The sequence below is a fragment of the Alteromonas sp. C1M14 genome (assembly GCF_018860965.1).
Taxonomy (GTDB): Bacteria; Pseudomonadota; Gammaproteobacteria; order Enterobacterales; family Alteromonadaceae; genus Alteromonas.
Window position 1 is genome coordinate 403,698 of record NZ_JAHKQF010000015.1, and the last position, 230,686, is coordinate 634,383.

Genomic DNA, 230,686 nt, shown 5'->3' on the forward strand with positions numbered 1-230,686 from the left:
GCCGACTTTTACTCTCAAAACCGTCCTGACAGAGTGTGTTTTTTCCATGATGCATTCCCTCTGGCTCACTTGCTTCACCCAGAATTGTTTATCATCAAGCGCGGCCATGCGCGGGTAGGCACTTCTGAATTAGATCGTGGGCAAACCGTGATTGCACCTGAAGGTAGTACCGCCAGCCCACTATGGACAGAGGCACATAAAGTCGATGTAGCCGTAGATGTGGATCACGAGAAACTGGAACAATTGTTCATTGACACCTACGCTTATTAGCACCTGTTGCTAATAACAAAAAGCGCCAATAGGCGCTTTTTTTTTCGGTGATTTATGATTGAACCACCACTTCCGCCCGACGAAGAAGGTCGCTTGGCGGAATTGCTAAGCTACCGTATTCTCGACACCGACAGCGAGAAGCTACTCGATGACATTACCCAGTTGGCATCGCAAATTTGCGAAACGCCCATTGCGCTAATCAGTTTGGTGGATCCTGATCGGCAATGGTTTAAATCCAAAGTTGGCATAGACGTAGAACAAACCCATCGCAATATCTCGTTTTGCGGCCATGCCATACTCGACCAATCGTTATTTGAAATAAACGACACCCTAAATGATGAACGCTTTGCCGATAACCCATTAGTAACCGGTGCGCCTAATATTCGTTTTTATGCGGGCACCCCGTTAATTACCCCAAACGGCTATGCTTTAGGTACTCTTTGCACCATCGACTCTAAACCCAAAGCCCTAAGCGATTTGCAAAAATCCGCCTTACATACCTTAGGCTGTAATATTGTTACTCATTTAGAGTTGCGAAAACGAAATGCCGAACTCAATCACTTAAACAATATCAAAACAGACTACCTTGCCTCTTTTAGTCACGAATTAAGAACCCCGTTAAATGCCATATGTACCTTTGGAAAACTTCTTGAAGAAGAAGCCCGTTTACAGCATTTAGCGCCAATATTTCAAGATGCGTTACGCCATATTCGCGTTAGCGGTAATAAGCTGTTGGCGGCGGTAGACATCATTTTAGGCAAAGAGGACAACAACGGGTCGAAAACCCTTAACACCGTAGGCGCCCATGCTTTTTTCCATCATATTTTCCATACCTTAGAAAACCATGCGCGTGGGCAAGGGATCCAAATCAGCAGTCATATCGAAAACATTGTTCCTGAAACCCTCACGTTTAATACTGCGGGATTTTGCAAACTGATGCTGACGGTTTTAGGTTATGCGTTTCGTCATGCCGCCCCTAATATGCACATCGATATCATGCTGTATTACCGTTTGGGCGACCTCATCATCTTAATAAAAGACACCCACTCCCACTTTACCCTAGAAGACCAGCAAGGCGTGTATGCCTGTGTTGACGACACACTCACCGGCGCATCCTACCTGACCAAACTGCGTATTTTAGTGGATAACTTAGGCGGGCATATAAAGATAAAAAGTAGCGAACAAAACGGTACCGTGTATATGTGCTCTCTGCCGGCAACCACCGAAGAACCAATGCCCTCGCCCTCACAAGCGAAATCGTGCTTTACCGATAACCCCGCCATTTTGGTAGTAGAAGACAACGAAATTAATCAAGAAGTGATGAAATCGCTTTTGGGCCAGCACAGCTTAATTGCGGATATTGCCAGTGACGGCGAAGCCGCTTTACGTATGCTGGAAACTCGTCAATACGATCTTATTTTTATGGATATTAACCTGCCGGGCATTTGCGGACTGGAAACCACACAGAAAATCAGAGAAACTCTGCCTTCAATACCGGTAATTGCCGTCACGGCGAATGTCATTACAGACAAAGAAACCATGCGAGAAGCCGGTATGGACGCGGTGCTAACTAAGCCTATCGAGCAGGCATCTCTAGCCCGCGTGCTTAATTTGTATCTTATTCCCGGGGGCAAGATTGACTAACCAACAAAACGCACGAACTCTGCTACGACAGCAATTACGACAACGACGTACCAGCCTTTCTCTGAGTGAACAACAATCTGCCTCTGACGCCCTTTTACACAATGTTACTGCCTTACCCCAATGGAAAAGTGCTAACTTTATAGCATCTTACCTGGCCAATGACGGTGAAATAGATTTAAGCAATGTGATGCACCATGCTTGGCAGCAAAAACGCCATACCACCTTACCGGTGATCCATCCGTTTAGTCCTAAGCACCTACTATTTTTACGGTTTACGCCAACCACTCTGTTGGTTAAAAACCGTTTTAATATTGATGAACCGGCTCTTGCCTGCCCCAGTGTTGTACCGTTACAAGAGCATGACATCATCTTAATGCCCTTGGTGGGTTTTGATGAAGCCGGAAACCGCTTAGGAATGGGCGGCGGATTCTACGACCGAGCCTTGGCTTCTTTTCGCAATAAAAGCAAACGCCCATGGTTAGTGGGTACGGCCCACGATTGTCAGTGCGTAGAACATCTACCCGTGGCACCTTGGGACGTACCTTTAGACGTTATCGTCACCCCAACACGGGTGATTTCCCCCACTTAACGAGATTGTTGCTAAATTCGTCACTATTCGTTGTTCATTTCGGTTAAAATTCACAAAACGCTTGGAGGATGAACAATGGAACAAAACGCAAAGAAGAAAGCCGTGGCCGAAGCGGCAATAAAATTTGTTGAGCCTGACACCATAGTCGGCGTAGGCACAGGCTCAACAGTGAATTACTTTATTGATGCCTTAGCCGAAATAAAACACACCATAGAAGGCGCGGTTTCTAGCTCTGATGCCTCAACTAAGCGCCTCGAAGCCCACGGTATAGAAGTATTTTCGTTAAATAATGTCAGCGACTTGTCTATTTATGTGGATGGCGCAGATGAAATTACTGAACACAAACACATGATTAAAGGCGGTGGCGCAGCATTAACCCGCGAAAAAATTGTCGCAGCGGTGGCCAAAACCTTTGTATGCATTGTCGATGACAGCAAACAAGTACCGGTTTTAGGTAAGTTTCCCCTGCCCGTGGAAGTGATCCCCATGGCGCGCTCATATGTTGCCAGAGAATTAGTCAAACTGGGTGGCGATCCGGTTTATCGAGAAGGCGTTAAAACTGACAACGGTAACGTGATCCTTGATGTTCACAACTTAAACATTGTGGCCCCCAGAGAGCTCGAAAGTGCCATTAACGGTATTGCTGGTGTGGTTACCAATGGTATTTTTGCCAATCGCGGTGCAGATATTGTTTTAGTGGCAACCAACGACGGCGTCAAAACCTACGAGTAAGGTAAAGGCGTGTCGGTGAAGGCCAATATCGCCCAAGTTAGTGGGTGCCATTGGTCTTACAAAACCAGCATCCTGCACCACTGGTGCAAAATAGCGCTTTTAACCATCACGAATTTTTGCTATTTTGCCCATATAGACGTCCAGATGTCCTTTTATCAACCTACAATTTGAGATGCGAGGCAATGAGTAAAGTATCACTACCCAAGGATAAAATCCGTATACTGCTGCTTGAAGGTGTACACCAAAGTGCAGTAGAAACCCTGAAAAATAACGGCTACACCAACGTAGAGTATTTAAAAACCTCGTTGTCCGACGCTGATCTTAAAGAGAAAATAAAAGACGCTCACTTTGTTGGTATTCGCTCTCGTACCCAGTTAACCGACAGTGTAATAGACGCCGCCAGAAAATTAGTCGCCATTGGTTGCTTTTGTATCGGCACGAACCAGGTTGATTTAAAAGCCACACAAATTCGCGGTATTCCGGTTTTTAATGCGCCCTTTTCTAACACCCGCTCGGTAGCTGAATTAGTATTAGGTCAGCTAATTTTGCTGTTACGTGGTGTACCTACCAAAAATGCCAAAGCCCATCGTGGCGAATGGGAAAAAAGTGCCGTTGGCTCTTTTGAAGCACGCGGCAAAACACTGGGCATCATTGGCTATGGCCACATTGGTACTCAATTAAGTATCTTGGCAGAACACCTAGGCATGCGTGTACAGTTTTTTGATATCGAAGACAAACTCGTGCTGGGTAACTCGGTGCAAGTGAAATCTCTTGATACCCTGTTGTCTACCTCGGATGTGGTGTCTTTACACGTACCAGAAACCCCTTCTACCAAAGAAATGATAGGCAAAGATGAACTGGCTAAAATGAAAAAGGGCAGCATTCTTATCAACGCCTCACGGGGAACCGTGGTTGATATCGACGCCTTAGTAGACGCGATGTCTCGGGAACACTTAGCCGGTGCCGCCATTGATGTTTTCCCTGTAGAGCCAAAATCTAACAGCGAAGAATTTTTGTCTCCCTTGCGCGAGTTCGACAACGTGATCCTTACCCCTCATGTGGGCGGTAGTACTCAAGAAGCACAGGAAAATATCGGTATTGAAGTGGCCGGTAAGTTAGCGAAATACAGTGATAACGGCTCCACCCTATCAGCGGTTAACTTCCCGGAAGTATCATTGCCTGATCACCCTGGCCGTTCACGGTTGCTGCACATTCATGAAAACCGACCTGGCGTGTTAAATCAAATTAACCAAACCTTTGCCGATAAAGGCATAAACATTGAAGCCCAGTATCTTCAAACCAGTGCTGATATTGGTTATGTGGTTGTCGATGTAGAAGCCAACAAGGCTGATGAAGGATTGGCCGAACTGCAAAACATTGACGGCACCATTAAAACCCGTCTGCTAGTATAAAGGCCCAGTTCGCAAATAATAAAAAAGCCCGTTAAATAACGGGCTTTTTTATGTGGTGCTAATACTTCTTAGAAGAAGTTATAAACCAAAGTTACTGCTGTAGACGTGTCTAACTTTTCAATGTCTTCACTAACTTGAGTGTTGTGATCAAGACGTACAGATACCTTCATAGAAAGGTTACCGCTGATAGTCGCAGTCAATGCAGATTCAGCACGTGATTTGGTATTGTCGCTACCGACTTCCGTACTGATTGTTTGTGAGAATTTAGCAGTATCAGAAATCAACCAGTTAAATTCACCAGACGCACGAACGATGAAGCTGTTTTGCTTTACGTATTCGTCTGTTTCTGCCCACGAATAACCCGGACCAATTGAGTATTCCATGGTCGTAGTGTCATTTTCCCATAGCTTTTGGTTCCAACCCGCAGCCAATGTAGACTGGTAGTTGTAGCTGCTAAAGCGGTCATCTTCATAAGAACCGAAACCGAATAAGCGGTAATCAGGATTGTCTAACTTATAGTTACCCTGTGCAGATGCGAAGAATTTTTGCGCTGATGTTTGATCAACGTCTTCACCGTCATCATTTTCTACCGTTTCTTTTTTGTACAACCCTTCTAGGTTGTAATCGTTGCTCCATTTTTCCAGTTCCTGATGGCCTACTAACGACGCGTTAATAGACGTTGTTTCAGTGTTACCAGTAGAGAAAATTAAACCTAAACCACCTTCAAGGGTGAAAGGCTTAACATCATCTTGAGCGAAAGCGGCAGTAGTACCAAAAGTACTTAGCAAAGTAATAGCTAACAGTTGCTTTTTCATTTATTTTCCTAAATTATCTAAATCCATACAACCAAACTTTCCAACCGAAAACCTACAGGTTTCGTGAGTTTGGCGAAGCGTTTATCGTCCCTATTTTTCGATGTTCCCCATCTGAAATCCGATGCCAGTCACTTGGCTGGATTGATGCGCGCTGTCTATCAGCGTCGTCGGCTTATCATTATTCTTTAGAAAAAACGGTAAACAATGGATACCGTTGTTTCTGTATTCAAACCTTCGGAATCATCCAAAGGTTGTGTGTCATATGACAAAGTAATACCTAGCTTCATGGCTAACGAATCAAACAGGCTGGCAGAAAGGGCCGTTTCAGACCGTGTTTTGATATTATCTTCACCGACTTCTGCGCTCATAAACTGGCGCAAAAGTGCACCTGTATGCCATTCATACTGATACTCACCCGAAGCCCGTACTATAAAGCCGTTATTCACATTCGTTTCGGTGCCGTCTTCTGGTGCCACAAAGGCATAACCGGGGCCTACACTGTAGCGAAAAGAGCTTTCATCATCTTTCCACATTCGGCGCGACCAGCCTCCAGCTAACGAAGCCCGGTAGTCATAACCATTAAACCGATCATCCTCGTAGTCGGCATACATAAATGTGCGTCGACCCGGCGTTTTCAACTTATAATCGAATTGCACGTAACCGAAAAAACGCTGAGCGGATACTTCGGTGGAAGTTTCGCCATCGTCGTCTTCTGTAAGGGATTCTGTATAAAGCATTTCAGCAGAATAGTTATTATTCCAGTGTGCTGTATCGTGCTCTGAACGCAAGGCACCTTTAAATGAAGTTGTCTCGGTATTACCAGAGGCGGCAAGGATACCTATTTCGCCATCCAGGGTAAAGCGCGGATGGCCCTCATCACTACCAAAGTCTACATCTGAGTTGTAAAGCGTATTGATCATACTGCTATCATCAGCCCACAACGGCTTACAGAATACTAGAAGTAAACATGCAAACAATCGCCACTGAGTTATAAATGGTTTAAGCATGGATATTTTTTATTAACTACTTGTTGTTATTCGCGCATGGTATAACGCCGTTAGTAAAATCCCAAATGGGTTTTCTATAACACCGCCGCCGCTACTTTTTCAGTTTCTGTGTTTGCGAAAGTGATGATATTTTTCAAATTATCATTATCAATGTTTAATTTATGCGTTATTTCAGGCGTTAATAGCTCGATACTGCCGTATTCTGACTGTATATTTTCACGAATTGTAACCCGCATTGAACACGCCAACAAACCAATATCCGCGTCTTCTGCCTGTTTGGCCGCATCGTGTACGCATTTCACCGGATAGTACAACTTCATGGGTAAATGCCACTTTTCCATAATTGCCCCAGAACAGGCCGCAAAGGTAAAACCAAAATGCCGCTGCTGTTTTTGCCAAGGTAATTCATCTGACGGCAACTGCTTATAGGCTAAATAGTTTTCTGGATCATACTTAGCCACAACCAGTTCGCTTAAGTTATTTAAAATACCCAATACAAAAAAACGTTCACTGCCTCTTAAACACTCAGACTTAGCCAGCATCTTAGCCAACACGCCATTATAAACTGACAAATACCAATGCTGCTGTATATCCACATACTGGCTGTTGAAGTGTTTAAACGCCGTATTCGCGGTTTCTGCAATGACCAGGTTATAAAGGGCCTCGCCACCAATAACACTGATGGCTTTACTCACCGAATCAATTTGCGAAGGAAAGCGAAACAAGGCACTGTTAGCAAGCCGCAAAATTTTTGCCGTAAGAGAGGGATCGAAAGAAATAAGGCGACCGATATCCTCTGCGTCTGAGCGATTATCATCCAGCACTTCACGCATCTTCAAACAAATTTGAGGAAGCGTAAACGACTCTGTTGCATAGTTGATGTATTTATCCAGTAGCATTAATGTTGCCCTTCTGTTTTTTGCTATTGGCGTAATGAGTTATTCCACCCAATCACGAATCACGTTGATCGGGGAACAAGACCTGCTGTTGTGGCCCTTGCTTTGTTTCATCATCTTCTGTGGATGACCGTTGCCGTAACGCCGCTTGTTTACGACGCTGACAAGCACGAATAATCGTTCGTTTTGCCGCATCATCCACTTTTAACCAGTAAAGCCTTTCATCGCGACTGCGATAACACCCCACGCAGTACCCTTTTGGCCCCGACTGACAAACGCCGATACAGGGGCTAGGGACAGCAAAAAACTCCATCTGGTTAGGATGATTGGTTTTTACCGCCATCGGTAGCCTGCTAACAATGTCTCTGTTGCTGGTATCACTGCTATACCCCGGATTGTCACTATCACAACCTGTGAAGTGTACAAAATTCATTCACAAACCGACAGTGTAGCCATTGCCGTTGTAATTGTATAATGTTCCTTAGTCCACCAAGGTGTATGCAATGGTAGAAACCACCCGCACTTTCTTTATATGGGGGTGATGGGCATCCCGGGCTGAAATTGTAAACTGCCCTTGGTTAGCATGTTTAATCTTACCTAATTGACTTTGTGAATCTCGGGCAAATTTTTCTGCCACTTCCCTGGCATTTACCGTCGCTTCCTCGATCATATCGGGCTTTACTTCATTTAAACGACTAAAAACGTATTGGGTTTGTGCATTGTATTGCTGTACTGAAAACACAATACCCTGCTTTATCAAACTGGTAATAGACGGCATAACCGAACGTACTTTCTCGACATTGGCAGAGTAAACGGTGATGGTTTGAGTGGCGCTGTAACGAAACTGCACACTACTGTTGCCACCGTATTGCTGCGCCAACTTATCCGTTATCTCAGGCTGATTTACAGTAATCGCCCCATCGTCAATGCCGTGTTCAAGCAAGAACCCTTTAATGGTATCAGAGTGACTTTCCAAGGTGGTGTAAAGAGCAGGTAAATCATTACTCGCCTCAGTAAATTGAATGGGCCAGATAATGTGATCTGCGGGGTACTCTCGCTCAGATAACCCTTTCACCGTTACCACCCTGTCCCAACGCTTAAAATCGATAAGGGCATGGGTTAATTGAGCCCCGAGCAAACCCAATGCGATAATTAGCCCTGCACCTATTATTGCGGCGGCGGTTTTTGTCATATCAGCGTCCTTTTGTCCTAAGGTGACGATAACTGCTCGGCATATCAATGCTAACTAGCAAGCCCGCTAAGGGTAACAAACCTAGGCTTAACACCGCGAACAATTTACATTGGCGTTCACAATAACAAGCAAAAACGCCAACTTTAAGGTTCAAAGATGGCAAATTATGGCAACAGGCAAAAAAAACCGCCCTTAAAAAGAGCGGTGATGTAAAACAAACATTAGATTATCGAGCCAAAGGACTTACCCTTTTTTATGTCGTATCAGGTAATAGAAAACCGGCGTTAATACCAATCCAAAAAACGTTACCCCTATCATGCCCGAAAACACCGCCACGCCCATGGCTTGGCGCATCTCTGCGCCGGCTCCGGTGGAAAGCACCATCGGTAACACTCCCATAATAAAAGCAATAGACGTCATTAAAATAGGGCGTAAGCGCAACCGACAAGCCTCAATTACAGCTTGAAGTGCACTACGTCCCTGTTCTTCGAGTTCTTTGGCAAACTCCACAATTAATATGGCATTTTTGGTAGCCAGGCCAAACAACACGATTAAACCAATTTGGGTAAATATGTTGTTATCTCCCCCATAAATACCAACGCCAATCAGGGCACTTAGCAAGGTCATCGGTACAATCAGTATTATGGCTAACGGTAAGGATAAACTTTCGTACTGGGCCGCTAACACCAAAAAGACCAGTAACACGACAAGGGGAAACACATACAAAGACGCATCACCCGCCAAAATTTGCTGATACGTTAACTCTGTCCATTCGTACGTCATACCAATGGGCAAGGTCTCATCTAAGATCCGTTCAATTGCCGCCTTGGCTTCATCCGAGCTATAACCAGGCATAGGTGCACCGTTAATTTCTGCCGTTACATAGCCATTGTAATGCATGACTCGGTCTGGGCCGGAAGTATGATTTATCTCTAGGAATGCCCCTAGTGGTATCATTTCCCCTTGTTCGTTGCGTATTTTAAACTGTTTAATTTGTTCGGCGTTTTGACGAAATGGCGCATCGGCCTGCACGTTCACTTGAAAAGTACGGCCAAACAAATTGAAGTCATTCACATACACAGAGCCAAGATAAGTTTGCAATGTATCAAATAGGGTATCGATGTTTACTCCCATGCCGATGGCCTTGGTTCTGTCTACATCCACATCTAGCTGAGGCACATTTACCCGATAACTGCTAAAGGTGCCGGTTAATGCGGGGTCTTGCCAGGCTTTTTGTACCACCTGTTGCGTTACGGTGTTGACACTTTCAAACCCGAGGTTACCTCGATCTTGGAGCTGCAACCTAAACCCGCCTATGGTGCCTAACCCTTGAACAGGTGGCGGGGGAAACACCGCCACATACGCCTCTTTGATGGCGGCAAACTTTTGATTCAATTGACCAGCAATAGAAAGCGCAGATAACTCAGGCGCTTCCCGTTCAGCAAAGGGCGTTAATGCAAAAAACACCACACCTGAACTAGGACTATTCGTAAGCCCATTGATGTTGAGCCCCGGAAACGCCACCACATCCGATACCCCTGCTTGTGTTAACGCTAAAGCAGACATGTTCTGTATTACAGCTTCTGTACGATCTAGCGAAGACGCATCCGGCAACTGAGCAAACGCCACCAAATACATTTTGTCCTGCGCGGGCACATACCCGGTGGGCGATGAACTAAACTGCTGCCACGTTAACGCCAATAGCGCTGCATACAACACCATAACGATGCTGGATTTGCGAATAAGTGCGCCCACACCTAAGGTATAAGCCCCTGCACTACGTTCAAAAAAACGATTAAAGGGATCAAAAAGCCAACGCCCTAATGCTTTGTCCATTGTGCGGGTTAACCAATCTTTTGGCGCGTTGTGAGGTTTTAGTAACAACGCGGAAAGTGCGGGGCTAAGGGTGAGTGAGTTTACAGCCGAAATGACCGTGGAGATGGTAATGGTAAGGGCAAACTGTCGATAAAACTGCCCTGTGAGCCCAGACATAAATGCGGTGGGAATAAATACCGCTGCCAGTACTAAGGTGGTGGCAACAATGGGGCCGGTGACTTCTTTCATCGCAATCGTGGTCGCTTCCACCGGACTATGTCCATCGGCAATATTGCGCTCCACATTCTCTACCACCACAATGGCATCATCCACCACAATCCCAATGGCCAGCACCAAACCAAACAAAGACAAAGCATTCAACGAAAACCCCATAAGGTGCATAAATGCAAAGGTTCCCACTAACGATACAGGCACGGCCACCAAGGGAATAATAGACGCCCGCCAGGTTTGTAAAAACAAAACCACGACCAACACCACCAACAAAACCGCTTCGAATAAGGTGTTAATTACCGCTTTGATAGAACCGCGCACAAACACGGTAGGATCGTAAACAATGTCATAGTCTAAGCCTTCGGGAAATGCCTGAGACAAAGTACTCATTGTCGCTCTAACATCATCACTGATTTGAATCGCATTGGAGCCCGGAGCTTGGAAAATAGGAAGTGCTGCAGCGGGTTTGTTGTTTAATAAAGAGCGTAATGTGTAGTAATCGGCGCCAAGTTCAATGCGAGCGACGTCTTTTAGGCGAATAATTTCGCCGCTGCTACCCACTTTAACGATAATGTCGCCAAACTCTTTTTCATCCAGCAAACGGCCCCGTACATTAATCAGCAACTGAAATTCACTGCCTCCGGCGGGCTGGGCCCCTAAGCTTCCCGCTGCGGCTTGCTGATTTTGTGCCTCGATGGCGCTAACAACATCGCTTGCATTTAACTTTAACGCAGCAATTTTATTCGGGTTTAGCCATACCCGCATGCTGTATTCTCCCGCCCCGAACAGGCGAACTTCACCCACACCATTAATGCGGTTAAGTTCATCTTTGATATTCTGTTCGGCGTAGTTAGATAAATACAGCATATCGTAACGACTATCCGGTGAAGTAAGGTGCACTACCATGGTTAGGTTTGGTGATGATTTTTCCGTTACCACGCCTAGTCGCTGCACTTCTTGAGGCAACCGCGGTAAGGCACGATTCACTCTATTTTGCACCAAGGTGGTGGCGTTATCAGGATCTGTACCAATGGCAAAGGTAATGGTTAACGTCATGCGACCATCTGAGTTTGCTTGGCTGGACATATACAGCATATTTTCAACGCCATTGATTTCCTGCTCCAGTGGCGTTGCCACCGTCTCGGCAATGACTTTGGGGTTCGCTCCGGGATAATTAGCCGTGACGACCACGGTGGGAGGCACAACCTCTGGGTATTCGGTAATAGGTAATTGCCAAACCGCAATGGCACCACCAATAAAAATCAGTAACGACAATACTCCGGCAAAAACCGGCCGATGGATAAAAAAGCGGGAAAAGTTCATTAACGCTGTCCTTGGGGCAAGGTTAATGGCGGTAACGCCGCCGTGAGCGCGCCATTGCTATCGATATAACGCTGCCACACTTGTAACTGCTTAAGGGCGTCGCTTTCTTCCATAGAAACAACATTAGGCGCCACAGATGCACCAGGACGAACCCGCTGTAGTCCATTCACAACCACGGTTTCGTTTGGACTTAACCCTTCATCAATAAAACGCAATGAGCCTACTTTATCGCCAAGGGACACGGCACGGTAAGAAAGGGTATTGTCCTCACCTACCACCAAAACATATTTGTTATTTAAATCGGTGCCCACTGCGGTTTCATCAATAAGAATTCGCTCTTTAGACACGCCACTGGCTAGCCGTAGATGTGCAAACAAGCCGGGCACGAGATCGCCAGATTGGTTATCAAAGGCAGCTCGCACTTTAATCGTACCAGTATCAGGGTTTACCTGGTTATCCACAAAATCCAACTGTCCCCAGTGATCATAAGTGGTGCCATTGGCCAGCTGCATGGCCACCGGCAACTGACGTAATTGTTCAAAATTCTTATCTTGGGTATAGCCAAGATAAGTACTTTCATCGATATCAAAATAAGCATATAACCGTTGTGTAGAGACAATCGACGTTAAAACACTTTGCCCTGCGGTTACGTAATTTCCAGTAGTTATATTGGCGCGGGATATACGCCCCGATATAGGCGCCTGTACACGAGCAAATCCACGATTTAGCTGCGCTAATTGTAATGCAGCTTGTGTGGCAGCCACATTGGCTTTGGCCTGCTCTACCCCCGCAATTCGGGTGTCGGCCACTTCATTGGAAATGGCCTGGGTACGCTGCAATGACGCGGCCCGCTCAGCATCTAGTTTGGCTAACTTTAGCCGACTTTTAGCTTCATCTAACTGCGCCGTTAACCGAGCCACCTCAGCTTTAAAGCCACGGTTATCAATAAGAAACAAGGTTTGCCCTTGCTCCACCCATTGCCCTTCGTCAAACGCCACAAAATCAATATAGCCAGATACCCGTGGCCGCAGCGACACAGTTTCTACCGCTTCTAGGCGACCGGTGAATGAATCCCATTGGGAAATCGTGGTGTGGATAACAGGTGCGACATCAACCGGTATTGCCGCCGTAGCAGCACTGCTGGTCATCATTTTTTCAGGGTTAACTTCATTGCTGCCACAGGCGGTTAGATAAACCGTGACACCAACAAACAGGGCCGTTTTTAATATGTTTTTCATCGCAGGCATTCTCGTTAAGTGTGAATGCTGCGCATTATGCCCACGGTAAAACAATAAAAATAATTATATTTTTATATACAACACATCATTTCGTGTAATATATAAAAATCAATTTTTAGAGGAAACATCGTGCGCTCACAAGATCTCAATTTACTTATGATATTTGATGCCATTATGACGGAAGGCGCGATTACCCGCGCGGCAGAGCGCTTAGCAATGACGCAACCAGCGGTCTCTAATGCCTTATCTCGCATGCGTACAGCCTGGGGCGATGAACTATTTGTGAAAGATGGAAGGGGCATTCAACCCACTGCATTTGCACGAAACTTGTGGAGCCAAATCCAAGGCCCATTGGGACAATTAGAAAATGCCGTGGATCCGGTGGCATTTGACCCATCAACGTCTCAGCGTACATTTCGTATCGCCGCGACCGATACGTTGGTAAATATGGTTTGGGGTCCGTTGCGGCAAATAATTGAACAAGAAGCTCCGGGCATTAATATCTATGCCATTCCTAACCCGAATAGTGATTGCGACAAAATTTTAAAAGATGCCGAAGCCGAGCTAGCCATCTCTAAATACTTTTTACCCACCAATGTTATTCGTAGCCAACATTTGATGGATCCTAAGTACGTAGTGGTAATGCGTCCAGGCCATCCCTTAGCCAAAGAGCAATTATCTTTAGATGATTTCGTGGGAGCACAGCATTTGCTGGTATCTATAACTGGCGATACCACCGGCCCCACAGACCAAGCCTTAACCAATCTTGGCTTAAGTCGGCGCATCGCCATGACGGTAAACGATTTCTATAACGTGCCCCCCTTGTTACAACAAAGCGATCTTATCTGTGTTGCCCCGTCGTTAGTGGTAGAAGAGGATATTTTTTCTGGGCGCTTAGCAGTTTTTGAAACACCGGTAGACGTGATGGCCACCCCAGTTTCTATTTTATGGCATAAGCGCCAAGATGTAGATCAGGGATTACAATGGTTACGGCATCATGTAGTACGGATCATTCACGAACGTATAGCGCAGCACGATGCTCGCCTAGCCCAGTGCTGTCGAAAAGGTTATTGCCCTGAAACAGTAAAAACCATGAAAGCCCGGCAGATACAACAACAGTGTGAACGCCCCACTACCCCGTTAACCGTTACACCAAAGAAAATGGGCAAAAATAGAGAAGAAGACAAAACGGTGTAGGTAGGTTTTCGATAAAAAATGACATAATAAAAACAAAAAAACGAGGCGAAAAGCCTCGTTTTTTTTAACTCGTACTGGCGATTATTTTTTCTTCGCTTTCGGATTAGGTAAGTCAGTAATGCTGCCTTCAAAAATTTCTGAAGCCAAGCCAATAGACTCATTGAGCGTTGGGTGAGCATGAATGGTTAATGCCACATCTTCGGCATCTGCACCCATTTCAATGGCTAGGCCAATTTCACCAAGCATTTCACCGGCGTTGGTCCCCACCATTGCACCACCGATAACTCGAGCGGTATCTTTTTCGAAGATCATCTTCGTCATACCGTTAGTGGCATCAGAAGCGATTGCACGACCAGAGGCAGCCCAAGGGAATACCGCAGTTTCGTAGCTAATGCCTTGTTCTTTAGCTTCTTTCTCAGTTACGCCAACCCAAGCGACTTCTGGCTCTGTGTAAGCAACAGAAGGAATACAACGCGGGTCGAAGAAGTGCTTCTTACCGGCAATGACTTCAGCGGCAACATGGCCTTCATGTACAGCTTTGTGAGCCAGCATAGGCTGACCTACCACATCACCAATGGCGAAGATGTGATCAACATTAGTTTTCAGTTGCTTATCAACATTGATGAAACCACGATCATCAACATTAACGCCTGCAGTTTCCGCACCAATGGCTTTACCATTTGGACGACGGCCAACGGCAACCAACACTTTGTCGTAACGAACAGCTTCAGACGGCGCTTTTTTCCCTTCAAAGGAAACATACAAACCATCATCCTTCGCTTCAACGCCAGTAACTTTGGTTTCTAGCATCACGTTGAACTTGTCTTTATAGTCTTTCATAAAGACTTTCATGATGTCTTTATCAGCCGCAGGAATTAACTGGTCTAAGAATTCAACCACGTCAATTTTTGAACCTAAGGCTTCATATACAGTGCCCATTTCTAGGCCGATGATACCACCGCCTAAAACCAGCATTTTTTCTGGAATGTCTTTCATTTCCAGTGCACCGGTAGAATCGATTACACGGTCATCTTCAGGAATGAAAGGAAGAGATACCGGCTCGGAACCTGCGGCAATAATGGCTTTTTCGAAAGTAATGGTGGTTTTACCGTCTTTACCTTCTACTTCGATGCTATTCGCGCCAGTGAACTTACCGTAGCCTTGTACGTGCTTCACTTTGCGCATTTTCGACATACCCGCCAAGCCTTTAGTCAGCTGACTTACTACGCCGTCTTTGTACTCGCGAATTTTATCTAGATCCAGTTTAGGCTCGCCAAATGTTACGCCATGCGCAGACAGATGTTTTGCTTCTTTGATCACTTTAGCCACATGCAATAGTGCCTTAGAAGGAATACATCCAACGTTAAGACAAACACCGCCTAATGTATCCCGTGAATCTATGATTACTGTTTCTGTGCCTAAATCGGCTGCGCGGAAAGCTGCGGAATAACCGCCAGGGCCGCCACCCAGTACCACTAATTGCGTTTTAATTTCGCTCATCGTGACCTCAAAAAATCTGTCCAAATTTCAATAAGTGCGTAACACGCTTGAATTTTAACTAGGGCGTGAAAGCCCTGTAAAGTCAGAAAGGAATAATTCCCTCTAAAAAAACGGATAAAGGGAGCATACCACTCCCTTTATTAACTCTAAACTAAAGCAACATCTGGCGCATGTCTTCCAGAACTGCTTTTAAGTGTACAGCAAACCTTGCTGCCACCGCGCCGTCAATAACACGATGGTCGTAGGACAGTGAGAGCGGTACCATTAGGCGTGGCTCAAACTCCTTGCCGTTCCACTTCGGTTTGATGTCACTTTTAGACACACCCAAGATAGCAACGTCAGGGGCATTTACAATAGGTGTAAACGCTGTACCGCCGATGCCGCCTAAGCTGGAAATGGTAAAACAACTTCCTTGCATGTCTGCAGATTTCAACTTACCGTCCCGCGCTTTTGCACTGATTTCCATCAGTTCGCGAGAAATATCCATGATGCCTTTTTTATCAACATCACGTACCACCGGCACGACCAAACCTCCCGGCGTGTCGACAGCAATACCTATATGGTAATATTTTTTCTGAATTAAAGACTCACCGTCTGCAGAAAGTGATGTATTAAATAACGGATACGCTTTTAATGCGTCCGCTACCGCCTTCATCATAAATACCAGCGGGGTTATCTTAACACCCAGTTTGCGTTTCTCAGCAATTTTGTTCTGATCTTTACGGAATGCTTCTAGATCAGTGATATCCGCTTCCTCAAATTGGGTAACATGAGGAATGGTTACCCAGTTGCGATGCAAATTAGGGCCAGAAATTTTCTGAATACGTGTTAATGGCTTCTCTTCAATTTCACCAAATTTTGAGAAATCCACTTTCGGTGGTGGAATAACCTGCAAGCCACCGCCACTGCCTTGGCCAACCGCACCGGCCGTTGCTTTAGGACGAGCCAATTCATGTTTTACGTAAGACTGAATGTCTTCTTTAACAATACGGCCTTTGCGTCCTGAAGCATCTACCTGGGTTAAGTCTACACCAAATTCCCGCGCCAAACGGCGTACAGAAGGTGAGGCATGAACTTTACCTGATTTAGGTTTTGAACCCGCAGACGGATGATGAGGTACAGGTGGCTTTTTCTGTTGCGGAGCAGACGCGCTAGGCGCTTTTGCTGCCGGCTTGCTTTCTTGTTTAGGTGCAGCAGGTTTCGCCGCGCCTTTCACTTTCAGCATGATTACCGGTGTACCTTGAGACGCTTTATCACCTTGCTTGATAAGTACCTTAGTTACAGTACCGCCTTTAGGGGCAGGTACGTCCATGGTGGCTTTGTCAGTTTCAAGAGTAATAAGGCCATCTTCGGCTTCAACGGTGTCACCTTCAGAAACCAGTACTTCAATAACGTCTACATCGGCGTCATCGCCAATATCTGGCACGGTAACTTCAATTTCTTCTTCGCTACCTTCATCAGAAGCACTTTCCTCGGCGCTAGGCGCTGAAGTAGACTCTTGCACTGGTGCTGAAGCGCTATCACTGCTTTGTTCGCCTTCCACTTCTAGGGTAAGGACCAGTGAGCCTTCAGACACTTTGTCGCCTTCTTTCACCTTCAAGCTAACCACTTTACCGGCTTGAGGTGAAGGCACGTCCATGGTGGCTTTGTCGGTTTCTAACGTAATTAAACCGTCTTCAGCAGCAACCGTGTCACCTTCAGCAACCAGCACTTCGATAACATCCACATCGGCAGCATCACCAATATCAGGAACCGTCACTTCGATGGTCGCACTACCGCCAGATGATGCAGGCGCTGGGTCTTCTTTTGGCGCCTCTTCTTTTGGTTCTTCTTTTGGTGCTTCTTCTTCAGGGCTTTGCTCTGCTGGCTCTTCAGCAGGCGCATCGTCAGATCCTGCGGCTTCTAATTTTGCCAGCAAATCACCTTCAGAAATTTTATCCCCTACTTTCACGTTCAGCTCTGAGATTTTTCCAGCGAAAGGTACTGGAATATCCATGCTAGCTTTATCACTTTCAACCGTAACGATGGAGTCTTCTGCTTCCACCTCGTCGCCAACGGCAACACACAGTTCAATGACTTCAACCTGGTCTTCGCCTAGGTCGGGTACGAGTACGTCTTTAATATCTGCCATTTTCGTTAGTCTCCCTTTCCTTAAGCGTAAAGTGGGTTAACTTTCTCGGCATCAATACCCAGATCTGTCATCGCTTTAGACAGGGTCTTGGCATCAACATCACCCGCTTTGTACAGTTCGTACAAGGCAGCATATGCAACATGTGCAGCGTCAACTTCAAAGTGACGACGCAAATTCGCACGGCTATCTGAGCGGCCAAAACCGTCAGTACCCAACGCACGATAAGGTCCAGGAACAAAGTCACGTACCTGATCTGCATAGTTTTTGATGTAATCTGTTGCCGCAATGGTAGGACCATCATTACCGTCGTTTAACACTTCAGTAATGTAAGGCACTTTGCTATCACCGTCAGGGTGCAGCATGTTGTAACGGTCACAGTCTTGACCTTCACGGGTCAGTTCGTTAAACGAGGTTACGCTGTAAACTTCTGCTTCTACATCGTAATCTTCAGCCAACTTGGCCGCCGCTTCACGGACCTGCTCCATGATGGTACCCGAGCTAAGCAATTTCACTTTCTTCTTGCTCTTACCTACGGTATCTAACTTATAAATACCTTTAACAATGCCTTCTTCGGCACCTTTAGGCATAGCTGGCTGCTTATAGTTTTCGTTCATCACGGTGAGGTAATAGAACACGTCTTCTTGATCTTCAAGCATACGACGTAAACCGTCTTGCACAATAACCGCCACTTCGTAGCCGTAAGTCGGGTCGTAACTCACACAGTTAGGAATCAACGCCGCTTGGGTATGAGAATGACCATCTTGGTGCTGCAGACCTTCACCGTTAAGGGTTGTTCGGCCCGCCGTTCCACCAACAAGGAAACCACGTGTACGAGAGTCACCTGCGGCCCAGGCGAGATCGCCTACCCGTTGGAAACCAAACATGGAATAGTAGATATAGAACGGAACCATTGGCAGGTCGTTGGTGCTGTAAGCAGTACCGGCTGCTAACCATGAAGCCATGGCACCTAGCTCGTTGATACCTTCTTGCAGTACCTGACCTTTTTTATCTTCACGGTAGTAAGCAACCTGATCAGAATCCTGTGGCTCATATTTTTGACCTTGTGAAGAATAAATACCCACTTGACGGAACAAGCCTTCCATACCGAAAGTACGGGCTTCATCAGGAATGATAGGTACAACACGCTTACCAATTTTCTTATCTTTCAATAAGGCGGTAAGCACCCGTACAAAGGCCATGGTGGTAGAAATTTCTCTGTCGCCAGAGCCTTTTGTTACCGCTTCGAAGGCTTTCAGTGCAGGCACAGGTAAATCTTCTGAGGCTTTAGCACGACGTACCGGCATATAACCATGTAAGGCTTCACGACGAGCGCGCAAGTACTTCATTTCCTCGCTGTCTTCGTCGAACTTAAAGTAAGGCAAATCAGAAAGCTGTTCATCAGTAACTGGAATGTTAAAGCGATCACGGTAATGTTTCACCGCTTCCACATCCATTTTCTTCACTTGGTGAGCAATGTTTTTACCTTCACCCGCAGCTCCCATACCGTAACCTTTTACGGTTTTCGCTAAGATAACCTGAGGACGACCTTTGGTTTTCACAGCACGATCATAAGCGGCATACACTTTTACTGGATCGTGGCCACCACGGTTTAGACGCCAGATGTCTTCATCTGACATGTTCGATACCATTTCTTTCAGCTCTGGGTACTTACCAAAGAAGTTTTCACGGGTGTATGCACCGCCCTTCGCTTTACAGTTTTGGTATTCACCGTCAATGGTTTCGTTCATGAGATCAAGCAACTTGCCTGATGAATCACGGGCTAATAGTGGATCCCAATAGCGACCCCAAATAACCTTAATAACTTCCCAGCCAGCACCACGGAAAGTCCCTTCCAATTCCTGAATGATCTTGCCGTTACCACGTACCGGGCCATCAAGGCGCTGCAAGTTACAGTTGATCACGAAAGTCAGGTTGTCCAGCCCTTCACGGGAAGCCAAGCCAATTGCACCTAAGCTTTCTGGCTCATCACACTCACCGTCGCCTAAGTAGCACCATACGCGCTGCTCAGAACAATCTTTAATTCCACGATCGGTAAGGTATTTAAGGAAACGAGCAAGATAAATGGCTTGCATTGGACCTAAGCCCATAGAAACCGTTGGGAACTGCCAAAAATCAGGCATTAACTTAGGGTGAGGGTAAGAAGACAGCCCTTTGCCATCCACTTCCTGACGGAACATATCTAACTGTTCTTCAGTTAAACGACCTTCAATAAAGGCACGGGAATAAATACCTGGCGCCACGTGGCCCTGATACATGACATAGTCGCCGCCGTCTTTTTCATTAGGTGCACGATAGAAGTGGTTAAAGCCCACATCGTAAAGCATGGCTGATGAGGCGAAACTGGATATGTGTCCACCTAGATCCAAGTTCTTTTTAGAGGCGCGTAAAACCATCATTAAGGCATTCCAACGCAGGGCGTTACGAATTTTACCTTCAATAGTTTGGTCACCAGGCATGGTTGGTTCTTGCCCCGGTGGAATGGTGTTGATATAGGCCGTGGTTGCGTCGTACGGCAAGTGGGCACCATTTCTGCGTGCTTTCTCAATCAGTGATTCAAGTAAAAAGTGAGCACGTTCAACGCCCTCTTCTTCTAGTACTGACTCTAACGACTCCAGCCATTCTTGTGTTTCTTGGGGATCCACATCTTGGTGCATCATTTCAGTCATGGTGCCATCCTATTGTTGCTGATAGTAAAAACCATCCTTACCGACCACAGCCGGAGGATGATAAGACTAAACTAGGTTGTACATTGTATGAGCCTAAGTAGCTCACCGTTTTTTTATTTTCTTACCAAAAAATTGCAGGTAAGTGTTCTGCTTCATAGGACACTCGCCCTATATCTCCAGACGTCTTAACGCGCGTTGAACACGACTATCGCGCTGATTAATCGCCAGAAGCGTTTTCTCTATTAGTGCAAGGTGTGCATTACACGCTTGCCTTGCGGCCTCTGGATCACGAGACGCAATGGCCGCTAAAATTTCTTTTCGCTGACGAGTCACCTCGCCGTTAATATCTGTTTCATCATCATGATGTAGTGCAAACATATCAAAGTTGCGCTCGATATTTTCTACCAACATGGTTTGCATCGTACTCATTACGTGTAACAACACCATATTGTGTGAGGCCCGAGCCATCACCATATAAAATTCGCCAACCGCTTCGGCCAGTGCTCGCTTACTTTCACCTGGCGCGGGTGCCGGTAAATTATCTAGCGCCGCTTGCAATGCTTTGTAATCTTCCGGTTGCCCACGTAACGCAGCATAATAGGCCGCCATGCCTTCAAGGGCGTGACGAAACTCTAGCAAGTCGAACTGGGTTTCCGGACGGCGGCTGATTAATGCCATCAATGGGTCGGTCATGGCTGCATTTAGGTTACGGCTGACAAAGGTGCCCCCGCCCTGTTTACGCTCGACTAACCCTCTAGCCTGTAAATTACCGATGGCTTCCCGCAAAGACGGGCGGGATACATCAAACTGCATAGCCAGTTCGCGCTCGGGGGGCAATTGCTGCCCAGCCAATAAGGTGCCGTCAAGAATCATAGATTCCAGCTGTTCAGTGATAACATCTGACAGTTTTCTTCGGCCTTGACGCATAAATTGACGGATCCTCGGTTATAAAAAAGGCGGCCAAATTGTAAACAAATTTGTTAGCCACCCTTCATTGGTAATACCAATTTACCTATCTAGTTTAGGCCAGATCGAAATAGAGGTAAATAGTTAGGGGCAAAAAGTCGTGCGTAAACTTACACCAAAAGCCCCTAAATATTGAATTTGTTGAAAATTTTCTACACTTCATTCTGGTCTGATGAGTATTTCAAAAGACGAATCGTTATATTTATGCCCTAATTATGTAAACGAACAGAAGAAAACACCCTATATTCGGTATGTTACTGCCCACTTTTTTCGGCCAATCCTTTGCCTTTAAGCACTTAAACCAACCAACCTGAAAGAGTAAGTACTGCCGCGACCACTAATAAAAAGAGTATATTGCGCTTGGCTAAGCGCACACTGGCCAGCACATGGGTACATGCCATCATCTTGCTGCATGCATCGCAATCTTTGGGCTCGATAATTTCGGCCTGACGGCCCACTCGCCATAATAGCTGTTCAGCAACAATGTGGCGGGAAGATACATATTCAAGCCAAACCGGTAGCGCCCTTGAAAAATGCCCCACCACAAGAAAACCAAACGCGGTAAGCCGTGCCGGTATCCATTCTAAAATATGTAAAAGACTAGCGCTGTGTTTTGCACAGGCAAAGTTAGCCGCCATGAAATAGCGATGCGCCTCTCTTACTGTCATATAAAGCAGCGCACCTGGCCCACCCAATACAATAAAGAAAATAATCACTGCTGCATAAAATTGAAAATTGGCTAACAATAACAACCGCTGAATAAGGGTGCCATCGTCGGCTAGCGCACTGTCATCGTCACGACCCAGCAAGCCTTTGTGCAATTGCATCGCATAAAGATCGCACGCTTCTGCATCTTCACGTTGGGCGCTTTGCAACCAATTTTTATAGGTGCTGCGCGCACTGCTACAACCAAGGGCTAAAAACAGCACCAGGGTTTGCACAATAAATGTAATAAAATTACCAAACAAGACACATTCAAGCACCATCAATAACAAGGCGGGTATTACTAGTCCAAGCCATATACGCCACTTTCCCGTGTCGCCGTCGCTGTTTTTACACACAACCCCTAGAGTTTTATCTGTTACCCAGGCAGATCGCCAATAATCAGAGCGGGTAACGACTCGGTCTAATCCAATTGCTATTAATAAACTGATGAGAATCACTTAACTGTCCTTTATTAAACATTAATGGGTGAACGGCGGCATGAGAATAAATCACCATAAGACGGATGAGCGTCAATAGCAATGGCAGTACTAAGTTTGACACTCCCCATTGCCTTACTCAAGGATAGCCTTATTATCTGTGTTCATGGTAATCAACTTAAGTGGTGTGATGAGTAGTCACCAGCAAGCGGGAAAATGGATGTATATTTTAGCCTGGATCTGTGGGCTAGGCTTAATGACGTTTGTATTTAGTGATCTGTTGGATCGCCAAAGCAACCCCAATCGAGCGCCAGAATCTGTCACCCTCGCCAATCAAACTGAGGTTAGACTAAAGCAAAACCGTGCCGGGCATTATGTTACCGCCGGGACGATTAATGGCGTACCCGTAGAATTTTTAGTGGATACAGGTGCCACCGATGTGGCTATACCCGCGCACATGCAAAATAAACTTGGCTTGCAAGTTCAAGGTAGTGGGCTGGCACAAACCGCTAACGGCGTAGTACGAGTTAGCCGTACCACCCTAGATTCTGTTACTATCGGCGATATTGAAGTACGAAACGTCCGCGCCAATTTAAACCCCGGAATGAACGATAACCAAATATTGCTGGGCATGAGCGTTTTAACCCAATTGGAGTTTACTCAACGCGGTGACTGGCTAATATTGCGAACCCTTTAAGAGCATTAAATCAATGATGACGCAACCTTCTGCAGAAACTATCCGCGCGCAGGTTAACCTTGCGCTTGCCGAAGATCTGGGCGGCACGCCCGATCCCGCTTTTGACATAACTGCCAACCTTATCGACAGCAACACCCAGGCCGAAGCCAAAGTGATCACCCGGGAAGACTGTGTGGTATGTGGTATTCAATGGGCAGAACAGGCCTTTGCCTTAGTCGATAGCTCTATATCTTTGAACTGGCATGTGGCTGACGGCGACACAGCTAAAGCCGGCGATACCCTATTAAGTTTGTCGGGCCCGGCAAGAGGGATCCTTACCGCCGAGCGCACCGCCCTTAATTTTTTACAAACCCTTTCGGCAACGGCAAGTGCCGCCCATGAATATGCGGCATTATTGGCTAATAGCCATACCCGCATTTTAGATACCCGTAAAACCTTACCCGGTTTGCGCCTGGCGCAAAAGTATGCTGTTGCTTGTGGTGGTGGCGTAAACCATCGTATCGGGCTATTTGATGCTTACCTTATAAAGGAAAACCACATATTTGCCTGTGGCTCGATAGAAAAGGCCGTGGTAACGGCAAAATCCATGCAACCGGGCAAACCGGTAGAGGTAGAAGTAGAAAGCCTTGACGAGCTAAAGCAAGCGTTAGCCGCTGGTGCCGATATTATTATGCTAGATAACTTCACCAATGATCAGATCCGAAGCGCAGTGGATCTCACTAAAGGGCGCAGTAAACTGGAAGTATCTGGCAATATTACGAAAGAAAGATTGGGATCTTTATCTAAATTAGGGGTTGACTATATATCTTCAGGGGCATTAACCAAGCATGTGCAAGCCATCGATCTATCGCTTCGGGTAACCATGAAGTAAAGAAATCTGCTTATAAATCATATATGTGGATATCTTTACTTTCTCTCCTATAGATATCCACTTCAATACCCATACACCGCTAATTCCTATTCATATGTATATTTCTGGATACTTGTCAGATACCGATCTCGGCATATACTGAGAATCAAGTACCGGGGACGTTGAAACGGACGACTCAGGTATAAAACGTAACTTTGAATGCATAAGTTTAATTTAGCGTATTATACGCACACCCGGAGAGAGACCATGAAAAACTTCACTAAATCTAACCAAAACCAAAAAGGTTTTACCCTAATCGAACTCATGATCGTGGTAGCGATCATCGGTATCCTGGCTGCTGTGGCATTGCCGGCTTATAACAACTATACAAAGAAAGCACGCTTTTCTGAAGTAGTTTTAGCGGCGCAAGCTTTTAAAACTGCCATTGAAGTTTGTGTACAAACAGAAGCAGATTTACAGGAATGCGAAGCAAGTGAAAATGGTGTACCTACTAACCTAAGCGGCGGAGTTTCAACTTATGTAAACGCCGTAACATGGACTCCAGCCTCTGCAACAGTTGGCTCTATCGTTGTAACTCCAGAGAAAGAGGGCGGCCTTCTCGAGACCGAACTTTATACTCTTAAAGGTACATATGATGAGACTAAGGGTTTAATTACTTGGGAAGAAACCTGTACAAATGCAGACTACTGCTAAGTAACTAAGATTACCAAAGCCCGTACAAATTGTTCGGGCTTTTTTCGAGGATCTACATCATGGCTAAAACTGCAGAAATATTTCTCTGGCAAGGCAAAGACAGAAAGGGAAGCAATAAGAAAGGCGAAATTTCCGCAGCTAATTTAGTAGAAGCGAAAAACCTTTTACGTCGTCAAGGCATATCAGCCCAAAAAGTAAAAAAACAACCTAAATCTATTTTTGGTAACGGTAAAAAAATAAATGCGAAAGACATTTCTGTAATATCTCGACAAATTGCTACCATGTTAACTGCAGGCGTCACACTGATTCAGTCATTAGAAATGATTGCCCAAGGCCACGATAAACCGGCCATGCGCAAATTATTAAGCCAAATTACCGACGAAGTTAAAGCCGGTAACCCCCTATCGACTGCGTTACGCAAGCACCCCTTGTATTTTGAAGATTTATATTGCGATCTGGTAAAAACCGGTGAACAATCCGGCGCGCTAGAAACCATTTATGACCGCATTGCCACCTATAAAGAAAAAGCCGAAGCGTTAAAATCGAAAATTAAAAAGGCCATGTTTTACCCAATTGCGGTTGTCGTAGTGGCCTTTATTGTCACCACCATCTTACTGGTATTTGTGGTACCCCAATTTGAAGAGATCTTCTCTAGCTTTGGCGCAGAACTCCCCGCTTTCACTCAAATGGTATTAGGTATCTCCCGCTTTGTGCAGGACTACGGCATTTTTATCGCCATAATTATGGCGGCTGCAGCCTTTTTATTCGTTCGCGCTCACCGAAAATCCCCCAAACTGCGAGATAACGTCGACAAATTAATTCTAAAAACGCCAGTAGTCGGGGCCATATTAAAAAAAGCAGCGGTGGCCCGGTTTGCTCGTACCTTATCTACCACCTTTGCTGCCGGTGTGCCCTTAATTGGGGCATTGGATTCTGCTGCCGGCGCCTCGGGCAATGCGGTATACCGCGATGCCATACAATTTATTAAAAAGGAAGTGGCCGGCGGCCTACAAATGAATACCGCCATGCGGGCCACCAATGTGTTCCCCGATATGGTCACCCAAATGGTGGCCATTGGGGAAGAATCTGGCGCGGTGGATGAAATGCTATCGAAAATTGCCACCATTTATGAAGCCGAAGTGGATGACATGGTAGATGGCCTTACCAGCCTGCTAGAGCCCATTATTATGGCGGTTCTTGGAGTTATTATAGGAGGGTTGATCATTGCCATGTACCTGCCAATTTTTGATATGGGTAATGTGGTATAGTTACCAAAGCAAAATTATATACGTTTCATTCTTACTTACAAAAAACATTCCAACCCTCTTATCTACGGGGGTTGGAAAACCAACCATAAAACCTTTGAAATACTCAGTAAATTTGAAAGAAAATTGCCGGAATCAAAGCTTTTCCGTTGGGACTTTTTTCTGGAAAGGCTAGAACCTAGTAAAGCAACACTTTGACGCAACGAAGACTTTAGAAATGAATTTGAGAGAGTCAAGAAGCTAGTAAAAGATTACAAGAACAAAAACATCGATTACTCACTGGAACGCTCACTTGAGAGTAAGAAAGATAGCCGAATCAAAGGGGAAGTGGACAATCTGAAAAGGTAGCAACCACTAAATCGCCTCTTTTCATTGTATAAAGACTATATTGTAGCATTACTGCTCTTCTTGCATTTGTCGCGTCATCCAACATTCCGGTGAAAGTCTCAGGTACATTGACATCTATTATTTTCGCAAATACTGTGCTAGAAAAAAAACTAAAAACACAGCTATAATCCGCTTAAAAAATCCATTTTCTGTTATCCTTATTTACATATTATGTATTTATCACCCCAAGATGTACTTATTGAATCAGGTATTTTTAAAGCAACTTTTTCACCTTTCCCTAATTCTGCACGCTCTACTTTCCATTGGTCATAAATTTCAGTGTATTCCCTTTCAACATCAGAAGTTTCGAGAAATTCAAAATCATCGTTTAGCTGTTCCATTTCCAATGAGTAAAAATTACTAATGACAGGCGAAACCGAAATAAAAAGACGACGATATAAGTATTTTTTTCTTAATAACTCCAGCTTCTCATCGTCAGTTAATCTTGAACTGTTAATTTCGGTGTCGTATGTAGAGCCAAGCTCTAATAGAGCAATAGAGAACTCTCTGAGTCCCGCTTGCCAGAGATACTTTCTTGCTTCCAATAATGTTTTTTTGTCTAATGGCTGTGCTTTTCCAATTTGGCGGGAGTTATTCAACGCTGGATTCGTATTAATTGTACGATGTGAAGACCAATGCTTATTCATTCCGAGAACATATAGCGCATCTTGGTTACCAGAATCTGCTTCCAATAGTAATTCTTCTTCACTCAATTCTATTAGATAGTCATCAACCGAGTTTGGAGAAAGGTTGTTTTCAAGTATGAATTCATTTACAGCATTTACCTCTTCATTTTCTAAGAATTCAGCTAATGTCAGACAATCACTTCTCTGCGAGGTTTCAGGCACGCTTAACACTTTCTGGCTCTGTTCTGCATCTACGTATTCTGATTTTCTATCAACAAGAACTGCCTGACCTTTGCTACCTTCGCTAATCAATGATGTATTAGGGAAGGATTCTCCCGTATTTTCATTCTTGGTGAATAAAAATGTGATAATAAATAATGCTACTACCACTGTAACTACTATTATTTTCAATATTTCTGTCCATACGGTAAAGTAGTGGCATTATAAGTTTTGCCACCTGATTTAAGCCGCTATTATAGTAGCATAATGAATCGACCAGACTTTACTAGACTGAATTATGATAGCAATAACGCAAGATATTATAGATTCCTTTTTACGGTCAAATACTAAGTTGCCTGATTGGTCATTCTTTACATACAAGGGAGTAGAGATCATTGATTTCTTACCAGATGAATTCTCTATTGAATTGGTCAGTGGTGTTTTCATCAATTGTACAAATATGATGGTACGTGACATATCGCTCTCTCATCATATGATTAATATTAAAGAGTAAGAATAACTGCCCCCTTATTAAAATTTCATTTTTAATCATGGGGATTACACTGACAGGTTTCCAAAACGTTTCATTTTAGATAAATTTGGTGAAAATGCTTGCAAAAGGCTGCTTTTATGAAACACTCAAAGTAACAAAGGGCAGAATTATGATAAGCAATACCATTTCAGATCAATACGTTAGATCCTCATATCATCATAATGAAACGCTTCCGATCCGAGCTAGTGTAGGGCAACGCCCCCTTATACCCCTACCTTCATAACAAAAATACTAATTTGCCATTGAGACAAACCGCTATTTCAGGCAGTCTTAGTAAGGTTAATCACCTAATTATAAGCAGTTATATAAGCACCTATGGACGCCATATTCTCATTAATGCAGCACAGCCTGCCAACGTTTCTTATTACCGTTTTTATATTTAGTTTGCTGGTGGGCAGTTTTTTAAATGTGGTGATCTACCGCTTGCCCATTATGATGGAACGGGCTTGGCAAGCCGAATACCAAGGCTATTTTCATAGCGACGATACCGCAGCGCCCTCTACACCTTCGCCGCCCTTTAATTTAGTGAAACCCGATAGTACCTGCCCCCATTGCCAGCATAAAATTCGTGCCTGGGAAAATATTCCGGTGATCAGTTACCTATTTTTAGGTGGCAAATGCGCAAACTGCAAAGCGCCCATATCCATTCGCTACCCCTTAGTAGAGCTATTCACCGCCCTGGTGGCTACCTTTACTGCCTGGCACTTTGGTGCCACTAGCCAAGGTGTATGGGCAGTGTTGATCGTATTTATACTGATCGCATTATTATTTATTGATCTAGATAAAATGCTGTTGCCCGACCAGCTTACCCTACCGTTACTGTGGATAGGTCTACTGTTAAGTACCCAATCGGTATTTGTAAACCCAGTAGATGCCATTATTGGTGCCGCAGCCGGTTACCTAAGTTTATGGAGCGTGTATTGGGCCTTTAAGCTACTTACTGGTAAGGAAGGCATGGGCTATGGTGATTTTAAACTCCTTGCCGCCTTAGGGGCCTTTACCGGTTGGCAAGGCTTACCCATTATCATATTGCTATCGTCGGTGGTTGGCGCTTTTGTGGGTATTGTTATTATGATCACCCAGCGCAAAGACCAATCGGTTGCCATTCCTTTTGGCCCGTATTTGGCCGTGGCCGGTTATTTAACCCTATTGTATAAAACCCCCATTACCGAGATGTACCTAGCGTGGGTGCTAGGTTCATGAGCACCGCTTTTGTTGTGGGTTTAACCGGCGGCATTGGCAGCGGTAAATCCGCCGTTAGCGATCTCTTTGCTAAATTAGGCATTGATGTGGTGGATGCCGATATTGTTGCCCGTGAGGTTGTCGCCCCAGGACGGCCTGCTTTAAATCGTATTGTTCGCCGTTTTGGTAGCGATATTGTTAACAACGATGGCCACCTAAACCGCGCCAAGCTACGCCAAATTGTATTTGATAGCGCCGAGCACAAACAATGGCTAAACGATTTGCTTCATCCGGCGATTCGACAAGCCATGGGGGCGCAACTTGCCCAATCCACTACCCCCTATGTGATCTTCTCGGTACCGCTGCTGATTGAAAATAAGCTAGATACAATGACAAACCGTGTTTTAGTGGTAGATTGTGATGAGCGCACACAGCTAACCCGAGCATTAGCAAGAGACGGCAGTAACGAAACCACCATCCGCGCGATTATGGCAAGCCAAGCTACCCGAGCAGAACGCCTAGCGAAGGCAGATGATGTAATAGACAACAACGGTAGCTTGTCGTCCTTACCGGCGAAGGTTGAACAACTGCATCAACAGTATTTAAGGCTTTCTGCCGACTAAAACCGTCTCTCACCGTCTCGGCGGCGTCAAATTTACGCCAAGGGTTGATATTTTGACGCTTTTGCGTTGTAGTGCTATGCGATACAACAGAGAGGGCTTCATGACCACCACAACTTTTGAATTTCCACTGAAAGAAAAGGTGCGAAATTATTTGCGTATAGAACATTTGCTCGGGCAATTGAAAACCGGTGCGTCAACCCACAATACCGCGTTACAAGTGTACTTTTTCGAGCAACTGTTTACCCTTATGGACCTGTTAGAGCGTCTTGATCTGCGCTCGGATCTATTGAAAGATCTCGATGCCCATGAAAAAAACCTGGTTTTGTGGTCCAGCTATCCAAACATTGATAAACAAGCTTTAGATCAAACCTTACAGTCCATTGTCGCCCTTAGAGGCAATATCAAAGCCGAACGAAAATTTGGTACTGCCCTTAGAGAAGATCTTTTTTTATCGGCTATTCGTCAGCGTTTTTCTATTCCCGGTGGCGTATGCAGTTTTGATCTACCTAACCTTCACTATTGGCTTAGCAGCAGCGCACAAAGCCAACAGCAAGACATGGCCCGTTGGCGAAAATCCTTAGTCTCTTTGGAAGATGCTGTGGCTATCTTGTTGTCTTTTCTGCGTGAAAAATCGGCCTTTGATACCGTCGAAGCAGAAAACGGCTTTTACCAAGGTGTAGCAGATGATAAAAATGAACTCATTCGCGTAAAATGCGATACCAGTGAAGGCTTTTATCCCACGTTAAGTGGAAATAAGTACCGCTATTCTATCCGTTTTATGTGGTTTGAGGCCTCGTCAGGTCAGTCTCCGTCGGTGGAAAAGCCGGTGACATTTACCCTAGCGGCCTGCTAAACTTGCCGCAAAGCGTTTCTGACAAAGTAATTGATGTGAAAGTAAACTGTCCCATTTGTAACACCTTAGTGGAATGGTCGTCGACCAGTCTGTTTCGCCCGTTTTGTTCAAAAAAATGTCAGCTTATTGATCTTGGCGAATGGGCAGCAGAAGACCGGGCCATTCCCGCTACGAAACAATCCCCTGATACGCCAGAAAACATGCCCGATATTGAAGATATAGAAGCCATGTTAAGCCAGCAACAGGACGACTTTTTTAAACACTGATCCTCGCCGGACACGTTTCTTCTTAGTGCCGGTTTCATTTTATTTAAAGGTGAGTGAAATATGCTCAATTCCATTGTATTGACAGGTGGCGCCCATGGTAATGAAACCAGTGGCATTGAATTAATTCGACAATGGCAACTAAGCGGTATGCCAGCACGCTTTAACAACTTAAATGTACGTTGTGGCCTGGCAAACCCAAACGCCATTGACGCCAATGTGCGCTTTTTAGAAGAAGATCTTAACCGCCAATTTACTGTTGAGCGCCTCGCCAGTGATAACCTGGCAGCGGAAGCCGTATTAGCGAAACAACTCAATGAACTATACGGTCCTAAGGGCCCAGATTCTGCGACGGATTTTTTTATTGATGTGCACAACACCACCAGTGAAATGGGCGCAACCTTAATTATTTTGGAGCACGACGCGTTTAATATTGCCTTGGCCCGCTTTGTTAAAAATGCCATGCCAGAGGCAAATATCCTGATAGAAGATGAAAAGACCTTTGCCTCCCATGGCTATCTTTGCACCCTCGGTAAAAAAGGGGTGATGATTGAGGTAGGCGGTCAACCTCAAGGGGTGCTTCGCGAAGACGTGTATTTGCTGACGCAAAAGATGGCCGAGGCCATTCTCGATTTTTGCTTAGCCTGGAATGAAAAACAGGATTTATCCACCTTGCCCCCTTGCGAGGCTTTTCGACTGGGAAGAGAAATTAGTTTTCCGTTAGATGACCATGGACAACGAAAAGCCATGATCCACCATCAACTGCAAGATAAAGATTTTATCGCCTTGGAACAAGGAGCACCGGCTTTTACTGGCTTTGATGGCACAATCTACCTATGGGAAGAAGACACCACCTACCCCCATTTTATCAATGAAGCCGCGTACCATAAGCTAGATGTGGCCTTTGCCACTTCCCAGCGTATTACGCTATAAATACCCATAAAAAAAACCAGGCGTACTAAACGTCTGGTTTTATTGTTTATCACTAATGTTAGTGATGCTTATTCACGCTGCTTTGTTTTTTTAACCTTTCACCAATGCCTCGATAATTGCCACATTGGCGGCAGGAAAGCGGCTAGCATCAAGTGCGTTCAGCGCGCACCATTGGCCTGGTTGACCTTCTAACCCGGCGGGTTCACCAGTAAATTCAGATACCGTAAACACATGTAAGCACACGCGCTTATCGCCGTAATCATGCTCGATGGTAATAAGGGGCTTGGCGGCAACAACCTGAATGCCCACTTCTTCTAGCAGCTCCCGAGCCAATGCCTCAAGGGCACTTTCGCCGCTATCAACCTTGCCACCGGGAAACTCCCATTTGCCGCCTTGGTGCTTATCACAGGGGCGTTTACAGATAAATACCTGCGCCCCTTTAAGAATAACCCCAACGGCAACGTGCACTGTGCTCATTAAGACAGCTTACCGCAACACTGTTTGTATTTTTTACCTGAGCCACAAGGACAGGGATCGTTACGGCCGACTTTAGGCCCTTCACGCATTGCCGTGCGCACAGGTGCGTTACCGGCAGCTTCTGGCGCATCAGATGGACCCTCGGCATCTTGATGTTGAAACTTCTTAGGCACATCGTCAGCTTGACGACGTTGCTCTTCGACTTTCTCCACATCAGATTCCGCTTGTACCTGTACTCGACTTAAAATGGTGATCACTTCCACTTTAAGCGCTTCAAGCATACTGGAGAACAACTCGAAAGATTCCCGCTTGTATTCTTGCTTCGGATTTTTCTGTGCATAACCACGCAAGTGAATGCCCTGACGCAAGTGATCCATGGCTGCCAAATGCTCTTTCCAATGGCTATCTAAGTTCTGCAGCATAATGGCTTTTTCAAATTGGCGCAGTACATCAGGCCCCACCACATCCTCTTTTGCTTTATAGGCGCCTTCAATCTCTTCTAAGATACGCTCGCGAATACGCTCTTCGTAAAGCTTGTCGTCATTGTCTAACCATTGCTGTACCGGTAAATCCACTTTAAAGTCGGCCTTAAGACGTTCTTCTAAGCCGTTTACATCCCACATTTCTTCCAACGATTGGGGTGGAATATATTCATCGACAATACCGCTAACCACATCGACGCGAATGGCGGCAATGGTCTCACTAATATCGCCTTCGTCCAGCAATTCGTTACGTTGCTCGTAAATGACTTTACGTTGATCGTTAGCCACATCATCGTATTCAAGCAGTTGCTTACGAATGTCGAAGTTACGACCTTCTACTTTACGCTGCGCGTTTTCGATGGCGCGCGTTACCCAAGGATGTTCGATGGCTTCACCATGTTCCATTCCTAAACGCTTCATCATGCCGGCCATTTTTTCCGACGCAAAAATACGCATCAGGGCATCGTCAAGAGACAGATAAAAACGGCTTGAGCCAGGATCGCCCTGACGGCCAGAACGCCCTCGAAGCTGATTATCGATACGACGAGATTCGTGGCGTTCGGTACCAATAATATGCAAACCACCGGCTTCAAGAACAAGAGTATGTTGTTCTTCCCACTCGTCTTTAAGCTTCTTAATTTGTGCTTCTGTGGGGTTTTCTAGTTTTTCAACTTCTGCGCGCCAGTTACCCCCTAACACGATATCCGTACCACGACCGGCCATATTAGTGGCGATGGTCACCGCACCGGGTTTACCCGCTTGGGCAATAATATCCGCTTCATGTTCATGGAACTTGGCGTTAAGTACTTTGTGAGGAATTTTTTCCTTTTTAAGAACCCGCGACAATAACTCGGAATTCTCGATAGATACCGTACCAACCAATACAGGCTGGCCTTTTTTCACGGTGGCACGAATGTCAGCCACAATAGCATCATATTTTTCTTGGGCAGTCAGGTAAATGAGATCTGCCATGTCCTTACGTACCATGGGCCGGTTCGTGGGGATCACCACCGTTTCTAGGCCATAGATATGCTGGAATTCAAACGCTTCAGTATCCGCAGTACCTGTCATCCCTGCCAATTTATCGAAAATACGGAAATAATTCTGGAAGGTAATGGAGGCCAGCGTTTGGTTTTCGTTTTGAATTTTCACCCCTTCTTTAGCTTCCACCGCTTGGTGTAAGCCTTCAGACCAACGACGTCCTTCCATCGTTCGACCGGTGTGTTCATCCACAATAACAATTTGATCGTCTTTGACGATGTAGTCCACATCCCGCTGGAACAATTTATGGGCACGTAAGGCCGCGTTAATGTGGTGCAGTAAAGAGATATTCCCGGCAGCAAATAATGATTCACCTTCAGGTAAAATGCCTTTTTCATGCAAGATTTCTTCTACGTGAATTTGACCATGTTCGGTAAGGTGGATTTGCTTAGATTTCTCATCCACGGTGTAGTCACCGTCGCCTTCTTGGCCTTCTTCGTCTTCTTGCTCCTGCTGAACAAGCTCTGGGATCACCGTATTAATGGCTTTGTATAATTCAGAACTATCTTCTGCGGCACCAGAAATAATTAAGGGAGTACGGGCCTCATCAATTAAGATGGAATCCACTTCATCCACAACCGCGTAGTGCAACGGACGCTGAACCCGATCTTTGGGGCTGAATGCCATATTGTCCCGCAGGTAATCGAAACCAAATTCGTTGTTAGTACCATAGGTGACATCGGCATGATAGGCCGCCCGTTTCATGTCTGGCGACATGCCCGGTATATTGCACCCAACAGTCATACCAAGAAATTCAAACAACTCTCTGGACCAATCCGCATCCCGACTGGCAAGGTAGTCGTTCACCGTCACCACATGCACCCCTTTACCGCTTAGGGCATTGAGGTAGGTAGGCAGGGTTGCGGTTAAGGTTTTACCTTCACCAGTACGCATTTCTGCGATTTTCCCTGAGTGTAAAACCATGCCACCAAGTAGCTGTACGTCAAAGTGACGCATCCCATAAACCCGTTTGCTGGCTTCACGAACAGTGGCAAAGGCTTCAATGAGAATGTCGTCGACACTTTCACCTTTTTCCAGTCTGGCTCTGAGTTCTGCGGTTTTGCCTTTTAACTGCTCATCTGACAGCGCTTCATAGTCCTTTTCAAGCGCATTAATGGCATCGACGTTCTTTTTTAATTTTTTTAATAGTCGGTCATTTCGGCTACCGAATACTTTTCTCAGGATGCTTGCAAACATTTGGTTGATGATTCCACTACTTGTACGAGAAACCGGCGTCCCGGATACTCTCGTCGATTTAAAAAAATGACACCGTGCGTTACGTGCACTGTGCCACCCTATCTGATTCTGCAGCTTACGTTCCCATAAGCCTGATTCTGGCTGCTACCTGTTACCGTCGTTTCACGACAAAAGGCAGAGGATCGATCGGTTGTCCGTTTCTTATTACTTCGTAGTGTACATGTGTGCCGGTAGAACGGCCGGTGCTTCCCATAATGGCAACAGGTTGCCCCTTGGTAACCACATCGCCCACAGAAACTAATAGCCCTTTATTGTGCCCGTAACGAGTCACCATGCCATCTCCGTGATCAATTTCTACTAGCACGCCATAACCTGAACGTTCGCCGGCCCAGGTTACGATACCTGCGCCTGTGGCTAGCACGTCATCTCCCGACTTACCGGCAAAATCCACCCCTTTATGCATGGCAGGTTTACCGGTAAACGGATCGGTACGCATTCCGTAATAAGAAGACAACCATCCCGACGCTATTGGTCGGCCAGATAATTGACTCTGTTGTTGGATATGATGCCCCCGCACCAAACTTTCAAGCATGGCTAGCTGCTGTTTTTTTGCTTCAACAGACTGCGCTACCAATGCCAATTGTTGCATTAGGGGGTCATTTTCAACGTTATTCGGTGTAGAGTCTGGGATAAAAGCAGACAAATCTTCCGCCTCCATCCCGAATTCGTTGGCAATTAGTTTGCCTTGTTCATCGAGTTGAGCCACCGTTGATTCCACTGCTGCCAAACGCTCTGCCAACATCGTTAACTGCTGACGGGTTTTTGTGGTGAGTTTCTCAACTTCGGAATTTTCAGATTCGTTCACTGCCTGAGCCAACTTGATTCTGGCAATATCTTCAGACACTGAGTCGGTGCTGCGACTGGAAACTAACATGAACAGAGAGGACAACACCGTAAAGCTCACCAGTGTTCTCACACTGATGCTTTTTCGGTAGCGACGCTGTTTACCTATGAAGGTGATGGTTAGTTTCATTCGTCATTCTCAATAAAATCAGCGCTAGTTTAACGCTGTTCAGACAAATGAACAAACCACAATGAGATACCCAGCGATTTTTTTTAATACATAAGGCCTAAAAATGACTATTTTTTGACCTTATGTTGGTGTAACTCCCTTTATTTGCGCGGCCGAAGACATAATATGTTCGGAACCTTGTAAATCAAAATAATTACTGCATAACAAGGCTTCGGCACTACATGTGGTCACATCGGTCCGTAAATCTTCGGGCACATCCGCTTTTGGCTGCATATGTAACCACCCTGCTTTGCCACCACGTTTGGCTAAATACATGGCCTTATCGGCCAAAATCAAAGAGTGTTCCCAGTGCCAATTTGTCAATCCGCTATGGTGGTAACATACCCCTGCCGAGCAACTTGGCTTAGTCGGTAAACGTGAACCATGGGGCCAATCGGTGTGAGCAATGGCGGACATTAGCCGCTCCATAAATTCGGCCACCGACACGCCGGCATCTAGCAATATAAGAAATTCCTCTCCGCCCCAGCGTACTATATGATCGCTATGGCGCACTTCCCGTCTTAAAATGTCACTAAAGGCCACCAAGATATCATCGCCAACGGAATGGCCAAGTTGATCATTTAGGATCTTGAAGTTGTCGATGTCTAGAATAATACAAAAGATGCCCTGTTCTAGACGTTTTGAGCGTGCAAGAATATTGTCAATGTATACATCTAAATAACGCCGATTTCTAAGACCGGTAAGAGAATCTGTGAGGCTGGCGTTCTCAAGCTGCTTGTTGGCTTCAGCCAGCTTTTTATTCGCGTTATCTAGTTGTCGCGTACGTGCTGCCACCATGCTTTCTAAACGGGCTTTGCTGCGCTCTAAACGACGCATTCGCAGTTGGATGAGCCCCCATATTACCAACACTCCAATACACACAAACACAACCCGCATCCAGTTTTGTTCGTACCAATAAGCTGGCACTACAACGTGGTAAACGGTGGGTGTGGACCATGCGGATTGTTCCTGCATACGGGTCTGCACTTTAAACTGGTATTCTCCTGGCGGTAAGTTGGTATAGTAACCTTCTCGCCGGCTAATGGTGCCAGTCCAATTCGCATCATATCCATCTAAAAAGTAACGAAAACGCAGCGCGCTATTACGGTAAAATTTAGGGCTAGAAAATTCAAAGCGAGCATTGCGTTTCCCTAAGGGTAACGTGGCCCCGCTTTGGGTATACCAGCGATTATCAATCACCATTCCTTCGATTACAGGAATAGGCTCTGAAACCGCATCTATAGCCTGTGCTAAATTGATTACCCCAACACCATTTAACGTAGGCAGATACAGTATGCCGTCTTTGAGCGTGCCTTTGGCATTACCCGCACCATTACAACAACGAATACCATCTCTATTTGCCTCTGGTCCATAGTCGTCCACCAACACGCGGATATCAAGAGGGGTGTTTGGGGCTAAGGATGCTAACGCTACCTTGTATACGCCTTTAACATTGGAGACCACAAGAGAGCCATCATATTCTGCGGCATATAATAAATTTTCAGCAGGCAATTTATCGATTTGTGGCCAATACCAGTTGCCATCATGCTCAATAGCAAACCCAGCTTGGAGTGTGCCGATAATCATGCGTTTATCTTTCAGTTGGGTAAAAAATGAAATAGACGTTGAATGCAGTATTCTGTCTTCTGTAAATGCATTTAATTTGCCGTTGGCGTATTTGTAAGCGCCCGCAGCTGTGCCTATCCACAATTGCCCCGCGCTATCAGTAAACACGGCTCGGGTATTGTCTGATGTCAATTGCAACTGTTCAGATTGGTTCGTAAGCTGATGGCCATCCCAGCGATACAGCCCCTTTAATGTTGCTATCCAAATGGCACCATCGGCGGTTTCTGTAAACCCATTTATTTGATAGTTTTGCAGTGAAGGGAATTGCTGAATAACCTGATAATCAGATGTTAATTGCACGGCACCTGCACGGGTACCCGCCCATATGTTCCCCTTGCTGTCGATAAACAGGGTATAAACCACATTATTAGGCAGCCTGTCGTCGTTAACTAATAACGTAAAGCGACCCTGTTTAAATTGATAGAGCCCCCCATTCGTACCTACCAACACATGATCCTGCTGATTAGCAAAGGTCCACACATAAGGCTCGGCTAACCCGGCTTCTACTCCAAAATTACGAGAGCCGTCATAACGCAGGCGCTGTAGACCATGGGTCCGACTTCCAAACCATAAATTGCCCTGATGATCTTCAAACGCGGTAACAAACCATGGCAAGGTTTTATCGTCAATACTGGTGACTTCTTCAATGATTTCATTGCCATGTATTTGTATTAAACGCTGTTTACATGCGATCCATAAGTTACCTTTAGAATCAGCGTACAGCATCTCTACGCCATCAGTAATAGGGTTGCCAGAAAACAATGCCGGCGTTAACTGTCCCTCATCAGATAGCCTAAACACGCCTCGAGTAGTACCAACCACTAACGAACCGTTGTAATCGGTTAGATGTTCAATTTGGGATTGCTGAGGCTGACCTTGAAGTTTAATAAACTGATATTGCCCCTCACTATCAATAACGCCCAGCGCATTGTTAAATGCCACCCAGAGTTTATCTCCTTGGCGCGCCAAAGCCGTCACTTGCCCACGGTTCATTTCAATTGCATCTACCGCCAGAGAAGTCCGATCGACGGAAAATAACCCATTGGCAGCAATATAAATGCGCTGATTAAATTCGACAATATCTTCAATCTTGCCGGGGCTTTGAAAACCAAAATCAGGCTCGATAAACGCGCTATCCCTTTTAACGATAAGGCCATTAGTGCTGCCTATCCATAGTTGGTTTAACTCATCAACATACACCGTGCGCAGGATGGGATCAGATAAAGCGGGGGTATCTTCACTATTGAAATTACGAAAGTGGTCGCCGTCAAATCGGGTAAGCCCCCCTTCTGTGGCAACCCACATGTAGCCAGTTTTATCTTGAGTAATACTGACTGCAGAAATTTGCGGCATATTATCCCGGGTGTCCCACAAACGTTGGTGGTATACGGAATAAGGGATCACTTGCTGTTGCTGATTAGCGACATCATAGGGGAGCGTCTGACCCATAGACATTGCGGTCATAACAGACAAAATAAAAGAAACGATAAATCGCAAGTATCTGAGTTTGATCATGAGATATAGGAAAGAACATTCAAGAAAATGCAGAGGCTTGCCATGTTCAAGATGTCCCCACTTTTTACTACTACTATAAAAGGGTTCAATTTGCCGCTTAGCACGGCGTATATAATCACAATAGCATGTAAAAGCCCGCTTTTCTCTATTGCTGGCAGGTCTATTAGTCGTAGTTATCGGTGTTAAAAATGAAAAAACCGCCGGGGGAGGCGGTTTTTCTATTAAGCCAGTACAGGCTCTGCATAACGGATGGGCATTTCATCCTGATTTTCATAGGTAATGAACTCCCAACAATCTTGCTGGGATAACACAGCGTTTAACAATTTGTTATTCAAACCGTGCCCTGTTTTGAAGGCGGCTAATTCACCGATGATACTATGACCACCCATGTAAAGATCGCCCACTGCATCAAGTACTTTATGCTTTAAGAACTCATCGTCGTAGCGCAGACCTTCAGGATTGAGGATCCTAAAATCGTCCAGTGCCACAGCATTTTCCATGCTGCCACCTAAGGCTAAGTTATTTGCGTTCATGTATTCCAAATCGCGCATAAAGCCAAAAGTTCGCGCCCGGCTTACTTCATTCACATAAGAACAACTGTCAAAATCCATCACCATGTGCTGGCGAGTTTGACTAATAACCGGGTGGTCGAAATCGATACGAAAATCCACACGGAAGCCGTCGTAAGGACGTAGTTCTGCCCACTTATCACCATCTTCAACGCGTACGGTTTTGGTAATACGAATAAAGCGCTTAGGTGCGTTTAATTCTTCAATACCTGCCGCTTGCAGAAGGAAAACAAAGGGGCTAGCACTGCCATCCATGATAGGCAGTTCGTGACTGTCTACCTCAACGATGATGTTATCAATGCCCAGGCCAGCCAACGCCGACGCCAGATGTTCCACAGTATGAATACTGACGCCATCTTCATTGTTTACACACGTACAAAGCATGGTATTACCAACCGCATTTGCACGGGCAGGAATATCCACAAAAGGGTCAAGGTCGATGCGACGGAACACAATTCCCGTGTTCGCAGGCGCAGGCCGGAGAGTCATAGTGACCTTCTCCCCTTTGTGCAAACCAATACCGGTTTCTTGCACCGATTGTTTGATTGTACGTTGTCTAATCATGTCGTTGCTTTTACCTGTTCAAAAAGCGGTCGCATAGTGTACAGATGTACGTTGACAAAGTCAAATACACCCATTACGGCGCCGTTATTTAACACCTTATCTGTTAATCAGACACTAATTACAATGAATTAGTTCCTACTAACAAAAGCCTTAGTCAGCTTGTTTGCGCAAGAATGCCGGAATATCTAAATATTCAAGGTCATTATTCGGCTGCGCATCATTGTCGACTTTCAATGCTTGGTTACCATCTGTGGTACCTACACTGTTTGTATCTGTAGTAGAAGCACTTCCCGTGCCAAATTCTCGTGCTGCCCCAGATAAACGGGATCCTTCAGAGCTTACCAAGGAAATATCAGGCTTTCTTTCAGCCCCAATTCCGGTGGCAACCACTGTCACACGCAGTTCTTCGGCCAATTCCATATCGATAACCGTACCCACAACCACGGTGGCATTTTCAGAGGCAAAGGCTTTAACCGCATTACCCACGGTTTCGAACTCATCGATAGAAAAGTCAGGACCGGCTGTAATATTGACAAGAATACCGCGCGCACCCGACAAATCGATGTCTTCTAGCAACGGACAAGCAATGGCTGCTTCTGCCGCTTCTTCGGCCCGATCAGCGCCTGACGCCACACCGGTTCCCATCATGGCAGTGCCCATTTCAGACATCACGGTTTTCACGTCTGCAAAGTCGACGTTAATCAAACCAGGGCGAGTGATCAGTTCAGCAATACCCTGTACCGCGCCGTTTAACACGTTGTTTGCTTCGCTAAATGCTTGCAACAAAGGCGTGCCTGGGCCCATCACTTTCAACAATTTTTCGTTAGGGATAGTGATCAATGAATCGACGTTTTTCGACAATTCCACAATGCCCTGTTCCGCAAATGCGGTACGCTTTTTCCCTTCAAAAGGGAAAGGTTTAGTGACTACGGCAACGGTTAATATCCCCATTTCCCGAGCAATTCTTGCTACCTCAGGTGCGGCTCCCGTACCTGTACCACCGCCCATACCGGCAGTGATAAAGACCATATCGGCACCATCTAACGATTGACGAATGGTTTCACGATCTTCATGGGCAGCTTCCCGTCCTATATTAGGATCGGCACCTGCGCCTAAACCTTTAGTGACAGATGATCCAATTTGCAAAGTGACATCAGCACTGGAGCTACGCAAAACTTGAGCGTCTGTATTCACCGCAATGAATTCCACACCTTCAATGTTTTGTGCCACCATGTGTTCTACAGCGTTACCGCCGCCGCCACCTACACCAATGACTTTGATTACGGCTTCTTCGCCGTGGCTATCTATTAATTCAAACATACTTACTCTCCGGATTGGTACGTCTAACAACACTAAGCCAGGTCATAATTCGCCGATCACCTGCTTCCATGCGATCGTATGCCATTGTCTTAGCGCCCCCAAAAATTAAAATTAAAATTCACCTTTAAACCAGCTTTGCACCCGTTGAATAAAACTATCGCCGGATTTTTGCTTACTGGATTTCTTATTATCAGCTTGCATTTTTCCGTAGTGAAGCAAGCCCACTACTGTTGCAAAACTTGCGTCATCGGTATATTCCGACAACCCGCGCATATTTATTGGTTTTCCTACTCTAACAGGCATCTGGAATAGCTCTTCGGCAAATTCTACTGCCCCTTCCATTTTGGCCGTTCCCCCTGTTAGCACAAGACCCGCGGCAATTTGTTCTTCAAAACCGCTGGCTCGAATTTCTTTTTGTACCAGTTCAAACAACTCTTGGTACCGAGGTTCAATCACCTCTGCCAGTGTGTGACGAGACATGGCCCGAGCCGGGCGTCCACCCACACTGGGTACTTCAATGTTCTCTTCCATGCTCACCATGTCTTTTAACGCACAGGCATAGTTCACTTTGATTTCTTCAGCATTGCTAATTGGCGTGCGGAAAATCTTAGCAATATCACTGGTTATCTGATTTCCGGCCACAGGGATCACCGCAGTGTGCCGAATAGCACCATCAGTGTAAATAACGATATCCATCGTCCCGCCACCAATATCAACCACACAAACGCCTAACTCCCGTTCATCGTCGGTCAACACCGCATAACTTGATGCTAGCGCAGAAAAAATCAACTGATCTGAATTCAGTTCACAGCGCTCGATACACTTCACCAAGTTTTTAGCCATATCGTCGGCACAGGTAATAATATGGGCTTCAGCCTCCATACGCACACCGGACATACCCACAGGATTTTTAATGCCCTCTTGCACATCAATGGTAAATTCCTGCGGTAACACATGGAGTAAACGTCGCTCGGCAGCAATGGGAACCGAACGTGCCGCATGTATTACGTTGTCTACATCTTCTTGTGTTACTTCCTGATTGTTAATGGGCACCATGCCTCGTTCATTCTGGCATTTCACATGCCGTCCCGAAATGGCCATAAACACCGAAGAGACTCGGCAATCGGCCATCAGTTCCATTTCGCTAACAGCACGCTGTACCGATTTAACCACCAGATTAAGGTCGTTCACGCCGCCTTTGTCCATACCCTGAGAAGCATGTGTACCTACACCAACAATACTGATCTGCTCATCATCTAGCAGTTCACCGACAACAGCTTTAACATTGCTGGTGCCGATATCCAGTCCGACAATCAGATTACGCTCAGCAGGTTTTGACATTGTGCTTATAAACTCTCTTATTAACTTTTTTCATCATTTACATCTCGCCAGCCTACGGCCAGCCCGGTATCGTATCGTAGATCAACATACTTTACGGCTTTAGGTTGTCTTGCCAACAACGGGTAGACATCAATAAAGCGCTGTAATCTATCAATAAATTCTTGCCTACCTAAATTCAATTCAATGCCATTGGCCAGTTGTATCTCCCAAGCAAATCGTTCACTTAAGGACAACTCTGTAATCGGCATGGCGGTAGTGGCCAATAACGACTGCATGGCGTTAAAACCTTCCAGCGCCGTTTTTTCACTGCCTCCTGGACCGAACAATTTCGGTAAGGATAGACCTTCGGCGCTTGCGCTAAAGGTATCGCCATAAGGATTCAACAAAAAATCATCGTTCCACTGTGCCACCGGCTTTTGCTCGACCAAATAGATTTTTAACGTATTTGGCCATTGCTTACGTACCGATGCGCGGTAAATCCAAGGCTGAGACTCAACCAGCTGATAGACTTCATTCACATCCAGCGAGAAAAAGCTTCCTGGCTGAGCCTGACGGATCAAACGTTCCAGCCGCGGAATATCCACATGACTGAACTCGCCTGAAAAATCCACCACCTGCACCGGTGCCCGTTGGGCATCTTGCAAGTAATCGCGAATTTGTAATCCACCGATAATAAGACTCGCCATCACAGCGACCAAAAACAGAACACCTGACCATAACCGGATCCGTTTTTGTGTTTTTTCCGCCATATCCAGCCTCGCTACGTCTGTGCCAGACTGGTCGCCAGAATTTCCAGCGTCAGTGCGTCAAAACTGAGTCCTGCCGCCATCGCAGCTTTTGGTACTAAACTTTTCTCTGTCATACCGGGTACAGTATTGGCCTCAAGCAAATAAAACTCGCCTTGCGTACCTTGCATGACATCAATGCGTCCCCAGCCACTACATGACAGCGCTTTAAACGCACGCAGCGATACGGCTGCCAATTCGGCTTCTTTGTCCGCAGACAAGCCGCTGGGGCAATGGTACACGGTGGTATCATCTTGATACTTAGCCGCGTAATCGTAAAATTTATGGGGGGTAGACATGCGGATCGATGGCAATGCTCGGTTCTGTAACACAGAAACCGTAAACTCGGGGCCATCGATGAACTGCTCTAACAGGACCTGATCATCGTACTTAAAGGCGTCCTGTATGGCAGTTTCTAGTTGTTTAGCGCTTGTCACTCTTGCCATGCCGATACTCGAACCTTCTCGGGCAGGCTTGACCATGACTTCATTCCCCAATTCCATCATTATAGCCCCGCACGATCCAGCTTCAAAGTCACTTTTATCAGCAATTCGATATTTCGCCGTAGGCAGCCCTAAACATTGCCATATTTGCTTGGTATGGATTTTATCCATGGCTAACGCAGAACCTACTACACCGCTTCCGGTATAGGGTATTTTAAGGTGTTGTAACGCCCCTTGCATGGCACCGTCTTCGCCGCCACGGCCATGCAGCATGATCAACACTCTATCGAACTTTTCATCAATCAAATCAGTTAGTTGCCGTTCAGCCGGATCAAAGGCTACCGCCTCTACGCCTTGCCGAAGCAGCGCATTTAGCACCGCCTGTCCCGACGACAACGACACGTCCCGTTCTGCTGAGTCGCCACCAAGCATCACTGCTACTCGTCCAAAACGCTGTGGATTTACCTGTTTAACCATTGCCGACACTCGCTTTTATTTTTTTTTCTTCTAAGCCTGAATTTGCCAAATCTTTGGCAATTTGGCCGATATTTCCCGCGCCTTGGGTCATGATCACGTCATTTTCCTGCATCACATTTGCCAATAACTGGGGCAAGTTAGCGGGATCTGACACATAGATGGGCTCTACCTGCCCCCGTAAACGGATAGACCGACACAAGGATTTGCTGTCTGCGCCGTCGATGGGATCTTCACTGGCAGCGTAAACATCAAGCAGAAGTAATCCATCTACCTGAGACAACACATCCACAAAATCTTCGTACAAATCTCGGGTACGGGTATACCGATGGGGCTGATACACCATCACTAATCGTCGCTCGGGCCAATTCGCCCGCGCCGCACAAATGGTGGCTTTCACCTCGGTGGGATGATGGCCATAGTCATCCACCAAAGTAACGGTGCCAGCGGGTGATTGAAAATCACCGAGTACTTCAAAACGACGACCGATGCCACCAAAAGCACTTAGCGCACTTACAATGGCCTCATCTTCAATGCCTTCATCGGTAGCCACCGCGATAGCCGCCAAGGCATTAAGCACATTATGCATACCGGTTAAATTTAACGTTACCTGTAGCGCAGGTAAATTAGGCCGCAGTACGTCAAAGGACGCCTGACCAAATTTAAGTGAAATATTTTCTGCCCGCACGTCGTTATGCGCCTGTACCCCATAGGTCAGAATATTCCGGCCTATTTTGTCTCGCAAAGACTGGATCACCTCATCATCACCACACAATATGGCCTGCCCGTAAAATGGCAAATTATGGAGAAATTCCAGGTAGGTATCTTTGACCTTGTTAAAGTCACCATCATAGGTGGTCATATGATCTGGCTCTATATTGGTGACAACAGAAACCATGGGTTGAAGGTGTAAAAACGACGCATCGCTTTCATCCGCTTCGGCAATTAAATAGCGACTTGTTCCTAATCTGGCGTTGGTACCGGCGCTGTTAAGTAAACCGCCAATAACGAAAGTAGGATCCCGTCCAGCCTCAGCAAAAATCGTTGCTATTAAACTGGTGGTGGTGGTTTTACCGTGAGTGCCTGCAACCGCAATACCGTGTCTAAAACGCATTAATTCAGCCAGCATTTCAGCCCGGCGAATAATAGGAATACGGTGTGCTCGCGCATACTGAATTTCAGGGTTATCTTCGTTGATAGCACTGGATACCACTACCACATCAACCCCTTGCACATTCTCTGCTCGATGGCCAAGGCAAATGGTTGCGCCTAATTTTTGTAAGCGAGCGGTCATGGCGCCGTGCTGAATATCCGACCCAGCTATTTCATAGCCTTCGTTGAGTAAAACTTCGGCAATACCGCCCATACCGGCGCCGCCAATCCCAATAAAAAAGATCCGACACACTTTTCGCATTTGCGGGCTTTGAAACGCATTTTCTGACATCATGAGTGCTTGTTTCCCATCAGCAAGTGGCATTGTTCAACGACGTGTTCTGTTGCCTCGGTTCGCGCGGCTTGGCGGGCTTTATGTCCCATCGCCAGACACGCCTGTGGTTGGCGCAGCCAACTTTCCAATATGGGTCCTAATTCTTCGGCCATATCATTTTGCGATAACATTTTCGCCGCCCCCACATTCACCAAAGATAAGGCATTTTTTGTTTGATGATCGTCCACCGCATGAGGCAGCGGAACAAAGACCGCCGGTAACCCTGCCGCAGCCACTTCGGCTACTGTTAACGCCCCCGCACGACAAACAATAAAATCCGCCCATTCATAAGCCGCTGCCATGTCATCGATAAATTCGCTGACCTGAACATCCACACTGCCACTGGCATATGCCTGTTTAACGGACTCTGCGTTGCCTTTTCCCGCCTGATGACGAATGGTTAGCCCGTACAAATTACTGCAAACCATGGGCACGGTCTGATTTAGCGCCTGGGCACCTAAACTACCGCCAATCACCAGCATTCTCAAAGGAGAATGGGTTTCAGTTTTTGCCGCCAAAGCGGTAATTTCTTTACGCACCGGATTACCGATAGTCAGGCATTTTGTAGCCGCTCGCTTAAAGCCGCCTCGGGCATCGTCAAAACCGAGTAATATGCGCCGCGCCAGCTTTCCAAGCAGACGATTCGTCATACCAGCCGCAGCATTTTGTTCATGAATAATCAGTGGAATACGCCGAAGCCATGCGGCAGCGCCGCCAGGACCACTGGCATACCCGCCAAACCCAATAACCAAATCGGGCTTTAATGTTCCCATTAACGAAAAAGCTTCTTTTAGCCCTCGACCAAGGGCAATGATGCCACCTAAACGAGCAGACAAGCCTTTACCTCGTAAGCCCTGCACATGAATAAAATGAATGGGAATACCCTGTTGCGGCACCACCTGGGCTTCCATACGTTCGGCTGTGCCTAGCCAATGCACGTCCCACCCTTTAGCGGAAAGGGCATGGGCCACAGCTAATCCAGGAAAAACATGTCCTCCGGTTCCACCGGCCATGATAAGGCAGCGTTTACTCATTTTCTGCCCCCATTTCTACCTCTTCCAACATGGCTTTAATGTTATCTTTGGTCTGTTTTTCTTCATCCTGTTTAATTACCGCAGGCTTGGCTTTTTTCTTGTCTTTTCGGCCTAACGCCTGCACACCATCCACCCGCAATTCAAAATCAATGCGAATAAGCATCGCCACCGCCACGGCCAGCACGATAAGACTGGTACCACCGTAACTGATTAGCGGCAGTGTTAACCCTTTTGTAGGCAGAATACCGGCGCTTGCGCCCACATTCACCGCGGTTTGAAAACTTAGCCAAATGCCAATGCTGTATGCTAAATACCCTTCAAAGGGGCGTTGTTTAGCCAGTGCTTGCTTACCAATATTGAGGGCTCTCACCACCACAAACAAAATCAGCGCTAAGATCACTAACACACCAACGAAGCCCAGTTCTTCGGCTACGATGGCCATAATAAAGTCAGAATGGGCTTGGGTAAGAAACTCTAGCTTTTGGTAGCTATTTCCTAACCCTTGACCAAACCAAGAGCCGCGGCCATAAGCCATAAGAGATTGAGTTAACTGATACCCGCTACCGAAAGGGTCGGCCCAAGGATCGAGAAACGAGGTGACCCGCCGCATTCGGTATTCTTCAAACACAATAAGAAACACAATGGCCAGCATGCCAACAAAAACAATGGCGAAAAACTGCCATAATCGGGCGCCAGCCAAAAATAGTAAGCCCATGGTGGTGGTAAACATCACCACCACGGTACCGAAATCAGGCTGAAGTAATAACAGGCAGGCCAATACAAAAAACACCACTAAAGGTTTCAAAAAGCCTTTGATATTTTCGGTCACTTCATCGTAGCGCCTAACCAAATAACCAGCTAAATAGGTAAAGAAAAACAGCTTAGCGGGCTCTGCTGGTTGCAATGTCAATGGGCCAATCACGATCCAACGGGTACTGCCGTTAATGGTTCGCCCCACTACCAACACGGCCAATAACATGGCGATGGCGGCCAATAAAAGCCAGGGGTTAATAACACGCCAAAAACTCATGGGAACTTGCAATACCACGCCAGACGCCAACAGCGCCACCAACAGGTAAATACCGTGTCGAATAGAAAAATAAAATGGGTTGTCGTAAAGGCGATCAGCCATAGGCATAGAAGCGGACGTAACAATGACTAGTCCCAAAGTGGCCAGTGCCAATGCCGCCAATACAAGGCCGACATCATAAGGTGATGAAGTCTTAGCTGGGCCATGACGTTGGGCGAAAAGATCAGCTAAACGCTGGGTAGTCGACGACATTATAATTCCACCTTAGCAATGGCATCAGCGAAAACCGTGGCACGGTGTTGATAATTTTCGAACATATCAATGCTGGCACAAGCGGGTGATAACAGCACCGTATCTTTGCTAGAAGCGTGTGTTGCAGCAAAGTTTACTGCAGCCGGTAAATCATCAACCTGATGGGCATCATGAAACAATTCGGCGATGTCCGGGCCATTTTTACCCAGGGTGATCACCACATCCACATAGCGAAGCAATGCACTTTGCAACACCGATAAATCAGCGCCTTTACCGTCACCGCCTGCAATCAAAAACAGCTTACCGGTTTTTTGTTTACCAATACCTTCTAAGGCGGCAAGAGTGGCCCCTACGTTGGTGGCTTTAGAGTCATCTATCCAGTGCACGCCGCCACGTGTGCTAATTTGCACACAGCGATGAGGCGCAGGAACAAAGCTTTTTACCCCTTCACACGCGTCCGCCATAGACACACCAGCTAGCAGACTTAACCCAAGAGCGGCCTGAATATTAAGCACGTTGTGAGTACCCACCAACTGTACATCTACCATATTCAATACGGGCTTACCCTGCCAAGTAATACAGTTATTGCTAAAACCAAATTCGGTATTGGAACTTTCAACGCCGTAGCCAGTGACTTTAGAAACGGGGGATGCAGGGAAGCACTCTTGGTGATCTCGCCACACCAAGGCATGCTCACAATGTAAAAAAATTCGCTGCTTAGCCGCCGCGTAATCACCGATGGTTCCGTGACGGTCAAGATGATCATCAGAAATATTTAAAATGGTGCCGCCCTTTAGTGATAACGATGACGTTGTCTCGAGCTGAAAGCTGGACAATTCCAACACTAAGGCATCCCACTGCTCACCCAAAGTATCGAGAACAGGTTGTCCCACATTCCCCGCTGCACAGGCTTTAAGACCGGCCGTTTTGAGTATATGGGTCAGCAAGAGTGTGACCGTGGTTTTGCCATTAGAACCGGTAATGCCAAACAATGGCGTACGAGACAAACGGGCAAATAATTCTATATCACCCATCACCTCAACGCCGGCTTGACGGGCGAGGTGCACTCCCGGATGGCTTGGGGAAATGCCAGGACTTAGGATCAGCATATCGATGTCAGTCCAAAAATCCTCATTCACCCTACCCAATGTTACAGGGTTTGTGATCCACGATGGCACCACGGCTTCGGCACGGGTGTCCCATACCGAGACCGTGACGCCCAAACCAGTTAAAAAACGCACCACAGACTGACCTGTCAAACCCAGGCCTGCCACTACTATGCGTTGTTTAGCGAGAATTTCGTCCATGGATTACCGTAATTTAAGTGTGGCTAGTCCAACCAGCACAAGAATGAGTGAAATGATCCAAAACCGCACAATAACCCGAGGTTCTGGCCAGCCTTTTAATTCAAAGTGATGATGTATGGGCGCCATACGGAAAATACGTTTACCTCGCATTTTAAACGAGCCCACCTGCAAAATAACCGACACGGTTTCCATAACGAAAACCCCGCCCATAATGATCAATACGATTTCCTGGCGCACTAGCACGGCAAGTACGCCCAAGGTTCCCCCTAATGCCAATGAACCCACATCGCCCATAAACACTTGCGCCGGATAGGTGTTGAACCATAAAAAGCCTAACCCAGCACCAACAATTGCAGTGCACACAATCACCAGTTCGCTGGTTAATGGAATGTGGGGAATATTTAAATACTCGGCAAAGTTCACATGGCCGGTTACATAGGCAAAAATAGATAATGCCCCTGCCACTAAGATAGTCGGCACAATGGCCAATCCGTCTAGTCCATCGGTCAGGTTTACCGCGTTTGAGGTTCCCACCAGGGCGAAATACACCACCACCACATAGAACAAGCCTAGTTGGGGCATAACCTCTTTGAAAAATGGCACAATCAAGGCCGTTTCAGCACTTTGTGCGGCTGATGCATAAAGGTAAAATGCCACCCCAAGGGCAATAACCGATTGCCACAAATACTTCCACCGAGCAATCAGGCCTTTTGAGTCTTTGCGAATGACTTTTCGGTAATCGTCTACAAAGCCGATAATGCCGTACCCCACCACCACAGCCAGGGTAACTAACACGTACCGGTTAGTGAGATCTGCCCATAACAGTACGCTCACCACTATGGCAAAGAGGATCAACAAGCCGCCCATGGTCGGTGTTCCGGCTTTCGACAAATGGCTTTGAGGCCCGTCGTCTCTTACCGTCTGTCCAATTTGCAAACGCTGTAACCAACGAATCATTTTCGGGCCCACAAATATTGCGATCAGCAGCGCTGTTAGCGTACTGAGGATGGCCCTTAACGTAAGGTAAGAGAAAACAAAAAAGCCAGGTTCAAATTGTTTCAGCCAATCGGCTAGCCAGATCAACATGCTACGCGCTCCCGACGGCTTTCATTCTTTCCCAAGCGTGACCCCTCAATGGCGTCCACGACCCGTTCCATTCGTGCACTTCGAGACCCTTTTACCAGCACAGAAACACGGCTTTTCCCTGCGGCACAAATTGCGTCAAGGGTATCTATCAAAGCGGGCATATCCGTAAAGTGGGCGCCCTTATCACCATAGACATTGCTGGCTTGTTGGCTTAATACACCCATGGTAAAGAGATAATCAATGCCTTTAGTGCGTGCATACTGGCCAACTTGTTCGTGATATTGACGGGCATTTTCGCCCAACTCGGCCATATCGCCCAAAATAAATACCCGGGTACCTGTAAAGCTAGCAAGGGTGTCCATGGCCGCCATCACGGATGCCACATTGGCATTATAGGTGTCGTCGAGTAAGCGCAATTTAGCCGTTAATAATTTACTGTTTAAGCGACCTTTAACTTGAGTCATGGCGTTTAAGCCCGCTGCCACATCGTCTAAAGTGGCCCCTAGTTGCAACGATAAGGCGGCCGCCACTAAAGCATTACCCACGTTATGTACCCCAGGTATGGCCAACTTAATGGCTACATTTCCTGCCGGAGTTTGTAACGTAAATTGTGCGCAGCCATCTTCATTCATCTGAATGTCTGCGCCGTTAAAATCTGCTGTGGTTTTTTGCTCGGGTGAAAAGGTAAGCACCTTTTTATCGCCGACTTTACTTTGCCACATAGAGGCAAACTCACTGTCGCCATTAATAATGGCCACACCGGTATCGCTTAAGCCTTCAAAAATTTCACTTTTTGCCTCGGCCACACCCGATGTACTGCCAAACCCTTCTAAATGGGATGCTGCCGCGTTGACAATAGTGGCAACGTCAGGTTTCACCAATTGTGTGGTATACCCAATTTCGCCAGCATGATTGGCACCTAACTCGATGACCGCAAAATCATGTTGGGCTTCTAAACGCAATAAGGTTAGCGGTACACCAATATCGTTGTTGAAGTTGCCAGCGGTGGCTAGCACCTTACCCCGACATGATAAAATGGCACTTGTCATCTCTTTTACGGTGGTCTTGCCACTGCTACCGGTGATAGCAATGGTTGCCGGCGCGACCCTTTGCTTAACCGCGGCGCCCAACAACCCTAATGCTTGCTTGGTGTCACTCACGGAAATAACCGGCAGAGACGTCTTCACCGGTTCGCTGGCGATCACGGCACTTGCACCAGCCTGTTCGGCGGAAGAAATAAACCGATGACCATTAAAATTTTCGCCACACAAAGCAATGTAAAGGTCACCAGGCTGTAATGTACGGGTGTCTGTACTCACCCCTTTAATGTTCTGATCTTCGCCTTTTAAGGTGCCTTTCACCTTATCGGCAATCCAGAGCAGCGTGGTAGCAATCATTTGCTGTACTCCTTTTGCAAGCGAGTAACTACCCCTCGCTCGTTATAGTTTTTTTTCTCTTCACCAACAATTTGATAATCTTCGTGGCCCTTGCCTGCCAATAAGATAAGATCGTTTGGTGCTGCGTGTTCAAGGCAGTGGCGTATGGCTTTTTCTCTGTCAGGCTCATCCACCACATCTTGTGGTGACGTCAACCCAGTTCGAATATCTGCAGCAATGGATTCAGGCTGTTCCGAGCGGCAGTTGTCAGTGGTGATCACAAGATGATCTGCCCCTCTTTCTGCGGCTTGCCCCATTAACGACCGTTTTCCTTTGTCTCTGTCGCCACCACAACCAAACGCGCACCAAATGGCGCCCTCGGTATGGGCTCGCGCAGCGTCTAGCGCTTTAGTCAATGCATCCGGGGTATGGGCGTAATCCACAACCACATTGGCATGCTGCGCAAAAGAAAACACTTCCATGCGACCTGCAACCGGTTTGACTTTCGGTAACAGTTTCACAATGTCGTCAAAGCGTTGGCCCTGAACTAACATGACACAGATCACCGCCAGCAGATTGTAAATATTAAATGCCCCCAATAAAGGCACATCAATATCCTTAACGCCCCAACTGGTAGCGAGTCTGAATTGACATCCATTGGCATGATATTTCACGTTTGTGGCCAAACAATGGCGATCTTCTGACAAATCGGTGGGCAATGCGCCCATGCCATACCAAACCGTTTGTACCCCTTTAGGCTTGTTGGTATGCCACAGGTGACTTTCCTTATCGTCGGCGTTTAACACCACTGTGCGTACACCGGGCAACTGCATGGCCAGACGCTTGGCTCCACCATACTGAGCCATGGTCTGGTGATAATCTAAATGGTCTCGGCTTAAGTTCGTAAATACCACCACGTCAGTCTTAACGTGGCTTAAACGTCCTTGCACCAAAGCATGAGAAGATGCCTCAAATGCCACTTGCCGCGCGTTCTGTTGCACAAAGTCTGCCAACACGTATTGCATGCGAATGGCATCTGGAGTGGTATTGCCTGCAGGAGTGGGTTTCCACCGGGTATTTTCACCTTGGTAAATCCCAGCGCCTAACGTACCCACCGCTCCACACCGCGTGCCATCTAGGGTGGTCAGCTGAGACAACATTTGTACTACCGAGGTTTTACCATTGGTGCCGGTGACTGCCACAGACCGCATTTTAGTCGCTGGATAGTCGTAAAATGCTCCTGCTAAAGACGACAATATGTCGGTTAATTCATACAGATGAACAATGATAGTGGTGCCGCGCATTTCCATTCTGCCGTGTTCACGTACCGTGTCGGTCTGGGCCAGAATGGCTTTTGCCCCTAAACTAATTGCTTGGGGTATAAATTCTCTACCATCGCGACTGTGCCCTTTTACCGCGACAAAGGCTAACGAGGGCGAGACCTCTCGGCTATCGAGCGTCAGGCCTTTAATTCTGATATCCGGTGCGTTAATGCCAAATTTGGTTAGCAATACACCTAAGCTTTGTTCGAATGCGCTAACTACCATCGCGCCCTCCGTTCAACCATGTTGTCGACGTAACCTGTTTATCATCGGGCAGAATATTTAACAGTTGCAGCGCGCCACCGGTAATTGCCGAAAAGACAGGTGCGGCGGTATCACCACCATGATAAAGGTCTCCACCGGGTTCATTAATTAACACCACGGTGACAATTTGAGGGTCGGTCAAAGGAGCTACGCCGGCGAAAATATTCACATATTCATCACCATAACCGCCGGCAATGGCCTTTCTGCTGGTACCGGTTTTACCGCCAACACGATACCCGGGTACCGCAGCTTTCGTCGCCGTGCCACCCCGTTGGGTCACACTTTCTAACATGGCCAACACAGCCTTGGCATTTTTTTCTGATACCACCCGCTGTGGCTCAGCTTGATAAGTTAAATTTTGTGTATTTTTCACAATATTCAACGGCATACTGATACCGCCGTTAGCAATGGTGGCGTACATGCGCGCCAACTGTGCCGTGGTTACAGATATGCCATAACCAAAGGACAATGTGGCCAGTTCAAAATCAGACCAGCGGCTACGTTCATGAAATAGGCCGTTGCTTTCGCCCGGTAAGTTGGTGCCGGTATCACTCATTAACCCCATGTTGTAATAGGTGTCTAACAAAAACGGTTTCGGCACCCCAAGCGCCAATTTGGACGTTCCCATATTTGACGAATGCTGAATAATTTCTTCTAGCGTCAGCTTACCTAGATTTCGATGATCTTTAACCAAGCTGCCCCCTAAGCGCATCCACCCCGGGTTGGTATCAATAACATCGTCCACTTTCACACTGCCAAATTCCAACGCCGACAAAACCGCAATGGGTTTCAGCGATGAGCCGGGTTCAAAGGCATCGGTAATAACCCGATTGCGCATACGATGGGGCGAAACGTTACTGCGATCATTAGGATTAAACGAAGGCGCATTTACCATGGCAAGTATATCGCCGGAATGCACGTCCACCACAATGGCTGACGCCGAGGCGGCTTGGTAATAAAGCATGGCCTCTTTGATTTCTCGGTACGCTAGGGCTTGAATACGCTGATCGATGGTAAGGGTGAGATCACCGGCTTTTTCACCGTCTGTGGTTTTTAAAATTTCAACCTGACGCCCCTTGGCATCTCGCCTGATGACCTTTGAGCCAGGTGTGCCGGTAAGCCAATCGTTATAGAGACGCTCTAGCCCTTCAATACCAGTATCATCCACATCGGTAATGCCGATTAACTGGGCGGTCACTTCCCCATTGGGATAGTAACGACGGCTTTCCCGACGCAGATAAATACCGGGAATCGCCAACTTAGCAACGTAATCTGCCATGGCTGGCGACACTTGACGTTGTAAGTAAACAAACCGCCTTTTAGGGTTTTGTACTTTGCTTCGCAGGCTTTCTACATCTCGGCCTAACACGTCAGCCAAGGCTTCCCAGCGCTCTCGTTGCTCCAGCCCGCCTTGCTCATGAATAATTTTAGGGTCGGCATAAATAGCCCGTACCGGTACGCTGACCGCTAGTTCTACGCCGTTGCGATCGGTAATAATACCTCGATAAGCGGGCATGTTACGGGTACGCATGGTGCGACTATCACCCTGTTGGATCAGGTTATCTGGCGCAATCACTTGAATATACGCAGCACGCACCCCTAAACCAGTAAAAACACTGACAACCAAGGCAATAACCAAGACAAACCGCCACTGCACCAGTGACGGGGTCACATTTTGCTTGGCACCGGTTTTGGTTTTTTTGGCTGGCAGTGTGAACAGACTCATTTTAACTTCACCACCACTTCTTCTTCAGCGGAAGGCCGATACATGTCGAGCTTCTTTTCCACTTCGTTTTCTATTCGGTTATGTTCCGTTAATGCGCGTTGTTCTAGCACCAAGTTGCGCCATTCCACATCGAGATCATCCTTCTGCTGCATTAACGATTCCATGACAATATTTTGCTGACGATTTAGATGGCTGGCCAACACCACACTAATGGCTGTGGTCACAACCATTAAATACAACAAAACCCGCAACTTGTTGCGGGCCAAATCTGAGACCAATATCAGTACGAGACTGAAGTTTGTTGAGGTGGGCGCCCTCTGGCTTTGGGAGTTCGTCATAGCTTTTCGGCTACCCTAAGTACCGCGCTTCGGGACCGCACATTGTGTGCAATTTCCTCCTCTGACGGCTTGATGGCCTTACCCAGTGCTTTTAACACTTTATCTGCATCAATTTCGGCCTGTGTAATAGGAAGGTTATGGGGTACTACCTTGCCTCGGCTTTGCTCTTTGATAAAACGTTTAACTAACCTGTCTTCTAAGGAATGAAAAGAAATCACTGCCAGTCGCCCTTGGGGAGCTAGCACTTCCACCGCCGCTTTTAGTCCTACTCGCAGTTGCTCCAACTCGGCATTGATATAAATACGAATGCCTTGGAAAGCTCGGGTTGCCGGATGCTTATACTTATCTTTAACCGGTACGGCTTTATCGATTAAGTCAGCCAGCTCAGCAGTGCGAGAAACCGGTTGGGTTTGTCGACGCTCCACAATGGCATGGGCAATGCGCTTGCCGAATTTTTCTTCCCCAAACTCTTTAATCACCTGTGCGATATCTTGTTCTTCAGCAGTCGCAAGCCAATCTGCAGCACTTTGTCCTCGACTGGTGTCCATGCGCATATCAAGTGGACCATCTTTCATAAAGCTGAATCCACGGCTCGCATCATCTAACTGTGGTGAAGAAACCCCTAAATCCATTAGCACGCCATCAATTTTGCCTTTGAGCGACAAACTCTCAATAACCCGCACCATTTCACCAAAAGGTTCATGGATGATGGTAAATCGAGGATCATCTTTATAGCGTTCTGCTGCCGCAATCGCTTGAGGATCACGATCAAACGCGATCAGGCGACCTTCATCACCTAAAGCAGCTAAAATTTGTGCCGAGTGTCCACCTCGACCAAAAGTCGCATCAATATAAATACCGTCAGGTTTGATAGCCAACGCGGTCACAGACTCGTTCAGCAATACCGAAATGTGGCTGAATGCCGGCTGACTCATAAAGAAAATTCCTGTAGGCGATCAGTCAATTCAAAGGTTCCTTCGCGCTCTGTTTCCATGTCAGCATTAATTTGGTTAGCCCAAACTTCAGCATCCCAAATCTCAAATTTATTTAGCTGGCCGACAAGCATGACTTCTTTGGATAATTTTGCGTGTTGCCGCAGAGGTGCGGATAATAAGAAGCGACCACTCTTGTCCATGTCACCTTCGGTGGCATAACCAAGTAACAGCCTTTGCATTCGGCGTTCAGCCGGAACCATGCTAGAGAACTTGCTTAATTTCAGCTCGATCTCTTCCCATTCGGGAAGGGGGTAAAGCAGCAAACAACTTTGCTGTGTATCGATTGTGCAGACCAGTTGTCCGTTACAATCATCCAGAAGCGACTGGCGGTATTTTGTTGGTATAGCCAGTCTGCCTTTGGGATCTAGATTGATTGCATTAGCGCCGCGGAACATTCCCCTAGCCTTTTATTAGTGCTCTTGTTGTTCTTGTTTTCTGAGTACTGAATCTGCAAAACGTTGATGCTTTGATCCACAATTTGCCACTTTTACCCACCTGTTGGACAGTTTGGTCTCTAGTTTCCCCACTGTCAAGGAAAAACATGGCTGAAACCCGCGTAAATAGTGGGCTAAGCACTGTTCATACATACAGATAATGTAACAAAGTGTCTGAAAAACGTGCAGAAATATAGTCAGTAACGAAGAAAGATAAAAAGGAAATAAATCCCTTCACACCAAAACCGGGGTGGGTGAAGGGAGTAAAGGGGTTATCGAGAGGGTGAGAAGTGCTGCATATCCAGTACGTTGTCGATACCGGCAATTTTGTCTTCACTGTGGTGATTCACATACAGTAAAGTGCTTTCACCGGTTTGGGCCAGCATGGCAAGCAGTGCCAGAATTTTTAAGCGGTTAATTTCATCAAGGCCATTGCAAGGTTCATCCAAAATTAACAAGGTGGGGTGTTTTACCATGGCACGTATAATCAACAGCAAGCGTTGATCACCGAAAGACAACCCTTGAAACGGCGTATTGGCTTTATCTTCTAACGCCACCACACGAAGCCATTCTTTGGCTAGCTGTTTCTGCTTGGCTGTGGGCTGCTCATAAAGGCCAATACTGTCGTAAAAACCTGATAGCACAACATGAAGCACGGAACAATTCACCGTATATTGAAGATGGAAACTGTTTGAGACAATGCCTAGGTGCTGTTTGATGTCCCAGATGCTCTCTCCCGAACCACGCTTGTAGCCAAACACCGTTAACGCATTGGTGTAGCAATGTGGATTATCGCCGGTGATCATAGACAATAAACAGGTTTTTCCCGAACCATTGGGCCCAACGACCTGCCAGTGTTCACCTTTTTTAACTCGCCAGTTCAAGCCCGAGAAAATAACCCGATTATCGTAGCTAACGTGGCCATCGTGTAAGATCACCAAGTCATTGTCTGCCCCCTGCATGTTGGGCGAAAACCGTAATTCATCTCGCTCGGGCAAGGACGAAACCGGTTGATGAAGATGAAATAGCTGCTGTAGATGGGCAATGTCGTCACCAATGGGGGTGTCTGGCGTCGATTGCCAGGCAATACGGCCTTCATCCATCAATACCACACGTTTCATAAAAGGGGGAATTTCACTGATCCGATTCACCACTAACACCAGAGTAACCTGCTGAGCCAGTTCCTCTAGATAACCTGTGAGGAACTCACAAGATGCTTTATCCAGCCCGTCCCAAGGTTCATCTAACACAAGCAAAGATGGCATATCCAGTAACGTTTTTACCAATAACACTTTACGTGTTTCACCGGTGGACAAGCCAAGAAATGCATTGTGCAGAAAATGGCCCATGGATAAGCCCGCTATCAGGGTGTCCAATTGAGCCTGTTGCTGTGGTGATAAAATCGCGCCCTTTTCGGTAATGATCTCAAAGGCAGGGGTAGGCTCGGGAACAACATCAAGAATATCTGCATCATCTTTTTGCTTTTCTTGTGCAATTAATGCCTGTTGCTGAGCGACGCTAACCCAGCCTACGCTTTCACTTAGTTGTCGCCTACCGGCTTCAAGTTCGCCTTCACCGGCAATCACCGCCGCCAACGACGACTTTCCACTACCATTGGCACCGACCACGGCAGTATGCTGTCCGTCATCACAGATAAAATCATCAACACGATACTGATAATCTTCAGATAACCTAACCTTGGCCTGTGAAATTTCTATCATTTCTTCTCCTGACATAAAAAAAGCGGGCTAGGCCCGCTTTATCGCTATTACTGTTTGCTATTTCTAAGGATAATTAATCCTCAAAAATATTAAGCGTTCTCAGCAGACTCTGGTTCTGGCTGTGCCGCAGTGATCTGCATATTAGCAATGGGGTTTTCGGTGTCGTTAGACAGCTCAACCAAACGGTTAAGTTGGCCCATAGACATCATGATGGCATAGAGTGCGCCTAAGAAGCCCTGTTTGTGCAGCTCAACCACTTTTTCTTCTGGCAACTCAATTAAGCGTTTTTCATTGATGCTCATCATGCCAGTAACATTGCGCTGCTGACCGTCTTTGTAGGTCAGGCGAATCTGAATAGGATCCAGTAAGTTTAGGTCGATGACTTGCTTAATAAAACGCTGAGTCATCATTTCACTGTTTGCCAAGTCACCAAGGAACTTTTGACGGTTTTCCAAGAATTCAGCCGGTTCGCCGTCTTCTTTAAACAGAGGCTGGCCTTCTTCTTTACCCACCAACTCACTGTTTTCGTCGATATAAACGCCCAACTTTTCACCTTCAGGGCGAATATCGAACGGATAACGAAGAATATTCATTGGTACGTGTGGGCCTTTCCATTTGTCAGTAAGCAAAAACAAGTTCTGACCTTGTTCCATGCCCAACATTGCCACTGTGTGGTAACGCTCTGATTTAGGATCTTGAATAAAAACAATCGGCATAGATGAAGCTAATTGTGCATATTCGCGGATAGAAGCCGCTGATAAATGGGTATCTTTTGCAAACGCAAACGCGTTGCTTACCGCTACTTTTATATCTTTATGATTTTCTTTGTTTAGCGGTACGTAGTTTATCGCCATAATTCTTTTCTCATTACGTTTATTGGTGGTAATCAATAAGTGAAATTCGCCAGGGAAAGCCCTTGGATGAAAGCCTGCAGTTCCCGCGTCTATGACCTTCAACACGTGCGGTCACCAGGTTCTCTTAACACTGCTAAGCAGAGGATTACCACGAAGATTAATTTGCTAGCCTGCTTTAGGCACACATGCGACTGCGACAGGTTGTGAAGCAGTATCCCGTATTTAAACCGGTAAGTCACGCGGGAAAACCATATCAAAATTTAAACTTTTATTACACGTCCTAATGACCGAAAGACGCAGAAAAAGGCATTATCTGTGTTTTTTTGCCTTTTTAGACCATCAATACAAGCCGGATCATTGAGGGATTGGATAATATTCCGTAATCTGATGTCACCTGTGCTTGCACAGGCCGTATTGGTTTTAAAAATTTAAGGCCTTTACACTCTTCTCACACTAAAAAGAAAAAAGGAAATAACATGGGACGCAAAGGCAAAAAGCCACTTGCCATTCTAATACCCGCTCTTCTTTCGCTAGCAAGTGTATCGTTGCAGGCTGCGGATGTACCAGTGGTCTCTGATGAAGCCAATCGTATCGCGCAAGAAACGATTATCGTTGACGGTCACATTGACGTGCCTTATCGAATTCATCGTCATTGGGAAGATGTCAGTATGGCCACACAAAGGGGGAACTTCGATTACCCTCGGGCGCGGCAAGGCGGATTAACGGCCCCCTTTATGTCAATCTACGTACCGGCCAGCTTGGACAACTCTGAAGAGTCCACCGCCGTGGCTCACCAGTTGATTGATTTGGTGGAAGCCATGGTCTATCGCTCACCGGATAAATTTGCCATTGCAAAATCCGTGGCCGATGTAAAAGAGCAGTTCAAACAAGGGCTGATTTCCTTACCTATGGGCATGGAGAATGGCTCTCCCATCCAAGGTAGCATGGAAAATCTAAAAACCTTTTACGAGCGTGGCATCCGGTATATTACATTAGCCCACTCTTTATCTAACCATATCGCTGACTCTTCCTACGATTTACGCCGTCAATGGCATGGCCTTAGCCCATTTGGTAAGAAGTTGGTGGTAGAAATGAATAATCTGGGGATCATGGTCGATATATCCCATGTCTCTGATGAAGCTTTTTATCAGGCGGTAGAAATCAGTAAAGTCCCGGTCATTGCGTCTCACTCCTCCTTACGCAAATACACCCCAGGGTTTGAGCGTAATATGGATGACACCATGGTGAAGAAACTGGGCGAGAACGGTGGCGTCGTTATGATTAACTTTGGTTCCAGCTTTGTTTCAAAAGAAACCCAAGACTGGCGCGCGAATTACACCAAGCAGAAAAACAAACTAATTGACGAAGTGGGTAAAGACAGCCCCTTAGTTAGCGAGTTTGATGAAACTTTCCGTGCTAAAAACCCGTACCCCTACTCCACGTTGAGTCAGGTACTCGATCATATCGACCACGTTGTAGAGCTTATTGGTATTGATCATGTGGGTATTGGCTCTGATTTTGACGGCGTAGGCGATTCTCTTCCCATTGGTTTAAAAGATGTTTCCACCTACCCCAACCTTATTCAGGGCATGCTAGACCGAGGGTATAGCCGCGAAGACATTGAAAAGGTGCTCAGTGGCAATTTATTACGTGTGTGGTCTGACGTAGAAAAGTACGCTGCAACACACTAGTTCTCATGCCTTCGACCGACACCATCGGTCGGAGGCATTATGGTTCTCTGCTATATTGAACCGCCACAATCTGCCCTCGCCTCACCGCTTTTACTTCAAACACCCCGTTTTCCAATGTCAGCACTTCACCATCACTGACATCACGACCACCGAGTTGTTGTTTTAAAAACTCATCCAAGGTAGACGTATGCTTCGACGGAAATTCAATACCGTAAGAATGGCTGATATCTTCCAAACGCGCCGCCCCTTTTAGCACCAGATAGCCACTAGCAAGCGCCACCTCTCCTAAACTGTTAGTGTGAGAAAAGATACAGTCTATGAACGGCCTTAAACCCGGTTTTAGCAAGATGAAGATATGATCGCCCGCCATCAATACCGATGATCCTCGAGGCGGAAATACCGCACTTCCCCGAGTTATCATTGCCACCACCGCCCCCTCAGGCAGCGCCAATTCCGCCAGCGTACGGTTTACCGCACGAGCCGAATGCCCCAAGGTATACTGAACAATATCCACATCTACGTCGCCCAACGCACTGATTTCCAACGTCGCCGCCGGCGTTACCGGAGCATCTTCTATTAGCTTTAGACGCTTGGCCATCCAGGGTAAAGTCGATCCCTGCAAGGTAGCGGAGATTAAAACGACGAAAAATACCACGTTAAAAATAAGATAGGCTTGAGGTATATCGAACAACAACGGAAAAATGGCCAAAATGATGGGAACTGAACCCCGTAGCCCTACCCAAGAAATAAGGGTAATTTCTCTGCGGTTAAACCCGGCGAAGGACAAAAATGGGAAGACCGCTAATGGGCGCGCAATAAAGATAAGCGTCGCGGCTATTAGTAAGCCTTCTAACCAGATATCAAGTAATGAAGCAGGATTGACCAACAACCCTAACATAACAAACATGGCGATCTGCCCTAGCCATGCGATACCATCATGAAACATAAATGTAGCGCGTTTTAAAACAAAGCGGTTGTTACCAATAAACACACCTGCGATAAACGTGGCTAAAAACCCGCTGCCGCCCAAGCTCGCTGAGATGCCGAAGGTTAATAAACCGCAAACAGCCACCAGTACCGGGTAGAGTCCTGCAGCATCGAGGGTAATGCGATTAATCAGTTTTACCGCTAACCACCCTACGCCAAGGCCGACCACCGTCCCCACACCCATTTGTTGAATGAACAGAATGGCCAAATCCCAGCCGAAGTCCATTTGGTTGGTAACAAGTTCAAGAATACCCACAGTAAGAAAGATAGCCATGGGATCGTTAGATGCACTTTCAATTTCAAGGGTCGATTTAAGCCTTGAATTAATATGAATACCGGCGTTTCGCAAAATGGAGAAGACAGCGGCGGCATCCGTTGAGCCAACAATGGCACCAAGAAGCAGGCCCACCTCGAGGGGGATCCCAATAATATACGCGGCGGCTACCCCGGTGACACCGGCAGTAATGGCAACCCCAAAAGTAGCCAGAAAGGACGCCGGCTTCCAGACTTGTTTTATTGAAGATAACGACGTTTGTAGGCCGCCATCAAATAGAATTAAAGCTAATGCGATGGTACCAAGTGCATGGGCCGTTTGCGCGTCATCAAACGCCAAGCCTAAGCCATCTTCTCCAGCCAGCATACCCACCATTAAGAACAAAACCAGCAAAGGTAGCCCCAATCTTGGGGATAATTTACTCGCCAAAATTCCCACAAACAGCAATACCGCAGCAATGAGAATTTGATAATCAATAGCGAACATGTACACTCTTCCCTTCCTGTTTCCCCGCTTTTACCACCAATACAGATACTAAAATAATGCCTGAACCGCAATCTTGCGGGCAACAATGGTGTTTATTAAAAAGCCGTGGTTTGATCTATCGCAGTATTTACGTCGATGACAGCTGCCTTTTCACACTAAAGGGTATTGGCCAAGGTTTAAAAACCACTATCAATTAACGCACTTGTTTCTTTACTGCTTTCTTTTGCCTTATATATGGCGACAAAACTTATCTTTTCAACCCTTTATCTAGCAAAACCAATTGAATGGCTAATTATTGACAAATGAATCCATCATCATAATCATCTGACTAAACAACGGGTTTTTACTGGGTACCGCACATGGATCTCTTAAGTCTATATTCTGTTTGTTAAAGTGCATGTCATTCACCATAGATTGATTGATCACAAGGTTGGCATGACACAATTTATAACTTTCATCGATGACAAATAATGTATTGGTGGCGGTGGTATGGGCTAACAGGTCTTCGACGCCGCTAATTGGCGTGGTTGCATCGGCTTGCGAGTGCGCGGCAAACACCGGTACATCAATGGTTTTACCCTGTTCAAATTGCTCTCGAATGTCGTTAATGATTTCCATCAATTCAAGACCGGCAAAGCTTGCAATGGTAGGGTATTTGTAAGGGTTAGGGCCCTGGGTGATGTAATCGCCGTCAAGCAACCTTGCTACCCATTGTATCCCCCAAATACGAGAAAGCTTTTCCACACCACTATCGAGTGCCAACGCACCAGAGAATAGCAGGATACCTTCAATTCCTTCGGGATGATGCAAATACTGTTTTACCGCCAATGCTCCTCCTGTTGAAAAGCCACCTAAATATATTTTATCGCCCAAAGACGGCGCAATCTTCACCACATCACTGAGATGGGCCGACCAGCGTGCGGCCAGTTCACTGTCACTCATCTCATCATCTGCATCCAATTGACCGTGGCCAACATTAAGGGGAACGATAACATTCATTCCTTCATCGAATAAGGCTTGGGCGATACCACGCATGTAGAAAGGCGAGTCACTAAGACCATGAAGCAACACCACCACTTTTTCTGTGGGTTTTGCGTGATGCAGAATATAGGGTGCATTGCCGTCGTTTCGTAAAGCCGGTGAACAAACGCTAAAACGGGAGGATGTAGGGTTAAGGCAAGCGCGTACTTGTCCAAATCGTTGTTCATACAAGGCACTAAACTTATCAAATGCGTCATCAAGATCAGGCTGCGCATACGTGCACGCACTGAACATCATCAACAACATTGATACCACGGTAGCTTTTACCAAGCATTTCTCCTTAACCGAAGTTATTCATTACAAAAAGATAATACTAACAGTATCCCAGCACAATTAGAACGCGCGCCCGTTCTGTCAACGCGGCTGGGGCGTCCTGCCAACCCAAGCCCGTAAAGTAAATCTTAAGGTATATGTAAATATCCCTATATATTTTAAAACATGCTACCGATTTTGTCGTGAAATCATTATGATGAACCAGCAAAAAATACGGATTTGCATCACTCTGGCGCAGGCGCAGTCATCTCTCATCATCGTTCCCCCTAGCGGATGTCAGATAAAAATACCCCCCCTGCTTGCCAGAAATGAAACTTAATATTAAAGTGCAGAACCAAGCACTTATAAGAAAATTGAATAACGAGTATTTGTTTGTAAAAAACAAACTCTTTGAAGTATTACTTAAAAGCATGACAATGGCTTACTATTGTGGAATGGATGACACAGCGATAAACAAAGTCTGATCCGGCGATTACCTTTGTAACAGTTCGGTTCTAGGAAGGAGAAAATTCACTTTTTTCCACGAATGTATTTTTCATATTAGGATGATTATGAGAAGCCAATTAGTTGGCAGCTTACTGTTTTTTTGTAGCGTCATGCCACTTGTGGTTCACGGGCAAGAGCAAACTAAACAAGCCAATGAAATAACCGGGTTATTGGAACGGATACGTTCCGCGTATAATGCAGGTCAACTGTCGGTAGCAGAATCCCTTGCTGTTAGTCTGCTAAAAGAAAACGCGCCGGAGACCGAACCATTAAAAAACGCAGCGATTCAGTATGAACTAGGCAAAATTGCCCGTTTACAAAGTAAATATAAATTGGCCAATACGTTTTTTGCCAATGCTGAGGACACCTTCAAAGCCCACGAAAAATTCAACATGGTTGCCAAAGCCATGGCTGAGCGTGGTCAAATTAACTACTTACAATCTCAGTATGCCCAAGCCCTTACGCTTTTTAACGAGGCCAAAACCCTTTTTACCGAACAAGGCGATGCCCATGGTGTCGCCTTACAACAACTCAATATTGGGGTATTACTTCACGCCGAAGGTCAGTTCGATAAAAGCCTTTTGGCGTTACAAGACGCCCTAACCGTTTTCAATAACAGGAACGATAACGAAAAAATCGCTAGAACATTATCTGAAATCGGGAGTGTTTACCTCGATTTGGAAAAGTTCGATGAGGCCAAAACCTATCTGGAAGACGCGCTGAGAATTAACAAAGAACTCGGTCGCACCTATGAAATGGCGAGAACCCATAGTGTTCTGGGTGAACTGTATTTGAAGATGGGCAACCATAATGCGGCAGAAGACAATCTGCTCGCCGCCTTTTCAGCGTTCAGTGCCATGAACGCCCCTCTTGATCTCGAATCAGCGCAAGCCTCGTTAGGCCGTGTAAAAATAGCCAAAGGGGAATACGCAACCGGGCTTAAATACCTAAGCAATGCGTTAGAAGAGGCACGCGCCCAGGGCTACTCGTCATTGGCCACACAGATCCACCTGGCTTTATCTGATGCTTTTTTGCAGCTAAAAGATACCGAACGGGCGTTAAAACATAGCAACTGGGCATTTTATCAAGCCGAGCGCCACGGTGAGCTAAATGCACAAATTCTCGCCCAAGAGAAAACCATACAAGCTTATACCGTCCGAGAAGACTATCAGCACGCCTTTGAAGCCCTCAACGTAAAAACCGCATTAGAGGCCAAACAACTAGACGTCAACCAATCGGTGATACTGGCAAAAGCAAACGCGCAAATTGAAATGCAAAGGCAAGCGCAGGCTTTTGAAATTCAAGAAAAAAACCGCAGTGTAGAACTGGCGAATGTGCGCGAACAGAACTTGCAAAACATGTTAGCGTTAGGCAGTTTAGTGTCTTTGTTGCTGTTTATTTTTCTGTTGTGGAGCAGGTACAACCAATATTTACAAAACCGGCGCCTAGCCCGAGAAGTAAAAAATAGAACCAACGAATTAGAACAGAAAAACCAGCAACTAGAAGAGGCTTTTCACGCCCTTGAACAAGTTAGTATGCGTGATCCCTTAACCGGTTTGTACAACCGAAACTTCCTCAATGCCCAATTACCCGGTGAAATTCAGCGGGTACAACATCACTACGCGTCGAAAACCGACGATACAAACATACCCAATAGTGATTTAATCTGCTTTTTAATAGACATTGATTACTTTAAACGCATTAATGACGAGCATGGTCACCTCGCGGGAGATCGATTCCTCACCCAGTTTACCGATATTCTTAAAGAGGTATTTCGTCAAACGGATTTGCTGATCCGTTGGGGTGGTGAAGAATTCTTAGCCGTGTGTCGTAATGCTAACCGAGAGGACTCTGTTGAACTGGCTGACAGACTGTTAACTGCGGTAAAAAACCATACGTTTTCCCTTCCCGACGATACCCAAATTAAGGCGACGTGCAGTATCGGCTTTTGCGCACTCCCCTTATGCCGACGTAAACCCTTTGATTTAGATTGGCCTAAAACCTTCGCAGTGATGGATTATTGTTTATATGCGGCCAAGTTGTCCCAGCGAGACTGCTGGGTAGGCGCAGTGGAGGCATGTGCGGATAAGCCGCCGAAGGCCTACCCTAACAAATTGGAATCGAAATTTGGATTATCCGAAACCATGTTAAAAACGTCATTAACGAATTTTGCCAGTATTGAATGGCCAGCTGACTAGCTGGCCTTCATTGGCGGTTACACCCCTGTTTTAATATCTTCCATGTGATATTTATCAATCAAGGAATACAAGGTAGGACGGGTCACGCCCAGTAACTCGGCAGTTTTCGACATATTCTTATCTGCCGTCTGATAGGCCCGTCTTATAGCTCGACTTTCTGCTTGCTCTCTAACTTCTCGCAAGTTGAGAGTTTCGATTTCGTTATCACCTCGGGGTGGCATAAGCCCTAAGTCTTCCGCTTGTACCACCGTCCCTTCTGCCATAATCACCGCTGATTTAAGCTTGTTTTGCAATTCGCGGATATTACCCGGCCAGCGATGGGCTAGCATGGCCTGCATGGCGCCCTCAGAAAAGCTCTTTGCTTTGGCATTGAACTCTTCGCGGTAGATAGTTAAAAAGGTGCGGGCCAGAAGAATAATATCTTGCTCTCGCTCCCTTAAGGGCGGAATAAAAATGGGGATTTCTCCGATCCGGTAATACAAATCTTCACGAAATGTCTCATCGGCTACCATTTGCTGCAAATCTCGGTGTGTAGCACATATCACCCTGATATCTACCGGAATTTCACTTCTACCGCCCACTCGCTCGATAACCCGCTCTTGCAAAAAGCGCAGCATTTTTGCCTGCAACCCGATGGGCATATCACCAATTTCATCAAGAAAAAGCGTTCCGCCTTGGGCTGTTTCTATTTTACCTAGCGTGGTTTTATTGGCGCCGGTAAAAGCGCCTTTTTCATAACCAAACAATTCGCTTTCAAGCAGTGTTTCCGGTATCGAGGCACAGTTGATAGCCACGAAAGGTTTATCCTTACGTGGACTGTGTTCATGAATACTTCGGGCAAAGACTTCTTTACCAGTACCGCTTTCACCTTGCAGCAAGGTACTGATATCAGTTCCGGCTATCTTTTCGGCTTTGCGCATGACGGTTTGAATGGCATCTGAATTACCAATAATCCGCCCCATAGCAGGACGAGCTTTGGCCAAGATTTGGTTTTCATGCTCTAGGTTGGCAAGATTAAGCGCCCGATTCACTAATAATTTGATAGTGTCAGAATCTATGGGCTTTTGGTAAAAATCGTATGCCCCTGAATCAATGGCTTTTAATGCATTTTCTTTATCATTATTGCCGGTGACCACAATGACTTTTGTCCGTGGTGCCAGTGCCATGATTTCATCCAGCGTTTTCAGTCCTTCTGAGGCATTGGCAGGATCAGGCGGTAACCCAAGATCAAGGGTAACTACTTTCGGTTCATAGCGACGTAACTGGGCAATCGCTGAGCTTCTATCATCAGCAAATACCACGTTATAGTCGGTAAAACTCCATTTCAGTTGTTTCTGGATGCCAAGGTCATCATCGACAACGAGAATCGTATCCGTCATTGTACTAATCCCATCTTTATAACTTCATTGAGGAATAGATTTAATCCAGTGGAAACACCAGAGTAAAGCAACTTCCTTTGCCAACTTCACTCTCTACCAATAGTTTGCCACCAATAGATTGCATATAATTTTTTGCATCAAAAGCACCTATCCCCATACCTGCATTGCCTTTCGTTGTATCAAAAGGTTTAAACAGGCGCTGGTCGATAAAGGCTTGCTCCATACCGCAACCATTATCTTTTATGTGCACCAATTGACGCTGATTTTGTTCATCACATGAAAGAGAAACCGTCACCGTTCCGCTGTCGGGGGTAGCCTGTTGTGCGTTACTCACAAGGTGATAAATAACATTAGTAAACTTTTCTGGGTCCACCACAACTTTTTCTTCGCTGTCTATGTGGATCTCCGGTACAGGCTCTAATGATTGGCATCGACTGTCAATTAACTTTTCAATTAATACCGAAAGATTGTGTGCCGAGAACACGCCCACCTCATCTATCTTCTTCTCTGTCAATTGACGTAGCATCTTGTCCATACGCGCTTTGGTATAATGCAGGGTTTCGAAGGTGTCTTCAATAAACTCTGGATTATCTTTATGTTGCTCGGCATTACATAAAATGAGATCGATTTGCGCCATCACATTTTTCAAATCGTGTAACACAAAGGCGGACATACGGTTAAATGCTGCAAATTGAGCATTTTCGGCCACTGCGTTGGCAGCTTCATGATGATAAAGATAGGTCCCCACCTGTTCGGTGACAGCATTAAGATAATCCCGCACTTCCCAGTTTAGCGCCAATGCTTCGCTGTCTTTTGTTTGCAGTAGCGCCACGCCCCAAATTTCATCTTGTTTAAGCAACGGCAGCACAAGCTGAAAGCGGCACCGTTTTAGCGCTTCTCGATCCAGTTGTAAGCCATCATACTCAAACGGTTTAGACGTATATTCAGAAATATCAACTAACCACCCGGTTTTGACGCAAAAGGGCGTCAATTGGTTAATGATTCGCTCCTCTTGTGGCAGCAAATTGCCCATGCTTTCACAGGCTACCGTTTCTAGATCCATGCCGGTTGTTTTTACCAAACAGCCAGTTTCGTAGTTAATTGCACCTAGCAGGCCTTTAAGGGCAATTTGGTACACATGGTTTTTATCTTCCGGTGGCGAAGACAATGCCTTGGTCAGTTTCACCCACTCAACCCGATAATCGAATTGGTTGGCGAAAAAATGCTTGGTAATAAATACCTTAATACGGGTACGAAAACCGTTTGATAACACTAAGGTAATCAGCAATGCCAGCGAGAGCACCACCAAGACGGTTTGAATGGTGGTCGACCAACTTCCGCCAATAAAATTCACGATATAGCCCGCTGATGCCATTACCATCAGGTAGATCCCAGCGACCAATAATAATGAGCTGTGAAGTACCACTTCTCGGGAGATAAAAATATCTACCCCCCAATGTTTTATGCGTCTTATTGCCACCACCAACAAGGGCATCATAATAAGATAGATATACCCTCGGGAGACCAGATAAACCAATTCCACCTTGTTCACCATGGTGGCGTTGGCATACATAACGAACTCGAAAAGATGCATGGCCCCGAGGTATAGCACCAAGGGTTTAAATGCCCATTGGTTCTCTCCTGACTGACGAAACATGACTTCAAGTAAAATTAACACTTCTAATGACAGCACAGTGAGGAATAAAAAGCGCCATTCAGCAGGCACAGGGGTTATCAAAGGCAACAGCAGCGCCACCGCTGGAGGCGCTAAAATAGCCATGGTAGCTGGCCGCCGCAATACATCCCATAGGGTACTGAAATCGTCTCGTAAACAACCGGCGATAAATAGCAACCACACCATTTGTTTAAGGGTATCTGCGGTTAACAACTGGTGCATTGAAATGGGGCCGGTTAGCAAGGTAATGAAGCTAAGCGACCAAATCAGCGTGGCCAGTGTGGCCAGTACCAGCAAGTGTTTTGCTAAACCGGGTTTACGCACCGTAAACAGCAACAACAGCAGCACCAAATACCCAAAAGCGCTAAGGCCATAGCCAATGTCTGAAATCATAACGTCCCTTTTTTTAGCCCTGTATACCGCCGTGACTCTTTAGCAACGGCGAATGACTAAACTGCCAATGGAATAACCCGCGCCAAAAGAGCATAACACGCCGATATCACCGACAACCAAATCGTCATGATGCAATGCCAAGGCAATAATCGATCCGGCAGAGGCAGTATTGGCATATTGGTCCAGCACCACCGGCGCTTCATCTGCTGTGGCTTCCCGGCCTAACAGCTTCTTACCAATAAGTAGATTCATATTAATATTGGCTTGGTGCAGCCACCAGCGGCGTACATCAGCGGGTGTGAACCCATGGCTGGCCACGTGTTCCTCTAGGTGTTTTGCCGCCATCGGACAAACTTCTTTAAATACCTTACGCCCGGCCTGATGAAACAACTTATCGGCACTGTAAGGATCTCCATCGTGGGTCCGGCTCATGTAACCAAAATTAGAACGTATATTATTTGAAAATTGGGTAACCGCTTTGGTACTGAGAATTTCAAACAGCTTGTCGGAGTTAGCACTGTCTTGCGACTCTATCACCGTGGCTGTAGCCACATCGCCAAAGATAAAGTGACTGTCTCTATCGGTATAATTGACCTGCGGAGAGACCAACTCTGGATTAATGACAAGCACGGCCCGAGCGGTGCCGGCTGCCACCATCTCATAAGCACGGTGCATACCAAAGGTTGCGGCAGAACACGCCACCAACATATCAAAAGCAAACCCTTTTATGCCTAAGCGTTCTTGTACTTCAATGGCAATGGCCGGATACGCGCGCTGGGTATAAGCACAAGAAACAATGACCGCATCAATATCTTCGGGCTTTTTGTTTGCATCTATAAGCGCTTTATTGGCTGCGGCCAACGCAATTTCTGCTTGTTGGGACAGCTCGTCATCCCCCCGTTCAGGAATGGCAGGGCGCATACGGGAAATATCCAGGGCACCGTCTTTTTGATAAATAAAACGTTGCTTGATACCCGAGGCTTTCTCAATAAATGCAGCGCTAGAATGGGTTTTGGCCTCTTTGCTACCCGCCGCAATTTCCGCAGCAAACTGTTCGTTGTGTTTGTCCGCATACTCATTGTAACTGGCAACTAATTCGTCGTTAGTAATAACATGTTCTGGTGTCCACAGGCCCACACCACTAATCACTATCTTTTTAGACATGTAATATTCTCTTGTTCTCGTCTGTGGCTTATCGGTCAAGCCTCAGCCCGTATTTCACCGGAACCCCCGGCTATTAACGGATTTTATCGGCCTCTAGCTTAGCGTTTTAGACAAGAAATGTCATGACGCAAATCAGATGGGACGACAAATGAGAACAGGATCCGGCACCTAGAACCCTGTGCCGGACAATGTCAAAATATACGTACTCACTTCAAATTATAAAGTGTCGCTTGCTACTGCGCTAATACTTGCCATACGGTCACCGAGCCACTGATTTCATTGCCACTAATTAGCAATGCTTCGCCGTTAGGGCTATTTTCAGCAGGGACAAATACCAGTGACTCTGGCGCAAGATCACCGATATTATCTTCTGCTTTTAACCCTTCGGTGAGATCCCGGTTGATGACGTATTCGACAAATGACACATCGTAAGGATTGGTCACATCATAAACAAAAATGCCGCCCATGCGTTCAGTACCCACAAAGGCATAAGTTCGGTCTCCTAATGTGCCCACAGTAATGGCTTCAGGCTCAGGCCCTTTATTTTCAGAGCGGCTGTCCCCTTCGTTCTCATCATCGCCATTGTTAAAGGCACCTTGATGCACCGAGGCCGTGATACGTTCAAAGTCATCGCCGGAGTCAAATACCACCTCACCATTTTCATCCCAGATGGTGAAAGAGCGAGCACCATAGGAATAGGCAGCATCATATTCACCGTCGCCATCTGCATCGCCCATGGCCAAGGTCACCCGCAAATCATCAGCTTCACCGGTTGCTTGCAACAAGGCCAGTGCCGAGTTTGTTTCAGCGTCGAGATCTTCCACTTTCACTTCATCGGTATAAGCAAGGCAATCGCCGTCATCATAATCTAAGCCGCCCGCAGCTAAACAACTGTCTTCGTCGTCAGCATCAAACACGTATTCTCTGGCATCCCCTTCATTGGCCGTAAGCAAAAAGGTGGCCTCTTTCCATGTCATCTTGGTAATGGTATCTGGCATATAGACCCCATACAGGCCCTCATATTGACCAAAACTCACACTGCTGTTTTCTTGAATATCGATTTCATAGGGGCTCCAATCCTTAACACCTAACCCTTTAATGCTCACGGCCAAGGTATCTAAATCAATCACCGCAATACCGTTATTTTCCTGCAAAGTCACATAGGCCGTCTCATTGGTAGCCGTGATATATTCAGGCTCTAAATCCATAGCCACGGTGGTATTGATGGCCACACCATTAATGGTGCGTCCCGAAGGGTTAGGAAATTGCATGCCCATGGCTTCGAGTTCAGTTTGTTTATCGTTAAAAAGCTCAAAAGACACCGTACTTGATGCATCGGCAGGCACCCCATCGGTGATGGTGATAATGCTCACCGACCCTTCAGGATCATAGGTATAATCTGCTGACGGCTCGCCTTCATTGGCAACCAGCGCTTTGCTGGCATCTGGCGTAAAGGTAACGTTATCGGGCAAATTACCCACTTCCACCGCCTTAAAAAAGGTTGGCGTCGCAGAATTCAATCCTTGATAAAATAATACGAACCCATTGTCACTTTTTTCGGCGGCGGGGATCGCCACCGCCAGTAGGTCACCTGCTACAGCGATACTGGTGAGTCCATCAAGCTCAACACCTTCAATATCGGTGGGCAATGTCAGTGCTGTGTGGGTTAAGTTGGTTTGGCTTTGGGGTGACGTCAGGGCCTCGCCTGTCAACCCCGCGATATCAATAACAGAAATCGTACCGGACTCACCATTGGTGGCGTAGATGGTTTGAGTATCGGGATGATATTGCACAATTTCTGCCGCCCCTTCGCCACCTACCACTGCGCGCCCGACAACATTTAGCGTCACCCCAAGACTGGCATCATTGCCATCACTACCGGTGTCCCCTTGCTCACCTTGGGAACCTTGCAGGCCTTGAGCGCCATCATCACCATCTAAACTACAGCCAGACAACGCCGTTGAAATTAATAACCCGAGTACGCCCGCTTTAAATGTATTCTGTACCAACATGTGTGTTCCTATCTCTTTTTTAAAATACGTATGTGCTGCTGGCCTTATCGGCCGCTAAACCTCTCTAATCTAGGGATGCTGTATGACAGGTTCACGACAATAGTGTGACGATTTAGTCTCAGTTTTTTTACCTCGCTAAAGCGGTCATGCTCTAAGCACGAGGAGAAAGTGAACCATTCCTTTCCCCAACTCGAAAAAGCACTGTAAACTAAACGTAAAGAAACAATGGATTCGGCAATCAGTCTGCCTGTGTCATTGCCATTTTGATAAAGGCAACACGAAAACAGCCCATGATGATCACGCCGGCGCCAATCTAGAAAAAGGAATAGACATGAAAAGCAGGTTAAAATCCTTTGCCACCGCAGGATTCATCACAGTGCTGTGTGCGTGTGCCACATCACCCACTGGACGTAACCAGATGTTACTGTACTCAGAAACCCAAATGGCCGAGATGGGCGGACAAGCATTTTCTAGCATGAAAGAAGAACTTAAAGTATCCAGTAAACAGGTAGAAAACAGTTATGTGCAGTGCGTGGCTAAATCTCTGACCCCCTATGTACCGCAAAGTGTCTTTAGCGGTGAATGGGAAGTGGTGGTGTTTGAAGATGAGCAGGTTAATGCGTTTGCGCTACCTGGGGGAAAAATTGGGGTTTATACCGGATTACTCAATGTGGCGAAAACCCAATCACAACTGGCTGCGGTCATAGGCCATGAAATTGGCCATGTTATTGCACACCATGGTAATGAGCGCATGTCCACATCCACACTGACTAATTTGGGTACCCAAGCCGTTGCTCAAGTTGTTAATGCCAATGAGGTGGCATACAGCGGCGCGATTATGGCAGCCATCGGTATGGGATCTGAAGTGGCCATTACCTTACCCTTCTCTCGCACCCATGAGTCGGAAGCCGATTTAATTGGCCTTGCCTTAATGGCACAAGCAGGCTTTGACCCGAGAGAATCGGTGACACTCTGGCAAAATATGGAAGCGGCCAGTGGTGGACAGCAGCCCATCGAGCTTTTATCTACTCACCCTGCTCCCCAATCAAGAATTGAAAATCTGCAAGCCAACATGACCGCAGCCCTTTACGATTATGACAAGACCGCTACCCGCCCTAATTGCAATTAAAAAAAAACGCCACATAAGTGGCGTTTTTTAACGTACCTGTTTAATTAGGCATTTTCTTCACTGTCTGTTTTGTGAAGATGCACATCCATTTGTGGAAACGGAATAGAAATACCTTCTTGGTCGAAGCGTAGTTTAACCGCTTCAGTAAAGTCGAATTTCACGCCCCAAAAATCAGACGCTTTAACCCAAGGACGAACAACAAAATTCACGCTGCTGTCTGCCAGTTCGGATACCGCTACAGTGGGTGCTGGATCTTGTAAGATACGATCATCAGCGGCCACCATTTCGTTAAGAATGGCTTTCGCCTTTTTCAAATCAGCATCGTAACCAATACCTACAACCATATCCACACGGCGAGTCTCTTTCGCAGAGAAGTTAGTAATAGTCCCGCTGTAGATAGCCCCGTTTGGAATGATAATTTCTTTATTATCAGGGGTTGTCATTGTGGTCGTAAAAATACCAATTTTGTTTACTGAACCTGCAGTACCTGCGGCTTCAACAAAGTTACCGGCTTTAAACGGCTTGAAGACTAACAACATGACACCCGCGGCAAAGTTCTTCAAAGAATCTTGCAACGACAAACCAATGGCTAAGCCAGCTGCACCTAAAATAGCAACCAGTGATGTGGTATCAACGCCTAATTGATTAAGTGAGGCGACAATCACGAAGAGCATCAAAATAGCGCTAATGATAGATTCTAAGAAATCCACCAGCATTTGATCGTATTTCGATTTCACCATTACGCGGCGAAAGACAGAAAGCAATATCCCAACAACGATGCGGCCTACAATAAAGATGGCAAGCGCCATTGCAATATTGATACCCCATGGAATTGCGTACGTGTTTATGTATCCTTCAATATCTGAAGCACTAAACATTGATAAATTTTCTTCCATTTTATTTTTCCTATTTAAATGTTACGCGAGTCGTCCCACCATGCGACGCTAAGATACCAATTGATTGATATATAGCGCAATAGTCCAGAACGTTTTTCTATATTATACAATGGTATAAAGAGGCATAATTAACAGCGATGTAATTACCATCATATTTGTGTAATGGCCAGCGGTTAAAATCCCTCTTATTAAGATGGTTTGAAAAAAGCGTATTTCTAAACAACTGATTTTAAGGCTAATAACAAAATTGAATAAATCCAGCTTCGTTAAAGGCTGTATTTTTCCTTTTTTTGGTCTATATTCTTGTCTCATTTTCTTACTGCTCCAGTGAGGAAGTGATAGGAAACACTAACCAGATGTTCGGAATAAGTGATGTTCCCCGACTGGGCGTTATCTGATGCAGGATTATCAGAATTTATCGCTCTGGTGTGTCTGGTTGTTTAGCTATCGCCATTTTCGGTTTGCTAAAATAAGGGATTTAAACATGTTATTTCTATCGGCACTTTTTGTAATCATACTTCTTTTGCTCGCATTTGCGCTCACTGCAGACAAAGGAAAGCACACCATTCACGCCCGTCGTAACGGTCCCAAGCCTGACACAAAATCAATCAGTAAAAACACTGATCCCAATGGCGTGCAAGTCAACTAGCCTTTTCATCGCCACGTAGTAATCAGCTACTTATTGCCATTGTCTGCAAACCCCGTATGAGATTGAGACAACACGGTGGACATTGCGTCCGCCGTGCTTAAGTCGGTATCATATGCCAAGACGATTAATTCAATGTGGTATTTGTAATGCGTATTCCCCGCCTATTTCACCCTGACCCCATCCCCTTAGACGAAGAATTCTTACTCAGTCATGATGCCGCCCATCATGTGGGTACCGTGCTGCGTTTAAAAGCGAATCATCCCATCGTTCTATTTAATGGCGATGGCAATGAATATAGTGGCCAAATTATCGCCGTTAATCGAAATAAGGTACATGTAGAAGCTGACGCTTGTCTTGCCATTGGCAAAGAATCTCCGTTACCCCTGCATTTAGGTCAGGGAGTATCTAAAGGCGACAGAATGGACTGGGTATTACAAAAAAGCGTAGAGCTTGGCGTCAGCCACATTACTCCTGTCATCACCCAGCGTTGCGCGGTAAAGCTTGATGAAAAGCGTTGGGAAAAAAAGCTACACCAATGGCAAAAAATCATTATTGGAGCATGTGAACAATGTGGACGAAATACCTTGCCCACGGTACACAAGCCACAAACACTGAATCAATGGTTAGCCACATCGACCCAAGCTTCTCGCCTTGTACTGGCTCCTAATGCGGCTCACCCATTAGCAAAAGTCAGCTACGCCACCCATGGCTATCGATTACTCGTAGGCCCAGAAGGCGGCTTAACAGAACAAGAAATTCATCAGTCACTGGAAAGCGGTTATGTGGCCGCTGGCCTTGGTCCTCGCATCTTGCGTACCGAAACAGCAGCTATCTCTGCCTTAAGTATTCTGCAAGCCATTCACGGCGATTTGTGATGGATGCTTGTTTTATATAGATAAACACGTTAATAATTGTATTGGCTTATAAAAATAATAATGTCTCGCAATGATGAATGTTGTTTATTCTCGTAACATACCGCAGATAGAAACGGGTCAACTCGACACGTCGTTAATCTATGGCAAATGCCTAGAAATGGTGCTAGAAAGCGCGCCACTTGCGAAAGTGACAGAGCGTTTTTTGCGCCATGTAGAGGCTAAATTGCCACACTATCAGTTGGCCGTTATGCAGTTGGTGCAGCAAACGCAAACCTTATCAGTTCTTGCCGCGCCATCGCTATCTGCCTCCCAATTAGATGCCATTGATCACGTTGTCATTAGCCAGCAGACTACCCCCTGTGCGGTTGTGGCGCAGTCAAAACAACCCCTGTATATCGAAAATATTACGGCTTATCCCAAATGGCGCACGTTTTCCGCCACGTTACCTCAATCAAGGGCGATTAATTTTTGGTCTTTTCCACTGCTTCACGATAATCATTGCATTGGGACGTTAATGGTCACCGGCCCTTACCAACAAGCTTCTGAGTTAACGTCCCTTGAGCCCTTTGAGCAGGTTTGCCAGCAATTAACTAAATTATTTGCCTATGCCGAGTCTCAGCAAGAAAAGGCGCGGACACAATGGGCCCTGGAAAAAAAAGCAAAGCGCCATGAAACCCAAATCGCTAGCTTAACGGCCAGTTGTGAGCGTTTATTTAGCCAGTTGGCACAATTAGAATCTGCCCAGCTAACGCATCCGGTGCCGCCGAGTCTGCGTTTGGCGACCACACACCTGTTAGGGGATATTCGATCCATGCTAGACATGTCAAATTCCTTAAACGGGTTTTTACATGTTATCGCAACACAGGCATCTCAAGGCCTTGGGAATAAAACCCCGGATCACAAGCTGCAGCAAAAACTGCGTCAATCGGCCAATCGAGGGATAGCAGAAAACACGCTTTTATCGGTGAATTTACACAACCGCTTGCAAACCTTTGAACGCTTACTCAACGATATTGCTGAAAACCCGGTACGCACCATTAATATCGCCGAGACGTTAATGCCAATACTGCAATCGGTGACCTCATTGCCCTCCACCAATGCAATGGGTTGTATCACAGTAGATAGTGAATTAACCGCCATGTTGCCGGTGGGTACCTTTACTCAGGTGATTTTTGAACTGGTGTCCAACACCGTACGTCACGCCTATATCAACAGTAATCACTGTCAATTTTGGATAACGGTGGCGCTGACTCGCAGAGGCAATACAACCATGATGAAAATCGTGATTGAGGATCACGGTAGAGGAATAGGCAAGAACACGGACGATAACGGCATCGGCCCGACCCTAACAGATGACTTTGCTAGCCATAAAAAAGGCTTGGCCACCTGCGCCCGTCTTGTAAAACAAAAATTAGGTGGCAGTATTCACTATGACAATGCGAACAGTGCTGGCAGTCGCTTTTATCTGTATTTTCCCCTACCTCGCTAATCAATCCGCTTAAACACAGCTATTTTCGCCCTAACACAGTTGATTTTATTCGTATGATCGCCATAGTAAAGGTAACTTGATCCCTGCAAAAAAAGAGTATCACACATGAAGTATGCCGTTGGTTTTATCATGGACCCAATTACGTCCGTTAAGCCCCATAAAGACACTAGCTTTGCCATGATGCTAGAAGCCCAGAAACGGGGCGCTACCGTATATTACATGACATTGTCTGATTTGTTTTTAGACAACGGCAAACCGATGGCTTCGGTTCAGGAAGTGATCGTCAGGGATCAGGCGCAGGATTTTTACTCCCTTTCTCCGGCAAAGACGTTACCGTTAGGTGAAATAAACGTACTTATGATGCGTAAAGATCCTCCCTTCGACAGCGAGTTTTTGTATGCCACTCAGATGCTCTCTTTAGCGGAAAGCGAAGGTGCCCTAGTGGTGAATAATCCACAGGCGTTACGAGACTATAACGAAAAATTATTCACATCTTGGTTCCCAGATTTGATTCCGCCTACCTTGGTAGCACGAGATCCTCAGCGAGTACGAGAATTTCATCAACAGCATCAAGATATTATTTGTAAGCCACTTGATGGCATGGGCGGCACGTCCATCTTCCGGGTAAAATCCGATGGCAATAATTTAGGGGTGGTCATTGAAACCCTTACACAAAACGGTACCCAACAAATGATGGCTCAGGCTTATCTACCCGCCATTAAAGATGGCGATAAGCGAGTTTTAATTGTTGATGGAGAAGTGATGCCCTATTGCCTTGCCCGTCTTCCCACCAAAGGGGAAACTCGGGGTAACTTGGCTGCTGGCGGTACCGGCAGACCCCAAGCCATCAGTGAGTCTGATCGAGCATTGGCCGAGGCGATTGCGCCGGTATTAAAAGCCCACCGCATTCTGTTTGTTGGCCTTGATGTGATTGGCGATCGCATAACAGAAATAAACATTACCAGCCCCACTTGCGTAAGAGAAATAGAAAGTCATTTTGACATTAGCATCATGGGTAAACTTTTTGATGCAATCGAGTCAAAATTAACCGCCAACGGGAGTATTGGATGACAGAATTAAAAACATTGCAAAATCACTTTCTTATTGCCATGCCATCGCTGGAAGATCCGTATTTTTCCCGCTCTATCACCTATATTTGCGAACATAACGCGGAAGGGGCAATGGGCATTGTTATCAATCAACCGTCGACGATGACGCTAAAAGAGTTACTGGAACAAACCGATAAAGACGCAGAGTTTTCAAACGATACCGCCGAGCAGATCATTTTGGCTGGCGGCCCGGTGGGACAAGAAAGAGGGTTTGTGCTGCATACCGACCAAGGGGAATGGAGCTCTAGTTTAACTCTTGCGCCCAATGTGGTTGTCACTACCTCTAAGGATATTCTCTCTGCCATCGGCCACAAAGACGGTCCGGATAACGCACTTATTGCGTTGGGCTATGCGGGATGGGAAGCTGGGCAATTAGAAACTGAGATGCAAGAAAATGCTTGGTTAACCATCGAAGCGGATACCGATATTTTATTTACGACTCCCATCCACAAAAAATGGCAGGCGGCGGTGCAGAAACTAGGCATTGATGTATGGCAACTCACCCCGGGTGTAGGACATGCCTGATATTGGTTCACGTACGGTACTTAGTTTCGACTTTGGCACCAAAAGCATAGGCGTAGCTATTGGTCAAGAGATCACAGGCACAGCGTCTCCCCTTTCAGCGTTAAAAGCGACTGATGGGGTGCCCGATTGGGCGAAAGTACAGCAACTATACGACAACTGGTTGCCTAACCTGGTTGTGGTGGGTTTACCGCTTAATATGGACGGCACCGAGCAGCATGTTACACAGCTGGCAAAACGTTTCGCCAATCGGTTACTTGGCCGCTTTAAGGTGCCCGTGGAAACCTGGGATGAACGTCTATCCACTGCCGACGCCAAGGCCATGCTTTTTGAATTAGGGGGCTATAAAAAACTCACCAAAGAAAAAGTAGACAGTGTGTCAGCCTGCGTGATTTTCACCAGTTGGGCAGAAAATCAATATTAGTCGTCGTTAACCACCCGCGACGCCTGACACTTCCAACACAAATCAAAATGCCCTTCATTTTCTTCCAGGCAGTGATTGCAGCGCCAACGAACTGGCGCAACCTCTGCAGGATTTAACGCCGATACAATGCGTGCAGCTTTATCGTACCAATCGTCATCCACTAACCAGACTTCCAGTTGTGCATCCTGCCAGGGAAGTTCTCCTACAGCACCACTGGCATATTCATTTTTGATAAAGTGGGGAATACCTTCCCGTTCCAGCTCGCTGCGCAATTGCTGAATTAAAAAGCGATCATCATGGCTAAATAGTTTAAGCATAGTAAAAACTCAGTCGTCCATATCGAACGATACATTGGACAGGGAGCCGAGGTCTGTGCCTTCGCTATTGTCTAATTTAATCATTAAACGTAAATCGTTGGGAGAATCGGCATGGTGCAATGCCTGCTCTTCATCTATTCGACCATCCTTGTACAAGGTATATAGCGCCATATCAAATGTCTGCATGCCCATCTCTTTACCTTTTTGCATGGCATCTTTAAGCTCGGCAGTTTTGTTGCGCTGAATTAAATCTGACACGTACGGCGAATTTAACAAGACTTCAATGGCAGCCACCCGCCCTTTTCCATCTTTTTTCGGTATCAATTGCTGAGCCACGATGGCGCGCAAGTTCAAGCTTAAATCAAACAGTAATTTGTTGTGCATCTCTTTGGGGGCCAGATGCATAATACGTTCAATCGCCTGGTTCGCATTATTGGCATGCAAGGTCGCGACACATAAGTGGCCGGTATCGGCAAAGGACATGGCGTAATTCATGGTTTCCATAGACCGAATTTCACCAATCAAAATAACGTCCGGAGCTTGTCGTAGCGAACTTTTCAAAGCATCATCAAAGCTGTGTGTGTCGATACCCACTTCACGCTGGGTAATCACGCAGGAGCCATGTCGATGAATAAATTCGATGGGATCTTCAATGGTGAGAATATGGCCTTGAGAATTGTGGTTTCGATGGCCGATGAGTGCCGCTAGGGAGGTCGATTTACCGGTACCTGTGGCTCCCACCATTAACACCAAGCCACGCTTACTCATAATGATATCTTTCAAAATCGGCGGTAACCCCAACTCATCCACTTTAGGAATATCAGTTACAATACGACGGGCTACCATACCAATGGAATCTCGTTGCCAAAACGCACTACAACGGAATCGGCCTAAGCCCTTAATGCCCACCGCAAAATTGCTTTCCTTATGATCGTTTAACTCACGCATGAAACGGTCTTCCATGACGCTTTGCACCAGTTCTTTGGCTTGAAACTGTGTAAGCGGTTCTTCGCCAAGTGGTACCAGCTTGCCGTCAATTTTTGCGCTCACCGGAAATCCCACCGTTACAAAAATATCCGATGCATCTCGTTCGGTGGCCATTTCAAAATATGCTTGCAGTTTCACGCACCGCTCCTACATTGTTTTTGTTTTATCGATGGACTTTGCCAAGGCATCCTGACGGCTAATCACCCCTTGCGCCACGAGCTTTTGCAGACACTGCTCCATGGTTTGCATGCCATGGGATTGTCCTGTTTGGATAACGGAATACATTTGGGGGACTTTATCTTCACGGATCAAATTTCGAATGGCGGGAATACCAATCATGATTTCATGGGCGGCAACTCGTCCTCCGCCAATTTTCTTCAGCAATGTTTGGGAAATAACAGCCCGCAAAGACTCGGATAACATCGAGCGGATCATGGATTTTTCTTCGGCCGGAAATACATCGATGATCCTATCGATGGTTTTCGGTGCCGAGTTGGTATGCAAGGTACCAAACACGAGGTGACCGGTTTCTGCCGCAGTCATGGCCAAACGAATGGTTTCTAAATCACGTAATTCACCGACCAATACGACGTCGGGATCTTCCCGCAAAGCTGAGCGCAAGGCGTTGGAAAAGCTATGGGTATCGCGGTGAACTTCACGTTGGTTCAATACACACAGCTTGTTGTTATGCACAAACTCGATGGGATCTTCAATGGTCAGAATGTGCTCACGCTTGGTGTTATTGATGTGATCAATCATGGCCGCCAACGTGGTACTTTTCCCCGAGCCCGTAGCGCCCGTAACCAACACCAAACCTGTGGGTTGGTCGATGATGTCTTTGAATACCGCTGGCGCGCCTAATTCTTCCAACGTGAGTACACGACTAGGAATGGTTCTTAGCACCGCGGCTGCGCCGCGATTTTGCAAAAACGCATTGACCCGAAAACGAGACAAGTCTTTTACCTCAAAGGAGAAATCCACCTCGTGGTTTTCTTCATATTCTTTGCGTTGCTTGTCGTTCATTATTTCGTAAATCAGGGCATGAACTTCTTTATGATCCAATTCGGGTACGTTAAGACGACGCATTTCGCCATCCACACGAATGATCGGCGGTAAGCCCGCCGAGAGGTGTAAATCTGAAGCGTTATTTTTAACACTGAAAGCCAAAAGTTCGGTAATATCCACAACCACGTCTCCACACATCAGGTGATTAATGCAAACAATAGCAGAACGACTGAAATCCGCACACTTGCGAATGGAACAAGCCACTGCCAATGCGCATCGTCCTCTAAATTCGGTTGAATTACTAGCGGTTAGCAAGACCAAACCGGTATCCCAAATCACTCAAGCGTATGAAGCGGGACAACGAAAGTTTGGTGAAAACTATGTTCAGGAAGGTGTGGAAAAGATTCAACACCTCCGTCATCTTGATGATATCGAATGGCATTTAATTGGTCCGCTACAATCGAACAAAACCAAAGTCGTCGCCGAACACTTTCACTGGGTGCAGTCTGTAGACCGGCTAAAAATAGCCCGAAGACTAAACGAACAACGTCCTAGCGACATGCCACCTCTTAATATCTGTATTCAAATTAATATTGACGATGAACAAACAAAATCCGGGCTAGCACCGGCAGATGTGCCGGCATTTATTGATGAATTAACGGCCCTTGAAAATCTCCGTCTTCGCGGATTGATGGCCATTCCCAAAGCCCGACCGAGTAAAGAAGAACAGATTCATTCATTGCAACAGTTAGAAGAATTATTCACTCGCTATCACACAAACCTGAGCGATTTTGATACCCTGTCCGTAGGAATGTCTGATGATTTGGAACAAGCCATTGAATGTGGCTCTACCATGGTCAGAATTGGAACGGCCATATTTGGTTCGCGAAATTAGCGATATAGATATACCGTTCTGTTAATTTTCTCACTAATACAAAAGGGTTTTCATGCAACAAAAAAAATTGGCATTTATTGGCGCAGGCAACATGAGTCGCAGTATCATCAGTGGCCTCATACAATCGGGGTACGATAGCAACTATATTCTGGCCAGTAATCCCTCCAAACCGAAACTGGAAAAATTGAACGAAGAATTCGGCATTCAAATTACCCAGTCAAACGACGAGGCTTGCCAGTTTGCTGATGCAATTATTTTATCCGTTAAGCCCCAGATGATGGGTGATATGTTAAAAATGCTTCGGGAAAATAATGATTTATCCGGTAAACTGTTTATGTCTATCGCGGCTGGTCTGCCGGTAGCTCGCTTGCAAGAAATGCTGGGTGGCGAATATCCCATCATTCGTATTATGCCCAATACGCCTAGCCTCATCGGTAAAGGGATGTCAGGGCTATATGCTGATGACACAGTGAACCGGGATGATAAAGATTATGCTGATTTTGTCATGAATGCAGTAGGCGAAACCGTATGGGTAGACAATGAAGACGGCATCAATGGAGTCATTGCAGCGGCAGGCAGTAGTCCCGCTTATTTCTTCTTGTTTTTACAAGCCATGCAAGAAGAAGCCATCAACATGGGGTTCGATGAATCGACGGCTCGAACCATGGTTCAACAGGCCATGTTGGGTGCCGCAGAAATGGTTTGTCACAATCCAGACATTGAATTAAGTGAACTTCGGGCCCAAGTTACTTCTAAAGGTGGGACCACCGCCGCCGCAGTCAACACGCTGCTTGATGAAGGTCTTAAGGAAACTGTCAGCAAAGCCATGCGCGCTGCAGTTGCCCGAGCAGATGAAATGGCTAAACAACTTTAAGCGTCACAGGAAAACAGTTAATGAGCAACGCATCGGTATTTCTTATCAGTACCCTTTTTAATTTATATTTAATGGTAGTGATACTTCGATTGTGGTTACAGCTGGTCAGGGCTGATTTTTATAACCCGGCCAGCCAGTTTATCGTAAAAGCAACCCACCCTATTGTCGCGCCGTTGCGTCGCTTCATTCCTTCTATAGGCAGTTTTGACACCGCGACGTTCGTGTTAGCACTGGCCGTGGCCGCATTAAAATTTATTACCTTAGTGATGTTGTTTGGTAGCGGTAACATCAACCCCCTTTCAATTGTGGTGCTGGCCTTAGTTACGGTTGTTAAAGAAGCGCTGTCGTTGATGTTCTGGATCCTGATTATTCGGGCCATCTTAAGCTGGGTTTCCCAAGGGCAAAACCCCATAGAATACTTGATGTATCAATTAACCGAACCCTTCTTAGCGCCCATAAGACGTATAATTCCTCCTATTGGTGGGCTGGATCTCTCTGTGTTAATTGCCATTATCGCCTTGCAGTTTATTCAGATCCTTCTACAAAATACATTTGGGTTGTATTAATGGCGGCCCTTTTTACCCCAGCGATTAACCAAAGGTCATAATAGTATGTCCCGATTACCTTCGTTTTTTCTCGTTGTTATAGCCTTGCTTACCCTGGGTGTGAGCAGCACCAGTCACGCCGAGCAAAAACAAACACTGGGCGATTGGGATGTGCACTATATGGTTGTTAATACCACGTTCCTAAGTCCTGAGGTGGCCCGTGAATACGGTATCGTGCGCAGCAAATTTAATGCTTTGGTTAATATTTCTGTGCTTGATAGTGAAACCCAGGCTGCACAGAGGGTATCGGTTACAGGTAATGCACGAAATTTATTGGGCAATAGCAAAGCCCTCACCTTTCGTCGGGTAAATGAAGGCGATGCGGTTTATTACCTGGCCCCCATTTCCTTTAGTGATCGTGAGACCTTTCGATTTTCCATTAATATTCAATTGGGTAACAACACCCAAACGCTCCAGTTTCAACAAGAGATGTTTGTCGAATAAGGGGTTACTAAACAAGAATTAGGGGCCATCAATGCCCCTACATTTATCTTTACTGTCTGCTATTCGTGCCCGCCACAACAATCCAAATATCGCAAATTACGTACCTATCAGCGTACAAATCATACCTTTTCATTGCATGAGCAAGATACACCCCCATCCTCTTATGCAACAAATAAATAGGAGTAACTAGATGTCTATGTATAAACAAATTACGTTGGTTAAACGACCTGAAAATGGCCAAATCAGCGCCGATTTATTTGCGACTAGAGAACAAGAAATTCCTCAGCCTGGTGACGGCGAACTGTTGATCAAACAAACGCACATGTCCCTTGATCCCGCCATGCTTGGATGGATGAGTGACGATCGTGAAAGCTATATTCCGCCGGTTGAATTGGGCGATGTGATGCGCTCTAGTGGTGTGGGTGAAGTTATCGAATCCAATCACCCTGATTTTGCCGTTGGCGATAAAGTCATGGGCATGATGGGCTGGACAGAATATGCCATCAGCAACGGCGAAAGACTGAATAAACTTCAGGATGGCATTTCTGAAGAAATGGCATTATGTGTATTTGCCCTACCCGGCCTGACAGCCACCACGGGCCTCTATCATTTCGGCAAGCCTAAAGAAGGTGAAACCTTAATTGTCACCGGTGCAGCAGGCTCTGTGGGCTCTATTGTTGGTCAATTGGCGAAGGCCGATGGGTTACGGGTTATCGGTGTGGTAGGCAGTGATGAAAAAGCAGACTGGATTATCAACGAATTGGGCTTTGATGGCGCCATCAATTATAAAACCGATGATCTTGAAGCCAAGCTTGAATCCTTAACACCGAAACGTATTGATGTGTTTTTCGAAAATACCGGTGGCCCTATTCAGCACCATATTGTAAATCGTATGAACGACCATGGACGCATTGTGGTGTGTGGCATGATCGCCGACTATCAAGCTGACAAACCCTCTGCCGGCCCAAACTGGTTACCGATTATCAAAAAACGGTTAAATATTCAGGGTTTTACCATGCCTGATCACTGGGACGAAATTCCACAAATTTTGGAAAAACTGTCTCCCTATGTACAACAAGGCAAAATAAAGTACCGTGCTCACACCATTGACGGGCTGGAAAATGCAGTGTCAGGATTAAATATGCTGTTTGAAGGGAAAAACAAAGGCAAGCTACTGGTTAAACTGTAAACCCAAAGATTAACAACCCGGCCATGGAGGCCGGGTTATCGGTTTGTTGGAGAAGATAATTAATAGACCGACCAGCTGATGCGCTTGCTCAAAGACTCTAAAGCCGCCACACCCAATAGGGAATTTCCTACTTTATTTAGCGCTGGCGAAAACACACAGATAGAAAAACGGCCAGGTACCACGGCCACTATTCCACCGCCAACACCACTTTTACCTGGTAGTCCCACCTTTAATGCGAAACTTCCCGCTTCATCGTACATACCACTGGTAGCCAGTAATGCGTTAACTTGGCGCGTTTGATCTGCCGACAAAATCTGCTTCTCGGCTATGGAGGAATACCCACGATTTGCAAGAAAATTAATGGCTCGGGCTAAGTCCACACAACTCATTTCCATGGCACAATTGAAAAAATAGTTTTGCAATACCTCTTCGACTTCATTGTCAAAATTGTTGTAGTCTCGCATTAAATAAGCCATGGCGGCATTGCGGTCACGATGGGCATATTCTGAGTCCGCCACCTCGGGGTTAGAATGAATTTCCGCGTTGCCGGATAGCGTCCGTAAAAAATCCCGCATGGCCACCTGAGGCGACGCAAAACGAGATTGAACGATATCACTAATGAGCAATGCCCCGGCATTAATAAATGGATTTCGGGGGATCCCATTTTCGTATTCTAACTGCACAAGAGAATTAAAGGGTAAACCGGAAGGCTCGCACCCTACCCGCTGCCATAAGCTGTCATCGTAGTGATTCATTGCCAATACAAGATTAAACACTTTAGAAATACTTTGTATTGAAAAGGGTTTATTTGCATCACCCACTTCGGTGATCTCGCCATTATTACTGCAAATGGCAATTCCAAATTGGTGAGGATCTACCTTTGCCAAGGCAGGGATGTAATCGGCCACCTTGCCCTGTCCCAGCAAAGGCTTAATTTCTGAGTAAATTCCGTCGAGTAATGATTGCATACAACAAATCCTAAACAATACTGTGGCGGCAATCAGGCACCGCACAACGTAAAGTAATGATGACTAGCAGTGAGATAGGGTTACGCCGTGAGCACGACGTTTCGTACTAGGTGGGTAAGTGAGCCACCTCATTTTTCCACGCGGCTCGGTAGGCCGGACGAGACAGCACCTTGTCGGCATAAGCGCGCACATTGTCATCCGTTAATTCAAAGCCACTGCCTTTGGCCCACGACAAAATATGCCCAGCCACAATGTCCACGCCAGTGAACAAGGGCCCGGTTAAATAGTCGTTGTTAGCTAACAACGCTGAGAACGTGGTCATGGCAGTATTAAATTCGTATTTTGCTACCTCTTGCATTTGGGCAATTCGGTGGCTTTCAGGTAGCGCAAAATCATGCTTAACCATGTTCCATAACGGGGGTTCTAATTCGGTGATTAAAAACGCCATCGCCTGTTCGTACAACAATCGTTCCCCAGAGCCTAGCACCGGCATAAACTCCTGCTGACCGTGTTTGTCCAATAACCAAGTAACAATGGCGGCAGACTCGCTCATCGACCCAAACTCGGTTTGTAAGGTCGGTATTTTGCCGGCCGGATTTAAGGCAACAAACCCTTCAGTTCGATGTTCACCGGCTTTAAGATTCACGCATGTGTATTCGTAAGGTAAGCCTAGTTCTTCTAACGCCCATGCTACGCGAACTGAGCGGGTACGAGGGAAACCGTATAAAGTATACATTGTTGTGTTCTCCGATGGGTGTGCATCACTAACCCTTGATGCATGTTTGTACGGTGCCTTCGCACAATGTTGTTAACAGGAGTCGTTAGTGTAGCGAGGTGTTATTTGGCCTCATCCCGTAAAAACACCAATTCGGTATCGGAACTTTGCGCTTCTGAAAATTGATACCCTGCTTCACTAAACTGCTTTAAAGCCGCTACATCTTCAGTTTGATTCTCCATAATGTAGCGTGCCATAAGGCCGCGGGCTTTTTTAGCAAAAAAACTAATCACTTTGTATTGGCCGTTTTTTTGATCTTTAAAAACAGGCGTCACAATCATGCCATCTAAAGATTTACGTTTAACTGACTTAAAATATTCATTAGACGCCAGGTTCACCAACACGTTATCGCCCTGCTGACTCAGCGCTTTGTTTAATTCTGTAGTAATGATGTCGCCCCAGTATTCGTACAAATTTTTACCTTTGCTATTACTGAGTTTGGTGCCCATTTCCAGCCGGTAAGGTTGCATTAAATCTAATGGCCGCAATACACCGTACAACCCTGACAGTATACGCAGGTGAGACTGGGCATAATCCAGCGTTTCCTTGCTCAAAGTGGCCGCATCTAAGCCTGTATAAACGTCACCATTGAATGCAAATACCGCTTGGCGAGCATTTTCCTCGGTAAAGGGCAGCGTAAACGCATTAAACCGATTAGCATTTAATGTGGCTAATTTATCGGAGATTTTCATCAACGACGCTAAATCAGCGGGAGAGAGGGTACGACAATGTTCTGCTAGCGCCGCAGCCTCATCCAACAATACCGGTTGGGTTGCTTTTTTGACGGGAACCGGCGACGTGTAATCAAGGTTTTTCGCTGGGGAAACCACAACTAACATGTAAAACTCCTTTGTTGGTTAACAAACCGCTGTGCAAACATCATTTAGATTGCAGTATTTAGCGCATTACGGTGTTAATTATACCGCCAGTCTGTTATAAATTTAGCAAATTCGATCTGGTTTTAATGTCCAGACATACTAACCCTACATTGTGGTTGTTAAAAATATTACAACCATCATATTCTGTAAACGCACAACCGGTCAGGCTGTGTGTTATTCGTTTAATTAGGTCACCTATTTTGAGAGAAACGATGAGCAATCAATTAGACGCTTTGCGTGAAATTACTACCGTCGTTGCCGATACCGGCGATATTGAGGCGATAAAAAAATACCAACCGGTAGATGCCACTACTAACCCATCACTTATGCTTAAAGCTGCCAGTATTCCAGAATACGCAGGATACATTGACGATGCGGTTGCCTGGGCAAAGTTGCAATCTCAAGATCCAGCACAGCAGCTTATCGATGCTTCAGATAAATTAGCCGTTACCATCGGCAAAGAGATTTCAGCATTGATTCCTGGGCGGATCTCCACCGAAGTGGATGCGCGCTTATCATTCAACACTGAAGCTACCATAAAAAAAGCAGAACGGTTAGTGGAACTGTATAACGATGAGGGGATCGATAAATCCCGTATCCTGATCAAAATTGCCTCAACCTGGGAAGGCATCAAAGCTGCCGAAGTACTGGAACAGCGCGGCATTCAGTGTAACTTGACGCTATTGTTTAGCTTTGCTCAAGCCAGAGCATGTGCAGAAGCAGGTGTATTCCTTATTTCTCCTTTTGTAGGTCGTATTTTGGATTGGTATAAAGCCAATACGGATGTAAAAGACTACACCGCAGAAGAAGATCCCGGCGTGATTTCAGTGACCCGTATTTATAATTACTACAAAGAGCATGGTTTTAGCACGGTAGTAATGGGCGCAAGCTTCCGCAACATTGGTGAAATTCAGGCACTAGCCGGTTGTGACCGCCTCACCATTAGTCCACAACTATTGGAAGAGTTAAAAAATACCACAGCGCCATTAACGGCTAAATTGCAGGACAAGGGCGCGTCTTCCACACCAGCAGAAAAGCTTGATGAAATCGCTTTTCGCTGGGATATGAACGAAGACGCCATGGCCACCCAAAAGCTGGCCGAAGGGATCCGCAATTTTGCCGCTGACCAGGTAAAATTGGAAACCATGTTGAAAGAAAAACTAGGCCTTTAAGGCCAGTTTTGTTTTAGTTGCAGGAAATATTATGACTGATTTAACACAACAAGCTGCTTGGGCCGATCTTTCAAAGCTCGCCGAAGAAGTAAAAAATACCCATATGCGAGACTGGTTCGAAGCCGATCCTTCTCGCGCCGACAGCATGCAAACAGAAGCCTGTGGCATATTTTTAGATTACTCGAAAAACAGAGTAACCAAAGATACCCTTTCAACCTTGTTTGCATTGGCTAAAGCACAAGGCGTAGAAGCCCATCGCGACGCCATGTTTGGCGGCACCACAATTAATACCACGGAAAACCGAGCGGTACTGCATACTGCGTTAAGAAACTTCAGTGGCAAACCTGTGATGGTAGATGGCAAAGATGTGATGCCTGAAGTCATGGCAACCCTTGAGAAAATGGAAGCCTTTACCCAAACAATTCATTCAGGTGAACACAAGGGTTATACCGGTAAGCCGATTAAACACGTGGTAGCCATTGGTATTGGTGGCTCATTCCTCGGTCCTAAAATCATGACCGAAGCGTTAAAGCCATACACCCACGATGCAGTAAAAGTGCATTTTGTGGCTAACGTTGATGGTTGTCATATTCACGATGTACTCTCTTTGATGGATCACGAAGAAACCCTTATTGTGATGTCATCAAAATCCTTCACCACCCAAGAAACCCTGCAAAATACCCTAAGTGCAAAAGCTTGGTTCCTTAAACAAGGTGGAACCCAAGAAGATATCGCTAAACACTTCGTGGCGGTTTCTTCTAACGTTAAAGCGGCCACCGAGTTTGGTATCGCAGAAGAAAACATCTTCCCTATGTGGGATTGGGTGGGCGGACGTTATTCCCTATGGTCTGCTATTGGTTTGCCAATTTGTCTGGCATTGGGCTTTGACAACTTCAAAGGCTTGCTAGATGGCGCCCATGCAATGGACAAACACTTCTGCGAAACGCCCTTCGAGGACAACCTGCCGGTTATTTTAGCGGTGTTGGGTGTGTGGTATCGCAACTTCTTCGATGCTCAATCCCATGTGTTACTGCCTTACTACCATTATTTACGTGGCCTGCCTGCCTATGTACAGCAGTTGGATATGGAAAGTAATGGTAAGCAAGTCACCATGGACGGAAAGGTGGTTGACTGGCAAACCGGACCGATTATTTGGGGAAGTGAAGGCACCAATGGACAACATAGTTTCCATCAGCTCATTCACCAGGGCACCTCCATTATTCCTGCTGACTTTATGTTACCGCTGCATGTGCCTAATCAGGACGATACCCATCATGCTATGTTGGCATCAAACTGCTTTGGCCAAACTCAAGCATTAATGCAAGGTAAAACCTTTGAAGAATGCTACGCCGACTTAGACGGAAAAGGGCTAGAGGAAGATGAACGTAAGGCGCTGGCCCAGCATAAAACCATGCCTGGCAACAAACCTAGCAACACCATTATGTTTGAAAAGCTGGATCCGTTCACACTTGGCGCGCTGGTTGCAATGTATGAACATAAGGTATTTGTCCAGGGCGTTATCTGGCAGGTGAACTCCTTTGATCAATGGGGTGTTGAATTAGGAAAAGTACTTGGAAATCAAGTCCTTGACGGAATTCAGGGTAAAGTAAACGACGACAGTTTCGATGCTTCAACCCAACAACTCATTCGCCGCTTCAGAAACGCCAATGCACCAGATTAAGGAATAACGTTTGGCATTTAGCCAAAACAGTGCATCTGACAAACGGCCGGTTTTTACTGGCCGTTTTCATTGGACAAATCCACATTTTGTCATCCAACTGTCACATTTTGTTAATAAAAAGTAAATTTTATTATTCTATTCTTGTGACAGCTGTGATACAAAAGTAACCAGATGGATGGGTAACATTCAATTCTGGCACTTGTTGTTAGTGGTATAAAAGGAGATCCTAGTGGATAAGTCAGATCTGTTTGCGATGTTAAATATTGAAGAAACTCCGGCAAAAACCAAAAGTAAGAAAAAGCGAAAATGGAGAGAAATCGAAGCACTGCAAGACCGCTTCCGTCTAGAAAAAGAACTGGCAGAAATTGATTGTGGGTTCGAATACGAACTCGAAACAATGGAAAGATAAAATGTGAAACGGCCACCTGTATCAGGTGGCCGTTTTCATTTATTCTGCTTCACAACTTATTGTGGCTTGCACCGGTGTGCCTTTAATATAGAAAGGTTACCGCCGGTTAAAGGGTGTTTTATACCTGCCAGTCAATAGGTTGTTGCCCGTGCTCTGTTAACCATCGATTGGCTTGGCTAAAATGCTTGCAGCCAAAAAATCCTCTGTGGGCAGACAGCGGAGAAGGATGCGGCGCAGTTAACACCAAATGACGCTGGCGATCTATCTTTGCCCCTTTTTTCTGCGCATGGCTTCCCCATAGTAGAAACACCACCTCATTTCTGTGCGTATTAACCCCTTCAATGACTGCATCGGTGAACTGTTCCCAGCCATATTTTCCATGACTGTTGGCTTTCCCCTGCTCTACCGTCAGTACGGTATTTAGCAATAACACCCCCTGCTTTGCCCAAGGCACAAGATTGCCATGCAAAGGGGGCGTAAACCCGGGTATATCTGTAGTCAATTCTTTATAGATGTTTCTTAAAGATGGAGGGATTTTGACATCACCTTTTACAGAAAAGCACAAACCATGCGCTTGATCTGGGCCATGATAAGGATCCTGCCCTAAAATCACCACTTTCACTTGTTCTAACGGTGTTAGGGTAAAGGCATTAAACACATCTTCTGGTGGGGGAAATACGGTGGTTCGCTGACGGGCCTCATGTACGTTTTGCAACAGTGTTTTAAAGTAGGGCTGAGCCTTTTCAGGGCTCAGCACATCGTCCCATGAACTCATTTTAAAATTGAGAACATATGCGCTTTTAACGCCTCGTAATCGGCCGGTAATGGCACAGCCTGACTTTCTTTACTAGAACACGCCACCAACGGTTGAGGAAGGCTTAAAGGTTGCCCTAACACGTTCTCAACGGTTTCACGGAATTTAGCTGGATGGGCCGTACCTAAAAATAACCCGTATTCGTTATCTGCCAGGTCATGATTGAGTGCACGATAGGCAATCGCTGCATGGGGTTCGCTGGTGTAACCGAGTTGTGCCAACTGCCGCATGGCAAGTTGAGTATACTCTTCGTCAACACACTCTCCGCGCAAGCAAGACTTATCCACATACCCTTGCTCTACCAATGCTTCAATACGTGGCCAGTTATTAGGCTGGCTCACGTCCATCGCATTAGACATGGTTGCGATGGTGGCTTTCGGATCCCATTCACCGGTTTTTAAATAGCGAGGTACGGTATCGTTAAGGTTGGTCGCGGCGACGAAACGTTTAATGGGTAACCCCATAGACTTAGCAATCATAGCCGCCGTTAGGTTACCAAAATTACCGCTAGGCACTGAAATAACTAACTCTTCCCGTTGCTTTGCAGTCAACTGACTTACCGCTTCAAAGTAATAACAAACCTGAGCAAGCAGGCGGCTAATATTAATAGAGTTAGCAGAGTTAAGGTGCAAGCCTTCCCGTACATCCGGATCATCAAAGGCATGTTTAACCATAGCCTGACAGGCATCAAAATCACTTTCGATGGCAACGGTATGAATGTTATCGCCTAAAGTGGTAAACAGTTTTTCTTGCAGCTGGCTAATTTTGCCTTTAGGGAACAAAATCACCACATTGATATTTTCGATGCCATGAAAAGCATGAGCGACTGCAGCACCGGTATCTCCCGATGTCGCAGTTAAAATAGTAATGGGCTCACCTTTGCTAATTCTAGCCAGTGTTTGCGCCATAAAACGCCCACCAAAATCTTTAAATGCCAAGGTAGGACCGTGGAACAATTCCAGGGTACCGACATTGTCGCTCACGCTAACAACCGGTGCTGGAAAGGTGAATGCATCTTGTACGATACTCTCAATGGTACCTTCACCTAGCTCATCACCAATTAAGGCCGTTAACACCTCAATGCTACGTTCAACAAAGGGCTTTTCCAACAAGCTGTCCACATCGGCCAACTTTGGCACATTGGTGGGAAAATACAGCCCTTGGTTTTGTCCGAGTCCCCGCTTTACCGCTTCGGCAAAGGATGCGGTGTCTGATGCTACTTTTAAATTAACTAATTCCACTTTGGGATACCTTTATTCTTTCACTTGCTGCTCTACCGTTCCTTTTTCCGGAATACGGCAAACGTGGCTAAATCCATCTTCATTCTGTACGTAATTAGCTTGCAGCCACTCACGTATTAATTCGGCGTTTTCTGCATTATCGCATACCGCAAACACAGTAGGACCCGAGCCGGAAATTCCGAATGCTAAAGCCCCTTTTGTCATACTAAAAGATCGGGCGTCATCGAACCCTGGCAACAGAGATTTGCGATAAGGCTCGGCAATGACGTCTTTCATCACACTGGCCGCTAAGGGGTAGTCTTGACTGTGAAGTGCATGCACAAACACGCCTAGCTGACGTCCAAATGACAGCGCCGTGGCCATATCCACGTCTTTTGGCAGTATATCTCTTGCCGCCGACGTAGATACGCTGATCCCAGAATAGCAGATAACCCAATACCATGACGGACACACGGGCAAAGAAACCGTCACTTTCCCGTTATCACCGGTCATGAGCGTCATGCCACCGAGAAAACACGGTGCCACATTATCATAATGAATGCTGCCGCTAATCTGACCTTCTAACTCGCCCATCATCAACAACAGTTGATTATCATCAAAGGCACGATCAAAGTGCACGTTCAAGGCTTCAAACGCTGCAACGATAGAACTGGCGCTAGAGCCCAATCCGCTGCCGATAGGTAAGTTCTTATGCAATGTCATCCCAACATGATGAACAGACTTACCCGCCTTTACCATTTCTTCCATAAAATGCGCATAGCAAAGCGTGACAATATTGTTGTCTTCGCCAGGCGGTAATTTGTGAGCAAACGGGCCCGTTGCTGTGAGAGAAAAGACATCAGCATCTTTTACTTCAACCACATCACCTAATTCTGTACCGTCTACTGGCGCTAATGCTGCCCCCAGTACATCGTACCCCAAGCTGACATTGCCGATTGACGCCGGCGCGTATACACGTGTTGTTTTCATACTACCCATTCCTATTACAACGCGGCCTGTTTCCACGGCATGGTACGTAAAATATCAGCAAATACACCTGCTGCGGTTACTGTGCCACCGGCACCGTATCCACGAATAACGTACGGGATAGGCTGATAATAATCACTACTGATGGCCAAGGCATTCTCGCCATCTTTAACCGCCGCCAGAGGATGACTAAGGGGCACAGCTTGAATGGTAACTTTACATTTATCGCCTTCAATACTGCCGATATAACGCAGCACACAATCATTATTTTTGGCGGCTTCTACCCGTTCATTGAACCCATTATCCAGTTCGGGTAGTTTTTCCATAAACTCATCAATGGAGGCTCCTTCAGCAAACCCTTCAGGCAACACAGATTCTATATCTATGTCTGCAAGCTCTAACGATAAACCCGCCTCTCGAGCCATGATCAACAGCTTGCGGGCCACATCCATACCACTTAAATCGTCTCTGGGATCTGGCTCTGTGTAGCCGTTTTCTTTCGCCGCGGCCGTAGCCTGAGACAGTGTCATGCCCTCTTCTAATTTGCCAAATACATAAGACAAGCTTCCGGACAAAATACCTTCAAACTGGTGTAACACATCACCGGCAGCAAACAACTTCTGCAAGTTGTCTATAACCGGTAAGCCTGCACCCACGGTTGTTTCATAAAAGTACTGACGGTTGGTGGTCTGTGTGGTTTTACGTAGCTTGCGGTAATACGCCATGGAATCGGTATTGGCTTTTTTATTCGGGGTAACCACGTGGAAGCCCTGCTCCATCATATCCACATACTGAGATGCAATAGCTTCGTGACTGGTACAATCGACAATAACCGGATTCACTAAGCAGTTTTCATTCACAAATGCTTTAAGACGGCCAAGGGTCATTGCTTCATCAGCACGATTTAATTCACTCTGCCAGTCACTGTTCACATCAATACCATGGGTATTCAGTAACAACTTGCGGCTGTTAGCAATACCATAAACCCGTACCTGTATGTTGCGGTTTAGCAACGTGGGCTGTTGACGAGCAATTTGACTAAGTAATTCTGTACCAACGTTTCCGCTACCAATTAAGAACACATCAATAGTATGACGATTAGAGAAGAAATTCTGATGAATAACACGGACAGCTTTTTTCGCTTTTTCTGCTTCTACCACCGTTGAAATAGAACGCTCTGAAGACCCTTGAGCAATGGCGACGTTGTTCACCCGTGCTTGAGAAAGTGCCGCGAAAAAGCGTGCTGCTAACCCTTTAGTTTGACGCATACCATCGCCCACCAAGGTAACAATGGCTAACTTATTACGCACTTCGATGGGATCAAGAAGCTGGTTTTGCAGCTCTAAAGCAAAGGCATCTTCAAGTAAATGCAGAGCGCGCTGTGCATCTTTTTCTAAAATACAAAAACTAATGCTGTATTCCGAGCTAGATTGGGTGATCAAACTGATGGAGATATTGGCATTACTCATTACACCAAATACACGGCTGGCCATGCCTACCATGCCTTTTAAACCTGGGCCTGCCACATTGAACATGGTGACATCATCAAGTTGAGAGATACCTTTAACCGATGTCCATTTCTCACTGGCTTCATCACTGATCAAGGTGCCTGGAGCCGCTGGATTGAGGGTATTGCGGATCAAACAGGGTATATGGTGTTGCGCAATGGGGCCGATGGTTTTAGGGTGCAAAACTTTAGCCCCAAAATAAGATAACTCCATGGCTTCCTGATAGGTCAGTTTATCTAACAGTACCGCGCCTTCCACCTGGTTTGGATCCGCATTATAAACGCCGTCAACATCGGTCCAGATTTCACAGCATTGCGCACTAATACAAGCCGCAAGAATAGCCGCTGAGTAATCAGAGCCATTTCGTCCTAAAGTGACTTTCTCTCCCTCTTCATTGACAGCAACAAAACCGGGCATGATCAGCAATTGTGAGCCATCACTTTGTACTTCACTAAAACGGGCTTTGCTTAATGCTACATCAGCGATACTGTCTAGGTAGTCACCATGGGCAAGAACGTATTCCACCGGATCGATAATTTGGTTTGTTACGCCTTTGCTTTGCAAAATCGCACTAAATAAATTAACGCTGATATATTCGCCTACGCTTAAAATGCCCGCCGCAACGTTATCTGGCGCACATCCTAGCAACTTAATGCCTTCTAATTGCTGTTTTAAGGTCGTTAAACGTGTCTCAATAAAAGCGGATACGTCTTGATGGGCAAAATTATCCAGTGTTTGATTGAGTTCATTGGCAATGCCTTGCACCGTGTCTGTCAGCTTTTGGAACAGAGGTTGAAAATCGTCACCTTGGGCGGCCTGTTCGCATAATAGCGATAAGGCGTTAGTTACGCCTTTAGGCGCAGAGAGCACCACGGCTGCCCCCTCGGTTTGGTGGGTGGTCATACAAATCTCGGTGACGCGCAAATAGCGAACCGCGTCGGCCAGAGAAGATCCACCAAACTTTAAGACTTTCATGTAATGCTCCTTTCGGTATTATTTTGTTTTAACAACGCAAAATTGTGTAAAAAAAAACCCGCTCTTGTGAAGGGCGGGCTTTTGGTGTTTGTTTGCAAATGCGCACTAACCAGCGACCGCCCTCATCGAGGTGGTAATAATTGTCATGCTGGTGGTGCTAATAATCGCTTTCATAGTGTCAATTTGCCGTATAGACGTCTATCTGTCAACCGACATTTTGCTATTTATGTATAAATTTGATCATTATTTATTTAGCTAAGGCATTGCCCTTTAGGGTAATCCCTTTGCTTTCATAGGTTTAGTAAAAAACCACTACCACCAGTTGATCTATTTTTCTCTGTCGCTGGTAATTTTGCATCAAAACATATTGGTCAAAGCACACCGGCACTTTAACTTAACCGTTTGAATACTATATATTTTTATTGTTTTTATTTTTTTGAAGCTGCATTTTATCACAACTGGCCCATACTTTAACCCGCATTTTCTTTGCCCTTTGCCGAAAAGCCGACTTTTGCTTTTGCTATGAGTCAATGCACATCAAGCTTTTGCCAAACAAACATAGACACAGGGCACATCGAATCAATAATGCGCTTTATTATTCTAAGCTGGGCATTTGGCCAATGCGGGCAATCATTTCAGTGACAATTTGCAAGTCCACTAAAAATTGATCCACCCGTTTAAATTCATTGGCATTATGACCCGTGTATTTTTGGTCAGGCATAGCCAATCCAAATTGCACGCCATTGGGTAAGTTATGCACTGAGGTTCCGCCCGCTGATGCGCCAAACTGTCGCGGCATATCGAGGTTTTCTGTCGCCACATCCAATAGCGCATTAACCCACTTTCCTTCTGGATTACGATACATAGGATCACGCAGTGTGACAGTAAAATCGCTCGCTATATTGTCCTTCGCCTTCCATGCAGATAGCTTGTTAAGGATATCTTTTCTAAGGCCGTCACTTGCGCGCCCTACGGGAATACGTAAATTCACCCCTACGGTTAAATGGTCGTCATCAAGCTTAACCAAGGTAACGGCATTGGTTAATGGCCCCATAAAGTCATGGTTGTAATCAATACCTAAAGGTTGTCCAAGGTAGTTTACCCCCCAATTTGCCGCCACGTAGTTGGCCGCATCGGTAATATGATTAGGTTTGAACAGTGCTTGTTGGCTTTGTACGTAGTCTAAAAAAACAAACATTCTCGAAACAGGGTTAACGCCAGATTGGGGTTCTGAAGAATGGGCAGACTCCCCTTTTACGGTCAGCTCGACGCCCTGTGAGTTAGCGGTTGCGAGGATAGAAAAATCACTCCCCTTTTCGGCCACGAAAACCTTACCTAAGGCATTTAAACGACTGGCTAACTGAATAGGTGACGAACTGGTAATAGTGGCCACACTTGCTGCGGGTATTTGGTTTATGGCTAAACCGCCGGTGATGTTGACCACCTCGGCATTTGCCACATCATTTTGCTTTGCAGGTCGTACGGCAAAGTTGGCCAAGACAATACCAAAGCCTTTTTCAGCAATAACAACTGGATAGCCACCATCGAGTGCTAGGTTATAGTTTGGCGTAGGATTAGATTTGAAGTAGTAAGGTATAGCCTGCCCTGTGCTTTCCTCTGTAGTATCTACCAGTAGTTTAAAATTTCGAAGCAAAGGCAGGTTTTCTTCTTTAATGACCTTCATGGCATATAGCGTCACCACGATGCCGTTTTTATCGTCCTCGGTGCCCCGTCCATACATACGATCGCCAATCAGCGTAAGTTTAAATGGATCAAGCTTGGTACCATCATCCAGTACCCATAGTGAGGGCGTGACTGGCACAACGTCGGCATGGGCATGAATACCCACAACTTCATTGCCACTTCCATCAAGAGAGATCTCATACACACGGTCATCGATGTTTCTGAAGGCTAAATTGAAGTCCTCAGCAATGTGACGGACCTTATCCGCCATTTTATGAAACTCAGGGTTGTCGTACTGCGCCACCTCTTCGTTTCTAAAGGTAGGGATTGCCACCAACTCTGCCAATGTGTCCATGGCTTGTTGGCCGTATTTTGCTCTTGTATAAAGGCCAAGTAAGCGTTGCATTAGATGTAAGTCGTGGCCTTGTAATGTCTCATTGTTTTGAAACTGTCGAACAATTCGGGTCTGTTCCTCATCGACGAGATTCCTCGTTATCAACTGAGTGAGAAATTCATCAAAATTGCTGCTGGCGGTAACCTGAGTGTTGGCAAGGATCTGTTTTGATAGGCGCGACCCTAAGGGGGACTCTGCCGCGTTTGATACAACTTGGAAAGTTAAGCCTATAAACAATAACAAGCTTATTTTTAGTTTATAATTCATACAGATATTCTTTTGAAGTTTGCAAAGAGCGAAGTACACCATCATACCGTGCGGTATATAAAATTGGTAATCAATACTAAAACGGGCGGCCTCTATTTGGCCAATTGGGTACTGACAGAGAAATGCACGAACAGCCTCAGAGCTGATGAAAAGCCATAACGGGTAGTTATTTGATCTAAAACAATAAGTCTGTCACTAATAGGCATAAAATAGCGGTTACTGCCAATCCAAGTTCGCAGGGTTTCACTTTTAATCTCTCAGTGAGGATTCCGCTATGAGCAACACATTCTATATTCCCGCCGTCAATATTATGGGTGAAAACGCCCTCAACGATGCTATTCAGCAGATCGCCGACTACGGATTTAAACAAGCACTTATTGTCACAGATCCTGGTATGACCCAACTCGGTGTCACAGCACAGGTTCAAGACCTATTAGCCCAACAAAGTATCAAGCATCACCTTTATGATGGTGTGCAGCCCAATCCAACGGTTGAAAACGTCAATGCTGGCCTCGATGTACTGCACACCAATCAATGCGATTGTGTGATTTCATTGGGTGGTGGCTCTGCCCACGATTGCGCTAAAGGCATTGCGTTAGTTGCCACTAATGGTGGCCATATTAGCGATTACGAAGGTGTGGATGTCTCGAAAAAACCTCAATTGCCCCTAATTAGTATTAACACCACTGCGGGTACGGCTTCAGAAATGACACGGTTTTGTATTATTACCGATCAAGAACGCCACATTAAAATGGCCATTGTGGATCAAAACGTTACCCCGCTATTATCGGTGAACGATCCAAGCCTGATGGCAGGCATGCCTCCATCTTTAACCGCAGCAACGGGAATGGATGCACTCACGCACGCGGTTGAAGCCTATGTATCAACGGCGGCAGACCCTATTACTGATGCCTGTGCAATTAAAGCCATAGAGTTAATTCGCGATAACCTTCATGAAGCTGTGCATAACGGCGGCAATATGAAAGCGCGAGAACAAATGGCTTACGCACAATTTTTAGCCGGCATGGCATTTAATAACGCCTCTTTAGGTTATGTCCATGCAATGGCACACCAATTAGGCGGTTTTTACGATTTACCCCACGGTGTTTGTAACGCCGTGTTGTTGCCCCACGTAGAAGCTTTTAATGCTAAAGAAGCCGCACCCCGCTTAAAAGATGTGGCTAAAGCCCTAGGTGTAGCTGTCGATGATTTGGCAGACAAAGAAGGGGCCGATGCTGCGATTACCGCTATCCGCAAGCTGTCTCAAAGTGTGAATATTCCGTCAGGACTGGCAGAGCTTGGCGCCAAAGAAGAAGACTTCGACACATTGGCAGAAAATGCCATGCAGGATGCCTGTGGTTTAACCAACCCAATTCAGCCGACTCACGAGGAAGTGGTTGCGATATTTAAAGCCGCCATGTAAACAACACTAGGTTACATTACACACGCAAAACGCCGCCACGTAGCAATACGTTGTGGCGTTTTTTAATGCCGTTTATTGGGCTAACGTCTTATCTGCCACATAGCAACTTTCGCCATTAGGATTGCTTTTAATTGCCCTTTTCATTAAAGAGTGTGTCACACTTAGCGCCAGCCAAAACAGTTCCATCACTGAAAGAAAAAAATGCGTTAAATAACGTAGACGATGCTCGCTTTATCCCCATAGTGCCACTAGTCATTTACGGGTAAACTCGGCCAATCATTTCGTCTGTTTAACACCGATAGCAAACAAAAATGTGCTTTTCAGTCGCTGGAATCTAACCTTTTATGCAATTCAAACCTAAAACTTCTGCCTGTCACCGTGCCTATAACAAAACGACGGCCAACGTATCGCCCTGCCCAATGTGTAAAGTTTATCTAAAAGCGCTGCGACCTTGTGAGTAAGCGCACTAAACAGGCACAGACCAAGCCTCAACACTCCTGTTGCAACTTGGATGTTTGTTGCACTAATAATTGTAACAAGAAGACCGCCTTCTTTGCCCGTGTATTGAGGGTGTTAAAGCGATATTGCCGCATCACGCCTCTTAAAAGACGCATCAAGCCTTTAATTCAAACCCTAATCCTAACCACGGTATTAAGCGGTATTTCTGCAGCAATTTTGTTTTCCATTTATTGTCACATCCCGATCACCACGCCCGAGCTGCGGGCTGTTTTTGCCGCTACCTTATTTAAGATATTTATTTTATTACACATTATGATTGGCGTTGTGAGCTGGTTATTTACCGTAGCTAGACTGAATAGCCGCGCAGCATTAAGCGAACTACGGGCGCAAACCAATGCCTTAATTAGAGAGGTGGCAGCGCATGAAAAAACCTCACTGGCCTATCAATTGGCGAAGGATGAAGCTGAATCGGCGAACAAAGCCAAAAGTCGCTATCTTGCTGGTCTTAGCCATGAACTAAGAACCCCTCTTAATGTCCTGCTGGGGTATACTCAGTTGTTAGCTAGCGATACACGGTTGCCAGATAACGCCCGAACCTCATTACAAACCATGAAGCGCAACGGTGAACATTTAGGCGATCTTATTGAAAGTGTGTTGGAAGTATCCAAGCTGGAAGCTGGCCGCTTATCGGTTTACCGAGAGGAGTTTCAGTTACACCAATTATTAGAACAACTGGTTGATACCTTCGAACCTCAAGCGGTATTAAAGGGACTGCAATTTAATTTCCATCGGCAAAGCGTTATTCCAGATATGGTAGCCGGTGACAAACAACGTCTACGTCAGATACTCATTAACCTGCTCTCTAATGCCGTCAAATTTACTCAGTCTGGCTCGGTTTCCTTTACCATTTTCTATCGTAATGAAGTGGCCCAGTTTATTGTCCAAGATACAGGCCCTGGTATCGATTGCGCCGCTCAAGAAACGGTTTTCAACCCCTTTGAACGGGTGCTTGACCCTACCACAGCCGTACCAGGTACAGGGTTGGGTCTGACCATCTCTCGGGCATTGGCAGAGCTAATGGGCGGGGACATCGAACTTGTCAGTAAGCCCGGTGAAGGCTGTCTGTTCAAACTCAGTTTAATGCTACCGCGCTTGCGTTCAAGTTACCGCGCTCCAATCTTAACGGATAGGTTGATTTTCGATTATCACGGCCCGCGAAAAAACATTCTTACCATTGATGATGAAGCCTGCCAGCGTCAATTAGTGAAGGATATCTTAACGCCGGTTGGCTTTAACGTACTGACTGCGGCCTCTGTGCAGCACGGACTAAGCATATTAGATAGCCACAAAATAGACCTGTTATTGCTTGATTTAAAAATGCCTGATGTCAGCGGCTGGAAAGGTGCCGAGCAGGTGCGCAACAAAGGCTACAAACTTCCTATTATTATCGTTTCAGCCAATGTGCGAGATTTAGATGTAGAGGACAGCGCTCAGCAAAACCACAATGATTATCTAACTAAACCCTTTAATATTGCCAGCCTAATGAACAAAGTGGGCCAGTGGCTTGAGCTTGACTGGAAGGAGCGTGATCTAGACCAAGATGCCGCTTTAAGTTTGGACACAAAAAATAAACCATTAGCAGGACGAAACCAGTATCAAACCCTTAAGTCTATGGCTGAAATAGGCTATTTATCTGGGTTCATGACCAAGTTGAATGCCATCGACGATAGCTTCCAATTACCAGCGAATGCTAAAAAAGAGCTCAAGCAGCTGGCCAGCCAAATTCAGTTTAAAAAGGTGATCAAAAAACTAGATAACTTAATGTTGCAAGATAGCGGCGAGAAAAAATAACCCCCCTTAAAAGAACCCCCTAAGTACGTGAAGTAAGCTTTAATACACGCCAATACGCCGCTATTTTCCGTTCTTAAAAAACGATTACGCGATCACTATGTGGCTAACGCACGAATAGCAATACCCGCCGCCGTGGTTCTATTTTCCACGCCCAGTTTAGCAAAGACCTGTTCTAAGTGCTTGTTCACCGTGCGGGCGCCAATATCCAGAATTTGTGCGATTTCCTTGTTGGTTTTACCATTAGATAACCAATACAACACTTCAGATTCCCGAGTAGTTAAACTTAGTTGATTACGCAGTTTTTCCTCGCCGGATATCGTTTCTGCTGCGTCATTAATTCTAAAGGTACAATCGCCGTTGGTTCGCCGTGACACCAACGCAAGTTCACAGGTGCCGGTATCGTAATCCACAGGTTGAGCACTGTGTTGTAACTCGGCGTTAGCCAAAATGGTTCTTACCGCAGGTATCATCACCTCATTAAACCAATCATCCGCCTGGGGAATATTGGTAAGAAAGTCATGGGTTTGTGGGGTCGCCCATAGCAGCTCACCGGCTTGATTAACGGCAAACAGATTTTGCCCTATTGAATCCAGTGCTTGCTGAGCACTTGAGGTAATTTGAGCATTGTTTGCATGAATTTTAATCCGGGCAATCAGTTCATCAGGATTCACCGGCTTAGCGATGTAATCTACGCCACCGGCGTTAAGCCCTTTGAGGGTGCTTTCCGAATCGGTAAGGCCTGTCATAAATACCACAGGAATATGCTGTAACTCACGATTTTGCTTTAATCGGGCACAGGTCTCAAAGCCATCCAATTTAGGCATCATGGCGTCGAGTAAAATAATATCTGGGCGAATTTGTTCTGCTATGGTGATGGCCTGATTCCCTTCTAAGGCCACCAGGGTGCTGATCCCTTCTTTTTCAAGAATGTCATTTATCAAACTAAGAGAATCTGGTGAATCATCGACAACTAAAACCGTATACATAGGCACTCAAAAATTGAACAGCGCGTTACTGTTTTAATAATTTGTCATCCTTTCAGCATACAGTAAACAAATATTTGAAGGCATGGGGTATTTTACGTATTTAATATCAACCAGTTGAAAGCCAGTTTGCGGGAAGACATTGGATAAAAAAAGCCGAAACGAACAACGTCGTTTCGGCTTTAGTCAGTATGACTTGTTATATCACTGTATTAGAAAGTATAGGCAATTTTGCCGTATACGTAGCGGCCGGTGAAGCCGTACGGTGAAAAGCCAGAGTAAGGGAAGATATTGGAAAAGGTCGTTACATCGTCCACTAAGTTGCGAGTCGCTTCTGGATAAACATCAAACAGGTTGTTGGCACCTAAAGAGACCGACACACTGTCTGTCACCGCCACCTTCATGTCTAAATCGGTGATCCATTCAGCCGGTACAATCTCGTTACGGGCTTCTATGGATGAAGGGTCTTCCACTTCACCGTAACGAGTGGTGCGCAATGTCACCATATAACGGTCGTAGCTCCAAGTAACGCCTAAGTTAACCTTGTTATCAGGAGAACTGGTCTCAAAACGTCGTAGCTCAACATCATCAAATAGGTTGCTTTGATCAAAGCCCGCTTCCGCCAAAATAGCCGGTGCTTCGATGATATCCGTCACTTCGTTATCATTGAAGTTAATACCGGCGTTAAAGTTAAACGCTCCCCACTCTTGAGTACGCAAGGTATAGGTTGACACAATGTCGACACCTTGGGTGCGAGAGTCGATGGCATTTAAGAAGAAACGAGCACTGGTGGCACCGGAACCCTCTAACAAGGCTTCGATAGCATCCCCAGATAAGTTATTTGACAATACAATGCGATCATCGATGTCAATGCGATAGAAATCCACAGAAAGGTTAAAATCAGCGTTAGGTGAGTAAGTAAAACCTGCGCTGTAGTTCTCAGATTCTTCCGCATCAAGGCCTGGACTGCCTAACGACAAGGCAACGTCACTGGATGGGGCAAAGGTACCAGTTTCAGCCGGCTCGCCATCAGCACCAAATACCGTAGCGATAGAGGTAAAGTATTGTTGTTGCAGCGACGGTGCTCTAAAGCCTGTTGAAATTGAACCGCGAAGGGCAAAGGATTCAGTAACCGTCACACGATGTGACATTTTCCAGTTAAATGTGCTGCCAAAATCGGAATAATCTTCATAGCGCCCTGCGACGGCTACGTTCCAATTTTCCAGTACATCAGCTTCTACATCAACATAAAAACTGTAGTTGTGGCGGCTGTTTTCACCTGCAGATTCCGGTGTAAAGCCAGGGAATACCTGGGATCCTGCCGCGCCATAGGCATCATCTTCATCTTCTCTAACTGTTCCGCCCACACCATACTCGCCGCGGATATAGGAGCTTTCTTCGCCAGCGACAATTTCATAACTTTCATGGCGATATTCAGCCCCCATAGCAAAATTCATTTCACTATAGAAAAGTTTGGTGTCTACCAAACGAGAGGCATCAGCATTCACCACTGTAGTGTTATATTTCAATTCACCGGCATTAAAACTTGTAGGGCTATCTGGCCCTAACGATGTATTAAGGCTATTTACTACGCCGTATTCCAATGCGTTTTGGCCATGGGTAACTGAGATATCGTAGTTCCACACATCGCCATAACCTTTTAACCCTGCCAGTACTGAGGTATCTGCTATGTCGGTTTTGATGTAAGGCAAAAAGCCATCAGGATAAATCGATAGAATGTTTCTATCGTCTGACGCTCTTCGATAAAAACCGCCACCAATAGAGTTACGCTTGCTGGCACCCGCGGTCGCGTAAAATTCAACATCGTCACTGACGGCTTTGCCGGCATTGACGAATAAAGCAAAGTCTTCAACTTCGCCGTTTCCATACACATGGTTATAGCGATTAACGGTGAGCTCTCTAGGATCAAGATCGCCATTTTCATCACGTGCATAGTTTTCACGCTGGTCAAAATCAGCGCGATTGGCTTCACCACGATCACGGTATTCGGCAGACACATTCACATACCCATCGTCACCCCATTCAAAACCGATATTGCCTCGCAATGTGAGTGTTTGGCCATCCGTCAGTTCCCGATCCGATCCCGTGGCAAAAGCAAGATCACCATTATCATCAATGCTTACGCCTTCTAAATCGGGCACGCCATCCATGGTGGTCACGTTAGCGCCATAGGTCGCTGATACTTCACCGCCTTCGCTGGCGTCTTTTAAAACAATATTGATAACCCCTGCAATGGCGTCCGAACCGTATTGAGCCGCAGCACCGTCACGTAAAACTTCAATACGTTTGATGGCATTAGCAGGAATCGCGTTAAGGTCCACCGCAGAAGATCCCCGGCCGACAGAGCCGTTTAGGTTAACCAAAGCACTGGTATGGCGACGCTTTCCATTAACTAAAACCAAGGTATGGTCCGGCGCTAAACCACGAAGTTGTGCTGGGCGCACATGATCTGTGCCATCGGTAACCGAAGGTTGAGGAAAGTTAAAACTGGGAAGCAAAGAGTTGAGGATCATGTTGGTTTCAGTCAACCCCGTTGCCTGAATCGATGACGCATCAATAATATCAATGGGTACGGGAGAATCATTTATCGTTCGACCGACACGTCGAGAACCAACAATCTGGATTTTTTCCAGATCTTCGTCTGAAGCGGCAGTGGATTCGGTCTGCGAAAAGGCAGAAGAAGAGGCAAAAGATAACGGTAAACCGACAATGGCCGCCGCAATCAACGACGGAGTAAACGTGCGGATTTTGCACTTGTCTTGTTGCATAGTTGTGTTCCTGGATGATTTGAGTGTTATTTTCGGCTTACTAAACAGCAGCAATCCGATCATTTTTTGTCTTTTCTGACGTCAGGGCACAGCGAGAGACAGTCTGTATAGACTTATTATTATTAGAATGGCAAAGCTCATAGTAGCTGACTGCGCGACAGTAAATCATAACACTATAGACGTCTACAAGTCTAAAATCAGAATACTTAATAGATTTTCATCAAATACTCAGTGCCCATCAACCGTCCTCCCATAACAAGCGACGCCGTTCCCCGGCAACGGCAACAATTTCGCGCAACCGCATTTTTACCCCTTAAAACATTAAAGACTTCCCCCTCACTTTAATAAAAAGCCTTAGTCCTTACTGCTCTGTTTACTGTGTAAATTGATTATAGTGGTCATTCATGACAGTGACTTCACTGAGCACACCGATATGGTAGGGTTAGGATGAGAAGTTTTAACGGAAATGGTAATGACCGATACCCGACTGGCTAAAAAAATCGCATTTCAAATTCTGACCCACTTTGACAAAAGTTACCGCTGGTTTACGCGCATCACCCGAGGTGCCCAGCAACGATTCGAAAATGGTGAATGGGCCGCAACCCAACTCGCTTCCACCGAACGCATTAATATTTACGAAACCTGCGTATCAAAAGCCACGGCCGAAATATATCATCAGGTAGAGATCCACCAGCAAAATCCGGCGTTTTGGCGCGCTATGAAAGACGCCTACAGCTTGTTGTTAGGCGCACACCCTCAGTTTGAATTGGCCGAAACCTTTTACAACTCCATTATTGGCAAGCTTTTCCGCCACCAATCTTTTGATAACAGCGTAATGTTTGTGCTCCCTAGTCGCTGTTTTTTACCTGGGCACGACCGAGATAAGGTCGTTAACCGCTTTGATACCAATCACACCGTTTCGCAAATGTACGGGGCCATTTTTGAAATCTATCGATTTAAAGCCCCCTTTGAAGATAAAGCCCGCGACATTCAACATCTGGAAGCCGCCTTACGTCGTCGACTAAGTACCGAGCAACTGGCCCGTGTTTATAGCGTGGAAATGTTAAAACCGGTGTTCTATCGAGGAAAGTCGGCCTACTTAATTGGTCGCATTTGTATGCCCGATGAAACCCTGCCCTTTGTGATCTCCCTGCATACAAACGAAGACAATGCCATTTACGTGGATGCTTTACTCACAGAACGCCAAGATCTATCGGTGATTTTCGGTTTTGCCCGTAGTTATTTTATGGCGGATACCCAACACCCTGTGGAAGTCGCTTCGTTCTTACAAGAGTTGATGCCGAACAAAAAACACTTTGAATTGTATATGTCTTTGGGCCACCACAAGCACGGTAAAACGGTTTTCTACCGAAACTTTTTAGCCCACATGGAAGACAGCAGTGATAAGTTCGAACGGGCCCCCGGTATTCGTGGATTAGTGATGATGGTGTTTCATCTGCCCTCATACGGTGTGGTCTTTAAAATCATCAAAGACTCTTTTGCCGAGAGTAAAAAAATTACCCGACAACATGTTAAAGACTGTTATAAGCGGGTCAAGATGTCTGATCGCGTGGGGCGCATGGCCGATACCCATGAATACGTGAACTTTCGCTTTCCATTAGATCGCATTGCACCAGAACTGTTGCAGGAATTAGAAGAAACCTGCGCCTCTAGTCTTGTGATCACTGAAGACGCGCTGATCATTAAACATTTATACATAGAGCGTAAGATGACGCCATTAAACCTGTATCTGCAACAGGAAACCGATGCCGATAAACTACGCCATGCCATTGATGAACTTGGCCTATGTATTAAGCAAATCGCATTAGCGAATATTTTCCCGGGCGACATGCTGCACAAAAATTTTGGTATTACCCGTCATGGACGGGTGATTTTCTACGACTACGATGAAATTTGTTTGATGAAAGAACGAAATTTCCGCGCCTTGCCCAAATCAGACGACCCCTACGCCCTCGATACCCTTTCCGTGGCACCAAACGATGTATTCCCAGAGCAATTTGAACACTTTATTGTTGGCAAAAAGCAATTCAAAGACATACTGAAAGCCCTTCACGGCGACCTTATGACCCCAGAATATTGGCGGTCGGTACAGGTTATCGCGGCAAAAGGGGAAATAACTGATTTCACCCCCTATAATCCAGATAAGCGATTTGTGCGGCCAACGAAAAATTAAACTTATGTCATATAGATAAAAATGTGACCGTTTCAGAAAATGGAAGTGATCAACTTCCAGTCCTGTTGCCGTAATCATACATGGGGAAGTCGATTTCCTTATTCATACATGCATTAAGGTGACAGAGTTGTAATTATGAAAGTATTAATCGTTGAAGATGACCACACCGTTGCCACTCACGTGAGTGCTGGGCTGCAAACAGCTGGGCACACAAGTTTCCATAAAAGCGATGGTGCCAGCGGGCTAAACCTAGCGCTAGAAGACGATTTTGATCTCGTGATTCTAGACATTATGCTACCTCAAATGGACGGATTTACGGTTCTTGAACACATTCGCGAAGTTAAACCCCACCTTCCTGTTTTATTGCTTAGTGCCAAAAGCCAAGTAGATGACAAAGTTCGAGGGTTACGTTCAGGGGCTAACGATTACCTCACCAAACCCTTTGCCATTGAAGAGTTACTTGCAAGAGCTGAGGGGTTAGCCGGACGCGGCGCCAACAATGCCGGTGAAACCAAGCTGTGTGTAGGCGATCTCACTTTGGATTTACTGCGCCGTAAAGTGATGCGCGGCGATACAGAAATTGATTTGCAGGCCAAAGAGTTTCAACTGCTTGAATGCCTTTTGCGTAACCGAGGCAAAGTGGTTACCCGCAGTATGCTGTTAGAACGGGTATGGAATTATCACTTTGATCCGCAAACAAACCTTATTGACGTTCATATCAGTCGCCTACGGCAGAAGGTGGATCGTACCTTTAATATCCCCTTGATTGAGACGGTTCGAGGTACTGGATACCGCATAGCCGAGACCCACGATTGATAGCCATCGGCACCTTTACTCGAAGTTCAAGCTTTCGGGTGGGGATCTTATTTACGGCCTTGTCCTTTACGGGGATCTTCTTTGTTTTTTATTATTGGTCCGTCGCGGATACGGAAAATAATATCACCGAAACCCGCCAAGCGTTGGCAGCGGAACGGTTCGCGTTCGAAGAAATTTATCGGTTAGGCGGTGAAAAAGCCGTCAAGCACTCGGCACAACAACGGTTAACCGCGCTGCAACCCACTAGCTTCATTGGGCTAGAAGACGCTGATGGCAACATATTTCCTTCCCCCCTTAGCGCGCTACCTGTAACCGATAATGTATCTGGGCCCACGGTAATGGCGTTGCCTGTTAATGTTTATTTTAATCGCCTTCCTGAACAGGATAATGGCGCTAACCGTCACCACCGCGTGCTTGTTGATTCTTTATCTCTTGGACAACTACGGTTAGTGATTGGCAAAGACGTGGAACACCATTACACCCGTCAGTTTCTTGGTCAGGCGCTAGGTGGACTATTTGTCGTCATGCTTTTAGCCATCGCTATCATTAGCTTCTTAGTTGCCTTGTATGTGGTTAATCGTATAAATCGTATGTCCACCACGGCCAGCGATATCATGGATACGGGCAACTTGAGCGCACGGATGGAAATTGACAGTAATTGGGATGATTTAAGTCGTCTAGCCGTGGTGTTCAACCACACCTTAGCGAAAATCGAAAACTCGGTTAAAAATATAAAACAAGTCTCTGATAATATCGCCCATGATTTACGTACGCCTTTATCTCGCTTACGCAGTAAATTAGAACGTTTACCCGACAGTCACTTACGGGATGATGCCCTACATGAGGCTGACAGTCTTCTGGCTATCTTCAATAGCCTGCTACGCATTGCCGATGTGGAAAGTGAACGCCAACGTGCCGGGTTTAGTGAGGTGCAATTAGATTTAGTGGTCACTGACATTGTCGAGCTGTATGAACCGATTTTAGACGATATCGGCATATCGATTACCACCAATATTCACCCCATTGCCATAGAGGGTGACAGGCACTTGCTGTTTCAAGCGTTAAGCAACCTCTTGGATAACAGCATTAAATACGCCGGCGAGCACTGCCAAATTAAAGTGGAATTGTCTGTGGTAGGTGAGCGAGTCATTATTGGTATTTTCGATTCTGGACCGGGCCTTGCTGCGGCCCAATTTAGCCATTTAGAAAAACGCTTTTACCGCGCAGAGCAAAGTCGCACCACTCCCGGTAATGGATTGGGCCTTGCCATGGTAAGTGCGGTGGCATCGCTGCATTACGGTAAGATCTGGTTCGTTGACGACCCGTTATGTACCGGCAGTGGCTTTGGCACGGTGATAAGTTTGCCGGTACGTCAAAAAAACGGGGGGTGACCCTCAACGAGGCTGACGTTGCATAAAAATGGTCACTTCTGCCATTTCAATACCAAACTTTTTAATGTAAGAACGATTCATCATGGCGTCCTCTCCCATCGAAAAGAACCAATCGTCAAAGGTCACCGCATAGGTATCATCACCCACCGGTAAATCCATGCTGTAATTAAAATTAAAGGCATTCCCATAACTGGTGCCTGTAGCAAAACCGGTAATGTCATCGGCTTCACCGCGAAATGTAGCGTCATTTATCTTGGTTATCCGCCACGTTCTCGAGGCTGGGCCACTGCCCAACTGGTAAGTAAAGGATTCATCGAGTACAAGCACATTACCTTGCTGGCTTGGCATGATATCCACCGTAAAGCGTTGAATCACATTGCCCGAACGGTCTTGAACAATTCCCCAAGCCTTCACCGGCACACTGAAAAAATCATTCAGAGAAAAAACAGGTTGTTGGTTTTGATATTGTTCACCCTCTAGTGACCGGGCGCATCCTGTTAGCATAAAAACGCCCACAAGCACCATCCACCATTGCGTCACTTTCGCCATTTCTTACTCTCCAATTAACTCGCTGCGCATTTTCGGTTCTGATGTTTTTTCTCCTAGCCATATAGCAAAAAACGCGGAGGAAAAATCTTTATCATCAATGCTACCCAGTAAATTACCGTTTAAATAAAAATGCGTGACATTTTCGCGGTCAAACACCCCAGAGATTTTGTCGCCCTCATTCACATCAGGAAATAAGTCGGTCATGGTTGAACGCCATTGAGATAAGGTATCAGCCTCATACTTGCCTTGCCGACTCATTTCTTTGATCGAACGCTTTGCGATATCGCTACCTGAAAATTCTCGCAAATAAGTTAGGGTTAGCACGTATGGCGGTTGATCTTGCCAACGGCCCTCGGGGGCATACAGCACGGCATCGTAAATATCCCAGAACATAAACGTAAAGCGAGTACTTCCCACCTTAGTAGAATCATTTAGCGCAAAGCTCGCCGTCTTCTCTACGCTAGTTCTCCCTTCTTCACCGTAGGCGGAAAGGGAGATACAGCAAAACAAGAATATGCAGGGTTTAATCCAGTATTTCATTATGAATGTCACGATTTGGTTTGATGAGTATTGTTACCACTTTTGCCTTGTGAATGATCATTTATTACTATTTGTTCATCTTCCACCTTTACGACAAAACCTGCTGCAGGTTTGTGTTGCTCGGTATTGAGAAATCATGAACAACGCCATGCAGATTGAATCTGCGCTCAATTTAACCCTTCCTTCACCGGTGCTTCCCTTTTCACCTAACTGGCCAGGTGCAGAAAAGGTAACCATGCACATTAAACGTGATGACCTCATCCATCCGGTTATTTCCGGCAACAAGTGGCGCAAATTAAAGTATACCTTTCGTGCCCTTCCACCTGCCTGTAAACACATAATGAGCTTTGGTGGCGGCTACTCTAATCATCTCCATGCCTGTGCCTATTTATGTATGCGCAATAATATTGCCATGACGGCAATGGTAAGAGGCGACTACTCACACAATCTAACGCCCATGCTTCACGATCTTAAAAACTGGGGAACAAGGGTTCAGTTCGTCGACAAGAAAACCTATCAAAGGCGTACAGAGCCCGGCTACCTGGCTCACTTACATCAGCAATATCCACATACTTTCATCGTGCCAGAAGGCGGCAGTCACGCACCGGCGCTACAAGGGGTCGCTGAACTACTAAGTGAAAATCCTCAAACCTTCGACCATGTTCTGGTTCCTGTCGGCAGCGGTGCGACTCTCGCGGGACTAATTACCGCATTGAAACCGCCACAAAGCGCAATAGGCATTGCAGTTCTCAAAGGCAAGGGATATCTTGAGGACTTGGTACGTGGGCTACTGCCCCGCGAGTACACCGATAAAAACTGGTCTATTGCACATGATTACCATGGTGGAGGCTACGGAAAAGCCCCCTCTTCCCTCGTCGAATTTTGTAACCTGTTTACCACAGAGTTCGAAATACCTATAGAACCTGTGTATTCAGGTAAATTGATGTTTGCAGTAAAAGAAATGTTACGTACGGGGTATTTCCCTGATAACAGCCGGCTCTTATTACTTCACACCGGCGGAATGCAGGGCGCAAGGCCAAGTTGATCTACACGTGTTTTTTTCCCGTTACTATAAAGCAGGCGATGGTTGTTGTCGCTAATGTGATCTTTTAGGGGACAAGCTTTGATTACAAACCCGCAAAATCTGCCCGAACCCTTGCAATTGTTAGTAAGCAGATCGCTGCACTTGTGTGAGCTTATGCTGCCACACTGTAGCGCCCTTTATCCCTTTGCTGCCATTTATGAAGAAGGGCGCGTAGGGTGCTTGTTTGCCGATGATCGCAGCGGCGAGCAAAACGAGAGTTATCTCATTGAACAGCTACAGTGGCGTATTATTGATACCACCACAGACACACAAAGTTACAGTGTGCTTGTCTACGCTGCCACGGTAACGACGGACAGGCACAAGCAACTTAATGCCATAGCCATCAATGCCACCGACCCGAAGGGAGACGAAACCATGCTGCTTTATCCCTACTTTCGTGTGGGTAAGAAAATTGTGGTCTCTCCTCCTATTCCTGGTTGAGTTTTCATCGTTTATCAACAACTATGCTTGCCAAAATGCTGATCTCTGCTAGCATTCAGCGAAAATTTACCTAACGGTTCGGAATCAAAAATTATGTCTCGTGTTCTCATTATTGGTGCCGGCGGTGTTGCCGCTGTAACAGTAAAAAAATGTGCTCGGTTACCCGAGTATTTCGATGAAATCTTTCTTGCTAGCAGAACCGTTTCCAAATGTGAAGCGCTGCAAAATGAAGTAGGCGCAGACCGAGTAAAAGCGGTATATGCGGTAGACGCTGACGATGCCAAAGCAGTAGAAAATCTTATTGTTGAGGTACAACCTGACTTGGTAATAAACCTCGCCCTTCCCTACCAAGACCTGCCCATTATGGATGCTTGTCTGGCCACCCAAACCGATTATTTAGATACCGCAAACTATGAGCCCAAAGATGTGGCCAAGTTTGAATACAGCTGGCAATGGGCATACCAAAATAAATTCAAGGATGCGGGGATCATGGCGTTATTGGGTTCAGGCTTCGATCCTGGCGTTACCAATGTGTATACCGCCTACGCCGCAAAACACTATTTTGACGAAATTCACTACTTGGATATCGTGGATTGCAATGGCGGTGATCATGGCCAAGCGTTTGCCACTAATTTTAACCCTGAAATTAATATTCGAGAAATTACCCAACGGGGTCGTTATTGGGAAAATGGTGAATGGAAAGAGACCGACCCATTAAGTCTGCGGGAAGATTTAGACTATCAAAACATTGGGGTACGTGCTTCATACCTGATGTTCCATGAAGAACTCGAGTCCATCGTAAAACATTTTCCTTCCATTAAACGCGCGCGTTTTTGGATGACCTTTGGTGATGCTTACCTCAACCACCTGAAGGTGCTAGAAGGGATTGGCATGACCAGTATTGAACCGGTGGAATTCCAAGGCCAAAAGATCGTCCCTCTTGAATTCCTTAAAGCCGTATTGCCTAACCCCGGCTCTCTTGCCGAAGGCTACACGGGTATGACCTGTATCGGAACCTATGTCACCGGTATTAAAGACGGCAAAGAGAAAACCATCTTTATATACAATAACTGTGACCATGCAAAATGTAACGAAGAAGTGGGTGCCCAAGCGGTGTCTTATACAACCGGTGTGCCGGCTATGATTGGCGCCATGATGATGCTGCAAGGCAAGTGGAAAGCCCCTGGCGTGTGGAACATGGAACAATTCGACCCGGACCCTTTCATGGAAGAGTTGAACAAACATGGTCTGCCTTGGCAGGTACTTGAGTGCGACCAAAGCCCTTTTAAACGCTAACGGGAGACGGGTGGTTGACTGACTTAACATTACGTCGTGATATTCCTTCTCCTTGCTATGTGTTAGAAGAAGATAAGCTTATTCACAACCTCATGCTAATGAAGCGCGTTCAAGACGAATCTGGTGTGCGTATTATTTTGGCGCTTAAAGGGTTCTCCATGTGGTCGAGTTTTAATATTATTAAACCTTATCTGCATGGTGCCACTGCCAGTTCGGTTTGGGAGGCCAAGTTGGCGGCGAAAATGGGTAAAGAAATCCACGCTTACTCGCCAGCTTATAAAGATAAGGACATCGCCGAGTTAAAGCATTTGGTCAACCACATTTCCTTTAATAGTATTAATCAGTGGCATCAACATCGACAAGCACTTAGCGGTATCTCCATGGGGTTACGGATAAATCCTGAACACCAGGAAGCCGATACACCGCTGTACGATCCCGCTGCGCCGGGTTCTCGACTTGGCATCCGCGCCAGCGAGCTTGCATCGGTGGATATTACCGGCATAGAAGGGTTGCACTGTCATAATTTGTGCGAATGTGACTCTTACGCCACCGCCCGAACCTTACAGGCCATTGAAACCCGTTTTGGTGATTATCTACCCAAAATGAAATGGTTAAACCTAGGCGGCGGCCATCTGATGACGAAGAAGGGCTATGATCTTGCCCATCTCATCTCCACATTAAAGCAATTTAAAGCCCGCTTTCCTAACCTCGATGTGATTCTTGAACCCGGCTCTGCCGTGGCCTGGGACACAGGGCCTCTAATTGCTGAAGTGGTGGATATTGTAGAAAATGAAGGCAAGATCGCCATTTTGGATATTTCGGCCACCGCCCATATGCCCGATGTGCTTGAAATGCCCTACCGCCCAACCATCTTACAGGCTGGCGAAGAGAACGAAAAAGCCTATAACTACCGAATAGGCGGAAATTCCTGCCTTGCCGGCGATGTTATTGACCTGTACTCCTTTGATTCGCCCCTACAACCGGGCGACCGTGTGCAGTTTGAAGATATGATGCACTACACCATGGTGAAAACCACGTTCTTTAATGGTGTAGAGCACCCTAGCATCGGCATCTTGAAACAAAACGGTGACTTCGAGTTAATACGACAATTCACTTTTGAAGACTTTGCCGGGCGTTTATCTTAGGCGCCCTTAAATGACGCAACTCCCGCGACAAATGCCCGTATGGTCGACTTGGCTGTCCAATAGCATTTCGCCATCTAACACAATTTTAAACGGCGTCCCTTCCGGTGCGCTAATATTGTATTCTAACCCATACATGTGATCTTCTTTCACATGTATGGTGGCTTCTTTTTTGGGATAAACCAAATCATAAACGCCGTCATCGTTACGCTCTGCAACCACATCCAGCATCCAGGTGCCTTTGGTAATTTCAATGGATAAATGTTTTTCTAACACAGACGATCCTTACTTTACGAACTGATTCAACATGAGGCCCAAATGAAACACGCCAACATCGTGTATAGGGCGTTAGTTAGAGTCTTTGTGTTCGAGCCCCGCCTGATACAAGGTATTCTTTTTTAATGAATAATGCTCTGCCACAATGGCTGCGGCTTTCTTCAGCGGCAATGCTGCTTGCAACATGATCAACAAATCCATGGCTTCTGCAGGCACCGGCTTTTCTTCTCCCTTAACGCCTGAAATCATCAGCACAAATTCACCTTTTTGCCTGACCGGATCAGCGGCTAACCAGGTTAAAACGTCAGCGGCAGTGCCATCTACATAGGTTTCAAATGCTTTTGTTAACTCTTTACCAATCACGATGCGGCGATCCTGCCCTAAGGTGTCACAGACATCGCTTACCGTATCGAATATACGTCGGGGCGCTTCATAATAAACCGTGGTGAATTCGCGATCTTTCAAAGGGGCTAAGACTTGTTTTCTCGCGCCAGTTTTAGGCGGTAAAAAACCTTCAAACATGAATTTATCAGTGGCAAGCCCAGATGCGCTGAGTGCGGTTACAAAGGCACAAGGGCCTGGTAAGGCAACAATATTAATACCTTCTTCACGACAACGGCGCACCAACACAAAACCAGGATCACTAATCAGTGGCGTACCCGCATCACTCACCAGAGCAATACTCTCCCCCTCTTTCAGACGCTGACAAAGCATGGCAGTACGCTTGCTTTCATTGTGCTCGTGTAACGATAATGACCGCGTATTTATGGAAAAGTGTTGCAATAGCCGTTGGGTATGGCGGGTATCTTCCGCCGCGATCCAGCTTACGCTTTTTAGCGTTTCAATGGCTCGGCTAGACATGTCATCAAGGTTCCCAATTGGGGTTGGCACAATAAAAAGTGTCGCTGTCTCGACCATTCATTCATTTCCTTTAAAAAAACCACCTCAAGGTGAGGTATTATTACTGTCATACTCAATGTCGATACTGACACGGCACAATTCCGCCGACGAACAAAATGAGTGTACCATGACCCAAGTACAGTTTAACGACGCAAGCATAGATTTTCTGCCTGTATTCGTTAAACTGACCAAGTCTGACCGTAAAAGGAATCCTTTGTGAATTTGTCTGTTTTTATTTCTCCCGTTGCTACCTTTAGTTTAGTGGCTATTACCTTGATAATGGCAGGGTGCGAATCAACGCCTAAACAACCTACTGAGGTACGTAAACCACAGCCAACAAAGCAGCAAGAAACCGTTGTTGCGGTTACACAAACCGCTGAAGCATTAATAAACGAAGCCCGTAACAGTTGGCAAACCGAGCGAGACGAAATTAAACGGGATGACTATTTACTTGATGCTGCCGAAATAGCACTCGCCCAGGGTAATCGTCTTCAAGCCCAACAGCTCTTATTTGCACTCAAAAAATCGTCGCTCACCGACCAACAAACTCAACGTCTAAATCTTTACATCGTAGAGTCTTACCTGCACGACCCTAAAGCCGATGAGGCCACCTTACTCACCCTTTTAAGTCCACTAGCAGAAGATGAAAACATCAGACAACGTCAGCTTGAAGCCCAAAAAGCACTTTACGAAAAACAGCAACAATGGCTAGCTGCGGCCAATACACTGGTTACACTGAATCGCCAAACCCCCGCAGCCACCAAGCAGGTTTGGACATGGGTCAAGAAAACCGATAGCCAACAACGACAACAAGCAGAAAGCCAATATCCCAATCTTGAACCTTACCTTGCCCTGTATAATATAGCCCAAACCGCTGGACTTGATAGCCAGCGTTTTAGTCAGGAAATTGAAACCTTTAAACACGTTTACCGTGGGCACCCCTTAGTAGCGACCCTACCTGATGATATTCAGGCTCGCCTCGCCTTGCCTGCTAGCGCCCCTGATGACATTCTGGTATTACTGCCTTTAAGCGGCAAACTCGGTGATACAGGGCGCACAATTAAAGCGGGAATGCTCGCCGCTTACTACGATAAACTAGCCAAAAATCCTCAACTGCACCCTACTACCCTGACGTTTTTTGATACTGTCAACAAAGACACTGATGCCCTCGTTGATGCCATTTCAGGTTATCAATGGGTTGTGGGCCCTTTGCTAAAAGAGAATGTGGATGCCATTACCCCCTATGTTCCGGCTACAACCACGTTGTTAGCACTAAACCGCAGTGATACGAACCAAGACACCCAGACACTTTCTCCGTTGCTACCGGTCAGTAACCTCGTTAGCGATGACACAACCGCCACTGTCTTACCTGAGGCTACCCTTCCTACGGTTTCTCTTGCTCGCCCTAAACCCCATGCGTTTTTTGCATTGGCCCCCGAAGACGAAGCACGACAATTGGCGCAATACATCTTTCATCAAGGCTTCGCCTCTCCCATTGTGGTCGCGGCACAAAGCAGCATCAACCAACGGATGAAGAGTGCGTTTGAGGCCCAATGGCAATCGTTAAATGCCAGTAGAGATCACAATGATAAAGTTAAACTCGTGTCGGTGGATTTTACCGACAGTAATAGCCTTAAAACCGGTATTACAGAAGCGTTGGGGGTGGCCCAAAGCCGCGACCGAATTCGACAAATTGAATACATGCAAAATGAAAAACTGTACAACGTACCGCGCAATCGTCGGGATGTTGATGGCATCATAGTCTTTGCATCTCCAGCCCAAACCGAATTACTTAACCCCATGGTAGAAGCCAGCCTAAGCCCCTTTAATGGCAAGACAGTTCCTGTGTTTGCCACGTCTCGCTCCATTGCTTATGACGATACAAAAAATCAGTGGCGGGATCTGCAAAACGTACGTTTTCTGGATATGCCATGGATGATGCCAGAAAACCAATGGGCAGATTTTCAAGCCACGGTAAAAGCATTATGGCCACGGCGCAATACTCAGATGTCGCGCCTATTTGCATTTGGTGTAGATGCCTATAATTTACTGCCTGATGTGGCGGTACTGATGACCTTGTCGCAAACGCAAATAGAGGCGTTAACAGGCGCTTTGCGTATAGATAAACAAGGCAATATTGTCCGCACTCTTCCCCAAGCGGTGATTCAAAATCAAAGCGTGCGTCCACTGACCTCATCGCTTCAATCCCAAACAAATACCACGGCGTATTCGGGGCGATAGATGCGTGTAACTGCCAAGGATATCGGCAATAAGGCGGAAGCGCGGGCAAGAAGCTATTTAGAAGAGCAAGGATTGCTTTTTTGCTGCGCTAATTATTCGGCCAAAACCGGCGAGTTAGATCTTGTCATGCAAGATGCCGAAACCTGGGTCTGCGTTGAAGTTAAGTTTCGTGAAGATGACGGCTTTGGTCGAGCGGTAGACTTTGTCACTCCAGCCAAACTAGCTAAAGTACGACGTACTTTTGAACATTTTCTTATGGCTCAGGGTCTTAATCCATTACACACACGGATGCGAATAGATGTGATAGCATTAGACGGAAACCAGTTATCATGGTTGAAGAACGTTTAATTAGCCCATGACAAGATCACTAAATAATAATGATAGAAAAAATCAAAGCCAACTTTACTGAAAGTATCCAGACTAAGATCGCCGCCATTGAGATCTTACCCGAGAGCATAGAAAAAGCGGCGTACATGATGGTCGAAGCCCTGATTCGTGGTAATAAGATCTTGTCCTGTGGCAATGGCGGTTCTGCAGCCGAAGCCCAGCGTTTTTCATCTGAATTGCTAAATCGTTTTGAACGAGATCGTCCTAGCCTACCCGCCATCGCGTTGACTACTGATACCTCAACCATTACCTCTATTGCCAATGACGCCAGTTTTGACGAGGTGTTTGCCAAACAAGTACGTGCCTTTGGGCAACCGGGAGACATCTTGCTTGCCATCTCCAGTAGCGGTAACTCTCGCAGTATCATTGCAGCAGTAGAAGCCGCCTTATCCCGAGACATGACCATTGTGGCATTAACAGGTAAAGATGGTGGCGAAATGGCAGGCTTTCTTAGCGAGCATGATGTAGAAATTCGAGTACCGTCAAACCGTACAGCGCGAATACAAGAAGCTCATCTACTTGTTATTCACAATTTATGCGAATGTATTGATGATAGCCTTTTTCCGGCCGATCACGGAGATGACTACCCATTATGATAATCACGAAAAAAGCACTTTCTGTATTGATAGCCGTAGCGGTGCTTATTAATGTGAATGGCTGCGCCCTCGTAGCCGTAGGCGCAGCGGGCGCCCTTACGGCTAAGGTAGCAAAAGATCGTCGTACGGTGGGCACCCAGCTAGACGACCAAACTGCCGAAGGACAAGTTGCCTATCAATGGTCAAAAAGCGATGCGTTAAAAAAGCACTCCCATCTGCAAATTGATGTATACAACGGCGTGGCGCTCATTACAGGTCAGGCACCCAGCCAAACGTTAATCGACGAAGCGGTAACCGCCGTAGAAAAAGTGGCCTACATCACCAAAGTGCATAATCAAATTCGACTTAAAATGCCCATCGATGCCGGTGCTCAGGCTACCGATATCTGGCTCGCCTCGAAGGTAAAAACCCAACTGGTTGCCGATGAGCGTGTCCCCTCGCTACAAGTAAAAGTAATAGTACAAGATAGCGAAGTTTTTCTTATGGGCCGAGTATCAAACCAAGAAGGCACTTACGCCGTAGAAATTGCTCGAAATGTTAGCGGAGTAAACCGGGTGATTAGAGCCTTCGAAATCATGTAGTTCGTTACCCTTCCGCTGTCCCCTTTGCTACCAAGCAGCAAACAACATCGATATAATTAAAGAGACACATGATTAAACTTCGTCGTCGCACGGCCATCACTTTGTTGGTCGCCGCCACATTATTTATGGAAATCCTCGACGCCACGGTGATTAGTACTGCGTTACCTATCATCGCCCGGGATTTTGACGTCGCAGCCGCCCATTTATCAGTGGGCATTTCGGCCTATCTAGTAGCAGTAACGGTTTTCATCCCCATAAGTGGCTGGGCAGCAGATAGGTTCGGCTCTAAAAACCTCTTTTGCGCAGCGATTTGTGTATTTGTTATTGCCTCGGTGTGCTGCGCACTCAGTACCGACCTTTACACCTTTACCGCTTCGCGAGTGTTACAAGGCATTGGCGGTGCCATGATGGTGCCGGTGGGGCGTCTTGTGGTGCTGCGAGGCTTGCCTAAAGACGAAATTGTTCGCGGCATGGCAATGTTAACCTGGCCGGCACTCGCAGCCCCATTAATCGGCCCCGTACTAGGGGGATGGATAGCGCAAACGTTCAGTTGGAACTGGATCTTCTTAATGAATGTGCCATTAGGTTGCATTGCACTTGGGTTTGCTGCTTATTTGTTAGACAACCAAGAAGGCGCTCCACAACGCTTCGACACAATCGGTTTTTTACTAAGCGGCACCGGCTTTGGTTTGCTGATGGCGGGGTTAGAAACGTTCAGTAGCCGCCCTCAATCTCTGTGGTTGCCGGCTCTACTCACCGGAGTGGGTTTGCTACTTCTCTTGCTCATGTTTATACATATGGCACGCTCATCGGCGCCGCTCTTCACCCTTAAAGCCATGCGGTTTCCCACATTTAGAATGACCATTTTAGGTGGGTCTGCCATTCGTATTACCCTTTCTAGCGCCCCTTTTCTGATCCCCTTGATGTTGCAGTTAGCATTGGGCTTTTCACCGGTAGAAGCGGGTCTGCTACTGCTGTGGCTATTTGCTGGCAACCTAACCATAAAGCCCGCCACCACATGGATAATGAACGCCGCAGGTTTTAAAACCGTGTTAGTGGTGAACACCTTGCTTATTGCTATCGGTTTTGCTCTTATTGGCCAATTCTCCACCACCACCCCTAGTTGGTATATGGCGCTGGTACTTTTTATCAGTGGTATGAACCGCTCGATGCACTTAACCGTGCTCAATACCATTAGCTTTGCCGATATTCCGCAGCACCAAATGCGCGATGCAAACACCCTCAGTTCAGTGGTAATGCAGATGACCCGCGGGTTGGGGATCACTGTGGGCGCCCTCTCTTTAGCTTTGGCGACGATTGTTACTGGCTCACAAAACGGTGAACCGGCCATGGCCGACTTTTCACTGACCTTTTATATCGTCGCTGGCATTAGTTTATTGTCCTTAGTTGACAGTCTACGCCTCCCGGCGAATGCCGGTGATGCTATTCTCAATAAGCGCCGCCTCAAACAAATTTAATTACCCTTTCGGGAACGCCCCTTCTCCTGTTTATTGTCTACAATTCTCACTTTTAAGGGTAAGACCAAAGTCTGTACCCTCCTCTTAGCCCTTTCGTACGCCATGCTAGCCGCCTTTTCCACCCCAAAATTGTCGACAATACATCCAGAATACCGTTGACATTAGGTAGTCAAACCCCTACATTGTCGACAGTTCAAAGAATAATCAGGTTAGAAAACACCATGCAATTGGCCGCAGAAAGCCCTGTCACTCATGCTGACAGAACGTTTTTTCAACTCCGCAACGACATTGTAGAAGGGGTCATCAGTGCTGGCTCTAAGTTGAGCGAAACAGAATTGTCGACAAAGTACGATGTAAGCCGGGCTGTGGTACGTGAAGCGATTAATCGCCTTACCGCCAGTCACTTGGTGGAGCGCAAGGCAAATGTAGGCGCGCGGGTAGTCACATTATCGGCAACTGGTCTCGTTCAGTTGTATCAGGTTCGTGAAGCGTTAGAAGGCATGGCCGCTCGGCTGGCGGCACATAATATGACACAAACAGAAATAGATGCCCTGCAAGCGCTGTTGAGCGATCACTTCGATGAAGTGAAATCAGGCGAATCCTATTACCAGGAAGCCGGCGATGTGGATTTTCATTACCGCATTGTTTTAGGAAGCAAAAACAATCACTTAATTTCAGTACTTATAGATGGTCTTTACCATTTGGTGCGTATGTACCGCGTACAACTGGGTATGGCGGGACCTCGGGTAACCACGGCATTTGATGAGCATCGTCATGTGGTTCAAGCCATTGCAAACCGCGACGGCGAATTAGCCGAAATTTTAATGCGTCGACATATTTTGTATTCCAAAAATAATATCGAACGCAAACTTCTTCAAACTTCCAAGCCCTAAAAAGGAGCCACTCTCATGCAAAGCGCAGGAAAAAAATTCCGTCAGGCATTAGCCGATAACTCACCGTTACAAATCGTCGGTACCATCAATGCCTATTCTGCCATGATGGCAAAACAAATAGGCCATCAAGCTATTTACCTTTCCGGTGGTGGCGTAGCGAATGCCTCCTATGGGCTACCCGATTTAGGCATCACCTCTTTAAACGATGTGATTGTTGATGTTCAACGCATTACTTCGGCCTGTGATCTTCCTTTGTTGGTGGATATCGATACTGGCTGGGGAGGCGCGTTTAATATTGCTAAGACCATCCAAGACATGGAAAAGGCCGGCGCCGCAGCCGTACATTTAGAGGATCAAGTGGCACAAAAACGCTGTGGTCACCGTCCGAATAAAGAGATCGTGCCGACCAACGAGATGGTAGATCGCATTAAAGCCGCAGTGGATGCGCGCACAGATCCTGACTTTTTCATCATGGCCCGCACCGATGCGTTCGCCCAAGAAGGACTGGAAAAAGCCATCGAACGCGCCAAAGCATACGTCGCTGCTGGCGCAGATGGTATTTTTGCCGAAGCCATCCAAACCGAAGCCCACTATCGCGCCTTCTCTGAAGCATTAGAGGTACCGATTCTGGCCAACATCACAGAATTTGGTAAAACCGAATTGTGGAATAAAGAAGAATTAGGTGAATGGGGCGCTGGCATGGTGCTGTACCCACTAAGTGCATTTAGAGCCATGAACAAAGCGGCAGAAAAGGTCTATCAGTCAATATTAGAAAACGGTGATCAAAAAGCGGTGGTCGATAGCATGCAAACGCGAATGGATTTGTATGACTATTTGGGCTACCACGATTACGAACAAAAACTCGATGCCTTGTTCGCGAAAACCAAAGACTAAAACCCGATCGTATTTTACAAAATAATTAGCAGGAGACACCACAATGGCTAAAGAATTAACTGGCGCCGGGCTTCGCGGACAAGTCGCAGGCAAAACAGCCCTTTCCACAGTAGGACAATCAGGTTCTGGCTTAACATACCGTGGCTACGACGTAAAAGACCTGGCAAAGACGTGCCAATTCGAAGAAGTGGCTTACCTGATTTTAAAAGGAAAGCTACCCAATAAAACAGAATTATTCAGTTATAAAGAAAAGTTAAAGTCGCTACGTGGTTTGCCACAAGCATTGAAAGAAGTGCTCGAACGAATTCCGAAAGATGCGCATCCAATGGATGTGCTGCGCACGGGCTGCTCCATGCTTGGCAACCTCGAAATGGAAGCCGACTTTAGTCAGCAAAGTGAAGTGACCGACAGAATGCTGGCCTGCTTCCCCAGCATTATTTGCTACTGGTACCGCTTTAGCCATGACGGTAAGCGCATTGATACGGAAACAAACGATGACTCCATCGGCGCCCATTTCCTGCATATGCTTCATGGTGAAAAACCCCGTGAATTGCACGAGCAGGTGATGCATGTGTCTCTTATTTTATATGCAGAACACGAGTTTAACGCTTCCACTTTCACCGCCCGCGTCTGTGCTTCTACTTTATCGGATATGCACTCATGTATTACCGGTGCCATTGGCTCGTTACGTGGCCCACTCCACGGTGGGGCGAATGAAGCCGCTATGGAAATGATTGAAGGTTTTACCAGTGCCGCTCATGCAGAAGAAGAAATGATGGGGAAACTGGCTCGCAAAGAGAAGATCATGGGATTTGGTCATGCGATTTATAAAGAGTCTGATCCACGTAATGAAATCATCAAAAACTGGTCTGAAAAGCTCGCTGCTGATGTGGGAGACGATGTGTTATACCCAGTATCGGTGCGTTGTGAAGAAGTCATGTGGAGAGAGAAAAAACTGTTCTGCAACGCGGACTTTTTCCACGCGTCGGCCTACAACTTCATGGGGATCCCCACCAAGTTATTTACCCCCATTTTCGTGATGTCTCGCTTAACGGGCTGGGCCGCCCATGTGATGGAGCAGCGTGCAGACAACCGTATTATCCGCCCGTCAGCGGAATACACAGGAGACGCATTGCGTCCTGTACCGCCAATGGAAGCACGCGACTAAGTTTACCCACACAGGCAGCCCACACTGCCTGTGCCTGTGTAGGAGAAGACCGACCATGAATACTGATTACCGAAAACCCCTTGCTGGCACCGGACTAGATTATTTCGATACCCGCCAAGCAATTGATGATATAAAACCGGGGGCTTACGAGACGCTCCCTTATACTTCAAAGGTTTTAGCCGAAAACCTGGTACGAAAATGTGCCCCTGAACAACTCAACGCCTCGTTGGAACAGCTTGTCTATGGCAAGCGGGATCTCGACTTTCCTTGGTTTCCTTCACGGGTAGTTTGCCATGACATATTGGGCCAGACCGCATTAGTAGACTTAGCCGGCCTGCGGGATGCCATTGCAAAAAAAGGCGGTGACCCCGCAAAAGTGAACCCTGTCGTCCCCACTCAGCTAATTGTGGATCATTCTCTGGCGGTAGAATATGCCGGCTTTGAAGACGACGCTTTTGAAAAAAATCGTGCCATAGAAGATCGACGTAACGACGACCGTTTCCACTTTATTAATTGGACAAAAACGGCATTTAAAAATGTGGATGTGATTGGTCCAGGTAACGGCATTATGCACCAAATTAATTTGGAAAAAATGTCTCCGGTAGTACATGCCCGAGACGGCGTAGCATTTCCCGATACCCTAGTGGGCACAGACAGTCATACCCCTCACGTTGATGCCCTTGGGGTTATTGCTGTAGGCGTTGGCGGACTAGAAGCGGAAAGCGTTATGTTGGGACGAGCATCCTATATGCGTCTGCCGGATATTGTAGGGGTTGAACTCAAAGGAAAAGTGCAATCTGGTATCACCGCAACCGACGTAGTGCTGGCACTCACCGAATTTCTTCGTAAAGAAAGAGTGGTATCGGCGTACCTTGAATTCTTTGGCGAAGGCGCAGCCAGCTTAACCGTGGGCGATCGGGCCACCATATCGAATATGACCCCAGAGTACGGCGCGACCGCGGCCATGTTCTATATCGACGAACAAACCATTCGCTACCTTAAACTGACCGGCCGAGAAGACAAGCAGGTTGCGTTGGTTGAGCAGTACGCCAAAGAAACGGGCCTATGGGCTGATGATATGGTCAAGGCTAAATACGAGCGAGTATTGCAGTTTGATCTGTCTACCGTGGGTCGTAATATGGCCGGCCCGTCGAATCCTCATGCCCGCCTATCCACCAGCGATTTAGCCAGCAAAGGCATTGCTGGTGAGGTAGAAAATGAAGAAGGTAAAATGCCAGATGGCGCGGTCATCATTGCTGCCATTACCTCCTGTACTAACACCAGCAACCCTCGCAATGTTATTGCTGCCGGGTTAATTGCTCGCAACGCCAATGCCAAAGGTTTGATTAGAAAGCCGTGGGTAAAAAGCTCGTTGGCTCCGGGGTCAAAAACAGTAAAACTGTATCTTGAAGAGGCTGGCTTACTGTCTGAACTGGAAAAATTAGGTTTTGGCGTCGTCGCCTTTGCTTGTACCACCTGTAACGGCATGAGTGGCACCTTAAAGCCAGAAATTCAACAAGAGATCATCGACCGTGATCTTTATGCCACCGCGGTATTGTCCGGCAATCGCAATTTCGATGGCCGTATTCATCCCTATGCCAAACAAGCCTTTTTGGCCTCGCCTCCCCTTGTGGTGGCCTATGCCATAGCCGGTACCGTACGCTTTGACATTGAAAAAGACGTATTAGGCACCGACAGCGACGGAAACCCAGTCACGCTGAAAGACATTTGGCCGTCAGATGAAGAAATCGACGCCATTGTTGAAAGCGCGGTGAAGCCGGAGCAATTTAGAAAAGTGTACGAACCCATGTTCGACTTAAAAGTGGATTATGGTAAAGACTTGAACCCGCTTTATAAATGGCGTCCAAGTAGCACCTATATTAGACGCCCACCCTATTGGGAAGGGGCTTTGGCAGCAGAACGCACCATGACAGGTATGCGTCCCCTCGCCTTGCTAGGTGACAATATCACCACAGACCACCTATCGCCGTCTAACGCCATTCTTGCCACCAGTGCTGCCGGCGAATATTTGTCGAAAATGGGCGTGCCCGAAGAAGATTTCAATTCTTATGCAACTCACCGAGGCGACCATCTCACAGCACTACGTGCCACCTTGGCTAACCCCAAGTTATACAACGAAATGGTCACCGACGATGGCAACCTTGTACAAGGCTCTCTAGCCCGTATTGAACCAGAAGGTAAAGTGGTACGCATGTGGGAAGCCATTGAAACCTATATGAACCGCAAGCAACCGCTTATTATCGTGGCGGGAGCCGATTACGGCCAAGGCTCATCAAGAGACTGGGCGGCAAAAGGCGTTCGACTTGCTGGTGTTGAAGTGATTGTGGCTGAAGGTTTTGAACGCATTCACCGTACCAATCTCATTGGCATGGGTGTATTGCCCTTAGAATTTGCACCGGGCACAACGCGCAAAACCCTGCAGCTTGATGGAACCGAAACCTATGATGTGGTTGGCGAACCATCCCCTAGCGCAGAACTGACCTTGAAAATACACCGCCTCTCTGGTGAAACCGTAGACGTCTCCGTGAAGTGCCGCCTAGATACCGCCGAAGAAGTTTCCATTTATGCCGCTGGTGGCGTATTGCAACGTTTCGCAAAAGATTTCCTTGAAGCTGAAGACACCGTTACCCAATAAGGAGGCCTTATGAGTTTTGCGCCACAAATAAAAATCCCCGCCACTTACATGCGGGGCGGAACCAGTAAAGGTGTATTTTTCAAGCTTTCTGATTTACCAGAGGCTGCCCAGCAGCCCGGTGAAATTCGTGATGCCTTGTTACTTCGGGTTATCGGTAGCCCGGATCCTTACGGCAAGCATACGGATGGCATGGGCGGCGCCACATCAAGTACCAGTAAAACGGTCATATTGTCGAAAAGTGAACGGCCGGGATTTGACGTCGACTATTTATTTGGCCAAGTCGCCATCGACAAACCATTTGTTGATTGGTCAGGCAACTGCGGTAATTTAACTGCCGCGGTAGGTGCCTTTGCCATTACTAACGGGTTAGTGGAGCGTGACGCCATCCCACAAAACGGTGTGGCGGTAATTCGCATCTGGCAGCAGAATATCGGTAAAGCCATTACCGCTAAAATTCCAATTACCGATGGTCAGGTTCAAGAAACCGGCGATTTCGAGCTTGACGGTGTTACCTTTCCGGCGGCCGAAGTAGAAGTGGCCTTTCTCGATCCTGCCGATGGCGATGGCGCTATGTTTCCCACCGGCAACTTAATTGATGAGCTTACCATACCTGGCATAGGGACCTTGCAAGCCACATTAATTAACGCCGGTATCCCCACTATTTTTGTCAATGCGCAGGATATTGGGTATACCGGGATCGAACTGCAAACCGACATCAATAACGATACGGAAGCGTTAGCGCGGTTGGAAGCTATTCGTGCCTATGGTGCCGTCAAAATGGGCCTTATCAGCGACATTGGCGAAGCGATAACTCGTCAGCACACGCCCAAGGTCGCCTTTGTCAGTCCCCCAGCCGACTATGCCGCTTCAAGTGGCAAAAAAATCAGTGCGCTAAGTATTGATTTGAATGTTCGTGCAGTCTCTATGGGGAAACTACATCATGCCATGATGGGGACAGCAGCGGTGGCCATTGGCACTGCCGCGACTATTCCCGGCACCCTGGTTAACCTCGCTGCTGGCGGCGGGGAACGCAGTCACGTCGTATTCGGACACCCGTCTGGTACACTCAAAGTAGGTGCCCAAGCAGAAATGCAAAAAGGTGAATGGACAGTGACAAAAGTGGTGATGAGCCGAAGTGCTCGAGTGCTAATGGAAGGGCGGGTATGCATCCCTGGTGATGTGCTCGAACCTTAACCCTGACTAGCGCACTAAATAAGTGCGCTATTCCCCTTTTGGTGTTCCATCATCCCCGCTATTTGGTGCACCAGCCAATATTGACCACATCATATTTTCCAAATTCACATAACTTATTGAATCAAAGTAAGATTACCAGCCATATAAAAAAGTAGGTGCGGCTTTGCCTGCGGTACTTTTATTGCATGCACTCCAGCAAGAATAGCCTTAGTCATCATAGGAACATACGATGCGTCATTTTATCGAGAACATGCCCAAAGCCGAACTTCATGTTCATATAGAAGGTACCCTTGAGCCGGAACTCAGTTTTGCCCTGGCAAAAAAAAATAATATCGCCCTGCCCTTTTCCACACCTGAGGCATTAATTGCGGCTTACGACTTTCATGATTTGCCCTCTTTTTTGAAAATTTACTACGCTGGTATGAGCGTACTCATTGAGGAAGAGGATTTTTATCGGCTCACTTGGGAGTATCTGGAAAAAGCCGCATCACAGAATATCGTTTATGCCGAATTATTTTTCGACCCGCAAGGCCACACCACACGGGGCGTGGCCTTTGAAACTGTCATTACCGGCATTCATAAAGCACAGCAAGACGCCAAAGAAAAATTGGGGATCGACTCAAAACTCATACTGTGCTTTCTGCGGGATATGTCAGCCGAGTCGGCCATGGACCATTTAAAAATGGCAGAACCTTACCTCGATTGGCTAATTGGCGTGGGCCTCGATTCTGATGAACTACATAATCCTCCTTTGAAGTTTAAAGATGTTTTTGCCCTTGCCCGGCAGTGGGGATTAAAACTCACCATGCATTGCGATGTGAATCAGAAAAACACTTTAGAACACATCGGTCAGGTGCTCGACGATATCGAGGTAGACCGTATTGACCACGGCGTGAATGCATTAGAGTCAGAATCCCTTTGTGAGAAAATAAAAGCCAAGCAGCTAGGCCTGACGGTGTGCCCCGTATCCAATCGGTTTGTGGTGCAGTCGTTAACCTCAAATGAAATAAAAAAGATGCTGGAAAAAGGCCTTTTGGCGACCATAAATTCCGATGATCCGGCGTACTTTCGCGCCTACTTAAATGAGAACTTTATGGCGCTACAAGAAGAGGGTAATTTTAGTAAAGAGGAATTACTGACGTTGGCAGGCAATGCATTTAAAGTGGCCTGGTTAGACACAAAAGAAAAAGACAGCTATCTAGACAAGCTCAATAACTACGGGCAAAAAGCGGTGGCTTAACGGTCCGTCAGCAACAATTGAGTTTATGGCACGAAGGGCGAAAGTGGCCTTTCGTGTCCAATCACTCTTATCCATAACGTTTTACCACCTAACACTTAACTACATCCACGAGCGGCGCTGGGATTCAACTTCCCATAACACCCGATTCGCCATGTGCAGTGCCTCTTTATGGGATAAAAACGGGACCGTGACATCGCCACTGGCCAACACAAAACGAATATTGGCTAAGCCCCTTCTGCGCATAAAAATACTTTGAGAAATCACCACCTGCTGTACTTTATGCAACGCGAAGCAGTATTTGTCCAAACCCACCAGCCCTTTACGTACGTAACAATACTGTGAGTCAAAGGCAACGCCCCAGCGTCGCCAACGCAAATACACCACACTCATTAAGCCCACCGCTGTTACCAATGACCACAAATAACTCCACACCCCAAGATTAGCTTCTAAATGGGTAATCGCCCATACCCCACAACTGACAGGCAAAACGAAAAGCGCGAAATAACGGTATAGAAAGCGGCGGCTAATGGCCAAATAGGAAATATCATCAAGTCGATTATCAGGCAAGGCATCTTGGGCTAAAATAAATGCCTCGTCATAGGTAACCGATGGCACCAATAACTTGTTGGTGGCATGTAATTCCTGCTCTTGTTGGTTACCGGTTTTATTTTGTTCAAAAAAGAGATTTGCTCGCTTCAGCAGAAAATCCAGCCAATCTTGTTTAATGGCGACTTGTTGTACTCGGCTTTGCCGCATACTGACTTCTTGCAGGCTAAATAAGCCCGAGCGGCGGATGTAGCGATCGGCTGTGCGGCTAAGGGTATAGTTATAATAGGTGATCACCGAACCGGCCACAGAAACACTCGCCATGACTGCAAACACCACCAACATAAGCGAGACCACGTAGAGGGATATTTGCCACCAGGCCACTTGGTCTGAAGGAAATAATTTTTCCGGTGATAAACCGATAGCATCTATCCAGCCATAAAAGGCGCCGCCTATATCGTCATAAAATGGCGCTAACGCACCGAGTATGAGCCATACTCGATTATTGGTTAATCCATGTAAGATGAGATCCCACAGCTGACGGCGGTTAATCACGGTTTCATTGAGATGGGAACCGGCATCCGGTGAATCTTCAGTGCACATCGGTGTCGTGCTTTCATCGTTATTCTTATGCTGCTCGGCAGATAAAATCTGTTGGCGCAGTGCGTTGGCGTCGTCACAAGAAAGAGCCACGATTTTTGCTTCTTCTTCAGCCGAACCCGCCGTATCTAGCACGAGTACCGCATACTGGGTGAAACGATAATAAAAAGGGCGCTCTATCTTCACATTCTGAATACGCCAGAACGGCAAATTCATGTTCCGGCGTTTGAGCACACCATCACGAATCTCCACATGTTGGTCGCGGATACGATAATGATAAAACCAATAGCTGATCACGCCGCTGCACACCGTCGCGACAAAGATCGTTATAAGCGCCGGTATGAAATACTCGGATCCTTGAATGTCGTAGGTAGAGGCCGAATAAGCGAGTACGGAAACCCCGACAATAAATTGTCGGACAAATTGAAAAACATTAGCGACGATAAAATAGACAATGGCCACCGGCGGCAAGCGTTGCCAGGGCGTTTTTCCCCCAGCGCCCTCAGGCTTGTCACTGTCAGCCATTAACGCGCCCCTATATCCTTATGGGTAAGAATAAACTGCCTGATTTTTTGTGCTCGGGCAATGGGTAACCCTGGAATTTCAAAGGTGTGCCCAGCACCGCCAGCAGAGAACACCTGTAACTTGGCCAAGCCTGACAACCTATCGAGTGGGCCACGCTTTAGCTCGACATGTTGAATGCGTAAAACCGGCTGACTCGCTAGGCGGCGAAAAATCAGCCCCTGCTTTAACGATAAGTCTTGTTCTCGCAACGCAAACATCACTTGCTTATCGGCAAACCATTGGTAAACGCAAAACAACACACCGATAAGCGGAACGATAACCAACGCATACTGACTGGCGTTAAAAAGTGGTGGCGGTACTGAAATTAACGCCTGAAACCTTATCACAAGGGCCATGATCATCAGCACGCTGATGATGGCCACACAAATACCCAGGTTCACCTTACGATAAACCGGCGAAATTGGCTCGAAAGCCAATTCAGCTAAGTCGGGTAAATGATGCGAGGGAACGTTATCGTTACTGAACAGGTTTTCAGACATGGAATATCCTAGTCTTCAATCATTTGCTGATTAAGCCACTCATGAAGTGTTTTCATATCATGGGCCACGGCCATTTGTAGCTCTTCAACCCAATCATGCACATTCTGCCACCAAGCAGGATGATCACCTTGTTGAATTTGATTGGCAATACGCTGCACACGAGCTAACCCTACGGAGCCGGCAGCCCCTTTTATTTTATGGGCTTGGGAGCAGACTTCAGATTTTTCATCTGCGCTTAAACTGAGTTGCAAGATCTCCATATATTCCGGCATTTTCTCTTGGAATACTTTAACGCTTGCCCGCACCATATCTTCCCCAATGGTGTCGATAAGCATTTGCAACAGTTCCATATCTAAAATGGTCGACAGCGCTTTGCTTCGGTCGGTTTTCGGCTTACTGGCTACCTCGGTATCAAGGGGAGCTGCAGGCTCGGTAAACAAGCTGTTGAACACTTCAATAACACGGCTTTTCTTAATCGGCTTAGCGATAACATCATCCATACCATTTTGCAGGTATTCTTCGCGCTTTTTAATTACGTTTGCGGTAAGGGCAACCATAGGCGTGCCCATTACTAAATCTTCATCTCGCAGGGTATTTGCCACGTCAAAGCCGGTCATATCTGGCAGCTGTATATCAAGTAAAATCAGGTCATATTGATTGTTTCTTGCCTTATCAATAGCTTCTTGCCCTGTCATGGCGACATCAACGGTTTGACCTAGCTTTTCCAATAGTGCTTTTGCCACCATGACATTTAATTCGATATCTTCCACTAACAAGATGTTAAGGTCGGTTACTTGCAATTGCGATACCTGCATGGGCCGTTTCGAGATATGCAGCGGTAAGGTAATCTCAAAGCGTGTGCCCTTGCCTACGTCACTGGATACATCGATAGTGCCGTGCATCAAATCGACCATCTGCTTACAAATAGCCAGGCCAATACCCGTACCAGTAGCAGATTGATGATCCGGATGATCAACCTGATAATACATGGCAAATATTTTATCCAATTCCACTTCAGGTATGCCCACACCGGTATCTTCGATGATGTAGGTTACTTGTGTCATGTCATCTTTCGCGGGTGTCGCAGAGACACTTAACTTCACGTGTCCTTTTTGCGTGAACTTCACCGCATTGAACAAGATATTCCACAAAATTTGACGCAACCGAGTACCGTCAACTTCAACTAAATCGGGTAAGGGTTCGATAATATTGGTTTTTAATTCCAGCGATTTATCAGCAGCGAGTAAACGAATAATGCTCGACAGTTCCTGCGTGAAATCTCGCAAAGAAACGGTTTTTAAACTCAGCTCTAGTTTATCTCGATCTAACTTATCCAGGTCGATGATGTCGTTAAATATATTGCCCAGTGTGATGGCACTGGCATAGATCGTACTTACCCAGCTGAATTGCTCTTCGGACAATTCCGTGTCACGTAACATACGACTTAGCCCGACAATACCGTTTAGAGGGGTACGTAACTCGTGGGAAATGGTGGCGATAAAGCGTGTTTTGTCGGTACTGGCTTTCGCCGCAGCATTCTCGGCTTGCTTGCGTTCGGTCATATCACGGCCGAAGGCCAGTAGGCCCAACCGTTTGCCTTCATTATCAAAAAACGGAACCCGTTTCATTTCAAAATATCGGCGTCGATCATCTGCAAACCGTAACCACAACTCTTCTGTCATACCCGCGTTATTTTCTAACACTTCATGATCAGAAGCGACGATCTGCCGGGCTAACTCCTCTTCAAACACGTCGTGAAGGGTTAACCCCACTAATTCTTCTTCGGTTTTTCCGGTTAACATCTCGGCAATACGGTTACAGCCGGCGAAGCGCCCTTCTTCGTTGCGATAGTAGATAAGATCCGGCGAGGCATCGATAATAGAACGCAACAATGTAGATAGATGTCGTGCTTGTTGTTCAGATTGAGATTTTTCTTCAATTTCTTTTTCTAGATCTTTAAATACCGCTTCTCTGTCTTCTTGGGCCTTACGACGTTGCTCCATTTCGTGATTAAGCTGACGTATATTGCTTTGTAATTCTCGGTTTAAAAATACATCTTCTTCACGCAGGCGCTCAAGTTGACTCACCACCTCTTTGAGGTTGGTGCGAGACGTTTCCAGTTGTTTAACCAGTTCGCTTAAAAAGTACAACACCCAGGGCGCAGACATCATTGTCAGCACGACAGCAATAATGAAGTCATCCGGTTGTACTGAGTACCCCATAGCCACGCGAATAACATACGAGCCGCCGAGGGTAAAAACTAACGTAACCACCACAAACAAGATACTTAACTTGAGAGTGCCAAAACGCTTTATAAATTGAGCAAACTTGATAGCCCATGAATCGTTAGGTGAGTCTTGATGCATAAAAAACAAACTGCAGAGTAAATCTAGTCTTAATGCACTTATATCACGGGAAGATGGTAAAGCCTACTGGGTAGGTCATATATAAAGGGAAGAAAAAGAAAAAAGCGGAAGAATGTGTTGCCGTATAACGACAGAGTTGCGCCATACTGGTGCAGAACGCGGGAAGTTGGGACACGTAAACGCCTTCCCGCGTACCGTATGTTACGTTAATTATAGCCAGGCACTGCAATGCCATCCATATCTTCGTCGTCGACCAAATCATATCTCATTGTTTTATCTCCAAAAATTATTAATAACCCATAGCTTAAAAGGAAAACGGATTAACAGTAGCTGTGCTTACAACTTTTCCCAGTGCGCCACACTCATCCACCGTTACATAGACTTAAGCAAAACCCTGACCAACTTACACGCTGCATGTCACTTTGTGCCAGTTTTTGCTCATCCTTTGCACTCTTATCTTTCCCGCTGTATATTGAGGTAAATAGACTATGTCAGAAGAGCATGGGTATTTGGTGAAACGCGTGCAGTCTGTCAACAAATTATAATCATTCATATTTACCCGCCTAAATCTATATAAATAAACAATAAAAATGAATGATTATTCAAAATAAAAATTATTAAACAGCCTGCTACAAAGTACGATTATTCTGTAGTGATATATTTTTAGCCATCAAGAGCAAAATATAACCACACTTAATGATCGCCCAAATCACTGAATATAAAAACCTTTTTCATAAATACAAAAAATACAGGGTATCAGTCGTTTATTAACATTTGATTTTGCTTAGCAATGTATGTATTTTGTACGGCCCGCTGAGCAATCATGCATAAAAATGCGGTTAACGACTGGCGTCCTACTAATAATAATTAACGACATTAATAGACGCTACAGATTTGGTTTTTCCATCTCACGTAGACGTCTATACTAAAATTGTTGCGATGCGCGACCCTCCGCGGACCACGATCCAACACTTGCCTTGCCCAGTCGAAGGTTGAAGGAGTTTTTAAAGATGAGTTTATACAATCCCAATGATTCCCGGGACAACTGTGGTTTTGGTTTAATCGCCCACACCCATGGGGAAGCCAGTCACACACTGGTTGAGACTGCTATTCAAGGCCTGGATAGAATGCAGCACCGAGGTGGTATTGCCGCCGACGGTAAAACCGGTGATGGCTGTGGTTTACTGTTACAAAAACCGGATGCCTTCTTTCAGGCAATTGCCGATGAAAATGGTTGGAAACTGAGTAAAAAATATGCCGTTGGCATGGTTTTTCTCAATCAGGACACCGAACTTGCGCAAGCAGCGCGAGACGTATTAAATGAAGAACTAGAGAAAGAAACCCTGACCGTAGTGGGCTGGCGCGCTGTGCCGGTAAACCATGAAGTACTGGGTGAGTTAGCGCTTTCTGGGGTTCCTCAAATTGAACAGGTCTTTGTTAACGCCCCTGCAGGGTGGCGCAAACGGGATCTAGAACGCCGTTTATTTATGGTACGCCGACGTGCCGAGAAACGCTTAGAAGCCGATCCTGACTTTTACGTCGCGTGTTTATCTGGCTTAGTGACCATCTATAAAGGGTTGGTCATGCCCCGAGATTTACCGGCTTTTTACTTGGATTTAGCCGACGAACGACTGAAAAGCGCAATTTGCGTATTTCACCAACGTTTCTCAACCAATACCTTACCGAAATGGCCGTTGGCGCAGCCGTTCCGTTTTCTTGCCCATAATGGTGAAATTAACACCATTAAAGGTAACCGCGACTGGGCATTGGCCCGTTCGGGTAAATTTTCTACCCCGCTTATCCCCGACCTTAAAGATGCTGCCCCTTATGTAAATACAGAAGGGTCTGATTCATCGTCGCTAGATAACATGCTCGAACTGTTTCTTGCTGGCGGAATGGACTTATTCCGCGCGATGCGTCTTCTGGTACCACCGGCGTATCAAAACAACGCCACCATGGACGATGACTTACGGGCTTTCTACGAATTCAATTCCATGCACATGGAACCTTGGGATGGGCCGGCAGGTATCGTCATGACCAATGGTCGCCACGTTGCCTGTAACCTCGACCGCAATGGCTTACGCCCTGCCCGTTATGTGATCACCAAAAACGGCTTCATTACGTTAGCTTCTGAAGTCGGTATTTGGGATTACGATCAAAAAGATGTTATTGAAAAAGGGCGCGTTGGTCCCGGTGAAATGCTGGCGGTGGACACCTACAATGGCAAAATCTGGCGTTCGAATGAAATTGACGCTGAATTAAAAGATCGCCATCCCTATAAAGAATGGTTAGCCAAACATATCCGCCATCTAGCACCCATTGAAGAAGTGGATTCTTCCGAGCTAGGCAAACGGGTATTTGACGATGACACCATCGGTGTTTATCACAAACTCTTCAATTACAGCTATGAAGAAATTCAGCAAATCATCAAAGTGTTGGCCAAAGATGGCCAAGAAGCCGTGGGCTCTATGGGCGATGATACGCCTATGGCAGTGCTGTCTTCGAAGTCACGTACTATCTACGATTACTTCCGCCAACAATTTGCACAGGTAACCAATCCGCCCATTGACCCATTGCGTGAAAACCACGTTATGTCTTTGGCCACCTGTATTGGTCGCGAACAAAATGTCTTTAGCGAAACATCAGGTTACGCTGACCGAGTTTTGTTTGATTCCCCAGTACTGGTATATACCGACTTAAAACAACTGCGGGAATTCAATCCTGAGTACTACTATTCAGAAAAAATAGAGCTTCAATACAAACAGGAAGAAGGGCTGCGCAAAGCCATCGAACGTATTTGTAATGAAGTGGAGTACCTGGTTAAGCAAAAACGAGCCGCGTTTGTTATCTTGTCTGACCGAAACATCAAAAAAGACAGATTAACCATTCCGGCGGCGATGGCCACCGGCGCGGTGCATCGCCGTCTGGTCGATAAACAAATGCGCTGCGATGCCAATATCGTAGTGGAAACCGCCAGTGCCCGTGATCCCCATCATTTCGCTGTATTGATCGGCTTAGGGGCAACCGCGGTTTATCCGTTCCTCGCCTACGAAACCATTGAACAGTTATGTGAAAAAGGCGAGTTAGCCGGCAGTGTTACCGATGCGGTACTGAACTATCGCAAAGGGATTAACAAAGGTCTGTATAAGATCATGTCCAAGATGGGCATCAGTACCGTAGCTAGCTACCGTTCAGCTAAACTGTTTGAAGCCATTGGCATCAATAGCGACGTGGTTAACCTTTGCTTTAAGGGTGTGCCATCGCGTATTCAAGGTGCAGGTTTTGAGGATTTCGAACAGGATCTCATCAATCAAAGCCGCGTGGCTTGGCTTAAACGCAAACAACTTTCTCATGGTGGACTACTGAAGTACGTTCACGATGGGGAATATCATGCGTACAACCCTGATGTGGTTAAATCGCTGCAAACCGCTGTGGTGTCAGGCGAATATTCTGACTACCAAGTATATGCGAAACATGTCAACGAGCGTGCGCCGTCTCACTTCCGCGATCTATTGGCGTTAAATTCGCCCAATGAAGCCATTGATATCAGTGAAGTAGAAGAAGATACCAACTTGTTCCGCCGTTTTGATACTGCGGCCATGTCCATCGGTGCGTTAAGCCCTGAAGCTCACGAAGCCCTGGCCATTGCCATGAACCGTTTGGGTGGACAATCGAATTCTGGCGAGGGTGGTGAACACCCTTCCCGTTTCGGTACAGACAAGAACTCCAAGATTAAACAGGTGGCGTCCGGCCGCTTTGGTGTCACGCCCCATTACTTGGTTAATGCCAATGTAATACAAATTAAGGTCGCCCAAGGAGCCAAGCCTGGCGAAGGCGGTCAGTTACCGGGTGACAAGGTCAACAAATACATTGCCCAATTACGTTTCTCGGTACCCGGTGTTACCTTAATTTCTCCTCCGCCTCATCACGATATATATTCTATTGAAGATTTGGCTCAGTTGATTTTTGACTTAAAACAGGTCAACCCCAGTGCACTTATCTCTGTGAAACTGGTGTCTGAACCTGGTGTGGGTACCATTGCTACCGGCGTCGCTAAAGCCTATGCTGACCTCATTACCATTTCTGGCTATGACGGTGGTACAGGTGCAAGCCCATTAACGTCAGTGAAATACGCAGGCAGTCCCTTTGAATTAGGTTTAGCAGAAACCCAGCAAGCCCTTATTGAAAATGGGCTACGCCATAAAGTTCGAGTACAAACCGATGGGGGCTTAAAAACGGGCTTAGATGTAGTAAAAGCAGCCTGTTTGGGTGCTGAAAGCTTCGGCTTTGGTACTGGTCCTATGGTGGCGTTAGGGTGTAAATACCTAAGAATTTGTCACTTGAATAACTGCGCCACCGGTGTAGCAACACAAGATCAAAAACTGCGCGAAGAACATTTCATTGGCTTGCCTGAAATGGTCATGAACTACTTTAAGTTCATTGCGCAGGAAGTGCGGGAAATTATGGCCGCACTGGGCGTACGCAAATTCGATGAACTTGTGGGACGCACTGATTTGCTGAAAGTCATAGATGGAATTTCTGCCAAGCAAAACAAGCTGGATCTTTCACCATTACTGGCAACGCCAGTAGAGGGCGAACACACCCGCTTGTTCTGTTCAGAAACCACTAACCAGCCCATGGATAGAGGTGAACTTAACGTTCAACTGCTAAACGACGCCCAAAAGGCGGTTAAGGCGGGTAAAGGTATTCAATTACGCTACCCCATTCGAAATACCGATCGCTCGGTAGGTGCCATGTTGTCAGGTGAAATTGCAAAACACCATGGTAATCACGATATGGAAGATGTCCCCGTAGAAGTACAGTTCACAGGTACCGCGGGACAAAGCTTTGGGGTCTGGAATGCCGGTGGTCTGCACATGCGTATTGAAGGCGATGCCAATGATTACGTCGGTAAAGGTATGACCGGTGGTAAACTGGTTATCTATCCGCCCAGAAATATCAGTTTTGATGCTCATAATAGTGCCATCATGGGTAACACCTGCTTATACGGAGCAACCGGCGGTAAGTTATTTGCTGCAGGACGTGCCGGTGAACGCTTTGCCGTTCGTAACTCAGGGGTTACCGCCGTGGTCGAAGGCATTGGTGACAACGGTTGTGAATACATGACTGGCGGTATTGTCGCCGTGTTAGGCAGTGTAGGTGTAAACTTCGGTGCCGGTATGACAGGCGGTTTTGCTTACCTACTTGATGAAACCGGTGATCTAGACAATCGGGTGAACCCTGAACTGGTAGAGATCATGGACATTGGTGACAAGGTGATCCTTGCAGAGCATTTACGTGGTCTGATTAATCAGCACTATGAAGAAACCGGCAGTGAACACTCTCTGTCGTTACTCACTAACTTCGCTGAATCGCTTAAGCGTATTAAGTTAATTAAACCTAAAACCAGTGAAGTGAAGAACCTGTTGGGTCATATCAGCCGCTCAAGCGATGAGCTGCGGATCCAGGCGCAATAAACAAGATAGGTGAAGTAATGGCTAAAAATGTATACCAATTTGTTGACGTAGAACGGATTGACCCGCCTAAGAAGCCGATCGTGGTGCGCAAAGGTGAGTTCGCTGAAATCTACCAACCCTTATCTCAGTCACAAACAGAAGGCCAGGCAGATCGCTGCCTGGACTGCGGTAACCCGTATTGTGAGTGGAAATGTCCCGTACACAATTACATCCCTCAATGGCTAGCTTTAGCCAACGAAGGCCGTATTTTAGAGGCAGCCGAGCTGTCTCATAAAACCAATAGTTTGCCAGAAGTGTGTGGACGGGTGTGCCCTCAAGACAGACTTTGTGAAGGTGCTTGTACGCTAAATGACGAGTTCGGCGCGGTCACCATCGGCAGTATTGAAAAGTACATCACAGACACCGCATTTGAAATGGGCTGGCGTCCCGATATGTCCGATGTGGTATGGACCAATAAAAAAGTGGCCATTGTCGGTGCGGGACCTGCTGGCTTAGCCTGTGCAGACGTCCTTGTACGCAACGGCGTGAAACCTGTGGTTTTTGATAAGTACGAAGAAATAGGTGGGTTACTTACCTTTGGTATCCCATCCTTTAAGTTAGAAAAAGACGTCATTAAACGTCGTCGTGAAATCTTCACCGAAATGGGTGTGGAATTTGTGATGAGTACTGAAATTGGTAAAGACATTGATTTCCAAACCGTCCTTGACCAATACGACTCAGTTTTTCTCGGTATGGGAACCTACAAATCCATGCAAGGCGGCTTTGATAATGAGCATGTTGAGGGAGTATTTGAAGCGTTACCTTTCCTCATCGCTAACACCAACCGGGTAATGGGGCTGGAAAAGTCCCCCTCAGACTACATTGATATGAAAGACAAAACGGTCGTTGTACTTGGTGGCGGTGATACCACCATGGACTGTGTTCGTACTTCTATTCGTCAAGGTGCCAAGCACGTGATTTGTGCTTATCGTCGAGATGAAGAAAGTATGCCTGGTTCACGCCGTGAAGTTATCAATGCCAGAGAAGAAGGGGTGGAATTTATGTTCAACCTGCAACCTCTGGACATTGCTGTTAATGATGATGGTACCGCCGCTGGTGTGAAATTTGTAAAAACCGAAATGGGGCCGCCAGATGTCAATGGACGTCGACGCCCTGTGGAAGTGGAAGGGTCTGAACATGTGCTTGAAGCTGATGCGGTTATTATCGCCTTTGGTTTTCAGCCAAGCCCTGCCAACTGGTTTGCAGAGTACGGTATTATTTTAGACGAAAAAGGCCGGGTAATTGCACCGTCTAAAGGTAAATTCCCCTACCAAACCTCTAATCCGAAAATCTTTGCCGGCGGCGATATGGTTCGAGGCAGTGATCTTGTGGTTACGGCCATCGATGAAGGCCGAAAAGCCGCTGATGGGATCATGGATTATTTAGGCGTTTAAATCGTCCCGCCAGTAAATAGAAAGCCACGCAAAGGTTATTGCGTGGCTTTTTTTGTGAAAAACGCCCATTTTTTAAGATCATACCTTGGTCCAGTGGTTGCAATTTTCAAAATTCCTTATAGTCTAAGACAATACGTTAGCTATAAAAGCAAAAACACTGGAGCTAAATGCATGACAATAAAAATGGCCTCTCTAAGCATGGCTTTGGTGGTTAGCGCAGCCCTAATGCCTGTAGAAGCGTCAACGAACAAAACCCCTCACTATGAGCCCTGCCCTGCTGAGTTTCACGCTGTTGCCATGCCGCGAACGGCAACACTATGCCAACGCTTCGAATCCCAAGAGCCTGCAACCATGGTGTTTTATTCTTCGGCGCCACAACAAACCCTTATTGAACACTATAAAACGGCCTACCCTGGGCTAAAAGTACGTTCCACTTTTCAAGGCCGTACATTGCTCACGGCTGACAACAATGCCGTACGGGTTATTGTCTCGCCAGATAGCGAAGGCTCTCAGGTTGATATGATGGTCAATAGCCAAAACCTATCTGCAACATCAAAGTAATCCGTTATCACGCTACCGCCATAGATCTTTGTGGGTAAACACCGACGCCACAAGAAAATACGCCTCCGATAAACATATAACGCGATATGGCACTTGCTTTGCAATACTCCCATTACTAACAAATAACTGACACCAAAGTGTCATGTTTTTGACGATCATTCGGGTTTTGTGAGGGTTATTATGGAATTTGCAATAATATTAATGATGTTATTGATGGTAGTGACAGTAGGTGCCATGAAATTGTCAGACAGCGGCATCAGTTTTCCCTTTCGACGTAAGCCACAACTTTTTACGCCAGTGGAACATAACTTCTTAAAGCTCATCGAGCAGGCCGTGGGGCGGGAATTTCGCATTCTTTGCCGTGTACGCCTAAGCGACGTGCTCGCTGTAAGAGCACAAGCTGGCAAAAAGCAAGCCTCCTCAGCCATGTCTCGCGCCGCCGCTAAACAACTGGATTTTGTGCTGTGTGATAAAGACGATATGTCACCAATCATGGCTATTGATCTGGTATATAACGATGGCAAAAACAAATATAAGTCTCAACGTGACTTTTTCGTGACCGGCGCCCTAGATGCTGCAGGTTTACCCCACGCCAGAATTAAAGTAAAAACCGGTTACTCGCTGGAAGAAATAAGAGAATGCATCGAAACTAAATTAGTGCCTTATCGTCGCAAACAACAGCGTATTGCACAAACTCCAACGTTGAACCCGACACCACCCAAACGGCCTACCCGTCCGGTCCGCTCAAGTCGCGCCGCCGCATAAAAAAAGGGTACCTTCACCGCTTTATTTTCGGGTCGATAACGCTCCCCCAAAAGTTATCGACCCTATTTTGTTCTAATTCTGTCAGTTTACCTACTTTCATATTACTATTACGCCACAGTAACCCCTCTGTACAGTTACACTTGTCACACTTAGAAAACAGATTAGACGGATAACACTATGAAAATTGGTATTTTAGGCGCTATGGATCAGGAAATAGCCCTGATCAAATCGGCCCTTAAAAACTGTCAGACTAGACAATGGAAGCACCTTACGTTTTTCACAGGAACACTGAATAACGCAGAGGTGGTGCTAGTAAAATGCGGTATTGGTAAGGTTGCTGCGGGCATTGCAACAACCGTACTAATCGAGCAGTACAAACCTGATTATGTGGTCAACACCGGCTCGGCGGGGGGCTTCGATCCTGCGCTGGATATTGGTGATGTGGTCATTGGCACCGCGGTTAAGTATCACGATGTTGACATCACGCATTTTGGCTATGAAAAGGGGCAATGTGCTGGCATGCCCGAGCAGTATACCTGCGATCAAACCATGATAGATGCCGCTACTTCCGCCACCTCGGCGATTTCAGATATCAAAAAACGTCAGGGATTAATTTGTACTGGTGATTCCTTTGTCGGATCTGACGAAGCAGCACAGGTCATTTTGCAGGCCTTTCCTTCTTTAAAGGCGGTAGAAATGGAGGGGGCAGCAATTGGGCAAACCTGTTATTTAACCGACACGCCCTTTTTAGTGATTCGCTCTCTTTCTGATATTGCCGGCAAAACCTCTACTGTCTCATTTCAGGAATACCTCGATACCGCCGCGAAAAACTCCGCAGAACTGGTCATGGGTATGATTGCTCGCCTCGCCTAAGTGCAGACTGACGTATGGATGCCGTTTTATCGAGTACACACATGCAAACCTTGGCTATTGTTATTTTAGCAATAGCCATTAATAGCGTGTGGCGTTGGCCGGAAAAGTATCACCCATTAACCCTGTTTCGTTTATTAGCCAAAGGAATGGCGCAAAAAGTGAAACCCCAGGCGACAGATCCACCTAGACAACACCGAATATCCGGTAGTTTAGGTGCCATCGTGCTCATCGCGCCCTTTGTTGTGCTAGTGGCGTTATTGGTTTATATGGCTGAATATCCACTTTTTTTTGACGCTATCATTTTGCTTTGCCTGCTAGATTTTGCCCAGGCCAAAAGACAATATCGCCGTATCATGGCGGCCTTAGCCAAAGATCAAAAGCTATTAGCTCGGGAAATACTTGGTACCATTGTCGCCCGCGACTGCCAGCGTTTATCCGATTTAGGGATCGCCAAAGCGGCCATGGAAAGCTTGCTTTTACGCTTCTACTATCAAGTATGCGGTGTGATTTTTTGGTTTCTTATTGGTGGGCCGGCCATTGCTTTAGGTTACAGGCTGCTATTGGTCTTTAGCTGGGAGTGGCACTGGCGTTTACCAGGATATTATTGGTTTGGCTTACCCGTCCGGCGATTAGCTCGATTACTGGCCATAGTGCCTGCATTTATCGGCGCTTTCATGCTTGCCATCGTTACCCATCCAGTACGAGGGTTTAAAGCAATCACGCAATGTAAACACAGTGATCCTACGTCATTCTTATTGGCATTAAGCGGTGGAGGCTTAGGCGTGAAATTAGGCGGCCCAGCTATTTATGGCGGCAATATGGTGCGCTACCACCGCGTTGGCGGTCCATTGAACGTTAAATATTCAGATATGTACCGCTGTATCCAGGCAATTTCACATACCTCATTATTGTTATGCGGTGTCATTATTATTTTAATGACCAGTATGCACGTTATGTTCATCCAGTGAATGCATAAGAAGATCTGCACAATTTTCTTTTGTTAAGGTACACTGCTCGCCCAACATCGATGTAATATTAAACGATGAGCCAATGAATAAACTTTGGCGTTCGGCTAAATTTTTATAAAAGGTAGGTAATAACCATGCCCAAATGGCTGCTTCTTGCTTCACTTATCACATTGGTCGCTATCTCGGCATTTTTTTATTGGCCTGAAAACGCAGTAGCAAACAGTAATAACAAAGTGGCGCCGTCGTCTTTCTTGCTTGAAAAAGTCAAAAGCCAAGAGTGGACACTTATTGATGTAAGAAGCCCAGAGGAATATGCACAAGGGCATATTCCCGGTGCCATAAATATGCCCCATGATGACATTGAACGCTACATTGGCCAACTTGGCGAAGCCAAAGACAAACCCCTGATTATTTACTGTCGCTCAGGGCGACGCGCCACCATTGCGATGAAAAAGCTTGAACAACAAGAGTTCATGAACGTCAGTCATTTGGAAGGCGACATCATGGGCTGGCGAGAATCGGGTTTACCCATCGACAAAATGTAAACCGCACCGAAGCGGGTATCGGTGGACAACCCCACGAAAAAAATGCCCGGTATCAAGCCGGGCATTTTTAGTTTCATTACTTGGTAAGGGTAACCCGAGCAAATTTACGCTTGCCCACTTGATAAACCTGTTCACCGGGCTCAGTCAATAAAAGACGGGTATCTGACACTTTTTCACCGTCAATTTTAACTGCCCCTTGTTTAATCATGCGCATGGCGTCTGACGTAGATGCCACGAGGTTGGCCTCTTTCAGCAAATGCCCAATGGCGATGCTGCCATCGGTGAGTGCCACTGTTACCGAAGGCATATCATCAGGAATGGCATTTTTCTGGAAGCGTTGGATAAAGTCTTCATGGGCTTTTTCTGCCGCATTGTCATCATGGAACCGGGCAATCAGTTCTTTGGCTAACAGGATCTTGATGTCTCTGGGGTTGGCCCCGTCTGCGACCTGTTTTTTCAACGCCACCACGTCTTCGATGGGTTTAAAGCTTAGCAGGTCATAGTAACGCCACATCAAGTCATCGGAAATGGACATCACTTTACCAAACATGTCATTGGGTGCGTCTGTAATGCCGATGTAATTATTCAGCGATTTTGACATCTTTTGAACGCCATCAAGGCCTTCTAACAATGGCACCATCACAACCGCTTGCTGCGCCTGACCATTTTCCTTTTGCAGTTCGCGCCCCATCAGCAAATTGAAACGCTGATCGGTTCCCCCCATTTCCACATCGGCTTGTAACGCCACCGAATCCCAACCTTGTACCAGCGGGTAGAGAAATTCGTGGATGGCAATGGGTTGGCCATTATTGTAGCGCTTTTTAAAATCATCACGCTCAAGCATTCTGGCTACCGTTTGGCTGGCGGCAAGTTTAATCATACCTGCGGCCCCAAGCTCGTCCATCCATTCCGAGTTAAAGCGAATTTGCGTTTTCTCTTTATCAAGAATTTTAAATACTTGTTCTTGATAGGTCTTTGCGTTTTCTAGTACCTGCTCTTTGGTCAGCGGTTTACGGGTAACATTTTTTCCCGTAGGGTCGCCAATCAGGCCGGTAAAATCACCAATAAGAAAAACCACATTGTGGCCTAACTGTTGAAAGATGCGCAGCTTGTTGATAAGCACAGTGTGGCCAAGATGAAGGTCCGGCGCCGTCGGGTCAAACCCGGCTTTTATGGTTAACGTTTTTCCTGACTTGAGTTTTTCAATTAACTCAGCTTCGGGCAGAATTTCATCTGTACCCCTTTTAATTTCCGCTAAAGCGCTTTGCCAATCGGTCATGCTATTTCCACACATTACAGTTATTGGGATAAATTAGACCGGGCATTTTACGCATACCCGTGAACCTTTGAAAGACTTCGCCGTCAAAAAGGCGTGCTTAGTGCGATGATAATAGGATTTTACAGGCTCTTTGGTGGAAACTCGTGCTGTAACACGATATTCTCACAAGGGTGAGATCTATGAGGTTGATAATTACCGTGGTAGTAAAAACGTTAAAAAAACTTCCCAAGCCACACCGAACCGGATTGGCCATTGCCAGCCTTTTTTTAGGCGGGCTAATTCTTCTGCCATCTGAATCGGTCGAAGCGAGTCGTCATCAGGAATCCTTGATCCTTGATGCCGGAGTTCGTTATCCAGTGGAACTTTCTGTACTCGATGCACCAGCATTCGAACTGGAGGAAGATGAAGGTAGCTGGGAAACCTTCAAAGTAGGCCGTGGTGACACATTGGCCAAAATATTTAAGCGAGCAGGTTTTTCTGCCCGCGACACTTACGAAGTCACCCAAGCTGGAGAGCTAGCAAAAACGCTGGTAACACTGATCCCTGGTGACGAATTACAACTAAAAGCCAACGAACAAGGCGGCTTTGATGGCTTACGCTATCAAGTATCCTATAAAGAAACCTTGTTAATTTCTCCTAGTGATGACGACCAATCACTCAAAGCCGAGCTTGAAACAAAAAATACGGAGACCCGTTACAATTTTGCTCAAGGGGTAATCAGTAGCAGTTTTTGGAATGCTGGGGCTGATGCAGGCTTATCCGATAATCAAATCATGCATTTAGCAGGGATCTTCGGTTGGGACATCGATTTTGCGGTGGGTATTCGTAAGGGCGATGTATTTAATGTCGTCTACGAAGAAAATTACATAGACGGTGAGTTTGTGGGTTACGGAGACATCGTAGCGGCAGAATTTATTAACCAAGGCGAGCGATTTGTTGCCGTTCAAGCTGACGACGGAAACTACTATACTCCCGAAGGGCGGAGTATGCGAAAAAGCTTTCTGCGCGCCCCCATTAACTTTAAATATGTTAGTTCAAACTTCACTAAGGCGCGCTTTCATCCGGTACAAAAACGCTGGAAAGCCCATAACGGCACCGATTATGTTGCCGCTGTAGGCACGCCAGTGATGGCCGCCGGCGATGGACGAGTTATCGAGGCGTCCTACAACCGCTTCAATGGTAACTATGTGTTTATTCAGCACGGTGAAAAATACGTTACCAAATATCTGCACCTTAAAAAACGGGGCGTGAAGAAAGGTGAAACCGTAAAACAAGGGCAAACCATCGGCTACCTAGGTGCCACGGGAATGGTCACCGGTGCCCATTTACATTACGAATTCCTTGTTGATGGCGTGCATCGTAATCCTCGCACTGTGGACTTACCGAAAGCCCGTCCCATTGCCGAGGAACAGCGTGATGATTTTATGAAAATTGCCAAAGTACGCATGGAGCAATTGGATAACACCAAACGCATTATGTTAGCGATGAAATAAAAAAATCCCTGCCTTTCTGGTCGCGCTAGAAAGGCAGGGTAATATCACTTCATACTATTGATGAATAGTGTCTTTTCCCATTCTGTATTATAAATAGCGCACTTAAGTTTAGACGTGGATATCAAGCCTCTTGGTTTCATTGTTCACAACAACGCTTTGGTCAATGACTTTCCAATACAGAGGATCACCTAACATGGAAGATTTCATTGCATCTTTGGATGTAAATCAATACTTACCTGCGGCACTGGCGTGGGCAACGAATATTCTGCTCGCCCTATTTATACTTATTATCGGTATATTCGTGGCTGGTAAAGCCTACAAAGCCATGGTTGCTATTTCAAACCGTTATCCACAGCTTGACGATACCTTATTTAAGTTTTTTGGTAGTGTGGTGCGCTACACCATTCTTGCTTTTGTGGGTATCGCTGTATTAAATCGTTTTGGCGTGCAAACCGCGTCAATTATCGCTCTGCTCGGCGCCGCTGGCCTTGCCGTCGGTTTAGCGCTACAAGGCACCTTATCGAACCTAGCTGCTGGCGTCATGCTGCTTATCTTCCGCCCTTATAAAGTAGGTGACTTTGTGGATGCTGCTGGAAAATTTGGTAAGGTAACGGAAGTGGATATGTTTACTACTATTCTACAAACTTTTGATAACCAACATATTATTATTCCAAATAGCCAGATTTGGGGCGAGCAAATCATCAACCATTCACACCACCCTATTCGTGGAGTCGATATGACTTTTGGTGTTGCTTACGATGAAAACACAGACGCAGCACGTGCGGTGATTGATAAAGTATTAGCCGAGCACCCTCATGTATTGCAAGACCCGGCTCCCTTCGTGGAAGTCGAGACCTTAAACGACAGCTCTGTGGACTTTATCGTTCGCCCGTTCTGTCACGGTGAGCACTATTTTGATGTTCGCTATACTATTCCAGAGCAAATCAAAAAAGCACTGGATGAAGCCAATATTGAGATCCCATTCCCCCACCGTAAAGTTATTGTGGTAAACGAAACTGCTCAATAATCTTAGGTCGGCACCGGCTTAGGTCGGTGCCGTTCTTCTTTGCTTAAACTAATAAGCCTAAACGGCTAATCGCTTGCTCCCAGTAAACAGTGAGTTTATCTGCCATCTTTGAACTATTAATCCCTTCGTGATGAACCACAATATGCACCCCTTGTGCTTGGGGAAAGAGACGAATATCCACACTGGTTTCCCCCACATCATCACTTAAACCACTTATATGCATAGAAAAAGAAATTTGTTCTTTCGGTCGCAACCTAGCAAATTCGCCCTTACAGGTTATACATTGTTCTTCAATATTGAGTAGCTGAAAACGAAACGTACCGCCTTCAATAAAATCGATGGATAGAGAAAGCAGCGCTTGTGGCGATGCCACCAGCCATACGCTCAGCAGTTCGGTATGAGAAAATGCTTCGTAAGCTCGGCTCGGCGTTAGCGGTAGATCCGCAGATAAATGGAGGTCTGGCATGATAAACGGCCCTTTAGCACACTGATAACACCAGTACGTTAGGGCCGCTAAATTGGATTGTCAGGGAGTACGGTAAATACAGCTTACCGTTTAAAGACGGGGATCCGTGGCTGTCACCTCAATTCGTTCGATGTGCTCTTCACGAAAGGCTTTTAGATGCCCAAGGTCATTCAACGGATGCAAGTTACGGAACTCTACCCAGTCAATAAGTGTGAATAAAGCAATAGAAGGATAACTCCAACCATCAAATTCACCAGCTTCTACCATCTGGTCTAGCAAAGTAAGGGTAGAGATAACACGTTCCTTTTGCAGGCGAACAAACAAGGCGTCTGCATCCGCTTCAATATTGGAACGTTTCAACATGAACAAGGACACGAAAGAGTCGTTGGCCGCATCGATTAACGTAAGTTGATTTTCTTGATCCCAAGTTATACTAGGATAATCAAATTTGGCCTTAAGATAATTATAAATTACCCGAGAATCGAAGATCATCTGACCCTCGTCTTCCAGACAAGGCACTTTTAATGTGGGGTTCTTCGATGCAAGGATCTCCCGACCCTCGCCTTCAAAAATATTCAGATTAATGAATTCATGCGCAGTATTTGCAAGAAGGAGGCGAATCCGTCGAACGAAAGGCGACGTTGTTGAACCATATAATTTCATAAAACAGCTCTCTTAAACCGGATCTAATAAGTTAATTTATACATCGTGAGAAACGTTTTCTCATCCGATGTAACGTCATTACAAATACATCATCACAATAATATCAATGGATATTAGACACTGAAACTGGCACCACACCCGCAGGTAGTAGTGGCATTCGGGTTGTTAACAAGAAACCGAGAGCCTTCCAAGCCATCTACATAATCCACAACACCACCCACTAAATATTGCAGGCTCATGGGATCCACTACCAAGGTGACATCATCTTTTTCAATGGTCATATCACCTTCATTGACTTTCTCATCGAAGGTAAAGCCATACTGGAAGCCGGAACAGCCCCCACCTGTGACATACACACGTAACTTTAATGCTGGATTTTCTTCTTCCAGAACCAGCTCTTTCACTTTCTTTGCTGCTGAGTCAGAAAACTCAATGGGCATCGCCATTTCTACAGACATAGTTACCTCACAAACGCTTTAGGCGAACCCGCCCGATTCGCCCAATTATCTAATACCTGAGTAACGCAATCAACTATTACCCGCTACTCGCGATCAGTTGTCACCAGATTACCATAAACGAGACTAGCGCTTTTACCGACCTGACCGCTTTTTTAGTTACTGCACCTCATCTTCTGTCCCGTTGAAAACCTCTGGCCAACTCAGGGTCAATTCATAATAACCTTGGTTAGTTTTCCACTTATAGACATCAGAACTAAATACGACTTGCTCAGGAATAAAGTCCACCGGCAGTGTAAAGCTAAAATCCAAGGCCTGAAAATAACGAAAACGCCACGCTATTGGTCCATCGGGTAAGAAGCCGGTTTCTCCCGGTGCTAACCAATAAGGTTTACCGCCTTTACTTCCTTTAATGACGATTTTCAGTGCCCCTTTAAGCAACACTTTTTGACTATATTGTTGCAACAAGAGGGCTTGCAAGCGATAGGCATTTTCACTTGCCTTCGGAGTAATCTGCACACTATCAATGAAAAAGCCATCTTGGGTCTTTTCTGGTGCCATTACCCGTTGATAAAAACTGAGTTGTTCTTCTAATTTTAGTACCTGCCCTTGTAATGTGCGCAATTCCGCCTCGGTATTCTCTCGCTTATTAGTGGCGAGTATTTCGCTCACTTCAAGTTCGCTTAGCCGAGTGTGCAAGCGTTGGTTCTCTTGTTCGAGGACCGTTCGAGTATGACTTTCATTTTCGAGTTTTAATTCAAGAGCTTGCTTTTGATAAGACGCGATTAAATAACCGAACAACATCATCACCACTGCCACGATGCTAAACACCCCTAAATCCCGCGGTTTTTGATGGGAAGTAAACACAAAAAACTTACTCGGTTTTGCCATGGTAATCTCAGGTTACGCCGTGCGCTAATCCGGCACGGAAATTGTTATCACTTATTAAGAAAAGCAGTAACTTATGTTACGATAAATTTCAACGCTACAGGATAAGCCAGTTTAATGTATTTTTTATCGCTGCGACAGGAACTTGCCCACCCCCGAACCTCGGTCCAACTTTGTATCCTTGGTATTGTAGGTGGCTTCATTGCGGCGGGTTTGATTATCCTTTTTCGCTTATGCATTGAATGGGTGCAAGGTAGTGCCCTTTCTCAACTTCGCCAATTCACCGATGATGAACGGATTATTTGGTTCGTCATGCCCATCGGCGCCGCCTTAATTATTCTTTTTATTGCCTTTCTTACCGGTTTTAAGCATTACCGAATGGGCATTCCTTTCATTATTCACCGCATAAAATACTACTATGGCATGGTGCCGTTTCGTACCACGGTAAATCAATTTTTTGGTGGCATGATGGCATTAGCTGGCGGATTTGTAGTGGGCAGAGAAGGCCCCTCGGTACATCTAGGCGCGTCGGGAAGTAGCTTTTTAGGCCAATGGCTTCGCCTCCCCTACAACAGCATTCGGATCCTCGCAGGATGCGGTATCGCCGCGGGGATCTCGGCTTCGTTCAATACACCGTTTGCAGCGGTTATCTTTGTTATGGAAGTGGTTTTACGGGAGTATAAAATTCATATCTTCGTTCCCGTTATGCTCGCCGCCGCCATCGGTTCGGTGCTCACTCGCATGGTATTTGGTGAAGTCAATGAATTGTCATTTCTGGCAATCACGGCATTAGAAGAATGGATGTATTTGTATTTTATTCTTTTAGGGATTGTATTGGGTGCCCTCGCGACATTATTTAATTCTCAAATCATGCGCATCATGCAATCTTTCCGACACCTCAATATGGTGTGGCGCTTAATATTAGCGGCGGTCATTACCGGTTGTGTCGGCGCCCTGCAACCGGAAAGCCTGGGGGCAAACTTTGAAGATGTGGAGCATTTATTTGGCACTCACCCTGGTGCGTTACTACTTATCACTATTTTAATCGCAAAATTCTTTCTTGCCGTATTTGCTATCGGACTTGGGGTGCCCGGCGGCATCATTGGCCCGGTGATGGTGATAGGGATGTTAGCGGGCTCGGTATTATTAATGCCATTACAAGGGGTTGTTGATATCGATGAATTTACCAGTAGCTTTGCCCTGTTAGGGGTCGCCGGTATGCTCACTGCGGTGCTTCATGCGCCTTTGGCTGCGTTATCCGCGGTAATGGAATTATCCTACAGCCCACAAATTATATTACCGGCTATGTTAGTGATCGTACCGGCCTACGTCACTGCAACTCAATTTTTAGGCAATCGCTCGATATTCATTAGACAGCTAGATTATCAAAAACTACCCTATGCTCTCTCGTCGGTGCAGGAATCTCTGGAAAAAACCGGGGTTCTTGCTGCCATGACAAAAGATTACAAGCTTTTTTACAATGCGCCGGAAGAGGTCATCGAAAATTACCTTTCCGACAGTCCAACCCATGTGGTTGTACAAAAGATCAGGTCGGAGCGCGATGTCACCTTTAAGCTAGTACAATACGATGTGAGTTTAGAACACAATGCTCAGCCGCTAAGTTACCACAACATGGAAGGGGTCATGAGTCAGGCAACATTAAATGAAGTGTACGAAAAGCTTAAAAACCGTCGCACTGGTGCCGTGTATATTTTTGAGCAAAATAAACAGGAAATTCAAGGTGTCATTACTTGGAATATTCTGCAGTCGTTCTTGCAAAGAGCACAATATTAAACAGGTATTTTATGATTTTCTGGATTAAAGCTCTGCATATTTTTTTCGTTATAGCATGGCTTGCAGGTATTTTTTATCTGCCACGACTATTTGTTTATCATGCTGGCGCTGAGCATCAGGTAGTCAAAGACCAATTTAAAATAATGGAACGAAGATTGTGGTTTTTTATCACACCTTTTGCCATTTTAACCGCTATTTTTGGGTTTGCGCTTATTTATATGTATGGACTGGCGTGGTTAAAGGCGTCTGCTTGGTTGCATGTAAAGTTCGTACTATTACTTGCCATTTACGGTTATCACATCTATTTATATAAACTCATGAAACAATTTGAATACGACAAAAATGTTCATTCAGCCAAATTTTATCGCTTCCTTAACGAAGCCCCAGTTTTATTGTTACTGGCCATCGTAATTCTAGCAGTGGTTAAACCATTTTGATGCTTATAGACTTTTAATCCCGTAATTAAAGGAAGAAATTACGTTTTACTCTGGTCTACTTATTTTTATAAGGTGAAATAAACATGGACGTAAACAACGAACATTTAAAAGCGCTGCTAGAAAAGACAGACCGGGCGTTCCAAGCATTATTAAAAGAACCGGATTCCGCCGAGTTAAATCGTGCCTATGAATCAGCTAAAGAAGAATTAAACCAATATATCAGTTCGGTTCGCAATAATTTAGCTAAGCGTCAGCGGTAATCGCCTTGTTTTACTGACTCGGCTGCGTGAAGTTTTCAAACTGATTAGGTAATACCCCCGCTAACTCCCCTGCAAGCTCAACGTAATCCTCAAGTATGGCTGGTATTTGCGCCACCAATTTCGACATATTTTCCTTTAATAACAACCTTTGTTCTTGGTTTCTCATCGACAATGCCATTTGTGCATCTGCCAAGGTAGTAAAAAGCTTTAAGCATCGGGTGAGACGCTTGCTGGGATCTTCTTTATCTTGCGCTAAGTCATCAGCAGACGATTGTTTGGCTAAGGTCCAAGCCCGTTGCCAGCAGGGTTCGAGTTTTGCGTGGGCAGCCAGTAATCCAGTTAGCCATAATGATAACGTAGGATTGGGCATGCCCGCGCTAAGCGTAAGGTATCTTTGTGGCAATAAGGCGGCATTAAGGCGCATGGCATTAAGGTGCGTTCTTAAGCCATCCATAAGCCCTTCAGCCAGCGTATCGAGCAATGAGGTTGAAGGTAAATCGCCAGACTTTGTCATCAACCACGGCATCCAAGTTTCCGGCATAGGTATTTCTGGGCTCGTCGCAACGGCAAAGGTAAAGCCTTGGGTATAGGCTTTTTCAGGTAACAACACCTGTAAAGTCGGCTCAAGGTATAAATCATCTAATGTTGTCACTTTGTTCTTCATTTCAATTTATGTACTTGTCATTAGGTAGGAATCATCGCTATGCTTGGCACTGCTTGAATAAACAATAACATTTAACCGGCAGTGAAAATATGTCAAAAGATAAATCAGGGTATATCGTCGCCGCAGCTTTTATCGGGCCAGGTACGGTAACCACCGCCAGTCTTGCCGGTGCAGGCTATGGCTTTCATCTAGCTTGGGCGTTGTTGTTTTCTATATTCGCCACCATGGTATTGCAAGATATGGCAGCACGCCTTGGCATTGGCACAGGCAAAAGCCTTTCCACCTGCCTAATGGATCTCACCACACTTAAACCCTTACGTTTTTTCATCGCCTTTCTCATTATCGCCGCCATTGGTATTGGCAATGCCGCTTATGAATCCGGTAACCTAACGGGTGCAGCCATTGGGTTAAATACCATAATTCCTTTAGGTAACGCGTCTTGGTCAATGTTGCTGGGGGTGGTTGCCTGCGTACTGCTTCTTAGCGGTAAATACAAACTGATTGAAACTGCGTTAGTATGCCTAGTCGCCATCATGGCGTTAGTGTTTGTGGTTACCCTCGCGGTAGCCCAACCCGATATTGGAACCATGCTGACACAGTTGTTTTCTCCCCGTATTGATGCTCAGTCCATCACCATGGTGTTAGCGCTCATTGGTACCACCATCGTGCCGTACAACCTTTTTCTCCATGCCAGCCTGGTATCGCAGCAATATAAAGGCGCCAATAAGCTACAAGCCGTAAAAGAATGCCGACGCCAATCAGTCATCGCGATTGGTATGGGCGGAGCCATTACCCTTGTCATTGTCGCCACTGCCATGACCGCATTTTTCGGGCAGGCTGCCACGTTGAATGCCGGCAATATGGGAGAGCAATTGGCGCCGGTGTTAGGCCATAGCGCAAAATGGTTTTTCGCCGCTGGGCTTTTTGCTGCAGGATTAACCAGTACCATCACCGCTCCCCTTGCCGCCGCCTACGCCGTATGCGGTGCAATGGGTAAACCGGCACAACTCGACAGCACCTTGTTTAGAATCATTGGGTTTGTTGTGATAGCCACAGGGGTTGGCGTGGCCAGCATGGGCTTTAAACCCTTGACCGCCATCTTATTTGCTCAGGCAGCCAATGGTATTTTATTGCCAATTATTGCGGTGTTTTTGCTGGTTGTTATGAACCGAGATAGCGTGCCTAGCAGCTTTAGAAATAGCACAATAAGCAACCTTGTGGGGGCTCTCATTGTGCTATTTGTCTGCGCGTTGACCGGTTATAAATTAGTGAGTTTAGTTACCGGCTAAGCGAGTAAGTATGGCGTCGAGCATACTGCGACTGCAACCAAAATTAATTCTGAAATGATCCGGTGCTAGAAAATCAATACCCGGTGAAGGGCCAACGCCACGGTTCTCTGCCCAGGTCTGTACATTAGGCACATCTAAACCACTGGCGTCCACCCAAGCAAGAAAGGTTGCTTGAGAGGCGTGTACTTTTAGACCGTCAATGGCATTAATGGCTTCGACAACCCGTTTCTGATTTCCTCGCAGATAACTGAGCATCTGTTGGTGCCAATCATCACATTGAGTAAAGGCCGCTTCAGTCGCCACTAACCCTAGCAAGTTGACCCAGGGCATATGCCCCGCTGCGGCTTGTGTAAATTGCTGACGTATCTGCCGGTCTGGAATAATCGCAAAGGATGCGCCTAGCCCCGCTACGTTAAAGGTCTTACTGGCCGCCATTAAGGTAACACTGATGTCCTTTAAGGCTTCAACCCGTCCTGCAGGAATGTGTGATACGGTTTCATCAAGTATCAGGTCACAGTGTATTTCGTCTGAACACAATTTAACGTTGTGGGTTTGACAAAGTTCAGCAATACGATTGATTTCATCTTGGCTCAATACGCTGCCCACTGGGTTCATTGGATTGCATAAGATCAGTAATTTACACTTTGGATCGGCGGCTTGGGTTTCAAGCTCAGCAAAATCCAATGTAGGACGGCCATCCACTTCCACGGTGCCAATATCCACTCGCTCTAACCCGTTAATTTTGGGTGCGGCTAATAACGGCGGATAATTGGGGGTCTGTACCATCACTTTGTCGCCGGGTTCACAATACGCTTTACAAGCTATGTTAAACCCCGGCACCACTCCTGGTGTCCATACCAACCAGTCGGCATCAATTTCCCAATTATGTTTCTCTTTAAGCCATCGCTGCACCGCTTCTATAGCTGGCTGATATTGGGCAGGAAGTACATACCCAAGGTTGCCATGATCAACTTTAGCGGCCAATGCATCCAATATGGGCTGTGCACAACGAAATTCGGTATCAGCAACCCAGGCAGGAATAACGTCCTGTCCTTCGTACTTCTGCCATTTGAAAGAATAAGTACCCTGGCGAGAAGGCGTATCATCAAAATTAAAAGACACTGAAAATATCCTGTGATTAGGGTGAAAAAAGAAAAGATATCGCTTAGGTTTTACACCTTGGTTGTCAGTGTAATCGAAAAAGCTGTCAGTTGACTAGAGGCGGTATCTTGTCCAGCAACGACTTTACCTTACTGACCAAATCTTCACTGGCAAAAGGTTTGGCTAAAAATTGGGTAGCTCCACCTTGCTTAGCCGCCAGTACGGTTTCTCTGGTGGCATCGCCGGTTAGTAGAATAAAGGGCGCGTCAACGCCAACCCCACGACACTCTTTCAGTAAAGTCAGGCCATCATATACTGGCATATTCTGATCACTGATAATGAGCGCCAAGCTTTTCCCTGCCGGACTAAGCAGAAACTCTCGCGCCATCTCGCTACGACTAAACGCTAACACGGTTACTTCAAAAGCCTCTTCTAAGGCATAGGTCACAATATCCAAAGTCACGGTATCGTCGTCGATGACAACGATAGAATAATTACTCATAGACCAGACTACTCCTTCTCAACTGCAACGGGAAATGACAAGGATAATCGGTCTACACCGAATTACTACCCTGCTTTAGTTAAAAAAAAAGCGCCCGTTAGGCGCTTTTTTCATCGTAAATTGTTACTTTTTGTCTCTGGAAGCACGCTTACGTTCGTTCTCGGTCAGTAATTTCTTACGGATTCGAATACTTTCTGGTGTTACTTCAACCAATTCGTCGTCATCGATGAATTCGAGTGCCTGTTCCAGTGTCATTTTCACCGGTGGTACTAGGGTCTGGGCTTCATCTGTACCTGATGCACGTACGTTAGTTAACTGCTTACCTTTAAGGGCATTAACAGTAAGGTCGTTGTCTCGGCTATGAATACCGATAATCATACCTTCGTACACTTCAACACCATGGCCAATAAATAAACGACCACGTTCTTGCAGGTTAAACAAGGCATTGGTTAATGCTTTACCGTTAGCATTGGCAATCAGTACACCGTTTTTACGCTTACCGATTACACCGCCTTTATGAGGGCCGTAGTGATCGAATGTATGATAAAGCAAGCCAGAACCTGATGTCATGGTCATAAAGTCAGTTTGGAAACCAATCAAGCCACGGCTTGGAATGGTAAAGTCCATACGGATACGACCTTTTCCATCTGGTGACATATCCGTTAACTCAGCTTTACGCAGGCCAAGTTGTTCCATGATAGAACCTTGGTGTGCTTCTTCACAATCGATGGTTAAGGTTTCAAACGGTTCGTGCAATTCACCATCAATCTCTTTAAGAATTACTTCTGGACGAGATACAGCCAGTTCGTAGCCTTCACGACGCATATTTTCAATCAAGATACCAAGGTGTAATTCACCACGGCCTGATACGCGGAATTTATCTGGATCTTCAGTTTCTTCAACTCGCAATGCCACGTTATGAATCAGTTCATCGTTAAGACGTTCTAAGATGTTTCTGGATGTTACATACTTCCCTTCTTTCCCTGCAAATGGAGAAGTATTGACTTGGAAAGTCATAGTAACCGTAGGTTCATCTACCGATAACGGAGGCAACGCTTCGATGGTATTGATATCACAAATGGTATCTGAAATTTTCAGTTCACCAAGGCCAGTCACAGCAATGATGTCGCCGGCGCTAGCAGAGTCTACTTCGTGACGGTCAAGGCCAAGATAACCTAATACTTGTCCAACTTTACCATTGCGCGTTTTGCCTTCAGCCGTAACCACAGTAACCTGCTGGTTCATTTTAACGCTACCGCGTTTAACTCGGCCTACACCAATAACACCAACATAAGAGTTGTAGTCAAGCTGGGAGATTTGCATCTGGAAAGGACCTGCTGCATCGGCATCTGGCGCGGCAACTTGTTCAACGATGGTTTCGAACAACGCAGTCATGTCTTCACCCTGCGTGTCGGAATCCATTGACGCCCAGCCATTTAATGCTGATGCATAGACAACCTGAAAATCTAATTGGTCGTCCGTGGCGCCAAGATTATCAAACAAGTCGAAAACCTGATCCATTACCCAATCTGGGCGTGCGCCTGGCTTGTCAATTTTGTTAATCACGACAATTGGCTTCAGGCCCTGTGCAAACGCTTTTTGTGTTACAAAGCGAGTTTGCGGCATAGGTCCTTCTTGCGCATCAACTAACAGCAATACTGAGTCGGCCATAGACATAACGCGCTCTACTTCACCACCGAAGTCTGCGTGTCCAGGAGTATCTACAATATTAATGCGGTAATCATTCCAGTTAATGGCAGTATTTTTCGCCAAAATCGTAATACCGCGTTCTTTCTCGATGTCGTTAGAGTCCATTACCCGCTCTTGGGCTTCTCCACGACTTTCAAGCGTGCCAGATTGCTGAAGCAATTTGTCTACAAGGGTAGTTTTACCGTGGTCAACGTGAGCGATAATTGCAATATTACGTAATTTATTTATATCAGTGGTGTTCATTGGGTCAAAGCCTTGGAGATCCGCGTTTGTGAGGCTGAATAGCGCCTTGCAGATTTATTTGCGGTAACGGGATAGTAAAATGTGCGCGGATTGTACAGAAATTCCCACTACATTGCGCACATTTTTTCACTTTTTATTTTAGCAATTATATTACAGCCATCTATACGCCTGCAAGAGAAGGGAAAAACGAGGGTTATACTGGTATCACTACGGAGAATGCTCTAGGCTAGGGTCCGAAGCACGGCGTCATGCCGGTGCGCACCATAATGAAGCCTTAAAGCACCATTATAGTGCATATCGGGAGCCGTAATTCACTGTCGTTCCCTGCTACCCCGCGTAAATACGTCAAGCAGCTATATGGCACGAATATCGCTTCACAAATTGTTAATTATTTTGGAGTGAAATTGTTCACCCCACTTTTTATGCTAATAAATCCGGAGGACACGATGTCAGTAGAAAAGACATTAGAGCTGATCAAAGAAAGCGAAGCGAAATTTGTGGATTTGCGCTTTACCGACACAAAAGGTAAAGAGCAGCACGTATCGATTCCTGCTAACCTGATCGATGATGAATTCTTTGAAGAAGGTAAAATGTTTGACGGCTCTTCTATCGCTGGCTGGAAGGGCATTAATGAATCAGACATGATTCTAATGCCTGATGCAACCACAGCAGTAATCGACCCGTTTGCTGAGGAAGCCCAAGTTAATATCCGCTGCGACATCGTTGAACCTACCACATTGGAAGGTTACGAGCGTGATCCTCGTTCTGTAGCACGTCGTGCTGAAGAATACTTAAAATCTACTGGCATTGGTGATACCTGTTACGTAGGTCCAGAACCTGAGTTCTTCTTGTTTGATGATGTGAAATTCCACACAGACATGGCCGGCTCTTTCTTCAAGATTGACGCGGCTGAAGCAAAATGGAATTCAGGTGCGGACTTCGAAGGCGGCAACCTTGGTCACCGTCCAGGTGTTAAAGGTGGTTACTTCCCAGTACCTCCAGTAGATTCTGCCCACGACATTCGTGGCGCAATGTGCTTAGTAATGGAAGAAATGGGGCTGGTTATCGAAGCTCATCACCATGAAGTAGCAACAGCCGGACAAAACGAAATTGCCGCAGCCTTTAATACCCTGGTATCAAAAGCTGATGAAATCCAAATTTATAAGTATGTTGTTCACAACGTAGCACATGCATACGGTCAAACAGCGACCTTCATGCCTAAGCCTCTTGTTGGTGATAACGGTTCAGGTATGCACGTTCACCAATCAATTGCTAAAGATGGCAAAAACATCTTTGCTGGTGATAAATATGCAGGCCTTTCAGAAGAAGCCTTGTTCTACATCGGTGGTATTATTAAGCACGCTCGTGCAATCAACGCCTTCGCTAACGCATCTACTAACTCGTACAAGCGTTTAGTCCCTGGTTTTGAAGCACCTGTAATGCTGGCTTATTCAGCCCGTAACCGTTCTGCGTCTATCCGTATTCCTTATGTGACCAGCGACAAAGCTCGTCGTATCGAAGTACGTTTCCCTGACCCTACAGCTAACCCATACTTGGCATTTACTTCTATGCTTATGGCTGGCCTTGACGGTATTAAGAATAAGATCCACCCTGGCGATGCCATGGACAAAGACTTATACGACTTACCACCAGAAGAAGCCAAAGAAATTCCTACCGTTGCTAGTTCACTAGAAATGGCATTGGAAGCCCTTGATAATGACCGCGACTTCTTAAAAGCCGGTGGTGTTATGACTGACGATATGATTGATGCATACATCGAACTGAAATCTGAAGAAGTAACCAAACTCGGTATGTCGACTCACCCTGTTGAGTTTGACATGTACTACAGCGTTTAATATCTGCTGTTAGTTCCCATTTGTTTATGTAAAAAGCCCGCCTAAAAAGCGGGCTTTTTTTCGTCAGTGACTTTGCTAAACTTACAAGAAAACGAAGGGCCCATCGCTCATGAAAACACAGTTATTGGTAGTCTGGTTCTTTTCTTCCCTGCTGTCTGCTCAGACAGTTTACAAAATCGTTAAACCAGACGGTACAATACTGTATACCGATACCCCTCAGTCTGGGGCCGAGCCCATGGAACTGGATGACTACACCAAGAACGTAGCCGATCCTCAACCCGTTCCTAAACCTCAAATTCCCCAACAAGAAAAGCCGACGATTCGTTATCAGGTGTCAATCGTTTCACCTAAGCCTGAAGCGACCCTACGGGACAATCTGGGCAACGTAACAATCACCGCCTCCTCATCTCCTACCTTTAAAGGTCAATACCGCCTAACCTTTGATAACCAAGCAAATTGGCGCAATAGCAGCGGCACCTTTAAACTTACTGGCGTTAACCGCGGCGCCCACACTTATCATGTGGATCTGATTGATAATAAAGGCAAGAGTCTTGCATCATCCCCTCAACAAACACTGTATTTGCATCAAGCATCAGTGTTAATTAACAGCAATTAGCGATCTATGGTGGCGCATGCCACGCACCATAGGGGTTCATCAAAAATTAATTTTTATCTTGAATCTTCGCTGATCGAGCACATTAATCTATAATGCACCATAAATGTGCAAAGGGGAGCCGCTCGGCATGCTTGCTACCGAGTTTGAAACAAACCACTTATTAAATAACCTCAATACTGCGTTGGTGATGGTAAACAGCCAACTTCAGATTGTTTATACCAATCACGCGGGTGAAGCGCTTTTTGAAACAGGCGTAAAACAATTATCTGGACACAAACTTGCGGAGTTTTTTGCACCCAATGCAATAAACAGCGCACGGTTACGTGCCGCGATGCGCCGGGGTGAAGACTTTACCGAAAACGACATGCGTTTATGCTTTAAAGATGGACGCAACGTGTTATCCGATCTTACCGTCACGAACTTACAAACTGAAGACGGCCCTAAACTCATGTTTGAGGTACGCCGTATTGATCAGCAACGTCGTATTTCCAGAGAGAATCAACAAAATGCCCAGTATGATGCCGCTCGGGAGCTGATTCGAGGCTTGGCCCATGAAATTAAAAACCCATTAGGGGGAATTCGAGGCGCAGCCCAGTTACTGGAAAAAGAACTGACAAACCCGGCACATAGTGAATTTACCCAGATGATCATTGATCAATCAGACCGGCTTAGAAATCTAGTCGACCGTTTGCTTGGTCCCAACGCGTTGCCCCGTTTAGAGTGGAGCAACCTTCACCAAGCGCTAGAAAAAGTACGCAGCTTGATGAGTGTGGACTCGGATAACCCCATCACCATCATTCGCGATTACGACCCCAGCATTCCTGATTTGCGGGTCGATCAAGATATGGTGCAGCAATCCGTACTCAATATTTTACGCAACAGCGTACAAGCGTTAACTGAAGCCAAAACGCCCTCACCGCAAATTCGTCTTGTTACCCGAATTGACAGGCAAATGACCATATTAGGCAAGCGACATTCTTTGGTCGCTAAAATCCAAATTATCGACAATGGTCCTGGGATACCAGCAGAGATCAGAGATACCTTGTTCTATCCAATGGTCAGCAGTAAACAAAATGGTAGCGGCTTAGGCCTGTCCATTGCACAAACCTTAATTAACCACCACGGCGGTAAAATAGAAGTGGATAGTCATCCCGGACACACTGAATTTACGCTTTATCTTCCTATCCCAAGAAAGGAGTCGGACAATGAATAATGAATCCGTTTGGATTGTAGATGACGACAGCTCCATTCGCTGGGTACTACAAAAAGCGTTACAAGCAGCAAATATTGGTTGTCTAAGCTTTGAGAACCCAGAAGATTTGCTGTTGCAACTTAACAGTGGCCAAAGCCCAGAAGTCATCGTTTCTGATATACGCATGCCACAAATGGATGGCATGACGTTACTTAATGAAGTACATAATATTGATCCTGTTATCCCTGTGATCATTATGACCGCTCATTCTGATTTAGACAGTGCGGTTAATGCTTATCAAAGTGGTGCCTTCGAATATTTGCCCAAACCCTTTGATATCGACGAAGCCGTCACCTTGGTACAACGAGCTCTGGCTCATGCCCGAGAACAATCTCGACAGAATCAAGCTCCCCAAGATGACACGGCCACCGAAATCATTGGCGAAGCGCCTGCCATGCAGGAAGTGTTTCGAGCCATAGGTCGTTTATCTCGCTCTTCTATCAGCGTATTAATAAATGGTCAATCCGGTACTGGTAAAGAGTTAGTGGCCCATGCACTGCATCGTCATAGCCCACGCTCTGCTAACCCCTTTATTGCATTGAACATGGCTGCCATTCCCGCCGATCTGGTGGAATCAGAGCTTTTTGGCCATGAGAAAGGGGCCTTTACTGGCGCACAAACCGCCCGCCAAGGTCGCTTTGAACAAGCCAATGGCGGCACTTTATTTCTTGATGAAATTGGAGATATGCCTCTGGATGTGCAAACACGGTTGCTCCGTGTACTTGCTGACGGGCAGTTTTATCGCGTTGGTGGGCACCAGTCTGTCACCGTTGACGTGCGTATTATCGCTGCCACCCACCAGAACTTGGAACAACGTGTGGCCGAGGGCAAATTCCGGGAAGATTTGTTTCACCGTTTAAACGTCATCCGGATCCATATTCCCTCTCTGGCAGAGCGCAGAGAAGACATTCCTCTATTGGCTCGACATTTCTTACGTTCCGCGGCAAAAGAATTAGATGTAGAGTCTAAACTTTTAAGCAAGGAAGCGGAAAAACTCATGGCGCAACTGGCATGGCCCGGCAACGTGAGGCAGTTAGAAAACGTCTGTCGATGGTTAACCGTAATGGCCAGTGGTCAGGAAGTGTTACCCACCGATTTACCCCCAGAGATCCACTCTGAAAATACCATCGAAAAATCTGGCGCTGCCACTGTTGGTGATTGGCCTGAGTTGTTGGCAAAATGGACCGATCAACAGTTGCAAGAGGGACACTTTAATATTCTCAACGATGCCATGCTCACCTTTGAAAAAATCTTATTGGAACGGGCGCTTCACTATACCCATGGGCACAAGCAAGATGCAGCTAAACGCTTAGGCTGGGGTCGTAATACCCTGACTCGCAAACTCAAAGAACTTGATGTGAACGATTAAACGTTTGCCGCTTTTTCTTTGCCAGAACACGCCATGCCGGTAGATGAACAAACGGTCATGGCGTGAGCCTATGCCCCTTGGGTCAAAAGGCGGGTCATCACGCGGTTGAAATGGCGTATCCATTTGGCACTAAACTGCCCGTCTGCCGCCCGATTAAGGGCAATGACCGCCTGCTTCTTAGACATCTGTTTATCTTGATTATGAGCCCGCGAATGGGTCATGGCGTCGAAGGTATCTAAAATACCCAACAATTTTGCACCATCGCAAATATCCTCTTCTTTTAGACCCAACGGATACCCGTTGCCATCCACCCGCTCATGATGCTGCATCACAATTTTACGGGCATGATTCCAATGCTCTAAATGCTCTAGTAAGCGTGAACTTTTATAAACATGGGATCGCATAAGGTTAAATTCGGCTTGGGTGTAAGGCTCGTTTTTATTCAGTAGCGTTAATGGCATAAACGCCATGCCAAAGTCGTGTACATAGCAAGCGACTGACAATTGGTCATCGTCAATAGGACTTCCTGCTTCATGATTAATATACAAGGCTAATTTGGCAATACGATCGCCTCTTCCAGCCCAGTAATTTGACCGATGTTCGATGGTTTGCATCAGATTTCTGAAAAAAACCATGTCGTCTCGTTTATCACCACTGACTGTTTTAAGAATGCCCGTGTTCGCCACCGTCTCCGGAGGACCAGAAACGCTCTGTTGTAGTCCATCCACGTCACCCAGTGCGGTATTTCCTAATTCAGGATTTAAAAGTTGCACCGCTTCGGTGAGCAATCGTTCATGATCTGCATGGTTCTGGGGAGAGATTCGGGATATTGCCTGCACGAGCTGTTCATGAAGATGTTCGTCGTAACTGGCCCGTCCATCATTCATAACGCTTTGCACAAAGCCTTTAACTTGATCCATGGTGAGCAAAACGAGATCGCTCATGGTGCTAGTGTAATGAATCTGGCCTTTACGTAAGAAATCCAGTAGATCTTCTACGTGTTGAAGTAAAGGCACCATAGGGGAAAAGTTAACCAGCCCCAGATCCCCTTTTATCGTATGCACCGACCGAAACAAGCTGCGTTGAAGCTCGTTATCTTCAGGGCGAAGTTCAAGCTCAATCAGCGTTTGTTCACTGGCTTCATATAATTCGTTAATTTCTTCCATGAGCTCGCTAAGAATATCGTCTTCGAGCTCCTCTGGCGTAAAAATTTGCATGCTGCGTTACCGGATCAAACTTATCTGTAAAGTTATATCACCTCATCGGCAGATTCGCTAATCAAGCCAACACTTCTTTGATACAAATGACAACAATTGCAAAAGAATCACTGATCGGACATCTGATTTACGGAATATCCCGTATACTTCGCGCAAAATAGTCAACAGGATATCGTGTGTTAGCCATACTCCGCATTTTTGCGCTTTTTTTTGCATTCATTTTTATTAATATTTTCGTTTTTATTGTTTGTATTGTTCGGCCCTTTCATCGAGACAATGTGCACGTTGCTGGTCAGGCATATGCATTGATGTCGTGGATCGTCGGCTTAAAAGTTGTGGTCAGAAAAAATGACAAAATCGACCCAAACACACCCTATATTTTTATCGCCAATCATCAAAATAGTTTTGATCTGATTACGATCTGTAAAGCGGCACTGCCCGGCGTCGTAACCGTCGGTAAGAAAAGCTTAAAATGGATCCCGATTTTCGGCCAGATTTATTGGTTATCCGGGAACATTATGATTGACCGAAAAAATAGTGGTAAAGCAAGAGACACCCTGCTAATTGCCGGTGAAAAAATTCGTCAAAAACGTACTTCTGTATGGGTATTTCCTGAAGGAACCCGTAGTTATGGTAAAGGCATTTTACCCTTTAAAACCGGTGCATTTAGACTCGCTCAAGCGGTCAATGAACCTGTGGTTATGGTAACCGCGAGTAATCTGCACGAAAAAGTGCGCTGGAATCGTTGGAACAACGGTACCGTGTATGTGGATCTGGACGCCCCCATCATTCTTGATGATAGCCGCTCAATTAAACAATGGTCATCTTTCTTTCACGCTACTATGACCACTAAATTTGAACAGCTAAATCAAGAACTGGCAAAGGAAGATGTGGCAAATAGATAGCATCCTGATGATCAGTAAATTACACTACGCTTATCAACATAGGTTAGGTAAACATAATGAATCAATTTGACGAACGAGAAGAATGGTACGCGTTTAATCAGGAAACCATTGATGCGCTACTTGAAGATGGTAGTCAGGCTGACGCCGACTACACCATTGAACACCATCTTGCGTCAACAGACTTCGATGTACTAGAAAAAGCAGCGGTAGAAGCCTTTAAAGCGGGGTTTGAAGTCTCTGATGCAGAAGAGCTTATGTTAGATGATGGCGGCACGGTGTTTTGTTTTGATGCCGTAACAGAACGTAAACTTGACCGCACACTAATAGACAAAGACACAGATACCTTATTAAAAATAGCAGATAAATTCAGCGTTCATTACGATGGATGGGGTACGTTTTTTATGCCTCAAGACGGCGAAACAACCTACGACGACTAACCGGTTAAGGGTTGTTTCAGTTTTTGTTCATCTTCCTTTGTGCACACTAGTCATCATAAGATACGTAGCAGCACAAAGGATGAATGATGCTCAATACCCCTTGCAAACCAGCAAAAACACTCGTACCTGCAATATTGGTAGGCATGTTAGCCGTACCTTTCACCGCTGTCGCTGACGATGGAATAAAGCTCACTGACACCAAAGAGTATCAATTTGGCGAACCCTATCAAAGCGAACAAGAACCTGCCCCTGTAGCCTCCACACCTGCCATCGCGGCAAAAACCACACCATCATCCAAAGCACGACTTGGGGCCAATTCAGTCACCACGCCAGATTTTTGGATCTATGACGCTTGGACACAATGGCAAAGGGATATTGACTACGATGGTTATTATCGCTCTCTCACAGTGAGTTTCGATGCCGATACCGTCTATGCTCAGGCATCTGTGTATGTGGTGATATATATTGGCGATGCTGAGGCTTTCTATCCCATACATACGTCATCTGATTTCTACATTTATGGTGAAAGCAGCACCGACGAATTTGTTATTGAAACGGATTTAATTTCTGGCTTTCGCCCCTTTGATTACGATGTGATGATCGAATTGTATGACGCCCAAACCGGTGATCTTGTGGCCGTGGCTGACCAAACCAATGATGCAGATCTCTCTTATATTCCACTAGAAAGTGCCGATTATGACGACGATTCGGTAGTGGTTGTAAGGGAACATGGCGGCACATTTTCCGGCACAATGTTGTCGATAATGGGCATTATGGGTTTGTGGCGACTACTGGGTTCTCGCCGTTAAACCATTTATTGTAAAAAATCATACTTTTATCTTTGGCAACAATGGCTAATCGGTGCCACAATGAAGTAACGCTTTAGCCCATGATAAGAGAAATGAGTAAAACGGACACTTCTGTTTCTCGCAGAAAACTACTTAAAGGCTCGCTAGCCACTTGGCTTACCGCGGGCTCTGTTCCCTTTGCCATCGGCAAAGAAAAACCCCTTGTCCGAGTGATGGGTACCCATGTCACATTGCAAGAAGCTTTGAAGCGCCAGGCAATGCAAGATCTTGGGATCAGGCTACATTATCAACCCGGTGGTAGTGCTGCCATTCTTCAAAAAGCCGCCATTAACCCCAGCAGTTTTGATCTTTATGAACAATGGTCTAACAGCATTAACGTGCTATGGCGAGCCAAATCCATTCAGCCTATCGAAAAGAAACGCTTAATCTATTGGGATGAAGTCAATAGTTTAACGAAAACCGGCAAAATTACGTCCAGTGCAAAAATTGGTGCCGGTGATGCGCCTCACAGAATTATTAATGTGCAAGAAGATGGCACATTAGGAGAACAACACACAGGGCAAATTAGCTTCTTACCCTATGTTCACAATGTGGATTCCTTCGGTTACAACAGTAGTAACCTGCCGCCGGAACTTAAAAATGAACCAGAAAGCTGGGGCTGGTTACTTGATTCAAGGTTTAGCGGAAAAGTTGGAATTGTAAACGATCCGACCATTGGCTTGTTTGATTTAGCCCTAGCGGCACAAGCAAAAGGCTTCTTAACATTTAAAAATATCGGCAATATCAGCCGTGCCGAGATGGATGAGTTATTTTCCCTCTTGATCGAATTAAAGCAACTGCAACACTTCAGTGGTTTTTGGACTTCGGTACCCGAGTCAGTGCGATTTATGAGCTCCAATCGAGTGACCATTGAAAGCATGTTTTCTCCTGCCGTTTCACAGCTTAACGGCAATAACATTCCGGTTCGTTTTGCGGCTCCCAAAGAAGGCTATCGAGGATGGCATGGTGTCATGTGCCTGTCTGCAGCTACCGATGGGCGAGTAAAAGATGCGGCATATGACTATATGAACTGGTGGCTGTCAGGTTGGCCTGGTGCATTTATTGCTAGACAAGGTTATTACATCTCTAACCCTTTGCGCTCCAAACCATACTTAAGTGATGCCGAATGGCAGTACTGGTATGAAGGTATGCCCGCCTCTGAAGCGCTAAAAGGTCCCGATGGCAAAGTCTCTGTTGTCAAAGGGTCGCAACGTTCTGGGGGCAGTTATGAAGATCGATTCAGCAATGTAGCTGTTTGGAATACCGTCATGCCGACTTACGAATACAGTCTGCAAAAATGGTATGAATTTATCACCTCATAGTGGCTTTTTTTCATATGTTTCACTCTATTCGCATTCAATTGATTTTTGTCTTAATGATAATGGTGATTTTGATCTTGGTTCAGAGCTTTCTTGGTCGAACCAACGAACAAGTATTAACCAACGGTATGAATAATACCCGCCAAGCCGTTATCGATGTGGGTCTGGTAGGTGAACTAGAACGCGATATTCTCGACTTGCAGCGCAATGTACTGATCTTTAAAGAAACAGCCAGTCAGTCAGCAGTAACTCGTTTTGAACGCCTCATGATTACCATTAAAGACAAACTTGAAGCGTTAGAAAACTCATCTATCTCTACCACGTATGACTACTCTGATGATGATGTGTTAGTACGCATGCGCAATCACTTAGTTGCTTATAAAGAAAACTTCCATGAAGTGGTAGAAGCGAGGCACGCACGGGATCAACTGATTCATTCTGGCTCGCTAATTACGGCAGAAGAGCTTGATGCGCTATTACTTGAAGCCCAACAACAAAGCACCATTTCGTCTGATGCCGTAGATGCCCTGCGCTTCCAAATTACTGAAGCAGAAAATGCCGCACTGCGGTATTTGTTGTCACCAGAATTAGATATTGTCAGTCAGTTTAATCGCTCACTGTTACCCGCTTATGACATACTCGACGAGAATCCCAGTGCCACATCCTCAGTGATTAAAACAAAAGTCGAAAACCTACAAGATACCTTTTTCCAACTAACGCAAATTACCCAAAACAATTTATTCTTAGTCAACGTGGTGATGGCGGGGTCGGCAAATGAATTTCTATTTTTAAGTCGAGAACTTGCCGACCGGGTGAATGCACAAACCAATGCCATTAATCGTAGTGCACAAAAAGCCGCCTTAGAGGCACGCATGAATGGCGAAATATATTCCGTCATCGCCATTGTACTTGCCATTAGTTTTGCCATCTTTACCGTCAGACGTATTCTCGGGCCTATCCGTACTATTACCTCTGTTTTTAATCAGCTAGCGGAAGGCAAAGAAGTAAACGTATTACCAGAATTACGGCGCAAAGATGAAATTGGCAAATTGGCCACCGCAGCTTCGGTTTTCCAAGAGAAAAATGATCAAACAAGACGGCTACTTAACAATGCGCAAAAACTCAATATTCAGCAAGAAGCCTTAAACCGAGAATTGGCAGACTCGAAGCAAAAAGCAGAACAAGCCACCGCGTCAAAAAGTATATTTCTTGCCAATATGAGTCACGAGATCCGAACGCCACTCAACGGCATTATTGGTTTGTTAGAGTTGGCCCATCAACAACCCATGTCTTCCATTTTAAAAGGCTACCTAGACAAAGCCTCCTATTCTAGCCAGATCTTGGTCAGCGTCATCAATGACATTTTAGACTTCTCCAAAATTGAGGCGGGTAAACTGGGGCTTGAAAAAGTCAATTTTTCCATGCATTCCATATTGGATAATTTATTGGCGGTGGTGAGTTTACGGGCCCAAGAGAAAAACCTGGCCGTACATTTAGAAGTGGATCCAAGCTTGCCCCCTACTCTTGTGGGCGACCCCCTTCGTTTATCGCAAATTCTGATGAACATTTGTACCAACGCGGTTAAATTTACCCAAAAAGGCGCCATTGATATTCGTATTAAAAGCATGGCAAATCAGACGGGCAACAAGGTGGTGCTGCGTATTGAGGTAAAAGATTCTGGGATCGGGATGACTCCGGCGCAAATAAATCGAATTTTTCAGCCCTTTACACAAGCTGATGGTTCGACTAATCGCAAGTTCGGCGGCACGGGATTAGGACTCACCATCGTGAAGCAATTAACCGAACTTATGGCAGGAAAACTGAAAGTAACCTCAGTGCCAGGACACGGGTCTATGTTTGTGATCACCTTACCTCTGGGGACCGATGCCACCCAAGAAAGGATTTTAAGTAATATCCCAGCGTTACCGTTAGGCAGTGCGTATTTCTCCGATAAGCCGCTTTTACCTCAAGACTATATGTCGATACTGGGCCTCAATACGGTAAGACAACCCTTATCATCCTTACAAAAAGATATTGGCGTACCGCCGTCGGTTTTAGTTGAAATTAACACCTACGCCGAGTTTAGAAAGTTACTAGAACAGCTGTTACAAGTTGAACGTCAGGGTGTCCACGTGGGCATCATCATGGAAACCCAAACCGGACAACTGCAAGAGAAAATTTTGAAACAGTGGTCGGGACCCATACTGCTTCACCCCTTTACGCCAGCTCAATACAAACGCTTTGTACACGAAATTGCGGGGGTTAAATTTGACGACGCTACCATTGAGTCTAGCGCCACCTCAGCCATGCTTGATGGGCATATTCTCCTTGTGGAAGACAACAATATAAACCAAGTGGTAACCGGGGAAATGCTTTCTTCTTTAGGCCTGACCTTCGATATTGCCGAAGATGGTCTGCAGGCGGTAACCAAACTTACCAACACACCAGGTTATGATCTTATTTTAATGGATGTGCAGATGCCCATTATGGATGGTTATGAAGCAACCAGACAAATTCGCCAAAAAGGGTTTAACGATCTGCCCATTATCGGTTTGTCAGCTAACGCCATGAAAGAAGATAAGCAACAAGCCATAGAGCATGGTATGACTGACTATTTAACAAAACCCCTAAAACGTGTGGCATTGGCCGCCATGCTACGCAAGTTCTTACATTTAGAAGGGCAAGAATAAGCTACTTAAATTAGCCGCATAAAAAAAGGAGCGAGTTATCGCTCCTTTTTTAGTTATCATCATTTCGCTGCGATTAATTACAACGCGCTAATGGTGGCATGCTGTTCTTTGAGTTTAGCCAGTGCTTTTTCTGCTTCATCTAACTTACCTCGCTCTTTGGCTATTACAGCCTCTGGTGCGTTACTGACAAATTTATCGTTAGACAACTTGCCTTTAGTTCGACTCACATCCTGCTCTAACTTACCCATCGCTTTAGCTATACGCGCTAACTCGGCATCTTTATCAATAAGACCGGCCATGGGAATGAGAATTTCCATCTCCCCTACCAAGGCCGTTGCACTTGCCGGCGCTTGATCCTTATCGGTTAAAATGGTCACTGATTCCAGTTTCGCCAGCTTATCGATAAAGGGAGCGGCTAATTCTAAGCGCTGGTGATCATGTTCGCTGACATTGCGCAGCAATGCATTAAGGGGTTTATTCGGAGAGATATCCATTTCACCACGTATATTACGAATACCAATAATGAATCGCTTCAGCCATTCTATATCCGACAACACCTTGTCGTTGTCTCGTTCAGCTAGCACTTCGGGGAAGGGCTGTACCATAATGCTGGTGTCGTTTTCCGCCACACCAACGTCACTTAATGGTGCCACACGCTGCCAAATAGTATCGGTGATAAACGGCATAAACGGATGCAACAATCGCAACAGATGCTCAAGGACATTAATTAGCGTATGACGGGTGCCACGTTTTTGCGCCTCGCTACTGGCATCGCTATTTAACACGGGCTTAGTTAATTCCAGATACCAATCGCAGAACTGATTCCAAGTAAACTCGTACACAGCTTGGGCAGCAATATCAAAACGATAGTCAGCCAAGGCAGATTCGAATTCCTTCAAGGTTTTTTGGAACTGTGCCCAAATCCATTGATCCGCAAGGCTTAACTCTTTTTCACCGCCATCACGACCGGTATCTTCGGTTTCTGTATTCATTAATACAAACCGAGACGCATTCCATATTTTGTTACAGAAGTTGCGGTAACCTTCTACACGCCCCATATCAAAATTAATGTCACGGCTAGTCGATGCCATAGCAGCAAAGGTAAAACGCAATGCATCGGTTCCATAGGCATTAATGCCATCAGGAAATTGCTTGCGGGTATTTTTCTCGATTTTCTTCGCTAACTGAGGCTGCATCATTCCGGAAGTGCGTTTAGCCACCAAGGATTCTAAATCGATACCGTCGATAAGATCTATGGGATCAAGCACATTCCCTTTGGATTTAGACATTTTATCGCCGTTTTCGTCACGAATAAGCCCGGTGATATAAATGTCTTTAAACGGAATTTTACCGGTAAACTTCTTCGTCATCATGATCATTCTGGCCACCCAGAAAAAGATAATGTCGAAGCCGGTAACCAATACTGCAGAAGGAACAAAGGTTTCTAAATCGGGGGTTTCTTCTGGCCAGCCCATGGTGGCAAATGGCCACAGTGCCGAAGAGAACCAGGTATCCAGAACATCTTCGTCTTGGAACAATTCAACCGAGGCATCCAATTTATAGCGCTCACGCACCTCATGCTCGTCACGGGCAACATACACGTTACCTTCGTTATCATACCAAGCTGGGATGCGATGACCCCACCACAGTTGACGGGAAATACACCAGTCCTGAATGTTATTCATCCACTGATAGTAGGTTTTATTCCAGTTTTCAGGCACGAAACGAATTTCGCCACTTTCCACTGCTTCTACTGCAGGTTTCGCTAAGGACTCTACCGCCACATACCATTGGTCTGTTAGGTACGGTTCTATCACCGCGCCAGTACGGTCGCCACGGGGAACTTTCAGCTTATGATCGGCCACCTTAACCAGCAGACCTTGGTCATCCAGATCGGCCACTATTTGCTTACGTGCATCAAAGCGATCTAACCCACGATAGGCCTCAGGGGCTTCATCGTTAATTTTAGCATCGGCGGTAAGCACATTGATCATGGGCAGGTTATGACGCTTGCCCATTTCATAATCGTTAAAATCGTGAGCCGGGGTTATTTTTACACAACCTGTACCAAATTCCGGATCAACATAATCATCGGCGATAATAGGAATAAGACGACCGGTAATAGGTAGGCGTATTTGCTTACCTAACAATGCCTGATAACGTTCATCGTCAGGATGCACAGCAACAGCAGTGTCACCTAACATGGTTTCCGGACGGGTCGTTGCTACCACCAATTCGCCAGTACCATCGGCTAACGGATAACGCATGTGCCACATGTGGCCGTTTTCTTCTTCGTTAAGTACTTCAAGATCGGACACTGCGGTATGCAAGACCGGATCCCAGTTAACTAAACGTTTGCCACGGTAAATCAAGCCATCTTCATGTAAGCGTACAAAAACTTCTGTTACCGCTTTGGATAGGTTTTCATCCATGGTAAATACTTCGCGGTCCCAATCGGTAGACGTGCCTAAGCGACGCATCTGCGATGTAATGGTACCGCCGGATTGGGCTTTCCAATCCCATATTTTCTCGATAAAGGCTTCACGTCCTAAATCATGACGGTTTTTGCCTTCAGCATTTAGTCGACGTTCTACTACCATTTGGGTAGCAATACCGGCATGGTCGGTACCCACTTGCCATAAGGTATTGTTCCCTTTCATACGATGGTAGCGGGTTAGCGCATCCATAATCGTTTGCTGGAAACCATGCCCCATGTGCAAACTGCCCGTCACATTTGGCGGTGGTAATAAAATACAATAAGGGTCGCCATGACCTGAGGGTTTAAAATAGCCAGCAGATTCCCATTTTTTATAGCACTGCTGCTCAATGGATTGCGGTTCGAAGGTTTTATCCATACTTACTCTCAACTGTCAGCCGACTTAAACTGCAATTGGCAGCCAGCCTGCTGATATTGTTTATAGCGAACTCGCGCCGCCTGTTTAGCATCATCTGCTACGGGCACGAAATCATAGATTGTTTGAAAAGATCCTGGGGAGCTTAACATTTCCCCACTTAAATTGACGAGTAGACTGCGACGGGAAAGCTGATTTTCCTGCCAGCATATTTCTACCGGTGTGCCGGGCCCCGGCCCTTCCCCATACATATTATGGGGAACAAAGCGGTCTGCGGGCAATTGCCATAACAATTCATCCACCGCTTCAGCAGAGGCTTGGTTAGCACACAACACGGCAATTTTTTTCTTGTTAGCGTAGGCATCAGCAACCAAATGACAAGCGCGAGGCTCCGCGCCGTCTGCCTCATCAGTCAGTTGCCAAAAGGTAACCTGTGGCATACGACTCAGTCCTCTAACTTAACGCCAGCTCGATTCATCAAAAACTGCGATAACATAGGAACAGGACGCCCAGTAGCCCCTTTATTCTTGCCACTACGCCAAGCCGTGCCGGCAATATCCATGTGCGCCCAGTTATACTTTTTAGTAAAACGAGACAAGAAGCAACCCGCAGTAATACTGCCAGCTTCACGGCCACCTAGGTTGGTGAAATCAGCAAAAGGACTGTCTAGTTGATCTTGATATTCATCCCAAATAGGCAAACGCCAGGCGCGATCAGAACTTTGCTCAGAGGCATTCAGCAATTCGTGAGCTAAGGGATTATGTGTACTCATAAGCCCGGTGGCATGACTTCCCAACGCCACAATACACGCGCCGGTTAGGGTTGCCACGTCTATCACCAATTCAGGCTCAAAACGTTCTACATAAGTTAATGCATCACACAACACCAAACGCCCTTCGGCATCGGTATTGAGCACTTCCACGGTTTGTCCCGACATGGTAGTGAGAATATCCCCCGGACGATAAGCCTTACCGTCTGGCATATTTTCACAGCCCGCTAAAACACCAATAATGTTTACCGGCAAGTTCAATTCTGCCACAGTCTGCATGGTGCCCAGAACACCGGCTGCCCCACCCATGTCATATTTCATTTCATCCATACCGGCGCCAGGCTTAATGGAAATACCGCCGGAATCGAAGGTGAGCCCTTTGCCCACTAAGACAATGGGCGCTTGATCTGCTGGGCCACCTTGATGATGAATAATGCTCATTAACGATTCGTTTTCAGAACCACGGCCTACCGCTAGGTATGAATTCATTCCCAGTTCAGCCATTTTGGCTTCATCTACCACTTCAGCAGTTACCGATTCGTAATTGGCCGCTAAAGATTGCGCCTGTTCCCATAAATACGCGGGATTACAAATATTGGGCGGCATGTTGGCAACGTCTTTTGTGAGGCTAGCACCTTTTGAAATAGCTAACCCGTGTTCAATGGCTCGTTCACCGACGGTCAATTCTCGGCGAGTGGGCACATTAAGCACAATTTTACGCAATGGACGACGAGGTTCGCCTTTTTTGGTTTTTAACTGCAAAAAGGTATAAAGGGAATCTTGAGTGGCTTCAACAGCTTGGCGAACTTTCCAATAGGTGTCACGCCCTTTGACATGCAGTTCAGTCAAGAAACACACAGCTTCCATAGACCCAGTTTCATTTAGGGTTTTAATGGTTTTGGCGATGATCTGCTTATACTGGCGTTCATCTAGCTCACGTTCTTTACCGCATCCAACCAGCAATACTCGCTCGCTCAACACATTAGGTACATGATGCAGCAATAGCATCTGGCCGGCTTTCCCTTCAAGGTCGCCTCTGCGTAATAGATTACTGATGTAACCTTCGCTAATTTCGTCTAACTGTTCAGCCACCGCAGTTAAGCGTCTCGGCTCGAAAACACCGACCACAATACATGCGCTGCGTTGCTTCTCCGGACTGCCACTTTTTACACTAAATTCCACGATAACACCTCGCTGTTTTTATCTTGTAAGTTGCATGAAGATAATTTCGCATAACGTTTTGCGCTGCTTTATGTTTTAATACGCAGTCATACAGGCATAAAAACTGCGAATATAAATTTGTTTATTCTGTCGTTCGTATCCGGACCGAAAGAGCCGGAAGACGTAAAATCAACGTCGTTTTCATGCAACCGAGTTATTGATACACAGGCAAAACTTGTAAAAACGGTAAGTTTACTCAAAATCGTGCACTTTTTCACTATAAATCCAAATTTTCCAGAGGTGTCGGAATGTTGATATTCCGTTATCTAATAAAAGAAACGCTGAAGTCACAAATGGCCATATTCTTTATCTTGATGGCCATTTTTATTACTTTGCGTTTTGTTCGTGTGCTTGGCGATGCCTCAGACGGTGACATTCCCGCAGGCCTAGTGCTTGGTTTTTTAGGCTTATACGCCCCTATCTTATCGTCACTGGTGCTGCCAATAAGTGCCTATCTTGGCATACTGCTGGCTCATGGACGCCTGTACGTGGATTCAGAAATGACCGTCATGCGTGCCTGTGGTGTCAGTGAATGGTATATCACCCGAGTGATGCTGCTGTTATCGCTAGTTATCATGGTCATTACTGGTTTCATCACCCTATATCTTTCACCGGCCGCCGCTGAAAGTGAGTACCAACTTAGAGAAAAAGCCAGAAGCGAAGCGGGCTTTTCAGCCATTATGCCAGGACGCTTTCAGCAAACAGGTAACGAGAAAGCGGTTATTTTTGTACAAGATGTGGACAACGAAGATGACACCCTAAAACGCGTTTTTCTGGCGCAAAATCAACACGTGGGTAGCGAAAATCAGGTACGCGTTGTGCAGGCAAATACCGGCCATATACAGAACAATCCAGATGGCACCCGCAACCTTGTGTTGCGAGAAGGCGTGCAGTACGAAGGAACACAAACGGAAAAACAATACCGTAAAATCACCTTTGACGAATACCAGATACAGATCGCCGATGAAAGTCAGGATGAACCTGGCCGTAAGGTCAGTGTGATCCCCACCATGGAACTGCTTGAGGACGACTCTTTAGAGGCTCGGGTAGAATTGCAGTGGCGTCTGGCGATACCTTTGTCTATTCCCTTTTTAGTGCTAATCGCAGTGCCCTTAAGCTCGGTGGATCCCCGACAAGGGCGCTTTGGCAAAATGTTTCCTGCCATCTTGCTGTATTTAGGCTATTTTATGTTGTTACTAGCCAGTCGCCGAGTGCTAGAAGACGGTAAGATCCCTATCCAGTTAGGCTTATGGTGGGTGCACGGCATTATGCTGATTATTGGCATTGCGCTTATTGTCCGTGACAGGCGCACCGGCACCGAATTGCGCGCTTGGCTATTGGGGAGAAAGTAGATGTTTCGTATTCTCGATTTCTATATTGCCCGTACCCTATTAGGCACCATAACCGTTACGTTATCTGTTCTTATTGGCTTGTCTGCGCTTATCAAGTTCGTCGAGCAACTGCGTAAGTTAGGCGAAGGGGATTACGACATGATGGCCGCTGGGCTGTATGTACTTTTAAGCCTTCCCCGAGACTTAGAGCAATTTTTCCCCATGGCCACACTGCTGGGCGGATTGGTAGGTATGGGTTTATTGGCCAGCAACAGTGAATTAGTGGTGATGCAAGCCGCGGGACTTAGCCGATGGAACATTATTAATTCGGCCATGAAATCAGCGGTAGTGATGATCATTATTGTGATGGCGGTGGGTGAATGGGTAACCCCCTACAGCGAATCGAAAGCCAAAGAAATACGTACACAGGCCATTTCTGGGGGCAGTTTATTTGCCTCAGAAGAATTGACATGGGCCAAAGACGGTAAGCACTTTGTGAGTATTGGGCAAGTCGTAACCAAGGAGTCGCTACGTGGGATCAGTATCTACGATTTTAATGACGACTTAACGTTACACACCCTTACCTATGCCGATGAAGGGCACTATGATGGGTCTACTTGGTGGCTGGAAGAATTGTCTGTTACCCAGTTTAAGGACAAAGAAATCACCGTAAAGAAATTCCCCCGTCAACAATGGGATTCCACCTTAACCCCCGATAAATTAGGCATTGTGGCAATAAAACCCGAAGCGCTGTCAATACAGGGTTTATATGACTATGTGCAGTATCGTAAAGGTAATGGTCAGGACAGTTCCCGCTATGAACTGGCTTTCTGGCGGAAGCTACTGCAACCCATTTCCATCGCCGTCATGCTATTAATGGCACTGTCGTTTATTTTCGGGCCACTGCGCAGTGTTACCATGGGCGCTCGGGTCATTATGGGCGTGTTAACTGGATTTGGCTTTTTCATTACCAACGAAGTGTTTGGCCCTCTCAGCCTAGTCTATTCTCTGCCCCCCGTAGTGGGCGCTATACTTCCTAGCTTGCTGTTTGCGGGCGTGGCTACCCTCATGCTACGTAGATAAACGGTGAGCACTTGTTGCTCACCAGCTTTTGTGATCGTTAGCTTCTTTACTCAGCTTTAGCATTTCTGTTTTTGCCACCCTATCTTGCAGCGACTGTTTATTTTTAAAATCAAGCAATACCAATAATGTACCTACCCCACCTAGCGAGGCTATCAGGCGTAAGGTTAAACGCCCCCATGTCATAGGTGCATCCACTGTACTGTAGATGCGCAAGCGCCATGCGCGCATGCCTAGGGTTTGGCCCCCTTTTTTCCAAAACCAGAGAAAAAACCCCGCCACCCAGAGCCCCACCCAAATTTGAATCATCACTTTGTACACGAGGGACTGTTGAATAAGTGCTGCGGGTGTCTCGTAACCCTGTATATCAAGAACACCATTGGACAGAAGCACGACTAGCGTTACGATCATCACCATGGCTGCACACATTCCCACCGCTATCGCCACCAAGGTATCGTAAATCATGGCCAGTAGACGACGAAAAAAACCTGCCCGTTGGGGGATATCACCAGATAAGGATTTTTGCTTATTACGGGGTTTATTTTTTGACACCAAACAGTTTCCCAAAACGCGCGATATTATCTTCGGATAGTACCTTACAAGCACACATGAGATCACCACCTAATCCCACGCTCTGCTTCACCATTTAGTAACAATTACACTTCAAAACCTTCTTTGCCATGTGCCCGTTATAGGAAAGCAGTTAGCGCCACAGATCTAACCAAAACCGACCTCGTTTGGCTAGCCCATCTCTTAATGCTTATTTTATGGGCATTTGATAGGGTTCTTTGCATAAAATACTTGCATGCTGAAAATGCGAAGATATAATGCCAGCCACTCGTTAGCACAGCGAGTGACATAAAGTGTTAATCCATTTGATTAACCATGGAATGCCAGAGTGATGAAATTGGTAGACATGACGGATTCAAAATCCGTTGCTAGAAATAGCGTGCCGGTTCAAGTCCGGCCTCTGGTACCATCTCTTCCTTTTAGGAAGAAACAATAAACCGACCTTTGAGTCGGTTTTTTTGTGCCCCAAAATTAAGTAAGCTAAAAATCAATTAGTTAAGCCACTGCAATAGTATATTCGATGTATTGCGGTTTTCCTTTCAAGAAATTAAACAGATAAAATAGCCCACCTAAACTACTTTTTAACTTTTGAAAAAGCACACTATTGGGTCACTTTTACTGATATTAGCTTAATTGGGTTACGCAATATATCAGAGCGTTCTGCATAGCTGAAGATACGATCTAAGGACTCAAATCCACTGGTTATTTCGCCAAAAGCCGCAAACCCCTGTTTGTCTTTATGTCTGTTACCCAAGTAGTCAAGACAAGGGTAATCTCCCATCGTGATGAAAAAACTTCTATAAACCTCATTAAGGTCAAACCTCGGCATAGAGAGAGTGTACTTACTATGCAGTATTTTGGTCATATTGGTGGATTCATGACTTAAGAAGTCGCACGATTCGCTGTCCGTCGGTATAGCTTGTCCACCCTGAATGACTTCTATTTTCTCCTCCAAACTGGCTGGCTGATTATCAAGCGTCACAATTCTGTAAATACTTGTGTTGTCCAACCCTCCGCTATTAATGAGGTTTATAAAATACGAGACCGTTTTCGGCGCTAATGCTCGATACAAATTAGCCGTCCAGGCTCCCATGGTAGTATCAAAACGTATTTTAGTGACTTCACTTTTCATACAATATTGTCCGAGATTGCATGGCTCTAACACAACCAAATAATATCGATGAAACTAATAATGCATCTAAAGATGGGATTAAGGTGATAGTAACGACATCGCTTTGGCTCAAATAGCCAACAAACGTTCCCACAAACCATGAAACAAACGCAATGATCCTTACCGCTGGCTCAGACTCTAAACCTTCAACAACACAGCCTTGACGGCGTGCAATTACAATTTCGGTACAATAAATAGCGCCGATAGGCGGAATCGTGAGCCCCAAAATGACCAAAAAGTCTATAAGGTAACTCTGCGCTTGAACCAACGCTAACGACGTACCAATTACCCCAATAATAAAAGTGATTGTCTTAAGAGAAGTTTTCGGAATCAACGTGGAAATTGAAAGTGCTGAAGAGTAGAGACAAAGCACGTTACTCGACCAAGAACCAAATAATAACAAAAAACAAGCGGGTATAATAAGACCAATAGAAGACATAACTACAAGCAAATCAGGATTTCCGGCCACCATACTGGGTATCGCTGATAGCACCATGATAAGTGGGTATCCTACCCCCAAAGAGATGAATACTGACCATACTGCCTGCTTTTTGTTTATTGCAAAACGACTGTAATCAGGCTGGATTACCACACCAGCAATATAACTGCCTACAACAGCTGAAACGGCCGTTTTGAATGTAAATGCGTTCTCACCAATGGCTAGCTGATTAGCGGAGCTAAAGGGGTCACTTTTCAAGGCGGCGTAAATTAAAAATGCTACCATGAAGGGAACTAGTGCTAAGGCCAATTTATCTATGCCAGAGAAGCCTTTTAATGTCACCGTAATCATCATAACACTAGCAATAATGGTCAATAGATACACGGGGATAAGCAGCCCTACCATATCTTGCAAAACATGTTGCATTGCCTGTCCAAGAAAATTACTTATCACTGCGTACCAACCGATAAGGGATATAGCAATCACGATATTTGCCACCTTGGCCCCTTGTCGGCCAAAAGCAAATTCCGTTAGCATATATGTGGAAAGACGGCTTTTTGCGGCAACATAACTCGTAACTGCCCCTAAGCAGCCCAGAATTCCCCCACCCAACAAAAATGCAATGGTTGCGTCTCGATAGCCAAGTGAACCACCGACCTGAGAAGAAACAAGAAATACCGAAAAACCCACGATGCCACCGATAATGATAAAAGCAAGGCTCCATCCTGACTTCGTTTCTGACTCGGGGACCGAAGATAAAGCAAAGTCATCAGACTTTTCTTTTGCACCATCTATTTTACTCATTTAGTTGATACCATAGACTTTTTTCGCTCTTTTATAGGTAACGTAACCGTTCTTAATGTCATCTAGAATCTTTTCTTTTGGACGGTTAGCTGGATTTCCAAATCCGCCACCATTGGCAGTGACTACCTGGACTACATCGCCTTTATTTAAAGGAAGTGCAGTACACACACTGTAGCGTTGTGTTGCCCCTGAATTCCTTACTACATTTACGTAATTGGTCGACCCTCTATTGCCGCCCTCTAGCCCCCATGGGCCATTCTCTGAGCGAACATATGCCATGGTCAACCACCAATTATCAGTTAATATCCTGTAGTCTAACTTAATTCCTTTACCACCGTTCGTTTCTCCCTCACCGCCTTCTTCATCATTTAAGGCTAGACGGTCAATGTGTAACCCATTACGCTGCTCTGATATTTCTACTGGTACGTTGAAGGTTTCACCATGAAAGCCCGTATACAGTGCGTTTATACCATCATATTTCGAACTGGCTCCCCAACCCCCTATTTGTGGTTCGACGATGCTATGTGAGTGCCCTGTTTTAGGATGCGGCCCTCCTAAAAATGTACCACAAATGGAGCCATAGTGGCCTGCCGTCAACGCATCTGGCATAGCAAGTGCTAATGCTTTCCAAATAAGGTCAAAGCTCATCATACTATTTTCATAATACACACTGGTGGCAGCAGGGTATTTGGCTGCAAACATAGAGTCATCATCGACTAGTAAACGGATTGGTCTAAAAGAGCCTGCATTGGCAAATGTCTGTGGGCTAGCTATTGCCTTAAATAGCATCTGTGCGTCGACCATTGTGGAGTCGTATGTGGCATTTAATGCATTTGGTTGAGTGGGTGGGTTGCCACGAAGATCAACTAAAAACTCTTCGTCTGTAATGGTCACTTTGACCTTAATAGATAATCCATCATCCGTCACTTCTGACGCTTCAAAAGTACCTTTAGGGAGTGCTTTAAGCGCAGCTCGAGCCACCCGCTCACCTAATTCAATATAGTCTTCAATAGCGTAGGCAACGGCTTCAACTTTGTACTTTTCAACTAGAGACTTGAATCGCTTTTCCCCCGCCCTCATGGATGCAACACCTGCCCAAAAATCACCTCTGGACACCTCTGGCTGTCTACTGTTTGACATAAAAATATCGATAACGGCCTGGTTAGGTGTGTATTGCTCTATGACTTTAATACAAGGTAACTGCAACCCTTCCTGATAAATATCAATAGCATCAGCACTGATACTACCGGGAAAAGACCCGCCCACGTCTACCCAATGCGCTTTATTTGCTAACCAACCTATCAACCTATTTTCATGGAAAACAGGTAATATAAGCACAACGTCATTTAAGTGGCTCACTCCGCCATGATGTGGGATATTAGTCATGAAAATATCCCCTTCTCGAATCCCTTCAGGCGTATCGAATTTAGCCAATACAGACTTTACGCCTGGCTCTAGCATACCGATAAATCCTGGGATGCCCGACCCGGAACTTGCTAGCTGACCATGAGCATCAAACATTGCCACACCAAAGTCTAATACTTCGTAAATGATCGAACTCATCGCCGTTTTACGCATTGTAGCGAACATTTCTTCGGTGATAGCACGCATGGAGTTTTGTATGATTTCAACGGTGATCGGGTCTATTTTCACGCAGTTTTCAATACTATTGCTCATCGCGCTATACTCCTATCTCAATATGTAAATTGCCATAGTCATCTACCTTGACTTGTTGACCAGAAAGAATAACCGTTGTACTGCCTGACTCTTCAACGATTGCAGGCCCACTAAACTGAGCATTAGCAAACAATTTATCTCGATCATAAATAATCGTGTCAATGAAGCCTGATTCGTCAAAATCTACAGAGCGGGTTTCTTTAATTGCCGCTTGAATATCACCTGTTGCTGATATTTTTGCTAATGTAGGTCGCTCAATTCGTGCATATGCAGTTAACTTATAACTCACCAATTCAATATCGTTTTCTAAGAAATAGGTATACTTCTTTTCATATTCTCTATTAAAGTCTTGGGTAAGTTTTAGTATATCTGTACCCATTAATTCATTTAATCCAACTTCTATCTGCACCGTATGCTCTTGTCCAACATAGCGCATCTCCAATAACGGCTCGAAGTAAACGTCTTGCTCCTCAAACCCTTCATCGGCATACGTGCAAAGCGCTTCCTTACACATACTTTCTAAGGTTTGTGATATTTCACATGCTTTGGAAGCGACAAATGCTACAGGTTGGGTACGGATATAATCTCGTCGCAAATCCGACATAAGCATACCCCAAGCGGAGAAAACTGAAGCGTGGGCAGGAATAATAACACGCGGAATACTTAATTCTTTTGCCAATACAGTAGCATGCATTGCGCCGCCGCCACCGAATGCAACAAGTGTAAAGTCTCTTGGATCATAACCACGATTAATTGATATTAACTTAAGTGCATTACTCATGTTGTGGTTTGCTAATCTGATAACACCCCGTGCGGTGTCTATAGCGCTTAAGTCTAACGGTGCCCCTAACATATCAAAGGCATGCTCTACCGCTTCCATATCAGCAACGATTTCACCGCCGATAAAATAATTTGGGTTAATACGACCGAGCATCAAATTAGCGTCTGTTGTGGTAGGAGATTCACCTCCCTGCCCATAGGCTACAGGCCCCGGAAAAGCACCAGCACTTTGAGGGCCGACGTGCATTTTATTAAATTCATCGATCCATCCGATAGACCCTCCACCATTACCAATTTCAACAATATCGACCACTGGGGTCATAAGAGGGTAACCCGCTGAACGTTCGTCTTTTTCTATCATATATTGGCTGGTCAGGTTCACACGGCCATTATCTATAAGGGAGCATTTCGCGGTTGTGCCGCCAATATCAAAAGCAATAATATTATTTACACCAATCAATTTACCTAGAGCTGCTGCACCTAACACACCACTTGCCGGTCCTGATTCAACAATTGAAATTGGCGTTTTCTTCACTGACTCAACAGTATCAATCCCCCCATTGGATTGCATAACATAAAACTTACCTCTGAAATCCCTTTCATCTAGTGCCTCTTCCATTTTCGCTAAGTATTGTGCAGCAATAGGCTGAACATATGCGCATAGAGCGGCAGTATTACTACGCTCATACTCTCTCCACTCACGAGATATTTGATGGGAAGTTACCACTGTCACTTCGGGCCAATGCTTAGCAATATAGTTCGCAACCGACTGTTCATGATTTGGGTTAGCATAGGAATGAAGTAAACACACAGCTATAGCCTGCACACCTTCTTCTTGCATGCTTTTAAGAATAGGATCAAGCTCAGAAATCGCTAAAGGAGAGATTACATCGCCAGTATAAGATAACCGTTCGGTGATTTCGTAACGTAAATAACGAGGGATAAAAGCGTCTGGCTTGCGATATTGCAAATTAAAGAAATCGGGTCTATTGCCACGTGCAATTTCTAAAACATCGCGAAATCCCTTGGTAGTAATAAGAGCGGTTTTTGCTCCTTTACGCTCAGTTAACGCATTGATGACGACTGTAGAACCATGAGCAAAAAAGGTTAGCTCCTCGATGGGGATATCCGCTTTTTCCAAAGAATTGAGCACACCTTGTTGGAACTCGGAAGGAGTAGTGTGTGCCTTAACCGCTTTTATTTCCGACGCAGTCCCCGTTTCTGGGTCCATCTCATAATATACTAAATCAGTGAAAGTGCCGCCAATGTCACTGGCAGCTCTAATAGTGTGCATAATATTTCCTAACAAAGAGAAGATATAGCTCAAACTTTGAACAACCACATAAGTGTTTGAGCTAGTAGAGAGGTTTAATAGAAGTTATAGCGAACATCGATACGCCATATTCTTGGTGCTGCAGCATAGGCAAAGCCACCCGTTACGTATTCAGCGTTGTACTCTTCATCAAATAGATTGTTTATCGAACCAACTACGTTCCATACCCCATCTCCCGACTCAACACCTACTCGCAAATTTGTTAACTCAACAGGATCTCGCTTTGTAATATTCGCCGGATCCCAGTATTGGCCTCCAAGGCGTTGATAATCTACACGACTGAAGAAATCTAATCGGTCAGAGATGGCTGTTCTATACTGCAAGCCAGCATTAAATGTAGAGTCAGGAACATAAGGCGCTTTATTTCCTTCATATGATGGTTCTAAGCTATATGCATCCACTGTACTGTCACTTATGGCGAGACCGGCGTAAATTTTGAAGTCATCACTAATATCGTATGACGCTTCAAACTCTCCCCCCTCGATAGAAATTTCGTCTATACCTACTAACACTTGTGCACCTAGCTCTCCAACAAATACGAAAAAGGGTGCATTTTCAACTTCTGTGCTATACACCGCCCCACTGGTGTGCAACCGGCCATTAAGCAGCGTTGTTTTAAAACCAACCTCAAAAGTTTCTGTATTTTCCTGGTCTAAAACATCCGACACATTCAAACCGAGCACGGCCGCTTGAGCTCCTACCCCATTTTGGTTGAATTGGCCACTACGAAATCCCCTGCCCCAAGAAGTGTAAAGAGAAGTCTTGCTATCAAATAGATAACGCAAACTCACCTTAGGTTGAAAGCTGGAAAACTCTGCTTTATTGACTGCACCTGGTGTTCCTATTGGTCCCGTGTATTCACCATCTAATGAGTAGGCCCCCTGCTGCTCATCAACGTACTGTTTACGTTCATCTTTATCGTATCGTCCTGCAACAGATAGCTCTAAGTCATCAAATACGTCGTAAGCAAAGTTAAAATAACCTGCATAAGCAGTATTGTTGTTATCGTCTGCTGAAAAGGAACTTGTAGGGTTAACTGCGCCACCTAAAATAGGAGCTCTTGTCACTTCTTCAATGCCCATTCCCAGGTCATATCCGGTGCTTGAAGATATATACCTATCAGTCGCTAAATAATAGACACCAAACATCCAACGAAATATCACATCATCATTTGACATAAAACGAAGGTCTTGACTAATTGCTTCAACGTCAACGAATTGGCTTTGAGTACCGTCAGAAAATGAAATTCCGGGGTTCACACTGGTATTGGCAGAATAGGGAAACTGATCCGCTCCATTACGTTGTTCAAGGGTGTCATAGGCAGTAACAGACTTTAATGTTGCCCAATCCAAAACGTAGTTAACTCGTACAGACAACTGACTAGTTTGTCGCTCATCGAACCCTTTATTATTTGCCGCAGTATTGCGACGTACAATATTAGAATCAAAAGCACTAGCATCCTGATAACCTATTACTTCTCCAGTATCTGGACTTATTGTTACGCCTTGATATGTATAGGTATTTGCGTCCGAAGAGGTATCAGAGAGACTGCCTCGAATATCGATACTCAAGTCGTCTGTTGGATTAAAACTAAGGTGCCCTCGCAAATTAGTTTCTTGCTTAAAGTTTATTTTTTCATCTGTAGTGATGTTATCGTATATACCATCAGTATCGTAGTAACGAGCGGATAACCGGAAGGCTAGATCATCAGAAATAGGCCCCGAGACCGATCCTTCAATCTGATACTCATTGCCCCTACCGATTGCACCTTGCACATAACCTTCTAAGACATCGCTGGGCTTTCTCGTGTTGATAATTATCGCGCCTTGAGTAGCGTTTCGCCCATATAAGGCACCTTGAGGACCACGCAATACTTCAATACTTTGCAAATCAAAAAGTCCCTGGTCGAAACTACGACTATTAACTTGTATAACGTCATCAACGACAACCGCTACAGGTGGCTCGCCATTCCTCACTTGTGAGACGCCGCGAATAGTAATAAAGTTGGTACCTGAATCCTGAGCATTTGCTAACGTAACGCCTGGCGTCAAACCAATAAAGTCATCTACCCCTTTAATTCTCGCGCTTTCAATTTCCATTTCGGAAAAGTAGCGCTCTGATAATGGAACTTCGACAATAGTTTCAACACGACCACGTGCTGTTACGGTAATATTTTCAATTGATTTCTCTTGCTGAGCTTTCTCCACACCTTCTTGTGCATATAACGAGGTGCATATAGGTAAGGAAATAACTCCCACCGAAAGCGCTAGTAAACTCTTGCGTGTTAATAATACTCTTCGGCTGGGCATACGTTTTCCTTTCTACTTGTCTGACTGATATTTAATTTTTATAATAATGGCCTGCAACTTCTAGCTATTTGCCGCTGCATTTTTTCTTCTGTGCCAACTCGCCTAAAAGTTATCCCATATATACAAAGTCACCAGCAACTACCCTAATGGGCAGTATTAATAAAATAGAGACTTGAAACTATTGATGGGGGTAACACATGGCAGAAAAGTGATAGCATACAAAGCACTTGTGAAACCTAGGGGATACGTCACTAATGCTAAGCAATAACGAACTTACCGAACCTTGGCTCATAAGAACTAAGCTAATTCCGCCACGGGCGAATGCACGTTTAATCGAACGAGTGGACGCGGCCTCTCTACTAAATAATGAGAATGAATACACCTCAGGATTTATTATTGCACCGGCCGGATTTGGAAAATCTTCGTTGTTGTCTCAATGGCGTGAGTCTCTAATTAATCGTGGTGTAAAAGTAGCTTGGTTATCGCTAGATGCGAATGACTCAGACCTACGACACTTTGCAAGCTATTTAATAATTGCACTCACTGAAGCAGGGGTCCCGTTAGGATCATTGGAATTTGCCGCTTATAAATGTTTTGTTGAATTTTCTGTAGAACAAGTCTCTACATTTTTAATCGCAAAGCTATCTTGCATAAATGAAAAAGTGGTGCTTATTTTAGACGACTACTATCGAGCTGAATCAACAAAGGTTAATGCGTTAATTAACCAACTGTTAGATCACCTCCCAGACAACTTTCGCATAATCATAAGTAGCCGTTCTCAACCCAATTTAAACGTTGCATCACGGATCTTAGGTAATAGTGCATTTGAAATTAATAAAAGTGTGCTAAGTTTTTCCTTCAATGAACTAAAACGCTTTATCGGACCCGATGCCAGTGAACAATACGCGCAAATCCTACTCGAGCAAACTGAGGGCTGGGCAGTAGCTGTTCAGTTGGCTACTGTAGCGAATAAGGGGTGCACGGAAATTGGTGCTCTTTTTAAAGGAAAGCAACAATACATCACTGATTACTTCACCGAACAGATCCTTGATCAGTCTACCTCGCAAGAGCGCAAATTTTTCATGTATACCTCTATTTTAGAGCAATTCAACTTTGAACTTGCAAGCGCGGTAACTGGTCTCAATAATGTGCAAGGTTTAATCGATACCTCACCACATATTCGTTCGCTTCTTATTACACTCGATTCTCAACAAATTTGGTTCCGCTATCACCACTTGTTCTGTGAAACCTTATACAACAAGCTAAAACATCAACAGCCCGAACTTATTAACTCGCTTCACCACAAAGCATCGCTCTGGTTTGAATCAAATCAACAAATTTCTAGTGCGGTCACACATGCTAGACTATCAGGCGATATGGACAGGGCCGCCCAACTATTTTTGAGTGCTGGAGGTTGGGAGCTAGTATTGTATGGCGGGGTAGGATTAATGCGTAGTTTATTACGTAACTTTCAGTCACCCGATTTCGCACGTCACCCACGTGTACGCTTGGCATACGTATACTCGTTGCTAAAAGATGGATATATTGATGATGCTGAAGCTCAGTTTAATAAAATTAAACTCTCCACACAGCATGAAACAAACAAGTTGCTTATCCGAGATATTTATCTAATCGAACGTTTATTAAGTTCGTACCGGGATGAATTAATTAACATTACCGCCCTACAAGAGATGAAAAAGAACTTGGCGCGTTGGAATAAAGCGGATTTACTAGGGATCGCGATAATAGAATCAGTCGTTGTGATAAGCTCGATGGCGCTTGGAATGTTCAGTGATGCAAAAATGGCTGCCGTTAGAGGGCTTAGCGCAATGCGCCAAGCAGAATCAGTACTTGGAGCAAACTATCTTATTCTACACCTAGGACAGATAGCGTTGCATTGTGCACAATTTGAATCAGCTAAACAACATCTTACTGAATCTATTGGAATGGCAGATAAAAACTTTGGGATTGATAGCCGATTAAAGACCAACAGTGAGATTAATTTATTTGCGCTAAAATTCTGGCAGACCCCTCGTTCATTTACATGCAAAACGATGCAAGAGCTAATAGAAACCGCGTGTACTACCGATGGGTGGTCAGAGATATACGCAGCTGGATTTTCCTCACAATTTGAATATTTCCGGCTTTTCAACATGAGTGAAGAATCCTCTAAACTATTAGTTCTGAGCATTGAAACCGCAAGAAAAAGGCAGTTACCTAGGCTAAAAGAACTGAGCAATATCTATCGATTAACTTGTGCATTAACGCAAAAGAAACCAAACGAAATTTTGTTAGCAATAAAGAAGTTGAAAATTTCAATATCCGCCAATACTGTCCTTTATGAAAACTGGTTCTTATTATGTGAAAAAAGTTTCGCGTTTGGTCTAGCGGATTTAAAGGGCTATAGCTGTGAAAACACGATAAAAGACATTGATGAGGCGATCGAGAGAACACAAAGAATAGGTGCAACATTATATTTAATAAGACTACTCGTTTTACGAGCAACCTTGTACGCCTCCCGAAATGAGAAAACTCAGAGCTTTGACGATTTAATTAGCGCAGCGGGGTACGCGACGCAATCTGATGTAAAAACACCATTTTTTCTTTCCCGACTCACAATAGATAGTATTGAAGAATGCGTTGAATATTTTAAAAATAGTAAAATTCATCGGCTAGAACTCGCTTTTCTTAGCCAATGTGTTAAACAATATCATCGATTATTCCTTAAAGGAGAAGATAACTCAGTTAAACAAGCACTAAGCAAGCGAGAAACAGAGGTGTTAAGCAAATTAGCCCTAGGCCTCGCGAACAAAGAAATCGCAAGAGCGCTTTATATGACTGACCATACAGTCAAGTTTCACCTTAAAAACATATTTAAGAAACTAGATGTAGACAAGCGAATCAATGCGGTGAACAAAGCCAGAACCATTGGTTTAATTGAGTAAATGCAGAGGTCGTATATGCAAAATCAATGACTTATAGAGAGTGGCTATTAGGTGTACTTTTAATTAAAGTTTTTGTCTTTTTATCTTCATGTGTTAATTACTCGAGGGTTATATCCAGTTCCTTTCCAACTACCATCAAAAAACTAAGGAAGGAGCCTCTTTTCATTTCCTAGAAATACTTCATACGTGCAAGTCAGCTGACAATAGGAAGACAATGTCACCGCCTCCTATCACCCAAACAGCATCAAACCCAACACACCCGGGTTCAAAATCTGCAAAACCAATAACTGTAAAGTGAGCTATAAATCATTCTACTTTTTAAATCAGTAACGCCAAAAGCTGGGGGTGAGCATCGCCAAGATAGTGAAATACTCTAACCGTCCTAGCACCATCGCCACATTCAACATCCAAATACCGATATCTGAAACCGGTATGAAATTACTGCCGACTTCACCGAAACCCGGACCAAGTACGTTTATACAAGCAGCAACAGCAGTAAACGCAGACCAAAAATCCAGCCCTGTCATCATGAGTAACAGTGTAAATACCAGTGATGAGCCAGCGGCTACCGACATGAACGCCATCACCGCATGACTCACTCGCTCATCAACGGGCTGTCCCTGAAAACGCAGCGGTAATATCGCTTTGGGGTGAACACATTGAAATAATTCTCGTCGTATGGCTTTAAAGGTGATGATGTCACGAATGATCTTATTCCCTCCCGCGGTGGAGCCAGCACAGCCACCTAGGTATGCACAAAAAACAAGAAAAAAGCCTGTTACCTCAGGCCAGGTACTTAAATCTGCCGCCCCAAAACCGGTGCTGGTGATAAATGAAATAACATGAAAGGCGGCAAAACTAAGCCCCTCAGCTAACGGATAACGATCCCCCATAACAAGCATAATAGTCAGTACTACTATTAAACCGCCCACAAGACAGATAAAGACCCGTGTTTCTTCATCTCGCCAGTATAAAAAAGGGGAAGTCGCGTGCATTACCCTAAAGTGCAATGCGAAACTGATGGCTCCCAGCAACATAAAAATATTCGAAACAAACAATATCAGATGGCTCTTAAAGAACCACATGCTCGCGTCATGGGTAGAAAACCCGCCTGTAGAAATCGTGGTGAAGCTGTGGGCGATTGCATCGTAAAACGACATGCCGCTAAAATAATAAGCGATAGCGCAGAGCACTGTCAGCAAGACATAGATAAACCAAAGGTAATGTGCCGTATTTGCGATACGAGGCGATAATTTATCGTCTTTTACTGGCCCCGGCGTCTCGGCTTTCAACAATCGCATTCCACCGACATTAAGCATTGGTAGTACAGCAACCACAAAAATCACAACGCCCAATCCCCCCATCCACTGTAAAAACTGCCGATACATGAGAAAGGATTTGGGCATTGCATCAAGCCCTGTAAGTACTGTCGCCCCGGTGGTGGTAAGCGCGCTGAGTGATTCAAATACAGCGTCCGTAAAGCTAATATCCGTGACTAACATGATGGGAATGCCTCCCATGATGCCTGTAAGCCCCCATGTTAATGACGCAAACATAAGCGCGTCACGATAACTCACATTGCTCATATCGCCTTTTTTCAGTCGGTACAGCAAGATGAACGCAATAACAATGAAAGAGAATGCCGGCTTCATGAAGGCCTTGCCAACGTTGTCTTGAAATACGACGAATGAAATCATACCAAAACATATCTGTACGATACCCATCCATAACACTGGGAGAGAGAGTAGCCTAACGATATTGGCGGGGTGAACCATCGTAAGTGACTACTCTGAGGCTTTGCTTTTAATGGAGCAACAAATCAGTCTGTATCCAATACCAGGCTCAGTGATAATATACGCGGGAGCATTGCTATCGTCTTCCAGCTTCTTACGGAGTTGACTTACCACGATACGAAGATAATGGGTATCCTCAGTATGTGTTGCCCCCCATATATGATGAAGTAGCTGTTGATGGGTAAACAATGCATTCGGCTTACTCATTAAATAACGCAGCAATAAAAATTCCTTTTTGGTCAAAGACACTGGCGTGTTTTTGTGCCAAACGGCATGTTCTTCCGTGTTGAGCTCGATATCCCCACATCGCAAAATGGGCGAATAGGTTTTAGGAACAGTTAAATCTCGTAATAAAACCCTTATCCTTGCTATCAATTCCTTAATACCAAAGGGTTTGCTTAGATAGTCATTTGCCCCCGCGTTGAGAAGCCGTACTTTCTCATCTTCTTCATCACGTGCCGTCAGCACCAGAACCGGTATTTGAGAATAGGTTCTAAGTTGCGAGAGCAACCAGCTTCCGTCCTTGTCTGGAAGCCCAAGATCCAGAATAACGAGGGCGGGCTCCTGCTCACGAACCACTCTCAGCCCGTCAAGGGCATTAAGGGCAGAAACATAATCAAATCCTTCGGCGGCTAATGATATTTTCATGAAACGCTGGATTTGCATTTCGTCATCAATGACAAGAATTCGCGGCTTCATATTACTCGCTCCCAACACTGGGCAAAGATATACGAACAGTACATCCTTTGTTACTGGGCAATATTGAAATACGACCGTGGTGGGCTTCTATAATCCCTTTTGCAACCGTTAACCCAATTCCTGAACCTCCATAGCCTGAATCACCTGTTCGGGTCGAGAAAAAAAGATCAAATACCGCCTCCTTTTGTTCCCATCCAATTCCCGGCCCTTCGTCCACCACATCCAAATGCACCAGGTTATCTTCAACAGCAAAACGTAACATAACCGAGCACTCACTAGGCGAATACTTCAGCGCGTTATCAACTACGTTGTAAATGGCTTGTTCCAGTAGATAACCACTTGCCGTGATATTCGGTATCATATCGGCTTGTTCAATCGTGACACGTTCATTTTCAAATCGTTTAATGACGTTATTGACTATCGGAAGTAGCCCCTGATTTACGCTATTGAGCTTGATCCCCTGGTGCAGCTTAGTCGCCTGAAGCAGGTTTTCAATATAGCGATGCAGTCGATGGCTTTCCTCCAATGCACCCTGAAGTAACTCTTCTCTTTCTTGGTCAGGCAACCTGTGTTGATACTCTTTAAGCGTCCCTAATGAGCCTATAATCGTTGACAACGGAGTACGTAAATCATGGGACACCGACATCAAAATACTGGCTCTCAATTCTGCCCTTTCTAACGCTTCTTGCTTCGCTTTGTAAAATTCGGCCATAAATCCAGTTAGTACCGCTACAATTAGAAAAATAGACAAATTAACGATGTCATGTACGTTCGCCATATGCAGTGAGAAGCGTGGTATGGTAAAAAAATAATTGAAAATCAAGCCACTTAGAACACCTGCGAAGATGGCACTTTGCTTATTACCGAGTAAAGCAGTAATCACTACAGCCAGTTGAAGAATTAGCAATGTGCCTTGTGTGGGCAAAAACCAAGCGTCCAGAGCAAAGGAAAAAATTGCAGCGGTGCACACGATCAGTAACGCAAATACAAAAGGGGCTTTTCGTATGAGAGCGTGGATATTTTTCAACGGCTTTTACTTCGCTGCTTGTCTGCCTTTTCGTGAGATTGACTTTAGCAAACCTATGGGGTGATGAAGCATAAAATTTGCGTAAAATTTTTGCGTGTACATTATGTTTCCGTTAGATGATCACTCACCACTATCTTGATAAATCGTAGAGCAGCCAATATCACACCCGGGTCCAAAATCCCTTCCCTGTACCTTTCTATTTGCCACTTAAAATTACCGCTTAATTTGCTATGCGACCACTTAGTTATTTTTAAAATGCATATATTCTTTCAAATCGTTAACCTAATTCAAACATTTACACTCTTACCATTTACAAACAATAAGGATTACAACCTGTGATATTGTTTTTAATTTGTGTAGCAGCGCTTATTGCTGGCTATTTTATTTATGGCGCCTTTGTTGAAAAGGTCTTCGGTATTACTCCTGCCCGCCCTACGCCGGCACATAGCCAAACTGATGGCGTGGACTTTGTTCCTATGTCTACCCCCAAGGTTTACTTGGTACAATTACTTAACATTGCCGGAGTCGGTCCTATTTTTGGTCCAATTATGGGTGCCCTATATGGTCCAGCGGCAATGCTATGGATTGTTCTTGGCTGCATATTTGCGGGCGCAGTCCATGATTATTTCTCTGGTATGTTATCAGTTCGCAATAATGGTGAGTCGGTTCCAAGTCTTTCCGGCCGTTATTTAGGTCGAGGTGCTAAGCACTTTATGAACCTATTTGCCATTGTCTTGTTATTGCTTGTGGGTGTGGTTTTCGTTTCTGCCCCCGCTAGCATGATCACTAATTTAGTGAACGATCAAACATCCTGGCATGTTGAAGTCGGTACCATGGTGGCGATTATTTTCGCTTACTATGTGTTGGCCACCCTCGTCCCTGTAGATAAGGTGATTGGCCGTTTCTATCCTTTCTTCGGTGCATTACTTATTTTTATGTCTGTTGGACTGTTAGCCGCTACGTCGTTCTCCGACAATCATTCTATTCTCAGTCAGTTCTCCGTTAGCGACATGTTTTCCAATCTAAATCCGAATGATATGCCACTTTGGCCTGCTTTATTTATCACCATCGCCTGTGGTGCAATTTCAGGTTTCCATGCCACCCAGTCTCCTTTAATGGCCCGGTGTATGGAAAACGAAAAGAATGGACGCTTTGTTTTCTTCGGCGCAATGATTGGCGAAGGGGTAATTGCATTGATTTGGTGTGCCATTGCGCTTTCCTTCTTCGATAACCTCGATGGCCTATCTGCTGCAATAAAAGATGGTGGCCCTGGTAACGTGGTGTATACCACATCCTTTGGTTTGTTGGGTGTGTTTGGTGGCATACTCGCCTTCTTAGGCGTGGTGATCTTACCCATCACATCAGGCGATACGGCATTTCGTTCTAGTCGTTTGATTTTGGCTGAATACTTTAAAGTGGGTCAGAAGAATATTCGTAACCGCATACTGATGGCTGCCCCCCTATTTGCTTTAGGGGCCGTTCTTACCCAGGTCGATTTTGGTGTGATTTGGCGCTACTTTGGTTTCGCCAACCAAGCCACCGCGGTCATGATGTTGTGGACAGCATCGGCTTACTTGCTTCGTCATAATAAATTGCATTGGATCACTACAATCCCTGCCGTGTTTATGACAGCGGTCTGTGTCACCTTCATTTTAAACAATGCCACTCTCGGCTTTGGGCTAGACATGCAGATCTCAACCATAGTCGGTGTTATCACTTCCTTAGCAACTGCGGTTTATGTGATTCGTATTTCAAAAGGAAAAGGTGAAGCGCCCCTTACACCCATTTCGGTTGAAGCAAACGACACCGCTCAACCAGTAGACGCTTAATTAGCGTAATGGATGTGTGACCAGTCGCCCTGTTTATAGGGCGGCTTTTTCATTTTTGCAAAACAGAATCAGTTATAATTCATTTCATCGCGACCTAATGCCAAACAGAGCCAATACAGTAACGCCATGGAACTGATACTTTCTTTACTACAACAAATGTGTGTTTATCTTGTATTAGCCTATTTGCTAAGCAAGACTCCGCTATTCCTTCCGATTTTAAGTAACCCATCCCACCGAAAGCATCGCTATCTTGTTTACTTTGTATTTTCTTCTTTTTGTATTCTTGGTACTTATTTTGGTCTTCAAATCGATGATGCAATCGCCAATACGAGGGCGATAGGCGCGGTAATTGGCGGCGTTTTAGGCGGGCCTGTGGTGGGGTTTGCGGTGGGCTTAACCGGCGGCCTTCATCGTTATTCTTTAGGAGGGTTTACGGATTTAGCCTGTGCGGTTTCCACCACGGTCGAAGGTGTTATTGGTGGTCTAATGCACATTTATTTTGTGCGAAAAAATCAGCATTTATCGCTGTTTAATCCGTTTTATGTGGGTATTGTTACTTTCATTGCCGAGTTGTCACAAATGGCGATCTTGCTCACCCTTGCCACCCCATTCGAAAAAGCCTACGCACTCGTCGGCGAAATTGCCGCACCTATGGTCATCGCGAATACCATTGGCGCAGCATTATTTATTAGTATTCTTTCGGATAAAAAAACCATATTCGAAAAATATTCAGCGACCTTTTCTAAACGCGCCCTATCCATTGCCGATCGATCAGTGGGCCTTCTTTATTCGGGATTTAATCATGAAAACGCGGAAAAAGTTGCCCGCATTGTATATGAGGAAACCAACGTCGCCGCCGTTGCCATTACCGACAGAGAGAAAATTCTTGCCTTCATTGGCATGGGGGACGATCACCATTTACCCAATACCCCCATATCTTCAGGCAGTACGTTAGAATCAATCCACAATAATAAAATTGTCCATCTTGATGGTGCCCATGAGCCCTATCAATGCTCGTTAGATAAACACTGTCCACTGGGTTCGGTGGTCATTATTCCCCTGCATTCAGGTTCAGAAGTGGTGGGAACCATCAAGCTTTATGAACCGAAAAGAAAATTTCTTTCCACCGTGACAATGTCCATGGCAGAAGGGATCGCTCAATTACTATCCAGCCAAATTGTTTATGGTGCCTATCAGCAGCAACAAGATCTCTTAGCGCAATCAGAGATTAAATTACTTCAAGCGCAAGTAAACCCTCACTTTCTATTTAATGCGCTTAACACGATAAGTGCGATTATTCGCCGGGATCCCGATAAAGCCCGTGCGCTGATCCTCAACTTATCCCAGTTTTTTCGCATTAATTTAAAGCAAAATATGGCGCTAGTCACATTCAAAGAAGAACTTCAACACGTTAACGCTTACTTATCCATAGAGAAAGCCCGTTTTGCCGAACGGTTAACCATTAAGATAAAATGTGATGCATCAGCAGAATCCGTACTGTTGCCCAGCTTTACCTTGCAACCCTTAGTGGAAAATGCGATTAAACATGGTATTGCACAGCAACTGGATGGGGGCAAGCTATGTATCAAAGCCAGCTGCACTGGCGATAAACTTCGCATTATTGTTGAAGACGATGCAGGTTTATATCAACACCCTACAAAGAAGCATTCAGGGTTAGGAATGGATATTGTTGATAAGCGTTTGCTCCACCAGTTTGGCCCTAAAGCCGGGTTAGTGGTTGAATGCCATAAAAACCAATTCACGCGGATGTCATTTTCTATTCCTATGCATCTTCATAATCACTTCGTAGACTGAAGTAGAGGTTAAGTTATGCTCAGCGCCATTGTTATTGATGATGAACCTTTAGCTTGTGAGGAACTGTGCGAACTGCTCGCTGAAACCTCGGCCATTAAGGTACTGGGGCAAGCTGCCAATGCCATCGAAGGGCTGGATATGATTCAGCAACATAAACCCGATGTCATTTTTCTCGACATCGAAATGCCGCAAATATCTGGGCTCGAGTTGCTAGCCATGCTTGATGTAGACACCATGCCATACGTGGTGCTCGTTACAGCATTTGAACAATACGCCATACAAGCATTTGAAGACAACGCCTTCGATTATATCCTCAAACCCGTTGAACCCGCTCGCCTTAACAAAACCATTGCTCGGCTGCAAAAACGTTCACAACCACAAGCCCCGTTAGAAACAATAACACCTGCGACATTAACCCATATTCCATGCTCGGGACATCAACGGGTGTTAATTATTCCTGAAGCAGATATCGAGGTGGCGTTTAGCGATTTAGCCGGTGTACATATCAAAACCGCACAGCAACAAGCAGACACCCAATTAACCCTCAAAACCTTAGAACAAAAAACATCATTGGTCCGCTGCCATCGTCAATATCTGGTGCGCATGAGCGCTATTTCAGAGATCAAATTACTTGAAAATGGCCTTGGGACAATATTCACCCATAGCGGAGAAAAAATTCCAGTGAGTCGTCGGTACCTGAAAAAACTCAAAGAATCATTTCACTTAAATAGACAATGAGGTTGTGTTTTAACCTACAACACGACAAAAATCGTCGATGAATCAAATCGCTTTTTACATTCTCTCTGTCATCATAATGAATAGAAAAATATGCGATTTAAAAACACACGTAAATACTCAACAGCAACCATCTGCTATCTATTTTCAGGAAATAAATTCAATGTTAACGGAAGTCTCATTCGCGTCGATACGACGTTCGCCTTTAAGCAAAGCCACATTGGCTGCCCTACTTATGGCAGGGGCACTGGTGCAAACAGGTTGTTCCACCCATCACACCTCATTGCAAAGCGACGATACACAATCTCACTCTGACGTGTTTGATAAGAGCTGGTTACACGTGGTTAAGGGAAATATGCCCCTGGTGATCAGTGCACCTCATGGTGGCATGATTAAACCCGACAACATTGCCGACAGAGAGTGCGGAACACAAGAGCGCGATGACAATACCGACCACCTCGCCCTTGAAATTGAAAAAGCCTTCGAAACGTATGGTCAAAAACCCTATTTAGTCATCGCTAAAATTTCCCGAGCCAAAATTGATTTAAACCGAGACTTAGAGACGGCTACCTGTGGCAACCAGAAGATGGCGTACACGTGGCACCAATACCATCAAGATATCGAGGCAGCCCTTGATGATGCGATAAGTCAATTTGGCTACGCGATGTACATAGATTTACACGGGCAAAGTCATAAAGTAAGACGTTTAGAACTAGGCTATTCACTTAGATCACCCGCTCTGAAAGCCAACTACGAAGCGACAGTGACGCCACAAACCGTCGAAAAGACTTCGGTTGAAAATATACTCCAACACAGTAACGATTTATCACTTAAAACACTATTAACCGGTGAATATGCCTTCGGTACCTTGATGGCAGAGGCAGGATTTCCTTCTGTTCCTAGTCAACAAGACCCTTACCCATTAGCTGACCAGCGCTATTTTACTGGCGGGTATAACACCCGACGCTATACCTCTTCGGACTATCCAAACGTATTCGGTATGCAAATCGAATCCAATTTCTTTGGGGTCCGAAATTCCCAGCAAAATCAAACCCAATTCTCAGAAGCATTTGCAAAAGTGATAAACGACTATTTGCAATATATTAATCAGCACGTTGATTGGAAAAACACTCAATAACTAAGATGCTAATCACTGAAGTAAACAGCCGCCAGCGGCTTACTTCAGTGTGACTGCTGTCTTTCTTTTTTTAAGACAACACAAACAAACCCCGTATTTACGCCTAAAAGTTGGGGCTCAAAGATAAATTCTCTAGGTTTAGCTAGCCCCTATTTATACGTCACTCTTGGTGACGACGGTTACTGTTTGTCATTTTGAAATTGAATTTTGTTATAATGTTACAATGGCAGTCTTAATAAGCGAGTTAATTTAACTCGGCTTGATAATCTGCCCAAACTACCGTTGTATTGAGACCATAGCCGTGTGTTTGCGTCTCAGATCATGAAAGGAAAATTAAATGAATAAGAAAACCCTCTTAGGGTTCATTGTAGTCTGTTACAGCCTGATGTTATCGGCATTTGCCCATGCAGCAGGGACAAACGAAGACGATAGAAGAGCCGAATATATTCGTTCACATTACGCCAAATATGAATATCAAATTCCCATGCGTGATGGCGTAAAGTTATTTACTTCGGTGTACGTACCTTACGACAAGTCAACCCAGTACCCCATTATGATGCAACGCACCCCTTATCGCGTTGCTCCCTATGGCGCAGATAAATATAAACGCAAACTTGGGCCCAGTGAAATTTTCGAAAAAGAAGGCTTTATTTTTGTCTTCCAAGATGTTCGCGGCAAATTTATGTCACAAGGCGAGTATGTCAATATGCGCCCACAAGACGCCGGAGAAAAAGGCGGCAACGCCGTTGATGATGCCACAGACACCTACGATACCATCGATTGGTTAGTGAAAAATGTGCCCAATAACAACGGTAAAGTAGGTATGTGGGGCACCTCCTATCCTGGCTATTATACTTCGGTCGCAGCCATCAATAGCCACAAAGCCCTTAAAGCCATTTCACCTCAAGCCCCCATCGCCAATTGGTTTTATGATGATTTTCATCGTAACGGCGCCTTTTCTACCCCTATGGCGTTTATATTCTTTGATACCTTTGATAAACAACGGGAAGGACAGTTCGCCTATTGGCCCGAGGGCATGAAGTCCACCACCCCTGACGGTTATGAGTTTTTCCGAAAGCTAGGCCCACTCAGTAACGTTAATAAAAATTACTTTAACGGTGAAAGACCCTTTTGGAACGAGTTAACTGAACATCCAAACTATGATGAATACTGGCAGGCTCGTAATGTGTTACCCCATTTAACCAATGTTAAACCGGCCACCTTAGTGGTAGGTGGTTGGTATGACACCGAAGATCTTTATGGCCCATTAGCCACCTATCAAACCATGTCCAAAAAGAATAAAAAGGACAATATTCACCTGGTAATGGGACCTTGGTATCACGGTCAGTGGAATGCCAAAGATGGCAGTAAAATGGGCGAAGCCCAGTTTGGGTTTAACACCAGTGCATGGTTCCAAGAACACGTATTGCTACCCTTTTTCAAACATAACCTTAAAGGCGAAAAGGGCGAGGATTTAGCCACCGCCACTATGTTTGAAACCGGCGCGAATCGCTGGCGTGAATTTGATACCTGGCCCCCTAAACAAGGCAAAGACGTTGTGTTGTATATGGGTGCCGATGAAACCCTTTCACAGAGCAAAGAATCGAAAGGCGGGGCAAGCGAGTATATCAGCGATCCAAACAAACCTGTGCCTCATTCAGATAAAGTCAGTCGCGGTTGGGACCGCCCTTATATGGCTGAAGATCAGCGATATACCGCAAGGCGTACAGATGTTTTGGTGTTTAATGGTGAGGTAGCAACAGAAGATCAAACCATTGCCGGCACCATCGACGTTAACCTTTGGGTCTCCACAGACCAAAGTGCCGCTGACTTTGTGGTAAAGCTAGTAGATGTATTTCCTGGGGTAGACGAAACAACCAATAAAGTGGACAAAGAAACCGGTAACCGTCATGAGCTGGTTCGTTGGGGAATTATTCGCGGGCGCTACAGAAACAGCATGAGCACCCCCGAACCTTTTGAACCTAATAAACCTACCTTGGTGAAGTTTGAATTGTACGATGTGTTACACACCATCAAGCGAGGCCACCGGTTACAAGTTCAAGTACAAAGCAGTATGTTTCCGTTCATGGATATGAACCCGCAAAAATATGTCGACAACATATTTAACGCCACAGAAGACGATTATGTTAAGGCACTCCATAAGGTTTATCATAGCGAACAATACCCTAGTTCCATTAGCTTTAAAGTGATTGACTAGGCATTCATATACCTTGTGGTTCTATGTAAGCAGCAAAGAGAAAGCCCTCTTTGCTGCTTCTTGTCTAAAAGATCTCGACGAGATTGCAAACCCGCTCACACCAACCCCCTAATATAAGCTCATTGGCCCAATATAAAAATATCGCCGCGAACAGATCTATTTTACTGGAAAATAAATATCGGTGAGTAGGTCACACTCATCAACTTCATGAATAAAATTCAGATAGTGAAAGAAACAGGGGTAATCACGAATTTCTTCTCCGCTTTTGGGTAGCCATTCACGATAAAAAGCATAAATACTTTCGTCCAAACCATCATGGCTTCCTTTATGACGCATAACAGCACATCGCCCACCAGGGATCATGCCGTTTTTAACCCCATAAGGGTTGTCAGGTACATCACTTTCAATTGTTCCACACACATCCCACCGGAATTGTTCTGGTTCCGTGGTGTTGGGATCGCTATAGGGAATGCCAAATGTTCTGCTGGTTGTCACCGGTGACAATCCCATTTCTTTTCTCCATGCGATAAACTTACTCGCCGTTTCCAGCACGGTATTGGGTGCGCCCAAGTGTTCTAGCAAGGCTACCTTTGTTGCCTCAAAATTAACGATTTTTATGTTAATTGGTATATCTCTATAAGGCTTAATATGAGAATGAGACCGCACATGCCATTGTGGCTCAGCCCTGAACTGTGACGGGGATTGTTCAAAGGTTCTTTTAAATGTGCGAGAAAATGCTTCCGGGCTTTCAAACCCGGCTTCCAATGCAATCTCAATAACACGTTTGTCGCCTTCAAACGCCAATCGGTAGGAAGCGCGTTTCAACTTTGCCAGCTGAACGAATTTCGTAACAGTCATACCTGTATACGCCGTAAAAACTCGATGGAAATGGTATTGGGAGAATGCCGCCACATCGCTCAACATCTCTAGTGTTAATGGATCATTGAGGTGTTGATGTATGTATTCGCATGTACGCCCTATCCGCTCATCATAGATACTTAGTCGTTTAGCCTTCATCGTCATCCTTCTCGCTCAGGTGCTTATCATCATGCATTATCTATCCCATGACATCCTGATTGAAATTGCTAAATTCCTGAATGCTTAGATCCCAAGGGCATAGTCGATAAATTCCTTGATGGAACATTGTGCATTCTTAACCATCAGACCAAAGCTAGATAGGAAAAACGCCCTTATTCAAACACCACTCGTACGCAAAGGCCTTTTTCTTTTCTGTTTTGTATGACCAAATGACCCCGGTGCGCATCGATGATTTCTCGGCACAATGCCAAGCCAAGACCGCTTCCGTTAGCCTTTGTAGAGTAAAACGGCACCAGTGCGTTCGCCATGACACTTTCAGACATACCTTTCCCCCTATCTAACACCTCAATGATGACCTGTGCGGTATTTTGTTGAATGACTAACTCTACTTCTTCGGGCGGGCCACCCGCTTCATGTGCATTTTTCAATAGATTAATAAGCAATTGTTCTAATTGTACAGCGTCAGCTTGAAGGGCTACAGGTTCTTGCAAAGTAAGCTTGAAGCTGTATTGCTGTGAAAGCTGAGCTAAAATATCATTCCAGTGTATGGAGTCGAAAACAGGCGAAGGTAACTTGGCAAACTTGCCATAACCTTGAACAAACTGGTTTAAATGGTCAATGCGTTCTTCCATGGTGTGAAATACACGTACTAATCGTGGATCGCCATTTTGTTTGCCCACGATTTTTCCACTATGAAGTAAACTCGATATAGGCCCTAACGAATTATTTAACTCATGGCTTATCACCCGAATAACCTTTTTCCATACCGACACTTCTTGTCGATTCAACTCCCGTGTCATCTGTTTCAAAATAAACAGTTTGTGTGGATGGTTGTTCAGCAAAAACATGCCCTTGGCCAGGTGCCAAGTTTCAATTCCTTTCTCTTCTAACGGTAACGTAAATAGCCCTTCTTTATTCTCCATCATCATATCGCTAAGCGCCCTTGGCTTTTCCTTCAGCAGCCCATCAAGCAAGCTCATTTCCAGGCGTTGTTGCACATTGAAAAAGCGTCTTGCTTGAACATTACTGAAGACTATTCGGTTGTCTGCATTTACTAACAGCAATACATCGGGTGTGCTTTGAAGCACCTTATCCAACATCAGTTCACGCTGGTGAATCCACTGTTTTTCTATGCGCAATGTATCCGCAGTGGCATTAAATAAGGCGAATAGTTCGCTGAATTCACTATCTGAGGTACAAACTAAAGTCGAAGAATACTCACCATCTTTAAAGTTCAGTAACCCCACCCGTAGCGCTTGGATTTCTTTGTTGATATTTGCAGTAAGAAAATAAAAGCAAAAACCGCTAATGCCTATAGATCCTATGACAATAAGCACCTTAATATGAATAGCAAACGACACAGTGTATAACAAAGGAGTTATGCCGATAGCGGTAGCCGCCATGGCTGCGACAATAAGCTTATAACGGGTACTTTTCACGATTTATAATTAATTGCGTATTTATCTAATCGACGATATAAGGCTTGCCGAGAAAGCCCGAAATGTTTCGCTACCCTAGCAATAACCCCGTTATAGTTGAGCAAAGCCGCTTCTATTTCAGCTTGGTTAGGCTCTACAGAAATACTTCCCGTAGATTGAGAGCATAATTAGCCTCAACGCCCAAACCGAAGGCTTCGGCGCTAAGCACGCCATGGGGGTGTAAAATACTGACCCTTTTGCACGCATTTTCGAGCTCCCTGACATTGCCAGGCCATGCATGTTGAGTAATGGCTTGCCGTGCTCTTAAGCTTAATTCTCGGTTCGGCAAGAAATGCTTAGCGAGTAACAAGGCGTCATCTCCACGCTGAGATAACGGCGGTACATTTATTTCAATGACATTTAATCTGTAGAATAAATCTTCGCGAAATTCACCTTTCGCGATAGCGTCACTCAAGTTCGCGTTGGTTGCTGATATAATGCGAACAGTAGTATGTTGGGTTTTTACTGAACCCAGTTTTTCGAACTCACCGGTTTGTAATACTCGAAGTAACTTTACCTGACCAGACAAAGGCAAGTTGCCAATTTCATCTAAGAAGAGGGTGCCGCCGTTAGCCGCTTCAAATCGTCCAATACGACTTTTAGTGGCACTGGTAAAAGCACCAACTTCTGCACCAAATAATTCTGCTTCAATTAATTCTTGTGGCAATGCCCCTGCATTTACTTTGACAAAGGGAGCCTGATTTAAAGGCGACTGACTTTGAATAAGTGCTGCGATTATCTCTTTGCCACTGCCGTTAGGTCCGCTGATAAACACAGGTACGTCAGACTTCGCTACTTGTAGTGCCATATCAACAACACGCTGCATAGCCCCATTTTCATATACCAACCCCACACTTTGGGCGGCCTGCTTGGCGTTATCAAAGATCCCATATTGTTGCTGCAGCACTTTGTTTTGCACATTGGCCTTGCCTAATGCAATCAAATTATTAATAGTTGTAATGAGCTTGTCGTCATCCCACGGTTTAGGGATATAATCAGCAGCACCGGCCTTAACCAGTTCCACTGCTTGCTCAAGTTCAGTCCAAGCGGTAATTAAAACAATGGGTAATAAAGGGTTAAGCGCGCGAAATGCGGAGAACAAATCACGCCCCTCATCCCCTGAGGTCGTATCGGCGCTAAAATTCATATCTTGGATAACAAGGGAAATCGACTGATAATTAACAATTTGCAGCGCTTCTTTAGGGCTGGTCGCAGTCACAATTTGATATCCGTGGATCTCCAGTAGTAGCGACAAAGCTTCTAATACGGCAACATTGTCATCTACTATTAAAATCTTCATCATTGAAATGCTTATCCGTTAAGTGTTAATGATTATTTTTTAAGGCGCGTGACATAAACCGTTATAAGTTGTTTCCCCGAATGAGCAAACAGCCTGATTTATTAAATACTGCGCGTGGCTATACTAGGTGAAATACTTGCCGCGCGCCTAGCCGGTACCACCACCGCTAACAGGCTCATGACAAAGATGAAAAAAGCGGTAAAAATTACATAATTGAGTGTTAACGCATCAATAGAGTAAGCCTGCATAAGTGCTTTACCTAGAAATACAGCGCCAAAACTACCGATGACCAAGCCTACCGCACATACGAGAGCATTTTCTACTAGGAAATAGCGCACAATAGCCGATTTTCTTGCGCCAAGGGCACGACGGGTACCAATTTGCTTAGTTCGTTTACTGATATTAAATTGAGTCAGACCCAAAATGCCAAGTGCGGTCACCAATATCAATACAACAACCAATACAATGAGCATTCGCATCATTAATACGTCAGATGAATCATAGGCATCCTTACTTTCATCAAGTCCCTCAACATTAATAATTACCCGCTTGTTATAAGCCTGAAGCATTTTTTCTTCAATGATATTCATCACGTTGGCACGTTCACTTGCCTCTGTTCTTACTAGAAAGTGCTGATAATTTTGCGCATGAATAAATGGGATGATACCGGTTGTACCGCTGTCATCCGCTCTTGGCCATGCACTTTCCATGACATCAACTATGCCAATTATTTCTAGTGCTCTGCCCTCAACATAAATAAACTCACCCAGTGCCGCCCCCTTATCAAACATGCTTTGTGCGAGTGCCTTAGACACAATAATGGTAGTTGGGCCGTTATCCTGAAAATTATTGCTGAATATGACTTCCTCTGGTCTGAAATTTCTTCCTTCAATGAGCTTAACGCCGAAGGTCTCAAGGGCATTTTCATCACCGTAAAAATAGGCTAGATGACCTTCTTTTGACGTTTCCGGAAGAGGTTTAAGTCTTACTGAGGCAGAAGATCCGCCGCCAGATAAAGGAATGGCTTGTGACAATGTGGAATTAACTACACCCGGTATGTTTCTTATCATGGTTTCATCGAGTTCGGCTTGCTGATCCAAGTCGATGTCTTTACCAAAAGTCATCACTACAAAGCTAAAAATTTCTTGCTGAGGATAGCCTGTATCTTCACGCAGATAAGAGAGGTTCTGACTAATCATAAAAATCGCATTACTGACAATGGCCGTAGTTAATGCAACCTGAAGCAATAAGAGTATAGCCCCAACTTTTGAGCGACGTAATGCGCTAAGTATAGGTTTAATATCAAGCATATAATGTGCTCCTATTGGCTTTTAAGATAGATGGCGGGCTGTGTTTTACACACTAGCCACGCAGGGTACAAACTGGCGATAAAGCTGGCCAATAGGGAAATAATCGGCGCTGCAAGTAGCATTAACCAATCCATGGTAGCCAGTGCATCGTAATTAGGATTAGTCGCACGAACGCCCCATAACCCTATTTGGGCAACAAAAATACCCAAGAGTCCGCCAGCCAATCCAATTACCGACACTTCCACAATATGCTGTAAAAAAATGTTCCGCTTGCTGGCGCCCAGCGCGCGCCTGACACCAACCTCTGGGGCGCGTTTTAAGAATTTAGCCAGTAACAAGCCCAAAATATTTGCCACACATACCATCAAAAACATAAAACTAAGTGCAACTAAAATTCGGTTGTCTTCTGATACCACCTTGTTATACACCATCCACTCATTGACATTGCGTAAGCCATATTCCAGTTTCTTCCGCGAAAAGCGCCCCCGTGCTTTCTGATCTTCCATATAAGCCATTAAAAATCGGCCGTAGGCCTCTTTAGCCATGTCAGTATCGAGTTGTACCCAAAACTGAATCCAAACTTTCTCGGAGATCAGTAAGTCTTGATAATTACGCATTGGCTCTTGCTTCCAACTATTCATATTTCCCCACGTACCAGTTTCTTCTAGGGGTGCAATAGTAAAAGGAATGTACAGCTGTTCCGGTGAAACAAAAGCGCCGTTGTTTAGATCGTAGTATTTGACGGGTTGCTCCCAGTCTTCAGTGACGCCCACAATACGATAGCCCTTATTGTCTAAATAAATTTCTTTACCCACTGAATTTTCACCACCGAAGAAACGCTCATTAATTTCTTTTGAAATAACCACCACGTAAGGTTTGTTTTCTTGATCATCTCGTGTCCAAGGAGCGCCAAATATGAAAGGGCGATCAAAAATCTCGAAGAACGCATTTGTAACAAAGCGAGCAGGTTCCATACGCGGCTTGATATCCGGCGAGTTGAGATGAACCGAGAACCCGCTTCTAAAGCTAGGGCTACTTAATACACCCGTATCCGCGTTATATAGGTTCATGGCATCTTGGTAGGTAAGTTGATAAGGCAGATTATCTTCTGAATACCAGTCGTTTCCCTCGTCCATAACTTGTAATTGTGGATAGTAAATTTGGCTACTTTTGTGAGGAATCGGATCCATTGACATCATGTGATACACAGACAAGCTCGTCATCGTAATGCCGATTCCAATTGCGATGGCGAACACCATTAGAAAGCTAATCACAGGCGTATTTTTTATACTTCGCCAACTTAAATCGATATAGTGAAGTAACATGTTATAGCCCTACCTCACTTGGACGTTCCACCACGCACGACGAATCAATTTCTGGTTGACCTTGATATAAAGTAAGATCGGCTAGTTGGCCATCCACAACCTGTATATTGCGCGGAACACGACGCGCCAAATCAGGATCATGGGTTACCATCACGATGGTGGAGCCATTGCGATTGATTTCCTCGAGTAATTCCATCACTTGTCTTGCCATTAAGCTGTCTAAATTACCCGTTGGCTCGTCAGCTAATAAAAAACGAGGTTTTCCCACCAGCGCACGCGCTATCGCGACCCTTTGTTGCTGACCTCCAGAGAGTTGCTGCGGCAGATGCTTAGCACGGCTTGCCAACCCCACCTGTTCAAGACAGGCTTCAACGCTACGTTTACGTTCTTTTGACGATACACCACGGTAGCGCAGAGGCACTTCGACATTTTCAAAAATATTCAAATCAGGAATCAGGTTAAAGCCTTGAAATATAAAACCAATTTTCTGATTACGTAGGTCAGCACGTTGGTTATCAGACAGCTCACCGACATCAATACCATCCAGTGTATATTGGCCGGATGTAAAAGTTTCGAGTAACCCTGCCATATTTAAAAACGTGGTTTTGCCAGAGCCGGAAGGCCCGGTAACAGCAATAAATTCACCTTCGTTTACTTCTAACGAAAAGTCTCTCAATGCGTATGTTTGAACACTGTCCGTTTGATAGACTTTATTTATGTCATGCATTTTCAGCATCATGTCATTCCTTTTCTTATCGTAGTAGCACCGAAGGCGCTTGTTTGAATTTGTCGTAAGTTGATGTCACAATTTGGTCGCCTTCTTGAAGCCCATCCAATATCTCTACTTCGCGCATGCTAGTAGCACCAATTTGAATAGCGACTTTTTCGGCCCTATTTCCACGAACAAGGTAAGCGGTATCCCCTCCCGATTGTAAAAAACTGCCCCGCGCCACCTTTAGGACATTTGTTTTACTTTCCAATAAGATACGCGCTGACACTTGTTGGTTTTGGCGAATAGACTGCATGCTGTTTTCAGGAAAGCGTACACGAGCGATAACTTGGCGATTGACTACCTCTGGAGAGATAGACACAAGTTTTCCCAGTACCGTTTGCCCGCCCATGGTTAACTCAACGTCCATTCCAACCCCTAGATCGCTAGCATAGCTTTCTGCCACACTTAGTTGTGCTTCATAGGCGGATAAGTCCACTAACGTCATTAATAGCTCATTCTTTTTCACCAATGCATTGGGCTGAATAAGTACATTTCCCACGATCCCAGACACACTGGCTTTTATGCTTAAGTTGGCCAATTGTCGTTCTAATTCTTGAACAATCAGTTCTTGCCTGGCCACTTTTTCTGCACTGGTTTTTAGCTCAAAAGCTAAGGTATCTGTAGCAAGTGCTATCTCGCCCATGGCATGTTTGTGAATGACTTTTGCTCTTACAAGGTCGTCTTGTGCTTTCTCAAAGTCAATTTGGCTAATGAGGTGACTTGCAATGGATAGTGTAGCCCGCTTGTCTTCACGAATGGCCGCATCGAGATCCACCTTCGCTAAGTCTGCTTGCTTGTTTAGTAACAGGGTTTGGCGTCTTACATCCAATTTTTCTCTGGCGTGATCGCTTTGCAAACTGGCTAATACCAGCTGCTCTTGTTTCAAAGTACTTTGCAGTTCTGGCGAGTCCACGATAACAATGGTATCCCCTGCGTTGATGAAATCACCAGGCATCACTTTTAGCAACACATACCCTTGCTGTGGACTGTACACTTGAGGGGCATTCGCCGCGATAATTTTTCCCGTGGTAATGATGTCCCGTACGAGATTGCCTTTTGAAACCGTATTTACCTTTAAAGCACTTCTTTCCACGGATAGTTCAGTAGAAGGCGCGGCCAATGACAGATACCCGATTAGCGCAAGAATAACTGCGCCAGTAGTTAACAAAATGCCTCTCTTTTTCGCGGTTTTAGGTGACACCGCTATATCTTGGTTGCGCGTATCTTGGATCATCCTGTTACTCTGCTTACTGTTGTTTCCAGGTTGGCTACTAGCACGCCGAAAACGAGTACTAACAAAGGAAGGGTGATATAACTAAGGAACATCATTTGGGTATTTACTCCTCTTTGAGTGACGCGAAAAAAATGAGTTAGCCGAAAGTTAGAACTAGGACAAATAAGCTATACATCTGGAGCAATACCATTATCATGCCAAGTTTATCATGTTGATTTAATTGCATTTTATTAGAATGAATTTAAAGAATGTGTCCGCTGCGGACACTTATGACTGTCCGGTTCGAAAAGCGGACATTGACTCAATAGAAAAAAGATAACCCGCTGTGTAAAGGGTGATAAGGTTGAAGTGGTATCCAGTTTAACGCCGGTTTCTGCCAATGCGATGACATCGCTGTACCGATGAGACAAGGCAGCAGAGACACTCGTACTACTGAAAAGCATCCCCATCTCGGAAGGAAGTTGAAAGCTATTGCGTTCCTGAGTATTTTCCTATCAGAGCAATTAACTCTTTCAATTTTCCCGTCCCACGTGATCTCGTTACAATTTGACCATGTAGTCAATAATTAAGTGGTTAAAAGAGGTTTTTCATGTTGTCTGAGCAGTCCAAGGCTGAAACATCTATTCGCGCTAAGTTACCCAGCACGCAAAACGGAAAAGTGGCGCTGGTAGCCGAAGGTGGCGGACAACGAGGCATATTTACCGCCGGTGTATTAGATTTTTGGCTTGAGCAACACTACGATCCATTCGATTTACTCATTGGCACTTCTGCGGGTTCGCAAAATTTAACCAGCTATGTGGCGCGACAAAAAGGTTATGCGAAGCGCCTTATTCGGGGTTTAACCCGGCACAAACGTTTTTTTCAAATGGGTCGGGGCTTAGTGGGTAAACACATTGTTGATCTGGATTGGTATTTTGACAAAACCCAAGAGGCCAACCGTCTGCTTGATCTCGAGGTAGCCAAACAAAATGTCAGTGACAGAGAAATACTTTTCACTGCCACTAACGCCCGTGATAGAAAGGCCTATTATTTAAACCCCATGCAAAGTAAACACAACTGGGTCGATCTCATCAAAGCCTCTAGCGCCCTGCCATTGCTGTATAAGCAAGGGGTAAAATTAACTACAAAGGTGGCGGCACAACAGGCTGCCAATACAGACTTTTATTTAGACGGCGGTTTAGCGGCCCCGTTACCGGTGACAGAAGCTTACCGACGTGGCGCCACAAAAATCGTGGTCATTCGCACCGTCGATAAGGGCTTTCAAGCACAATCCCCTTGGTTACAAAAAATCAGTGCTGTTATGTGCTCTACCGGTCACTGTCCAAAAACCATCGATTATCTACTACAGCACGAACAGGCGTACCAAAAAGAACTCGCCTTTATTGACAACCCACCAGAAGGGGTGGAAATCGTGCAGATTTTCGCTGCAGACAAGTTACAAAGTAAGCTACTAGGCAGCAGTGATGATCAGCTGCGAACCGATTACAAATTGGGCCGACAGGCAGGAATAGCCTTTTTAACCAACGAAGGGAGCGCGCAAATCAATCCCCTTAAAGATAGGCACCTCCATCAGCCCTTTAAACCTGCACAGTGTGAAAATGCCTTTCCACTGCCACGGTTTAGCACAGGTAGCGCGATGGGAGTTGATGAAAATAGTCGATTGTCGGCCTAGCCGCGAGTAACAGCATCCCCCTAGTGCACCGCAGCGTGTTCGCAGTAAAGTGATAGGCTGGCAGTGAGGTTATACAAGGTAAGGCATGTCTTCTGTCTTCACACATGGATAATGATGCCCACCGTCATACCAATGCAATATAAACACGCTAGCATTGCGCCATAAACGATGACGATTGCGTTCACTGCCAACAGACAGCCAAGCGGGTTAATCTAGTTATCCATGAAAAAGCTAAAACGCTATCAGTACGAGCGATATGCCATTCTTTGCCAACTTGCCTACCCTGATGCTGCAGAGCACTACCACCAAATACTAGACCCCTTCTATGAACGCCAATTGGTGGATAAGTATGGGCGTTTGAGCGTGAGATTACTGTGGACGGACAAGAAAAAAGAAGTCATCGTGGTTTTCAGAGGCTCTCTAGGCGTTAGAGACTGGTTGGCAAACTTAGTCTTTCTTCCTGCCAAAATTGAACAGGTAAACAGGACTTTTTATGTTCATTGGGGGTTTAGTCGGCTACTTAGTCAACCCATGTATTCGAGCACAAAAAACGTCGAACAAGCACTGCCATTACGAGAGTTATTAGTAAAAGTTATCGCCCCCCTACGCCAACAAGGTAAACGCTTTACCTTCATTGGCCATTCCTCCGGTGGCGCCGTAGCCGTATTGATGGCAGATTATTTTGAAAGAAAATACCCTAAGGCGGTTAAACGGGTCGTCACTTTTGGTCAACCTGCAGTTGGCAGTCGTTCCTGGTACAAAAACTACTTGCTGCACCGTAAAACTTACCGTATTTGTTGCGATTTAGACATCATCACCTTTATGCCGCCCTTTCCCTTTTATTTTTGGCATGTGGGGAAAATGCTTTGGTTACACGATGATAAAATCTACGAAAACACTCCCACATACGAGCGTTTTTTTCGGTCCTTACGCAGCTGGCTACTACGGCCAATTACCTACCATTACATGCGCAAATACATCAGAAATAAAACCTTGTTTGATGAACACTAACCTCTGACTAAAACACAGTGGTTATTTCATCGCTTACACTTGTAAACACCGCGCTTTTAATGGGTATGAACTTAGCCTTTACAGCATCTGATTTATACGAAAATATGCGTTAACAACTTCCGAGGTCCCCTCATAGCCAGATGGTGCCCCGGAGTTAAGAACACTTCGCGATGTGCTACAAGCGAAACTAGTCTATCGCGCAAAGATCCACAAAATCACCGTCATGCAAACTGTCGTAAATGGTTTTCATAATTGATAATTCGGGGGTGGTACTATCAAGGGGGAGCTCCCAAACCATTACGCCACCAAGGCCGTGCTGACGGGCAAAGTTGGTTTTTCTTTCAATCATGGGTAGGCCATTGTAATAGTCTTGCTTGCCTTGATATTGCACATTATCCACGCAAGCATTGGCTGGATCATGTTTAACAATATCAGCAAAACTTCGCCAGCTTGGCCGTGCATAAGCGGGCAATCCCAACATCACGTTCTCGGCGGGAATTTGCCGCTCGCCCACCCAATAAGCAAAGGCGCGTTCCACCAAATCATAGGGCGAGTGATTATCGGGGCGATCATCGTATGTCATCATATTAAGCCAATCAAAACCGGCAAGCGCTTTGTCGCTGTAGGCAGCCGCATCGCCATCGTCGGTGACTTTATTCTTAGTACCAATGACCGCGGCAGATAACTGCTTGCCCTTTGCATGCAAAGCCTGGCTTAATTCAACAATAAAGCCTTCGTAATCATCGGCGCTTTCAAGGCGTGGATATTCCCAGTCCATATCAACACCATCAAGCTGGTAACGAGCCACGAAAGCAAGGATGTTGTGAATGAAACGACTACGAGCTTCGTCATTAGCGGCAATACGTTCGTACACCAAATCGTAACCGCTATCGTCGCCCCGCCAGCCACCAAACGAGATAAACACCTGTTTATTCAGTGCATGGGCGCGCTCAACGGTTTCGTCAATCAAGGCACCATTGACACTTTGTATCGCCCCACTGGCATCATCGGTTGGGTTAGCAAAGGCAATATTAATGTGGGTAACGTAGGGCAATTGCACATCTAGGGCCTGGCGATAGTTTGGATTTTTAATACTGCTATAGCCAATCACTTTAAACTCGGCGTCAATGTTGGCGGTTGAATGAACCGCCGTATGCTGACACGCCGTTAATAGAAGCGATGTCCCCATAGCTATCAGAAAATGAGCGAAGAGACGGGAACATTCGGGCATAAATAATCCTAAAAAAAGTACGATTGACGAATTGAAGAAGCGAAAAAAAACTTGGAGGACTGATTTTCTACGCATAAAGAAATCGTCTTAATAGTATCAGCAATCAATACTCGATCGCGACCGAAGTTTGGACAGCCAGCTGTGGGGGGGAGCCATGATGCTTATCGGCTATTACGCTGATCGGTAACCCAATTTAACAACAAATATCCGATTACGTCAGCGCAACTACAAAAGGCTATTGACGATGAATTACACAAAAGTATGTAGTGTTATCTACGGCGTATTAGTATTCGCGCTATTTATCCTCTTCCTGTTAACAGGTAGCGGCAATTTTTATTTTAAAACCTTCATTGTCTTAACGCTAGGTTATAGCATCACCCTTCAACAAATCATTCTAAGAGCAATAATTGCAAACAAAGACAAGGGCTAGCTTTTCTGTTAGCGAACCTTGCGCCAGCAGAGCCAATGCCAGTGACGTGTTAAGGGGTGTGGCTAAGTACCTCTATTTTCATAGCGGGTACGAATACAGTGTGCGAGATAAAAACAAGGGAAAAAAGTCCTGTGATACTTTTGTGATAAATCCCCCCTATTGTTAGGATATTTACTTCATAAACTGTGCTTACTTAATCAAGGAGACAGTTATGAAACTCAAACAAACAGCAAAATCATTGGCCATTATCTCTACCTTATTATCAGCCGCTCAAGTTAACGCCGCGGATCTGGATATTACCCTTGTAAACCTCACCCACTCAATTTCTTTTACCCCAGTACTGGTTGCTGCCCACGGTGAAGACACATCCTTATTTACCCTTGGTGAAGCCGCAAGCTTGTCATTACAAAAAATGGCAGAGGGTGGTGACACATCAGGACTAAAATCCGATGTCACCGCTGTCGGTGGCGTTAACCTAGATCTTACCGATGCCCCGACATTAGCGGGTGTGACGTCCATGGGTTCTATTGATACAGGCAGCAACGAATACTTATCCCTCACCGCTATGTTATTACCTACAAATGACGGTTTTGTGGGCTTAGACAGCTGGCACATCCCCACCGAAGCCGGTACCTATACCATTATGCTTAATGGCTATGATGCGGGAACTGAAGTGAATGACGAAATCGTCAATGGTGGCGGCGAAGTGGGTGTGGCGGGTATTCCAGCCGATCCAAGTGGTAATGCAGGAAGTGGAGGTACAGGGGCAAGCTTCAACGAAGGCAATACTACTGTTCATATTCACCCAGGCAATATTGGCGATACGGATGCAAACGGCGGTTTTTCTGACTTAGACAGTACAGTACACAGATGGTTAAACCCTGTGGCTAAGCTGGTCATTACCGTTAACTAAGGGAAGATTAGGCATGAAAAAAATTCAAACATTTAAACTTGTCGGATTAATCGCAATGACGGCTATCTTGTCAGCCTGTGATTTAGATGGCAACGACCACGCTAGTGCTGACGACACGGTTGAGCCAATCGAAACACCACAAACCTATGTCTATGAAGTGACCCTGACGAATATCACGCAAGGGCAAATGATTTCACCACCGGCGGTTATTACACATGCCGCAGGCGTGAAGTTATGGGAGGCCGGTGAATCGGCAAGTGTTGCTTTAGAGATGTTAGCTGAAAGCGGCGACAGCAGCGAACTAGTAGCCCTACCCGACGTTGAGCACAGTGTGATAAGCGAAACTGGCCTGGCGCCTGGTGAATCCCAAACACTGACACTGGAACTGAGTGACACCGACGCCATGAGTATTAGTCTGGCGGTAATGCTAGGTATTACTAACGATGGTTTTACCGGTGTAACCGATTTAGATATCAGTAGTCTTGAACTTGATGAAAGCTATAAGCAATCATTAATGGCCTACGATGCTGGCACGGAAAAAAATGATGAAATTGCTGTGCCTGGTGTTGGCGGTGAAGCCTTCAATGCAAGTCGTGAAGGCGACGTGGATCGGGTTGCCGTTCATGCCGGTATATTAACCGAACATGAATTAGACGGTTCAATTTTACTGCCTGAGCATAAGTTTGATAATCCAACAGCCCAATTAATTATCACTCGCGTGCAATAAAATAGTCATTTAACCGCTCTTATCTATATACCTTATAGATAGGAGTGGTTACTTCAATGACCAATAAGATTTTATTAGTTGAAGATAGTCTGGATATTGCCAATATAATTTCCATCAATTTATCGATGATGGATTATCAAGTTGCTGTCTTTCACGATGGTAGTGAAGCCTACAAACAGCTCAACCATCCTTATGATCTCGCCATTTTAGATATCACGCTTCCTGGCACCGACGGCCTTAAATTGTGCAAACGATTACGACAACTACAACCGGATATCGCAATCATTATGCTCACCGCCAAAACCACTGAATTAGATGTGGTAAAGGGCTTAGAAAATGGCGCTGATGATTACTTAACTAAGCCGTTTTCCGTTTTAGAATTACAAGCCAGAGTTAAAGCACACCTAAGGCGTAATCAAGGTAAGCAGCAACTCGAGACAGCAAGTAAGGAAGTGTTAACTTTTGGTGAGTTAACCATTGACCCAAATCTCTATCGAATACAACTTAGCGATACGGTGTTGGAATGCACCGCCAAAGAATTTGAGTTGCTGTATTTTTTAGCCCAGCAACCCCAACGGGTTTTTAGTCGAGAAGAATTACTCCATAGTATTTGGGGGTGTCGTCGTGAAGGCTCGGCCCACACCGTCAATTCTACGGTTAATCGCCTTCGTTCAAAGCTAGAGACTGATCCTGCCAACCCATTTTGGTTAAAAACCGTTTGGGGCGTTGGCTATAAGTTTTCCTATTAAAAAGACACTATTAATCGAGATTACCCATGTTCCGAACACTCGCCAGCCAACTCACCCTCGCCATTAGCGCTTTATTCATTATTGCTGCCTTTGTTTTATTTCAATGGTATTTACATAGCAGTGAAAAGTTTGCTGATGAAGTTGAACAAGTTTTACATAGGGATTTGGCGGCCCATATCGTTCATGATAATCCTCAATTAGAAAGTGGGGTCATCGACACCGACAGCTTGGTGTCGGCCTTTCACACCAAAATGTTATTAGGTCCAGAATGGGAATTTTACGCACTCGATACCAAGGGAAAGGTACTCGCTTACTCTGCCCCTGAGGGCGTAGTTAAATTAAACAGCATTAACCTAAAACCTATCCATGATTATCTTAACGGAAAGCACTTTCCCGTTTATGGCGATGATCCTAGAACCCCAGGCGCACAAAAAATATTTTCGGTTACCCCCATCACCAACGCCCAATCGGCTCAGGCACAGGGGTATTTATACGTTATTATCGGCGGCCAGAAACGGGATTCTGCCACCGCCCTTTTAGCAGGTAGCAAAGTAGTAAAAGACAGCGCTTTTACCCTTGGGTTAACCATTTTATTCGGTCTTATGGCCATGTTGTTGATAATTACCATTATTACTAAACCACTAAAAAAGCTTAGCCAGCGTAGCCTCGACTATGTCAAAAATGACTTTACTCACCTAAATGCTCCCCCTAACACTTGGCTAAACAGCAAAGAAATTGAAGACTTAGAAACAAGCTTTATTTGTGCAGCCCAGCACATTAATAAACAACTCAATCAGATAAAAAATACCGAACAACTGAGAAGAGAACTGCTGTCTCATATTTCCCATGATTTCAAAACGCCAATGACAGGCCTAAACGGCTATTTAGAAACTTGGTTGATTAGCCCCGAAGACAAACGTAAGCCAGAGCTTGTGCATCTAGCGTATCAAAACAGTTTGCAGATCAACCAACTGGTAGATCAACTCTTTGAGTTAGCACGGCTAGAAAGTGGCGATATTCAGTTTATTCCCGAACCCGTTAACGTGGTGGAACTCGCCTACGATGTGATGCAGCGCCTTCGTTTTCAGGCCGAGCAACAACAAGTCCAGCTTCGGGTCGTAGCCGATACGGAACATGGCATTATCGCCTATGCCGATATCAGCAAGTTAGAGCGCGTATTGGTGAACTTAATTGATAATGCCATTCGTCACACCCAAGCGAGCGGTATGGTAAAAATCGAAATCAATGATTATCAAGATAAGGTGGCCATGAGCATTATCGATAACGGGCGCGGTATTCATCAAAACGAACTCGAAGCCATCTTTGAACCTAAATATCAGGCCTCTAATACCCAAGCAAACATTGCCAATGCAGGGCTAGGCTTATCCATCGTAAAGCGGTTACTGGAAATACATAAAAGCGTTATTCATGTCTCTAGCAAACCCGGAATAGGCAGTCAGTTTACCTTCGAACTCGGGAAGACTGCGTAAACGAACAGATAATAAAGGGTCGTTAATCTTTCCCCTTTCCTTTATTTTGAGAGCAGCGTTTAGAACAATACTTCACGTTGCTCCAGTTCTTTTCCCATTTTTTTCGCCAACTAAATGGGCGATGACAAACGGGACACATTTTTTCAGGCAGTTCAGACTTCTTCATTGTGTGTCAATTTCGATAAAAATATCTCCGCATCCTGTTTCATGGCATCGATATTTTCATTTTTCATGCGGCCGTAGGTTTTATAGATCAGTGCCATACGTGGGTTGTTGCTGAGTTTTTCTTTGTGCTTGTCTATAAAGTGCCAATACAGATAATTAAAAGGACAAGCTTTAGGGCCTGTTTTTTTAGACACCTGGTAACCGCAATTTTTACAGTAGTTCGACATCTTGTTGATATAGCTGCCACTGGCGACATAAGGCTTACTGGCTAAGTTGCCGCCATCACTATATAGGATCATACCAGCCACGTTTGGTAGCTCTACCCACTCATAGGCGTCTGCATACACCAGCAAGTACCAATCTTGCACCTCTTGAGGGCTTAATTCAGTTAATAAACTGAAGTTGCCCAGTACCATTAACCGCTGAATATGATGGGCATATGCGTTGTCTTTGGTTTCTTTAATACACTGTCGCATACAATTCATATTGGTGCGTCCATGCCAGTAGAAATCCGGTAGGGTTCGGCTATTGTTGAAATAGTTGTCGTGTTTGAGGGCAGGCATAAAATGCCAGTAATAGCCACGTACATATTCTCGCCAACCAAGAATTTGTCTTATAAAGCCTTCTGCAGAATTAAGAGGCACCTGCCCTGCGCAGTAAGCTTGCTCCGCGGCCATGATCACTTCTTTTGCCGTCAGTAACCCACAATTTAAGTAAAAGGCAATATGGGAATGATAAAGCCAGGGTTGCCCCTCTACCATGGCATCTTGGAATTTACCAAAGTGAGGCAGACGCTCTTGCAGAAAAATATCGAGCACCCCCAATGCATCGTCACGAGTCACCGCAAAGTAAAAGTTGTCTAGGTGACCAAAGTGATCAGAAAACACGTCATCAACAAGGCGTATCACCTCGTCGGTTATTTTGTCGGTTTTAAATGTTGTATGTTTGGGTACCTGTTGTGTCGCTGGCATAGGTTCCCGGTTTTGGGCATCATAATTCCACTTTCCCCCTTGCGGGTTATCACCGTCCATAAGTACATGGTGTTTACGGCGCATTTGACGGTAAAAAAACTCCATTCTTAGCTGTTTTCTCCCTTCCGCCCATGCACTAAATTCATCGGGAGTAGAAAGAAACCGATTGTCTTGGCAAAAAATGACGGGACACCCTAAAACGTGTTCCCATTGCTGCATACTTTTTAACAGTCGATATTCACCCGGCATGGTCACCCTTACTTCGCTAAAGTCGCCTTTAGCACAGGCAAGCTTGACTTGTTCGAGTAGGCTTCCTTGGTTGTTTTCATCATCATATTTGATGTAAGAAACGGTGTAATTATTCGCTTTGAGCTCTGCAGCGAAATGACGCATAGCACTGAATAAAAATGCGATTTTCTTTTTATGGTGGTTAACATATGTCGCTTCTTCACGCACTTCAGCCAGTAAAAGGGTATCCACGGTTTTTCTGGCATCGCTGATGGCAGGTAAGGTGTGAGTAAGTTGATCGCCTAAAACTAAAATAAGTGCTGCCATGCTCTGCTCATTGGGTTGTGGTATTGATTGAAAGACAACCAAAGCAACTCACAACGGTGTCTTCGTTAAATAAAAGAAGTTAAATATGTGTAGAAGTATAGGAAGGATCAGTTAATGTAAAAAGGTGCATAGTCCCCAGTACCCTTTCCTCGCACCCTATGCAATACTTCGCCTGATCAACAGTAGCTAACAAGAGTAGAACGTGTTTTATTTAGTCGCGATAACCGTATTATGGGCATTTTCTTTTTCGTTAATTGGTGAATATTTGGCCGGTGAAGTAGACAGTTATTTTTCTGTTCTTACCCGAGTTTCATTGGCATCTTTCGTCTTCTTGCCTTTCTTAAAACCCCGCTTGTTAACCACACAACAAAAGCTCGTGCTGAGCGCATTGGGTGCAATGCAGCTGGGGGTGATGTATATCTTCTTTTATCATTCATTTTTATATCTAACCGTACCTGAAGTATTGCTGTTCACTATCTTCACCCCGCTTTACGTTGCCATACTTAACGACGCCCTATTTAAACGATTTACCCCGCTGCATATTCTCTGCGCCCTAATCGCTACCGCAGGTGCCGCGATCATCCGCTTTCAAGGTGTCAGTGAAAATTTTTGGGTGGGCTTTTTCATTGTACAGGGCGCAAACCTTTGCTTTGCGTTAGGTCAGGTCGGCTATCGAAAACTGGCATCCACATTTCCCCCAAACCTGTCTTACCGTCACATTTTCGCGTGGTTTTACATTGGCGCTCTTAGCATTGCCCTACCGGCGTTCTTTCTTTTGGGCAACCCCCAACAACTGCCGCAAACCAATATCCAATGGGGTGTGCTGATGTGGCTTGGTATCGTGGCATCTGGGCTTGGTTATTATTTTTGGAATCTAGGTGCCTTGAAAGTCTCCGCCGGCACCTTAGCTATTATGAATAACGCGCTCATCCCTGCGGGACTGGTGGTTAATTTGCTACTTTGGCAAAAAGACACCCATTATGGCCGTCTTTTACTGGGTGGTTTGGTAATAGGGCTCGCGTTGTGGATATCTCAGCGGTACTCGGCTAAGCAAGTTAGTTCACTGAACTAACCACGGCCCCATTAGGCCGAAAGAAAAATTAACGCCGTTGGTAGATGCTGTGCATTGTGTAGTCTTTTCTTGGCCCTTTAACCTCCCATGTGGATGACCAGGTTGGCCACGACTGAAATCCATAATCGACCACATAGTTATCGTCACCGCAAAGATGTTCGCCGTGGGGTTGCCCCACACTAAACGTATGGAAATAGCGTTCATCATCAAACAATACGTCAAACCTGTTGCGTGACGATTGTTGCCATATATAGGCCCGCTCAGCCAGTAGCGTGTTGCCATTGGGGCCGGTAACCTGCCCCGTCTCTTGATAGTGCAGCTGGGACTTGCACCACGTAAAGCAAGCGTTTCCAACAAATTGAAATTTATCACCGTTATTTTGCACAATGGTACGCGTCACAAGCCAATTACCGACAAAATCATTCAAGCTGGCAGGTAACGTTTTCTTTATCAGAGGGTCGTGCGGGCTATTATTGCTCATATGGTGGGGTTTATTCACGATAATGGATCATTATAAATCATAATGAACTAACCTATTAGGATATAACAACTAATCCGCTAACTCCACAGCACAAAAATTGCCGCCAGGCCAATAAGCATTAACCCCACCACTTCATGTTTGGCCACCCGCTTTTTAAGCCAAAATACCGATATAAACATGGTTAACAGCACTTCGACTTGACCGAGTGTTTTCACATAAGCCACATCGTTTAATGTCATGGCAGTAAACCAGCATATTGAGCCTACACAACTGGCAAAGCTGGTTACCAAGGTAAACTTTCGGTGGTTGCCTAATTGCTTCATCGTTTGGGGCCGACGTAAAGCGATATAACTACACAAAAAAAACGTTTGAATACATAAAATCCAAAGCAGCGTCCATGCAGCACTGTGGTAACTGGGCAAGGGCAATAAATGACTTAGTTCTCGAATAAGTAACGATGCAAAGGCAAAGCAGGTACCGCAAGCTAAGCCTATAAATACCGTACTTAAACTCACCTCACCACCTCGACGAAAGCCGCTTAAAACAAATACAGCAAAGGTGCCAATGACAATGCCAACCCACCCCATTGGAGTTAATACACTGCCAAACAATAATGTGCCGAAGATACCCGCCGCTAGCGCTTCACTTTTGGCTAATCCCGCGCCGATGGCAAAATTCTTTTGCTTAAATAAGATCACCATTAAAGAGGTTGCAGCAATTTGTAGCATTGCTGCGGCCACAGCCATAAGCCCATATTTAAGGGTAAAATGCGGCACCGAAACTGGCTTAAAATAGTACAGAATCAATAGATAAAGCAGGGCGATTGGCGGGGCAAACAAAAAGCGGGATAAAGTAACGCCTGAGGTGCTTACACTATGGCTTAACTGACTTTGAAATGCATTGCGAAAGGTTTGGAAAACCACGGCTAACAGAGTAAAAAAGGCCCAACTCAAAACAACTCCAAATTGAAATATAAATAGATAAAGACCATGAACGGTCTGGCTACGTGTTAAGAAAAACGTGAAAAATAAAAATTAAGCGTAACGTTTTGCTGCTAACGCTTCACGCTGCTGCTGAGCTAACAATTGAGCAAGGGCATTGGCGACGTAATCGATGTGCTGAACAGCAACAGCCATAGCATGTTCCGTTTCGCCTTTGATCACCGCGTTTCCTAAGGCGAGATGCTGCTCAAGTAACGTTTGCGCGCAATGCCGTTGATTTAACATTTCACTACGACTGAAAAACATCCCACTGCGGTTCAAACTATATAGAGACGCCATCATATGTATAAGGGTACGATTATGACTAGCGTGTACAATTGCCATATGCAATTGGGCATCCAATTCTAATGCCTGAGATAAGTCACCGTTTTCATCGGCACGTATCATTTCATCAAGAATGGTCTGAATACCCTGTTTATCTTCTTGCGTGGCGCGCTCGCTAGCCAATTGGGCTGCAAACACTTCCTGACTTTTACGATACTCTAAATGGTCTTGAATAGCCCGCGGATGACGACAGTACAAGGCAATAAGCGCTGGTGTCATCACGTCACCACTTAACGGAGCCACAACGGCACCACTACCTGGATGAATAACTAACAGTCCACGCTCTTCTAAGATACGTAACGCTTCACGCAATTTAGGTCGTGACACACCTAACTGTTCTGCTAACGCTCGTTCAGCCGGTAATTGCATCCCACTGCTTAAAATACCGTCGAGAATATAATTTTCTAGTTGTTCCACCACCGCATCAGATAACGAGTGCTGCTGTACCGATTCAAATATTTCAGCACGGCATTTCGCTTGTGTTTCGTTGGCGATAAAAGAGGGTGATTTCATAGAAACTCGGGTAAACAGGCACGTCATCAGAATGAGGCAATTTTACCTGTGATCCTCAAATAAGAGTAGCCCTTTGTGGTAAATAAAATTGACCAAACACAACTGGTAAAGTATGTTTACCAAAACAACTCAACATGAAGCCCCATTATGAGACTCAAAGATTGCCACAACTATCATGATTTTCGTCAACTCGCTAAGCGACGTTTACCTGGCCCAATTTTTAATTATATTGATGGCGGCGCCGATGATGAGGTAACCCAACAGCGCAACAGCGACGCCTTTGCGGCTTGTGATTTAGTACCCAATGTATTGCGGGGTGTTAAAGATATTGATTTATCCGTTACCGTAATGGGACAGAAATTAGCCATGCCCCTTTATTGCTCCCCTACCGCCTTGCAACGCCTCTTCCATCACCAAGGCGAACGAGCTGTAGCAGCGGCAGCAGCCAAGCATGGCACCATGTTTGGCGTATCTTCTTTAGGCACGGTAAGCCTTGAAGAACTGCGCAAAAAACACGATACGCCCCAGGTCTACCAGTTTTATTTTCATAAAGATCGTGGGTTAAATAGTGCCATGATGCAGCGGGCCAAAGAAGCCGGTGTGGAAGTGATGATGCTTACCGTTGACAGTATTACCGGTGGCAACCGGGAACGGGATCTACGTACCGGCTTTTCCATTCCCTTTAAGCTGACTTTAGGCGGCATCATGCAGTTTGCCATTAAGCCCATGTGGGGGATCAACTACGTTACTCACGAATCATTCAGTTTGCCTCAATTGGATGAACACATCGATATGGATGGCGGAGCCATGTCTATTGGCCGATATTTTTCTGAAATGCTCGACCCTGCCATGAATTGGGATGACGTGGCTAAAATGGTTCAAGAGTGGGATGGTCAATTCTGTTTAAAAGGGATCATGTCGGTAGAGGATGCGAAAAAAGCAGTGGAAATTGGTTGTACAGGGATCATCCTATCTAACCATGGTGGACGTCAACTCGATGGCTCTCGCGCACCATTTGATCAACTCAAAGAAATTGTCGACGCCGTGGGCGATAAAATTGATGTGATTATGGACAGCGGTATTCAACGGGGATCTCATGTGGTGAAAGCCTTAGCATTAGGTGCGAAAGCGGTGGGAGGCGGACGGTGTTACTTGTACCCATTGGCGGCTGCAGGTCAACCTGGCGTGGAACGGGCACTTAGCCTAATGAAAGCCGAAATCCAGCGCGATATGATGTTAATGGGTTGCCAATCTGTCAGTGACTTACATGAAGGCATGCTAAGGTTTCGTTAGTAAAAGCAAGATCACTTAGGCACGAAAAAGCCTTATATAAATAAACCAGCTAGCCATGTGGTAACAGCAGCGTCTTGCTCTCTGTTACCACATAAAGGCCCATTTACTGGGTTCATTGCCTAACATTCATCGTATTTTTACCATTGAAAAACCACTAAGTTCTTAATTGGTCGCGGGTGCAAAACGTATTTTTCCGGCTTCTACCGACATGTTCAACGGAATAGTGGCTAGCCATGCCACCCCTGGTTGGCTGGTATCTAAGGTGTAAACTGGGTTGGTTTTTAAGTACGCGTTGACCAACGCCATGACATCGTTACTGACTGGCGCCAAATTGCCACTAAAGCCACCGGTTTGAATACTGCTATCTAATAAGGTTAGCGATTGCACGTAGATGGCTTTTTCGCTGGCATTGTAAGATGGTGCACCTTCTAAACTTAACGTCACCTTGGCCGGATACGTAAACCCCAGCATACCTGCAATGGCATCGGCATCGACGGTTAACCGGATCACATCTTTGTTGTCTGGGCCAATATCTACGGCTAGATCATTCACTGCAATTTCAACGGGAACCCCCAATACACGGGTATTATCGTTTAATTTAAGCAGTTGTTTGCTAAGCACCGTTTCGAGTTCTGAATTGTTAACCGTATAAGACGTTAACGATGCTAACGAACTACAACCCAAAATCGAAAAGCTCATTAAGAAAAGCAGTAATATACGCATGGCGCGCCTCTATAATTATAAATGATAATAAAGCAATGTAGCACGACTGTCGTGGGAACATCATCTGGTGATATTGGTGACCTTAATACAATGCTTGCCGACAAGGGTCAAGATTACGTAAAGATTGCCCCTGTACAAGCCTCTGCCTCCCACCCTTATTGCAAATGATTATCATAATCAATATTATACGGGCAATTTTTCAGTAACTCCTTATTTTGCTCATTATGTCTTTATCTCTTCCCTGCGCCATTTTCACTGCATGCACCTTATTGTTAGTGACGTCTTTTGCTGAAGCAGCATCGTCAGAATCCAGCGACGACAATGTCACCGCGGCGCCTCAAATACCTGATGATGAACTACAGCATATTGAAGTGACTGGACGCGCTTTATCTTTGTATAAATCCGACCACGCAAACTTAGGCACAAGAACCAATACAGCAATTGAAAAGATCCCCCAAAGTATTCAGGTGCTTACCCAAGCGTTAATCACCGATCAGGCAGCTTATGAAATCTCCGATCTTTACCGCTCAATTTCAGGTGTCTCATACAATAATTTTTCCACCGTCACCATGCGTGGCTTCGCCCAAGATGAAATTCTCTATGATGGATTAAAGGGTGACCCTTTTAGTGGTTTTTCCATCCCCCAGTTATTTTCTATTCAAGAAATCCAAGTATTGAAAGGTCCATCTGGGGCCGTCTACGGGGCTGGCGATTCTGGGGGCGTGATTAATTACGTAACCAAAAAACCCACTTACGAAGCCATCAATACCATGGAATTAGGGCTAGGCAATAAAGACTTTTTAAGCGGCAGTATTGAGTCTTCCGGCCCGATTAATGAGGCAGCTTCCCAACGCTATCGTGTGGGAGTGTTTATCAGTGATGAAGGTTCTTACCGCAATAATGTTGACGAACAAAATCGAAGTATTGATGTAGGCTATGGGTGGGATATCAATGCTAACAACACCTTAACCGTACAATACAACCACATCTATCAGCATATTGATGGCGCGAGACTAAGGGGCATTCCCACCGACGATGATGGAAACTTCTTAACCAATACCTCTTGGAATAATAATGAAGCCAGCGATTATCAAGAGCTCACCGCGAATGTTTTACAACTTAATTTACGTACCGATATTAACAGCTGGTTAAGCAGTCAGTTGAATGCTCGTTACTATACCAATAAAGAAACGCAAAATTACCATGAACTCAATGCACTAATTGATAGCGACGAGGATGGTGAATATGATGAAACCAAACGCCAATATCGCGACCGTTACGAACAAAATAAAGGGGCTTTTGTAGCTGGGTATCTGGTTGCTGAACTCGCCGATCATACCTTGGTTTTCGGCACAGACTATACCTATAACACTAATGACTATTTGTACTATCGCGCCACCGGTGAAGATGATGGCGTATCCAATTTAAGCCTGTTTAACCCCGTATATGGTCAGGATGATATTAACGACTATGTCATGACCTTATATGCCGATGAACATACGGTGTTAAACCAAATGGGGCTCTTTGCTCAAGATCAATGGGCCATCACCGATAAGCTAAACTTGGTGGTCAGTGCTCGGGGTGACTATATTGATGAAGATTTTTCGGATTATAAAGATAACGCCACTGCGTCATATCATGATCTCGGCTA

The 230,686-nt window shown here is 45.6% G+C and carries 187 protein-coding genes, 1 tRNA gene and 1 pseudogene (2 of these 189 only partly in view); 91 read left to right on the top strand and 98 right to left on the bottom strand.

The window, feature by feature from the left end; genetic code table 11:
* From KO501_RS14185 to serA, 5 genes are all read left to right on the top strand, one after another.
* Positions 1 to 270 carry the final stretch of a nucleoside hydrolase gene (locus KO501_RS14185; RefSeq protein WP_216030321.1) on the top strand. It extends 672 nt beyond the left edge of the window, so only the last 270 of its 942 coding nucleotides appear in the window; its start codon lies off the left edge, out of view; its stop codon occupies positions 268 to 270.
* 54 nt (positions 271 to 324) lie between these two features.
* Positions 325 to 1,914, top strand: a complete 1,590-nt coding sequence (locus KO501_RS14190; RefSeq protein ID WP_216030322.1) for a response regulator — start codon at positions 325 to 327, stop codon at positions 1,912 to 1,914.
* A complete protein-coding gene (locus tag KO501_RS14195) occupies positions 1,907 to 2,503 on the top strand; it encodes a 5-formyltetrahydrofolate cyclo-ligase (protein ID WP_252728425.1) in 597 nt (198 codons plus the stop codon). Before KO501_RS14190 ends, KO501_RS14195 begins: the two co-directional genes overlap by 8 nt.
* Before the next feature lie 75 nt (positions 2,504 to 2,578).
* Entirely contained in the window at positions 2,579 to 3,235 is a 657-nt protein-coding gene (rpiA, locus tag KO501_RS14200) for a ribose-5-phosphate isomerase RpiA (protein WP_216030323.1), read from the top strand.
* 182 nt (positions 3,236 to 3,417) lie between these two features.
* Positions 3,418 to 4,647, top strand: a complete 1,230-nt coding sequence (gene serA / locus KO501_RS14205; RefSeq protein WP_216030324.1) for a phosphoglycerate dehydrogenase — start codon at positions 3,418 to 3,420, stop codon at positions 4,645 to 4,647.
* Positions 4,648 to 4,715: 68 nt separating this feature from the next.
* On the opposite strand, the gene KO501_RS14210 is transcribed toward serA, so the two are convergent.
* From KO501_RS14210 to KO501_RS14240, 7 genes are all read right to left on the bottom strand, one after another.
* A complete protein-coding gene (locus KO501_RS14210; protein WP_216030325.1) occupies positions 4,716 to 5,462 on the bottom strand; it encodes a DUF481 domain-containing protein in 747 nt (248 codons plus the stop codon).
* A gap of 185 nt (positions 5,463 to 5,647) precedes the next feature.
* The gene (locus KO501_RS14215) at positions 5,648 to 6,382 is read right to left on the bottom strand and encodes a DUF481 domain-containing protein (protein ID WP_252728427.1); all 735 of its coding nucleotides are present in this window, start codon (positions 6,380 to 6,382) and stop codon (positions 5,648 to 5,650) included.
* A gap of 161 nt (positions 6,383 to 6,543) precedes the next feature.
* Positions 6,544 to 7,368 carry an HDOD domain-containing protein gene (locus KO501_RS14220; protein WP_216030327.1) on the bottom strand — a complete coding sequence of 275 codons (825 nt, stop codon included), beginning with the start codon at positions 7,366 to 7,368 and terminating at the stop codon, positions 6,544 to 6,546.
* Between the two features lie 52 nt (positions 7,369 to 7,420).
* A complete protein-coding gene (locus KO501_RS14225; protein ID WP_216030638.1) occupies positions 7,421 to 7,708 on the bottom strand; it encodes a DUF1289 domain-containing protein in 288 nt (95 codons plus the stop codon).
* A gap of 138 nt (positions 7,709 to 7,846) precedes the next feature.
* Positions 7,847 to 8,557, bottom strand: coding sequence for an SIMPL domain-containing protein (locus KO501_RS14230; protein WP_216030328.1), 711 nt, complete (start codon positions 8,555 to 8,557; stop codon positions 7,847 to 7,849).
* Positions 8,558 to 8,800: 243 nt separating this feature from the next.
* Positions 8,801 to 11,926 (bottom strand): multidrug efflux RND transporter permease subunit, encoded by a 3,126-nt coding sequence (locus tag KO501_RS14235; protein ID WP_216030329.1) that lies wholly within the window; start codon positions 11,924 to 11,926, stop codon positions 8,801 to 8,803.
* On the bottom strand, positions 11,926 to 13,164 hold the full coding sequence (locus tag KO501_RS14240; protein WP_216030330.1) for an efflux RND transporter periplasmic adaptor subunit: 1,239 nt from the start codon (positions 13,162 to 13,164) through the stop codon (positions 11,926 to 11,928). The genes KO501_RS14235 and KO501_RS14240 overlap by 1 nt, the downstream gene beginning before the upstream one ends.
* Before the next feature lie 129 nt (positions 13,165 to 13,293).
* Between KO501_RS14240 and KO501_RS14245 the strand changes: the two genes are divergently transcribed.
* Positions 13,294 to 14,361 carry a LysR family transcriptional regulator gene (locus KO501_RS14245; RefSeq protein ID WP_216030331.1) on the top strand — a complete coding sequence of 356 codons (1,068 nt, stop codon included), beginning with the start codon at positions 13,294 to 13,296 and terminating at the stop codon, positions 14,359 to 14,361.
* Between the two features lie 81 nt (positions 14,362 to 14,442).
* Here the strand turns inward: KO501_RS14245 and lpdA are convergent, their stop codons facing one another.
* From lpdA to ampE, 5 genes are all read right to left on the bottom strand, one after another.
* Complete coding sequence (lpdA, locus tag KO501_RS14250; RefSeq protein WP_216030332.1) at positions 14,443 to 15,861, bottom strand: dihydrolipoyl dehydrogenase; 1,419 nt, start codon at positions 15,859 to 15,861, stop codon at positions 14,443 to 14,445.
* A 151-nt stretch (positions 15,862 to 16,012) separates the two neighbouring features.
* Entirely contained in the window at positions 16,013 to 17,992 is a 1,980-nt protein-coding gene (gene aceF / locus KO501_RS14255; protein ID WP_216030333.1) for a pyruvate dehydrogenase complex dihydrolipoyllysine-residue acetyltransferase, read from the bottom strand.
* A 20-nt stretch (positions 17,993 to 18,012) separates the two neighbouring features.
* Positions 18,013 to 20,679, bottom strand: a complete 2,667-nt coding sequence (gene aceE, locus KO501_RS14260) for a pyruvate dehydrogenase (acetyl-transferring), homodimeric type (protein ID WP_216030334.1) — start codon at positions 20,677 to 20,679, stop codon at positions 18,013 to 18,015.
* 168 nt (positions 20,680 to 20,847) lie between these two features.
* A complete protein-coding gene (locus tag KO501_RS14265) occupies positions 20,848 to 21,606 on the bottom strand; it encodes a GntR family transcriptional regulator (RefSeq protein ID WP_216030335.1) in 759 nt (252 codons plus the stop codon).
* A 335-nt stretch (positions 21,607 to 21,941) separates the two neighbouring features.
* On the bottom strand, positions 21,942 to 22,808 hold the full coding sequence (ampE, locus tag KO501_RS14270; RefSeq protein ID WP_216030336.1) for a regulatory signaling modulator protein AmpE: 867 nt from the start codon (positions 22,806 to 22,808) through the stop codon (positions 21,942 to 21,944).
* Positions 22,809 to 22,953: 145 nt separating this feature from the next.
* Here ampE and KO501_RS14275 point away from each other — a divergent pair, with 145 nt between their 5' ends.
* The 4 genes from KO501_RS14275 to KO501_RS14290 all read left to right on the top strand — a co-directional run bounded on the left by KO501_RS14275 (position 22,954) and on the right by KO501_RS14290 (position 26,316).
* A complete protein-coding gene (locus KO501_RS14275; protein WP_252728484.1) occupies positions 22,954 to 23,484 on the top strand; it encodes a TIGR02281 family clan AA aspartic protease in 531 nt (176 codons plus the stop codon).
* Between the two features lie 16 nt (positions 23,485 to 23,500).
* Positions 23,501 to 24,355, top strand: coding sequence for a carboxylating nicotinate-nucleotide diphosphorylase (gene nadC / locus KO501_RS14280; RefSeq protein WP_216030640.1), 855 nt, complete (start codon positions 23,501 to 23,503; stop codon positions 24,353 to 24,355).
* 246 nt (positions 24,356 to 24,601) lie between these two features.
* Entirely contained in the window at positions 24,602 to 25,048 is a 447-nt protein-coding gene (locus tag KO501_RS18505; RefSeq protein ID WP_216030337.1) for a prepilin-type N-terminal cleavage/methylation domain-containing protein, read from the top strand.
* A 59-nt stretch (positions 25,049 to 25,107) separates the two neighbouring features.
* Entirely contained in the window at positions 25,108 to 26,316 is a 1,209-nt protein-coding gene (locus KO501_RS14290; protein WP_216030338.1) for a type II secretion system F family protein, read from the top strand.
* Between the two features lie 542 nt (positions 26,317 to 26,858).
* On the opposite strand, the gene KO501_RS14295 is transcribed toward KO501_RS14290, so the two are convergent.
* The gene (locus tag KO501_RS14295; RefSeq protein WP_216030339.1) at positions 26,859 to 27,737 is read right to left on the bottom strand and encodes a hypothetical protein; all 879 of its coding nucleotides are present in this window, start codon (positions 27,735 to 27,737) and stop codon (positions 26,859 to 26,861) included.
* 676 nt (positions 27,738 to 28,413) lie between these two features.
* Between KO501_RS14295 and KO501_RS14300 the strand changes: the two genes are divergently transcribed.
* From KO501_RS14300 to KO501_RS14320, 5 genes are all read left to right on the top strand, one after another.
* Positions 28,414 to 29,301, top strand: coding sequence for an A24 family peptidase (locus KO501_RS14300; RefSeq protein WP_216030340.1), 888 nt, complete (start codon positions 28,414 to 28,416; stop codon positions 29,299 to 29,301).
* The gene (gene coaE / locus KO501_RS14305; RefSeq protein ID WP_216030341.1) at positions 29,298 to 29,903 is read left to right on the top strand and encodes a dephospho-CoA kinase; all 606 of its coding nucleotides are present in this window, start codon (positions 29,298 to 29,300) and stop codon (positions 29,901 to 29,903) included. Before KO501_RS14300 ends, coaE begins: the two co-directional genes overlap by 4 nt.
* 100 nt (positions 29,904 to 30,003) lie before the next feature.
* Entirely contained in the window at positions 30,004 to 30,756 is a 753-nt protein-coding gene (zapD, locus tag KO501_RS14310) for a cell division protein ZapD (RefSeq protein ID WP_216030342.1), read from the top strand.
* A 35-nt stretch (positions 30,757 to 30,791) separates the two neighbouring features.
* Positions 30,792 to 31,022 (top strand): DNA gyrase inhibitor YacG, encoded by a 231-nt coding sequence (gene yacG, locus KO501_RS14315; protein WP_216030343.1) that lies wholly within the window; start codon positions 30,792 to 30,794, stop codon positions 31,020 to 31,022.
* 60 nt (positions 31,023 to 31,082) lie between these two features.
* On the top strand, positions 31,083 to 31,952 hold the full coding sequence (locus KO501_RS14320; protein ID WP_216030344.1) for an aspartoacylase: 870 nt from the start codon (positions 31,083 to 31,085) through the stop codon (positions 31,950 to 31,952).
* Between the two features lie 90 nt (positions 31,953 to 32,042).
* On the opposite strand, the gene mutT is transcribed toward KO501_RS14320, so the two are convergent.
* The 22 genes from mutT to KO501_RS14430 form a co-directional block, all read right to left on the bottom strand.
* Complete coding sequence (gene mutT, locus KO501_RS14325; RefSeq protein WP_216030345.1) at positions 32,043 to 32,429, bottom strand: 8-oxo-dGTP diphosphatase MutT; 387 nt, start codon at positions 32,427 to 32,429, stop codon at positions 32,043 to 32,045.
* A complete protein-coding gene (secA, locus tag KO501_RS14330; protein ID WP_216030346.1) occupies positions 32,429 to 35,149 on the bottom strand; it encodes a preprotein translocase subunit SecA in 2,721 nt (906 codons plus the stop codon). The genes mutT and secA overlap by 1 nt, the downstream gene beginning before the upstream one ends.
* Positions 35,150 to 35,300: 151 nt before the next feature.
* Complete coding sequence (locus tag KO501_RS14335) at positions 35,301 to 36,182, bottom strand: M23 family metallopeptidase (RefSeq protein ID WP_216030347.1); 882 nt, start codon at positions 36,180 to 36,182, stop codon at positions 35,301 to 35,303.
* A gap of 120 nt (positions 36,183 to 36,302) precedes the next feature.
* Positions 36,303 to 39,296 (bottom strand): ligand-binding sensor domain-containing diguanylate cyclase, encoded by a 2,994-nt coding sequence (locus tag KO501_RS14340; RefSeq protein WP_216030348.1) that lies wholly within the window; start codon positions 39,294 to 39,296, stop codon positions 36,303 to 36,305.
* A gap of 287 nt (positions 39,297 to 39,583) precedes the next feature.
* Positions 39,584 to 40,495 carry a UDP-3-O-acyl-N-acetylglucosamine deacetylase gene (lpxC, locus tag KO501_RS14345; protein WP_216030349.1) on the bottom strand — a complete coding sequence of 304 codons (912 nt, stop codon included), beginning with the start codon at positions 40,493 to 40,495 and terminating at the stop codon, positions 39,584 to 39,586.
* Positions 40,496 to 40,645: 150 nt separating this feature from the next.
* Positions 40,646 to 41,815: a cell division protein FtsZ gene (gene ftsZ / locus KO501_RS14350; RefSeq protein ID WP_216030350.1), complete on the bottom strand. Its 1,170-nt coding sequence runs from the start codon at positions 41,813 to 41,815 to the stop codon at positions 40,646 to 40,648.
* A 111-nt stretch (positions 41,816 to 41,926) separates the two neighbouring features.
* Complete coding sequence (gene ftsA, locus KO501_RS14355) at positions 41,927 to 43,156, bottom strand: cell division protein FtsA (RefSeq protein WP_216030351.1); 1,230 nt, start codon at positions 43,154 to 43,156, stop codon at positions 41,927 to 41,929.
* A 20-nt stretch (positions 43,157 to 43,176) separates the two neighbouring features.
* A complete protein-coding gene (locus tag KO501_RS14360; protein WP_216030352.1) occupies positions 43,177 to 43,905 on the bottom strand; it encodes a cell division protein FtsQ/DivIB in 729 nt (242 codons plus the stop codon).
* Between the two features lie 11 nt (positions 43,906 to 43,916).
* Positions 43,917 to 44,861 carry a D-alanine--D-alanine ligase gene (locus KO501_RS14365; protein ID WP_216030353.1) on the bottom strand — a complete coding sequence of 315 codons (945 nt, stop codon included), beginning with the start codon at positions 44,859 to 44,861 and terminating at the stop codon, positions 43,917 to 43,919.
* A complete protein-coding gene (gene murC / locus KO501_RS14370) occupies positions 44,854 to 46,305 on the bottom strand; it encodes a UDP-N-acetylmuramate--L-alanine ligase (RefSeq protein ID WP_216030354.1) in 1,452 nt (483 codons plus the stop codon). The genes KO501_RS14365 and murC overlap by 8 nt, the downstream gene beginning before the upstream one ends.
* Complete coding sequence (gene murG / locus KO501_RS14375; RefSeq protein WP_216030355.1) at positions 46,302 to 47,378, bottom strand: undecaprenyldiphospho-muramoylpentapeptide beta-N-acetylglucosaminyltransferase; 1,077 nt, start codon at positions 47,376 to 47,378, stop codon at positions 46,302 to 46,304. Before murG ends, murC begins: the two co-directional genes overlap by 4 nt.
* The gene (gene ftsW / locus KO501_RS14380; protein WP_216030356.1) at positions 47,371 to 48,660 is read right to left on the bottom strand and encodes a cell division protein FtsW; all 1,290 of its coding nucleotides are present in this window, start codon (positions 48,658 to 48,660) and stop codon (positions 47,371 to 47,373) included. The genes murG and ftsW overlap by 8 nt, the downstream gene beginning before the upstream one ends.
* Positions 48,660 to 49,967, bottom strand: a complete 1,308-nt coding sequence (gene murD, locus KO501_RS14385; protein WP_216030357.1) for a UDP-N-acetylmuramoyl-L-alanine--D-glutamate ligase — start codon at positions 49,965 to 49,967, stop codon at positions 48,660 to 48,662. The genes ftsW and murD overlap by 1 nt, the downstream gene beginning before the upstream one ends.
* A 3-nt stretch (positions 49,968 to 49,970) precedes the next feature.
* Positions 49,971 to 51,053, bottom strand: a complete 1,083-nt coding sequence (gene mraY, locus KO501_RS14390; RefSeq protein ID WP_216030358.1) for a phospho-N-acetylmuramoyl-pentapeptide-transferase — start codon at positions 51,051 to 51,053, stop codon at positions 49,971 to 49,973.
* Entirely contained in the window at positions 51,047 to 52,450 is a 1,404-nt protein-coding gene (gene murF / locus KO501_RS14395; protein WP_216030359.1) for a UDP-N-acetylmuramoyl-tripeptide--D-alanyl-D-alanine ligase, read from the bottom strand. Before murF ends, mraY begins: the two co-directional genes overlap by 7 nt.
* On the bottom strand, positions 52,447 to 53,976 hold the full coding sequence (locus tag KO501_RS14400; RefSeq protein ID WP_216030360.1) for a UDP-N-acetylmuramoyl-L-alanyl-D-glutamate--2,6-diaminopimelate ligase: 1,530 nt from the start codon (positions 53,974 to 53,976) through the stop codon (positions 52,447 to 52,449). Before KO501_RS14400 ends, murF begins: the two co-directional genes overlap by 4 nt.
* Positions 53,966 to 55,741, bottom strand: a complete 1,776-nt coding sequence (locus KO501_RS14405) for a penicillin-binding transpeptidase domain-containing protein (protein WP_216030361.1) — start codon at positions 55,739 to 55,741, stop codon at positions 53,966 to 53,968. Before KO501_RS14405 ends, KO501_RS14400 begins: the two co-directional genes overlap by 11 nt.
* Positions 55,738 to 56,079: a cell division protein FtsL gene (gene ftsL / locus KO501_RS14410; RefSeq protein ID WP_216030362.1), complete on the bottom strand. Its 342-nt coding sequence runs from the start codon at positions 56,077 to 56,079 to the stop codon at positions 55,738 to 55,740. The genes KO501_RS14405 and ftsL overlap by 4 nt, the downstream gene beginning before the upstream one ends.
* Positions 56,076 to 57,014, bottom strand: coding sequence for a 16S rRNA (cytosine(1402)-N(4))-methyltransferase RsmH (gene rsmH / locus KO501_RS14415; RefSeq protein ID WP_216030363.1), 939 nt, complete (start codon positions 57,012 to 57,014; stop codon positions 56,076 to 56,078). The genes ftsL and rsmH overlap by 4 nt, the downstream gene beginning before the upstream one ends.
* Positions 57,011 to 57,469, bottom strand: coding sequence for a division/cell wall cluster transcriptional repressor MraZ (gene mraZ, locus KO501_RS14420; RefSeq protein WP_216030364.1), 459 nt, complete (start codon positions 57,467 to 57,469; stop codon positions 57,011 to 57,013). Before mraZ ends, rsmH begins: the two co-directional genes overlap by 4 nt.
* Before the next feature lie 311 nt (positions 57,470 to 57,780).
* A complete protein-coding gene (gene modF, locus KO501_RS14425; RefSeq protein WP_216030365.1) occupies positions 57,781 to 59,229 on the bottom strand; it encodes a molybdate ABC transporter ATP-binding protein ModF in 1,449 nt (482 codons plus the stop codon).
* An 89-nt stretch (positions 59,230 to 59,318) separates the two neighbouring features.
* A complete protein-coding gene (locus KO501_RS14430) occupies positions 59,319 to 60,083 on the bottom strand; it encodes a SapC family protein (RefSeq protein WP_216030641.1) in 765 nt (254 codons plus the stop codon).
* A gap of 476 nt (positions 60,084 to 60,559) precedes the next feature.
* Here KO501_RS14430 and KO501_RS14435 point away from each other — a divergent pair, with 476 nt between their 5' ends.
* Positions 60,560 to 61,774, top strand: coding sequence for a dipeptidase (locus KO501_RS14435; RefSeq protein ID WP_216030366.1), 1,215 nt, complete (start codon positions 60,560 to 60,562; stop codon positions 61,772 to 61,774).
* A 37-nt stretch (positions 61,775 to 61,811) separates the two neighbouring features.
* Here the strand turns inward: KO501_RS14435 and KO501_RS14440 are convergent, their stop codons facing one another.
* Entirely contained in the window at positions 61,812 to 63,521 is a 1,710-nt protein-coding gene (locus KO501_RS14440; RefSeq protein ID WP_216030367.1) for a potassium/proton antiporter, read from the bottom strand.
* A 288-nt stretch (positions 63,522 to 63,809) separates the two neighbouring features.
* The gene (locus KO501_RS14445) at positions 63,810 to 64,832 is read right to left on the bottom strand and encodes an alpha/beta fold hydrolase (RefSeq protein ID WP_252728430.1); all 1,023 of its coding nucleotides are present in this window, start codon (positions 64,830 to 64,832) and stop codon (positions 63,810 to 63,812) included.
* 554 nt (positions 64,833 to 65,386) lie between these two features.
* Between KO501_RS14445 and KO501_RS14450 the strand changes: the two genes are divergently transcribed.
* Positions 65,387 to 67,519, top strand: coding sequence for a diguanylate cyclase (locus KO501_RS14450; RefSeq protein WP_216030368.1), 2,133 nt, complete (start codon positions 65,387 to 65,389; stop codon positions 67,517 to 67,519).
* Between the two features lie 17 nt (positions 67,520 to 67,536).
* On the opposite strand, the gene prsR is transcribed toward KO501_RS14450, so the two are convergent.
* The 4 genes from prsR to KO501_RS14470 form a co-directional block, all read right to left on the bottom strand.
* On the bottom strand, positions 67,537 to 68,898 hold the full coding sequence (prsR, locus tag KO501_RS14455) for a PEP-CTERM-box response regulator transcription factor (protein WP_216030369.1): 1,362 nt from the start codon (positions 68,896 to 68,898) through the stop codon (positions 67,537 to 67,539).
* Between the two features lie 40 nt (positions 68,899 to 68,938).
* On the bottom strand, positions 68,939 to 70,966 hold the full coding sequence (gene prsK / locus KO501_RS14460) for an XrtA/PEP-CTERM system histidine kinase PrsK (RefSeq protein ID WP_216030370.1): 2,028 nt from the start codon (positions 70,964 to 70,966) through the stop codon (positions 68,939 to 68,941).
* Positions 70,967 to 71,005: 39 nt separating this feature from the next.
* On the bottom strand, positions 71,006 to 72,130 hold the full coding sequence (locus tag KO501_RS14465; RefSeq protein WP_216030371.1) for a beta-ketoacyl-ACP synthase III: 1,125 nt from the start codon (positions 72,128 to 72,130) through the stop codon (positions 71,006 to 71,008).
* 233 nt (positions 72,131 to 72,363) lie between these two features.
* Complete coding sequence (locus KO501_RS14470) at positions 72,364 to 74,142, bottom strand: choice-of-anchor I family protein (protein WP_216030372.1); 1,779 nt, start codon at positions 74,140 to 74,142, stop codon at positions 72,364 to 72,366.
* Positions 74,143 to 74,473: 331 nt separating this feature from the next.
* Between KO501_RS14470 and KO501_RS14475 the strand changes: the two genes are divergently transcribed.
* Positions 74,474 to 75,271 (top strand): M48 family metallopeptidase, encoded by a 798-nt coding sequence (locus KO501_RS14475; RefSeq protein ID WP_216030373.1) that lies wholly within the window; start codon positions 74,474 to 74,476, stop codon positions 75,269 to 75,271.
* Between the two features lie 44 nt (positions 75,272 to 75,315).
* On the opposite strand, the gene KO501_RS14480 is transcribed toward KO501_RS14475, so the two are convergent.
* Positions 75,316 to 76,167 carry a mechanosensitive ion channel domain-containing protein gene (locus KO501_RS14480; RefSeq protein WP_216030374.1) on the bottom strand — a complete coding sequence of 284 codons (852 nt, stop codon included), beginning with the start codon at positions 76,165 to 76,167 and terminating at the stop codon, positions 75,316 to 75,318.
* A 795-nt stretch (positions 76,168 to 76,962) separates the two neighbouring features.
* Here KO501_RS14480 and KO501_RS14485 point away from each other — a divergent pair.
* The 5 genes from KO501_RS14485 (at position 76,963) to ruvX (ending at position 81,235) form a co-directional block, all read left to right on the top strand.
* Entirely contained in the window at positions 76,963 to 77,691 is a 729-nt protein-coding gene (locus tag KO501_RS14485) for a 16S rRNA (uracil(1498)-N(3))-methyltransferase (protein ID WP_216030375.1), read from the top strand.
* Positions 77,692 to 77,761: 70 nt separating this feature from the next.
* On the top strand, positions 77,762 to 79,180 hold the full coding sequence (locus KO501_RS14490; protein ID WP_216030376.1) for an ATP-binding protein: 1,419 nt from the start codon (positions 77,762 to 77,764) through the stop codon (positions 79,178 to 79,180).
* 105 nt (positions 79,181 to 79,285) lie between these two features.
* Positions 79,286 to 80,251: a glutathione synthase gene (gshB, locus tag KO501_RS14495; protein WP_216030377.1), complete on the top strand. Its 966-nt coding sequence runs from the start codon at positions 79,286 to 79,288 to the stop codon at positions 80,249 to 80,251.
* Positions 80,248 to 80,814 carry a YqgE/AlgH family protein gene (locus KO501_RS14500; RefSeq protein WP_216030378.1) on the top strand — a complete coding sequence of 189 codons (567 nt, stop codon included), beginning with the start codon at positions 80,248 to 80,250 and terminating at the stop codon, positions 80,812 to 80,814. Before gshB ends, KO501_RS14500 begins: the two co-directional genes overlap by 4 nt.
* Positions 80,807 to 81,235 (top strand): Holliday junction resolvase RuvX, encoded by a 429-nt coding sequence (gene ruvX / locus KO501_RS14505; protein ID WP_216030379.1) that lies wholly within the window; start codon positions 80,807 to 80,809, stop codon positions 81,233 to 81,235. Before KO501_RS14500 ends, ruvX begins: the two co-directional genes overlap by 8 nt.
* Here ruvX and KO501_RS14510 read toward each other — a convergent pair.
* From KO501_RS14510 to KO501_RS14520, 3 genes are read right to left on the bottom strand one after another with little or no spacing between them, the layout of a single operon-like run.
* On the bottom strand, positions 81,232 to 81,552 hold the full coding sequence (locus KO501_RS14510; RefSeq protein ID WP_216030380.1) for a DUF2007 domain-containing protein: 321 nt from the start codon (positions 81,550 to 81,552) through the stop codon (positions 81,232 to 81,234). The two genes, ruvX and KO501_RS14510, sit on opposite strands and share 4 nt — an antisense overlap.
* Before the next feature lie 9 nt (positions 81,553 to 81,561).
* Positions 81,562 to 82,671 carry a PilT/PilU family type 4a pilus ATPase gene (locus KO501_RS14515; RefSeq protein ID WP_289847311.1) on the bottom strand — a complete coding sequence of 370 codons (1,110 nt, stop codon included), beginning with the start codon at positions 82,669 to 82,671 and terminating at the stop codon, positions 81,562 to 81,564.
* 15 nt (positions 82,672 to 82,686) lie between these two features.
* The gene (locus tag KO501_RS14520; RefSeq protein ID WP_216030381.1) at positions 82,687 to 83,724 is read right to left on the bottom strand and encodes a type IV pilus twitching motility protein PilT; all 1,038 of its coding nucleotides are present in this window, start codon (positions 83,722 to 83,724) and stop codon (positions 82,687 to 82,689) included.
* Positions 83,725 to 83,752: 28 nt separating this feature from the next.
* On the opposite strand from KO501_RS14520, the gene KO501_RS14525 reads away from it, so the two are divergent.
* From KO501_RS14525 to KO501_RS14545, 5 genes are all read left to right on the top strand, one after another.
* Positions 83,753 to 84,439: a YggS family pyridoxal phosphate-dependent enzyme gene (locus KO501_RS14525; RefSeq protein WP_216030382.1), complete on the top strand. Its 687-nt coding sequence runs from the start codon at positions 83,753 to 83,755 to the stop codon at positions 84,437 to 84,439.
* A gap of 52 nt (positions 84,440 to 84,491) precedes the next feature.
* Positions 84,492 to 85,313 (top strand): pyrroline-5-carboxylate reductase, encoded by an 822-nt coding sequence (gene proC / locus KO501_RS14530; protein ID WP_216030383.1) that lies wholly within the window; start codon positions 84,492 to 84,494, stop codon positions 85,311 to 85,313.
* Positions 85,314 to 85,333: 20 nt separating this feature from the next.
* Entirely contained in the window at positions 85,334 to 85,879 is a 546-nt protein-coding gene (locus tag KO501_RS14535; protein WP_216030384.1) for a YggT family protein, read from the top strand.
* A 45-nt stretch (positions 85,880 to 85,924) separates the two neighbouring features.
* Positions 85,925 to 86,362 (top strand): DUF4426 domain-containing protein, encoded by a 438-nt coding sequence (locus KO501_RS14540; protein WP_216030385.1) that lies wholly within the window; start codon positions 85,925 to 85,927, stop codon positions 86,360 to 86,362.
* 190 nt (positions 86,363 to 86,552) lie between these two features.
* Positions 86,553 to 87,551 carry an NADP-dependent oxidoreductase gene (locus KO501_RS14545; protein ID WP_216030386.1) on the top strand — a complete coding sequence of 333 codons (999 nt, stop codon included), beginning with the start codon at positions 86,553 to 86,555 and terminating at the stop codon, positions 87,549 to 87,551.
* 59 nt (positions 87,552 to 87,610) lie between these two features.
* Here KO501_RS14545 and glsB read toward each other — a convergent pair whose 3' ends face one another.
* From glsB to yaaA, 3 genes are all read right to left on the bottom strand, one after another.
* Positions 87,611 to 88,519 (bottom strand): glutaminase B, encoded by a 909-nt coding sequence (gene glsB, locus KO501_RS14550; protein ID WP_216030387.1) that lies wholly within the window; start codon positions 88,517 to 88,519, stop codon positions 87,611 to 87,613.
* A gap of 106 nt (positions 88,520 to 88,625) precedes the next feature.
* Positions 88,626 to 89,255, bottom strand: coding sequence for a glutathione S-transferase family protein (locus tag KO501_RS14555; RefSeq protein ID WP_216030388.1), 630 nt, complete (start codon positions 89,253 to 89,255; stop codon positions 88,626 to 88,628).
* Positions 89,256 to 89,356: 101 nt separating this feature from the next.
* Positions 89,357 to 90,133, bottom strand: a complete 777-nt coding sequence (yaaA, locus tag KO501_RS14560; RefSeq protein WP_216030389.1) for a peroxide stress protein YaaA — start codon at positions 90,131 to 90,133, stop codon at positions 89,357 to 89,359.
* A 251-nt stretch (positions 90,134 to 90,384) separates the two neighbouring features.
* Here yaaA and tal point away from each other — a divergent pair, with 251 nt between their 5' ends.
* The 3 genes from tal to KO501_RS14575 all read left to right on the top strand — a co-directional run bounded on the left by tal (position 90,385) and on the right by KO501_RS14575 (position 93,434).
* Complete coding sequence (gene tal, locus KO501_RS14565; protein ID WP_216030390.1) at positions 90,385 to 91,344, top strand: transaldolase; 960 nt, start codon at positions 90,385 to 90,387, stop codon at positions 91,342 to 91,344.
* A 31-nt stretch (positions 91,345 to 91,375) separates the two neighbouring features.
* Positions 91,376 to 93,025: a glucose-6-phosphate isomerase gene (gene pgi / locus KO501_RS14570; RefSeq protein ID WP_216030391.1), complete on the top strand. Its 1,650-nt coding sequence runs from the start codon at positions 91,376 to 91,378 to the stop codon at positions 93,023 to 93,025.
* Positions 93,026 to 93,254: 229 nt separating this feature from the next.
* A complete protein-coding gene (locus KO501_RS14575) occupies positions 93,255 to 93,434 on the top strand; it encodes a DUF3545 family protein (RefSeq protein WP_216030392.1) in 180 nt (59 codons plus the stop codon).
* A 118-nt stretch (positions 93,435 to 93,552) separates the two neighbouring features.
* Here the strand turns inward: KO501_RS14575 and ung are convergent, their stop codons facing one another.
* The 5 genes from ung to KO501_RS14600 all read right to left on the bottom strand — a co-directional run bounded on the left by ung (position 93,553) and on the right by KO501_RS14600 (position 101,282).
* A complete protein-coding gene (gene ung / locus KO501_RS14580) occupies positions 93,553 to 94,209 on the bottom strand; it encodes a uracil-DNA glycosylase (protein ID WP_216030393.1) in 657 nt (218 codons plus the stop codon).
* Positions 94,206 to 95,489 (bottom strand): threonine synthase, encoded by a 1,284-nt coding sequence (gene thrC / locus KO501_RS14585; protein WP_216030394.1) that lies wholly within the window; start codon positions 95,487 to 95,489, stop codon positions 94,206 to 94,208. Before thrC ends, ung begins: the two co-directional genes overlap by 4 nt.
* A 12-nt stretch (positions 95,490 to 95,501) precedes the next feature.
* The gene (gene thrB, locus KO501_RS14590) at positions 95,502 to 96,458 is read right to left on the bottom strand and encodes a homoserine kinase (protein ID WP_216030395.1); all 957 of its coding nucleotides are present in this window, start codon (positions 96,456 to 96,458) and stop codon (positions 95,502 to 95,504) included.
* A 14-nt stretch (positions 96,459 to 96,472) separates the two neighbouring features.
* Entirely contained in the window at positions 96,473 to 98,938 is a 2,466-nt protein-coding gene (thrA, locus tag KO501_RS14595) for a bifunctional aspartate kinase/homoserine dehydrogenase I (RefSeq protein WP_216030396.1), read from the bottom strand.
* A gap of 595 nt (positions 98,939 to 99,533) precedes the next feature.
* The gene (locus KO501_RS14600; RefSeq protein ID WP_216030397.1) at positions 99,534 to 101,282 is read right to left on the bottom strand and encodes a dipeptidase; all 1,749 of its coding nucleotides are present in this window, start codon (positions 101,280 to 101,282) and stop codon (positions 99,534 to 99,536) included.
* A 274-nt stretch (positions 101,283 to 101,556) separates the two neighbouring features.
* Here KO501_RS14600 and yiaY point away from each other — a divergent pair, with 274 nt between their 5' ends.
* Both yiaY and KO501_RS14610 read left to right on the top strand, forming a co-directional pair.
* Positions 101,557 to 102,705, top strand: coding sequence for an L-threonine dehydrogenase (yiaY, locus tag KO501_RS14605; RefSeq protein ID WP_216030398.1), 1,149 nt, complete (start codon positions 101,557 to 101,559; stop codon positions 102,703 to 102,705).
* A gap of 783 nt (positions 102,706 to 103,488) precedes the next feature.
* Positions 103,489 to 105,015 carry an ATP-binding protein gene (locus KO501_RS14610; RefSeq protein WP_216030399.1) on the top strand — a complete coding sequence of 509 codons (1,527 nt, stop codon included), beginning with the start codon at positions 103,489 to 103,491 and terminating at the stop codon, positions 105,013 to 105,015.
* Between the two features lie 95 nt (positions 105,016 to 105,110).
* On the opposite strand, the gene KO501_RS14615 is transcribed toward KO501_RS14610, so the two are convergent.
* Together KO501_RS14615 and KO501_RS14620 are read right to left on the bottom strand one after the other, a co-directional pair.
* A complete protein-coding gene (locus tag KO501_RS14615; protein ID WP_216030400.1) occupies positions 105,111 to 106,001 on the bottom strand; it encodes a response regulator in 891 nt (296 codons plus the stop codon).
* Between the two features lie 209 nt (positions 106,002 to 106,210).
* Entirely contained in the window at positions 106,211 to 108,787 is a 2,577-nt protein-coding gene (locus KO501_RS14620) for a TonB-dependent receptor (RefSeq protein WP_216030401.1), read from the bottom strand.
* A 472-nt stretch (positions 108,788 to 109,259) separates the two neighbouring features.
* Between KO501_RS14620 and aceK the strand changes: the two genes are divergently transcribed.
* The 3 genes from aceK (at position 109,260) to KO501_RS14635 (ending at position 113,188) form a co-directional block, all read left to right on the top strand.
* Positions 109,260 to 110,981, top strand: coding sequence for a bifunctional isocitrate dehydrogenase kinase/phosphatase (aceK, locus tag KO501_RS14625; protein ID WP_216030402.1), 1,722 nt, complete (start codon positions 109,260 to 109,262; stop codon positions 110,979 to 110,981).
* Positions 110,982 to 111,116: 135 nt separating this feature from the next.
* Complete coding sequence (locus tag KO501_RS14630; RefSeq protein WP_216030403.1) at positions 111,117 to 111,797, top strand: response regulator transcription factor; 681 nt, start codon at positions 111,117 to 111,119, stop codon at positions 111,795 to 111,797.
* Positions 111,794 to 113,188 (top strand): HAMP domain-containing sensor histidine kinase, encoded by a 1,395-nt coding sequence (locus KO501_RS14635; protein ID WP_216030404.1) that lies wholly within the window; start codon positions 111,794 to 111,796, stop codon positions 113,186 to 113,188. The genes KO501_RS14630 and KO501_RS14635 overlap by 4 nt, the downstream gene beginning before the upstream one ends.
* Before the next feature lie 3 nt (positions 113,189 to 113,191).
* Here KO501_RS14635 and KO501_RS14640 read toward each other — a convergent pair whose 3' ends face one another.
* A complete protein-coding gene (locus KO501_RS14640; protein ID WP_216030405.1) occupies positions 113,192 to 113,737 on the bottom strand; it encodes a DUF3833 domain-containing protein in 546 nt (181 codons plus the stop codon).
* 3 nt (positions 113,738 to 113,740) lie between these two features.
* Entirely contained in the window at positions 113,741 to 114,277 is a 537-nt protein-coding gene (locus KO501_RS14645; RefSeq protein WP_216030406.1) for a chalcone isomerase family protein, read from the bottom strand.
* A 136-nt stretch (positions 114,278 to 114,413) separates the two neighbouring features.
* On the opposite strand from KO501_RS14645, the gene KO501_RS14650 reads away from it, so the two are divergent.
* From KO501_RS14650 to nspC, 4 genes are all read left to right on the top strand, one after another.
* A complete protein-coding gene (locus KO501_RS14650) occupies positions 114,414 to 115,322 on the top strand; it encodes a pyridoxal-phosphate dependent enzyme (RefSeq protein ID WP_216030407.1) in 909 nt (302 codons plus the stop codon).
* Positions 115,323 to 115,475: 153 nt separating this feature from the next.
* Positions 115,476 to 115,802 (top strand): hypothetical protein, encoded by a 327-nt coding sequence (locus KO501_RS14655; protein ID WP_252728431.1) that lies wholly within the window; start codon positions 115,476 to 115,478, stop codon positions 115,800 to 115,802.
* Positions 115,803 to 115,895: 93 nt separating this feature from the next.
* Positions 115,896 to 117,098, top strand: coding sequence for a saccharopine dehydrogenase family protein (locus KO501_RS14660; RefSeq protein WP_216030409.1), 1,203 nt, complete (start codon positions 115,896 to 115,898; stop codon positions 117,096 to 117,098).
* 14 nt (positions 117,099 to 117,112) lie between these two features.
* Positions 117,113 to 118,243: a carboxynorspermidine decarboxylase gene (gene nspC, locus KO501_RS14665; protein ID WP_216030410.1), complete on the top strand. Its 1,131-nt coding sequence runs from the start codon at positions 117,113 to 117,115 to the stop codon at positions 118,241 to 118,243.
* Positions 118,244 to 118,249: 6 nt separating this feature from the next.
* Here the strand turns inward: nspC and KO501_RS14670 are convergent, their stop codons facing one another.
* Positions 118,250 to 118,516, bottom strand: coding sequence for a hypothetical protein (locus KO501_RS14670; protein WP_216030411.1), 267 nt, complete (start codon positions 118,514 to 118,516; stop codon positions 118,250 to 118,252).
* A 72-nt stretch (positions 118,517 to 118,588) separates the two neighbouring features.
* Positions 118,589 to 119,434 carry a 16S rRNA (cytidine(1402)-2'-O)-methyltransferase gene (gene rsmI / locus KO501_RS14675; protein WP_216030412.1) on the bottom strand — a complete coding sequence of 282 codons (846 nt, stop codon included), beginning with the start codon at positions 119,432 to 119,434 and terminating at the stop codon, positions 118,589 to 118,591.
* A 198-nt stretch (positions 119,435 to 119,632) separates the two neighbouring features.
* On the opposite strand from rsmI, the gene KO501_RS14680 reads away from it, so the two are divergent.
* The 11 genes from KO501_RS14680 to add all read left to right on the top strand — a co-directional run bounded on the left by KO501_RS14680 (position 119,633) and on the right by add (position 132,744).
* A complete protein-coding gene (locus KO501_RS14680) occupies positions 119,633 to 121,657 on the top strand; it encodes a penicillin-binding protein activator (RefSeq protein ID WP_216030413.1) in 2,025 nt (674 codons plus the stop codon).
* Positions 121,658 to 122,005: a YraN family protein gene (locus tag KO501_RS14685; protein ID WP_216030414.1), complete on the top strand. Its 348-nt coding sequence runs from the start codon at positions 121,658 to 121,660 to the stop codon at positions 122,003 to 122,005.
* A gap of 29 nt (positions 122,006 to 122,034) precedes the next feature.
* Positions 122,035 to 122,640 (top strand): phosphoheptose isomerase, encoded by a 606-nt coding sequence (locus KO501_RS14690; RefSeq protein ID WP_216030415.1) that lies wholly within the window; start codon positions 122,035 to 122,037, stop codon positions 122,638 to 122,640.
* Positions 122,637 to 123,221: a BON domain-containing protein gene (locus KO501_RS14695; protein WP_216030416.1), complete on the top strand. Its 585-nt coding sequence runs from the start codon at positions 122,637 to 122,639 to the stop codon at positions 123,219 to 123,221. The genes KO501_RS14690 and KO501_RS14695 overlap by 4 nt, the downstream gene beginning before the upstream one ends.
* 68 nt (positions 123,222 to 123,289) lie before the next feature.
* Positions 123,290 to 124,699: an MFS transporter gene (locus KO501_RS14700; RefSeq protein WP_216030417.1), complete on the top strand. Its 1,410-nt coding sequence runs from the start codon at positions 123,290 to 123,292 to the stop codon at positions 124,697 to 124,699.
* A 221-nt stretch (positions 124,700 to 124,920) separates the two neighbouring features.
* Positions 124,921 to 125,592 carry a GntR family transcriptional regulator gene (locus KO501_RS14705; RefSeq protein WP_216030418.1) on the top strand — a complete coding sequence of 224 codons (672 nt, stop codon included), beginning with the start codon at positions 124,921 to 124,923 and terminating at the stop codon, positions 125,590 to 125,592.
* Between the two features lie 15 nt (positions 125,593 to 125,607).
* The gene (gene prpB / locus KO501_RS14710; RefSeq protein WP_216030419.1) at positions 125,608 to 126,486 is read left to right on the top strand and encodes a methylisocitrate lyase; all 879 of its coding nucleotides are present in this window, start codon (positions 125,608 to 125,610) and stop codon (positions 126,484 to 126,486) included.
* A gap of 43 nt (positions 126,487 to 126,529) precedes the next feature.
* Positions 126,530 to 127,654 (top strand): 2-methylcitrate synthase, encoded by a 1,125-nt coding sequence (prpC, locus tag KO501_RS14715; protein WP_216030420.1) that lies wholly within the window; start codon positions 126,530 to 126,532, stop codon positions 127,652 to 127,654.
* A 55-nt stretch (positions 127,655 to 127,709) separates the two neighbouring features.
* Positions 127,710 to 130,310: a Fe/S-dependent 2-methylisocitrate dehydratase AcnD gene (gene acnD, locus KO501_RS14720; RefSeq protein WP_216030421.1), complete on the top strand. Its 2,601-nt coding sequence runs from the start codon at positions 127,710 to 127,712 to the stop codon at positions 130,308 to 130,310.
* A gap of 9 nt (positions 130,311 to 130,319) precedes the next feature.
* Positions 130,320 to 131,504, top strand: coding sequence for a 2-methylaconitate cis-trans isomerase PrpF (gene prpF, locus KO501_RS14725; RefSeq protein WP_216030422.1), 1,185 nt, complete (start codon positions 130,320 to 130,322; stop codon positions 131,502 to 131,504).
* A gap of 229 nt (positions 131,505 to 131,733) precedes the next feature.
* Positions 131,734 to 132,744, top strand: coding sequence for an adenosine deaminase (gene add / locus KO501_RS14730; protein ID WP_216030423.1), 1,011 nt, complete (start codon positions 131,734 to 131,736; stop codon positions 132,742 to 132,744).
* A gap of 99 nt (positions 132,745 to 132,843) precedes the next feature.
* On the opposite strand, the gene KO501_RS14735 is transcribed toward add, so the two are convergent.
* Genes KO501_RS14735 through arcB form a run of 3 tightly spaced genes read right to left on the bottom strand, consistent with a single transcriptional unit; the run spans position 132,844 to position 137,320 of the window.
* The gene (locus KO501_RS14735) at positions 132,844 to 134,415 is read right to left on the bottom strand and encodes a PH domain-containing protein (RefSeq protein ID WP_216030424.1); all 1,572 of its coding nucleotides are present in this window, start codon (positions 134,413 to 134,415) and stop codon (positions 132,844 to 132,846) included.
* Positions 134,415 to 134,954, bottom strand: a complete 540-nt coding sequence (locus KO501_RS14740; protein WP_216030425.1) for a PH domain-containing protein — start codon at positions 134,952 to 134,954, stop codon at positions 134,415 to 134,417. The genes KO501_RS14735 and KO501_RS14740 overlap by 1 nt, the downstream gene beginning before the upstream one ends.
* A gap of 8 nt (positions 134,955 to 134,962) precedes the next feature.
* The gene (arcB, locus tag KO501_RS14745) at positions 134,963 to 137,320 is read right to left on the bottom strand and encodes an aerobic respiration two-component sensor histidine kinase ArcB (RefSeq protein WP_216030426.1); all 2,358 of its coding nucleotides are present in this window, start codon (positions 137,318 to 137,320) and stop codon (positions 134,963 to 134,965) included.
* A gap of 1,010 nt (positions 137,321 to 138,330) precedes the next feature.
* Here arcB and gltB point away from each other — a divergent pair.
* The 7 genes from gltB (at position 138,331) to KO501_RS14780 (ending at position 147,942) form a co-directional block, all read left to right on the top strand.
* Positions 138,331 to 142,797 carry a glutamate synthase large subunit gene (gene gltB, locus KO501_RS14750; protein WP_216030427.1) on the top strand — a complete coding sequence of 1,489 codons (4,467 nt, stop codon included), beginning with the start codon at positions 138,331 to 138,333 and terminating at the stop codon, positions 142,795 to 142,797.
* 17 nt (positions 142,798 to 142,814) lie between these two features.
* Positions 142,815 to 144,230 carry an FAD-dependent oxidoreductase gene (locus tag KO501_RS14755; RefSeq protein ID WP_216030428.1) on the top strand — a complete coding sequence of 472 codons (1,416 nt, stop codon included), beginning with the start codon at positions 142,815 to 142,817 and terminating at the stop codon, positions 144,228 to 144,230.
* A 171-nt stretch (positions 144,231 to 144,401) separates the two neighbouring features.
* Positions 144,402 to 144,791: a hypothetical protein gene (locus tag KO501_RS14760; protein WP_216030429.1), complete on the top strand. Its 390-nt coding sequence runs from the start codon at positions 144,402 to 144,404 to the stop codon at positions 144,789 to 144,791.
* A 180-nt stretch (positions 144,792 to 144,971) separates the two neighbouring features.
* The gene (locus KO501_RS14765) at positions 144,972 to 145,556 is read left to right on the top strand and encodes a DUF2726 domain-containing protein (protein ID WP_216030430.1); all 585 of its coding nucleotides are present in this window, start codon (positions 144,972 to 144,974) and stop codon (positions 145,554 to 145,556) included.
* Between the two features lie 177 nt (positions 145,557 to 145,733).
* Positions 145,734 to 146,429 (top strand): 5'-methylthioadenosine/adenosylhomocysteine nucleosidase, encoded by a 696-nt coding sequence (locus KO501_RS14770; protein WP_216030431.1) that lies wholly within the window; start codon positions 145,734 to 145,736, stop codon positions 146,427 to 146,429.
* 14 nt (positions 146,430 to 146,443) lie between these two features.
* Positions 146,444 to 147,397, top strand: a complete 954-nt coding sequence (locus tag KO501_RS14775; protein ID WP_216030432.1) for a cobalamin biosynthesis protein — start codon at positions 146,444 to 146,446, stop codon at positions 147,395 to 147,397.
* 134 nt (positions 147,398 to 147,531) lie between these two features.
* Complete coding sequence (locus tag KO501_RS14780; protein WP_216030433.1) at positions 147,532 to 147,942, top strand: rhodanese-like domain-containing protein; 411 nt, start codon at positions 147,532 to 147,534, stop codon at positions 147,940 to 147,942.
* A gap of 76 nt (positions 147,943 to 148,018) precedes the next feature.
* On the opposite strand, the gene tyrS is transcribed toward KO501_RS14780, so the two are convergent.
* Positions 148,019 to 149,221 carry a tyrosine--tRNA ligase gene (tyrS, locus tag KO501_RS14785; protein ID WP_216030434.1) on the bottom strand — a complete coding sequence of 401 codons (1,203 nt, stop codon included), beginning with the start codon at positions 149,219 to 149,221 and terminating at the stop codon, positions 148,019 to 148,021.
* Positions 149,222 to 149,400: 179 nt separating this feature from the next.
* Between tyrS and KO501_RS14790 the strand changes: the two genes are divergently transcribed.
* Together KO501_RS14790 and KO501_RS14795 are read left to right on the top strand one after the other, a co-directional pair.
* Positions 149,401 to 150,714, top strand: a complete 1,314-nt coding sequence (locus KO501_RS14790; protein ID WP_216030435.1) for a peptidoglycan DD-metalloendopeptidase family protein — start codon at positions 149,401 to 149,403, stop codon at positions 150,712 to 150,714.
* 193 nt (positions 150,715 to 150,907) lie between these two features.
* Complete coding sequence (locus KO501_RS14795) at positions 150,908 to 151,741, top strand: mechanosensitive ion channel family protein (protein WP_216030436.1); 834 nt, start codon at positions 150,908 to 150,910, stop codon at positions 151,739 to 151,741.
* A gap of 43 nt (positions 151,742 to 151,784) precedes the next feature.
* Here the strand turns inward: KO501_RS14795 and KO501_RS14800 are convergent, their stop codons facing one another.
* From KO501_RS14800 to KO501_RS14815, 4 genes are all read right to left on the bottom strand, one after another.
* Positions 151,785 to 152,207, bottom strand: coding sequence for an SRPBCC domain-containing protein (locus tag KO501_RS14800; protein ID WP_216030437.1), 423 nt, complete (start codon positions 152,205 to 152,207; stop codon positions 151,785 to 151,787).
* Positions 152,208 to 152,297: 90 nt separating this feature from the next.
* Positions 152,298 to 152,870, bottom strand: a complete 573-nt coding sequence (locus tag KO501_RS14805; RefSeq protein ID WP_216030438.1) for a glutathione S-transferase family protein — start codon at positions 152,868 to 152,870, stop codon at positions 152,298 to 152,300.
* Between the two features lie 113 nt (positions 152,871 to 152,983).
* On the bottom strand, positions 152,984 to 153,328 hold the full coding sequence (gene erpA / locus KO501_RS14810) for an iron-sulfur cluster insertion protein ErpA (protein ID WP_216030439.1): 345 nt from the start codon (positions 153,326 to 153,328) through the stop codon (positions 152,984 to 152,986).
* A 156-nt stretch (positions 153,329 to 153,484) separates the two neighbouring features.
* Complete coding sequence (locus tag KO501_RS14815; protein WP_216030440.1) at positions 153,485 to 154,216, bottom strand: DUF6776 family protein; 732 nt, start codon at positions 154,214 to 154,216, stop codon at positions 153,485 to 153,487.
* A gap of 114 nt (positions 154,217 to 154,330) precedes the next feature.
* On the opposite strand from KO501_RS14815, the gene KO501_RS14820 reads away from it, so the two are divergent.
* From KO501_RS14820 to KO501_RS14830, 3 genes are all read left to right on the top strand, one after another.
* Complete coding sequence (locus tag KO501_RS14820; protein ID WP_216030441.1) at positions 154,331 to 156,007, top strand: chloride channel protein; 1,677 nt, start codon at positions 154,331 to 154,333, stop codon at positions 156,005 to 156,007.
* Between the two features lie 11 nt (positions 156,008 to 156,018).
* Entirely contained in the window at positions 156,019 to 156,444 is a 426-nt protein-coding gene (locus KO501_RS14825) for a CopD family protein (protein WP_216030442.1), read from the top strand.
* Positions 156,445 to 156,527: 83 nt separating this feature from the next.
* On the top strand, positions 156,528 to 156,704 hold the full coding sequence (locus tag KO501_RS14830) for a hypothetical protein (protein ID WP_216030443.1): 177 nt from the start codon (positions 156,528 to 156,530) through the stop codon (positions 156,702 to 156,704).
* Between the two features lie 10 nt (positions 156,705 to 156,714).
* Here the strand turns inward: KO501_RS14830 and KO501_RS14835 are convergent, their stop codons facing one another.
* Positions 156,715 to 157,356, bottom strand: a complete 642-nt coding sequence (locus KO501_RS14835; RefSeq protein WP_216030444.1) for a UPF0149 family protein — start codon at positions 157,354 to 157,356, stop codon at positions 156,715 to 156,717.
* 101 nt (positions 157,357 to 157,457) lie between these two features.
* Here KO501_RS14835 and KO501_RS14840 point away from each other — a divergent pair, with 101 nt between their 5' ends.
* Entirely contained in the window at positions 157,458 to 158,657 is a 1,200-nt protein-coding gene (locus KO501_RS14840; protein ID WP_216030445.1) for an Nramp family divalent metal transporter, read from the top strand.
* Here the strand turns inward: KO501_RS14840 and KO501_RS14845 are convergent.
* The 3 genes from KO501_RS14845 to typA form a co-directional block, all read right to left on the bottom strand.
* The gene (locus KO501_RS14845; protein ID WP_216030446.1) at positions 158,643 to 159,779 is read right to left on the bottom strand and encodes a PatB family C-S lyase; all 1,137 of its coding nucleotides are present in this window, start codon (positions 159,777 to 159,779) and stop codon (positions 158,643 to 158,645) included. The genes KO501_RS14840 and KO501_RS14845 overlap by 15 nt on opposite strands.
* 85 nt (positions 159,780 to 159,864) lie before the next feature.
* On the bottom strand, positions 159,865 to 160,260 hold the full coding sequence (locus KO501_RS14850; protein WP_216030447.1) for a response regulator: 396 nt from the start codon (positions 160,258 to 160,260) through the stop codon (positions 159,865 to 159,867).
* A gap of 123 nt (positions 160,261 to 160,383) precedes the next feature.
* Positions 160,384 to 162,213: a translational GTPase TypA gene (gene typA, locus KO501_RS14855; protein WP_216030448.1), complete on the bottom strand. Its 1,830-nt coding sequence runs from the start codon at positions 162,211 to 162,213 to the stop codon at positions 160,384 to 160,386.
* 446 nt (positions 162,214 to 162,659) lie between these two features.
* Here typA and glnA point away from each other — a divergent pair, with 446 nt between their 5' ends.
* The 4 genes from glnA to glnG all read left to right on the top strand — a co-directional run bounded on the left by glnA (position 162,660) and on the right by glnG (position 167,306).
* Entirely contained in the window at positions 162,660 to 164,069 is a 1,410-nt protein-coding gene (gene glnA / locus KO501_RS14860; protein ID WP_216030449.1) for a glutamate--ammonia ligase, read from the top strand.
* 109 nt (positions 164,070 to 164,178) lie between these two features.
* Entirely contained in the window at positions 164,179 to 164,685 is a 507-nt protein-coding gene (locus KO501_RS14865; protein WP_216030450.1) for a DUF4124 domain-containing protein, read from the top strand.
* A gap of 127 nt (positions 164,686 to 164,812) precedes the next feature.
* Positions 164,813 to 165,898 carry a nitrogen regulation protein NR(II) gene (glnL, locus tag KO501_RS14870; RefSeq protein ID WP_216030451.1) on the top strand — a complete coding sequence of 362 codons (1,086 nt, stop codon included), beginning with the start codon at positions 164,813 to 164,815 and terminating at the stop codon, positions 165,896 to 165,898.
* Positions 165,891 to 167,306: a nitrogen regulation protein NR(I) gene (gene glnG / locus KO501_RS14875; protein ID WP_216030452.1), complete on the top strand. Its 1,416-nt coding sequence runs from the start codon at positions 165,891 to 165,893 to the stop codon at positions 167,304 to 167,306. Before glnL ends, glnG begins: the two co-directional genes overlap by 8 nt.
* A 68-nt stretch (positions 167,307 to 167,374) precedes the next feature.
* Here the strand turns inward: glnG and KO501_RS14880 are convergent, their stop codons facing one another.
* Positions 167,375 to 168,523, bottom strand: a complete 1,149-nt coding sequence (locus tag KO501_RS14880) for an HD domain-containing phosphohydrolase (RefSeq protein ID WP_216030453.1) — start codon at positions 168,521 to 168,523, stop codon at positions 167,375 to 167,377.
* Between the two features lie 176 nt (positions 168,524 to 168,699).
* Here KO501_RS14880 and KO501_RS14885 point away from each other — a divergent pair, with 176 nt between their 5' ends.
* From KO501_RS14885 to KO501_RS14905, 5 genes are all read left to right on the top strand, one after another.
* Positions 168,700 to 169,428 carry a 1-acylglycerol-3-phosphate O-acyltransferase gene (locus tag KO501_RS14885; RefSeq protein ID WP_216030454.1) on the top strand — a complete coding sequence of 243 codons (729 nt, stop codon included), beginning with the start codon at positions 168,700 to 168,702 and terminating at the stop codon, positions 169,426 to 169,428.
* A gap of 56 nt (positions 169,429 to 169,484) precedes the next feature.
* On the top strand, positions 169,485 to 169,865 hold the full coding sequence (gene rraB, locus KO501_RS14890) for a ribonuclease E inhibitor RraB (protein ID WP_216030455.1): 381 nt from the start codon (positions 169,485 to 169,487) through the stop codon (positions 169,863 to 169,865).
* An 86-nt stretch (positions 169,866 to 169,951) separates the two neighbouring features.
* Positions 169,952 to 170,674: a choice-of-anchor H family protein gene (locus tag KO501_RS14895; RefSeq protein ID WP_216030456.1), complete on the top strand. Its 723-nt coding sequence runs from the start codon at positions 169,952 to 169,954 to the stop codon at positions 170,672 to 170,674.
* Positions 170,675 to 170,766: 92 nt separating this feature from the next.
* Positions 170,767 to 172,035 carry an extracellular solute-binding protein gene (locus KO501_RS14900; protein ID WP_216030457.1) on the top strand — a complete coding sequence of 423 codons (1,269 nt, stop codon included), beginning with the start codon at positions 170,767 to 170,769 and terminating at the stop codon, positions 172,033 to 172,035.
* 53 nt (positions 172,036 to 172,088) lie between these two features.
* Positions 172,089 to 174,722, top strand: coding sequence for an ATP-binding protein (locus KO501_RS14905; protein ID WP_252728432.1), 2,634 nt, complete (start codon positions 172,089 to 172,091; stop codon positions 174,720 to 174,722).
* A 77-nt stretch (positions 174,723 to 174,799) separates the two neighbouring features.
* Here KO501_RS14905 and KO501_RS14910 read toward each other — a convergent pair whose 3' ends face one another.
* Genes KO501_RS14910 through pepA form a run of 3 tightly spaced genes read right to left on the bottom strand, consistent with a single transcriptional unit; the run spans position 174,800 to position 179,525 of the window.
* The gene (locus KO501_RS14910; RefSeq protein WP_216030459.1) at positions 174,800 to 177,577 is read right to left on the bottom strand and encodes a valine--tRNA ligase; all 2,778 of its coding nucleotides are present in this window, start codon (positions 177,575 to 177,577) and stop codon (positions 174,800 to 174,802) included.
* Between the two features lie 8 nt (positions 177,578 to 177,585).
* Complete coding sequence (locus KO501_RS14915) at positions 177,586 to 178,014, bottom strand: DNA polymerase III subunit chi (protein ID WP_216030460.1); 429 nt, start codon at positions 178,012 to 178,014, stop codon at positions 177,586 to 177,588.
* Between the two features lie 5 nt (positions 178,015 to 178,019).
* The gene (gene pepA / locus KO501_RS14920) at positions 178,020 to 179,525 is read right to left on the bottom strand and encodes a leucyl aminopeptidase (RefSeq protein WP_216030461.1); all 1,506 of its coding nucleotides are present in this window, start codon (positions 179,523 to 179,525) and stop codon (positions 178,020 to 178,022) included.
* 287 nt (positions 179,526 to 179,812) lie between these two features.
* Between pepA and lptF the strand changes: the two genes are divergently transcribed.
* Both lptF and lptG read left to right on the top strand, forming a co-directional pair.
* Positions 179,813 to 180,916, top strand: coding sequence for an LPS export ABC transporter permease LptF (lptF, locus tag KO501_RS14925; RefSeq protein WP_216030462.1), 1,104 nt, complete (start codon positions 179,813 to 179,815; stop codon positions 180,914 to 180,916).
* Positions 180,917 to 181,978: an LPS export ABC transporter permease LptG gene (gene lptG / locus KO501_RS14930; RefSeq protein ID WP_216030463.1), complete on the top strand. Its 1,062-nt coding sequence runs from the start codon at positions 180,917 to 180,919 to the stop codon at positions 181,976 to 181,978.
* An 18-nt stretch (positions 181,979 to 181,996) separates the two neighbouring features.
* On the opposite strand, the gene KO501_RS14935 is transcribed toward lptG, so the two are convergent.
* Positions 181,997 to 182,527: an RDD family protein gene (locus KO501_RS14935; protein ID WP_354667837.1), complete on the bottom strand. Its 531-nt coding sequence runs from the start codon at positions 182,525 to 182,527 to the stop codon at positions 181,997 to 181,999.
* Positions 182,528 to 182,867: 340 nt separating this feature from the next.
* Between KO501_RS14935 and KO501_RS14940 the strand changes: the two genes are divergently transcribed.
* Positions 182,868 to 182,954 (top strand) — tRNA-Leu (locus KO501_RS14940).
* Between the two features lie 192 nt (positions 182,955 to 183,146).
* Here KO501_RS14940 and KO501_RS14945 read toward each other — a convergent pair.
* The 5 genes from KO501_RS14945 to KO501_RS14965 all read right to left on the bottom strand — a co-directional run bounded on the left by KO501_RS14945 (position 183,147) and on the right by KO501_RS14965 (position 191,058).
* Positions 183,147 to 183,677, bottom strand: coding sequence for a peptidylprolyl isomerase (locus KO501_RS14945; protein ID WP_216030464.1), 531 nt, complete (start codon positions 183,675 to 183,677; stop codon positions 183,147 to 183,149).
* Positions 183,667 to 184,959, bottom strand: coding sequence for a cytosine permease (locus KO501_RS14950; protein WP_216030465.1), 1,293 nt, complete (start codon positions 184,957 to 184,959; stop codon positions 183,667 to 183,669). The genes KO501_RS14945 and KO501_RS14950 overlap by 11 nt, the downstream gene beginning before the upstream one ends.
* A complete protein-coding gene (locus tag KO501_RS14955; protein ID WP_216030466.1) occupies positions 184,960 to 186,636 on the bottom strand; it encodes a hydantoinase B/oxoprolinase family protein in 1,677 nt (558 codons plus the stop codon).
* 4 nt (positions 186,637 to 186,640) lie between these two features.
* Positions 186,641 to 188,710 (bottom strand): hydantoinase/oxoprolinase family protein, encoded by a 2,070-nt coding sequence (locus tag KO501_RS14960; RefSeq protein ID WP_216030467.1) that lies wholly within the window; start codon positions 188,708 to 188,710, stop codon positions 186,641 to 186,643.
* 74 nt (positions 188,711 to 188,784) lie between these two features.
* Entirely contained in the window at positions 188,785 to 191,058 is a 2,274-nt protein-coding gene (locus tag KO501_RS14965) for a TonB-dependent receptor (protein WP_216030468.1), read from the bottom strand.
* A 254-nt stretch (positions 191,059 to 191,312) separates the two neighbouring features.
* Here KO501_RS14965 and KO501_RS14970 point away from each other — a divergent pair, with 254 nt between their 5' ends.
* The gene (locus tag KO501_RS14970) at positions 191,313 to 194,003 is read left to right on the top strand and encodes a LuxR C-terminal-related transcriptional regulator (RefSeq protein WP_216030469.1); all 2,691 of its coding nucleotides are present in this window, start codon (positions 191,313 to 191,315) and stop codon (positions 194,001 to 194,003) included.
* 323 nt (positions 194,004 to 194,326) lie between these two features.
* Here the strand turns inward: KO501_RS14970 and KO501_RS14975 are convergent, their stop codons facing one another.
* The 3 genes from KO501_RS14975 to KO501_RS14985 form a co-directional block, all read right to left on the bottom strand.
* Positions 194,327 to 195,655, bottom strand: a complete 1,329-nt coding sequence (locus KO501_RS14975; RefSeq protein WP_252728433.1) for a TrkH family potassium uptake protein — start codon at positions 195,653 to 195,655, stop codon at positions 194,327 to 194,329.
* A gap of 132 nt (positions 195,656 to 195,787) precedes the next feature.
* Complete coding sequence (locus KO501_RS14980; protein WP_216030471.1) at positions 195,788 to 196,495, bottom strand: response regulator transcription factor; 708 nt, start codon at positions 196,493 to 196,495, stop codon at positions 195,788 to 195,790.
* Position 196,496: 1 nt separating this feature from the next.
* Positions 196,497 to 197,522 carry a DUF4118 domain-containing protein gene (locus KO501_RS14985; protein ID WP_216030472.1) on the bottom strand — a complete coding sequence of 342 codons (1,026 nt, stop codon included), beginning with the start codon at positions 197,520 to 197,522 and terminating at the stop codon, positions 196,497 to 196,499.
* Between the two features lie 335 nt (positions 197,523 to 197,857).
* Between KO501_RS14985 and KO501_RS14990 the strand changes: the two genes are divergently transcribed.
* The 5 genes from KO501_RS14990 (at position 197,858) to KO501_RS15010 (ending at position 205,257) form a co-directional block, all read left to right on the top strand.
* Positions 197,858 to 199,351, top strand: coding sequence for a carbon starvation protein A (locus tag KO501_RS14990; protein ID WP_216030473.1), 1,494 nt, complete (start codon positions 197,858 to 197,860; stop codon positions 199,349 to 199,351).
* Between the two features lie 126 nt (positions 199,352 to 199,477).
* A complete protein-coding gene (locus KO501_RS14995) occupies positions 199,478 to 201,166 on the top strand; it encodes a sensor histidine kinase (RefSeq protein ID WP_216030474.1) in 1,689 nt (562 codons plus the stop codon).
* A gap of 15 nt (positions 201,167 to 201,181) precedes the next feature.
* Positions 201,182 to 201,904, top strand: a complete 723-nt coding sequence (btsR, locus tag KO501_RS15000; RefSeq protein WP_216030475.1) for a two-component system response regulator BtsR — start codon at positions 201,182 to 201,184, stop codon at positions 201,902 to 201,904.
* A gap of 160 nt (positions 201,905 to 202,064) precedes the next feature.
* Positions 202,065 to 203,039 (top strand): N-formylglutamate amidohydrolase, encoded by a 975-nt coding sequence (locus tag KO501_RS15005; protein WP_216030476.1) that lies wholly within the window; start codon positions 202,065 to 202,067, stop codon positions 203,037 to 203,039.
* A 337-nt stretch (positions 203,040 to 203,376) separates the two neighbouring features.
* Positions 203,377 to 205,257, top strand: a complete 1,881-nt coding sequence (locus tag KO501_RS15010) for a CocE/NonD family hydrolase (protein ID WP_216030477.1) — start codon at positions 203,377 to 203,379, stop codon at positions 205,255 to 205,257.
* Positions 205,258 to 205,413: 156 nt separating this feature from the next.
* Here KO501_RS15010 and KO501_RS15015 read toward each other — a convergent pair whose 3' ends face one another.
* From KO501_RS15015 to KO501_RS15045, 7 genes and pseudogenes are all read right to left on the bottom strand, one after another.
* Complete coding sequence (locus tag KO501_RS15015) at positions 205,414 to 206,274, bottom strand: AraC family transcriptional regulator (protein ID WP_216030478.1); 861 nt, start codon at positions 206,272 to 206,274, stop codon at positions 205,414 to 205,416.
* A 173-nt stretch (positions 206,275 to 206,447) separates the two neighbouring features.
* Positions 206,448 to 207,734, bottom strand: a complete 1,287-nt coding sequence (locus tag KO501_RS15020) for an ATP-binding protein (protein WP_354667838.1) — start codon at positions 207,732 to 207,734, stop codon at positions 206,448 to 206,450.
* Positions 207,731 to 209,076: pseudogene (locus KO501_RS15025) on the bottom strand (sigma-54 dependent transcriptional regulator). The gene KO501_RS15020 and the pseudogene KO501_RS15025 overlap by 4 nt, the downstream one beginning before the upstream one ends.
* A 98-nt stretch (positions 209,077 to 209,174) precedes the next feature.
* The gene (locus KO501_RS15030; RefSeq protein WP_216030479.1) at positions 209,175 to 210,383 is read right to left on the bottom strand and encodes an FtsX-like permease family protein; all 1,209 of its coding nucleotides are present in this window, start codon (positions 210,381 to 210,383) and stop codon (positions 209,175 to 209,177) included.
* A gap of 11 nt (positions 210,384 to 210,394) precedes the next feature.
* Complete coding sequence (locus KO501_RS15035; RefSeq protein ID WP_216030480.1) at positions 210,395 to 211,708, bottom strand: ABC transporter permease; 1,314 nt, start codon at positions 211,706 to 211,708, stop codon at positions 210,395 to 210,397.
* 1 nt (position 211,709) lies between these two features.
* The gene (locus KO501_RS15040) at positions 211,710 to 212,444 is read right to left on the bottom strand and encodes an ABC transporter ATP-binding protein (protein ID WP_216030646.1); all 735 of its coding nucleotides are present in this window, start codon (positions 212,442 to 212,444) and stop codon (positions 211,710 to 211,712) included.
* A gap of 16 nt (positions 212,445 to 212,460) precedes the next feature.
* The gene (locus KO501_RS15045; RefSeq protein WP_216030481.1) at positions 212,461 to 213,714 is read right to left on the bottom strand and encodes an HlyD family efflux transporter periplasmic adaptor subunit; all 1,254 of its coding nucleotides are present in this window, start codon (positions 213,712 to 213,714) and stop codon (positions 212,461 to 212,463) included.
* Positions 213,715 to 214,303: 589 nt separating this feature from the next.
* Here KO501_RS15045 and KO501_RS15050 point away from each other — a divergent pair.
* Positions 214,304 to 215,386, top strand: coding sequence for a patatin family protein (locus KO501_RS15050; protein ID WP_216030482.1), 1,083 nt, complete (start codon positions 214,304 to 214,306; stop codon positions 215,384 to 215,386).
* 222 nt (positions 215,387 to 215,608) lie between these two features.
* Complete coding sequence (locus KO501_RS15055; protein ID WP_216030483.1) at positions 215,609 to 216,397, top strand: lipase; 789 nt, start codon at positions 215,609 to 215,611, stop codon at positions 216,395 to 216,397.
* A 187-nt stretch (positions 216,398 to 216,584) separates the two neighbouring features.
* On the opposite strand, the gene KO501_RS15060 is transcribed toward KO501_RS15055, so the two are convergent.
* Positions 216,585 to 217,628 carry a glycosyl hydrolase family 18 protein gene (locus tag KO501_RS15060; protein ID WP_216030484.1) on the bottom strand — a complete coding sequence of 348 codons (1,044 nt, stop codon included), beginning with the start codon at positions 217,626 to 217,628 and terminating at the stop codon, positions 216,585 to 216,587.
* A 641-nt stretch (positions 217,629 to 218,269) separates the two neighbouring features.
* Here KO501_RS15060 and KO501_RS15065 point away from each other — a divergent pair.
* From KO501_RS15065 to KO501_RS15080, 4 genes are read left to right on the top strand one after another with little or no spacing between them, the layout of a single operon-like run.
* Positions 218,270 to 218,971: a spondin domain-containing protein gene (locus KO501_RS15065; RefSeq protein WP_216030485.1), complete on the top strand. Its 702-nt coding sequence runs from the start codon at positions 218,270 to 218,272 to the stop codon at positions 218,969 to 218,971.
* Positions 218,972 to 218,984: 13 nt separating this feature from the next.
* Positions 218,985 to 219,698 (top strand): spondin domain-containing protein, encoded by a 714-nt coding sequence (locus tag KO501_RS15070; RefSeq protein ID WP_216030486.1) that lies wholly within the window; start codon positions 218,985 to 218,987, stop codon positions 219,696 to 219,698.
* Positions 219,699 to 219,754: 56 nt separating this feature from the next.
* The gene (locus KO501_RS15075; protein ID WP_216030487.1) at positions 219,755 to 220,447 is read left to right on the top strand and encodes a response regulator transcription factor; all 693 of its coding nucleotides are present in this window, start codon (positions 219,755 to 219,757) and stop codon (positions 220,445 to 220,447) included.
* A 26-nt stretch (positions 220,448 to 220,473) separates the two neighbouring features.
* The gene (locus KO501_RS15080) at positions 220,474 to 221,937 is read left to right on the top strand and encodes a HAMP domain-containing sensor histidine kinase (RefSeq protein WP_216030488.1); all 1,464 of its coding nucleotides are present in this window, start codon (positions 220,474 to 220,476) and stop codon (positions 221,935 to 221,937) included.
* Positions 221,938 to 221,959: 22 nt separating this feature from the next.
* On the opposite strand, the gene KO501_RS15085 is transcribed toward KO501_RS15080, so the two are convergent.
* Together KO501_RS15085 and KO501_RS15090 are read right to left on the bottom strand one after the other, a co-directional pair.
* Positions 221,960 to 222,103 carry a DUF2256 domain-containing protein gene (locus KO501_RS15085; protein ID WP_216030489.1) on the bottom strand — a complete coding sequence of 48 codons (144 nt, stop codon included), beginning with the start codon at positions 222,101 to 222,103 and terminating at the stop codon, positions 221,960 to 221,962.
* Complete coding sequence (locus tag KO501_RS15090) at positions 222,090 to 223,628, bottom strand: cryptochrome/photolyase family protein (RefSeq protein ID WP_216030490.1); 1,539 nt, start codon at positions 223,626 to 223,628, stop codon at positions 222,090 to 222,092. Before KO501_RS15090 ends, KO501_RS15085 begins: the two co-directional genes overlap by 14 nt.
* Positions 223,629 to 223,830: 202 nt before the next feature.
* On the opposite strand from KO501_RS15090, the gene KO501_RS15095 reads away from it, so the two are divergent.
* Complete coding sequence (locus KO501_RS15095) at positions 223,831 to 224,700, top strand: EamA family transporter (protein ID WP_216030491.1); 870 nt, start codon at positions 223,831 to 223,833, stop codon at positions 224,698 to 224,700.
* Positions 224,701 to 224,728: 28 nt separating this feature from the next.
* On the opposite strand, the gene KO501_RS15100 is transcribed toward KO501_RS15095, so the two are convergent.
* From KO501_RS15100 to KO501_RS15110, 3 genes are all read right to left on the bottom strand, one after another.
* Positions 224,729 to 225,199, bottom strand: a complete 471-nt coding sequence (locus KO501_RS15100) for a DUF6314 family protein (RefSeq protein WP_354667839.1) — start codon at positions 225,197 to 225,199, stop codon at positions 224,729 to 224,731.
* Positions 225,200 to 225,258: 59 nt separating this feature from the next.
* A complete protein-coding gene (locus KO501_RS15105) occupies positions 225,259 to 226,134 on the bottom strand; it encodes a DMT family transporter (protein ID WP_216030492.1) in 876 nt (291 codons plus the stop codon).
* An 81-nt stretch (positions 226,135 to 226,215) separates the two neighbouring features.
* The gene (locus tag KO501_RS15110; protein ID WP_216030493.1) at positions 226,216 to 227,019 is read right to left on the bottom strand and encodes a FadR/GntR family transcriptional regulator; all 804 of its coding nucleotides are present in this window, start codon (positions 227,017 to 227,019) and stop codon (positions 226,216 to 226,218) included.
* A 147-nt stretch (positions 227,020 to 227,166) separates the two neighbouring features.
* Here KO501_RS15110 and KO501_RS15115 point away from each other — a divergent pair, with 147 nt between their 5' ends.
* Positions 227,167 to 228,312, top strand: a complete 1,146-nt coding sequence (locus tag KO501_RS15115; RefSeq protein WP_216030494.1) for an alpha-hydroxy acid oxidase — start codon at positions 227,167 to 227,169, stop codon at positions 228,310 to 228,312.
* Between the two features lie 162 nt (positions 228,313 to 228,474).
* Here KO501_RS15115 and KO501_RS15120 read toward each other — a convergent pair whose 3' ends face one another.
* On the bottom strand, positions 228,475 to 229,035 hold the full coding sequence (locus KO501_RS15120) for a DUF1439 domain-containing protein (protein WP_216030495.1): 561 nt from the start codon (positions 229,033 to 229,035) through the stop codon (positions 228,475 to 228,477).
* Positions 229,036 to 229,259: 224 nt separating this feature from the next.
* Between KO501_RS15120 and KO501_RS15125 the strand changes: the two genes are divergently transcribed.
* Positions 229,260 to 230,686, top strand: the 5' portion of a protein-coding gene (locus tag KO501_RS15125) for a TonB-dependent receptor (RefSeq protein WP_216030496.1). The gene runs 700 nt beyond the window's last position; the window shows 1,427 of its 2,127 coding nt (coding positions 1–1,427); it begins with the start codon at positions 229,260 to 229,262; its stop codon lies off the right edge, out of view.

Bases quoted from the DNA above. Each gene is read 5' to 3' on its own strand.
- KO501_RS14190 (WP_216030322.1), top strand. From the start codon at position 325: ATGATTGAACCACCACTTCCGCCCGACGAAGAAGGTCGCTTGGCGGAA.
- rpiA (WP_216030323.1), top strand. From the start codon at position 2,579: ATGGAACAAAACGCAAAGAAGAAAGCCGTGGCCGAAGCGGCAATAAAA.
- serA (WP_216030324.1), top strand. From the start codon at position 3,418: ATGAGTAAAGTATCACTACCCAAGGATAAAATCCGTATACTGCTGCTT.
- KO501_RS14210 (WP_216030325.1), bottom strand. From the start codon at position 5,462: ATGAAAAAGCAACTGTTAGCTATTACTTTGCTAAGTACTTTTGGTACT.
- KO501_RS14215 (WP_252728427.1), bottom strand. From the start codon at position 6,382: ATGATCAATACGCTTTACAACTCAGATGTAGACTTTGGTAGTGATGAG.
- KO501_RS14220 (WP_216030327.1), bottom strand. From the start codon at position 7,368: ATGCTACTGGATAAATACATCAACTATGCAACAGAGTCGTTTACGCTT.
- KO501_RS14225 (WP_216030638.1), bottom strand. From the start codon at position 7,708: ATGGCGGTAAAAACCAATCATCCTAACCAGATGGAGTTTTTTGCTGTC.
- KO501_RS14230 (WP_216030328.1), bottom strand. From the start codon at position 8,557: ATGACAAAAACCGCCGCCGCAATAATAGGTGCAGGGCTAATTATCGCA.
- KO501_RS14235 (WP_216030329.1), bottom strand. From the start codon at position 11,926: ATGAACTTTTCCCGCTTTTTTATCCATCGGCCGGTTTTTGCCGGAGTA.
- KO501_RS14240 (WP_216030330.1), bottom strand. From the start codon at position 13,164: ATGAAAAACATATTAAAAACGGCCCTGTTTGTTGGTGTCACGGTTTAT.
- lpdA (WP_216030332.1), bottom strand. From the start codon at position 15,861: ATGAGCGAAATTAAAACGCAATTAGTGGTACTGGGTGGCGGCCCTGGC.
- aceF (WP_216030333.1), bottom strand. From the start codon at position 17,992: ATGGCAGATATTAAAGACGTACTCGTACCCGACCTAGGCGAAGACCAG.
- aceE (WP_216030334.1), bottom strand. From the start codon at position 20,679: ATGACTGAAATGATGCACCAAGATGTGGATCCCCAAGAAACACAAGAA.
- KO501_RS14265 (WP_216030335.1), bottom strand. From the start codon at position 21,606: ATGCGTCAAGGCCGAAGAAAACTGTCAGATGTTATCACTGAACAGCTG.
- KO501_RS14275 (WP_252728484.1), top strand. From the start codon at position 22,954: ATGGTAATCAACTTAAGTGGTGTGATGAGTAGTCACCAGCAAGCGGGA.
- nadC (WP_216030640.1), top strand. From the start codon at position 23,501: ATGACGCAACCTTCTGCAGAAACTATCCGCGCGCAGGTTAACCTTGCG.
- KO501_RS18505 (WP_216030337.1), top strand. From the start codon at position 24,602: ATGAAAAACTTCACTAAATCTAACCAAAACCAAAAAGGTTTTACCCTA.
- KO501_RS14290 (WP_216030338.1), top strand. From the start codon at position 25,108: ATGGCTAAAACTGCAGAAATATTTCTCTGGCAAGGCAAAGACAGAAAG.
- KO501_RS14300 (WP_216030340.1), top strand. From the start codon at position 28,414: ATGGACGCCATATTCTCATTAATGCAGCACAGCCTGCCAACGTTTCTT.
- coaE (WP_216030341.1), top strand. From the start codon at position 29,298: ATGAGCACCGCTTTTGTTGTGGGTTTAACCGGCGGCATTGGCAGCGGT.
- zapD (WP_216030342.1), top strand. From the start codon at position 30,004: ATGACCACCACAACTTTTGAATTTCCACTGAAAGAAAAGGTGCGAAAT.
- KO501_RS14320 (WP_216030344.1), top strand. From the start codon at position 31,083: ATGCTCAATTCCATTGTATTGACAGGTGGCGCCCATGGTAATGAAACC.
- mutT (WP_216030345.1), bottom strand. From the start codon at position 32,429: ATGAGCACAGTGCACGTTGCCGTTGGGGTTATTCTTAAAGGGGCGCAG.
- secA (WP_216030346.1), bottom strand. From the start codon at position 35,149: ATGTTTGCAAGCATCCTGAGAAAAGTATTCGGTAGCCGAAATGACCGA.
- KO501_RS14335 (WP_216030347.1), bottom strand. From the start codon at position 36,182: ATGAAACTAACCATCACCTTCATAGGTAAACAGCGTCGCTACCGAAAA.
- KO501_RS14340 (WP_216030348.1), bottom strand. From the start codon at position 39,296: ATGGGTCAGACGCTCCCCTATGATGTCGCTAATCAGCAACAGCAAGTG.
- lpxC (WP_216030349.1), bottom strand. From the start codon at position 40,495: ATGATTAGACAACGTACAATCAAACAATCGGTGCAAGAAACCGGTATT.
- ftsZ (WP_216030350.1), bottom strand. From the start codon at position 41,815: ATGTTTGAATTAATAGATAGCCACGGCGAAGAAGCCGTAATCAAAGTC.
- ftsA (WP_216030351.1), bottom strand. From the start codon at position 43,156: ATGTCAAAACCTGCTGAGCGTAATCTGATTGTCGGACTGGATATCGGC.
- KO501_RS14360 (WP_216030352.1), bottom strand. From the start codon at position 43,905: ATGGCGGAAAAAACACAAAAACGGATCCGGTTATGGTCAGGTGTTCTG.
- KO501_RS14365 (WP_216030353.1), bottom strand. From the start codon at position 44,861: ATGGTTAAACAGGTAAATCCACAGCGTTTTGGACGAGTAGCAGTGATG.
- murC (WP_216030354.1), bottom strand. From the start codon at position 46,305: ATGATGTCAGAAAATGCGTTTCAAAGCCCGCAAATGCGAAAAGTGTGT.
- murG (WP_216030355.1), bottom strand. From the start codon at position 47,378: ATGAGTAAACGCTGCCTTATCATGGCCGGTGGAACCGGAGGACATGTT.
- ftsW (WP_216030356.1), bottom strand. From the start codon at position 48,660: ATGTCGTCGACTACCCAGCGTTTAGCTGATCTTTTCGCCCAACGTCAT.
- murD (WP_216030357.1), bottom strand. From the start codon at position 49,967: ATGGACGAAATTCTCGCTAAACAACGCATAGTAGTGGCAGGCCTGGGT.
- mraY (WP_216030358.1), bottom strand. From the start codon at position 51,053: ATGTTGATCTGGCTAGCCGATTGGCTGAAACAATTTGAACCTGGCTTT.
- murF (WP_216030359.1), bottom strand. From the start codon at position 52,450: ATGATTGCTACCACGCTGCTCTGGATTGCCGATAAGGTGAAAGGCACC.
- KO501_RS14400 (WP_216030360.1), bottom strand. From the start codon at position 53,976: ATGGTAGTTAGCGCATTCGAACAAAGCTTAGGTGTATTGCTAACCAAA.
- KO501_RS14405 (WP_216030361.1), bottom strand. From the start codon at position 55,741: ATGAGTCTGTTCACACTGCCAGCCAAAAAAACCAAAACCGGTGCCAAG.
- ftsL (WP_216030362.1), bottom strand. From the start codon at position 56,079: ATGACGAACTCCCAAAGCCAGAGGGCGCCCACCTCAACAAACTTCAGT.
- rsmH (WP_216030363.1), bottom strand. From the start codon at position 57,014: ATGAGTCAGCCGGCATTCAGCCACATTTCGGTATTGCTGAACGAGTCT.
- mraZ (WP_216030364.1), bottom strand. From the start codon at position 57,469: ATGTTCCGCGGCGCTAATGCAATCAATCTAGATCCCAAAGGCAGACTG.
- modF (WP_216030365.1), bottom strand. From the start codon at position 59,229: ATGATAGAAATTTCACAGGCCAAGGTTAGGTTATCTGAAGATTATCAG.
- KO501_RS14430 (WP_216030641.1), bottom strand. From the start codon at position 60,083: ATGGCGATAAACTACGTACCGCTAAACAAAGAAAATCATAAAGATATA.
- KO501_RS14435 (WP_216030366.1), top strand. From the start codon at position 60,560: ATGGGACGCAAAGGCAAAAAGCCACTTGCCATTCTAATACCCGCTCTT.
- KO501_RS14440 (WP_216030367.1), bottom strand. From the start codon at position 63,521: ATGTTCGCTATTGATTATCAAATTCTCATTGCTGCGGTATTGCTGTTT.
- KO501_RS14450 (WP_216030368.1), top strand. From the start codon at position 65,387: ATGAGAAGCCAATTAGTTGGCAGCTTACTGTTTTTTTGTAGCGTCATG.
- prsR (WP_216030369.1), bottom strand. From the start codon at position 68,898: ATGACGGATACGATTCTCGTTGTCGATGATGACCTTGGCATCCAGAAA.
- prsK (WP_216030370.1), bottom strand. From the start codon at position 70,966: ATGATTTCAGACATTGGCTATGGCCTTAGCGCTTTTGGGTATTTGGTG.
- KO501_RS14465 (WP_216030371.1), bottom strand. From the start codon at position 72,130: ATGTCTAAAAAGATAGTGATTAGTGGTGTGGGCCTGTGGACACCAGAA.
- KO501_RS14470 (WP_216030372.1), bottom strand. From the start codon at position 74,142: ATGTTGGTACAGAATACATTTAAAGCGGGCGTACTCGGGTTATTAATT.
- KO501_RS14475 (WP_216030373.1), top strand. From the start codon at position 74,474: ATGAAAAGCAGGTTAAAATCCTTTGCCACCGCAGGATTCATCACAGTG.
- KO501_RS14480 (WP_216030374.1), bottom strand. From the start codon at position 76,167: ATGGAAGAAAATTTATCAATGTTTAGTGCTTCAGATATTGAAGGATAC.
- KO501_RS14485 (WP_216030375.1), top strand. From the start codon at position 76,963: ATGCGTATTCCCCGCCTATTTCACCCTGACCCCATCCCCTTAGACGAA.
- KO501_RS14490 (WP_216030376.1), top strand. From the start codon at position 77,762: ATGATGAATGTTGTTTATTCTCGTAACATACCGCAGATAGAAACGGGT.
- gshB (WP_216030377.1), top strand. From the start codon at position 79,286: ATGAAGTATGCCGTTGGTTTTATCATGGACCCAATTACGTCCGTTAAG.
- KO501_RS14500 (WP_216030378.1), top strand. From the start codon at position 80,248: ATGACAGAATTAAAAACATTGCAAAATCACTTTCTTATTGCCATGCCA.
- ruvX (WP_216030379.1), top strand. From the start codon at position 80,807: ATGCCTGATATTGGTTCACGTACGGTACTTAGTTTCGACTTTGGCACC.
- KO501_RS14510 (WP_216030380.1), bottom strand. From the start codon at position 81,552: ATGCTTAAACTATTTAGCCATGATGATCGCTTTTTAATTCAGCAATTG.
- KO501_RS14525 (WP_216030382.1), top strand. From the start codon at position 83,753: ATGCAAACAATAGCAGAACGACTGAAATCCGCACACTTGCGAATGGAA.
- proC (WP_216030383.1), top strand. From the start codon at position 84,492: ATGCAACAAAAAAAATTGGCATTTATTGGCGCAGGCAACATGAGTCGC.
- KO501_RS14535 (WP_216030384.1), top strand. From the start codon at position 85,334: ATGAGCAACGCATCGGTATTTCTTATCAGTACCCTTTTTAATTTATAT.
- KO501_RS14540 (WP_216030385.1), top strand. From the start codon at position 85,925: ATGTCCCGATTACCTTCGTTTTTTCTCGTTGTTATAGCCTTGCTTACC.
- KO501_RS14545 (WP_216030386.1), top strand. From the start codon at position 86,553: ATGTCTATGTATAAACAAATTACGTTGGTTAAACGACCTGAAAATGGC.
- glsB (WP_216030387.1), bottom strand. From the start codon at position 88,519: ATGCAATCATTACTCGACGGAATTTACTCAGAAATTAAGCCTTTGCTG.
- KO501_RS14555 (WP_216030388.1), bottom strand. From the start codon at position 89,255: ATGTATACTTTATACGGTTTCCCTCGTACCCGCTCAGTTCGCGTAGCA.
- yaaA (WP_216030389.1), bottom strand. From the start codon at position 90,133: ATGTTAGTTGTGGTTTCCCCAGCGAAAAACCTTGATTACACGTCGCCG.
- tal (WP_216030390.1), top strand. From the start codon at position 90,385: ATGAGCAATCAATTAGACGCTTTGCGTGAAATTACTACCGTCGTTGCC.
- pgi (WP_216030391.1), top strand. From the start codon at position 91,376: ATGACTGATTTAACACAACAAGCTGCTTGGGCCGATCTTTCAAAGCTC.
- ung (WP_216030393.1), bottom strand. From the start codon at position 94,209: ATGAGTTCATGGGACGATGTGCTGAGCCCTGAAAAGGCTCAGCCCTAC.
- thrB (WP_216030395.1), bottom strand. From the start codon at position 96,458: ATGAAAACAACACGTGTATACGCGCCGGCGTCAATCGGCAATGTCAGC.
- thrA (WP_216030396.1), bottom strand. From the start codon at position 98,938: ATGAAAGTCTTAAAGTTTGGTGGATCTTCTCTGGCCGACGCGGTTCGC.
- KO501_RS14600 (WP_216030397.1), bottom strand. From the start codon at position 101,282: ATGAATTATAAACTAAAAATAAGCTTGTTATTGTTTATAGGCTTAACT.
- yiaY (WP_216030398.1), top strand. From the start codon at position 101,557: ATGAGCAACACATTCTATATTCCCGCCGTCAATATTATGGGTGAAAAC.
- KO501_RS14615 (WP_216030400.1), bottom strand. From the start codon at position 106,001: ATGTATACGGTTTTAGTTGTCGATGATTCACCAGATTCTCTTAGTTTG.
- KO501_RS14620 (WP_216030401.1), bottom strand. From the start codon at position 108,787: ATGCAACAAGACAAGTGCAAAATCCGCACGTTTACTCCGTCGTTGATT.
- aceK (WP_216030402.1), top strand. From the start codon at position 109,260: ATGACCGATACCCGACTGGCTAAAAAAATCGCATTTCAAATTCTGACC.
- KO501_RS14630 (WP_216030403.1), top strand. From the start codon at position 111,117: ATGAAAGTATTAATCGTTGAAGATGACCACACCGTTGCCACTCACGTG.
- KO501_RS14640 (WP_216030405.1), bottom strand. From the start codon at position 113,737: ATGGCGAAAGTGACGCAATGGTGGATGGTGCTTGTGGGCGTTTTTATG.
- KO501_RS14645 (WP_216030406.1), bottom strand. From the start codon at position 114,277: ATGAAATACTGGATTAAACCCTGCATATTCTTGTTTTGCTGTATCTCC.
- KO501_RS14650 (WP_216030407.1), top strand. From the start codon at position 114,414: ATGAACAACGCCATGCAGATTGAATCTGCGCTCAATTTAACCCTTCCT.
- KO501_RS14655 (WP_252728431.1), top strand. From the start codon at position 115,476: ATGCTGCCACACTGTAGCGCCCTTTATCCCTTTGCTGCCATTTATGAA.
- KO501_RS14660 (WP_216030409.1), top strand. From the start codon at position 115,896: ATGTCTCGTGTTCTCATTATTGGTGCCGGCGGTGTTGCCGCTGTAACA.
- rsmI (WP_216030412.1), bottom strand. From the start codon at position 119,434: ATGGTCGAGACAGCGACACTTTTTATTGTGCCAACCCCAATTGGGAAC.
- KO501_RS14685 (WP_216030414.1), top strand. From the start codon at position 121,658: ATGCGTGTAACTGCCAAGGATATCGGCAATAAGGCGGAAGCGCGGGCA.
- KO501_RS14690 (WP_216030415.1), top strand. From the start codon at position 122,035: ATGATAGAAAAAATCAAAGCCAACTTTACTGAAAGTATCCAGACTAAG.
- KO501_RS14695 (WP_216030416.1), top strand. From the start codon at position 122,637: ATGATAATCACGAAAAAAGCACTTTCTGTATTGATAGCCGTAGCGGTG.
- KO501_RS14700 (WP_216030417.1), top strand. From the start codon at position 123,290: ATGATTAAACTTCGTCGTCGCACGGCCATCACTTTGTTGGTCGCCGCC.
- KO501_RS14705 (WP_216030418.1), top strand. From the start codon at position 124,921: ATGCAATTGGCCGCAGAAAGCCCTGTCACTCATGCTGACAGAACGTTT.
- prpB (WP_216030419.1), top strand. From the start codon at position 125,608: ATGCAAAGCGCAGGAAAAAAATTCCGTCAGGCATTAGCCGATAACTCA.
- prpC (WP_216030420.1), top strand. From the start codon at position 126,530: ATGGCTAAAGAATTAACTGGCGCCGGGCTTCGCGGACAAGTCGCAGGC.
- acnD (WP_216030421.1), top strand. From the start codon at position 127,710: ATGAATACTGATTACCGAAAACCCCTTGCTGGCACCGGACTAGATTAT.
- prpF (WP_216030422.1), top strand. From the start codon at position 130,320: ATGAGTTTTGCGCCACAAATAAAAATCCCCGCCACTTACATGCGGGGC.
- add (WP_216030423.1), top strand. From the start codon at position 131,734: ATGCGTCATTTTATCGAGAACATGCCCAAAGCCGAACTTCATGTTCAT.
- KO501_RS14735 (WP_216030424.1), bottom strand. From the start codon at position 134,415: ATGGCTGACAGTGACAAGCCTGAGGGCGCTGGGGGAAAAACGCCCTGG.
- KO501_RS14740 (WP_216030425.1), bottom strand. From the start codon at position 134,954: ATGTCTGAAAACCTGTTCAGTAACGATAACGTTCCCTCGCATCATTTA.
- arcB (WP_216030426.1), bottom strand. From the start codon at position 137,320: ATGCATCAAGACTCACCTAACGATTCATGGGCTATCAAGTTTGCTCAA.
- gltB (WP_216030427.1), top strand. From the start codon at position 138,331: ATGAGTTTATACAATCCCAATGATTCCCGGGACAACTGTGGTTTTGGT.
- KO501_RS14755 (WP_216030428.1), top strand. From the start codon at position 142,815: ATGGCTAAAAATGTATACCAATTTGTTGACGTAGAACGGATTGACCCG.
- KO501_RS14760 (WP_216030429.1), top strand. From the start codon at position 144,402: ATGACAATAAAAATGGCCTCTCTAAGCATGGCTTTGGTGGTTAGCGCA.
- KO501_RS14765 (WP_216030430.1), top strand. From the start codon at position 144,972: ATGGAATTTGCAATAATATTAATGATGTTATTGATGGTAGTGACAGTA.
- KO501_RS14770 (WP_216030431.1), top strand. From the start codon at position 145,734: ATGAAAATTGGTATTTTAGGCGCTATGGATCAGGAAATAGCCCTGATC.
- KO501_RS14775 (WP_216030432.1), top strand. From the start codon at position 146,444: ATGGATGCCGTTTTATCGAGTACACACATGCAAACCTTGGCTATTGTT.
- KO501_RS14780 (WP_216030433.1), top strand. From the start codon at position 147,532: ATGCCCAAATGGCTGCTTCTTGCTTCACTTATCACATTGGTCGCTATC.
- tyrS (WP_216030434.1), bottom strand. From the start codon at position 149,221: ATGACCGATTGGCAAAGCGCTTTAGCGGAAATTAAAAGGGGTACAGAT.
- KO501_RS14790 (WP_216030435.1), top strand. From the start codon at position 149,401: ATGAGGTTGATAATTACCGTGGTAGTAAAAACGTTAAAAAAACTTCCC.
- KO501_RS14795 (WP_216030436.1), top strand. From the start codon at position 150,908: ATGGAAGATTTCATTGCATCTTTGGATGTAAATCAATACTTACCTGCG.
- KO501_RS14800 (WP_216030437.1), bottom strand. From the start codon at position 152,207: ATGCCAGACCTCCATTTATCTGCGGATCTACCGCTAACGCCGAGCCGA.
- KO501_RS14805 (WP_216030438.1), bottom strand. From the start codon at position 152,870: ATGAAATTATATGGTTCAACAACGTCGCCTTTCGTTCGACGGATTCGC.
- erpA (WP_216030439.1), bottom strand. From the start codon at position 153,328: ATGTCTGTAGAAATGGCGATGCCCATTGAGTTTTCTGACTCAGCAGCA.
- KO501_RS14815 (WP_216030440.1), bottom strand. From the start codon at position 154,216: ATGGCAAAACCGAGTAAGTTTTTTGTGTTTACTTCCCATCAAAAACCG.
- KO501_RS14820 (WP_216030441.1), top strand. From the start codon at position 154,331: ATGTATTTTTTATCGCTGCGACAGGAACTTGCCCACCCCCGAACCTCG.
- KO501_RS14825 (WP_216030442.1), top strand. From the start codon at position 156,019: ATGATTTTCTGGATTAAAGCTCTGCATATTTTTTTCGTTATAGCATGG.
- KO501_RS14830 (WP_216030443.1), top strand. From the start codon at position 156,528: ATGGACGTAAACAACGAACATTTAAAAGCGCTGCTAGAAAAGACAGAC.
- KO501_RS14840 (WP_216030445.1), top strand. From the start codon at position 157,458: ATGTCAAAAGATAAATCAGGGTATATCGTCGCCGCAGCTTTTATCGGG.
- KO501_RS14850 (WP_216030447.1), bottom strand. From the start codon at position 160,260: ATGAGTAATTATTCTATCGTTGTCATCGACGACGATACCGTGACTTTG.
- typA (WP_216030448.1), bottom strand. From the start codon at position 162,213: ATGAACACCACTGATATAAATAAATTACGTAATATTGCAATTATCGCT.
- glnA (WP_216030449.1), top strand. From the start codon at position 162,660: ATGTCAGTAGAAAAGACATTAGAGCTGATCAAAGAAAGCGAAGCGAAA.
- KO501_RS14865 (WP_216030450.1), top strand. From the start codon at position 164,179: ATGAAAACACAGTTATTGGTAGTCTGGTTCTTTTCTTCCCTGCTGTCT.
- glnL (WP_216030451.1), top strand. From the start codon at position 164,813: ATGCTTGCTACCGAGTTTGAAACAAACCACTTATTAAATAACCTCAAT.
- glnG (WP_216030452.1), top strand. From the start codon at position 165,891: ATGAATAATGAATCCGTTTGGATTGTAGATGACGACAGCTCCATTCGC.
- KO501_RS14880 (WP_216030453.1), bottom strand. From the start codon at position 168,523: ATGCAAATTTTTACGCCAGAGGAGCTCGAAGACGATATTCTTAGCGAG.
- rraB (WP_216030455.1), top strand. From the start codon at position 169,485: ATGAATCAATTTGACGAACGAGAAGAATGGTACGCGTTTAATCAGGAA.
- KO501_RS14895 (WP_216030456.1), top strand. From the start codon at position 169,952: ATGCTCAATACCCCTTGCAAACCAGCAAAAACACTCGTACCTGCAATA.
- KO501_RS14900 (WP_216030457.1), top strand. From the start codon at position 170,767: ATGAGTAAAACGGACACTTCTGTTTCTCGCAGAAAACTACTTAAAGGC.
- KO501_RS14905 (WP_252728432.1), top strand. From the start codon at position 172,089: ATGATAATGGTGATTTTGATCTTGGTTCAGAGCTTTCTTGGTCGAACC.
- KO501_RS14910 (WP_216030459.1), bottom strand. From the start codon at position 177,577: ATGGATAAAACCTTCGAACCGCAATCCATTGAGCAGCAGTGCTATAAA.
- KO501_RS14915 (WP_216030460.1), bottom strand. From the start codon at position 178,014: ATGCCACAGGTTACCTTTTGGCAACTGACTGATGAGGCAGACGGCGCG.
- lptF (WP_216030462.1), top strand. From the start codon at position 179,813: ATGTTGATATTCCGTTATCTAATAAAAGAAACGCTGAAGTCACAAATG.
- lptG (WP_216030463.1), top strand. From the start codon at position 180,917: ATGTTTCGTATTCTCGATTTCTATATTGCCCGTACCCTATTAGGCACC.
- KO501_RS14945 (WP_216030464.1), bottom strand. From the start codon at position 183,677: ATGAAAAGTGAAGTCACTAAAATACGTTTTGATACTACCATGGGAGCC.
- KO501_RS14950 (WP_216030465.1), bottom strand. From the start codon at position 184,959: ATGAGTAAAATAGATGGTGCAAAAGAAAAGTCTGATGACTTTGCTTTA.
- KO501_RS14955 (WP_216030466.1), bottom strand. From the start codon at position 186,636: ATGAGCAATAGTATTGAAAACTGCGTGAAAATAGACCCGATCACCGTT.
- KO501_RS14960 (WP_216030467.1), bottom strand. From the start codon at position 188,710: ATGCACACTATTAGAGCTGCCAGTGACATTGGCGGCACTTTCACTGAT.
- KO501_RS14965 (WP_216030468.1), bottom strand. From the start codon at position 191,058: ATGCCCAGCCGAAGAGTATTATTAACACGCAAGAGTTTACTAGCGCTT.
- KO501_RS14970 (WP_216030469.1), top strand. From the start codon at position 191,313: ATGCTAAGCAATAACGAACTTACCGAACCTTGGCTCATAAGAACTAAG.
- KO501_RS14975 (WP_252728433.1), bottom strand. From the start codon at position 195,655: ATGAAGCCGGCATTCTCTTTCATTGTTATTGCGTTCATCTTGCTGTAC.
- KO501_RS14980 (WP_216030471.1), bottom strand. From the start codon at position 196,495: ATGAAGCCGCGAATTCTTGTCATTGATGACGAAATGCAAATCCAGCGT.
- KO501_RS14995 (WP_216030474.1), top strand. From the start codon at position 199,478: ATGGAACTGATACTTTCTTTACTACAACAAATGTGTGTTTATCTTGTA.
- btsR (WP_216030475.1), top strand. From the start codon at position 201,182: ATGCTCAGCGCCATTGTTATTGATGATGAACCTTTAGCTTGTGAGGAA.
- KO501_RS15005 (WP_216030476.1), top strand. From the start codon at position 202,065: ATGTTAACGGAAGTCTCATTCGCGTCGATACGACGTTCGCCTTTAAGC.
- KO501_RS15010 (WP_216030477.1), top strand. From the start codon at position 203,377: ATGAATAAGAAAACCCTCTTAGGGTTCATTGTAGTCTGTTACAGCCTG.
- KO501_RS15015 (WP_216030478.1), bottom strand. From the start codon at position 206,274: ATGAAGGCTAAACGACTAAGTATCTATGATGAGCGGATAGGGCGTACA.
- KO501_RS15030 (WP_216030479.1), bottom strand. From the start codon at position 210,383: ATGCTTGATATTAAACCTATACTTAGCGCATTACGTCGCTCAAAAGTT.
- KO501_RS15035 (WP_216030480.1), bottom strand. From the start codon at position 211,708: ATGTTACTTCACTATATCGATTTAAGTTGGCGAAGTATAAAAAATACG.
- KO501_RS15040 (WP_216030646.1), bottom strand. From the start codon at position 212,444: ATGCTGAAAATGCATGACATAAATAAAGTCTATCAAACGGACAGTGTT.
- KO501_RS15045 (WP_216030481.1), bottom strand. From the start codon at position 213,714: ATGATCCAAGATACGCGCAACCAAGATATAGCGGTGTCACCTAAAACC.
- KO501_RS15050 (WP_216030482.1), top strand. From the start codon at position 214,304: ATGTTGTCTGAGCAGTCCAAGGCTGAAACATCTATTCGCGCTAAGTTA.
- KO501_RS15055 (WP_216030483.1), top strand. From the start codon at position 215,609: ATGAAAAAGCTAAAACGCTATCAGTACGAGCGATATGCCATTCTTTGC.
- KO501_RS15060 (WP_216030484.1), bottom strand. From the start codon at position 217,628: ATGCCCGAATGTTCCCGTCTCTTCGCTCATTTTCTGATAGCTATGGGG.
- KO501_RS15065 (WP_216030485.1), top strand. From the start codon at position 218,270: ATGAAACTCAAACAAACAGCAAAATCATTGGCCATTATCTCTACCTTA.
- KO501_RS15070 (WP_216030486.1), top strand. From the start codon at position 218,985: ATGAAAAAAATTCAAACATTTAAACTTGTCGGATTAATCGCAATGACG.
- KO501_RS15075 (WP_216030487.1), top strand. From the start codon at position 219,755: ATGACCAATAAGATTTTATTAGTTGAAGATAGTCTGGATATTGCCAAT.
- KO501_RS15080 (WP_216030488.1), top strand. From the start codon at position 220,474: ATGTTCCGAACACTCGCCAGCCAACTCACCCTCGCCATTAGCGCTTTA.
- KO501_RS15085 (WP_216030489.1), bottom strand. From the start codon at position 222,103: ATGAAGAAGTCTGAACTGCCTGAAAAAATGTGTCCCGTTTGTCATCGC.
- KO501_RS15090 (WP_216030490.1), bottom strand. From the start codon at position 223,628: ATGGCAGCACTTATTTTAGTTTTAGGCGATCAACTTACTCACACCTTA.
- KO501_RS15110 (WP_216030493.1), bottom strand. From the start codon at position 227,019: ATGAAATCACCCTCTTTTATCGCCAACGAAACACAAGCGAAATGCCGT.
- KO501_RS15115 (WP_216030494.1), top strand. From the start codon at position 227,167: ATGAGACTCAAAGATTGCCACAACTATCATGATTTTCGTCAACTCGCT.
- KO501_RS15120 (WP_216030495.1), bottom strand. From the start codon at position 229,035: ATGCGTATATTACTGCTTTTCTTAATGAGCTTTTCGATTTTGGGTTGT.